Origin of the sequence: Clostridium sp. AF19-22AC (genome assembly GCF_003479085.1) — a bacterium.
In the GTDB taxonomy this organism is placed as follows: domain Bacteria; phylum Bacillota; class Clostridia; order Lachnospirales; family Lachnospiraceae; genus Faecalicatena_A; species Faecalicatena_A orotica.
In genome coordinates, this window is the sequence record NZ_QUGN01000001.1 from 1 (window position 1) to 230,686 (window position 230,686).

203 protein-coding genes, 3 tRNA genes, 1 rRNA gene, 1 pseudogene and 1 CRISPR repeat array (1 of these 209 cut by a window edge) are annotated in these 230,686 nt (G+C 44.6%); of the genes and pseudogenes, 169 read left to right on the top strand and 39 right to left on the bottom strand.

Features of this window, described 5'->3' with window-relative positions; all coding sequences use genetic code 11:
- The 4 genes from DWX43_RS00005 to DWX43_RS00025 all read left to right on the top strand — a co-directional run.
- A 23S ribosomal RNA gene (locus DWX43_RS00005) occupies positions 1-2,611 on the top strand; the annotation flags it as partial.
- A 268-nt stretch (positions 2,612-2,879) separates the two neighbouring features.
- Positions 2,880-4,175, top strand: a complete 1,296-nt coding sequence (locus DWX43_RS00015; RefSeq protein ID WP_118617986.1) for a DUF2812 domain-containing protein — start codon at positions 2,880-2,882, stop codon at positions 4,173-4,175.
- A 32-nt stretch (positions 4,176-4,207) separates the two neighbouring features.
- On the top strand, positions 4,208-4,522 hold the full coding sequence (locus tag DWX43_RS00020; protein ID WP_118617988.1) for a helix-turn-helix transcriptional regulator: 315 nt from the start codon (positions 4,208-4,210) through the stop codon (positions 4,520-4,522).
- Between the two features lie 243 nt (positions 4,523-4,765).
- Positions 4,766-6,892 (top strand): LPXTG cell wall anchor domain-containing protein, encoded by a 2,127-nt coding sequence (locus DWX43_RS00025; RefSeq protein ID WP_118617990.1) that lies wholly within the window; start codon positions 4,766-4,768, stop codon positions 6,890-6,892.
- 140 nt (positions 6,893-7,032) lie between these two features.
- On the opposite strand, the gene DWX43_RS00030 is transcribed toward DWX43_RS00025, so the two are convergent.
- The 3 genes from DWX43_RS00030 to DWX43_RS00040 form a co-directional block, all read right to left on the bottom strand.
- A complete protein-coding gene (locus DWX43_RS00030) occupies positions 7,033-8,349 on the bottom strand; it encodes an MATE family efflux transporter (protein ID WP_118617992.1) in 1,317 nt (438 codons plus the stop codon).
- The gene (locus DWX43_RS00035) at positions 8,336-8,782 is read right to left on the bottom strand and encodes a MarR family winged helix-turn-helix transcriptional regulator (protein ID WP_118617994.1); all 447 of its coding nucleotides are present in this window, start codon (positions 8,780-8,782) and stop codon (positions 8,336-8,338) included. The genes DWX43_RS00030 and DWX43_RS00035 overlap by 14 nt, the downstream gene beginning before the upstream one ends.
- A gap of 111 nt (positions 8,783-8,893) precedes the next feature.
- Entirely contained in the window at positions 8,894-9,706 is an 813-nt protein-coding gene (locus DWX43_RS00040; RefSeq protein WP_118617996.1) for a LytTR family DNA-binding domain-containing protein, read from the bottom strand.
- Positions 9,707-9,969: 263 nt separating this feature from the next.
- Between DWX43_RS00040 and DWX43_RS00045 the strand changes: the two genes are divergently transcribed.
- Positions 9,970-10,851 carry an aldose 1-epimerase family protein gene (locus DWX43_RS00045; protein ID WP_118617998.1) on the top strand — a complete coding sequence of 294 codons (882 nt, stop codon included), beginning with the start codon at positions 9,970-9,972 and terminating at the stop codon, positions 10,849-10,851.
- A gap of 96 nt (positions 10,852-10,947) precedes the next feature.
- Positions 10,948-11,943, top strand: a complete 996-nt coding sequence (locus DWX43_RS00050; RefSeq protein ID WP_118618488.1) for a spore photoproduct lyase family protein — start codon at positions 10,948-10,950, stop codon at positions 11,941-11,943.
- Between the two features lie 16 nt (positions 11,944-11,959).
- On the opposite strand, the gene DWX43_RS00055 is transcribed toward DWX43_RS00050, so the two are convergent.
- On the bottom strand, positions 11,960-12,766 hold the full coding sequence (locus DWX43_RS00055; protein WP_109732914.1) for an AraC family transcriptional regulator: 807 nt from the start codon (positions 12,764-12,766) through the stop codon (positions 11,960-11,962).
- 114 nt (positions 12,767-12,880) lie between these two features.
- Between DWX43_RS00055 and DWX43_RS00060 the strand changes: the two genes are divergently transcribed.
- From DWX43_RS00060 to DWX43_RS00115, 12 genes are all read left to right on the top strand, one after another.
- Positions 12,881-14,896: a beta-galactosidase gene (locus tag DWX43_RS00060; RefSeq protein WP_118618000.1), complete on the top strand. Its 2,016-nt coding sequence runs from the start codon at positions 12,881-12,883 to the stop codon at positions 14,894-14,896.
- A gap of 490 nt (positions 14,897-15,386) precedes the next feature.
- Positions 15,387-16,287: a CRISPR direct-repeat array (repeat unit 18 nt; unit sequence GGGGACGTGGATTGAAAC).
- Positions 16,288-16,518: 231 nt separating this feature from the next.
- Positions 16,519-16,995: a GNAT family N-acetyltransferase gene (locus DWX43_RS00065; RefSeq protein ID WP_118618002.1), complete on the top strand. Its 477-nt coding sequence runs from the start codon at positions 16,519-16,521 to the stop codon at positions 16,993-16,995.
- A gap of 471 nt (positions 16,996-17,466) precedes the next feature.
- Positions 17,467-18,219 (top strand): glutamine amidotransferase, encoded by a 753-nt coding sequence (locus tag DWX43_RS00070; RefSeq protein ID WP_118618004.1) that lies wholly within the window; start codon positions 17,467-17,469, stop codon positions 18,217-18,219.
- A 32-nt stretch (positions 18,220-18,251) separates the two neighbouring features.
- Positions 18,252-18,890 carry a deoxyribose-phosphate aldolase gene (gene deoC, locus DWX43_RS00075; RefSeq protein WP_243099231.1) on the top strand — a complete coding sequence of 213 codons (639 nt, stop codon included), beginning with the start codon at positions 18,252-18,254 and terminating at the stop codon, positions 18,888-18,890.
- Positions 18,891-18,956: 66 nt separating this feature from the next.
- The gene (locus tag DWX43_RS00080; RefSeq protein ID WP_182440577.1) at positions 18,957-19,952 is read left to right on the top strand and encodes a sugar ABC transporter substrate-binding protein; all 996 of its coding nucleotides are present in this window, start codon (positions 18,957-18,959) and stop codon (positions 19,950-19,952) included.
- Between the two features lie 14 nt (positions 19,953-19,966).
- Positions 19,967-21,451: a sugar ABC transporter ATP-binding protein gene (locus tag DWX43_RS00085; protein ID WP_118618010.1), complete on the top strand. Its 1,485-nt coding sequence runs from the start codon at positions 19,967-19,969 to the stop codon at positions 21,449-21,451.
- A gap of 16 nt (positions 21,452-21,467) precedes the next feature.
- A complete protein-coding gene (locus DWX43_RS00090; protein WP_118618012.1) occupies positions 21,468-22,436 on the top strand; it encodes an ABC transporter permease in 969 nt (322 codons plus the stop codon).
- Between the two features lie 19 nt (positions 22,437-22,455).
- On the top strand, positions 22,456-24,819 hold the full coding sequence (locus DWX43_RS00095; RefSeq protein ID WP_118618014.1) for a pyruvate formate lyase family protein: 2,364 nt from the start codon (positions 22,456-22,458) through the stop codon (positions 24,817-24,819).
- Positions 24,816-25,730 (top strand): glycyl-radical enzyme activating protein, encoded by a 915-nt coding sequence (locus DWX43_RS00100; RefSeq protein ID WP_118618016.1) that lies wholly within the window; start codon positions 24,816-24,818, stop codon positions 25,728-25,730. Before DWX43_RS00095 ends, DWX43_RS00100 begins: the two co-directional genes overlap by 4 nt.
- 54 nt (positions 25,731-25,784) lie before the next feature.
- Positions 25,785-26,984, top strand: coding sequence for an ROK family transcriptional regulator (locus DWX43_RS00105; RefSeq protein ID WP_182440578.1), 1,200 nt, complete (start codon positions 25,785-25,787; stop codon positions 26,982-26,984).
- Entirely contained in the window at positions 26,971-27,918 is a 948-nt protein-coding gene (locus DWX43_RS00110; RefSeq protein WP_182440579.1) for an ROK family protein, read from the top strand. Before DWX43_RS00105 ends, DWX43_RS00110 begins: the two co-directional genes overlap by 14 nt.
- Before the next feature lie 117 nt (positions 27,919-28,035).
- Positions 28,036-29,202, top strand: a complete 1,167-nt coding sequence (locus tag DWX43_RS00115; RefSeq protein ID WP_118618022.1) for a cyclopropane-fatty-acyl-phospholipid synthase family protein — start codon at positions 28,036-28,038, stop codon at positions 29,200-29,202.
- Between the two features lie 65 nt (positions 29,203-29,267).
- On the opposite strand, the gene DWX43_RS00120 is transcribed toward DWX43_RS00115, so the two are convergent.
- A complete protein-coding gene (locus DWX43_RS00120) occupies positions 29,268-29,552 on the bottom strand; it encodes a helix-turn-helix transcriptional regulator (protein ID WP_118618024.1) in 285 nt (94 codons plus the stop codon).
- A gap of 235 nt (positions 29,553-29,787) precedes the next feature.
- On the opposite strand from DWX43_RS00120, the gene DWX43_RS00125 reads away from it, so the two are divergent.
- Both DWX43_RS00125 and DWX43_RS00130 read left to right on the top strand, forming a co-directional pair.
- Positions 29,788-30,615, top strand: a complete 828-nt coding sequence (locus DWX43_RS00125; RefSeq protein WP_118618026.1) for an undecaprenyl-diphosphate phosphatase — start codon at positions 29,788-29,790, stop codon at positions 30,613-30,615.
- Positions 30,616-30,635: 20 nt separating this feature from the next.
- A complete protein-coding gene (locus DWX43_RS00130) occupies positions 30,636-31,148 on the top strand; it encodes a DNA topology modulation protein FlaR (RefSeq protein WP_118618028.1) in 513 nt (170 codons plus the stop codon).
- Positions 31,149-31,234: 86 nt separating this feature from the next.
- Here the strand turns inward: DWX43_RS00130 and DWX43_RS00135 are convergent, their stop codons facing one another.
- Positions 31,235-32,533, bottom strand: a complete 1,299-nt coding sequence (locus tag DWX43_RS00135; protein ID WP_279220766.1) for a dicarboxylate/amino acid:cation symporter — start codon at positions 32,531-32,533, stop codon at positions 31,235-31,237.
- Positions 32,534-32,728: 195 nt separating this feature from the next.
- Here DWX43_RS00135 and DWX43_RS00140 point away from each other — a divergent pair, with 195 nt between their 5' ends.
- The 4 genes from DWX43_RS00140 to DWX43_RS00155 all read left to right on the top strand — a co-directional run bounded on the left by DWX43_RS00140 (position 32,729) and on the right by DWX43_RS00155 (position 36,148).
- Positions 32,729-33,973 carry a sensor histidine kinase gene (locus tag DWX43_RS00140; protein WP_182440580.1) on the top strand — a complete coding sequence of 415 codons (1,245 nt, stop codon included), beginning with the start codon at positions 32,729-32,731 and terminating at the stop codon, positions 33,971-33,973.
- 35 nt (positions 33,974-34,008) lie between these two features.
- Entirely contained in the window at positions 34,009-34,875 is an 867-nt protein-coding gene (locus tag DWX43_RS00145) for a DNA-binding domain-containing protein (RefSeq protein ID WP_118618032.1), read from the top strand.
- A 178-nt stretch (positions 34,876-35,053) separates the two neighbouring features.
- Positions 35,054-35,716: a hypothetical protein gene (locus tag DWX43_RS00150; protein ID WP_118618034.1), complete on the top strand. Its 663-nt coding sequence runs from the start codon at positions 35,054-35,056 to the stop codon at positions 35,714-35,716.
- A gap of 69 nt (positions 35,717-35,785) precedes the next feature.
- Positions 35,786-36,148 (top strand): hypothetical protein, encoded by a 363-nt coding sequence (locus DWX43_RS00155; protein WP_118618036.1) that lies wholly within the window; start codon positions 35,786-35,788, stop codon positions 36,146-36,148.
- Positions 36,149-36,338: 190 nt separating this feature from the next.
- Here DWX43_RS00155 and DWX43_RS00160 read toward each other — a convergent pair.
- Positions 36,339-36,409, bottom strand: a tRNA-Trp gene (locus DWX43_RS00160).
- Positions 36,410-36,607: 198 nt separating this feature from the next.
- The gene (locus DWX43_RS00165; RefSeq protein ID WP_118618038.1) at positions 36,608-37,984 is read right to left on the bottom strand and encodes an MATE family efflux transporter; all 1,377 of its coding nucleotides are present in this window, start codon (positions 37,982-37,984) and stop codon (positions 36,608-36,610) included.
- 109 nt (positions 37,985-38,093) lie between these two features.
- On the opposite strand from DWX43_RS00165, the gene DWX43_RS00170 reads away from it, so the two are divergent.
- The gene (locus DWX43_RS00170) at positions 38,094-38,915 is read left to right on the top strand and encodes a MerR family transcriptional regulator (RefSeq protein ID WP_118618040.1); all 822 of its coding nucleotides are present in this window, start codon (positions 38,094-38,096) and stop codon (positions 38,913-38,915) included.
- Between the two features lie 64 nt (positions 38,916-38,979).
- On the opposite strand, the gene DWX43_RS00175 is transcribed toward DWX43_RS00170, so the two are convergent.
- Positions 38,980-39,639: a hypothetical protein gene (locus DWX43_RS00175; RefSeq protein WP_118618042.1), complete on the bottom strand. Its 660-nt coding sequence runs from the start codon at positions 39,637-39,639 to the stop codon at positions 38,980-38,982.
- Positions 39,640-39,998: 359 nt separating this feature from the next.
- On the opposite strand from DWX43_RS00175, the gene DWX43_RS00180 reads away from it, so the two are divergent.
- From DWX43_RS00180 to DWX43_RS00205, 6 genes are all read left to right on the top strand, one after another.
- Entirely contained in the window at positions 39,999-40,685 is a 687-nt protein-coding gene (locus DWX43_RS00180; protein WP_118618044.1) for an N-acetylmannosamine-6-phosphate 2-epimerase, read from the top strand.
- Between the two features lie 128 nt (positions 40,686-40,813).
- Positions 40,814-41,728 (top strand): dihydrodipicolinate synthase family protein, encoded by a 915-nt coding sequence (locus tag DWX43_RS00185; RefSeq protein ID WP_118618046.1) that lies wholly within the window; start codon positions 40,814-40,816, stop codon positions 41,726-41,728.
- A 12-nt stretch (positions 41,729-41,740) separates the two neighbouring features.
- A complete protein-coding gene (locus tag DWX43_RS00190; RefSeq protein WP_118618048.1) occupies positions 41,741-43,246 on the top strand; it encodes a sodium:solute symporter in 1,506 nt (501 codons plus the stop codon).
- 33 nt (positions 43,247-43,279) lie between these two features.
- Positions 43,280-43,732, top strand: a complete 453-nt coding sequence (locus tag DWX43_RS00195; RefSeq protein WP_118618050.1) for a YhcH/YjgK/YiaL family protein — start codon at positions 43,280-43,282, stop codon at positions 43,730-43,732.
- Positions 43,733-43,808: 76 nt separating this feature from the next.
- Positions 43,809-44,747, top strand: coding sequence for an ROK family protein (locus DWX43_RS00200; protein WP_330582206.1), 939 nt, complete (start codon positions 43,809-43,811; stop codon positions 44,745-44,747).
- Positions 44,748-44,810: 63 nt separating this feature from the next.
- Positions 44,811-45,653 carry a MurR/RpiR family transcriptional regulator gene (locus tag DWX43_RS00205; protein WP_118618052.1) on the top strand — a complete coding sequence of 281 codons (843 nt, stop codon included), beginning with the start codon at positions 44,811-44,813 and terminating at the stop codon, positions 45,651-45,653.
- 54 nt (positions 45,654-45,707) lie between these two features.
- Here the strand turns inward: DWX43_RS00205 and tsaA are convergent, their stop codons facing one another.
- Both tsaA and DWX43_RS00215 read right to left on the bottom strand, forming a co-directional pair.
- Positions 45,708-46,397: a tRNA (N6-threonylcarbamoyladenosine(37)-N6)-methyltransferase TrmO gene (tsaA, locus tag DWX43_RS00210; RefSeq protein ID WP_109732935.1), complete on the bottom strand. Its 690-nt coding sequence runs from the start codon at positions 46,395-46,397 to the stop codon at positions 45,708-45,710.
- Positions 46,398-46,422: 25 nt separating this feature from the next.
- Complete coding sequence (locus DWX43_RS00215; protein WP_118618054.1) at positions 46,423-47,367, bottom strand: cation transporter; 945 nt, start codon at positions 47,365-47,367, stop codon at positions 46,423-46,425.
- A gap of 224 nt (positions 47,368-47,591) precedes the next feature.
- On the opposite strand from DWX43_RS00215, the gene DWX43_RS00220 reads away from it, so the two are divergent.
- The 7 genes from DWX43_RS00220 to DWX43_RS00250 all read left to right on the top strand — a co-directional run bounded on the left by DWX43_RS00220 (position 47,592) and on the right by DWX43_RS00250 (position 55,185).
- The gene (locus DWX43_RS00220) at positions 47,592-48,386 is read left to right on the top strand and encodes an SseB family protein (RefSeq protein WP_109732938.1); all 795 of its coding nucleotides are present in this window, start codon (positions 47,592-47,594) and stop codon (positions 48,384-48,386) included.
- 151 nt (positions 48,387-48,537) lie between these two features.
- Entirely contained in the window at positions 48,538-49,203 is a 666-nt protein-coding gene (locus tag DWX43_RS00225; RefSeq protein ID WP_109732939.1) for a response regulator transcription factor, read from the top strand.
- Positions 49,200-50,231 carry an ATP-binding protein gene (locus DWX43_RS00230; RefSeq protein ID WP_118618056.1) on the top strand — a complete coding sequence of 344 codons (1,032 nt, stop codon included), beginning with the start codon at positions 49,200-49,202 and terminating at the stop codon, positions 50,229-50,231. The genes DWX43_RS00225 and DWX43_RS00230 overlap by 4 nt, the downstream gene beginning before the upstream one ends.
- An 81-nt stretch (positions 50,232-50,312) precedes the next feature.
- Positions 50,313-51,080 carry an ABC transporter ATP-binding protein gene (locus tag DWX43_RS00235; protein WP_118618492.1) on the top strand — a complete coding sequence of 256 codons (768 nt, stop codon included), beginning with the start codon at positions 50,313-50,315 and terminating at the stop codon, positions 51,078-51,080.
- Positions 51,070-53,166 carry an ABC transporter permease gene (locus DWX43_RS00240; protein WP_182440581.1) on the top strand — a complete coding sequence of 699 codons (2,097 nt, stop codon included), beginning with the start codon at positions 51,070-51,072 and terminating at the stop codon, positions 53,164-53,166. Before DWX43_RS00235 ends, DWX43_RS00240 begins: the two co-directional genes overlap by 11 nt.
- A 76-nt stretch (positions 53,167-53,242) precedes the next feature.
- Positions 53,243-53,791, top strand: a complete 549-nt coding sequence (locus DWX43_RS00245; protein WP_330582207.1) for a carbonic anhydrase — start codon at positions 53,243-53,245, stop codon at positions 53,789-53,791.
- 35 nt (positions 53,792-53,826) lie between these two features.
- Positions 53,827-55,185: a metallophosphoesterase gene (locus tag DWX43_RS00250; RefSeq protein ID WP_118618060.1), complete on the top strand. Its 1,359-nt coding sequence runs from the start codon at positions 53,827-53,829 to the stop codon at positions 55,183-55,185.
- 45 nt (positions 55,186-55,230) lie between these two features.
- On the opposite strand, the gene DWX43_RS00255 is transcribed toward DWX43_RS00250, so the two are convergent.
- The 3 genes and pseudogenes from DWX43_RS00255 to DWX43_RS00265 all read right to left on the bottom strand — a co-directional run bounded on the left by DWX43_RS00255 (position 55,231) and on the right by DWX43_RS00265 (position 57,594).
- Positions 55,231-55,316, bottom strand: a tRNA-Ser gene (locus DWX43_RS00255).
- Positions 55,317-55,398: 82 nt separating this feature from the next.
- Positions 55,399-56,796: pseudogene (locus DWX43_RS00260) on the bottom strand (MATE family efflux transporter); the annotation flags it as partial.
- Positions 56,797-56,937: 141 nt separating this feature from the next.
- Entirely contained in the window at positions 56,938-57,594 is a 657-nt protein-coding gene (locus DWX43_RS00265) for a DUF305 domain-containing protein (protein WP_118618064.1), read from the bottom strand.
- Between the two features lie 298 nt (positions 57,595-57,892).
- On the opposite strand from DWX43_RS00265, the gene DWX43_RS00270 reads away from it, so the two are divergent.
- The 9 genes from DWX43_RS00270 to DWX43_RS00310 all read left to right on the top strand — a co-directional run bounded on the left by DWX43_RS00270 (position 57,893) and on the right by DWX43_RS00310 (position 69,842).
- Entirely contained in the window at positions 57,893-58,237 is a 345-nt protein-coding gene (locus DWX43_RS00270) for a helix-turn-helix transcriptional regulator (protein WP_118618066.1), read from the top strand.
- Positions 58,234-59,238 carry a hypothetical protein gene (locus tag DWX43_RS00275; protein ID WP_118618068.1) on the top strand — a complete coding sequence of 335 codons (1,005 nt, stop codon included), beginning with the start codon at positions 58,234-58,236 and terminating at the stop codon, positions 59,236-59,238. Before DWX43_RS00270 ends, DWX43_RS00275 begins: the two co-directional genes overlap by 4 nt.
- A gap of 184 nt (positions 59,239-59,422) precedes the next feature.
- A complete protein-coding gene (locus DWX43_RS00280) occupies positions 59,423-62,092 on the top strand; it encodes an alpha-L-rhamnosidase (RefSeq protein WP_118618070.1) in 2,670 nt (889 codons plus the stop codon).
- Positions 62,093-62,197: 105 nt separating this feature from the next.
- A complete protein-coding gene (locus DWX43_RS00285) occupies positions 62,198-63,499 on the top strand; it encodes an ABC transporter substrate-binding protein (RefSeq protein WP_118618072.1) in 1,302 nt (433 codons plus the stop codon).
- Between the two features lie 65 nt (positions 63,500-63,564).
- Positions 63,565-64,422, top strand: coding sequence for a sugar ABC transporter permease (locus tag DWX43_RS00290; protein WP_109732948.1), 858 nt, complete (start codon positions 63,565-63,567; stop codon positions 64,420-64,422).
- 2 nt (positions 64,423-64,424) lie between these two features.
- Positions 64,425-65,255: a carbohydrate ABC transporter permease gene (locus DWX43_RS00295; protein WP_118618074.1), complete on the top strand. Its 831-nt coding sequence runs from the start codon at positions 64,425-64,427 to the stop codon at positions 65,253-65,255.
- Positions 65,256-65,354: 99 nt separating this feature from the next.
- The gene (locus tag DWX43_RS00300; protein WP_118618076.1) at positions 65,355-67,178 is read left to right on the top strand and encodes a histidine kinase; all 1,824 of its coding nucleotides are present in this window, start codon (positions 65,355-65,357) and stop codon (positions 67,176-67,178) included.
- A complete protein-coding gene (locus DWX43_RS00305; RefSeq protein ID WP_182440582.1) occupies positions 67,171-68,670 on the top strand; it encodes a response regulator in 1,500 nt (499 codons plus the stop codon). The genes DWX43_RS00300 and DWX43_RS00305 overlap by 8 nt, the downstream gene beginning before the upstream one ends.
- 53 nt (positions 68,671-68,723) lie before the next feature.
- Positions 68,724-69,842: an ROK family transcriptional regulator gene (locus DWX43_RS00310; protein ID WP_118618496.1), complete on the top strand. Its 1,119-nt coding sequence runs from the start codon at positions 68,724-68,726 to the stop codon at positions 69,840-69,842.
- A gap of 33 nt (positions 69,843-69,875) precedes the next feature.
- Here the strand turns inward: DWX43_RS00310 and DWX43_RS00315 are convergent, their stop codons facing one another.
- Positions 69,876-70,922, bottom strand: a complete 1,047-nt coding sequence (locus DWX43_RS00315) for a Fic family protein (protein ID WP_118618080.1) — start codon at positions 70,920-70,922, stop codon at positions 69,876-69,878.
- A 246-nt stretch (positions 70,923-71,168) separates the two neighbouring features.
- On the opposite strand from DWX43_RS00315, the gene DWX43_RS00320 reads away from it, so the two are divergent.
- The 9 genes from DWX43_RS00320 (at position 71,169) to DWX43_RS00360 (ending at position 83,920) form a co-directional block, all read left to right on the top strand.
- The gene (locus DWX43_RS00320) at positions 71,169-73,889 is read left to right on the top strand and encodes a TetM/TetW/TetO/TetS family tetracycline resistance ribosomal protection protein (protein WP_118618082.1); all 2,721 of its coding nucleotides are present in this window, start codon (positions 71,169-71,171) and stop codon (positions 73,887-73,889) included.
- A 295-nt stretch (positions 73,890-74,184) separates the two neighbouring features.
- Positions 74,185-75,210, top strand: coding sequence for an alcohol dehydrogenase catalytic domain-containing protein (locus tag DWX43_RS00325; RefSeq protein ID WP_118618084.1), 1,026 nt, complete (start codon positions 74,185-74,187; stop codon positions 75,208-75,210).
- Positions 75,211-75,320: 110 nt separating this feature from the next.
- A complete protein-coding gene (locus tag DWX43_RS00330) occupies positions 75,321-76,727 on the top strand; it encodes an MFS transporter (RefSeq protein WP_118618086.1) in 1,407 nt (468 codons plus the stop codon).
- A gap of 269 nt (positions 76,728-76,996) precedes the next feature.
- Complete coding sequence (locus tag DWX43_RS00335; RefSeq protein WP_109732958.1) at positions 76,997-78,178, top strand: hypothetical protein; 1,182 nt, start codon at positions 76,997-76,999, stop codon at positions 78,176-78,178.
- Between the two features lie 42 nt (positions 78,179-78,220).
- Positions 78,221-79,528, top strand: a complete 1,308-nt coding sequence (locus DWX43_RS00340) for an amidohydrolase (protein WP_118618088.1) — start codon at positions 78,221-78,223, stop codon at positions 79,526-79,528.
- A complete protein-coding gene (locus tag DWX43_RS00345; RefSeq protein ID WP_118618090.1) occupies positions 79,491-80,225 on the top strand; it encodes a Crp/Fnr family transcriptional regulator in 735 nt (244 codons plus the stop codon). Before DWX43_RS00340 ends, DWX43_RS00345 begins: the two co-directional genes overlap by 38 nt.
- A gap of 147 nt (positions 80,226-80,372) precedes the next feature.
- A complete protein-coding gene (locus DWX43_RS00350; protein ID WP_118618092.1) occupies positions 80,373-81,176 on the top strand; it encodes an FAD binding domain-containing protein in 804 nt (267 codons plus the stop codon).
- A complete protein-coding gene (locus DWX43_RS00355) occupies positions 81,177-81,641 on the top strand; it encodes a 2Fe-2S iron-sulfur cluster-binding protein (RefSeq protein ID WP_118618094.1) in 465 nt (154 codons plus the stop codon).
- Positions 81,638-83,920: a molybdopterin cofactor-binding domain-containing protein gene (locus tag DWX43_RS00360; RefSeq protein WP_118618096.1), complete on the top strand. Its 2,283-nt coding sequence runs from the start codon at positions 81,638-81,640 to the stop codon at positions 83,918-83,920. Before DWX43_RS00355 ends, DWX43_RS00360 begins: the two co-directional genes overlap by 4 nt.
- A 95-nt stretch (positions 83,921-84,015) precedes the next feature.
- Here the strand turns inward: DWX43_RS00360 and DWX43_RS00365 are convergent, their stop codons facing one another.
- On the bottom strand, positions 84,016-84,504 hold the full coding sequence (locus tag DWX43_RS00365) for a GNAT family N-acetyltransferase (RefSeq protein WP_109732966.1): 489 nt from the start codon (positions 84,502-84,504) through the stop codon (positions 84,016-84,018).
- A 333-nt stretch (positions 84,505-84,837) separates the two neighbouring features.
- On the opposite strand from DWX43_RS00365, the gene DWX43_RS00370 reads away from it, so the two are divergent.
- The 3 genes from DWX43_RS00370 to pflA all read left to right on the top strand — a co-directional run bounded on the left by DWX43_RS00370 (position 84,838) and on the right by pflA (position 89,470).
- The gene (locus tag DWX43_RS00370) at positions 84,838-86,235 is read left to right on the top strand and encodes a L,D-transpeptidase family protein (RefSeq protein ID WP_118618098.1); all 1,398 of its coding nucleotides are present in this window, start codon (positions 84,838-84,840) and stop codon (positions 86,233-86,235) included.
- A 199-nt stretch (positions 86,236-86,434) separates the two neighbouring features.
- Positions 86,435-88,687: a formate C-acetyltransferase gene (gene pflB / locus DWX43_RS00375; RefSeq protein WP_118618100.1), complete on the top strand. Its 2,253-nt coding sequence runs from the start codon at positions 86,435-86,437 to the stop codon at positions 88,685-88,687.
- Positions 88,688-88,723: 36 nt separating this feature from the next.
- Positions 88,724-89,470 carry a pyruvate formate-lyase-activating protein gene (gene pflA, locus DWX43_RS00380; RefSeq protein ID WP_118618102.1) on the top strand — a complete coding sequence of 249 codons (747 nt, stop codon included), beginning with the start codon at positions 88,724-88,726 and terminating at the stop codon, positions 89,468-89,470.
- 95 nt (positions 89,471-89,565) lie between these two features.
- On the opposite strand, the gene DWX43_RS00385 is transcribed toward pflA, so the two are convergent.
- Positions 89,566-90,183, bottom strand: coding sequence for a hypothetical protein (locus DWX43_RS00385; protein ID WP_118618103.1), 618 nt, complete (start codon positions 90,181-90,183; stop codon positions 89,566-89,568).
- A 261-nt stretch (positions 90,184-90,444) separates the two neighbouring features.
- Between DWX43_RS00385 and DWX43_RS00390 the strand changes: the two genes are divergently transcribed.
- From DWX43_RS00390 to DWX43_RS00450, 13 genes are all read left to right on the top strand, one after another.
- Positions 90,445-91,905: an FAD-dependent oxidoreductase gene (locus tag DWX43_RS00390; protein ID WP_118618105.1), complete on the top strand. Its 1,461-nt coding sequence runs from the start codon at positions 90,445-90,447 to the stop codon at positions 91,903-91,905.
- Positions 91,906-92,811 (top strand): tocopherol cyclase family protein, encoded by a 906-nt coding sequence (locus tag DWX43_RS00395; protein WP_118618107.1) that lies wholly within the window; start codon positions 91,906-91,908, stop codon positions 92,809-92,811.
- Between the two features lie 387 nt (positions 92,812-93,198).
- Positions 93,199-93,483, top strand: a complete 285-nt coding sequence (locus tag DWX43_RS00400) for a hypothetical protein (protein WP_118618109.1) — start codon at positions 93,199-93,201, stop codon at positions 93,481-93,483.
- Positions 93,484-93,890: 407 nt separating this feature from the next.
- Positions 93,891-94,562: a response regulator transcription factor gene (locus DWX43_RS00405; RefSeq protein WP_243099223.1), complete on the top strand. Its 672-nt coding sequence runs from the start codon at positions 93,891-93,893 to the stop codon at positions 94,560-94,562.
- Positions 94,559-95,554: a sensor histidine kinase gene (locus DWX43_RS00410; RefSeq protein WP_118618111.1), complete on the top strand. Its 996-nt coding sequence runs from the start codon at positions 94,559-94,561 to the stop codon at positions 95,552-95,554. The genes DWX43_RS00405 and DWX43_RS00410 overlap by 4 nt, the downstream gene beginning before the upstream one ends.
- A 105-nt stretch (positions 95,555-95,659) precedes the next feature.
- Positions 95,660-96,415, top strand: coding sequence for an ABC transporter ATP-binding protein (locus DWX43_RS00415; RefSeq protein WP_109732976.1), 756 nt, complete (start codon positions 95,660-95,662; stop codon positions 96,413-96,415).
- Entirely contained in the window at positions 96,412-98,319 is a 1,908-nt protein-coding gene (locus DWX43_RS00420) for an ABC transporter permease (protein ID WP_118618113.1), read from the top strand. Before DWX43_RS00415 ends, DWX43_RS00420 begins: the two co-directional genes overlap by 4 nt.
- A gap of 285 nt (positions 98,320-98,604) precedes the next feature.
- On the top strand, positions 98,605-99,774 hold the full coding sequence (locus tag DWX43_RS00425; RefSeq protein WP_118618115.1) for an iron-containing alcohol dehydrogenase: 1,170 nt from the start codon (positions 98,605-98,607) through the stop codon (positions 99,772-99,774).
- Between the two features lie 104 nt (positions 99,775-99,878).
- Positions 99,879-100,625, top strand: a complete 747-nt coding sequence (gene larB / locus DWX43_RS00430; RefSeq protein ID WP_118618117.1) for a nickel pincer cofactor biosynthesis protein LarB — start codon at positions 99,879-99,881, stop codon at positions 100,623-100,625.
- On the top strand, positions 100,622-101,944 hold the full coding sequence (gene larC / locus DWX43_RS00435; RefSeq protein WP_118618119.1) for a nickel pincer cofactor biosynthesis protein LarC: 1,323 nt from the start codon (positions 100,622-100,624) through the stop codon (positions 101,942-101,944). The genes larB and larC overlap by 4 nt, the downstream gene beginning before the upstream one ends.
- Positions 101,928-102,761, top strand: coding sequence for an ATP-dependent sacrificial sulfur transferase LarE (larE, locus tag DWX43_RS00440; protein WP_118618121.1), 834 nt, complete (start codon positions 101,928-101,930; stop codon positions 102,759-102,761). The genes larC and larE overlap by 17 nt, the downstream gene beginning before the upstream one ends.
- A complete protein-coding gene (locus DWX43_RS00445; RefSeq protein WP_118618123.1) occupies positions 102,761-103,138 on the top strand; it encodes a MerR family transcriptional regulator in 378 nt (125 codons plus the stop codon). Before larE ends, DWX43_RS00445 begins: the two co-directional genes overlap by 1 nt.
- Positions 103,139-103,201: 63 nt before the next feature.
- On the top strand, positions 103,202-104,479 hold the full coding sequence (locus DWX43_RS00450) for an HD domain-containing phosphohydrolase (protein ID WP_109732983.1): 1,278 nt from the start codon (positions 103,202-103,204) through the stop codon (positions 104,477-104,479).
- A 49-nt stretch (positions 104,480-104,528) separates the two neighbouring features.
- On the opposite strand, the gene DWX43_RS00455 is transcribed toward DWX43_RS00450, so the two are convergent.
- Positions 104,529-105,833: an MATE family efflux transporter gene (locus DWX43_RS00455; protein WP_118618125.1), complete on the bottom strand. Its 1,305-nt coding sequence runs from the start codon at positions 105,831-105,833 to the stop codon at positions 104,529-104,531.
- A 352-nt stretch (positions 105,834-106,185) separates the two neighbouring features.
- Here DWX43_RS00455 and DWX43_RS00460 point away from each other — a divergent pair, with 352 nt between their 5' ends.
- The 10 genes from DWX43_RS00460 (at position 106,186) to DWX43_RS00505 (ending at position 117,262) form a co-directional block, all read left to right on the top strand.
- Positions 106,186-107,367: a DUF4317 domain-containing protein gene (locus DWX43_RS00460; protein ID WP_109732985.1), complete on the top strand. Its 1,182-nt coding sequence runs from the start codon at positions 106,186-106,188 to the stop codon at positions 107,365-107,367.
- A gap of 445 nt (positions 107,368-107,812) precedes the next feature.
- Positions 107,813-108,463, top strand: coding sequence for an ATP-binding cassette domain-containing protein (locus DWX43_RS00465; protein WP_118618498.1), 651 nt, complete (start codon positions 107,813-107,815; stop codon positions 108,461-108,463).
- A 34-nt stretch (positions 108,464-108,497) separates the two neighbouring features.
- Positions 108,498-109,595 carry a hypothetical protein gene (locus DWX43_RS00470; RefSeq protein WP_118618127.1) on the top strand — a complete coding sequence of 366 codons (1,098 nt, stop codon included), beginning with the start codon at positions 108,498-108,500 and terminating at the stop codon, positions 109,593-109,595.
- 218 nt (positions 109,596-109,813) lie between these two features.
- The gene (locus DWX43_RS00475) at positions 109,814-111,022 is read left to right on the top strand and encodes an amidohydrolase family protein (RefSeq protein WP_243099224.1); all 1,209 of its coding nucleotides are present in this window, start codon (positions 109,814-109,816) and stop codon (positions 111,020-111,022) included.
- A 39-nt stretch (positions 111,023-111,061) separates the two neighbouring features.
- Positions 111,062-112,855 (top strand): aminopeptidase P family protein, encoded by a 1,794-nt coding sequence (locus DWX43_RS00480; RefSeq protein WP_109732989.1) that lies wholly within the window; start codon positions 111,062-111,064, stop codon positions 112,853-112,855.
- A gap of 1 nt (position 112,856) precedes the next feature.
- Entirely contained in the window at positions 112,857-114,050 is a 1,194-nt protein-coding gene (locus DWX43_RS00485; protein WP_118618129.1) for an aminotransferase class I/II-fold pyridoxal phosphate-dependent enzyme, read from the top strand.
- 209 nt (positions 114,051-114,259) lie between these two features.
- Positions 114,260-114,880 (top strand): TetR/AcrR family transcriptional regulator, encoded by a 621-nt coding sequence (locus DWX43_RS00490; RefSeq protein ID WP_118618131.1) that lies wholly within the window; start codon positions 114,260-114,262, stop codon positions 114,878-114,880.
- Between the two features lie 68 nt (positions 114,881-114,948).
- Positions 114,949-115,572 carry a TetR/AcrR family transcriptional regulator gene (locus DWX43_RS00495; protein WP_118618133.1) on the top strand — a complete coding sequence of 208 codons (624 nt, stop codon included), beginning with the start codon at positions 114,949-114,951 and terminating at the stop codon, positions 115,570-115,572.
- A complete protein-coding gene (locus tag DWX43_RS00500; protein ID WP_109732992.1) occupies positions 115,569-116,465 on the top strand; it encodes an ABC transporter ATP-binding protein in 897 nt (298 codons plus the stop codon). Before DWX43_RS00495 ends, DWX43_RS00500 begins: the two co-directional genes overlap by 4 nt.
- A complete protein-coding gene (locus tag DWX43_RS00505) occupies positions 116,465-117,262 on the top strand; it encodes an ABC transporter permease subunit (RefSeq protein WP_118618135.1) in 798 nt (265 codons plus the stop codon). Before DWX43_RS00500 ends, DWX43_RS00505 begins: the two co-directional genes overlap by 1 nt.
- A gap of 112 nt (positions 117,263-117,374) precedes the next feature.
- Here DWX43_RS00505 and DWX43_RS00510 read toward each other — a convergent pair whose 3' ends face one another.
- The gene (locus DWX43_RS00510; RefSeq protein ID WP_118618137.1) at positions 117,375-118,313 is read right to left on the bottom strand and encodes a LysR family transcriptional regulator; all 939 of its coding nucleotides are present in this window, start codon (positions 118,311-118,313) and stop codon (positions 117,375-117,377) included.
- Positions 118,314-118,550: 237 nt separating this feature from the next.
- Here DWX43_RS00510 and nhaC point away from each other — a divergent pair, with 237 nt between their 5' ends.
- From nhaC to DWX43_RS00590, 16 genes are all read left to right on the top strand, one after another.
- Entirely contained in the window at positions 118,551-120,008 is a 1,458-nt protein-coding gene (nhaC, locus tag DWX43_RS00515) for a Na+/H+ antiporter NhaC (protein WP_118618139.1), read from the top strand.
- Positions 120,009-120,029: 21 nt separating this feature from the next.
- Complete coding sequence (locus DWX43_RS00520) at positions 120,030-121,043, top strand: asparaginase (RefSeq protein ID WP_182440583.1); 1,014 nt, start codon at positions 120,030-120,032, stop codon at positions 121,041-121,043.
- A 29-nt stretch (positions 121,044-121,072) separates the two neighbouring features.
- Positions 121,073-121,981, top strand: coding sequence for a DMT family transporter (locus DWX43_RS00525; protein WP_118618143.1), 909 nt, complete (start codon positions 121,073-121,075; stop codon positions 121,979-121,981).
- Positions 121,982-122,061: 80 nt separating this feature from the next.
- Positions 122,062-122,895: a tyrosine-type recombinase/integrase gene (locus tag DWX43_RS00530; protein ID WP_118618145.1), complete on the top strand. Its 834-nt coding sequence runs from the start codon at positions 122,062-122,064 to the stop codon at positions 122,893-122,895.
- A gap of 306 nt (positions 122,896-123,201) precedes the next feature.
- Entirely contained in the window at positions 123,202-124,071 is an 870-nt protein-coding gene (locus DWX43_RS00535; RefSeq protein ID WP_118618147.1) for a helicase associated domain-containing protein, read from the top strand.
- Between the two features lie 124 nt (positions 124,072-124,195).
- The gene (locus tag DWX43_RS00540) at positions 124,196-124,858 is read left to right on the top strand and encodes a response regulator transcription factor (protein ID WP_109732996.1); all 663 of its coding nucleotides are present in this window, start codon (positions 124,196-124,198) and stop codon (positions 124,856-124,858) included.
- A gap of 108 nt (positions 124,859-124,966) precedes the next feature.
- Positions 124,967-125,887, top strand: coding sequence for an ABC transporter ATP-binding protein (locus DWX43_RS00545; protein WP_118618502.1), 921 nt, complete (start codon positions 124,967-124,969; stop codon positions 125,885-125,887).
- Positions 125,880-126,686: an ABC transporter permease subunit gene (locus DWX43_RS00550; protein WP_118618149.1), complete on the top strand. Its 807-nt coding sequence runs from the start codon at positions 125,880-125,882 to the stop codon at positions 126,684-126,686. Before DWX43_RS00545 ends, DWX43_RS00550 begins: the two co-directional genes overlap by 8 nt.
- Positions 126,687-126,695: 9 nt before the next feature.
- Positions 126,696-127,592: a HAMP domain-containing sensor histidine kinase gene (locus DWX43_RS00555; RefSeq protein ID WP_118618151.1), complete on the top strand. Its 897-nt coding sequence runs from the start codon at positions 126,696-126,698 to the stop codon at positions 127,590-127,592.
- Between the two features lie 67 nt (positions 127,593-127,659).
- Positions 127,660-128,964 carry a DUF6056 family protein gene (locus tag DWX43_RS00560; protein WP_118618153.1) on the top strand — a complete coding sequence of 435 codons (1,305 nt, stop codon included), beginning with the start codon at positions 127,660-127,662 and terminating at the stop codon, positions 128,962-128,964.
- 83 nt (positions 128,965-129,047) lie between these two features.
- On the top strand, positions 129,048-129,677 hold the full coding sequence (locus DWX43_RS00565; RefSeq protein WP_118618504.1) for a cytidylate kinase-like family protein: 630 nt from the start codon (positions 129,048-129,050) through the stop codon (positions 129,675-129,677).
- A 161-nt stretch (positions 129,678-129,838) separates the two neighbouring features.
- On the top strand, positions 129,839-131,224 hold the full coding sequence (locus tag DWX43_RS00570) for an MATE family efflux transporter (RefSeq protein ID WP_109733000.1): 1,386 nt from the start codon (positions 129,839-129,841) through the stop codon (positions 131,222-131,224).
- A 65-nt stretch (positions 131,225-131,289) separates the two neighbouring features.
- Positions 131,290-132,477 carry an MFS transporter gene (locus DWX43_RS00575; protein ID WP_118618155.1) on the top strand — a complete coding sequence of 396 codons (1,188 nt, stop codon included), beginning with the start codon at positions 131,290-131,292 and terminating at the stop codon, positions 132,475-132,477.
- Between the two features lie 225 nt (positions 132,478-132,702).
- On the top strand, positions 132,703-133,140 hold the full coding sequence (locus DWX43_RS00580; protein WP_118618157.1) for a MarR family transcriptional regulator: 438 nt from the start codon (positions 132,703-132,705) through the stop codon (positions 133,138-133,140).
- Positions 133,141-133,239: 99 nt separating this feature from the next.
- Positions 133,240-135,684 (top strand): ABC transporter ATP-binding protein, encoded by a 2,445-nt coding sequence (locus DWX43_RS00585; RefSeq protein ID WP_109733008.1) that lies wholly within the window; start codon positions 133,240-133,242, stop codon positions 135,682-135,684.
- Positions 135,677-137,524: an ABC transporter ATP-binding protein gene (locus DWX43_RS00590; RefSeq protein ID WP_118618159.1), complete on the top strand. Its 1,848-nt coding sequence runs from the start codon at positions 135,677-135,679 to the stop codon at positions 137,522-137,524. Before DWX43_RS00585 ends, DWX43_RS00590 begins: the two co-directional genes overlap by 8 nt.
- A 98-nt stretch (positions 137,525-137,622) precedes the next feature.
- On the opposite strand, the gene DWX43_RS00595 is transcribed toward DWX43_RS00590, so the two are convergent.
- From DWX43_RS00595 to DWX43_RS00620, 6 genes are read right to left on the bottom strand one after another with little or no spacing between them, the layout of a single operon-like run.
- On the bottom strand, positions 137,623-138,354 hold the full coding sequence (locus tag DWX43_RS00595) for an aspartate/glutamate racemase family protein (protein ID WP_118618161.1): 732 nt from the start codon (positions 138,352-138,354) through the stop codon (positions 137,623-137,625).
- A gap of 24 nt (positions 138,355-138,378) precedes the next feature.
- Positions 138,379-139,176, bottom strand: a complete 798-nt coding sequence (proC, locus tag DWX43_RS00600; protein ID WP_118618163.1) for a pyrroline-5-carboxylate reductase — start codon at positions 139,174-139,176, stop codon at positions 138,379-138,381.
- A gap of 28 nt (positions 139,177-139,204) precedes the next feature.
- Positions 139,205-140,359 carry a hypothetical protein gene (locus tag DWX43_RS00605; RefSeq protein WP_118618165.1) on the bottom strand — a complete coding sequence of 385 codons (1,155 nt, stop codon included), beginning with the start codon at positions 140,357-140,359 and terminating at the stop codon, positions 139,205-139,207.
- Between the two features lie 24 nt (positions 140,360-140,383).
- A complete protein-coding gene (locus DWX43_RS00610) occupies positions 140,384-141,889 on the bottom strand; it encodes an FGGY family carbohydrate kinase (RefSeq protein WP_118618167.1) in 1,506 nt (501 codons plus the stop codon).
- A 23-nt stretch (positions 141,890-141,912) separates the two neighbouring features.
- Positions 141,913-142,731 carry a fructose-bisphosphate aldolase gene (locus DWX43_RS00615; protein ID WP_118618169.1) on the bottom strand — a complete coding sequence of 273 codons (819 nt, stop codon included), beginning with the start codon at positions 142,729-142,731 and terminating at the stop codon, positions 141,913-141,915.
- Between the two features lie 41 nt (positions 142,732-142,772).
- Positions 142,773-143,654 (bottom strand): sugar phosphate isomerase/epimerase, encoded by an 882-nt coding sequence (locus DWX43_RS00620; protein WP_118618171.1) that lies wholly within the window; start codon positions 143,652-143,654, stop codon positions 142,773-142,775.
- Between the two features lie 184 nt (positions 143,655-143,838).
- On the opposite strand from DWX43_RS00620, the gene DWX43_RS00625 reads away from it, so the two are divergent.
- The 9 genes from DWX43_RS00625 to DWX43_RS00660 all read left to right on the top strand — a co-directional run bounded on the left by DWX43_RS00625 (position 143,839) and on the right by DWX43_RS00660 (position 152,620).
- Positions 143,839-144,618, top strand: a complete 780-nt coding sequence (locus tag DWX43_RS00625) for a DeoR/GlpR family DNA-binding transcription regulator (protein ID WP_118618173.1) — start codon at positions 143,839-143,841, stop codon at positions 144,616-144,618.
- A 103-nt stretch (positions 144,619-144,721) separates the two neighbouring features.
- Positions 144,722-145,594 carry a sugar phosphate isomerase/epimerase family protein gene (locus DWX43_RS00630; protein ID WP_118618175.1) on the top strand — a complete coding sequence of 291 codons (873 nt, stop codon included), beginning with the start codon at positions 144,722-144,724 and terminating at the stop codon, positions 145,592-145,594.
- Between the two features lie 206 nt (positions 145,595-145,800).
- Positions 145,801-146,946 carry a GGDEF domain-containing protein gene (locus DWX43_RS00635; RefSeq protein WP_118618177.1) on the top strand — a complete coding sequence of 382 codons (1,146 nt, stop codon included), beginning with the start codon at positions 145,801-145,803 and terminating at the stop codon, positions 146,944-146,946.
- Complete coding sequence (locus tag DWX43_RS26835) at positions 146,918-147,061, top strand: hypothetical protein (RefSeq protein ID WP_182440584.1); 144 nt, start codon at positions 146,918-146,920, stop codon at positions 147,059-147,061. The genes DWX43_RS00635 and DWX43_RS26835 overlap by 29 nt, the downstream gene beginning before the upstream one ends.
- 173 nt (positions 147,062-147,234) lie before the next feature.
- Positions 147,235-147,897 carry a response regulator transcription factor gene (locus tag DWX43_RS00640; RefSeq protein WP_207666079.1) on the top strand — a complete coding sequence of 221 codons (663 nt, stop codon included), beginning with the start codon at positions 147,235-147,237 and terminating at the stop codon, positions 147,895-147,897.
- Positions 147,898-147,900: 3 nt separating this feature from the next.
- Complete coding sequence (locus DWX43_RS00645) at positions 147,901-149,502, top strand: HAMP domain-containing sensor histidine kinase (protein ID WP_118618180.1); 1,602 nt, start codon at positions 147,901-147,903, stop codon at positions 149,500-149,502.
- A gap of 41 nt (positions 149,503-149,543) precedes the next feature.
- A complete protein-coding gene (locus tag DWX43_RS00650; RefSeq protein WP_118618182.1) occupies positions 149,544-150,437 on the top strand; it encodes an ABC transporter ATP-binding protein in 894 nt (297 codons plus the stop codon).
- Entirely contained in the window at positions 150,430-151,212 is a 783-nt protein-coding gene (locus DWX43_RS00655; protein ID WP_118618184.1) for an ABC transporter permease, read from the top strand. Before DWX43_RS00650 ends, DWX43_RS00655 begins: the two co-directional genes overlap by 8 nt.
- 61 nt (positions 151,213-151,273) lie before the next feature.
- On the top strand, positions 151,274-152,620 hold the full coding sequence (locus tag DWX43_RS00660; protein WP_118618506.1) for an amino acid carrier protein: 1,347 nt from the start codon (positions 151,274-151,276) through the stop codon (positions 152,618-152,620).
- Here DWX43_RS00660 and DWX43_RS00665 read toward each other — a convergent pair.
- Entirely contained in the window at positions 152,607-153,656 is a 1,050-nt protein-coding gene (locus DWX43_RS00665; protein ID WP_118618186.1) for an Rpn family recombination-promoting nuclease/putative transposase, read from the bottom strand. The two genes, DWX43_RS00660 and DWX43_RS00665, sit on opposite strands and share 14 nt — an antisense overlap.
- 406 nt (positions 153,657-154,062) lie before the next feature.
- Complete coding sequence (locus DWX43_RS00670; RefSeq protein WP_118618188.1) at positions 154,063-155,007, bottom strand: AraC family transcriptional regulator; 945 nt, start codon at positions 155,005-155,007, stop codon at positions 154,063-154,065.
- Between the two features lie 170 nt (positions 155,008-155,177).
- Between DWX43_RS00670 and moaC the strand changes: the two genes are divergently transcribed.
- The 10 genes from moaC to thiI all read left to right on the top strand — a co-directional run bounded on the left by moaC (position 155,178) and on the right by thiI (position 164,550).
- On the top strand, positions 155,178-155,684 hold the full coding sequence (gene moaC, locus DWX43_RS00675) for a cyclic pyranopterin monophosphate synthase MoaC (RefSeq protein ID WP_118618190.1): 507 nt from the start codon (positions 155,178-155,180) through the stop codon (positions 155,682-155,684).
- Positions 155,644-156,162: a MogA/MoaB family molybdenum cofactor biosynthesis protein gene (locus tag DWX43_RS00680; RefSeq protein ID WP_118618192.1), complete on the top strand. Its 519-nt coding sequence runs from the start codon at positions 155,644-155,646 to the stop codon at positions 156,160-156,162. Before moaC ends, DWX43_RS00680 begins: the two co-directional genes overlap by 41 nt.
- Before the next feature lie 58 nt (positions 156,163-156,220).
- Positions 156,221-157,207, top strand: a complete 987-nt coding sequence (gene moaA, locus DWX43_RS00685; protein ID WP_118618194.1) for a GTP 3',8-cyclase MoaA — start codon at positions 156,221-156,223, stop codon at positions 157,205-157,207.
- 23 nt (positions 157,208-157,230) lie between these two features.
- Complete coding sequence (locus DWX43_RS00690) at positions 157,231-157,662, top strand: MOSC domain-containing protein (RefSeq protein WP_109733020.1); 432 nt, start codon at positions 157,231-157,233, stop codon at positions 157,660-157,662.
- A gap of 242 nt (positions 157,663-157,904) precedes the next feature.
- On the top strand, positions 157,905-158,807 hold the full coding sequence (locus tag DWX43_RS00695; RefSeq protein ID WP_242996210.1) for a DMT family transporter: 903 nt from the start codon (positions 157,905-157,907) through the stop codon (positions 158,805-158,807).
- A 147-nt stretch (positions 158,808-158,954) separates the two neighbouring features.
- Positions 158,955-160,331 (top strand): MATE family efflux transporter, encoded by a 1,377-nt coding sequence (locus DWX43_RS00700; RefSeq protein WP_243099225.1) that lies wholly within the window; start codon positions 158,955-158,957, stop codon positions 160,329-160,331.
- A complete protein-coding gene (gene prmA, locus DWX43_RS00705; RefSeq protein WP_109733021.1) occupies positions 160,331-161,284 on the top strand; it encodes a 50S ribosomal protein L11 methyltransferase in 954 nt (317 codons plus the stop codon). The genes DWX43_RS00700 and prmA overlap by 1 nt, the downstream gene beginning before the upstream one ends.
- Before the next feature lie 14 nt (positions 161,285-161,298).
- Positions 161,299-162,036, top strand: a complete 738-nt coding sequence (locus tag DWX43_RS00710) for a 16S rRNA (uracil(1498)-N(3))-methyltransferase (RefSeq protein ID WP_118618196.1) — start codon at positions 161,299-161,301, stop codon at positions 162,034-162,036.
- Between the two features lie 50 nt (positions 162,037-162,086).
- Positions 162,087-163,244, top strand: coding sequence for a cysteine desulfurase family protein (locus DWX43_RS00715; RefSeq protein ID WP_118618198.1), 1,158 nt, complete (start codon positions 162,087-162,089; stop codon positions 163,242-163,244).
- 121 nt (positions 163,245-163,365) lie between these two features.
- Positions 163,366-164,550 (top strand): tRNA uracil 4-sulfurtransferase ThiI, encoded by a 1,185-nt coding sequence (thiI, locus tag DWX43_RS00720; protein ID WP_118618200.1) that lies wholly within the window; start codon positions 163,366-163,368, stop codon positions 164,548-164,550.
- Between the two features lie 72 nt (positions 164,551-164,622).
- Here the strand turns inward: thiI and DWX43_RS00725 are convergent, their stop codons facing one another.
- Entirely contained in the window at positions 164,623-164,856 is a 234-nt protein-coding gene (locus DWX43_RS00725; protein WP_109733025.1) for an HPr family phosphocarrier protein, read from the bottom strand.
- Between the two features lie 120 nt (positions 164,857-164,976).
- Here DWX43_RS00725 and mtaB point away from each other — a divergent pair, with 120 nt between their 5' ends.
- The 8 genes from mtaB to DWX43_RS00765 all read left to right on the top strand — a co-directional run bounded on the left by mtaB (position 164,977) and on the right by DWX43_RS00765 (position 171,655).
- Positions 164,977-166,299: a tRNA (N(6)-L-threonylcarbamoyladenosine(37)-C(2))-methylthiotransferase MtaB gene (gene mtaB, locus DWX43_RS00730; RefSeq protein WP_118618202.1), complete on the top strand. Its 1,323-nt coding sequence runs from the start codon at positions 164,977-164,979 to the stop codon at positions 166,297-166,299.
- Positions 166,300-166,408: 109 nt separating this feature from the next.
- Entirely contained in the window at positions 166,409-166,672 is a 264-nt protein-coding gene (locus DWX43_RS00735; RefSeq protein WP_109714067.1) for an IreB family regulatory phosphoprotein, read from the top strand.
- Between the two features lie 5 nt (positions 166,673-166,677).
- The gene (ruvX, locus tag DWX43_RS00740; protein WP_109733062.1) at positions 166,678-167,130 is read left to right on the top strand and encodes a Holliday junction resolvase RuvX; all 453 of its coding nucleotides are present in this window, start codon (positions 166,678-166,680) and stop codon (positions 167,128-167,130) included.
- A 53-nt stretch (positions 167,131-167,183) separates the two neighbouring features.
- Complete coding sequence (locus DWX43_RS00745) at positions 167,184-167,444, top strand: DUF1292 domain-containing protein (RefSeq protein WP_109733027.1); 261 nt, start codon at positions 167,184-167,186, stop codon at positions 167,442-167,444.
- Positions 167,445-167,500: 56 nt separating this feature from the next.
- Positions 167,501-167,962, top strand: coding sequence for a Fur family transcriptional regulator (locus DWX43_RS00750; protein ID WP_330405423.1), 462 nt, complete (start codon positions 167,501-167,503; stop codon positions 167,960-167,962).
- A 114-nt stretch (positions 167,963-168,076) separates the two neighbouring features.
- Entirely contained in the window at positions 168,077-169,747 is a 1,671-nt protein-coding gene (locus DWX43_RS00755) for a ribonuclease J (protein WP_109733029.1), read from the top strand.
- 3 nt (positions 169,748-169,750) lie between these two features.
- The gene (locus DWX43_RS00760) at positions 169,751-170,413 is read left to right on the top strand and encodes an O-methyltransferase (RefSeq protein ID WP_109733030.1); all 663 of its coding nucleotides are present in this window, start codon (positions 169,751-169,753) and stop codon (positions 170,411-170,413) included.
- An 18-nt stretch (positions 170,414-170,431) separates the two neighbouring features.
- Positions 170,432-171,655 (top strand): U32 family peptidase, encoded by a 1,224-nt coding sequence (locus tag DWX43_RS00765; protein WP_118618204.1) that lies wholly within the window; start codon positions 170,432-170,434, stop codon positions 171,653-171,655.
- Between the two features lie 95 nt (positions 171,656-171,750).
- On the opposite strand, the gene sigK is transcribed toward DWX43_RS00765, so the two are convergent.
- Together sigK and DWX43_RS00775 are read right to left on the bottom strand one after the other, a co-directional pair.
- Complete coding sequence (sigK, locus tag DWX43_RS00770; RefSeq protein WP_109733032.1) at positions 171,751-172,368, bottom strand: RNA polymerase sporulation sigma factor SigK; 618 nt, start codon at positions 172,366-172,368, stop codon at positions 171,751-171,753.
- Between the two features lie 113 nt (positions 172,369-172,481).
- Complete coding sequence (locus tag DWX43_RS00775) at positions 172,482-172,691, bottom strand: zinc ribbon domain-containing protein (RefSeq protein ID WP_109733033.1); 210 nt, start codon at positions 172,689-172,691, stop codon at positions 172,482-172,484.
- Positions 172,692-172,949: 258 nt separating this feature from the next.
- On the opposite strand from DWX43_RS00775, the gene DWX43_RS00780 reads away from it, so the two are divergent.
- The 8 genes from DWX43_RS00780 (at position 172,950) to guaB (ending at position 182,952) form a co-directional block, all read left to right on the top strand.
- Positions 172,950-174,482: a YifB family Mg chelatase-like AAA ATPase gene (locus tag DWX43_RS00780; RefSeq protein ID WP_118618206.1), complete on the top strand. Its 1,533-nt coding sequence runs from the start codon at positions 172,950-172,952 to the stop codon at positions 174,480-174,482.
- A 4-nt stretch (positions 174,483-174,486) separates the two neighbouring features.
- Positions 174,487-175,569, top strand: coding sequence for a DNA-processing protein DprA (dprA, locus tag DWX43_RS00785; RefSeq protein WP_118618208.1), 1,083 nt, complete (start codon positions 174,487-174,489; stop codon positions 175,567-175,569).
- Positions 175,570-175,623: 54 nt separating this feature from the next.
- Positions 175,624-177,696 carry a type I DNA topoisomerase gene (gene topA, locus DWX43_RS00790; RefSeq protein ID WP_109733063.1) on the top strand — a complete coding sequence of 691 codons (2,073 nt, stop codon included), beginning with the start codon at positions 175,624-175,626 and terminating at the stop codon, positions 177,694-177,696.
- 115 nt (positions 177,697-177,811) lie between these two features.
- On the top strand, positions 177,812-178,591 hold the full coding sequence (gene codY, locus DWX43_RS00795; RefSeq protein ID WP_109733036.1) for a GTP-sensing pleiotropic transcriptional regulator CodY: 780 nt from the start codon (positions 177,812-177,814) through the stop codon (positions 178,589-178,591).
- A 99-nt stretch (positions 178,592-178,690) separates the two neighbouring features.
- Positions 178,691-179,017, top strand: coding sequence for a hypothetical protein (locus tag DWX43_RS00800; protein ID WP_109733037.1), 327 nt, complete (start codon positions 178,691-178,693; stop codon positions 179,015-179,017).
- A 153-nt stretch (positions 179,018-179,170) separates the two neighbouring features.
- Entirely contained in the window at positions 179,171-179,458 is a 288-nt protein-coding gene (locus DWX43_RS00805) for a co-chaperone GroES (protein WP_109733038.1), read from the top strand.
- Positions 179,459-179,568: 110 nt separating this feature from the next.
- Positions 179,569-181,194, top strand: coding sequence for a chaperonin GroEL (gene groL / locus DWX43_RS00810; protein ID WP_109733039.1), 1,626 nt, complete (start codon positions 179,569-179,571; stop codon positions 181,192-181,194).
- 303 nt (positions 181,195-181,497) lie between these two features.
- Positions 181,498-182,952 (top strand): IMP dehydrogenase, encoded by a 1,455-nt coding sequence (guaB, locus tag DWX43_RS00815; protein ID WP_109733040.1) that lies wholly within the window; start codon positions 181,498-181,500, stop codon positions 182,950-182,952.
- 109 nt (positions 182,953-183,061) lie between these two features.
- Here the strand turns inward: guaB and DWX43_RS00820 are convergent, their stop codons facing one another.
- The gene (locus DWX43_RS00820; protein ID WP_118618210.1) at positions 183,062-183,505 is read right to left on the bottom strand and encodes an Lrp/AsnC family transcriptional regulator; all 444 of its coding nucleotides are present in this window, start codon (positions 183,503-183,505) and stop codon (positions 183,062-183,064) included.
- Between the two features lie 137 nt (positions 183,506-183,642).
- On the opposite strand from DWX43_RS00820, the gene speB reads away from it, so the two are divergent.
- The 10 genes from speB to DWX43_RS00870 all read left to right on the top strand — a co-directional run bounded on the left by speB (position 183,643) and on the right by DWX43_RS00870 (position 191,635).
- Complete coding sequence (gene speB / locus DWX43_RS00825; protein ID WP_118618212.1) at positions 183,643-184,581, top strand: agmatinase; 939 nt, start codon at positions 183,643-183,645, stop codon at positions 184,579-184,581.
- Positions 184,582-184,599: 18 nt separating this feature from the next.
- Positions 184,600-186,006: a Na+/H+ antiporter NhaC family protein gene (locus tag DWX43_RS00830; RefSeq protein ID WP_118618214.1), complete on the top strand. Its 1,407-nt coding sequence runs from the start codon at positions 184,600-184,602 to the stop codon at positions 186,004-186,006.
- 124 nt (positions 186,007-186,130) lie between these two features.
- The gene (locus DWX43_RS00835; protein ID WP_118618216.1) at positions 186,131-186,823 is read left to right on the top strand and encodes a peptidoglycan recognition family protein; all 693 of its coding nucleotides are present in this window, start codon (positions 186,131-186,133) and stop codon (positions 186,821-186,823) included.
- A gap of 110 nt (positions 186,824-186,933) precedes the next feature.
- Entirely contained in the window at positions 186,934-187,719 is a 786-nt protein-coding gene (locus DWX43_RS00840) for a shikimate kinase (RefSeq protein ID WP_109733064.1), read from the top strand.
- Positions 187,719-188,231 (top strand): YqeG family HAD IIIA-type phosphatase, encoded by a 513-nt coding sequence (locus DWX43_RS00845; protein WP_109733045.1) that lies wholly within the window; start codon positions 187,719-187,721, stop codon positions 188,229-188,231. The genes DWX43_RS00840 and DWX43_RS00845 overlap by 1 nt, the downstream gene beginning before the upstream one ends.
- Before the next feature lie 92 nt (positions 188,232-188,323).
- A complete protein-coding gene (efp, locus tag DWX43_RS00850) occupies positions 188,324-188,881 on the top strand; it encodes an elongation factor P (protein ID WP_109733046.1) in 558 nt (185 codons plus the stop codon).
- 255 nt (positions 188,882-189,136) lie between these two features.
- Positions 189,137-190,069: a DUF5688 family protein gene (locus DWX43_RS00855; protein WP_118618218.1), complete on the top strand. Its 933-nt coding sequence runs from the start codon at positions 189,137-189,139 to the stop codon at positions 190,067-190,069.
- 344 nt (positions 190,070-190,413) lie between these two features.
- Positions 190,414-190,485 (top strand) — tRNA-Arg (locus DWX43_RS00860).
- 98 nt (positions 190,486-190,583) lie between these two features.
- Entirely contained in the window at positions 190,584-191,312 is a 729-nt protein-coding gene (locus DWX43_RS00865; RefSeq protein ID WP_118618220.1) for an AzlC family ABC transporter permease, read from the top strand.
- Positions 191,303-191,635: an AzlD domain-containing protein gene (locus DWX43_RS00870; protein ID WP_109731411.1), complete on the top strand. Its 333-nt coding sequence runs from the start codon at positions 191,303-191,305 to the stop codon at positions 191,633-191,635. Before DWX43_RS00865 ends, DWX43_RS00870 begins: the two co-directional genes overlap by 10 nt.
- A 71-nt stretch (positions 191,636-191,706) precedes the next feature.
- On the opposite strand, the gene DWX43_RS00875 is transcribed toward DWX43_RS00870, so the two are convergent.
- The 4 genes from DWX43_RS00875 to DWX43_RS00890 all read right to left on the bottom strand — a co-directional run bounded on the left by DWX43_RS00875 (position 191,707) and on the right by DWX43_RS00890 (position 194,644).
- Positions 191,707-192,510 carry a hypothetical protein gene (locus DWX43_RS00875; RefSeq protein ID WP_118618222.1) on the bottom strand — a complete coding sequence of 268 codons (804 nt, stop codon included), beginning with the start codon at positions 192,508-192,510 and terminating at the stop codon, positions 191,707-191,709.
- On the bottom strand, positions 192,504-193,202 hold the full coding sequence (locus DWX43_RS00880; protein WP_118618224.1) for an ABC transporter ATP-binding protein: 699 nt from the start codon (positions 193,200-193,202) through the stop codon (positions 192,504-192,506). Before DWX43_RS00880 ends, DWX43_RS00875 begins: the two co-directional genes overlap by 7 nt.
- Entirely contained in the window at positions 193,203-193,571 is a 369-nt protein-coding gene (locus DWX43_RS00885; RefSeq protein ID WP_109731414.1) for a GntR family transcriptional regulator, read from the bottom strand. It abuts the gene before it with no gap.
- 158 nt (positions 193,572-193,729) lie between these two features.
- A complete protein-coding gene (locus tag DWX43_RS00890) occupies positions 193,730-194,644 on the bottom strand; it encodes a deoxyribonuclease IV (protein WP_109731415.1) in 915 nt (304 codons plus the stop codon).
- A gap of 143 nt (positions 194,645-194,787) precedes the next feature.
- On the opposite strand from DWX43_RS00890, the gene argS reads away from it, so the two are divergent.
- The 12 genes from argS (at position 194,788) to DWX43_RS00940 (ending at position 209,429) form a co-directional block, all read left to right on the top strand.
- Complete coding sequence (gene argS, locus DWX43_RS00895) at positions 194,788-196,554, top strand: arginine--tRNA ligase (protein ID WP_118618510.1); 1,767 nt, start codon at positions 194,788-194,790, stop codon at positions 196,552-196,554.
- A gap of 9 nt (positions 196,555-196,563) precedes the next feature.
- A complete protein-coding gene (locus tag DWX43_RS00900; protein ID WP_118618226.1) occupies positions 196,564-197,733 on the top strand; it encodes an alanine--tRNA ligase-related protein in 1,170 nt (389 codons plus the stop codon).
- Positions 197,730-198,656: a CPBP family intramembrane glutamic endopeptidase gene (locus DWX43_RS00905; protein WP_109731419.1), complete on the top strand. Its 927-nt coding sequence runs from the start codon at positions 197,730-197,732 to the stop codon at positions 198,654-198,656. The genes DWX43_RS00900 and DWX43_RS00905 overlap by 4 nt, the downstream gene beginning before the upstream one ends.
- 890 nt (positions 198,657-199,546) lie before the next feature.
- On the top strand, positions 199,547-199,714 hold the full coding sequence (locus DWX43_RS26840) for a hypothetical protein (RefSeq protein WP_181368681.1): 168 nt from the start codon (positions 199,547-199,549) through the stop codon (positions 199,712-199,714).
- A gap of 18 nt (positions 199,715-199,732) precedes the next feature.
- Positions 199,733-200,788 (top strand): ATPase, T2SS/T4P/T4SS family, encoded by a 1,056-nt coding sequence (locus DWX43_RS00910; protein WP_109731420.1) that lies wholly within the window; start codon positions 199,733-199,735, stop codon positions 200,786-200,788.
- Positions 200,789-200,814: 26 nt separating this feature from the next.
- Positions 200,815-202,317: a hypothetical protein gene (locus tag DWX43_RS00915; RefSeq protein ID WP_118618228.1), complete on the top strand. Its 1,503-nt coding sequence runs from the start codon at positions 200,815-200,817 to the stop codon at positions 202,315-202,317.
- 169 nt (positions 202,318-202,486) lie between these two features.
- Positions 202,487-202,642, top strand: a complete 156-nt coding sequence (locus tag DWX43_RS26845; protein ID WP_181368682.1) for a hypothetical protein — start codon at positions 202,487-202,489, stop codon at positions 202,640-202,642.
- A 31-nt stretch (positions 202,643-202,673) separates the two neighbouring features.
- Positions 202,674-203,147: a hypothetical protein gene (locus tag DWX43_RS00920; RefSeq protein ID WP_118618230.1), complete on the top strand. Its 474-nt coding sequence runs from the start codon at positions 202,674-202,676 to the stop codon at positions 203,145-203,147.
- A gap of 11 nt (positions 203,148-203,158) precedes the next feature.
- Positions 203,159-203,491, top strand: coding sequence for a hypothetical protein (locus tag DWX43_RS00925; protein WP_118618232.1), 333 nt, complete (start codon positions 203,159-203,161; stop codon positions 203,489-203,491).
- 21 nt (positions 203,492-203,512) lie between these two features.
- Positions 203,513-204,190 (top strand): hypothetical protein, encoded by a 678-nt coding sequence (locus DWX43_RS00930; RefSeq protein WP_118618234.1) that lies wholly within the window; start codon positions 203,513-203,515, stop codon positions 204,188-204,190.
- Positions 204,187-208,032 carry a right-handed parallel beta-helix repeat-containing protein gene (locus DWX43_RS00935; RefSeq protein WP_182440586.1) on the top strand — a complete coding sequence of 1,282 codons (3,846 nt, stop codon included), beginning with the start codon at positions 204,187-204,189 and terminating at the stop codon, positions 208,030-208,032. The genes DWX43_RS00930 and DWX43_RS00935 overlap by 4 nt, the downstream gene beginning before the upstream one ends.
- Positions 208,033-208,250: 218 nt before the next feature.
- Complete coding sequence (locus DWX43_RS00940; protein ID WP_242996059.1) at positions 208,251-209,429, top strand: C40 family peptidase; 1,179 nt, start codon at positions 208,251-208,253, stop codon at positions 209,427-209,429.
- Positions 209,430-209,520: 91 nt separating this feature from the next.
- Here DWX43_RS00940 and DWX43_RS00945 read toward each other — a convergent pair whose 3' ends face one another.
- Positions 209,521-209,889, bottom strand: a complete 369-nt coding sequence (locus DWX43_RS00945; protein ID WP_109731426.1) for a VOC family protein — start codon at positions 209,887-209,889, stop codon at positions 209,521-209,523.
- A gap of 287 nt (positions 209,890-210,176) precedes the next feature.
- On the opposite strand from DWX43_RS00945, the gene rpsB reads away from it, so the two are divergent.
- From rpsB to DWX43_RS00965, 3 genes are all read left to right on the top strand, one after another.
- The gene (gene rpsB / locus DWX43_RS00950) at positions 210,177-210,929 is read left to right on the top strand and encodes a 30S ribosomal protein S2 (RefSeq protein ID WP_109731427.1); all 753 of its coding nucleotides are present in this window, start codon (positions 210,177-210,179) and stop codon (positions 210,927-210,929) included.
- Between the two features lie 98 nt (positions 210,930-211,027).
- Positions 211,028-211,948, top strand: coding sequence for a translation elongation factor Ts (tsf, locus tag DWX43_RS00955; RefSeq protein WP_109731428.1), 921 nt, complete (start codon positions 211,028-211,030; stop codon positions 211,946-211,948).
- A 475-nt stretch (positions 211,949-212,423) separates the two neighbouring features.
- Complete coding sequence (locus tag DWX43_RS00965) at positions 212,424-213,086, top strand: hypothetical protein (protein WP_118618238.1); 663 nt, start codon at positions 212,424-212,426, stop codon at positions 213,084-213,086.
- A gap of 92 nt (positions 213,087-213,178) precedes the next feature.
- Here the strand turns inward: DWX43_RS00965 and DWX43_RS00970 are convergent, their stop codons facing one another.
- Positions 213,179-214,777, bottom strand: coding sequence for a response regulator (locus DWX43_RS00970; protein WP_330582211.1), 1,599 nt, complete (start codon positions 214,775-214,777; stop codon positions 213,179-213,181).
- Positions 214,755-216,578: a sensor histidine kinase gene (locus DWX43_RS27240; protein WP_118618242.1), complete on the bottom strand. Its 1,824-nt coding sequence runs from the start codon at positions 216,576-216,578 to the stop codon at positions 214,755-214,757. Before DWX43_RS27240 ends, DWX43_RS00970 begins: the two co-directional genes overlap by 23 nt.
- A gap of 259 nt (positions 216,579-216,837) precedes the next feature.
- On the opposite strand from DWX43_RS27240, the gene DWX43_RS00980 reads away from it, so the two are divergent.
- The 11 genes from DWX43_RS00980 to DWX43_RS01025 all read left to right on the top strand — a co-directional run bounded on the left by DWX43_RS00980 (position 216,838) and on the right by DWX43_RS01025 (position 230,404).
- Positions 216,838-218,250 (top strand): carbohydrate ABC transporter substrate-binding protein, encoded by a 1,413-nt coding sequence (locus DWX43_RS00980; RefSeq protein ID WP_118618244.1) that lies wholly within the window; start codon positions 216,838-216,840, stop codon positions 218,248-218,250.
- Positions 218,251-218,304: 54 nt separating this feature from the next.
- Positions 218,305-219,195, top strand: a complete 891-nt coding sequence (locus tag DWX43_RS00985) for a sugar ABC transporter permease (RefSeq protein ID WP_118618246.1) — start codon at positions 218,305-218,307, stop codon at positions 219,193-219,195.
- A 10-nt stretch (positions 219,196-219,205) separates the two neighbouring features.
- Complete coding sequence (locus DWX43_RS00990; RefSeq protein WP_242996061.1) at positions 219,206-220,039, top strand: carbohydrate ABC transporter permease; 834 nt, start codon at positions 219,206-219,208, stop codon at positions 220,037-220,039.
- Between the two features lie 12 nt (positions 220,040-220,051).
- The gene (locus DWX43_RS00995; RefSeq protein ID WP_118618248.1) at positions 220,052-221,014 is read left to right on the top strand and encodes a glycoside hydrolase family protein; all 963 of its coding nucleotides are present in this window, start codon (positions 220,052-220,054) and stop codon (positions 221,012-221,014) included.
- Positions 221,011-222,459: an arylsulfatase gene (locus tag DWX43_RS01000; protein WP_118618250.1), complete on the top strand. Its 1,449-nt coding sequence runs from the start codon at positions 221,011-221,013 to the stop codon at positions 222,457-222,459. The genes DWX43_RS00995 and DWX43_RS01000 overlap by 4 nt, the downstream gene beginning before the upstream one ends.
- Positions 222,460-222,714: 255 nt before the next feature.
- Positions 222,715-224,295: a DUF5597 domain-containing protein gene (locus tag DWX43_RS01005; RefSeq protein ID WP_243099226.1), complete on the top strand. Its 1,581-nt coding sequence runs from the start codon at positions 222,715-222,717 to the stop codon at positions 224,293-224,295.
- A 42-nt stretch (positions 224,296-224,337) separates the two neighbouring features.
- A complete protein-coding gene (locus DWX43_RS01010; RefSeq protein WP_118618252.1) occupies positions 224,338-226,575 on the top strand; it encodes a glycoside hydrolase family 2 TIM barrel-domain containing protein in 2,238 nt (745 codons plus the stop codon).
- 21 nt (positions 226,576-226,596) lie between these two features.
- Positions 226,597-228,402 (top strand): family 43 glycosylhydrolase, encoded by a 1,806-nt coding sequence (locus tag DWX43_RS01015; RefSeq protein WP_118618254.1) that lies wholly within the window; start codon positions 226,597-226,599, stop codon positions 228,400-228,402.
- A 139-nt stretch (positions 228,403-228,541) separates the two neighbouring features.
- On the top strand, positions 228,542-228,664 hold the full coding sequence (locus DWX43_RS27520; RefSeq protein WP_279220768.1) for a hypothetical protein: 123 nt from the start codon (positions 228,542-228,544) through the stop codon (positions 228,662-228,664).
- A 208-nt stretch (positions 228,665-228,872) separates the two neighbouring features.
- Positions 228,873-230,075: an RtcB family protein gene (locus DWX43_RS01020; protein WP_109731440.1), complete on the top strand. Its 1,203-nt coding sequence runs from the start codon at positions 228,873-228,875 to the stop codon at positions 230,073-230,075.
- Between the two features lie 50 nt (positions 230,076-230,125).
- Positions 230,126-230,404, top strand: coding sequence for a helix-turn-helix transcriptional regulator (locus DWX43_RS01025; RefSeq protein WP_109731441.1), 279 nt, complete (start codon positions 230,126-230,128; stop codon positions 230,402-230,404).
- 85 nt (positions 230,405-230,489) lie between these two features.
- Here the strand turns inward: DWX43_RS01025 and DWX43_RS01030 are convergent, their stop codons facing one another.
- A protein-coding gene (locus tag DWX43_RS01030) for an ATP-binding protein (RefSeq protein ID WP_118618256.1) crosses the window boundary here: on the bottom strand, positions 230,490-230,686 show its final stretch. The gene runs 1,144 nt beyond the window's last position; only the last 197 of its 1,341 coding nucleotides appear in the window; its start codon lies off the right edge, out of view; its stop codon occupies positions 230,490-230,492.

The window sequence follows — 230,686 nt, forward strand, 5'->3', positions numbered from 1 at the left end:
CCCTGGGGTTCGGACCGCACAATTGATTCAGCAAGTTTAGCAGAACGGTTTTGGGAAAGCCGGCCAGAGAGGGTGAAAGCCCCGTAGGCGAAAGACGAGCTGACATGGCGGTATCCAGAGTACCACGAGACACGAGAAACCTTGTGGGAACGTGCGGGGACCACCCCGTAAGGCTAAATACTCCTTAGTGACCGATAGCGCATAGTACTGTGAAGGAAAGGTGAAAAGGACCCCGGGAGGGGAGTGAAAGAGAACCTGAAACCATATGTTTACAAGCTGTGGAAGCGCTTTATATGCGCAACCGCGTACTTTTTGTAGAACGGTCCGGCGAGTTACGCCGGCTGGCAAGGTTAAGCACTGAAGGTGCGGAGCCGAAGGGAAACCAAGTCTGAAGAGGGCGCCAAGTCAGCCGGAGTAGACCCGAAACCGGGTGATCTATCCATGTCCAGGTTGAAGTTGCCGTAAAAGGCAATGGAGGACCGAACCCACATCCGTTGAAAAGGGTGGGGATGAGGTGTGGATAGGGGAGAAATTCCAATCGAACCCGGAGATAGCTGGTTCTCCTCGAAATAGCTTTAGGGCTAGCCTCATATTCAAGTCTTGCGGAGGTAGAGCACTGAATTTCCTAGGGGGCGTCAAAGCTTACCAAAGAATATCAAACTCCGAATGCCGTGTAGATGATGTATGGGAGTCAGACTGTCCGAGATAAGTTGGGCAGTCAAAAGGGAAAGAGCCCAGACCTACAGCTAAGGCCCCAAAATGTGTGTTAAGTGGAAAAGGATGTGGGATTTCGAAGACAACTAGGATGTTGGCTCAGAAGCAGCCATCCATTAAAAGAGTGCGTAATAGCTCACTAGTCGAGAGGTCCTGCGCCGAAAATGTCCGGGGCTGAAACACACTGCCGAAGCTTGGGAATTGATGAATGTCAATTGGTAGAGGAGCATTCTTAACAGCGGCGAAGCTGTACCGTAAGGAGCAGTGGAGCGTTAAGAAGAGAGAATGCCGGAATGAGTAGCGAGAGGAAGGTGGGAATCCTTCCGGCCGAATATCTAAGGTTTCCAGAGTAAAGCTGATCTGCTCTGGGTAAGTCGGGGCCTAAGGCGAGGTCGAAAGACGTAGCCGATGGACAACAGGTTGAAATTCCTGTACTATGATATGACAGAACTGTGGGGACGCAGGGAGAGAGCACATCCCGGGGGTGGAATACCCGGGGCAAGCGGGGTAGGGGTATGCCAGGCAAATCCGGTATGCAACCCGAAGACGTGACGCGGAGCGAACTTATAGTAGCGAAGTGTGTGAGCTGACTGCCAAGAAAAGCCGCTATTGTTCATATCATACCCGTACCGTAAACCGACACAGGTGGATGAGGAGAGAATCCTAAGGCCGACGGGAGAAGCATTGTTAAGGAACTCGGCAAAATGACCCCGTAACTTCGGGAGAAGGGGTGCCCCAGAAATGGGGCCGCAGAGAATTGGCCCAAGCAACTGTTTAGCAAAAACACAGGTCTATGCAAAACCGAAAGGTGAGGTATATGGGCTGACGCCTGCCCGGTGCTGGAAGGTTAAGGGGAGAGGTTAGCGCAAGCGAAGCTTTGAACTTAAGCCCCAGTAAACGGCGGCCGTAACTATAACGGTCCTAAGGTAGCGAAATTCCTTGTCGGGTAAGTTCCGACCCGCACGAAAGGCGTAATGATTTGGGCACTGTCTCAACAATGCACCCGGTGAAATTGAAATACCAGTGAAGATGCTGGTTACCTGCGCCAGGACGGAAAGACCCCATGGAGCTTTACTCCAGCTTGATACTGGGATTCGGTATTGCATGTACAGGATAGGTGGGAGGCTAAGAACTTATGACGCCAGTCGTAAGGGAGCCGCTGTTGGGATACCACCCTTGCAGTACTGGGTTTCTAACCATCGGCCGTGATCCGGCCGGGGGACAATGTCAGGTGGGGAGTTTGACTGGGGCGGTCGCCTCCGAAAGGGTATCGGAGGCGCTCAAAGGTCTTCTCAGAATGGTTGGAAACCATTCGCAGAGTGCAAAGGCATAAGAAGGCTTGACTGCGACACCGACGGGTGGAGCAGGTACGAAAGTAGGACTTAGTGATCCGGTGGTATAAAGTGGGATTGCCATCGCTCAACGGATAAAAGCTACCCTGGGGATAACAGGCTTATCACTCCCAAGAGTTCACATCGACGGAGTGGTTTGGCACCTCGATGTCGGCTCATCGCATCCTGGGGCTGAAGTAGGTCCCAAGGGTTGGGCTGTTCGCCCATTAAAGCGGTACGCGAGCTGGGTTCAGAACGTCGTGAGACAGTTCGGTCCCTATCCGGCGTGGGCGTAGGATATTTGAGAGGAGCTGACCTTAGTACGAGAGGACCGGGTTGGACTGGCCGCTGGTGTATCTGTTGTCCTGCCAAGGGCACAGCAGAGTAGCCAAGCCGGGAAGGGATAAACGCTGAAGGCATCTAAGCGTGAAGCCCCCCTCAAGATGAGATATCCCATAACGTCAAGTTAGTAAGACCCCTTGAAGACGACGAGGTAGATAGGGCAGAGGTGGAAGTGCGGCAACGCATGGAGCTGACTGTTACTAATAGGTCGAGGGCATAACCAAGCAGGGTGATAGGAAATGGATGGAAGATTCTTTGTATGTGGTTTTGAAGGTATATATACAGACGGAATGAGGGAGACGGTACCAATTAGGTATCGTTTTTTTATGCATTTTTTCTCCAAATTGATAAACAATTCTGAAAACGGAGTGCAAAAGGGTCTGACCCCCTTGCACTTTATTGTCAGAATTTTGCAACTTGACATTATCGAGTATCGATATTATAATATAAATAGAAATATCGATACTCGATAATACGGGAGGAGGCGCTCTCATGAGAAATAGGAAAAGGGTTTTAAAGGGGTTTCATTACTGGGAATGTGATTCTTTTGGTGATTATTTGCACAATATGTCTGCGGAAGGATGGCATTTTGTGGAATGGAAGCTGGGATTGATTTTTGAGAGGGGAGAATCGAGGGATTACTATTATGATGTTGAGGCTTTTCCAAAAGGAAGTGAGATGGATACAAGGCCTGAACCGGACACGGAGGAATATGCGGAATATTGTGAAGCAGCAGGATGGAAGTTCATTGACAGCAAGCAGAGGTTTTGTGTGTTTCGGCGGGAACAAGAAGATGCACTGCCAATTGTAACACAAGAGGAACGTCTTCAAAATATAAAGAAAGCCGGATGGAGGAAATGGGTGTCAGATTCCATAGGTATGCTTTTTATCACAATTCTCATTTGGTTAGAGTTTTTAACAATCAATTTTGAAAGATGGATATTTTTTGACCTTATGCTCTTCTTAATACTTGCGGTTACTGTTGGAAGTATAACGAAGATTCTGGAATGTTTTGTCATGATACTGGAAGGACATAAGAAAAAGGCAGAGATTGCAGCAGGCAATATTCCCTATTATGGAGGTAAGTTTCAGGCGGCCGCACGTTTTTTTCGAAATTATATGTGGGTATTTGTAATAACAATTGCTTCTGTGATTGCATGTATTCAAAAATATTATTATTTAGCAGTGATTGTACTTGTGTTTGTTTCGATTATTTTTCTTATCACAGCCGTGATAGCTGTACGAAGGCCTTCCAGGGCTGATAACTGGATATTTCAGATAGGAGGAGCTCTTGGCCTGTTAATGGTGATAGTTCCTGTTATCGTACTTATAGCAATAACAGCAGGCGACCAACAGATAAATAATCTATCGATGCAGGAGATCCCCTTATTACAATCAGATTATAAAGAGACAGCAGGAAAAATTGATTTAACAGATGAGGGACATTTTCAGGGAGTTTTAGGTTCGATGTCCTATTTTCTGGTCCGCTATGACGAGACAACAAATTCCGTAGGGGACAGCAGCGACAGTTTATGGTACTACGTTTATGAGAGCAGCCACTCATGGATTTTGAATAAAATATGGAAACAGCACTTGGAAAAAGCAGATGGAGCGAGGGACTGTACACAGGAGTGGCGGGCAGAAGCTGCTGTATGCAGCGGGAGCCGGGGAACTATCTATACCGTGCTTTATCAGGAAAAGCTCCTGTATTTATATTCAAATGATCCACTTGATGAGGAACAAATCGATATAATCCGTACGAAACTGAAATTAGGAGAGATCATGTAAGTTGTATATAATAAATAGAAGGCAGGTATAATATGGCACGAGAACAATTTCAGACGTTGACAGAGCCGATGTATTATATTTTACTGGCCCTGCTGGAAGAATGCTGCGGCGTTGATATTATGGATAAAGTAGAAAAAATATCAAAAGGACGAGTGAAAGTAGGGCCGGGAACACTTTATGCTATGCTGTCGAAATTTGAGAAGAATAAAATCATAAGACTTACTGAAGAAGAGGGGCGCAGGAAATCGTATATCATAACAGAGCGCGGGATGAAAATGCTTAAGAAGGAATATGACCGCCTTAAGATAATGACCGGAGATGGAAGACGTTTAATGGAAAATATCTAAAAATCATTATTTTTTATACTTTAAATATTAAGAAGATTCTGAAAACGGAGTGCAGAAGGGTCAGACCCCTATGCACTCCATTTTCAGAAATAAATAATAATATCTGTAAATATACAGAAAAAATTAAGAAAAACTTAAACTATACAGCTTTTTTTATTTGTAATCTCTGTTATAATATAATCAAGAAAGAGTCTGTATGGTAATGTTCGTATTCAGATATAATCTCTGAAGGAGGTGAGATTTATGAAACGGAAGTGTAGAAGTGGATTGGCGCTTGCATTGGCTTTTGTTTTGACGGGGGCGGCGTGTATGTTGCCGGTGATTCCGGTTTCTGCAGAGACAGGAGCCGGTGTTGAAAGTAAGGACGTAAAGAAAATAGCTGTGAACGTTCAGACAACTGATAGTATTACATTAAAAGCAGAAGATAATTACGAATATGCCATAGAGACGGAAAAGGATAATGTGAAGACTTGGAAATGGGCGGAGGCCGGGCAGTATGACAGGACGAATAAGACTGTTATATTTAAAGGCCTTCAGGCAGAGACCCAGTATCGGTTTGGCTGCAGACTGGCAGGAAGTACCGAGGCAGTGAACCAGATTACAGTGCAGACATTAAAGAAGGCTGAGAATGTCCAGATACCGGAAAATCAGAATACACCGGCATCGAATGTACCGGACAACAGTCAGGAACAATCTGGAAATACGCAGGATCCTGTTCAGGTACCGGAAGAAAATATACCGAATGTACAAGATCCGATTGGTTCCGCCCAGACGCCGACAGGCGGGGAGAAGATTAAGGAAGAGGATAATAAGAATCAGTCAGACGAAGTTATCAGTCAGACAGATGGTCAGCCGGAAGGTAATGTCCCTGTAAATGATAATAATATGAAGGCACCAGACAAGCTGTCATCAAACCAAACGTTACCGAAACCGTCTGCTCCGGTTGTATCAGAAGTAAAGGATGTAGAAATCACACTGAAGCTGCCGGAAGATGCAGATACAAAGTATAATTATGAGTACAGTATCGATGGTATAAAATTCCAGAAAGATCCGGTATTTAAAGGCTTGACGGAGAATACGGAATATAAGTTTTACCTTCGGATTGCGGCAGGCACCTATGATAATAATGTTTATCCTGCAAGTGAAAACAGTGATCCTACTAACATGAAGACATTGAAGGCTGCACCTGAAAAGCCTCAATATCCGCCGAAATTGGCAGAAAAAACAGATACAGGAATTACCTTGAAGGCAGCGGACGGGGAAAAAGAGCCAGAAACTCTTGAATTTGGAAGGCTGACTTCTGCGACAGATATTGCATGGAATTCAACAGGAGTGTTTGATCAGCTTACACCGGGGACAGAGTATCAGTTTGTTACCAGACGCAAAGTTGATGAAAAGGAACAGATGCAGGGATTATCCAGTGATGTACTTAAGGTTACGACACTTCTAAGTGCGGCAGCGGCTCCGGCAGCTCCGGAATTACAGAAAAGGACAGATACATCCATTACCTTAAAAGCTATTGACCAGCAGCAGTATGCAATGCTGATGGCAGATGGCAGTGCAGTCTGGCAGGACAGTGCAGTGTTTGACGGATTAAAGCCGAATACAGCATATTCGTTTATTACACGGATGAAATATAATCCGGATATGGATATGGAAAGCGCAGCTAGTGCAGCAGCAGCCTTTAAGACGGTTATTCGTTTCGAAGGTGCAAAGATAACCGGTATTACTCCGGGTGGTTCATATGAGGAAGGAACAACACTCACATTTACGGCGGCCGGTGTCGGTATGGAGAATGCATCTCCTCTGGCCGGTGATACGAGATGGGCGCCGAAATCCTGGAGCTGGGATGGAAAATCTTTTAAGAACTGGGACAAGGAACCGTATTCATACACTTATAAGTATACAACACCTGGTAATTACAAGTTAAGAGTTGCTTTCCAGCTTGAAGAGTGGACCACAGGCGGCTGGGTATCTATGGGCGAGACGAATACGATCACTACAGAATTTAAGGTTATTGCAAAAAAGGTGATTTATACAATTACAGCAGAAGCAGGAGCAAATGGTAAGATTGAACCAAAAGGCAGTGTAGACGTGGAAAAAGGAAAAGACTGTGAGTTCAAATTTACTCCGGATAAAGGATACCGCGTGTCAAAGGTTACCGTAGACGGCAAGGCAGTTTCTGTAAGCAATAACCGTTATACGTTCTCAAATGTACAGGGTAATCATAAGATTTATGTAACCTTTGAGAAAGACAACCGTACACCTAAGACCGGTGATACAACACAGGTGGCATTGTTTGGCGGCCTTGTTACGATTTCAGCAGTATTGATCCTCATGCTTGTGTACAGAAAGAGAAAGCACTTATAATAAAGTAAAAATGATAATGGCTAGAAAATGAAATGCGGAAAATAATTCCAGAGTCACAAAGGGCATTATATATGGCTAAAACAATTTGTCATATATGATGCCCTTTTGAGCGGATATCATGCAGGATGTGAATTATTGGTTTAGTCTGCCCTTGCTGTGACATGTTTATATGGTTCAGGCTGCCTGTTGATAATTAGAAGGCTCAGCACCATCGCAAACAGCTGCGAGGCAGGGACGGAGATCCAGGTTCCGGAGATACCTGCCAGTTTGGGAAGAAAAAGCAGCAGTACAAATAGGAAGAATACTTCCCCATATATCAGTATATATGCCCACATATTTTTTCCGGTCGCATAAAAGTAAGCTGTCGTTATCCTTGAAATACTGACAAATAGATATCCGAGGAGAAAGACAGGCAGTATGCGGGCGGCATTTCCGGCAATCGTACCGGAAGCACCGAATAATTCCGCAACACTCCTTCCTGCAAAAAATAAGACAATAAAACTGAATAATGCTGTGAGTAACCCGAAACGATAAGCCATATTCCGGAATTGCTTTGTTTTTTGGACATTACCTTCCCCGTAGGAAAGGCTTAAGAGAGGCTGGCACCCGTCGCTGACTCCCTGTAGCAGTAATAGGACGATACAGGAAATATAGCTGACCGGTGCATAATATGTTACAGCCAGTGTCCCACCGGTTAGTGCGGCACTCTTATTGATCAGAATTAATGTAATATTAGGTGAAAAAGTAAGTCCAAACGGGGAGAGCCCAACCTTAAGTATGTTTTTTACGAATGAAACCTTGTGTCCCTGAAAATGGAACAGAGGGACCTCTTTTTTTATAAACAGGCAGATCAGACATACAAGGAAGGTAACTGCCTGACCGCAGACGGTAGCTGCTGCAGCCCCCGTCATTCCGAGAGGATATTTCCACACAAACAGATAGTCCAAAATGATATTAGTAAAAAAACCTGCAGTCATTGCAAGCATTGCAGCGATGGAACTGCCCATATTCCTTATGAATGGTACAATACCGGTGCCGAGTATCTGGAAAACTGCGCCATAGGTAATATATAGAACATATTCTTCAGCAAGCACCTGAATATCACCCGAAGCGCCGAAAAACTGTAAGATGGCCGGGGCGGCAGGCAGATATATCAGTGTCAGAATTATGGATGACAGGACAAGCATGATCAGTGACATGCCGAAATACTGTCTGCCCCGGGTATGGTCATTAGTTCCGAGGCTTATAGCATATTCAACTGCGCCGCCCATTCCAAGCCCGGTGCCGGCGGCCTGCAAAAAAGCAGTGAGAGGGTAGGCGACATTGATAGCGGCAAGAGCACTGTCCCCCAGTGCGTTTCCAACGAAAAAGCCATCTGCAATTGCGTATACCCCAGAAAGTGCAAATGCAAACATAGACGGAATAACGCAGCGGAAAAATTCTTTACGTAGGTTCATCAGTATCAGCCTCCTTGAATAATTTGTTATAAAGGGCAGTAATTTCTATCAGGGCACGGGATTTTTCCTGGCCGAGTGAGTTCCAGACAGCACACTCATGTGCCTGCAGTTCATTGACTGCAATCTGGACAAATTCATTACCCGCATCTGTCAGGAGGATATCCTTATGGCGGCGGTCCTCTTCAGAAGGCACAAGTGTGACCCAGGAACGTTCCATGAAATGCTTCAGGATGGTATTGACAGTCTGCTTGGGGAGTACCCAATCCCGGCAGATGTCTTTCTGTTTACAGATTCCTTCCGATTCGGAGAGTGAGAGTATGACCAGAAGTTCATAGTAAGACAGGCCATGCCGTTTTGCCCAGTCTTCATACAGGCTTGTCGTTTCACGCCATAGTGTGGTATATAATTTGATTTGTTCTAAAGATGTCTTCATAAGAAGTCCTCCATAAATAATAGTCTGTTTACGGACTAATATTAGCACAGAGATTTACAAGATGTCAATAGAAAAGAAAAATCCGCCGTTTGTAAAAAAATAGAGCCTTGGTCAGGCCCTATTCCGTTCCCCCGTAAGTTGGATTTGTATCTCTACATATCGTTCCTTTCCGATTGGCAGCTGTGTACCATCTGTCAGTGTTGCCTTATACCGCCGTATAGACTGGATATACCTCAGGTTGGCCAGATAACTGCGGTGGATATGCAGAAACTGGGGATGTTCCATATTTTTAAGAGATGTCCGTGCAACAAATGCCCCACTTTCTGTATAAATGGTGCATAATTTATCGTTCGATTTGATATACAAAATTTCTGCAGGGAACAGAAAACGGACATTCCCATCCAGATCCTTTATCCGGATCTTTGTAAGATCACCTTCTGTCAGTTCTTCAATATGCATACGGTCGAAGAACAAAGCCTGCGGTGTATTGGCGTGAGCAGCCTCGAACGCACTGGACAGGAATGTTGCATCAGCTGCGTGGGTGGCATGAGCGTGAATCAGCTTCAGAAAATCCTTGTGCTGGTTCCATACAAAAGTAAAGTGCATTTTCACGGCCAGAAGAGAACTGTCTGGCATTGATGCAGAAGCAGTGAATCTGCCATAAGTGATCCAGATATGGCGTTCATGGATCAGTATGCTGTATTCCTCATGTGAAATTTCAATGGCCGAGAGGGCACATTCTGATTCCACCTGCTTTAAAAATTCCTGGATTCCTTTCGTATACTGTACATTGTAATCCCCGATCCAGACAAAGTCCTCATCTAAAAGGTCGATAAATTCCGGTATCCGGCGGCTTACGAGTGCGTACGACAGTTCACGTGACTTATCGAGTACTTCCTGCTCTGTAAAATGATGATATTTCATAGCGGTTTCCTCCTTTTTGCTTATAATATAGTTTATATTATACAGTATTTTCAGGTAATATGTAAATACATGTCAAAAATTTCAGTTAGTTTATATGGATAAATGTCGGCTTTAAAGAAATATAAAGTGAAATGTTTAAATCCCGTTTAGGCGAAAGAATCAAATTAATTGTTTGCAAACTGTGTGAAGAATGTTAAACTGTTTTTTTTACAAGAGAGGTGCTAATATAACAGTAAATAAAAGTATAAGGAAGGGATCAGATAATGGAATTTATTTTAGAAAATGAAGAGTTAACCGTTAAGATTCAGTCATTGGGTGGAGCGCTTTCGTCTATAAAGACGAAGGATGGACTGGAATACCTGTGGCAGGGGGACAGAAACTATTGGAGTGGGCAGGCGCCTGTCTTATTCCCGATATGTGGGAGTTTAAGGAATGATTCTGCAAGGATAGGTAAGAATCAGATAACAAAGATGCCAAGACATGGGATTGTCAGAAAGAGAGAATTTATCTGTGAGAAGAAGGAAAAAGACAGTGTTTTGTTCAGTATTGAAAGCGATGAAGAGATGCTGCAGCAGTATCCCTATCATTTTAAGCTTGGAATCCGATATACATTGTTGAAAAACAGAGTGATAACAGAATATTGTGTGGAAAATAAAGGGACCGAAGTCATGCCGTTCTTTATCGGCGGACATCCGGGATTTAACTGCCCTCTCTGTCCGGGGGAAAACTATGATGATTACCGTCTTGTTTTTTCAGAGGAGGAGACGTGCAGTGTGCCGTATCCTGTAACGGAGACAGGTCTGATTGATATGGGGCGCAGGGCCGGTTTTCTGAATCACCAGCAGGAACTGCAGTTAAACCATGATCTGTTTTCACGGGATGCAGTGATTCTGGATGAACTGAAGTCCAGAAATGTAAAGCTTTGCTCAAAAAAGCATGAAAAAGGGGTGGAGCTGGCATTTGCTGATTTTCCATATCTCGTATTATGGTCCACGGCAAATAAGGGGCCGTTCGTGGCACTGGAACCCTGGACAGGGCTCTCTACCTGTAGTGATGAAGGTGACGTGTTTGAAGAAAAAAGAAACGTTCAGTTGGTTGAGGCGGGCAAATGTAAGGCGTATAAGTTTGATATCAAAATTTTCTGAAGTCCATCTGTAAATTTCATGGAAAAGGTACATAATAAAGAAAAAAGTGAAGGATGAAAATTACGTTTCCTTCACCGGAAAGGTATGGACCTGAATATGAAGTTTGACGCAGTTTATTTTGAACCCGGCAGTTTAACATATCCTCTGGGGAAACAATTGAAGGAACAATTTGCAGCTCTGCCGTGGATTCCGATAGAGAGCCATAATTCCATAAAAGAAATGCAGGAGAAACCGAATTCTGAGTTTGGGCGTATGAAGCGGAATCTGATTATCGGAACCCGGAAAACGCATAAATATGTGGAGAACCATAAGGTGTCGGATTATCTGGTACCTTATACCTCCTCCGGCTGCACCGCCATGTGCCTGTACTGCTATTTAGTTTGCAATTATAACAAATGTGCGTATCTGCGTCTGTTCGTTAACAGGGAACAGATGATGGACCGCCTGGTCAGGCAGGGGAAAAAGAGTGAAAGAGAACTGACATTTGAAATTGGCAGTAACAGCGACCTTGTTTTGGAAAATACAATTACAGATAACCTGTTGTATACAATACCAAGATTTGCGGAAGAAGGGACCGGGAAGATTACGTTTCCGACAAAATTCCATATGGTAGAGCCGCTGCTTGGCCTTTCACACAGGGGGAAGGTAATCTTCCGCATGAGTGTAAATCCGCAGCCGGTTATCGAACGGATTGAGCTGGGTACTTCGAATCTGAGGCAACGGATAGATGCCGTAAACGAGATGTGTGAGGCAGGCTATCCCTGCGGACTACTGATTGCACCGGTTATATTGATGGATGGCTGGAAGACGATGTATACAGGACTACTTGAAGAACTAAAAAGCGGACTTAGCAGTAAAGTAAAGAAACAAATGTTTCTGGAAATTATTCTGATGACTTACTCATATGTCCACCGTGCCATCAATGGTGATGCATTTCCCGGAGCGGTCGATTTATATGATAAAGAATTGATGACCGGCCGGGGAAGAGGGCGCTATTGTTACAGAAATGAGGCAAGAGAGGAGGCGGAGCTTTTTCTCAGATCTGAAATCAGGCGGATACTGGGGGATGTACAGATCCTTTATATAAGTTAGCTAAGGACATTCTGTATCAGTTCAGTTTCCGGAATCCAAGAGGCGTCATTCCCGCCATTTTCCGGAAGATGGAGATGAAGTGACTCGAATCGGTAAAACCTACATTTTGTGCAATATCCTGAACTTCCATGCGCGGGTTTGTGAGAAGGAGTTCTTTCGCTTTGTTGATCCTGTAAATGGTAAGGTATTCATAAGTAGAACATCCAAGAAATCGTTGGAACAGCCGGGACAGATACTGCGGGGTGACGTAAACCCTGCGGCTGAGCTCCTGCACGGTGAGTTCAGTGGGATAGTTTGTTTCAATATCCTGTATTGCAGGGGCGACATACCTTTGATATAGAGGGTCGTCCATTAAGCTGCGGGTATAGACGCCGTCTGCAAAATACATCAGCAGGCGGTAACAGTCCGATGACAGGGCTATGACATCCAGCGGCGGATTTTCATATTTTTTTACAACATCAGAGATCAGGGCCTCAATCTGTGCGCCCTGTTCTTTTTCTATGAAGATATATTGCCTGTTTCCAAGCAGTCTGGAGATGCTGCTCTCAATTGTACCCGTAAAAGTAGCAAATAAAGTATGCCATTCATTCGTTTCTTTTGCATAGGAATGGCGGATAAAAGGCGCAATTAAGACACCTTCTCCTTCATGAAGAAAAAACTTTTTGCCCTGGATGAAGATTCTCCCGGTGCCTTTTTCGGACTGGAGGTAATGGTAAAGGGGGTATCCTTTTGGACGGGAGGTACTTTCCTGCACCCAGTGGCTGCCTACCGAGTCAAAAGTAAATGGTTCCGTGACCGGGATGTTTCTAAAATAGATTGCCATGATTATCTCCTGTTTCGATATCTTATATTATTTAGCTTAACATATTACACAATACTTTGTCTATCCATAATATAATCGCATTAGATTGATAAGATTTATAAGGAGATGGATGGTATGGAGAACAAGTTTAAAAGAATTTTATATGGCGGGGACTACAATCCGAATCAATGGCCAAAAGATGTTTGGGATGAGGATATGAGGATATTTAAAGATGCACGCATTAACAGTGCAACAATTAATGTATTTTCCTGGGCCAGGATTCAGCCGGCAGAAGAAGTTTATGATTTTCAGGAACTGGATGGAATTGTTGAAATGCTGGGCAGGGAGAACTATGATATTGTGCTTGCGACGTCGACGGCGGCTCTGCCGGCCTGGATGGTAAAGCGGTATCCAGAAGTAGCAAGGACGGACTATGAAGGCCGTCACCATAAGTTTGGCCAGCGGCATAATGCGTGTCCGAATTCACCTGTTTACCAAAAATATGCAAAAGCACTTGCAGCAGAGCTGGCAAAACGGTACGGAAGCAATAAGCATATTGCATGCTGGCATATTAACAATGAGTACGGCGGGGAGTGCTACTGCGAAAAATGCGAAAAAGCGTTCCGTGTCTGGCTGAGGAAAAAGTATCAGACGCTGGAAGCGCTGAATAAAGCGTGGAATCTCGAATTCTGGGGGCATACCATATATGACTGGGATGAAGTTGTACTGCCGAATGCACTGAGTGAAGGTCTGGAGAATGATAAGACAGCATTTGCTGGTATTTCGATTGATTACCGCAGATTCAATTCTGACAGCCTTCTTGGCAATTATGTTATGGAGCGCGATGCAGTCCGTGAGTATGACAAAGAGACACCGATTACGACAAACCTGATGGGAACATTTAAGGGGCTCGATTATTTTAAATGGGCAAAAGAGATGGATATTGTATCCTTGGATAATTATCCGAGTTATGATACACCGTGGAGCCAGACGGCGATGCGCCACGATTTAATGCGTGGATTAAAAGACCAGCCATTTATGCTGATGGAACAGACACCCAGCCAGCAGAACTGGCAGCCGTATAATTCACTGAAAAAACCGGGGCAGATGCGTGCCCAGAGCTATCAGACGATAGCGCATGGTGCCGATACAATTCAATTTTTCCAGCTCCGCCGTAGTGTGGGAGGCTGTGAAAAATTCCACGGTGCAGTGATCGCACATGTAGGAAATGAAGATACAAGGGTATTCCGGGAAGTGAAACAGCTTGGAACGGAACTGGAAAAACTGGCGGACACAACACTTGGAGCGGTCAATGAGGCAGAGGTCGGGATCATTTTTGACTGGGATAATTACTGGGCTCTTGAATATACAAGCGGTCCTACGGTGGATCTTAAGTATGTCGAACAGATTCATCAATATTACAAGTATTTCTATGAACATAATATCGCGGTAAATATGATTCCTTATGACGCAGATTTCAGTAAATACAAAGTAGTGGTGGCGCCTGTACTCTATATGGTGAAAGAGGGGATGCAGGAAGCTCTGGAAGCTTTTGTGGAAAAAGGCGGGATACTTGTTACGACATACATGAGTGGTATTGTGGACCAGTCTGACAATGTTCATCTGGGTGGCTATCCGGGACCTCTGGGCAGGCTGGCAGGCATCTGGGTTGAGGAAATTGACGCCTTGGCGCCGGAGCAGACAAATTCAGTGGTCTTCAATGATGGAGAGGAGGCTGCAGGCAGGCTGGTCTGCGATATCATCCATTTGAGGGGCGCAGAATCTGTCGGAAATTACGGATCTGATTTTTATGCAGGAAGCCCGACTGTTACAAGAAATCAGTATGGAAATGGAATCGTATATTACATAGGAACCAATATGAATGAAGACGGCCTTGGAAAAGTGATGGGGATGGCAGCAGGTGATGCAAAGGTGAAGCCTGCTGTTGAAATCGAAACCGGACTGGAAATCACATGCAGGAAGAAGGATGGACATAAGTATTACTTTGTAATCAACTTCAAAGATGATGAAATAGAAATGCCCGATTGTTTTGCAGGATGCAAAGACATGCTGTCAGGGGAAACAATTCGCGGGGGTGAGATACTTTCCAAATATGATGTGAAAATGATTTGCGTTGAGGAAAGGGTATAAGGAATAACAGAATATATATTTAACAGTCGAGGGGATACAGCTATGGGCTTAGCATAGGGTCGATGCTCCTTGATGAACATGAGCCGCTGGTACATAGTACCCTTGCCACAGGTGGCTTTTAATGAACTGATGCGGTTACTGTCACACCAGAAGGATGTGCACAGTAACCGGGAATACAGGTTTACGAGTGGATATTGTAATTTAAGGTTGTATTGGAGATGGAAAAGGGATAAAATTTAAGGAGAAGGTAGATTTTTCTATAGAGGAATTGTGGATTGTAATTAGGAGAATTGCAGTTGACCAGATACTAATTATGTGGTGCGAACCAGAAGTGAACATAAAAACACTGGGGGATTCGCACCAGAAAAAATGCACAAATTGAGTGTGCCTGTAAATAAAATGAAGAGAAAATGAGCGTAAAGTAGATAAGTTAATCAGATGTTTAGGTGAAAATGACTAAATATTTGGAGAAAAAATTGTCTATTTTGCTGTCGTTCCCCTTGTGGGGACGTGGATTGAAACGTTGAAAAGAATTGTCATGAATGTTTACAGGGAACGTCGTTCCCCTTGTGGGGACGTGGATTGAAACTTCCCACCCAAATAGTGGTATTCCGTCTTTATCCGTCGTTCCCCTTGTGGGGACGTGGATTGAAACCCGCCTATTGTTATTTGGTCCCATCTCCCATATAGGTCGTTCCCCTTGTGGGGACGTGGATTGAAACTGCTCTATCCGGTCAGATACTTCGTTCGCACGATCGTCGTTCCCCTTGTGGGGACGTGGATTGAAACGGCCAGTCCACCATAGTGATCCTGACTGTCTATCTGTCGTTCCCCTTGTGGGGACGTGGATTGAAACACCCAAAAACATCACAATGTCAGAGTAGCGGGTATGTCGTTCCCCTTGTGGGGACGTGGATTGAAACTTCGATAGTCTCATAAGCCGACCAAAACCAGTCATGTCGTTCCCCTTGTGGGGACGTGGATTGAAACAACCGTCAGTCTCATGGGTGTAAAGGTACGAAACGTCGTTCCCCTTGTGGGGACGTGGATTGAAACAGAAAGCCATGAAATATGTAAGAAAAGAATATAGTCGTTCCCCTCGCGGGGACGTGGATTGAAACCTGTATTCAGGCTCCGTTATGTCTTTAGAGCCGTCGGTCGTTCCCCTCGCGGGGACGTGGATTGAAACTTGTTTTTGCCGAACATATACATATATCCAAGAATGTCGTTCCCCTTGTGGGGACATGGATTGAAACATGGTTGGGTCATGTGTTATAGCCATAATCTTTATGTCGTTCCCCTCGCGGGGACGTGGATTGAAACTATAATGTACTTACAGGCGCTGGCACGCCGAGTACGGTCGTTCCCCTCGTGGGGACGTGGATCGAATTTAGATGGAGGTGCCTTATGAACCGTTTATTTTTCAGCTTAACAATAGTTTCACTGTTAGTTTTAATGATTTCTGGTATTGCTTTTTTAATAACGGGGATATATCATCCAATTGCCGGATTGAGTCTGCTTTTGTATATGGTGTCTTTTGCCGCGTATCAAAAGACTAGAAAATAAGCAAGATTCTCCAGTATTGTGGCCTATAGTTAATAACATGAAAATATGGAGGAACAATGAACTATAAGATAAGGAAAATGAGAAAAGATGAGTATCAGTATCTTGATGATTTTCTATACGAAGCAATTTTCCAGAGAGAGGGAGATGATCCGGCTCCCAGAGAAATAATTCTTAATCCAGAACTACAGGTCTATATTAAAGATTTTGGCATGCTGCCGGATGATTACTGCCTGTGTGCTGAAGTTGATAACAGGTTAGTCGGTGCTGTGTGGGTAAGAAACATTGCCGGGTATGGCAGTGTCGATGATGGGACGCCTGAATTTGCCATTTCTCTATATAAAGAATATCGTGGGTATGGTATCGGGAGTGAGTTGATGCGTCAAATGCTGCAACTATTGGGGAGCAAAGGCTATAGAAAAGTTTCTCTTGCGGTGCAGAGGGACAATTATGCTTTGAGTATGTATAAAAAGGCCGGTTTTCAGATCATTGATGAAAATGCGGAGGAATTTATAATGGAATATAATTTCGTATGAGTTAAAGGTGGGACGACTGAATTATATCAGTCGTTTTACTTTATACGGAATAATTAAATCATCGGCTCTATGCTACAAAGATATCAGTGGGGGAAGTAACAAAATGATAATGTGGGTCAGTATCAAGATATGGTACTGATCTATTTTTATGCTTATTATTTTATAGGAGAGCACACCATATGAAATAATAAGCCCTCCGTGTGGAATGCTCCCTTCGGCGTAAGTGGTAGATGTTACGATGCGGCTGATGCAGAAAACTTTCCTGATATGGTTATAAGGTTATTATAAACTATTATATAAAGTGCAAATATAACAAAATTCTAATTATAAAACTGTTATATTTGACGAAAATATGAATTAAGTACAACACTTTTACTTAATTCATTGACAAAACAAAAATGCGAATGTATGATGAGATTAACTCGAAGAAGGCCTTTAAAAAATTTGTGGTGAAAGTGAGATGGTAGAGATTTGAAAGTATTATTAGCAGGAGAAAGTTGGGTAACCAGAGGGGAGAATGCAGTTGGACTGGATGTTATCGGCATGGGCTCTTACACGGAAGCGGCAGGAAGTTTCATGGAGAAGATCAGTGGACACGGGATTGAGTTTACATATATACCAGGGCAGCGTGTTTCAGTAGACTTTCCAATGACAGAGGAAGAGATGAAAGAATATCAGGTTATCATCATCAGTGATATCGGCAGTAATTCCATCCTGCTGCATCCTAAAGTACAGAACAATTGCGAGAGAATTCCAAACAGGTTAAAAGAGTTAGCCAAATATGTGGAACATGGCGGCGGACTGCTTATGTGTGGCGGTTACATGGGTTTTTCCGGATTTATGGGGAAAGCGAGATTTGGAATCACACCGTTGGCCGGGGTACTTCCGGTAACATTATTAAACTATGATGACCGCATCGAAGAACCATCGGGCGTCATTCCCCAGATCCATGTGAAGGATCACCCTATTTTACAAGGCGTTGAAGAAAACTGGCCATATTTCCTTGGATATAACTGTTTGAAAGCCAAAGAAGGGGCAGTGGAGATTGCCAGTGTAAACGAGACGGACGCATTTATTACGGTATGGGATTACGGGAGCGGGCGCTGCGGGGTCTTTGCCAGTGATATAGCACCACACTGGGCGCCGCCGGCATTTTTAGACTGGAAATCTTATGGTTTATTCTTTGCAAACTACTTAAGATGGCTGGGACACGGAGGATTATAAAATTGGGATATGATAAAAGTTATGCAAAATATATGGATCATACAGTATTAAAAGCAGATACAACGAAAGAGACATTAAAGCGGTTCTGCGATGAAGCGAAGGAGTATGGGTTTGCCAGTGTCTGTGTGAATCCTGCAAATGTTCCATTTGTAGCAGAACAACTGAAAGGCAGCAAGGTAGCAGTATGCAGCGTGATCGGTTTTCCTTTGGGGGCGTGTACGACATTTATCAAGGCATTGGAGGCTCTGGAAGCTGTTAAGAACGGAGCAGGGGAAGTGGATATGGTTATTAACATCGGAGCTCTTAAAGATAAGGATTACGATTATGTAAAGAAAGATATCGAGGCGGTCGTAAATGCCGCACATCCTCAGGCGGAGGTAAAGGTTATCATTGAGACATGTTTCCTGACGGATGAAGAGAAGGTAACAGCCTGTAAGCTGGCGAAAGATGCCGGGGCAGATTTTGTGAAGACATCTACCGGGTTTGGAAGTGGTGGTGCAACAGCAGCGGATGTGCGTTTGATGAAAGAAACTGTTGGAGAGATGAAAGTGAAGGCATCCACAGGAATTAATAACCGTAAGGTATGTGATGAAATGCTTGAGGCAGGCGCATGCAGGATGGGGACAAGTAAAGGTATTTTTATTGTTAAGGATGAGGAGCCGGACTTGTAAGCGAAAGCCTCACCCGCTTAGATGAATGAGAAGTTACAATCAGATAATATTATGGAGGATTTAGATATGAGAAAGAAAATAAAGAAGTTAGTAGGAGTTGTACTTGCAGCAGCATTAGTATTGGGAATGACAGGATGCAGCATGGACAGCGGGACTGCGAAGAGTGAAGATAAAAAGACAGAGAGCAAGGGAGAGGAGAAAGCGAAAAAAATCGGATTGTCCCTCTGGGCATATGACAGTCAGTACTGGACAGAAGTAAGAGACGGAGCACAGGAGAAGTGTGATGAACTGGGATACGAACTGGTCATTGCCGATCCGAACAATGTACCTTCCCAACAGGTTTCTGACATTGAGAATTTTATTACGATGGGAGTCGATGCGATCATCGTGGCAGCAATTGATCCACAGTCGGTATCAGGTGTTTTAAAAGAAGCAAGGGAAGCGGGGATTAAAGTAGTTGCACAGTCCATCGAAGTGAATGAGGATGAGTGTGACGTATACTCATCAGCGGACGAATACCAGATGGGTGAGATGACCGGAGAAGGTGCAGGAAAATGGATCGTTGAGAAGTTTGGCGATGACGCGGTTGAATGTGCAGTGCTGAACTATGATTCTAACCCGTCCTGCATCCCGAGAGGAAATGGCATGGAAGAGGGGATTACAAAAGCGGCTCCGAATGCAAAGGTTGTGGCGAGGCAGGATGCCAGCACAATCTCAGACGGGCAGTCTGTGACAGACTCTCTTCTGCAGGCAAATCCGAATCTCAAAGTCATTGTATGCCAGAACGATGCAATTGCGCTGGGGGCATGTTCAGCAGTGCAGGCAGCAGGAAAAGATACGGATGATTTTTATATCGGCGGGATTGACAATACAGACGAGGGCAGACAGGCTATCGCAAAGGGCGGGGCATACCGTGCAACTCTGGATATCATCGCAAGAGAAAACGGATATCAGGATGTGGAAATCTGTGAAAAATTATTAGGCGGAGAAGAAATGGACTGGCGGTATGTGATCGAACCTAAATTAGTTACCTACGATGATGTGAAGGATGAAAGCAAATAGTAAGAGGTGGCAGGATGCAGGATAATTTACTGGTAATGAAAGATATCGTGAAGACTTACAGCGGGACTGTAGCACTGAACCATATGCAGCTTACTGTAAGAAGAGGCACGGTGCACGCTTTACTGGGAGAAAATGGTGCAGGAAAGTCCACTCTGATTAAAACGCTGGCTGGGGCGATACGCCCCGACAGCGGAACGATCGAGTATGAAGGACAGACATATCAGGGATTTGAGCCAAAACAGGCATTGGAATTAGGAATTGGTGTGGTATATCAGGAATTTAATCTGGTGCCGTATCTGACAGTAGCTGATAATATGTTTCTGGGAAATGAGCCTGTAAAAGGTATCCATTTAAACAGAAAGCAATATTACAAAAAAGCACAGGAAATATTCGGGATGCTGGGTGTTGATGTGGATGTAAAAGCCCAGATAAAGAACCTGCCGGTTGCATATCAGCAAATGGCGGAGATTGCAAAGACTGCTTCGAAACAGGTAAAACTGCTGATTTTGGATGAGCCCACTGCTGCACTTTCCGACTCAGAGGTGAATGCATTGTTTCAGCTGATTCGCAGACTGAAGGCACAGGGGGTTTCTATTATTTACATTTCGCATAGGATGGAAGAACTTGATGAGATAGCAGATGACGTGACGATTCTGCGGGATGGAGAGTATGTAGAGACGCTTCCAATCGGTTCCTGCACAAGAGAGCAGCTCATCGCGAAGATGGTTGGAAGAGAACTGGGCAAACAGTTTCCGCCGGGACATTTTGGAACCGATAAAGTGGTATTGAAAGTGGAGAACCTGAGAAATGACTATGTAAAGGATGTCAGTTTTGAACTCCATGAAGGCGAAATTCTGGGATTTGGAGGTCTGGTAGGGGCCGGAAGGACAGAGGTTGCCAGAGCTATTTTCGGAGCGGATTATGCTGCCGGAAAGATTGAAGTTATGGGAAAAGAGGTTATCATTCGAAGTCCGAGGGAAGCAATCCATAATGGAATTGCATTTATAACGGAAAACAGAAAAACAGAAGGACTGATCTTAAAAAGGAGCATCAGGGAAAACATTACGATTAGTTCTCTTGATAAAATGATCCGACACAAACCAACGATTAATAAAAAAGAAGAGAAAAAAATTACACAGCAGTATGCAGACAAGCTGAAAACAAAATGTGCCGGGCTTGAATATCTGGTATCAAGCCTTTCAGGAGGTAATCAGCAGAAAGTAGTACTTGCGAAATGGCTTCTGACGGAATCAAAGATTATTATTTTCGACGAGCCGACCCGGGGGATTGACATCGGGGTAAAGCAGGAAATTTATCAGATTATGAAGGATTTAGCAAAACAGGGAATCAGCATCATCATGATTTCTTCAGAAATGCCGGAGCTGATTGGTGTTTCTGACCGGATTATTATTATGAGGCATGGGAAGATAGCTGGAGAAGTGAACAGTGAAGACTGCACACAGGAACAGATATTAGATATTGCATTACATGAGGATTAAGGCGAAAGGAGCTTTTATGAAAAGGAGAAAAGGCGAGGTGTTCCAGAAATATGGAACTGCTGTAATCTTGGCATTACTATTTGTATTCTTTGCATTAAGAACAGAAACATTTTTATCTGTCAGCAATATATGGAACATGCTTAGACAGACGGCTGTCACAGGAATAATTTCACTGGGGATGACGATGGCTATGCTGACAGGAGGTATCGATTTATCAGTTAGTGCCGTCGTTGCAATATCATCAGTGACATGCAGTATGTGCATGGTAAACATGAAACTGAATATGTGGGTTGCGATTTTGATTGCGCTGCTTGCAGGACTTGCGGCAGGTTTTGTCAACGGGCTGTTCATTACATATATTAAAATCCCGCCGCTGATTGCTACACTTGGCACGCAGACTGCAATCAGGGGACTTGCTTATATTATGACGGGCGGATATACCGTTTATGGTTTCCCAAAAGCTTTTGATTTCATAGGAAAGGGATATATTGCCGGGATTCCGGTACCAGTCATCATACTTGTCATTGTCCTGATTATAGGCTGGTATGTGATCAATAAGACGAAATTTGGCCGCTATCTGTATGCAATAGGCGGAAACAGTGAGGCTTCGAGGCTTTCCGGAATCAATGTGAACCGCCGCCTTGTGATGACATACGCCATCTCAGGAGGTCTGGCGGCCCTTGCAGGAATCATTGAGCTCTCAAGGCTGAGTTCGGGCCAGCCGAATGCGGGTGAGGGTTATGAAATGTCCGCTATTACCGCAGTTGTATTGGGTGGAATCAGTGTATCGGGAGGAGAAGGGAAGTTCAGCGGAGTTGTTTTCGGTATCCTGATTATGGGGATTTTGTCGAGTGGTCTGATTATGATGAACGTTTCCACTTACTATCAGCAGTTGATTAAGGGGCTGGTCTTATTGTTTGCGGTAAGCATCGACCAGATTTTAAAACTGAATCTGCTGTCCAAAAGCAGCCGTGTCCGTTCATAGGCGGAGAAAGGAGTAATATATGTTGTCGGAAAGACTTCAAAAGATAAAAGACAGAGTTTTTGATGTGGAATTCCATGAACCAAATACGTGGTATTTTGCAGATGTGAATATTCTAAATGATGAGAATAAGAATGAACCTTTGGTAGTCAGAAAAGGACTGTCTTCCAAATTTCTCGGGGAATCGCTCCCAGTCGTGATTAAGCCGGACGAACTGATTGTGGGTAATCCAAATATGAACAGTGTCGGATTTGGTTCTGTCGTACCGCAATATGCAACTCCGAAGGAGGAAGCATATGGCGCAAAATATAAACTGAATGAAAAGTCAGTTTGGGGGCATCATCCGCCATATTGGGAAAAAGTCCTGAACATCGGGTTTAAGGGAATCATCGCAGAGATCGGGGATGCCATTGAAAAGCAATATGATACAGGGCATCCTGATATGAAAGCAATTGCTGAATACAGGGCGATGCTCGCGGGGATTGAAGGAGTACTGATTTTTGCCGAAAGACATGCGCAGGAGGCCCTGAAAATGAGTGCGGCGGAAGAAAATGCTGACAGACGCAGGGAACTGTTCCAGATTTATAAAAACTGCAGCAGAGTTCCATACTTTCCGGCGGAGACCCTCTGGGAGGCATTACAGGCTTACTGGTTTACATATTGTCTGGTGAACAGCGGCGGTGAGTTTGTACCTCTCGGACGTGTAGACCAGAATGTATATCCTTTCTACAAAATGGATATAGAATCCGGGAGGATTACAAAAGAAGAAGCGAGAGATTTATTAGGTTCTTTCCTTGCAAAATGTAATGAAAGAGTCTGCACAGATACAAAAAAATGTGAGAATCACTACGATTTTGGCGTGTTTTCACAGGGGGTCCCGCCAAAGTTCGCGAATGATATGGAAGAGACAGGGGGACATGAAAGTGGAAGCTATGACAGCCGGAGCCTGATGTGGAAGGATGAGGATGATCCATACAGTGAGAATAATTTCAACTTTGGGCAGTCAGCCAATGACTGGCTGATGAACATGGTTATCGGGGGTCTGAGGCCGGATGGGGAGGACGGGACAAACGAAGTGTCCTATGAGCTATTGAATCTGCGTTTTGAAATGGATTTTGTCATGCCGACCTTATCTGCAAGAGTATCCCGTAAGACACCGGAAAGTTTTTGGAGGGCATTATCAGAATGTCTGAAACATAGTCAGGGAGAACCGGCTATTTATAACGATGACCTGATTATACCCGGGTTTGTTGAAATTGGTGTTCCTTTGGAAGACGCCAGAAATTACACAAACGATGGGTGCTGGGAATGCCTGATTCCGGGAAAGAGCCATTTCAGTTATGCGCATGTTCAGAATCTTCGCTGTCTGGAGTGGGTGCTGACAAGAGGGAAGACTCTTTTAACAGGGGAACAGGAAGGGATCGATACAGGGGAACTGTCTCAATATGAAGATTTTGAGGACTTTTATCAGGCATATTGTAAACAAGTAAACTCACAGATCGACATGCAGGTGGAAAAGAGACTGGAAAATCTGGGCTTATCCTGTGCAATTGCGCCAGACCCGCTTATGTCATCCATGTTTGAAAATTGTATTGAAAAAGGGCGAGATCTGACAGACAGGGCGATCGTCCCGTACACCTTCCATCTTGTCCTGATTACAGGGCTTTCGGATACGGTAGATTCCCTGACGGCTATTAAAAAACTGGTATTTGAAGACCATGAGGCGACCCTGGAGGATTTCCGGGATGCGGTGATGCATGACTGGGACGGGTACGGAGAACTTCTTCACAAAGTAAGGACCCAGTGCCCGAAATATGGAAATGACGATGACTATGCAGACGAGATTCTGCTGCGGGTTATCCGGGATTTTGAGGACCATGTTTCCGGCTGGAGGGAAAGGCAGGACGAAATCATGGTTCCGTGTGGAATCGGCACATTTGAAAATTATGCGGCCCTTGGCTGGAACTTAAGTGCAAGTCCAGATGGCAGGAAGGCAAGGGAGGCTCTGGCGCCGAACTACGCCCCGACGCCCGGAATGGACATTCAGGGACCTACGGCAGTAATCAAAAGTGCTACCAAACCGGAACTATTGAAATATTACTGTGGCTGTCCGCTGGATATTTCTCTGAATGCCAGTGACTTTATGGGGGACGTGGGCACCATGCGTATGACAGGAATCCTGAAATCGTTCTGTGAGCTGGGCGGCTGTATTGCAACGATTACCACCTGCGATATTGAGGAATTGAAGGATGCAAGGCTCCATCCGGAAAACCACAAAAACCTGATGGTAAGAATGGGCGGGCTGTCTGCATACTTTATAGCGATGTCACCGGCGCAGCAGGAAAATATCATACAGAGATTTTCAAAAGGGGCTTTGATAAAGTGAGTAAGATATGTATATCCAATATTCAAAAATTCTGTGTCTATGACGGACCCGGGATACGGACTGTAGTATTCTTCATGGGGTGCCCCCTGCGGTGCAAATGGTGCCAGAATCCGGAAAATTTTTATCATGATCCGGTCGTTATGTTTGACGAATTAAAGTGTACCGGATGCGGGATCTGTATTGAGCGGTGCAGGAACCATGCAATAAGCAGAGGCACATCAGGTGGTATCCTGCTGGACCGCAGGCTCTGTACATCGTGCGGGGAATGTGTCCTGCATTGCCGGCAGCAGGCGCGGGAAGTGTGTGGTAAAATCATGTCTTTGGAAGAAGTATATGAGGAAGTCATGAAAGATGAAGTGTTTTTTAGAAACACTGGCGGTGGTATTACATTAAGCGGCGGGGAGTGTACCCTGTTTCCGGAGTATGTGTCTGTGCTTCTGAGTAAGGTAAAGATGAGGGGCATTCATACGGCAGTCGAGACATGCGGGTTCTGTGAACTGGAAGCATTGGAGGAGATAGAACCATATGTAGATTTATTTTTATATGATATAAAGCTGATTACACCTGATCTGCATAAGAAGTGGACCGGGCAGGACAATGGTAAAATCAGGGCAAATCTGGAGCATTTGTTAGGGAACGGCCGGGAAATTGTAATAAGGATTCCTCTGGTTGCAGGAGTAAATGACGGAGATGAATTCAGGGAGATTCTGGATTATCTGAAAGGACTCCGGGAGATCAGAAATATTCACATTCTTCCGTTCCACCAGCTTGGATCATCAAAATACAGATTATCCGGGCAGGACTATGAGATGGAAGAATGGGGGGAATGCCCGGTTAAGATTGTTGACCAATGCGCTCTGATGGCTGAGAATGAAGGATTCAAAGTAAATGTGGGAGGCTGGAACTTGTAAATAAATATTTGAAAGTATATAATTGAAATGTGGAATAAATTACCAGGAGCGTATATGATGTTAAAGAATACAAATATAGTAAAGATGGCCAATCAAGCGTTGGTATTGGACTCAATTAAAAAGAATAAGATGATTACAACGGAAGAGATCATCAGCCAGACAAGGCTGAGCCGTACGACAGTGCTGACCATGATGAAAGAACTGGGGCAGCAGAAGCTTATTGAGAAACGCGGCAATGTCAGGCAGTCCGTGGGCCGTCAGCCTATTTTATATTCTTTAAGCAGGGATGTATATTATGCAATTGGGATTGATGTTGACGTTGCACCTATTTATATGGCCATATCCAGACTGGATGGTACGATCGTCTATTCCAGACAGTGGGACGTCTCGGAGAATGCTGACGGCAGGGCGATTAAAGAGTCCATTGCAGAGCATGTGAGCAGGGCGTTTGTAGAGGCACGAATCAGCCGTGATAAGATTATCGGGATGGGAATCGGACTTCCGGGGGTTATGAACCTTCAGGAGAATATAGCTGAGAAGATCAGCCGTATACGGGGATGGGAAAACTTTGATATTGCAAAAGAATTAGGCGATGTTTTTGATTTTCCAATCTACGTTAGGAATGATACCCATCTTCTCGGACACATGGAGATTGAATCAGAGAATGAAAATATGCTTTACATCCTCCATCGTTCCGGTATCGGTATGGCACCGATCATTAATGGGGAGGTGTATGAAGGGACCTTCGGAAATGCCGGATATATCGGGCATACACGGATTGGCGCCCAGGGCAGGAGATGCAACTGCGGGCTGAAAGATTGTCTGGAGGTGTACTGCTCCAAAAGAAGCATTGAGAAATCTTACGAAGAGACCACCGGTATCAGGCTGGGGTACGATGCTCTTATAACGGCAGCCAGGAACGGGGATGAGAATGCATGTGAGATTTTTAAGACGGCAGGCACTTATTTCGGTATAGGAATCACCAATGCGATTAAGACCTATGATATACTCGGTGTCGTGATTGGGGACCTGCGGTGTCAGGAAGACCACATTTTCTTTCAAAGTATACAAGACAGTGTAGCGGAAAATTCCGTTAATTTCAGTGTAAAGCAGCCAACCGTAAGGCTCAGCAGCCATAAGAAAGACGAATATGGCATGGGAGCCTGCCAGTTTGTACTGGAGAAATTCTTTGAACAGCCTAAATTCCATACGAACATAAGTGAAAATGGCGGTGAATGGGTTGAGACAATGTAAATATAATGTAGGAATTGATATAGGAGGAACAAAAGTCAATATCGGGATTTTCCAGAAAACAGGACAACTTGTGGATAAGGTGAAGATTCCATCCCAGCAGGGGGAAGATATTGAAATTTTTGTGGATAGGATAGGATGTGAATTGAAGCGGCTGGCCCAAAAGTGCGGGATCATGATTGAGGAGATCGAATTTATTGGCTTAGGTGTTCCGGGGACCGTTGATATGAGAAGTGGTATCGTAGAATACTGTCCTAATTTATTCTGGGATATGGTCCCTTTAAAGGAGTATTTTCAGACTATTTTCCTGAAACAGGAAATACAGGTCATTCAGGATTCCTGGGCAGGTGCGCTGGCGGAGCATGAGTTTGGTGCAGGGATCGGATATGCAGATATGACCTGCATAACTCTGGGGACGGGAATAGGCGGGGGAATTATCGCAAATAACCGGATTTTTTCAGGAGGAATGCACTGCGCCGGGGAGATCGGACATACGATCATAGAAAAGGACGGGCGCGGCTGTAATTGCGGTAACTGCGGATGTCTGGAAAAGTATGCTTCCGGGAATGGAATATATGAACAGGCGCTGGAATATTTCCCTGAGAAACTGCGGGGAATGAAAGAGGGGGCGGAGTCTGTATTTGAGCTGGCTTATCAGGGCTATGAACCAGCCCTCAGGCTGATAGAGAACAGCGTGCAGATGCTGGCTGTCGGACTGGCGAATCTGGTCGGAATCATCTCGACGGAGGCGATTATTATCAGCGGAGGGCTTTGTGAGCATGAGGAGTTGATATTAAAGCCATTGCAAAAATATATATTAGAATATGGATATCATTCCTGGACCCGCCAGAACAGGCTTGTAGTCAGACAGGCAAAGCTTGGAAGTGATGCACCGATGATCGGGGCGGCTTTCATATATAAAGGACTGGGAATATAAATCATACAAGGCGGCTGGTTTTCATCAGCTGCTTTGTTTATTTCATACAGGGTTTTTCTTTCATGTGCATCATCCTCCCATAAAATGGCAATACTCCTTTTGAAAGGAGGCAGAACAATGCTGGAAGAAAACGTGTTAGTATCATTTTTGAGGAAATTTGACGAGCAGCCGTTTCTCGTGAAAATGAATGGCAAAGAATACTTAATCGGGGAGGGGAAACCCACCTTTACGGTGAAGTTCCATAAGATGATCCCCATCAAAGACTTGGTGACAAGTACGTCCCTCGCATTGGGAGAAGCCTATATGGACGGAAATCTGGAGATTGAGGGAAACCTTTATGAGGCGCTGAATCATTTCTTAGGACAGATGGATAAATTCTCTACGGACCAGAAAGCGCTGAAGAAGCTGATTTTCTCTTCTCCGGCAAAGAAGAATCAGGAGAAGGAAGTGCGCAGCCATTATGATATAGGAAATGATTTTTACAAGTTATGGCTGGACGAAACATTGAGTTATTCCTGCGGATATTTCCGGCGGGAAGATGATACGCTTTATCAGGCTCAGGTCAATAAAGTGGATCATATTCTGGAGAAACTGTATTTAAAGGAAGGAATGAACCTGCTGGATATCGGATGCGGATGGGGATTTCTTCTGATTGAAGCGGCTAAGAAGTATCAGGTGCATGGCACTGGGATCACATTAAGTGAAGAGCAGTACAGAGAATTTAGGCACCGCATTCAGGAGGAAGGACTGGAAGACCTGTTGTCGGTAGAGTTGATGGATTACCGTGATCTGCCGAAGACAGGAAAAAAGTTTGACCGGGTTGTGAGCGTGGGGATGGTAGAACATGTTGGACGTGACAATTACCAGCTGTTTCTGGACTGTGTAAATCAGGTTATGGAACCGGGCGGGCTGTTCCTCCTGCATTTTATCAGTGCGTTAAAAGAACACCCGGGTGACCCTTGGATTAAAAAATATATTTTTCCCGGCGGCATGATACCGAGTCTGCGGGAAATGCTCTCTGATATGGCGGAGGATAATTTTCATACTCTCGATATAGAAAATTTGAGACTTCACTATAATAAGACATTGCTCTGTTGGGAAGAAAATTATAAGAAACATATCCCGGAGGTCCGGAAAATGTTTGATGACAGGTTTGCAAGGATGTGGGATTTATATTTATCTTCATGTGCGGCGACATTCAGAAATGGAGTGATTGACCTGCATCAGATATTGGTGACGAAAGGGATTAATAACCAGCTGCCTGCAGTCAGATGGTATTCATAGGGAAAATATGTGCATCACTAAAGTCGTTACAGTGCATAACCGATAAGGAACGGGCTGTAACGACATTATTTCTTTTTCATAGCTTTTATTAAGTTTCTCAATGCAATGATTTCTTCACTGGACAGTCCGGATAAATCTACTTCCTGTTTGTTATCAACCCCAAGGAGATAATCTGTAGATACCTTAAAAATCTTCGCTATGTGGATTAGGACATCATATGATGGAAAACGAAGTCCGGTCTCATAGGCACTGATGACAGATTTTGTCATTTCCAGTTTTTTTGCCAGCTGTGCCTGTGTCAATTTATCTCGCAATCTTAGATTCCTTAAATTCTCACCAAATTCTACCATAACAACTCTCCTTACACTATTAGTGTACTATATTATGCGTATTTAATTGGTTGATTATAACTTTGACTAGTGGACTAATAGCGATGATATGTACAGAATTAAACTACAAAAAAAGGAACAGCAAAAGAATGCGTTCAGGGTAGTTTTCAGGGCATCCGGACATGAAGGGAACTGCCGGTTGCATTTTTCTGAAAACTAGATTACAATAGACCGATGTGGAAAGGAGAAGTTAAACATGGACTTTATTGAAATTTTAAAGGCCGTCATTCTCGGGATAATCCAGGGGATTACTGAATGGCTTCCGATCAGCAGTACAGGGCATTTGATTCTATTTGACAACATATGGCCCATGACCTCGACACCGGAATTTTTTGAAGTATTTAAAGTGGTTATTCAGTTTGGTTCTATCCTGGCGGTTCTGGTTCTATTTTTTCATAAGCTCAATCCATTTTCAACGCATAAGAGCAGACGTGAAAAGAAAGAAACCTTTGATCTGTGGAAGAAGGTTGCTGTTGGCTGCGTACCGATTATTATCGTCGGACTGCCTTTGGATATGATTCTGGAGGATTATCTGTCCAGTGTCTACGTGATTGCGGCGACCCTGATTATATACGGTATCGCATTTATTGTGATCGAGAATATGAAGAGGCGTCCTTCTATGCGGTCTCTGGGGGAACTGACATTTAAGACGGCCTTTTTTATAGGGTGTTTTCAGGTACTGGCGGCTATTCCCGGGACCTCCCGCAGTGGTGCAACGATACTCGGTGCGGTACTGCTTGGATGTTCACGCTACGTGGCCAGTGAGTTTTCCTTCTTCCTTGCAATACCAGTTATGGCAGGTGCAAGCGGGCTGAAGCTGATCAAATATTTCCTGAAGGTGGGGATGTTCAGTGGGACAGAGTGGGTGCTCTTAATTATAGGCACAGTAGTTTCCTTCGTAGTATCTGTCTTTGCAATCCGAATGCTTCTGAGCTATATCCGCAAGCATGACTTTAAGATATTTGGTGTTTATAGAATATTACTTGGTATCATTATCATCATTTATTTTGGATTTATCGGTTAATACTGACGGAGGAAATCGAAATGAAGACGGCGGTTATAGGATACAGCGGATGTGGAAAGTCCACACTGGCACGATTTCTTGGAGAGAAGCACCACACAGAGGTTCTGCATCTGGACTGCGTACACTGGCTCCCTGAATGGCAGGAGAGAAGGCATGAAGAGGAGGCAAACATTGTCTGCCAATTTATGAACCGGAATAGCTCATGGATTATTGAGGGAAATTATACCGGTCTGTTGTACGACAGAAGACTGGAAGAAGCAGACAGGATTATCATGATGTGTTTTAACCGTTTTGCCTGCCTGTTCCGTGTGATGAAAAGATTATACAGATACCGTGGGAAAACAAGGGAATCTATGACGCCCGGCTGTCCGGAAAAGCTGGATCTGGAGTTTCTGATCTGGATATTATGCAAAGGCCGCGATCAAAGGCAAAGGAACAATTACAGACAAGTCAGGGAGAAGTACAGAGATAAAACGATTGTTATCAGGAATCAGAGACAGCTCACGGCATATATGCGGCGAGAGACAATTTAGAACTAAAAGATACCCGGACAGTAGATTGAAAATTGTCCGGGTATCTTTTTTGTTTCTTTTTTCAAAGGGGTCTGACCCCTTTGGATTTATTCTGCAGGAACTTCGGCGATTGGGACTTCCGGGAATTCCATTCCGTGTACCGTACCGCCGGCAGCGGCCTTGGCGGCTTTCCGTGCTGCTTTGCGGTCTTCTGCCTTTGAGATACAGATGGCACAGTTTGCGTCACCGGTAATGTTGACAACGGTACGTCCCATATCAAGGATACGGTCAATTCCGGCAATCAGTGCGATTCCTTCCAACGGAAGACCGGCACTCTGAAGTACCATAGAGAGCATGATAACTCCGGAGCCGGGAACACCTGCTGTACCTACAGAGGCCAGTGTGGCTGTGAGCACAACCATGATCTGCTGTGTCAGTGTCAGGTGGATGCCGAATACATTTGCGATGAAGATTGCACATACGCCCTGATAGATGGAGGTTCCGTTCATGTTAATCGTAGCGCCTAAAGGAAGTACGAAGCTGGTAATCTCTTTTTTGGCTCCCAGTTTCTGGCTGCATTCGATGTTCAGCGGCAGTGCGCCCACTGAACTGGATGAGGAGAATGCCATAGTCATAGCGGGCAGCATTCCTTTGAAAAATGCCAGTGGTGACATTCTGGCCATTGTCTTTGTTGTGAAAGAGAATACAACAGCCATATGGAAAATATACGCAAGGTAGATAACGATAATTAGTTTTAATAATGGAAGCAGGACGGATGGGCCGTTTTCTGCAACTACAGGAAGCAAAAGGGCAAATACACCAACCGGAGACAGTTTGATGATGATCCCCATAATCTGAAGACAGACATCTGTCATGCTGTCGATCAGCCGTCCCAGAGGTTCTCCTTTTTCCCCGGCGAGAATGATTCCAAATCCGAAGAAGAGCGCCAGTACGATTACTTGAAGCATGGTAGCTGAAACAAGTGGTTCTACTGCGTTTGAGGGGAATATATTGAGCAGGGTATCCATAAAGCTCGGTGTTTCAACGCTCTCAAATGTGAGTGTTTCTGTTGCAAGGTTGAAGCCTGTTCCGACCTTGCTCACATTGGCGAAAACCATACCAAGTGTAACTGCAACTGCCGTGGTCACCAGATAGAAGGATACACTTTTGAGTCCGACAGAACCGACTTTTTTAATATCCTTCATGGAAATAACTCCGCTGATAATGGAACATAATACAACGGGGACAACAATCATTTTAATCAGATTCAGAAACAGTGTACCAAATGGTTTGATATACTCGACTGCGAACTCGGGATTCTTCTGGAATGGGATTCCTCCCAGAATACCGAGTACCATACCCAGCATAATCAGGAATGGCAGTGACACTTTAAATTTCTTTTTCATATTAGAATCTCCTTTCAATTGCAAATCTCTTTTTAATCCGTTCGTCTCTCTACGTTATATATTAGTAATAACCTACAAAAAACTACAAAAATATTTCTGGAAAATATAAAATTGCACAATGCGATAATAATTTAACACTTGCGGCAGCACGGCCACGTCTGTATACTTAAAGGTAGACCAATGGGAGGTGGAGGCATGACTTCAATACCGGGGATTTTAAAAAATAAGCGGATCAGGGCAGTTTGCTATGGAATTCTGCTGGGACTTGTCTGTCAGATTTACATTGCGCCATTTGCCTATTCGAGTTATGTTGTCTCTCTGGGGACGCCGGTTTTAACGGCACTGCTTTTATTTTATCCATCCATTTGCGTGATACCGCTGACATTTTCCATGACAGTGACGGCGTGCCTGCTGCGGGGTGTGATCGGTGCAGCAGCCGGAAAGACTACATTTTCAGATATGTTTATCCCGGCTGTTTTTTATTATGGTGTGTACAGCCTGATCCTGTGTATTTGTGTCAGGCTTTTCAGGGACCGTGGGAAGTCGAAGCTTATGGCAGGAATGATTTTCTGCGATTTTGCCGCGAATGCAGTGCAGCTCGTGCTTATGGGACATGTTGACGGTGCGGCGGTTGTAGATTCTGCGCTTGTAGCAGTGATACGCGGTGTGCTTGTCTGGATGCTGTACTGGATGTATGAATGGGAACACCTGTATCTGAGGAAAAAAGAACATCAGAGCCATTATGCACAGTTGAACCAGATCGTGACAGATATCTATGCAGAATCCTTTTACCTGAGGAAATCGATGGAAGATTTGAATGAACTGACCAGAAAGAGCCACCAGCTTTATGAGAATCTGGAGGCGGAAGGGCAGGATGGACAGCCGGCGCTTGATATTGCAAGAGAGGCGCACGAGATCCGTAAGGATTACCAGAGGATTGTGGAAGGAATCTCATCACTCGTACACGAGCATGAAGAGAAAAGCATGAAGCTTTCTTATATTTTGCGGATAATTGAAGACAATACGAAACGTCAGATAAATGAGCGGGGCAGGATGTTGTCATTTAAGCTGAAGAATCAGTCTGAGATGCAGATACAACATTATTATGATATATTTACGATTTTAAATAATCTGCTTGTAAACAGTATGGATGCCTGCGAAGAGAACGGACATATCAGCCTTACTGTTCAGGAACAGGACCAGATGTTGAAACTGGAGGTCGCAGATGACGGATGCGGGATGGATGAGGATACGAAAGAATATATCTGGGGAGCCGGGTTTTCTACGAAATATGATAAAGAAACAGGGCAGATGTCCACAGGGATCGGATTGTGCCATGTGGCAAATATAATCAGGCATCTGGATGGATCGGTAGAAGTAGAGAGTGCGCCGGGAAAGGGCACAAAATTCACGGTGCTGCTTCCAATTAAGGAATTGTAATGGAAAATATGGGGCATAAGACGGAGGGGTAGAAGATGAAACCTTCTATATTTATAGTAGATGATGACAAAAATATACAGAAAATGCTGGAACTTTTTATCCGCAGGGAGGATCTGGGAAGAATTACCGGGATTCAGGACTCTGGGGAGGATGCGGCGGAAGAAATCCTGTTTGCACAGCCGGACATCGTACTTCTGGACCTGCTTCTCCCGGGAAAGGATGGGATCCACGTTCTGGAGGAAATCATTCAGGGCGGTTTCAAAGGAAAAGTAATCATGATCTCACAGGTTGATGACCCCGTGATGATGGAAAAAGCCTACGAGAGAGGGATTATGTTCTATATTAACAAACCGCTCAATGCCATCGAGGTCATCAGTGTAATCTCGAATGTGGCTAAACTGGTAAACCTCCAGAAATCTATGGATACGATTCAAGGTGCACTTATGGGCATTCAGTCCGCACCGTCGGTTAGTAGAAATGTGCTGAATGAAAGATATCAAAAGATATGCTCTGATATCGGAATCTGGGGGATGAAAGGGATTGATGAACTGAAAAAGATTATTTTCACCATACTGGAATACCAGAAGGTGGAAAAGTCTTACCAGATGAAGGAAATATATGAAAAAGTAGCTGGTGAACTATATGGAACAGACCAGCTTGCTTCCAATAAGAAAGCACTGGAACAGAGAATCAGGAGAATCATGCTGAAGGCTCTGGACAATATTGCACAGATGGGGGCAGAGGACTATTATGACCCTGTGTTTGCAGATTATGCGAACCTGCTGTTTGATTTCGGACAGGTAAGGGCAGAGATGAGGCACTTAAAAGACTCCTCATCAGAGCCGGGGCGGATCAGTTCCAAGAAATTTATCGAAGGCTTTCTTCTCAGAATGACGGCTTAGATGGAAAATGCCGGGCTTCAGCAGCAGAAATAGTTATGTGTTGAAGCATAAATACAAGATATAAAAGAATATGATGACGGCTGACAGACTTTTATCTTTTTCAACAAAGGGATAATGCTATAATCTTCCGGACAAGGACCAGACGGCCCTGACAAGCTTAATTTAGGAGGAAGATTATATGTATAGGAAGAAACGGATCATAGCGGTACTGCTTGCAGCATTTATGCTCGCCCTGTTAGTTGGATGTGTCGGGAAATTCGATGCAGGCGGATACACGAAGTCACTTTTGGATGTTACTTATAAGAACGACACACAGCAGTATATCGAGCTGACAGGCTCCACAAAGGATGCGGCGGACAAGATATTTGAAAAAAATCTGGATGCCACGATGGAGGAATTTGAAAACCTGAATCTGCCGGACGAGCTGGAAAACAAATACCGTCAGCTGTTCGGGGATTTGATCAGAAATGTAAAATATACAGTGAGCGAGGCCAAGGAAGATGACAATGGGAACTTTACAGTCGATGTGTCGATTGAGCCGCTGACTATTTTTGACGATACATATACAGACTTTCAGAATCAGGCAAAGGAATATGCAACTCAGGTCAGCAATGACGTAATGAACGGGGCCACCATGCCTTCTGACGAAGAGATGCAGAATCATATCTACGAGTTATATTATGAAATCCTGAATCAGGATCTGGAGAAAGGGCTCCAGTATGGGGAGACTGAGGTCATAACCGTGCATGTGAACCGGGGGGAAGGGGACATCTATGAGATTCCGCAGGAGGATATGACGGCGCTGGATGAAGCGATGCTGTCACAGACAGTGCTGCAGTAGGGAATAAGTGTTTGAGCCATAAAGCATATCTGTACTGTGAATTGATTTTAAAGAAAGGATTTTACGATTATGATTAAGAAAGTTGCTATTGTACCATTTGTTACAAATGGCAGAAATTCACAGGCAGGGCATGACGGGTATTTAAATTTCTTTAAGAAAAAAAGGAGTGCTGTACTTAAGGAAAATTTGGAGAATGCCCTCTTATCAGAAAAACTCAATGTTGAAGTTATAGTGGATGTGAATCATGGTGATTTACAGGGATTGAAACGCGAGGGTGTTGATTTAATGTTAATTCCAGAAGATATCGTAAGTTATATTGATTATACAAACATTAATAAAAAAGAAGAGTGCTACAAATTAAGCAGCGATGAATATGAAGATGGAGAACCGACTAAAGTAGTAGAATATATTAAGAGGGCAAATGGAAGGTAGACTAAACGCATTTAAATGCGATTTCTGAAAACAAATGTTTAAATAATATATTGCCCCTTTGGATAAAATAATCTAAAAGAAGTTTAGGATCTCGATGATAATAACCTATATTGGATTTGTAATAATCCCACAATCCTGTCCAATCACGCGGAAAATAAAAAATCCTGTAGTTCCACGAACTACAGGAATACAGGGGATGAGAGAATCGAACTCCCACCAAAGGTTTTGGAGACCCCTATCATACCACTTGACCAATCCCCTATTTGTTTGTGACTCAATTACCAGTCACTTGATTATTATACTCATAGGACATATATTTGTCAAGAAAAATTAAAAACTTTTTTAAATTTTTCTCCGGCCTATGTTACTGTTCATACCCTGCGGGCGTGCATAGTAACCAGCCTATATCATCACACTTATGCAGAAGCAGGGTACAGCACGATACCCTGCTTTTATGCACTAAATGTTGTCTCCAGAGAGTCCGGCTGCCGGCTGTTTTTTATGTCCCCCGGCGTAATGGTAAACGCCCTTCTTGCACCAGATGAATCCTGCTGATACAAATACGGTTAAAAATTCCGCGGCCGGAACAGAAAGCCAGACGCCGTTAACACCGATCAGGCGGGGCAGCAGAAGGATACTGACTACAAGGAAACCAAATGTTCTCATAAAAGAGATGGCTGCCGATACCTTCCCGTCTGAGAGTGCAGTGAACATCGCTGATGCGAAGATGTTTATTCCTGCAAACAGATAATTGAAAGAGAACAGGAAGAAGCCTGTGGCAGCGATTTCAAAGGTTCTGCTTGTTCGTGGAGTAAATATTTCGACGATCAGGTCAGAGCCAGCCAGTGCGCAGGCCATGATGACTACGGAGGAGACAGCGATAAACAGCATACATATTTTGAAAATCCTGCGTAGCCTCTTGGTGTTGCCACTGCCGTAATTAAAGCTGATAACCGGCGCCACACCCATTGAGAATCCCATATATAGGGCGTTGAAAAGGAACTGGCCGTATAGCACGATTGTGATAGCAGCGACACCTTCTTCGCCCAGCATCTTCAGCATGATAATATTGAACAGGTATGTCACGATTGCAGTGGAAAGATTGGTAACCATTTCAGAGGAACCGTTCAGGCAGCTGTTTAGAAGTACCTTCATATTGAATATGGGTTTGACGAAATATAAATCATTCCGGGTAATCAAAAAGTAAAGAACTCCGATGACTCCGGGAATCATCTGTCCCATACCGGTTGCAATGGCAGCACCTGCGATCCCCATCTGAAGGGGCCCCATCAATACATAATCCAGAACGGCATTTGCAATGCCGCCTAAGATTGTTATCACAAGCCCGATCTGTGGCTTGCCCGCTGTTACGAAAAAGGTCTGGAACAGCATCTGGAGCATACAGACCGGAGCAAAATAGAGCAGGATACTGAGGTAAGTAACACTGTCGGCCACGATTTTTGGGGTTGCGCCGAGTAATTCCACAAGCGGCGTAATCCAGACATTGCCGAATATCATTACTGCGGCCCCAAAGAGGACGCCTGTTATGACGAGGAGCGTGAAGCTTTGTTTTGCCTCTTTACTTTTACCTTCGCCCATTTTTTTAGCAACAACCGCACTTCCTCCCGTGGCCAGCATAATCCCGACAGCGATCAGTATATTAATGGCAGGATAGACAATATTGGATGCAGACAGCGCGTTGCTTCCAAGCAGCCTTGATATAAATACGCCGTCTATAATAGTATAAAGCGACATAAACACCATCATAATCATGGATGGCAGTGCAAATTTTAATAAAGAAAACAGTTTAAAATCCTGTCCGATTGATTGACTCATAATATCACCTCAAAACTTTGTTTATCAGCTTGTCAAGCTGCGGGTATACATTTCCCAAAGGATATGATAAGGTATAGGGTAGCCCGATAGTCAAGAGGAGATTTGCCATATGAATAATAATATGTACTTTACCACAGGAGAATTTGCAAGAATAACGGGAGTGACCAAACACACACTTTTTCATTATGACGACATCGGCCTGTTTTCGCCGGAGATAAAACAGGATAACGGGTATCGTTACTATTCGGTCGGCCAGCTGGAGGTTTTTGATGTAATCTGGACATTAAAAGAACTCGACATGCCTTTAGCGGCAATAAAAGAGTATCTCGCGGCTAGAAGCCCACAGGCATTTGCAGACCTTCTGGAACACGAAGAAAAAAGTATTGAACAGAAGATCAGACAATTGAAGGAAACAAGGAGATGGCTGCGCACGAAATCCGCACTTACCAGAGAAGCCATACAGAAAGATGTGGATGTAATTGAAAAGGCCGAAGTTCCGGAGCAGTATTATATAGAAGCTTTTTGTGAATTGAATGATGGAAAAGAGTTCGCCGTTCGTATCAGTGAACTTGTGAATTATTGCGATGACCTCGGGATAAAGAGCCCGTACAGTCTGGGCTACATCCAGAAACGTGAAAATATTTCCCAGGGGATTTACAACGATTATCATACATTCTATATGTTGTTTGATACACCGCCTAAAAAAGCGGTATATCAGATCAAACCGGCAGGGACATATCTGTTCGCATATTTCAGGGGGCACTGGGAGGATATCGGTTCAGCTTACGTAAGGCTCATGGACTTCGCAGAGGAGAATAATCTGGAGCTTGATGACTATTATTATGAGGATAACCTCCTGGATGAATTGACTACAGTGGGATGTGACAATTATCTGATGCGTATTGCAGCACGCATTATAAGACAGGCCTGAAGCAAAACAGCCCGGCTGTTCCGCATGAGCGGAAATGCCGGGCTGCTGGTGATTATATGGCAGTCTAAAAGATATCAGCAGCAATTGTCAGTTCATCCAGTGCAGTAAGGTCTGCCTCAGGAATCTCGTAAACATTATTATTTCCTTTGTTAACATGCATAGTTACGGTCTGTGCTTCCCCGTAGTTAATACCTGCATCTATAGAAGCCCTTAAAATATTATAGTAAATCTCAAATACTTTATTTTGCATTTCTTGTTCGGAAGGTGTTTCGCCTCCGTTTATTATATCATTACTAACCTGAGTAGTATATTCTTCCGTTTTTGTCATGAATTCTTCGTAGGTATCCTGCAGATTGGTAATTGGTTCGACAGAAACATCTACTGTAAAGTTGCCCTTTTTATCCGGGACAGCCTCTCCGACAGTATACTTCACATTTTTGGCAAGATCTTCAAAGAATTCTTTGTAACTCGCCTGCAGTTCTTCGGAAAGATTTAACGCTGCAAACTCCTCCATGATTTGCTCCATATTATCTAAGAATACAGCTTCAGCCTCTTCTTTTGATGAATTGGTAAGCTTCATATACTGCTCAGTCTCGCCTTTGTAGCATACATCCAGTACTGCTTTCGTATATCCACTGGCATCAAATTTTCTTGCGCATCCACTCAGCATCATAACTGCCATTGACAAAATTAGAATGGACACAATTCCTCTTTTCTTGTTCATTCAATTTCCCTCCTCATTTCGTATGTCAGGTTTGCCGGATTATAGTGCCGGCAGGAATATAAACCTGTTAATGGTATTATACCATCCCTATGCAGACAAAGATAGTTAATTAATTGACACGGGGAAATTTTTAACGCAGAAGGTTACAACCTCCGCCTAACAGAGGTGTATTGCTTGGACATTAACGAAAGCAGGCACGATTGGTTGTGCAAAATTAACAAAATAGTGAATAGAAAAATGTACTAAATGCCATAGTAAAGAAAAAAGAATGAAAGCACTTTCAGATGAAATCAGGTCTATTGAAATTAAAAACAAGCAGGCCTATACTGGTAACAGATCGAGCAAGGAGGATGAGAAATATGAACGAACGAGTAGAACAGCTGAGAGGAAAATTAATCGTATCCTGTCAGGCACTTCCTCATGAGCCCCTCCACTCTTCCTTTATTATGGGAAGAATGGCACTGGCGGCAAAGGAAGGCGGGGCATCCGGAATCAGGGCGAATACAAAAGAAGACATCGCCGAGATACAGACGCAGGTAGACCTTCCGGTTATCGGAATTGTAAAAAGGGATTACGAAGACTGTAAAGTGTATATTACACCGACAATGAAAGAGATTGATGAGCTCATGGAAGTGAAACCGGAGATCATCGCTATGGATGCGACGATTGATAAACGCCCCGGAGGGGTGAGTCTGGATGAATTTTTTGTACAGGTAAAGGAAAAATATCCGGAACAACTTTTTATGGCGGACTGCTCCACTGTGGAAGAGGCGCTTCACGCGGATGAGCTTGGATTTGATTTTATCGGCACAACGATGGTTGGTTATACGGACCAAAGCAGGGACTATAAGATAGAAAAAAATGATTTCGAAATACTTCGCAAAATCGTAGCCAATGTAAAGCATCCGGTCATTGCGGAAGGCAATATCAATACACCGGAAAAGGCAAAACGGGTGATTGAACTGGGGGCATTTTCCGTGGTAGTAGGTTCAATCATTACCAGACCGCAGCTGATTACGAAGCCATTTGCGGATGCGTTAAAATAACGGACATTTTCACAAGAATGTAAGCAGAAGGATGCATCACACAACGGGACGGTGCAAGGAGACAGGTGCATATAAAAAGGGTAACTATATGGCCGCATATTCTATATAAAAGAAAAGGAGAATTTATCATGAGAAATCTGGACAAGTACAAAGGAGTTATCCCGGCGTTCTACGCATGCTATGACAAAGAGAGGAATATAAGCCCGAATGGAGTACAGGCGCTGACACGCTATTTTATTGACAAAGGGGTAAAAGGCGTGTATGTGAACGGGTCTTCAGGGGAATGTATCTATCAGAGCGTTGAGGATAAAAAGATCGTTCTGGAAAATGTGATGAAAGAGGCAAAAGGGAAATTGACTGTAATCGCACACGTTGCCTGTAATAACACCGCGGACAGCAAAGTGCTGGCGGCTCACGCAGAAAGTCTTGGCGTGGATGCTATCGCGGCAATCCCACCGATCTACTTCCATCTGCCTGAGTATGCGATTGCAGAGTACTGGAACGACATCAGCTCGGCAGCACCGAACACAGACTTTGTGATCTATAACATTCCCCAGCTCGCAGGTGTTGCACTGACTATGAATCTGTTTGCAGAGATGAGAAAGAACCCGAGGGTGATCGGCGTAAAGAACTCTTCCATGCCGGTGCAGGATATCCAGATGTTCAAGGATGCAGGCGGAGAGGATTATGTGATCTTTAACGGACCGGACGAGCAGTTCATGAGTGGACGAGTGATAGGGGCCGAGGGAGCAATTGGTGGAACTTATGGAGCAATGCCGGAATTATTCCTGAAACTGGATGCTTTCGTAAGAGCAGGAAAAATGGAAGAGGCAAGAGAACTACAGTATGCAGTCAATGCGATCATTTATAAAATGTGTTCTGCACACGGCAATATGTACGGTGTAATTAAAGCAATTTTAAAGATCAATGAAGGACTTGAACTGGGCGGAGTGCGCAAGCCACTTCCGGGCCTTACTGAATCAGACATGGCAGTCGTAGAAGAAGCTGCAAAGATGATCACAGATGCAAAAGCAAAATATTAGGAGGAAGAAAATATGCAGGGCTTTACAGTCATTGATCTTGTAATACTGATTGTATATCTGGCAGCAGTATTATTTGCCGGACTTCATTTCGCGAAAAAGGATATGAAGGGAAAAGAATTCTTTAAGGGCGACGGGACGGTGCCGTGGTGGGTCACTTCCGTATCCATATTTGCCACATTATTGAGCCCGATTTCATTTCTGTCACTGGCAGGGAACTCCTATGCTGGGACATGGATTATGTGGTTTGCACAGTTAGGCATGCTTCTTGCTATCCCTCTGACAATTAAGTTTTTCCTTCCGATTTACAGCAAACTGGATATCGACACGGCTTACCATTATCTGGAGCTGCGTTTCGGGAGCAAGGGACTGCGTGTACTTGGTGCGGTGATGTTTATCATCTATCAGGTGGGACGTATGTCAATTATCATGTATCTGCCGTGTATGGTACTTTCAAACCTGATGGGCATTAATGTAAATATCCTGATCATCATCATGGGAATTATTGCAATTATATATTCATATACAGGCGGTTTGAAGTCCGTGCTCTGGACAGACTTCATACAGGGTTCCGTGCTGCTGATCGGTGTATCGTTCGCGCTGATTTTCCTTCTTGCACATATCGATGGCGGGATCGGGGCAATCTTCGGTGCCTTTGCCGCAGACCATAAATTCCTTGCAGCAGACCAGCCGGTATTTGATATCAATATCTTAAAAGACAGCGTATTTATCCTGATTGTGGGCGCCGGATTCAATACAATGGGCTCCTATGTATCAAGCCAGGATATTGTACAGCGTTTTACAACAACAACGGATACAAAGAAACTGAATAAAATGATGCTGACAAACGGAGCATTATCTATTTTTATTGCAACTGTATTCTACCTGATCGGTACCGGACTGTATGTGTTCTACCAGCAGAACGCACTTCCGCCGGCAGCAGCCCAGGACCAGATTTTTGCATCCTACATTGCTTTCGAGCTTCCGGTAGGTGTTACAGGACTTTTGCTGGCAGCCATCTACGCGGCGTCGCAGTCTACACTGTCAACGGGGCTGAATTCGGTAGCATCCAGCTGGACACTGGATATCCAGTCCCGCCTGACCAAAAAGGAACTGAGCTTTGAAAAGCAGACAAAGATAGGGCAGTACGTATCTCTGATTGTAGGTATTTTCGCAATCGTGATCGCAATGGTACTCGCAAACGGTGGAGTAAAATCGGCATATGAGTGGTTCAACGGATTCATGGGTCTCGTACTCGGTATCCTTGTCGGAACATTTATACTCGGTGCATTTACAAAAATTGCAAATACCTTCGGTGCTACGCTGGCATTCATCGCGGCATCTGCTGTTATGATCGGTATTAAGTACTTTGCACCAGCCGGAAGCGTTACTATCTGGTCATACTCACTGATCTCAATTGCAGTATCTCTTGTTGTAGGAATTCCTGCGAGCCTGATCTGGAGGAAAGTAAAGGGTGATACTTCTGTACCGGCTCCAAATACAACTATCTTTAAAAATTAATCTATTGTAAAATAAAAAGAAGGGAGCAGAATTATGATTTTTGGAAACATCCGTAATTTAAGCGAGTACAGCTTTCTGGACAGCCAGATTCAGGAATGCTTTGCCTATGCAAAGGAACATGATCTGATTTCATTTGAAAAAGGATCTCATGAAATAGACGGAGACAGATTGTTTGTAAATATCGTGGAATATACGACAACGACGCCGGAAGATCGTTTCTGGGAGGCACACAGAGAGTATCTGGACATCCATGTCATGCTGGACGGGCCTGAACAGATCGATGTGAACTTCATTGAAAATATGAAGGAAGAAGAGTTCCAGCCAGAAAAGGATTTCCTTCCTCTTCAGGGCGGGGCAAACGGCCATGTTGTGCTGGATGCAGGGGATTTTCTGGTCTGTTATCCACATGACGCACACCGCACGGCTGTGAAGGTGGATGAGCCCAAGTTAATTAAGAAGGCGATCTTTAAAGTAAAGATCCAGTAATTGTAAAATAGTAAAAAAGGTCAGGCACCTGTTCAGCGGGTGTCTGGCCTGTTCAGGTATGAAGGGAGTTTCGGACATGGCATTGCAGAAAGCAGACAAAGAAACTGCGGTGGAGAAATATATAAGCATAGATATCGGCGGCACAGCTATAAAATACGGAATTATAAATGAAAACGGTCGGATATTGGAACGCAGGGAAATGCGGACAGAGGCGGAAAAGGGCGGCCCGGCTATTCTGGAAAAGGCGGTCGGTATCGTAAATGAACTAAAAGGACGTGACGCGCAGGAAGCAGGTGAAATCAGTGGAATCTGTATTTCTACGGCGGGAATGGTTGATACAGAAAAAGGCGAGATCTTCTATGCTGCACCGCTGATCCCTAACTATGCGGGCACAAAGTTTAAGGCAGTGATGGAGAAGAAATTCGGGATTCCGTGTGAAGTGGAAAATGATGTGAACTGTGCAGGACTTGCAGAGAGCATGTCCGGTTCAGCCAGGAACAGCTCAAGCACACTGATGCTGACGATAGGGACTGGGATAGGAGGCTGTATTGTACTGGATAACAAAGTTTTCCACGGTTTTAGCAACAGTGCGTGCGAAGTGGGATATATGCATATGTTTGACAGTGACTTCCAGACTCTCGGGGCGGCCAGCATTTTGTCAAAGAAAGTAGCCGAACGAAAAGGCGAACCACTGCAAAAGTGGAGTGGTTACCATATATTTGAAGAAGCAAAAGCAGGAGATGAGACATGCATTCAGGCGATCGCGGAGATGGTGGACATCCTCGGGAGGGGCATCGCAAATATCTGTTATGTACTGAATCCGCAGACTGTAGTGCTCGGCGGCGGGATCATGGCCCAGGAAGAATATCTGAAAGGAAAGATTCAGGGGGCAGTCGCGGGCTATCTTGTTCCGAGCATAGCACGCTGTACAACGATCACGTTTGCGAAGCATAGAAATGATGCGGGAATGCTTGGGGCATTCTACCATTTTATGGAGAAGCATGGTAAAATGTAAGCTCTCAGGCAATGTATCGAAGAAGCATGGGTAAATACAGGAGAAGATGAGGACCGGTGAGTGATGGAATATTATGTAAAGTCCGTAGTACCGATTATTGAATCAAATTATGATAATTTTACAACTGTAGAAAAAAACATCGCCGATTTTTTCATTCAGAACAGGAAGAAGATGGATTTTTCGGCAAAGGCTATTGCGGAGCAGCTCTTTGTCTCGGAGGCGTCGCTGTCCCGTTTTGCGAAGAAATGTGGTTACAGGGGCTACCGCGAATTTGTTTACCAGTATGAAGAAACTTTTGTTGAGAAACCGGAGTCTATTACCGGGAATACGAGGATGGTGCTCAATGTCTATCAGGAACTTCTGAATAAGACATACAGCCTTGTGGATGAGGGACAGATCGCCAGAATCAGCCGCTATCTGAATCAGGCCGCAAGAGTGTTCGTATGTGGGATGGGCAGTTCCGGTCTGGCGGCAAGGGAAATGAAACTGAGGTTTATGAGGATCGGAGTGGATATTGATTCCATACAGGACAGTGACCTGATGCGTATGCAGGCCGTGTTTCAGAACCAGACATGCCTGGTGTTCGGGATCAGTATCAGCGGTGAGAAGGAGGAAGTGCTTTATCTGCTAAAAGAGGCACATAAGAGAAAGGCACGTACCGTGATGGTGACTGCCAGGAATAAGGAAATGCTGGAAGAGTTCTGTGATGAAGTGCTACTTCTGCCATCGCTTCGTCATCTGAATCACGGGAATGTCATCTCTCCGCAGTTTCCGGTGCTTATTATGCTGGATATTATTTATTCCTACTTTCTGGAACAGAATAAGTATGAGAAGGAAACCCTGCATGATAATACACTGCGGGCGCTGCGGGAGCGGGAAGAAAAAGAACGGTATCTGGGAGAGTGAGGAAAACGCCGTCCGGGTATCTATCTGTCCAGAACGGCGTACTTACCGGTAATACTACAGTTTTTCGATCTTACAGATATGCAGGATATCTCCGTCTACATAGAACCTCACGTTCATGCCGGCGTATTTCATCCCATAGATGCGGTCTGGATCGCTTTGATAGGATGGACGCGGGTCCTGGGCAAGAACTGCCAGCAAGGAGTCGAGGTGCTGCGCGGGAATTTCCTTAAGACAGCGGGGAGGACAGTCCACCTCAAGCCGGTAATCCTTATGCAGACTGCCGAATCCCCCCAGGGCATCCGGGTGGCTGTCAACATAAGGAAGATAAGGCTTGATGTCGTAGATGGGTGTGCCGTCCAGCAGGTCGGCTCCTGTAATATGGAGAATGACGCCCCGGTCACTGGTATGTTCCATTCCGGTGAGGCGGACACAGGAGAGTCCAAGTGGATTGGGACGAAACGGAGAACGGGTCGCGAATACGCCCATGCGCTGGTTGCCGCCCAGTCTGGGAGGGCGCACGGTGGGTGACCAGCCATCACGGACCGATTCTGAAAACCCCCAGATGAGCCATATATGGGAATATTCCTCAAGGCCCCTTAAGGCGTCAGGGGTGCGGTAGTCCGGCTCGAACAGGATGTCGGCTTTTAGCTCTTCTATCAGCCCGCTCTGCCGTGGAATCCCGAATTTTTCAGGAAAGTCACTACGTATATGGGCAATCGTTTTCAGGGTAAAGGGTGATTCCATTTTCTATTACTCACTTTCTGTTTTTTTAGACATCTTCAGACGCGGGAGGCTTCTCATCCTCCAGTGTAAATTCTATATCAGGCAGCAGCTCGAAGTAGAAGTCCGAAAACTTTTTCGCCAGCGCCTGTATGCAGAAATTTTGTACGATCTTGAATCTGCGGATAGAGACTTCATCCCGGTCAAAGGTAATATAGACGCTGATCCACAGTTTGCGTCCGGTACGGACAATATCATAATATAGCTTTTCATAACCGTAGGCTTCCAGAATAGGCTCTACGGTTTCTTTGATTTCATCTACTGTTTCCTCTTCCGGGGGCAGCAGGAATAAGTCTCTCAACCCGGTAATGACCGCTTTGACCGGAGTCGGAATCATGCAGATGGACAGAACTACAGTAATGATCTGGTCGAGATAAGGGATAATGCCTTTTAAAGGTCCGAAGGGAATGACAACCGGAAGAAAGAATGCAACCGCCATGCCGAGGGAGGCCACGCTGTCAAGCTGCCAGCCGTGCATCTCCATCTCGACTAAGTGGGAATTCATGACTTCATTTTTCCTGTGCAGATACACTGATACTGCAACACCTAAGACACAGGCAGCCAGTTCAAACCACGCGATCGTCCCGAAGGAAACAGTCCGCCCGCCGTGCAGCATGATATCAATGTTATTAAAGATCAGTCCGATCGTTACGGCCGCCATAGTCACACCTTTGACAACGACAAACATAGACTCTATCTGCATATAGCCGAAAGGATGCTTTTCATTGGAAGGTTTGTAGAGGAGCGGTATCAGAAAGATGGATGGCAGCAGCATGACGAACTCCACGCCGTCATAGACTGCATCCAGCAGAACCGCCTGGGAACTTGTATAAACTGCCATGATAAGTTCCAGAATAACAAAAAGCATATTGCCATACAGCGAAACAGTCATAGCCGATTTTTCCTTTTTCTGAGCCTTGCTGCCCACGTGCATAAATAAAACCTCCTAATGGGCCGGTGGTTGTCCTGTGGGGAGAGTTCCGGCCTTTTAACCATTATTTTACGACAAAAGCACGTAGTTGACAAGCCGTCTGTATTTTACTGGTATACTTTCGTCCCGGAAGGGATAGAAAGCTAAACTAAGATTCCTGAAAATTATTTGCGTCCATAAGGATACTATAGTATAATTTAAGGAAAATGAATGAATCGAGGTTTATCATGGACAATAATTTTCAAATTCAAGTGAAGAAGCTGCAGAAGCTTGAAACTACATATGTCGCATTCAGCCAGGGGACGAGAATGCCGTTCATTACCTGCGATGAGGAAACTTTTAATGACCAGGTGTGGATTTTTACTACGGAGGATAAGGCAAAAGAGTTTGGCGAGAAACGCAGGGATGAGGAGAAGGACCTGCTGATGATTGTGCGTCTGGAGAATAAGCAGCTGCTAGGTTTTTACAGCGGACTGTATCTGGTTGGGGTTAACGAGATTGTATTTGTGGAAGAGGAGATGACGACGAAGATTCCGCTGGACAAGCTGGTTGTACAGCCTGATTATTCTAAGCTGCCAAAGGAAAAGCAGCCGTTAGTAAACCCGCAGATGCATCTGACAGGCCTGTATTTTATGCAGGAGCTGCTTCGGGCAAAGCCGAACAATGAGAAGCCGAAACTGCCGGAGCTGGAAGAGGAGATGGTCGTGAACCTGATCCGTTCCAGATTCTTTATGGCGATCGAGGTACAGGGGGAAAAGCCGGATAAAGATGGCTCCAACATCAAGCTCCCATGTGTGAAGAATAAGGAAGGAAAGATGTTCCAGCCGATTTTCACAGACTATAATGAATTCCAGAAGTTTAATACAGAAGGAAAGTTTAAGGCTAATATGGTGGACTTTGTAAATATTCAGAAGGTTCTGGGAAATAATGTAGAAGGGATTGTTGTAAATCCGCAGGGGATGAACACTGTGATTGCTAAGAACATCATTCCGAATCTGCTGAACAGGTTCTCAAAAGGTTAGAGCGTGTTTGATAATTCATTTGGGACAATCAGCCGTATACATGATTTATCAAATACGCTCTAGAGTTTCAAGTTAATTTCGTTCATAGGGGAGCTTCACATGCGGTGGTTTCGCAGGTGAAGCTCTTTTTACCAAATGGGGAGGTCTGGTCATGGAACGTATTTATATAGTAGAAGACGAAGCACGCCTCAGGGATGAACTTTGCAGCGTGCTGGAAAAGAATGGGTATGAGTGCATTGCAGCAAAAGAATTTGACCGGGTGGCAGAGGATATTCTGCGGGAGGCGCCGGATCTGGTACTGCTGGATCTGAGCCTTCCGGTTCATGATGGGTTTTATATCTGCAGGCGTATCAGAGAGGCTTCTAATATACCAATTATTGTTGTTACAAGCTCGAACAGCGACATGGATGAACTGATGAGCCTGAACCAGGGGGCAGATGATTTTATCACGAAGCCATATAATATCCATATTCTTCTGGCCCATATATCCGCGGTGCTGCTTCGGACAAATGGACATAAAAACAGCCTTACATTGTCACATCTGGGGCTGACACTGGATATTGGAAAGAGCCGGGCATCCTATAAAGGAAATTATGTGGAGCTTACAAAAAATGAACTGGGGATACTGAAGAATTTGATGGATCATAAAGGGACGATTGTCAGCCGTGATGAATTGATCAGAGAATTGTGGGAGATGGAAGAATTTGTGGAGGAGGGCACATTGAATGTCAACATCAACCGTCTTCGAAAGAAGCTTGCAGACATGGGATTGAATGACTATCTGAAAACAAAACGGGGACAGGGGTATATTATATGAAATTTTCACGCTATTGTCAGGATAAATGGGTACCAATCTTTATATTTGCCGTGATTTTGTTTGCCGGATGGGGGCTGCTTCTGTTGATAGAGACACCCATTGCAGTGACCTGTGTGATAGAGGGATTCTATCTGGCAGGTCTTTTGCTTTTGTTCCTGCATGACTTTTTTTCCAGAAAAGAGTTCTATGATAAGCTTTTAGAATATGCAGAGGATGTGGATGAGATTGCATATCTCTCGGAACTGATAACGGAACCTTCTTTTCAGGAAGGACAAATTTTGTATTATATTTTGCAGAAAGATGAGAAATATATGAATGACAGGGCTGCGAGTCAGGAAGCGGAACTTCAGGAGTATAAGGATTATGTAGAGATGTGGGTGCATGAGATTAAAACCCCCATTGCAGTGTCCAGACTGATCATGGAGAACCACTGGGATGAGGTGACGCGGAGTCTTTCCGGCGAGATGAACCGGATAGAAAAGTTTATTGACCAGATGCTGTATTACAGTAAAAGCAGCAGCCTGCAGGATGACTATATGATACGTGCCGTGTCTCTGAAAGAATTGGTGATGAGCAGTGTGAAGGAACATGCGGCAGATATGATTGCCGAGAAAGTAACGCCAAAATTCGAGGGGCTCGATATCATGGTACTTACGGATTTGAAGTGGATGAGGTTTGTATTGGGACAGATCATTTCCAACGGGGTGAAGTATCATTCCAAGGAGCGGAAACCGCAGCTTGTTTTTTCGGCTGTCAGAGTAGGGCGAAAGGTATGCCTGTCTATTTCGGATAACGGGATCGGAATGCCGCCGGAAGATGTGGAGCGGGTATTCCGCAAAGGTTTCACCGGAAGCAATGGGCGGGAATATACAAAGTCGACCGGTATTGGGCTTTATTTGTGCGATATCTTATGCAGGAAACTTGGGACAAAACTGTCACTTACCTCGGTGAAAGGGGAAGGTACGGTTGTTTCCCTTGAATTCCTGACGGCTGGTGAGGAAGGGATGAAAAATATTACAAAAATGTAATCTTGCTGTTATGTAATGAAGTAGCAGTGCCCTTTTCCCTGTGATAAAATGATCCCATTAAAAAGGAAAAGGAGTATGATTATGAATCCTGTTTTAAAGGTTGAAAACCTGCAGAAATTTTATAAAACAAAAGGTACCGTTACGAAAGCGATTAACCATATCAGCTTTGAAGTAGAACGAGGAGAATATATAGGAATCATGGGGGCATCCGGGAGCGGAAAGACGACACTTTTGAATTGTATTTCCACGATAGACCGTCCGACGGCCGGAAAGATATTGATTAGTGGGCGGGATGTGACCAATCTGAACGAGAATCAACTGGCAAGGTTTAGGAGGGAAGCACTGGGGTTTATATTTCAAAGCTTCAATCTTCTGGACACATTGAGCGGTAGAGATAACATTGCTCTGGCACTGGCAATCAACGGGGTGAAACCTTCCAAGATCCCCCAAATAGTCGGGCAGGCAGCATCCGATTTAGATGTAGAGTCTATTCTCGATAAATACCCATATGAGATGTCCGGGGGACAGCAGCAGCGTATTGCCTGTGCCCGGGCGATTGTGACGAATCCAGCCCTGGTCCTTGCGGATGAACCGACAGGGGCGCTGGATTCTAAATCAGCGGGCATGCTGCTGGAAAGTCTTAGAATCATGAATGAGGATAAGAGGGCGACGATACTGATGGTCACTCATGACGCATTTACTGCAAGCCATTGTAAGCGTATTCTGTTCATAAAGGACGGAAGAATCTTCAATGAACTGGTCAGGGGCATGAAGAGCCGGAAAGAATTTTTTGATGAAATCATGCAGGTCGTTTCTTTTCTGGGAGGTGAGAAGAGCCATGCCCTTTAAGAAAATAAAAAGCAGGTCCACATCAGGGCTTTTCGATGAACTTGCCAGAAAGAATGTAAGGAAAAGTGCGAAAGATTATTTTATCTATTTTTTTACTCTGGCTCTTTCTGTATGCTTATTTTATAGCTTTAACTCCATAAGTACCCAGTTCACTTCATTGGGAATCGAGGATAAGCTGAATTATCTTGCTTTTTCGTCCGGCATGCTGAACGGATTTTCTGTGATTGTCTGCATTATCATGGGCGCGCTGGTCGTATATGCAAACCGCTTTCTGCTGAAGCGGAGAAAAAAGGAAATGGGAATCTATGCGACGCTTGGAATGGAGCGTAAGGAACTGAACGGAATTCTTATGAGAGAAACGCTGCGTATAGGCGCATTTTCACTGGTCGCAGGTCTGGTCATGGGAATCTTTGCGGCACAGATATTGTCTTTGCTGACTGCAAAGCTGGCAGGGATCAGCCTGGAGTCCTATCGTTTTATGGTTTCTTTTAAATCAATAGGGCTGAGCGTGCTGTTTTTCGGAATTTTATTTATTTTCGTACACTTTTTTAATACAAAAGAATTAAAGAAAATGAGCCTTTTGGATATGCTGTATTCAGACCGGAAGAATGAAACTGTGGCAGCGGCAGGCATAGGTGCAGGATGGCTGTTTGCAGTGCTGTCAATCGCCTTAACCGCAGGTGGATATTATATACTCATCACTGTGGCCAAGGAGGATATTGCAAGGGCTCTGGGGCAGGGCGTGGTACTGCTCATGCTGGGGACATTGTTTTTTATCAAGTCTGTCCTTAGAATTTCGACCAGACTGGAAAAGATGAACAAACGATATTACTTTAAGAACCTGAACCTATTCACGACAAGCCAGTTCTCCTCCAGGCTGAAGTCAGAAAGTACTTCAATTGCAATGACCTCTGTTCTGTTGTTCTTATCGTTATCTTTAATCATTCTGGGGCCTGGAATGGGGAAATACGTGACGAATGGGATTGAGTATTCGACACCGTATGATGCTTCCATTTATTATTCATCGGTGGAAGGTAAAGATGTAGAGGATCCGATGGAGTTGTTGAAGTCAGCAGGATTTGACCTGCAGAAGTATTCCAATTCTTACGAGGCGTTCTGGACTTACACGGCATCTTCCCTTACCTCGGATTTCCTTTCGGGAGAGAAGGCGGAATACGAGAAAAGCGAAACGAATCATAAGGTAGAAATAAGTCATGAGGCTGGCGGATTCGAAGGGTATGACGAAGCAGAGTATGCAGCATATGAGCAGCAGATGTCCCTGCTTACGATTCTGGGGCTGGAGGACTATAATCGAATCTTAGCCTCCCAGAATCAAGAACCGGTACAACTGAAAGAAGGGGAGTATGCAGTGTCATATGCATTCCCTGTGATGGAAAAGAAGCTGGAAGAGTTCCAGAGGAATCCGAAAACACTGACCATAGGTGATACATCCTTATCTCTGGCACCAAAGGGGATTTACCGTGCCGGTTGGAAGAATCAGAATATATTATCTGAGAATGGAACAATCATTGTGCCGCAGAGTAAGGTTCAGGAATTGACACGGGACATGTGGTTCGTAGATCTTAACTATCTGAGTCAGGATGAATCATTTGGCGATAAGGTTTACGATGGCTGGTTCAATGCAGACGTGACAGGTTTCCAATTGTGGACGAGGCAGGAAACAATGGTTTCTCTCACAGCGGATAATCTATTGACCACATATCTGGGGCTGTATCTGGGTATGACATTCCTGATTACAGCCGGTGCGGTTCTGGCGATCCAGCAGATGGCCCATTCAGCAGATAATATAAAACGCTATAACCTACTGAAGAAGCTGGGGGCATCAAAGAGGAATATGAAACAGACAGTGACAAAACAGCTAAGGGTTTACTTCGGCATGCCTCTGCTGCTGGCGGTCATTCATACAAGCGTTATTGTAGGTGTCGTATTTAGCGAGTTTGAAGGCTTTGATGCCAAATCGAAGCTGACGATTATCGGTGCCGGGGGTTTGATTGTTTTTGGCGTATATATTGTATATTATATTACGACATATCTGGGAAGTAAGAGAATCCTGCAGTTGAAATAAAGAGTCTTCAAAAATCTTCTGCCCTTGATTTATAGAGGTTCAAGAGTTATCATGAGAAGAAAGGCAGGGGCAGAAAATGAATATTATAGAAGAAATTCTGGATTATAATAAGAACTTTGTAGAAGAAAAGAAGTATGAGGCTTACAAAACAACTAAATACCCGGATAAGAAGCTTGCGATTCTGACGTGTATGGACACGAGACTGATTGAGCTTCTTCCGGCGGCTCTCGGGATCAGGAACGGGGATGCCAAGATCATTAAGAATGCAGGAGGGGTTATCAGTCATCCATATGGCAGTGTGGTCAGGAGCCTTCTGGTTGCAATACTGGAGCTGGGTGTGGATACGGTGATGGTAATTGCACATACAGACTGTGGTGTGCAGCAGATGGACAGCGGCCGCATGCTGGCGGAACTAAAGGTACGGGGCGTTTCGGAGGAGACGTTGGAGGGGCTGCACCGTGACGGGGTGGACTATAGCAGCTGGCTGCGTGGTTTTTCTAGCCCGGAAGAGTCTGTCCGGGAGTCGGTTGCCTGCTTGAAAGAGCATCCGTTGATACCGAAGGATGTTGTGATATGTGGTTTTGTGATGGATTCGGTGACAGGAGAGCTGGCAGAAGTAAGATAGTGAAATTAAGTCAATATGTATTATGAGGTTATCTCATGCATAAAATGTACAGTATAAAATTGACTGGTACGGCAGATTCCAGCAAGACAAAGGACAGTGAGGCAATTATGAATAAGAATTCTATCAAGTCTGACCGGGCCCAAATAGCTGCAATTATCGGGGGGATTCTCCTGCTTTTTGCAGCTTTTTTTATCGCTTTTTCTGTGCAGGACCAAAAGCAGGGAGAAAATAGGGAAGGCCTGATACAAGAGACAGCACGGCTTGATACTTCCGGGCTGATTTTGGAGGTAGGTGAGGATGAGAGGAGTGTACGGGTAAACTGGTATTCGAATGAAAAGTCTGATTTTGAACTTCAGTATGGGATTCCGTCCGGGGATGGAGAACCTGACAACTATGTGTCCGTACCGCTTAGCAGACGAAAAGGCGGTGTCGGGGGCGCCTTCTGCTATACAGCCGGTATGACGGCACTTGAGGCGGACAGCAGGTATGTATACCGGATTCTGGAAACTGGCAGTGGGAAAATGTCCCGGGATTATATTTACCGGACTGTACAAGTAGAAGAGATGTTCACCTTTTTGTTCGCGGGCGATCCGCAGATCGGGGCGGAGGGAACGGAGGAAGACAGTAAAAAATGGGATGAAACTTTAAAGAAGAGTGTGTCCCTTGTGCCGGAGGCTTCTTTTATTATTACGGCAGGCGATCAGACAGACAGCTCTGACAAGAAGAAAGCAAATAAGCAGTATCTTGGATTTCGGAGTCCTGATGTGTTAAAGGAGCTTCCGGCAGCAGTCAACCGGGGGAACCATGAGGCGGGGAATGACCTGTATGAAAAACAGTTCCAGAGGGAAGGGCAGCAGGGGATGGAATATAGCTTCCTATATAAAAATGTGTTGTTTATCGCACTGGATTCGATGTCCACGGAACCCGTACAACAGATAGAGTTTTTTAGAAACACGGTGGAAACATATCCAGCGGACTGGATTGTGGTGACGATGCATTATTCCCTCTTCAGTGCAGGCTCTCATGCATATGATCATGACATTATCCGGCAGAGGGAGTATTTTGCACCTGTTTTTTCGGAGTGCAATGTGGACCTTGTGCTGGCAGGGCATGACCACAGCTATACGAGGACTTATTATATGAACGGATTGAATTCAACGGGAAAGGATGGTGGGAAGAAGGAAAGAGGAGAAGTCCTTTATCTGACTGGCGGTTCATCCACAGGAAACAAATTCTATAAGAAGACGAAAAAAGAAGTCGGGTATGATGCATTTTTTCTGGAAGATAAGATTCCAGTGGTTACGTCTGTGAATGTGAACGGAAAGACGATGACAATACGGACTTTTGATATGGATAGTAACGAGGAAATAGATTTCTGCGAAATAAGGAAATGAAAAATGACTGTTTACATGAACGTCTGTGAACAGTCATTATAAAAACGCAGCAGGAGGGATTTGAACCCCCGGAGCGTTGCCGCTCTTCTGCTTTCGAGGCAGATGCCATCAGCCAACTCGACCACTGCTGCATATGGGGCACAGTTATATAACTGTGCCTCAAATATTGTAACAAATTTCGGCAGGAAACTCCAGTATTTTTTCAAAAAAGTTTTATCTTATTATCTTCTGTCTCATGCCCTGTTTTTTCTGGAAATAGGGGTACCCCCATTTGAAAAACCAGAAGCAGAAGATGATCTGTATAACGGTGGAGCAGGGCGTTGCGAGGGCTATGTGGAACAGCGAAGCATCTGCGGCCCTGCTCATAAGATAGGATACCGGTATCCGGACACCGAAAGCGCCAATGAGGCCCTGTATCATAACGAAGGTTGTGCAGCCGCATCCGTTAAAATATCCGATGAAGCAGAATAAAAAGGACACGAGCAGTGTATCAATGGCATAACCTTTCAGATACTCGGCGGAGGCAAGGATGACGGCACTGTCTTTCGCGAAGACTCTGGAGAGGAGATCGCCGTGGAAGAATGCGAAATAGCTCATGATAATGCCAAAGCTAAAGGAAGTAAGCATTCCGTAATACAAGCCTTTTATTGCCCGTTTCGGCTGTCCGGCGCCTATGTTCTGTGCGACATAAGCGGACATGGACTGCGTGTAGGCAGAGGGCACAAGCATGATAAAACCACACAGCTTTTCTGCAACGCCTACCCCGGCAGACGCGATCACACCAAGCTGGTTGACGATAGCTGTAATAGCCAGAAATGAGATGCTGACAAGCAGGTCCTGCAAAGCACAGGGGGCGCCCATTTTTACGATCCGCAGGATGATTTTCCTGTCAAACTGAATCTGTTTTCTGGAAAACGGAAAAGCCAGTCCGCGTTTTTTGATAATGATAAGTGATAAAACAACGCTGATGGCCTGTGAGAAAACAGTTGCCAGAGCTGCCCCGGAAGCCCCCAGCCTGAATGCCGCGACAAACAAAAGGTCGAGAAGAATGTTCGCTGCACAGGCAATCATGACAGCGATCAGGGGCGTTCGCGCATCGCCCATTCCCCGGAAGATACTCCCCAGGGTATTATAGGCGGCGATGAACAGGATTCCGGCGGAACAGATCATGACATATTGTACCGTATATTCAAAAGCTTCCGGAGGTGCGTGGAGGAGTCTGACGAATACAGGGGTCATGAACATCATGACAGCGGTCAGTGTCAGGCTGAGTGCAGCAAACAAGCAGATTCCGGCGCCTACGGTATTGCCGATCTCATGTTCCCTGCGCTGCCCGAACTGCTGGCCTATGATGATGGTCACGCCCATAGCCAGTCCTGTGATGATGACGGTCAGTGAATAGAGCACCTGGCTTCCTGTAGCTACGGCAGAAACGGACGCAGGCGATGCAAACTGCCCGACAACGAGTAGGTCAACCGCCCCATAAAGTGTCTGCAGGATCAGGGCAGCCATGATGGGCAGGGTAAAGCGCATCAGCGGTCCCAGTATTTTCCCTTGTGTTAAGTCAGTATTTTTCTTCATAGTGTAAAAGTCCCCCATAAAAATGATAAAATAAAAAAGGACAAGAAAGCAGGCGTTTCAGCCTGCCATCTTATCCGGCAAATCACTTCTTAGTGAGTATCCGCCCTCCGATGAGCAAGTATATTTTATCGGGGAGTGAAGAAAATGTCAACCTATTTTGGGGAGAACTTATTAAGATCTTTTCAAAATGGCCTGCATCTGGCCAATCTCTGCATTCTGTGATTCGATGATATTTTGTGCGAGCGCTGCTGCCTGCTCTTCATCTGTGTTTCCTAAGATGGCCCGGGCCATGTCCACTGCCATCTGGTGGTGCATGATCATCCCTTGTGCGAAGGCATCATCTACGTTTTTAGGGGACTTGTGGGAGGCGTGGTCCATATGGTGTGCGGAAAGCATTTTTTCATAGGCATTCAAATATGTCTGCTCCTGCCCGGCGTTCTGGGTGCCCTGTTTTTTTATATCGTCGATCATTGTCTGCATCTGTTGGATTTCCTGCTTCTGGACCTGTATGATACTTTCGGCCAGCTGGCGCAGTTCATCATCGGAACCGCCGTATTTCAGATAGCTTTCTGACATGGAGACGGCTGCCTGATGATGGGGGATCATTCCAGTCAGGAAGTCCAGGGCGGCGTTACCGGCCGGGGCAATATTTTCCATATCCTGCATCATTTGATTCATGAGTTCATTTTCATCATTTATATAGCTGCTGAGATTTTTCTGGTCGGAAGAGCCGGCATCGGTATTTCTTCCGAAGAGGGCCCAGAAAATCAGTACGATTAGGACGGCTGCGGCTATTCCGCCTGTCCAGTAAATTGTTTTTTTGTTCATGATGACCTCCATATGAGATAGGGTGATTATATATTACAGTCTGTATATTCCGGTGCAGACTGTTAGTACTTAGAATGCCGCATTCGCCGGGGTTTATACGGATTGATCTTGAAAGAAGCTGGGATATATACCTCGGCTCGCAGCAGGTATGTTTCTCACGCGGATATCACGCACTCATTACCACAAAACTTATGCAAAGTTATATTAGGAAAATAAAAGTATTGTTAAAATTAATATAATATATTATTGACAATAGTGTGTGACACACAGTATAATAAAAACACAAGGAGGCGGTGCTATGGGAGAAGAAAAAGATCTGATGGGGAACCTGGTCTCTGAACTTAGGAGGGGAACCTTGATTTTAAGTGTACTGAGCCAGTTAGGGGAAGCAAAGTACGGATATGCACTCGTACAAAGTCTGGAGCTGAAAGGTGTGGAGATAGACCCCAATACTCTCTATCCGCTGCTGCGGAGACTTGAGAAGCAGGGACTGTTAAGCAGCCAGTGGGATGTAGGAGAGGCGAAGCCAAGGAAGTATTACAGAAGGACACTTCTGGGAGATGACATTTTCAGAGAACTGAAGGAACAGTGGGAGAGATTATCGGCTAATATGGAGCAGATTTTGCGGGAGGAATCGATATGACAGACAGAGAGCGGGAGTTGGTTAACCGGTATATATATGAAGTGACGAAACGTGTTCCGAAGGCACAGCGGGAAGAGATCGAGCTGGAGCTTAAGGAACTTATAGATGATATGCTGGAAGGGCTGACGCTGGAACAAATATTTGCAAAGCTGGGGGATCCGGCCGTGTTTGCAAAGAAGTACAGGGAAGATAAGAACTATATGATCAGTCCGGAGTACTATGACAATTATATGTGGGTGATGAAGATTGTACTTATATGTACGGCCGGGGGACTTTTTATATCTGTAGTTGTGAAGTGCATCATTGACTATAGTAGTATTTTTTATATCATCGTCCGCTTCTTAAATGACATCATCATAGCAGGGCTGACAGTATTCGGGGCAGTGACACTGATTTTTACATTTATGGAGCGGCAGAAGGTCAGGATCGACCTGAAGAAGGAGAAGGCATGGACACCGGATATGCTGAACCCCATACCGGACAAAAAAGCAAGGATCAGCCGGGGAGACTGTATCGCATCCATCGTATTCCTGATCCTGTTCAGCTGTCTGCTCATTTTTGCACCACAGCTGTTCGGTGCATACTCGGTGAAAGGGGATAAAGTGGTGAATGTTCCGCTGCTTAATCTGGCGAAGTGGGATATCATCCTGCCGGTGTTCCTGTTTAGTATGCTGGTTAGTTTTGTGGATGAGATCATAAAGCTTGTGACGGGATGTTACTGCAGGCTTGTAATGCTGAGCAGTATTATAACAAACGCAGTGGGACTTATTTTATCCGTGATTGTGCTGAAAGTGCTTCCGTTTTGGAATACTGATTTTGTCCGGGAAGTAGCACAGTTTGATAATGATTTTAAGTTGAAAGTATTCTGGCAGAAGAAGATGGTATTGGGATGGGACGGTCAGACGCTTTCCAATGTTATTCTGGCAATTATTGTATTTGCGTGTGTAATTGAAGTTGCAACAACAGTATATAAAACAATGCGGTATGGCCGCGATATGTGACAGTATATGGCTAAATAGACAGAATAGCCTGCCAATGAAGTTCAAAAGGGTCAGACCCCTCTGCAGAGGGGTCTGACCCTTTTGAACTTTTTGGATTCTCCATGCATGTTGACTAGATACTCTATCCTATTTTCAGATAAATTATGTTAACTTTATCTTATCAAGTATGTAGGAGGAACGAGTGATGTTAGGTTTATCCAGAATTCTAATTAATTATCAGGAGAATCCTGTCGGGATTGAAAAAATTGAACAGGTTGGCTGGGTGATTGTGTCGGATCAGAAACATGTGATACAGAAGAATTATGAACTGCAGATCAGCAGGGACGAGGAGTTTGGAGAGCTGGTTTATGACAGTGGTGTATCAGAGAGCGGGGAATCGGCCCATGTTGTAATCGACAATGAATCTCTGAAACTCCAGTCATCCACGAAGTATTTCATCAGGGTAAGGATCTCTGCAAAAGATGGGGGGCCAAGTGAATGGAAGACAGGCTTCTTTGTGACAGCGCTGCTGTCTGAGGAAGATTGGAAGGCGGAGTTTATTACGATTGAGACAGAGGCGGATAAGGATGACAGCAGAGGGTCTTATGTGAGGAACGAGATTGTAATCGGAAAAAAGGTAAAGGCTGCATACGCGCATGTGACCGCACTTGGCCTGTACCAATTGTATATCAATGGGAAAAAGGTCGGTGATGATGAGTTTACACCCGGATGGACTTCTTATAATAAGCACTTGCTTTATCAGACCTATGACGTCACGGATTATCTGTATGGTGAAACAGGGGAAGAGGGCAGTGTAAATGCAGTAGCGGGCCATATCGGGGCCGGCTGGTATAAAGGTACGGTTGGATTCGTGCGCATGCGGAATCATTATGGGACAAGAGCGGCCTTTGCCTGCCAGATTGCAGTGGAGTATGTGGACGGGTCACGGGAAACATTTTTGACGGATACATCCTGGAAGGGAATATACAGCCCGGTGCTGTTTTCAGAAATATATGACGGAGAGATTTATGATGCGCGCAGAGAGATTCCCGGCTGGAATGAGGCGGGGCTGAATACGGAAAACTGGGCGGACGTGGCGGCAGTACCTTTCCGGGCTGATGTGCTGTCAGCGCAGAGCGGCTGTAAGGTGAAACAGATTACAGAGGTTCCGGCGAAAAGAATCTTTCAGACGCCGCAGGGGGACACGGTCATTGATTTTGGACAGAATATGACGGGCTGGATCGAGTTTAAGGTCAAGGGCAGATCAGGCGACAGGGTAGAACTGAACTGCTTTGAAGTGCTGGATGCAGAAGGGAATGTTTATCTTGATAATCTGCGTTCGGCGAAGGAAACGATTATCTATACATGTAAAGGCAGCGAAGAAGTAACATTCCACCCTCACTTCTCATTTCAGGGATTTCAGTTTGCGAAAGTTTCTGCATATCCGGGAGAGTTGAAAGAGGAGAATTTTACAGCGTATGCACTGCATTCGGACATGGCTGTTACGGGAGAGTTTGAGTGTTCTAATCCGGATATCAATCAGCTGCAGCACAATATTATATGGGGGATGAAAGGCAATTTCCTCGATGTGCCGACCGACTGCCCGCAGAGGGATGAACGTCTGGGCTGGACGGGGGACGCACAGATTTTCTGCCGTACGGCTACATTTTTAAAGGATACCTATACCTTTTACAGCAAATGGCTCCGGGATGTGGAGGCAGACCAGACAGATGAGGGCGGGGTGCCCCATGTCGTACCGGATATTCTGATCGGGAAGTCTTCTGCCGACCGGCTGATGAAGGACGGGGACCATTCTGCGGCGGCGTGGGCCGATGTGGCGATTATTATGCCCTGGACACTTTATCTGACTTACGGGGACACAACCGTTATCGAAAGGCAGTATGACAGTATGAAAGCATGGATCGGATTCATGCAGGAACATTCCGTAGGAAACATCTGGAATTATAAGCTTCAGTTTGGCGACTGGGTGGCTCTGGATGCCGAAGAGGGCAGTTACTTCGGCGCAACGCCGAATGACCTGACCTGTACCGCATATTATGCGTATTCCACAAGGCTGTTTGTGAAAATGGCCGAGATCATCAGACGCACGGAGGATGCAGAAGAATACAGGAAGCTGTACAATGAGATTGTGGATACCTATCAGAAGACATTCTTTGATGAGACGGGACACATGAATGTGCAGACACAGACCGCACAGATCGTTTCTCTGTACTTTGACCTTGTGCCGGAGGCGTTCAGACAGAATGTGGTGGATGATCTGTTAATGCTTCTGGATAAAGAAAACGGACATCTGGTGACGGGATTCGTCGGCACTCCTTATTTCTGCCATGCACTCAGCCAGAACGGGCATACAAAAGAGGCTTACGAACTGCTTCTGAAAGATGATTTCCCGTCATGGCTGTATCAGGTCAGAATGGGTGCGACGACAATCTGGGAGCACTGGGACGGCATGAAGCCGGACGGGACGATGTGGAGTCCGGATATGAATTCCTTCAACCACTATGCTTACGGGGCCATCGGCGAGTGGCTGTACCGGGCGGCGGCAGGAATTGAATGCGACGAGAAGCATCCGGGCTACAAGCACAGCATCATTGCCCCTCATCCGGGAGGCGGGCTGGATTACGTGAAAGCTTCCTATGAAAGTGTATATGGAAAAATCGTATCTGACTGGAATGTGGATGGAAATAGGGTGACACTCCACGTAGAAGTTCCATGTAATACAACCGCATCGATCTGCCCTTACAATGCGACAGAGATACTGGACTCATGCGGGCTGGCTTTTGAGGAAACAAGAGAGGGATACCAGGCAGAGGCAGGTTCCGGAATCTACGAGATTACCTATCTTATGGAATAAAAACATTTGACTGGATTTTCAATATCGGTTTGTAAGATTATCCATGTTAAGCGAAAAAGAATCATGTTAACATAAATTTATCAAAAGCAAGGAGGAAATTAAGAAATGAAAAAGAAAATAGCTGCAGTGCTTTTATGTGCCACCATGATCGCGGGGATGGCGGCAGGATGCGGATCTTCTGACAAAGGATCAGGCACATCATCAGGCGGAAAGGATATGACAGAACTGACACTTTTGATCGACACGGATGTTACCACGGCAGGATTTGAAGCAGTTGCGAAAAAGGCAGAAGAGAAGCTCGGGATTAAGGTGAATATTGAAACAAGGCCGGGCGGGGCAGACGGAGACAACATTGTGAAGACAAGACTTGCATCGGGCGACATGGCAGACCTTTGCCTTTACAACTCAGGGGCCCTGCTAAACGCATTGAATCCGGCGGAATACTTTATCGATATCTCCGGGGAAGATTTTGTATCAAGGATCGATGACAACTACAAATCAGCAGTTTCCGTCGGGGATAAGGTATTCGGTGTCCCATACCAGTCCGCACAGGCGGAAGGAATCGTTTACAGCAAACCGATGTATGAGAAATACAATCTGGAAATCCCGAAGACATGGGACGAGTTCCTTGCTAACTGTGATGTGTTAAAGGAAAACGGCGAGACAGCCATCTTAGGTACATATGCAGATTCATGGACTGCACAGGTTCCATTCTTAGGAGACGCCTACAATCTGGAACAGAGTGATCCGGAGTTCGCAGAAAAATTTGATGCGGGAGAGGCAAAATGGGCGACTACACCTGCAGCCTTAAGAAGTTTTGAAAAACTGGCCGATACAACAGAATACTATAACAGCGACTACCTTGCAACGACATATGACGACGGCTGCGATATCATGGCTAATGGCGAAGCCGGCCACTGGTTTATCTTATCCCAGGCATTATCCAATATTTATGAGCTGTATCAGGATCAGGTTAATGACCTTGGCGTATTTGCAGTACCGGGAGACAGTGCAGAAGATAACGGAATCACACTCTGGTACCCGGCAGCTCTTTACGGCAACAAGAACAGCGACAAGACAGATGCGATCCTGAAATTCATGGAATTCTATATTTCAGATGAGGCACTTGATGCATACTCAGAAGCAGTTCTTCCGGACGGCCCATACTGTGTAAAAGATTACGAGATGCCAGATAACGCGTACGACCCGGTAGCAAACGATATTCAGGCATACTTTGAATCTGGAAAAAATGCACCGGCGCTGGAATACATCAGCCAGGTAAAAGGTGCTGACTGTCCGGCAATCTGTCAGGAGCTTGGCTCAGGGCAGACAACAGCAAAAGAAGCGGCTGAAAAATACGACAAAGACTGTGCAAAACAGGCAACGCAGCTTGGATTAGACTGGTAAAAATTTAACAAGCAGGCTCAAAGGGGTCAGACCCCTTTGAACCTTTCGAAAATTGGAGGGTGGAAATGGACAAGAAAAAAATATATTCGAATTGGTTTATCGTACCGGCGATGGTGATTTTCACAGTATTCTTCCTCCTGCCGATGGTCATATCATTTTTCTTCAGTATGACGGTATGGGATTTCAACAGTTTTACGTTTTGCGGATTTGATAATTTTAAGACATTCTTCTCAGATTCGTCTTTGTACAGCTCTGTTATCAACACTCTGATTTATGCAATACTCACATGCGGGCTGAAACTTATCATTGCATTTTTCCTGGCGGTATTTCTGACAAGTAAGATTAAAACGAAAAATTTCTTGAGATCTGTAGTATTCTTTCCAAACCTGATCAGTACCATTGCAGTAGGTATTACATTCTGCGCTTTAATGCATCCGTCCAAGGGTCTGATCAATCAGGTGATTACTATGCTCGGTGGGACAGGGATGGACTGGCTCGGCAATACAAAGACAGCTTTATATGCAGTCATTCTTACGGATGTCTGGAAGGGCGTCGGGGTTGCAACCGTTATTTTCATTGCCGGCATGCAGTCGATTGACAAGACTTATTATGAGGCTGCTTCGATTGACGGCGCCACGGCATGGGAACAGCTGAAGGCAATCACGGTGCCGCTCAGCCGGCCGGCCATGAATTCCGTTATCATACTGGCATTCATCGGCGGCATGCGGACATTTGACCTGATCTGGGCGATGACAGGCGGCGGCCCGGGATATGCGACAGAGGTCATGGCATCCACCGTTTATAAGCAGTATGCAGCAGGATTCTACGGATTGTCCACGGCAGGAAATGTAATTATGTTTGCTGTCATAGCACTTCTGGCATTCCCGCTTCAGAAATTCCTGCTCAGCAAGGAGGCAGAATAACCATGAAAAAGAAAAAAAGATTATATCTTCTGGGTGATGTATTAGGAGTTGCGGCTGCATTTATCATATTTATCGTACCATTCGCTTTTATGCTGGTAAATGCACTCAAAGAACGCAGGGAAGCCAATCTCCTGAGTATCGTACTGCCGACAGAATTCCACTGGGAAAACTTTGCCGAGGTGTTTAAGGCGAATAATTACCAGATACTTACTGCTTTTAAAAACAGCGGACTGATCGTGGTCGGTTCTGTCCTGATCCTCATTATCGTCGGTTCTATGGGAGGCTATGTTCTCCAGAGAAGAAAAGACCGTGTGATGGGTATCATGAATTCACTGATCATGGCAGGGCTGATGGTTCCGGCCGCAATACTGCCTACGATCTGGGTATTGCAGAGAATTCACCTTTATAAAACAATATGGGGAATGATCCTGATAGAAGTGGCCCTTCAGATTCCGTTTACGATCATGCTTTTCAGAGGATTTATGAGTTCCATCCCGATAGAACTGGAAGAGGCAGGGTATATGGACGGATGTTCAAAATGGAAGATCTTTTCCGCTATTATTTTTCCCTTGCTCAAGCCGGTTACATCCACTGTGATTATCCTGAATGCAGTTACTATCTTTAACGACTTTACCAATCCTCTGTACTTCCTTCCGGGGGCAGAGAACGCAACCGTACAGCTTACACTTTATAACTTTATGGGGCAGTACTCCAGTTCTTACAATATGCTTTTTGCCGATGTAATACTGATAACAATTCCGATGCTCATACTTTTCATATTCTTCAACAAGAGGATTGTAGAAGGAATGGTTGCAGGAGCAGTCAAAGGATAAATAAGAAAACTATAAGACCGGATGCAGAACCGTGACAGATACGGTTCTGCTGCCAGTCTTTTTGTGATATAATGCATTTACTTGGAGAGGGGGGACGGCATGAAGTTCCAGAAGAAGATCATTCTTGTCTATACAATTTTTTCTGTCCTGATCACAGGAATCTTCGGGGCGGCATACTATACTTTGAATGTCAGGCAGTACAAGGAACGGGAATACGGGAATATCCGGACTGTCTCGAATGTGAAGCTCCAACAGATGGAGGATACGCTTGAGAGCATGGAATCTGCCATTACATATGTCCTGTCGGATATCGAGGTGCTGGATGCCCTGAAAAAGCTTGCCACACTGAAAACAGACTCCTATGCGGACATGTATTTCAGCGACTCCACTGCCACTGTCCGTGCAAAAATTAACTCCTACTATTTAATGGAAGAATTTTACCGCATGGTCTTTTTCAATAAGAACGGGAGGACCATTGCAAATAATAACTATACAAACACCGCTCTGAATACAGATGCCTCCTATCAGACCTACCCGTGGGTGGAAAGGGTGAGCGGGAAGGGCGGCAGGAATGTGCTCATAGGACTCCATGAGGATGACTGGGGCAGCCGTTCCAAACCGCAGGTGATCTCTGTCGTGAAAGAGATACAAGGGATGGAGATGGGATATCTTGAGGTGCAGAAGGACAAGGCTTCACTGGATAAAATGATCGCGAATACAGATGAAAACATAACCTATATTTTCATGACGAAAGAAGGGGAATTCCTGTATTCGGATGCACGTCAGGTCAAGGCAGAGTATTACTGGAACCTGATGCAGGGCCGTGATAAGGATATCGAGGAGATTGAGACCGCGGATGGTGAGAAGGCATTGTGCCTGATGCAGGAGTCGGATACAGATGATATTGTCCTTATGACAGTCGCACGCATGGACATCAGCCAAAGCGCAGCTATGGAGGTGCTCCCGGTATCTTTGCTTCTGTTGTTCGTGGCTCTTGCCCTCTCACTTGGGTATATTTACCTGACTTCACGGCAGCTGACCCGGCCGATCCAACAGCTGCAGCATTTTATGGAGACGACCCGGCTGGATAATATGGAGGCTGAGATTCCGGAAAAGATTTCAAATGATGAGATTGAATCCCTGTATGTCTCCTACAAAGACGTGCTGAACCGCCTGAACACATCTATGCTAAAAGAAAAGCGTATGTCACTGCTTTCGCTCCAGGCACAGTTCGACCTCCTTCAGGCACAGGTGAACCCGCATTTTATCTATAATGTACTGAACGTAATTTCCAACCGGGGCATGGTGTCGGATGATGAGGTGATCTGTGATATATGCAGTGAACTGGCGGGGATGCTGCGCTACTCGACAAACACGAAGGATAAGTACGCATCGGTGAAACAAGAGATCGAATATCTGGAACTCTATCTCGGCCTGCTGAAACACCGTTATGACTATAAACTCTCCTATGAGATCCGGATAGATGAGGCACTTTATAACAAGCCGCTCCCGAAAATTGTCCTTCAGCAGATCGTGGAAAATGCGGTTAATCACGGGTACGGGTCAAGTTCTGATATCATCAGGGTGGAGGTTGCCGGGGCACTGACAGAGGATGGCTGGTTCTTGAAGGTGCATGATGATGGAAATGGAATAACGAAAGAGAAACTGGACGAAATAAATAATAATATTTCTTCCATAAGGAATAAACTGACAAATGACCGCAGCGGTGTAGAACTTGAAATAGGTGGAATGGGACTGGTTAATACTTATGCACGCCTGTATCTTTTGTACAACGATGATCTCATATTTGAGATCCGCCCGGGAAAAGAAAAGGGGACGGATGTAATCATCAGATGCAGGGAAAAAAGAAGGCAAAGTGCAGAAGATCTGAGTATAGAACAGAGGAATGATAAAAATGTATAAAATTATGGTAGTAGAAGATGAGCCTACGGCGCTGAACCATGTATGCATGATTCTGGAAAAGAAATGTCCACAGTATGAGATTATGGGGACGGCGGAAAACGGCGGTGAAGCACTCAGATTGATCCGGGAAGAACAGCCGGACATCCTGATCTCTGATGTAAAAATGCCCGTGATGGACGGAATACAGCTTGTTGCAAAGGTGAAGGAAGAGTTCCCGGAGGTGCTTTCAGTAATCGTCAGCGGCTATTCTGAATTTGAATATGCCAAGGGTGCCCTCCAGTCAGGGGTATGTGATTATCTCTTAAAACCGCTGGCTCCATCGGATATGAAGAAGCTGATGGACCGGCTGGAGCCGAAGCTGAATACGTTATATTATGAAAAACGAAACAGGCTGTTAAGATCACTCTGCAATGGGAAACAGGCGGAGGATGCAGACCGGCTTTACCGCTATTTCCCGGCAGGAAATTACTATGCGGCCATATACCGGAAAAACGGCCTTCCCAAAAGATTTTCCAGAAGAACAGGCGTCGAAATATTTTCTATGGAAGAGGAAAAAGTGTATATCTATGGGCGTGACGAAATGGAGGCACTGTATCTTTTCCCCGAGGAACTACTGTTTTCAGGAGACTTCAAGGGAATGGCGGAGCGCATTTTTGAGAGGGAAAAAAGTGGTTATACATATCAGACGGCAGTTGTGTACAACGAATCATTCCCTTTGGAGGCACTTCCCGAAATCGTGAAAAAGCTGTACAGGAGGCTGGATGAATCGGTGGTAATCGGAGAAAACCAGGTGTTGTACCTGAACGGCGACAGCCAGGAATGCCGGAATCCGGGGGAGGAGGAGACGGCCAAAAAGCAGCTTGAACAGGTAGAATACTGCATCCGATATAAAGAGGATAAGAAGTTTCCAACAGAATTGAAGAAATTATTTGATATATTTAGGAAACAGAAAAGTAGTCAGATTTATGTGGAATCTGCAGTGAAATATATTTTTCAGCTGGTACGCAACCTTTATCCAATAGAGAGGGAATTTGTCGATCTGGAGTTTATGATAGACGATGCCTTTTACTATGCGTCCGATATGGATGAACTGAAGGAGAATATACTGACGGTCATCAGACAGTGCATCCCGGATATGGGGAAGGAAAAGATTGATAATAAAGAACAGCTTTTCCATTCTATCTGTTCTTACATGAAGGGACATATGGATGAGGCAATGACGCTGGGCAGTATCTGCAGGCAGTTTGGTGTATCCCAGACATCCTTAAGCAGGATGTTCCGTACATATGAGGAGACTTCTTTCAGCAATTACCTGACCAGTATCCGGATGAAAAAAGCAATGCAGATGATGGAGCAGGACCCGGAGGCCTATATCAAGGACATTGCCGAGCGGGTGGGATATACAGATCAGTTTTACTTCAGCCGCATCTTCCGGTCAGTGACGGGGGTCTGCCCTAAGGAATATATGGAAAAAGCAATGTTGCAAATTTAGTTCAGAAGGGGTAAAATTCTTTTATAAAACGATTTATGGAAGGAACAGGGGATATGCATAAGGACAGCGGCACGGATAAGAAGAAAGCAAATTTAATCAGGGTAGCCAGGTTCATCCTGCACAGGCGTGTGACCTCTAAACCCGAGATCGCGGCAACATTAGGTTTAAGCATGCCAACCGTCCTGCAGAATGTAAAAGAGCTTATCCAGCGTGGGATTATCATTGAGAGCGGGGAATATGAGTCTACAGGCGGCAGGAAGGCAAAGGCACTTTCTGTCAATGCAGGCTTAAAGTATGCCGCCGGCATCGATATTACAAGCAACCATATCAGCTATGTCATGATCGACCTGACAGGGGAACTTGCGGCGAAGGTAAGGGTCCGTGAGAAATTTGAAAATTCACTGGAATATAATGAAACCGTATACCGCCATTTCAGAGAATTTGTAAGCCAGTCCGGGATTGCGGATGATAAGCTTCTGGGGGTTGGGATCTCATTTCCGGGAATCATAGATAAGCAGTATGAGACACTGCTTATTTCCCACATTCTGCGGGTTCAGAATTTAAGCCTGAGAAACTTAAGCCAGCTCTTTGAATATGACGTGCGGTATGAAAATGATGCAAACAGTGCCGCGATGGCAGAGATGTACAGACTGGAAAAAAATGCAGTGTACCTGTCCCTGAGCAATTCTGTAGGCGGATCATTCTATGTCCACAACGGGATATATGAAGGCGACGACTACAGAAGTTCCGAGTTCGGCCATATGGTCATCGTTCCGGGCGGCCGCACCTGCTACTGTGGAAAACAAGGGTGTGTCGATGCCTATTGTTCTGCGCAGGTACTGGCCGGGCACACAAACGGAAATCTCGAACAGTTTTTTGAAAGGCTGGATAAGGGCGATACAGATTTTCAAAAGATCTGGGATGAGTATCTTGAGTATCTCGCAATTACTGTGACCAATCTCCGCATGGCTTACGACTGTGACATCATCCTGGGAGGATATGTGGGCGGATATATAGGTAAATATATGGCGGAACTGAGTAAAAAGGTTGTAAAATATAATGGTTTTGAAAATGATACCACTTATCTGAAGACATGCAGCTTCAAAAAAGAAGTTTCGGCCGTGGGGATTGCCATGAGTTTTGTGGAGCAGTATTTTGAATCGCTGGAATAAAATACTGATAAAAAAATCGTTTGACAGCCCCTTTTATTTTAAACGGACATAGCAGGTGGATTTTCCTGAACCTTCCCGCTTTAATTCACCAGAAGATATGAGCTTTCTAAGTGAACCTTCAATGGAACTGATACTCAGGGAAGGACAGAGATCATGGATGTCCTGTTTTGTAAATCGTCCGATTTTATTTTGTGTGGCAATACGCACCATATCTATAGCGGGCAGTTTTTTTTCCACAATAGAATATCTATCATCAAAATCCTTGTATGCTGCAAGTATAGTTCCAAGGATGTATTTGACAAATGGAACAGCGTCCTCAGTACCTTCATGCCATCCATGCTGTACCTGATTAAGTGTATTATAATACAGGTCCTTGTTTTTGGCGATCTTTGTTTCTAGAGAAATGTATTTACCTACATAGAAACCATTTCGATAAAGCAGCAGCGTAGTCAGCAGCCGGCTCATGCGCCCATTTCCATCATTGAAAGGGTGGATGCAGAGAAAATCATGGATAAAAATAGGAATTACAATGAGCGGTTCCACTTCAAAATTTCCAATGACACGATTATATTCTTCACAGATTCTATCTAATGCTTCTGGTGTTTCAAATGGTGCAAGTGGAGTAAAAAGAATCTCAGTATGGCCATCCGGATAGGTGGCACTAATATAATTCTGATTATTTTTTGTATGGCCGGCCATTGGATTGTTCATGTGGCTGTACATGATTTTATGAAGCTGGAGAATGTAGTTCTGAGTAACCGGTATAGTGTCAAAATTTTCATGGATAATGCTGAGTACATCTCGATATCCTGCGATTTCCTGTTCATCTCTATTCCTGGGAGTAGTTTTTTCTTCGACAAGCTGCTTAATGCGGGTACTTGTTGTGACAATACCTTCAATTGCATTAGATGCTTCAGTACTTTGGATTTTTGCTATCTCAACCAACTTTTCAAGTTCGTCGGGCCTCTGCTTTAGGTACATCTCTTGTTTGCCAGTTTCCTTATAGATAGCTGCTATCAGACCAAGGATTTCGGAATCCCACTTTTGGTCCTTGATTTGTGAATAGTTAAATGTCCTCATTCCCTTAATCCCCTTTCTTTCCCTTAGAACATAGCATGAATTAAGGGAAAAGTCAATGAAAAAGGGAACTTAACCCTTATAATAGGACAATAATTAAGGGAAAATCTTTGATTTCTGTAGCGATTATATAAAGAATCCTGTATAATCAGGGGAGAGAACAAAAGATAATTCAAAGGTGCTGGTTGCCCGGATGTTCATTTTGTTCGATTAGGTCATTTCAAAACTGAAGCAGGAAGGGATATTTTCATGGAAAACACATCCGAAAAAAGGAAAAATGGACAAATAAAGATACAAAAGAAGCATATCTGTTTAGGGATTCTGGCACATGTCGATGCAGGAAAAACAACTTTGTCGGAGAGTATGCTGTATACAGGAGGCAGTATCAGAAAGCTTGGGAGGGTGGACCATCAGGATGCCTTTCTGGATACGTATGAACTTGAGCGTGAAAGGGGGATTACGATTTTCTCGAAACAGGCTGTTATCTCGTGGAAGGATCTGGATATTACATTGCTGGATACTCCGGGACACGTAGACTTTTCGGCGGAGATGGAACGTACGCTGCAGGTTCTGGATTATGCAATTCTTGTGATCAGCGGTGCAGACGGCGTGCAGGGACATACCATGACACTCTGGCGTTTATTGAAGCAATACCGGATTCCTGTTTTTCTCTTTATTAATAAGATGGATCAGGAAGGGACAGATCGTGAGTCAATATTAAAAGAATTAAAGGAACGTTTAAGTGATGGATGCGTTGATTTTACGTCGCTGGATGATCTGGGATCGGCAGATGATGCGTGGCTTGAAAATCTGGCTGTCTGTGACGAGGACATGCTGGAGGAATATCTGGAGACAGGGGGCGCAGCTCCATCCACTGTTATCAGGGCAGTGGCCGGCAGAAAAGTATTTCCCTGTTATTTTGGTTCTGCGCTTCGTCTGGAAGGGGTGGAAGGGCTTATGGAAGGGCTGCGCAGATTTACGGTCTGCGCGGATTACCCGGAGGAATTCGGGGCAAAAGTGTATAAGATAGCCAGAGATGAGCAGGGCAGCAGGCTGACATATTTAAAAGTGACGGGCGGTGTTCTCCGGGTGAAGGACGTGCTTCCGGGAATGGAAGAAAAAGTGAACCAGATCCGTATTTACTCCGGGGCAAAATACGAGGCAGTACAGGAAGTAGCCGCCGGAGGGGTCTGTGCAGTGACAGGATTGGGAACAACTTACCCGGGGCAGGGGATTGGAGCGGAACGGGCAACGGATATGTTTGTTCTGGAGCCCGTCCTGACGTACCAGATCCAGCTTCCTCAGGGGTGCGACGTACACAACATGTTAAAGAACTTAAGACAGCTTGAGGAAGAGGAACCACAGCTCCATATTGTATGGGAAGAACAGCTGGGGGAGATTCATGCTCAACTGATGGGTGAGGTTCAGATTGAGATACTGAAAAGCATCATCAGAGAGCGGTTCGGTGTGGATGTTGAATTCGGGACGGGGAATATTGTTTACAAGGAAACGATAGAGTTTCCTGTTGAAGGAGTCGGACACTTTGAGCCGCTGCGCCATTATGCGGAGGTGCATCTGCTGCTGGAGCCGGGAGAGCGTGGGACAGGACTGCAGTTTGCGGCGGACTGCAGTGAAGATATTCTGGACAGGAATTGGCAGAGACTGATCCTGACGCATTTGGAGGAAAAGGAACATAAGGGGGTACTGACCGGTGCCCCTGTTACAGATATGAAGATCACCCTGATTACCGGAAGGGCACATTTGAAGCATACAGAGGGAGGAGATTTCCGGCAGGCGACTTACCGGGCGGTCCGTCAGGGACTGAAGAAGGCGAAAAGCATCCTTTTGGAACCCTGGTATGAGTTCCGGCTGGAAGTACCTCAGTCATGTATCGGGCGTGCGATGGCGGATATCCAGAGGATGCAGGGACGGTTTGAACATCCCGGGACGGAGGGGGAACTGTCCATATTAACGGGAACGGCCCCGGTATCCGAGATGCGTGGATACCAGACAGAGCTTTTGTCCTATACAGGCGGACAGGGACGGATGTTCTGCAGCCTGAAGGGATATGAAGCATGTCATAATGCAGATGAGGTGATCGAGGCGGCCGCATATGATTCAGAATCTGATCCTGATAACCCGACGGGATCTGTTTTTTGTGCGCATGGGGCAGGTTTTATTGTCAAGTGGGATCAGGTAGAGGAATATATGCATGTTGAAAGCGGCTGGAAATCAGACACAGAAGTAAATGATTCGGTCAACGTATCAAGAGAAAACAGGTCTGTATCAAGGATTGAACTGACACAGGAAGAACTGGATGCAATCTACAGAAAGACACCGGACCCGGTGAGAAAAAAATGGAACACGTCTCCGGTTACGATCCGGGCAAAGGAAAAAGGTGCCCCGGACCCAAAATGGGAAGAACGTCAGAATGAGAAACAGAGACAGGAAGAATATCTTCTTGTGGATGGCTATAATATTATCTTTGCGTGGGATGAACTGAAGGAACTGGCAGAGGTCAATATCGAGGGTGCCAGGGACAAGTTAATGGATATTTTATGTAATTATCAGGGGTATAAGAAATGTACACTGATTCTTGTCTTTGATGCCTATAAAGTAGAGGGCAATCCCGGTGAAGTAATAAAGTATCATAATATCTATGTCGTCTACACAAAAGAAGCGGAGACCGCGGACCAGTATATCGAGAAGACAGTACGGAAAATGGGGCGGAAATATGCGGTTACGGTAGCAACGTCGGATGCACTGGAACAGGTGATTATCTTGGGACAGGGGGCACAGAGGCTCTCTGCGGCAGGACTGAAGGAAGAAGTGGAACTGATGCTTCAGGAGATACGGCAGGAATTTTTAGGCAGGGGGCCAGAGGAGAGAAACTATCTTTTTGACTATTTGAGCAAAGAGCTATCGGATGAGATGGAGGCGGTCCGTCTTGGGGAGAGGACAAAAGAATAAAGCGATAAGCATAGAGATATGTATAAACAGGATTTTTGATGACAGGAACTGTTATTAAGAGTCCTGTTTTTTGTTTCACAGAAAATATGTTCTATGAAATAAAAGGCCCTTCCTGTGAACCGGATTTAGGTAAAAATACATAAATATGATTCGGAGTTTTTGTGGATTTAGCTGAAATGAAAAAACTTTCGTAATATTTATTGACTTTTTTTAAATCTGGAACAATAATGTAATTACTTTAATAAAACATTTAATAAAAGATAATATCTAACAAAATTTAAAGGAGGAAACAATTATGCTGCAGCAAGTCATGACAGAACCGAAAGTAATCACATTCAGGGAGGTGCCGGCACCAGAGCCAGAGCAGGGGGAGATTTTGGTTAAAGTAATGAACATTGGAATCTGCGGTTCAGACATCCACGTTTATCACGGACAGCACCCATTTACATCCTATCCGGTTACTCAGGGACATGAGGTATCCGCAGAAATCGTAAAGCTGGGGGAAGGCGTAGAAGGCTTTCATGAAGGCGAAAAGGTTACAATCCAGCCACAGGTGGTCTGCGGGAAATGTTATCCGTGCCGGCATGGAAAGTATAACCTTTGCGAAGAACTGAAGGTCATGGGATTCCAGACGACAGGAGTGGCCTCGGAGTATTTTGCAGTAGATGCGGCAAAGGTGACGCCTCTTCCAGAAGAAATGAGTTATGAAGAGGGCGCGATGATCGAACCGCTGGCGGTTGCCGTCCATGCAGTAAGACAGGCTGGGGATGTGAAAGGAATGAAGATCGCCGTTCTCGGAGCCGGCCCTATCGGGAATCTGGTGGCACAGACGGCACTTGGCATGGGTGCAGAGTCCGTCCTGATCACAGACATCAGTGACCTTCGTCTGGAAAAAGCACGTGAGTGTGGAATAGAACATACAGCCAATACACGAAATGAAGATTTCGGTGATGCCATGCTCAGAGTATTCGGACCGGACAAGGCAGACGTCATTTATGACTGTGCCGGAAACAATGTGACAATGGGGCAGGCAATCCAATATGCAAGGAAAGGCAGCACGATCATCCTGGTAGCCGTCTTTGCCGGAAAGGCAGAGATTGACCTGGCAGTACTGAATGACCACGAGCTGGACCTGAACACAACCATGATGTACAGAAACGAAGATTACATAGATGCGATCCGTTTAGTAAACGAGAGTAAAGTCCATCTGCGTCCACTGATCTCAAAGACATTCTCATTCAGAGATTATGACAAGGCTTACCAGTATATAGACGAAAACAGGGAGACAACCATGAAAGTAATCATAAACGTACAGGAGTAGTCATAAAACCGCAAAGGGGTCAGACCCCTCTGCAAAAGGGTCTGACCCCTTTGTGGTTTATGATTATTTATGACTGTAAACGGGGGATTTTATGAAAAGGAGATTTATGAATGAGTAGTAGAGCATTGCGTGCAGAGATACCTGTGAATGTGAAGAAGAGGACAGATACCAATGTCAGGATTCCGCTTATTAGTAAGGTTGCATACGGCATGGGGGATGTTGGATGTAATTTTAGCTGGATGTTTGTAGGAAACTTTCTGATGATATTCTATACGGATGTATTTGGAATCAGTATGAGTGCAGTGGCAGGATTAATGCTGTTTTCCCGTTTCTGGGATGCAGTCAATGATCCTGTGATCGGGAGCCTGACGGATAAGACGAAGTCGAGATGGGGACGGTACAGGCCCTGGCTGCTGATTGCAGCACCTATTACGGCAATCGTTCTGATGCTGACCTTCTGGGCGCACCCGGACTGGTCGAATACTTCCAAGATCGTATATATGGCCGTAACATACTGCATCCTTGTGCTGGGGTATACCTGTGTCAATATTCCATATGGTACCTTGTGTGGTGCCATGACCCAGAATATTGAGGAGCGGGCGCAGATCAATACATTCCGGTCCGTAGCGGCTATGATTGCGATTGGTATTATTAATATTATTACAGTTCCTCTGATCTCGAAACTGGGGGCAGGAAATGATAAAAGAGGATATCTGCTGATTGCAGTTATATATGGATGTATCTTCGCAGCATGTCACATTTTCTGTTTTTCCAAGACGAAAGAGGTTGTGACAATTCCTGAAAAACAGAAGGTTTCTATTAAAGAACAGTTAAAGGCAGTATCCGTAAACAAACCGTATATACTTGCTTTGGCAGGACAGCTGCTCTTTGGTTTTACCTTATACGGCAGAAATGCCGATGCACTTTATTACTTTACATATGTGGAAGGGAATAAAGCCTTCTTTACAACCTACTCCATGTGTATTATCATTCCCTCTATCATAGGCGCCGCATGTTTTCCGCTGCTTTTTAAGTGGACAAATAATAAGGGGCGTGCTGCATCCATTTTTGCATTCCTGACAGGGATCAGTATGTTAAGCCTGTACCTGTTCAGCGTTCGTACATCCCCAATACTTTTTTATTGGATATCAGGACTGACACAGTTCTTCTTTTCTGGATTTAATACTGCGATCTATGCGATTATTCCGGACTGTGTGGAATACGGGGAATGGAAAACAGGCCTGCGCAACGATGGGTTCCAGTATGCATTTGTATCCCTTGGCAATAAGATCGGTATGGCTCTTGGAACTTCCCTGCTGGCCCTGGTCCTTGGAGCAGCAGGCTATGTGGCGAACCAGCAGCAGAATGAAACGGTGATTGCTGTTATGAAGCACTCCTTTACGACGATCCCCGGAGTATTCTGGGTGGTGACGGGGATTGTTCTGTTCTTCTACAGGCTGAATAAGAAACGGTATAATGAGATTGTCGGGGAAATAAAGATCCGGAAAGAGCAGTAAAATTAGAAAAAATATGAAATATAATGACAGGTGAAAAGACTGTAATATATCTGTAAAATAGTATATATTACAGTCTTTTTGGTGTAAAAACATAATTTATAAAATAATTGCATTTATGACTCACGTGATACAGAAAAATCACTTGCATTCTTATATAATGAAATTACAAAAGGAAGAGAACGAAAGTGAAGAAGTAAAAGTAAAATTACGTAACTGTTCATGGCTCTGAACAGTTACAAAATTACAAAGAACATGAGGAGGTAAGAAATATGTTATGGTCGTTTGAATTTAATTTGATGCTTTTCTGTGTGATCGTATTGATAGCCGAGGTGATTTCAAAGAAAACTTCTGCAAGAATTCCATCTGTGTTTCTGGTGGGTGCCATCTTTATGGTTTTATTTGTCGGAAAGATTATCCCTTCCGATTTTATAGACAGCTCCTATATGGAACTGGTCGGAAGAATAACGCTGACTATGTTGATTATCAATATGGGGACAACCTTTGACATTATGCAGATTAAAAAAGAGTGGAAGACTGTTTTAGTCTGTCTGGCGGTATCACTCAGTCTGATTCTCATTGTAGGATTTGCATTACGCCCGATCATCGGAAGAGAGCTGGCGATTATGTCACCGGGACCAATCGCAGGCGGAGGTGCGGCAGCGGCAATGGTAGCGGCAGCAATTGGAGGGATCAAACCACAGCTGGCCTCCTATCCCTGGCTGATCTTTATGCTTCAGGGACTGATTGGCTTTCCGCTGTGCGGCTGGGCTATGCGTAAGGAACTCCAGCATAAAAAGATGCTTATAGATAAGAATGGTTATGTCAAAAGTACTGTACAGCAGACACAGGAGAACCATAAGAAAAAACTTTGCGACAAAGTTCCCCAGTCCTATAAATCCACGGCGTACTACTGGTCCACATTATTGATATTTGCTGTATTGAATATTGCGGTCAACAAGGCATTTCTGGGGCAGTTTAAAATCAACACGAATGTGACGGCAATTATTTTGGGTATCGTACTCAGTCATTTCGGTATCCTTGAAAAAGACCCTCTCAGCAAATCTAATTCAATGGGGATGCTGTTTCTCGGGCTGATTGCCAGTATGGCAAATAGTTTTGCTATGGTTGGGGCACCGGAACTTCTGGCGATGATCAAGCCTCTGGTTATTGTTTTTGCAGTGTCTACACTGGTTATGTTTATCATCGGGATCATTGGATCAAAGATATTTAAAATGTCTAAATATAGAGGGATTGCAATTGCACTGAACTGTTATGTAGGGTTCCCTTACAACTTCATGCTCTGCAGGGAGGCAGTCACGTCTATGACAGATGATAAGGAGCAGCAGAAACTGCTTGAGGATGACCTGATGCCGACGATGATTGTTGCATCACTGATCTCAGTTACACTGGTGTCCGTAATCGTTGCCGGACTGATGCTTAGTTTCTTATAATCCTGTAAATAAAAATGGCGAAATTGATTGGAGGATGGTACAATGGGATTAAAACAGGAAGACGAGTATCCGGTGTTTCCGGCCACAGAGGTAAGGCCAGCGCATTCTAAGATTCTCAATGCAGTGATATCGGACGGAAACTGGTATCGGAAACAAGCTGAGTATGTGTTTACATATGTCAGGGAACTCAGGCGTTATTTCCATAATAACCCTGAACAGGTAATGGAAGAACGGGGAACATCAGAAAAGATCTGTGAGGAACTGGAAAAACTTCAGATTCCATACACGATCATACCGTCATATGGAGTTGTCGGTATCATAGAGGGGGAAATGCCGGGCAGGACGGCTGCGCTTCGGGCCGATATGGATGCCCTGCCGATCCAGGAGCTCGGGAATCCGCCCTATAAATCAAAAAATGACGGCTGTATGCATGCCTGTGGTCATGATGCCCATATGGCAATGCTTCTGGGGGCGGCAAAGATTCTGGCCGGGCACAGGGAAAAACTATGTGGAAATGTAAAACTGATTTTCCAGCAGGCAGAAGAAATAGGCGCAGGTGCACTGATAATGCTAAGGGCGGGGGTACTTGATGACTGTAGTGCGATCTTTGGACTTCACCAGTCAGCAGAATATCCAACAGGAAGTTTTTTTATGGATGAGAAAGATTTTACCGCGGCAAATGTAATCTTTAAAGTCAAGGTGAGCGGGGGCGGCGGGCACGGCTCACAGCCGCAGTTGTCCGTAGATCCTGTGGTAGCGGCTTCCGCTATGATCCAGTCGCTCCAGACACTGGTAAGCCGTGAGACTGACCCGGAGGAGATGGCGGTTGTAACAGTCGGTTATATCAACAGTTCCACAAGCAGGTGCAATATTATTACAGAAGAAGTAGAATTCGGGGGAACTATCCGCTACAGGAAAACAGAGCTGTGCGAGGTATTTGAACACTCATTTTACAGAGTCCTTAGAAACATAGGAGCAGCCTACCGTGTGGAGGTCGGGATCGAATATCATAATGTCTGCGTACCTGTTTATAATGATCCGGTGCTGGCAGATTTTACACGGCAGGTATTAGAATCGCTGGCCGGAAAAGAACAGGTAAGTGACCGAATGAAGACTGCGGCTGCAGAGGATTTTGCATTTTATCAGCAGCAGCTTCCCGGTATGTATTTTTTCATGGGTTCAGGGGATGCAGAACATACGAAACCTCTCCATAACCCATACTATGATATAAATGAGGATGCGCTGATCGAGGGGACTGCAGCCTACAGCAAGCTGGCAGCGGATTATCTGCTGAGTACAAAGGAGCAGGATTATGAGCCGGAAGGAAAAAGATTCGTGGGAAAAAGTTGACTTAAAGGAAAAACAGATAACCGGATGTCTGAAGGAGGCCTCAATTTTTAGAGACGTACCTGAAAAACAACTGGCGGAACTGGCCGGGGCCTGCTTCAGTTTTTTTATCAAGAGTGGCGGGTATATCTACAGGCGTGACAGGGATGTGCCGTATATGGTAATCATTTATTCCGGCTGTGCACTGGTTTACATCGGATTTGAAGGGACAGAAGAGATGCTGGTTAAGATCAGGCGCAGAGGAGATTACATCGGTGAGATGGGGGTTCTTGGAAATCAGCCGCAGCCCTGCAATGTTATTGCACAGGAGGACACCATAGCCGTACTGATTCCGAAACTGGCGTTTTGCGAATTTTTGAAGAAAAACCATAATGTGGTCTCTGCCCTGTTTCAGGATTTAATAGGACGGATCAACCAGTCGAGCAGGAAACTGATCAATACGATTTACATGGAGGCGGACGGAAAACTGGCCTATTCGATTGCCAGGCTGATGGTTAGTGCCAAAAAGTGTGAAGAAGGTATGTATATCACAGTCAGCCAGAAGAATCTGGCAATGGCCTCGGGCTTGTCGAGACAGTCTGTTGCGCGTGTACTGACACAATGGAAACAGGAGAACTGGATCATGACGCGGCGGAACAAGATTATTATATTGAATCAGGATGCAATCCTAAATACAATCGTTCTCAATGAAATGAAATAAAAGAGGGGGAAGCCCGGAGCTGACAGAAGAACTCCGGCTTCCCTATTTCTGTTATTCCAGTCATTATTTATTGAATTCCCCCGCATTTTAGTATATGATATTTTAGTATGGGAATGTCATGATTGTACGAAAGAAAGGAGAGCTATTTTGCTTACGATTAACAATTATGTGAAAGCGAAATCCCTGGAGGAGGCCTATGAGCTGAATCAGGCAAGGAACGCCCGTGTGATGGGCGGTATGATGTGGATGCGGCTGGGGAACGCGAAAGTACAGACGATTATAGATTTGTCGGATCTGGGGCTGGACCAGATCGAGGAGAACGACCATGTTTTCAAGATCGGCGCGATGTGCACACTCAGACAGCTGGAGCAGCACGAGGGGCTGAGGGAGATGTACGGGGACGCTATCGCAAAGGCACTGCATCATATCGTAGGGGTCCAGTTCAGAAACCAGGCGACTGTAGGGGGGAGCATCTACGGACGGTTCGGATTTTCCGATGTACTGACATGTCTGCTGGCTCTTGATACATTTGTAGAATTATATAACGGCGGAACAATCCGCCTGTCTGAATTTGTGAACCACAAGAGTGATAAAGATATTTTAGTTTCTATTATTATCAGAAAAAGTAACCGGAAGCTTCGTTACGATTCCATCCGACAGACGAAGACAGACTTCCCGGTTCTGGCGTGTGCGGTTGTAACCGGGCCGGTACATGGGAAAGAAACATGGTATTTTTCAGTGGGGGCACGTCCGATGAAGGCGGCTGTTCTGGAAAAGGAGTGGGAGATCCCGAAGGATATTTCTGACGAGCAGCTGGAAATTTATGCAAAAGAGGCGGCATCACAGTTTACCTATGGTACGAATATGAGAGGCAGCGCGAAGTACCGCCAGCATCTGGCGGAAGTACTGATCCTGCGTTCCATGCGTTCTATTTTAGCGGAGGGCAGATAGATGGAAGTGAAGTTTATATTAAATGGAAAACAGACGGCAGCAGAAGTCGGTGCGGATACGATACTTCTGGATGTTCTGCGCTCTCTGGGCTGCCACAGTGTAAAATGCGGGTGTGAGACGACCAACTGCGGGCTTTGCACAGTCTGGATTGACGGCAGATCACGCCTGTCATGTTCGGTTCTGGCAGCGGCTATGGAAGGGCATGAGATTACAACGCTGGAAGGGGTAAAGGAAGACGCAGAGGAATTTGGCCGTTTTCTGGCAAATGAAGGAGCAGAACAGTGTGGATTCTGTTCTCCCGGATTCATCATGAATGTTCTGGCGATGGTTAAGGAACTCCACAATCCGGATATAGAAGAGATCAAGGAATACTTATCAGGAAACCTGTGCAGATGTACCGGCTATATGGGACAGCTGCGTGCAATCCAGAAGTATTTACAGAGCAAAGAGGAGGTGTGTTCATGAGAATCGTGAATCAGCCGGTTCCGAAAGTAGATGCGAAGGCGCTTGTAACGGGACAGGGAGTATATACAGATGATTTAGCGCCGTCCGACTGCCTGATCGTAAAGGTATTAAGGAGTCCTCATGCACATGCCCTGATCAAAGATATTAACTTGACAAGGGCTCTGGCAGTACCGGGGATTGAATGTATCCTGACCTATGAAGACTGCCCGGATAAACGATTTACAATGGCAGGACAGAGCTATCCGGAGCCGAGCCCTTATGACAGGCTGATTCTGGACCAGCGTGTCCGCTTCGTGGGAGATGCAGTGGCAGTGATTGCCGGGAACAGCAAAGAGGCTGTGAATAAGGCTATGAAGCTGATCAAGGTGAAGTATGAGGTTTTGGAACCTCTCCTTGACTTTCGAAAGGCAAAGGACAACCCGGTTCTTGTGCATCCCGAAGACAACTGGCAGAGCCTCTGTCCGGTGGGGGCAGATAATAAAAGAAATCTCTGTGCACATGAGGAAAACTCGGCAGGCGATATCGATTCGGTTCTGGACTCATGCGAATATGTTGTGGACAGGGTTTACCATACAAAGGCAAACCAGCAGGCCATGATGGAAACGTTCCGTACATACACATATCTGGATGCATATGGCAGGCTGAATATTGTTTCTTCCACACAGGTACCGTTCCATGTCCGCCGGATTCTTGCTAATGCACTGGATATCCCGAAGTCAAGGGTCCGCGTAATCAAGCCAAGGATAGGCGGTGGCTTCGGGGCAAAACAGACCGTGGTTACGGAGGTTTATCCGGCACTGGTAACCTGGAAGACGGGAAAACCTGCAAAGATCATTTACACGAGAGAAGAATCGTTTATTGCCTCCTCCCCGAGACATGAGATGGAAGTCCATGTACGTGTGGGGGCAGATAAGGACGGCATCATCAAGGGAATCGACGTATATACGCTGTCCAATACCGGTGCATTTGGTGAGCACGGCCCGACGACGGTCGGCCTTTCAGGACATAAATCGATCCCACTGTATGGAAAGGCGGAAGCATTCCGTTTTGTTTACGATGTTGTTTACACAAATGTCATGTCTGCCGGCGCGTACAGAGGATATGGTGCGACGCAGGGGATCTTTGCAGTCGAATCCGCGGTTAATGAACTTGCGGGTAAGATGGGGATGGACCCGGTCGTACTCCGGGAGAAAAATATTGTCAGAGAAGGTCAGGTTATGCCCGCATATTACGGGGAAACGGCAAACAGCTGTGCACTGGACCGCTGCTTACAGCGGGCGAAGGAAATGATAGACTGGGACAGCAAATATCCGTGCCGGGACATGGGAAACGATAAGGTCAGAAGTGTAGGTGTGGCAATGGCAATGCAGGGGTCCGGAATTTCCGCACTGGATACTGCATCTGTCGGGATCAAGGTAAATGACGATGGTTTCTACAGCCTGATGATCGGTGCGACAGACATGGGTACGGGCTGTGATACCATACTGGCACAGATGGCTGCAGAGTGTCTGGACTGTGAGATGGAAGACATCATCGTGCATGGGGTCGATACGGATTCGTCACCTTATGACTGCGGGTCCTATGCCTCCAGCACCACTTATGTTACAGGTATGGCGGTCGTCAGAACATGTGAAGCGTTAAGAGAGAAGATTTGTGCAAAGGGTGCAGAGTACCTGAACTGTCCTGTCGGGGATATCGAATTTGACGGGAATCAGGTCGTGAATTTAAAAACAAGTGAGAGCATCTCAAGGGCAGAGATCGGAAATCGTGTCATGTGCAGCAACGAAGATGCATTGTATGCGAGTGAGGCCTTCAGTTCCCCAATTTCACCGCCGCCTTTTATGGTCGGTATGGCCGAGGTGGAGATTGACAAGGCGACAGGACAGCTTGAACTTATAGATTATGTGGCAGTCGTGGACTGTGGTACCGTGGTCAACCCGAATCTTGCGAGGGTACAGACAGAGGGCGGTATCGCGCAGGGAATTGGCATGGCGTTATATGAGGATGTTGTATACAGCGACAAAGGGAAAAATTACAGCAATTCCTTCATGCAGTATAAGATTCCAAGCCGTCTGGACGTGGGAGAGATCCGTGTTGAATTTGAAAGCAGTTATGAGCCGACCGGGCCGTTCGGGGCGAAATCAATCGGCGAGATCGTCATCAACACCCCGCCTCCCGCAATTGCAAACGCCGTCCAGAATGCGACAGGCGTCATGATCCGGGAATTACCAGTCACATCCGAAAAAATCTATTGGGGGATGCGTGGGCAGAACCTGTAAATGAAATTAAAGTTAGTATGAAAAAAAGGACGACTCTGAAATTTAACAGAGTTGTCCTTTTATCGTAAAAAAGTAATCAGGATTCCAATACAGCCTTATCCAATCTTTTTCTGATAGGCAAGCCGTTCAGTCCCGTCCTCGGAATAAATAATTCCACAGTATGTAAATCCGTTTTTGTCCAGCATGTGCTGCATTACCATGTTATCTCTGTGCGTATCGATCTTCAGGTTCCCGCATTGTTTAAGTGCCCAGTTCAGACAGAACGTGGCGGCACCCCTGACTGTACCGTTCGAGGTGATCCTGTGGACGACACCGTAGGGACTGTCATCCAGCCATTGTCCTTCATAAATTTTGGCATAAGTGTCATCTTTTCCCAGTTTATAGTAGAAGGTGGCAACAACTTTCCCCTGTTCTTCACATACATAACTATTGCCTTCCTCAATATCTCTGGCGAGCAGAGGCTTCGGCGGATAGGAATTGCCCCATTGTGAGGGATTTCCGTGACTCGTCATGAAAGAACGTGCGCCTTCATACATTTTCATAAGAATATCAAGGTCTGCCAGCTGCGATTTTCTAATTTCCATAATAAAAATTAACCTCTCGTAATAATACTGACATGCAATCAGAACCTGTCCAGCATCTTCTGGCATGTAATATTATTGTAAAACGGATTCAAAAATTAAGCAATTAGAAAAAATACTGAAATATGCAACCTTTTGCCTTGAAAATCCGTCTATTTAATGTAAAGATAGTAGTATACCCGAAGGGCATACCGTAACACATGCCCTTCGGGCGGATCTGCAGCGCAGACTGCAGAATAAGGTTCACCCTAAAGGGCATACCGTAACTCATGCCCTGCGGGCGGGTCTGCAGCGCAGGCTGCAGAATAAGGTATACACATGAGGAGGGCACAGCAGATGGGCAGCAGAAAAAAATTATTACTTGTATTGGGAATTTTGGCAGCGGTTATTGTTTGTATTTATTTAGGTTTTTCTTTCTATTTCATGAGTCATTTCTATTCCGGCACTCATATCAATGGGGCCGATTTTTCCATGAAAACCGCAGAAGATGCGGATAAATACCTGCAAAAACAGATAGCAGGCTATACACTTACCATCATCCCGAAGGAGGGGGAGAAGGAAGAAGTGGCCGGTGCAGACATTTCGATGAAATATGTTAAGAATAAAAAATTAAAACAGGCATTAGAGGAACAGAATGCATTTCTGTGGCCATCCATGTTTTTCGGGGACAGCAGTATCAAGGCTGACTTGGGCTTTACCCTTGATGAGAAGAAGCTGGAAGAAAAGATTGAGGGGCTTAGCTGCTGGCAGAATGAAGGAAAGACTGATCCCCAGAGCGCGAAACCGGAATTCAACGGGGAGAAGTTTGTAGTAAAAGAAGAAGTACTCGGTACAAAGGTGGATCAGGAAAAGATGAAAAAAGCAATCACGGATGCGGTATTTGGCCTGTACGAAGAAATCAGTCTGGAAAAAGAAGACTGCTACCAGAAGCCAAAATATACTTCTGATTCAAAAGAAGTGGCAGCGGCCTGCGACACTCTCAACCAGTACTGTAAGGCAAGCATCACTTACGACATGGCGCCGGCAAAAGAAGTCGTGGACGGCAAGCTGATTGCCCAATGGCTGACATGGGATGACAATATGAATGTTACCTTCCATGAAGACAAGGTGGGCGAGTATATGAATAATTTTGCCGCAAAGTATGAAACGCTGTATGCTTCCAGACCCTTGACAACACCTTGGGGAAAAGCGACGGAAGTCAGTGGAGGGACCTATGGCTGGGCGATTGACGAAGCTTCGGAGACACAGGCATTGCTTGCAAGTATCAAGGCCGGTGAAACGGTAACAAAGGAACCTGTCTATGAGCAGAGGGCGGCAACCCACGAGGCGCAGGACTGGGGAAAAACGTTTATCGAGGTGGATCTGAGCGCGCAGTACATGTGGTATATCGTGGATGGAAATGTGGCATTTGAGAGTGCGGTCGTGACAGGTAAACCGTATGATCATTCTACGCCGTCGGGAGTGTATGACATTTTATTGATGTCTTTGAATACGACACTGGTAGGAAATATTGTGCCCGAAACCGGGGAACCGGAATACCGCACGCCTGTGGATTACTGGATGCAGGTGACATGGGGCGGTGTTGGTTTCCATGATGCGACATGGCAGCCGGCATTCGGCGGTGACCTGTACTGGAGCATCGGATCGCATGGGTGCATCAATATGCCCCTGGATGCGGCGGGGACATTATACAGCATGATATCCACCGGGACCCCGGTCGTCATGCACTATTAGGATTGGTACATTTACATCTTCTACGGTCACTGAAAGTAGTGGGTGAGAACAGGATTTGACACTAGATATTGTATAAAATTGCGTACAATGCATCAAATGATAACGATTATCACTTAAACTCTTGTCTTTTATTTAACGTGATGTTATACTAGGCGAGGAAAAAAGATAAACCTTATTTATTAAAGGAGGATTTTCGAATATGACACATTTTGAGCAGTGGGACGGATTTCAGGGGAGACTCTGGAAAGACGACATTAATGTACGCGATTTTATCCAGCACAACTACACACCTTATGACGGGGACGAAAGTTTCCTAGCAGGACCTACAGAGGCAACGAATAAACTCTGGGGAAAACTTCAGGAATTACAGAAGGAAGAACGTGCAAAAGGCGGCGTTCTGGATATGGAGACAGAGGTTGTTTCAGGGCTGACAGCTTATGGGCCGGGATATATTGATGAAGAGATGAAGGATCTGGAAACAGTTGTGGGACTCCAGACAGACAAGCCTCTTAAGAGAGCTTTTATGCCGTACGGCGGTATTAATATGGCAGAGAAGGCCTGCACCACATACGGATACCAGCCGAGTGAAAAGCTGCATGAGATTTTCACAAAATACCACAAGACACACAATCAGGGGGTATTCGATATTTATACACCGGAAATGAAGAGAGCACGTCATAATAAGATCATTACAGGGCTTCCGGACACTTACGGAAGAGGACGTATTGTCGGTGATTACCGCCGTGTGGCTCTTTATGGAATCGACCTTCTGCTTGAGAAGAAGATGGACGATTTCAATGAGACAGAGAGACATGGTATGAAGGGGACGGACTTCCGTCTCAGGGAAGAGGTTGCCGATCAGTTAAAGGCCCTGAAAGAGATGAAAGACATGGCGGCTGTTTACGGATACGATATTTCAAAGCCGGCCAAAGATGCAAGAGAAGCAGTTCAGTGGCTGTATTTTGGATATCTTGCAGCGATAAAGACACAGAACGGGGCTGCAATGAGCGTCGGAAGAATCTCAACATTCCTGGATGTCTACATCCAGAGAGATATGAAGAAGGGAATCCTGACAGAAGAAGAGGCACAGGAACTGATCGACCATATGGTTATGAAGTTCAGAATGGTGAAGTTCGCCAGAATTCCTTCTTATAATGAACTGTTTTCCGGGGACCCGGTATGGGCTACGCTGGAAGTGGCAGGTCTCGGGCAGGACGGACGCTCTATGGTTACAAAGAACGACTACCGCTTCCTGCACACACTGGAAAACATGGGACCGTCACCGGAGCCAAACCTGACAGTACTGTATTCTTCACGCCTGCCAGAGGCATTTAAGAAATATTCTGCACACATTTCTATTACGACAAGTTCCATCCAGTATGAGAACGATGATGTGATGCGCCCAGTATGGGGAGATGATTACTCTATCTGCTGCTGCGTATCCGCAACACAGACAGGCAAGGAAATCCAGTTCTTCGGGGCACGTGCAAACCTTGCAAAATGCCTGCTGTACGCAATCAACGGCGGCGTGGACGTGAAGACAAGAGAGCAGGTAGCGCCTGCATACAAACCAGTGACCTCAGAGTATCTGGATTACGATGAGGTCATGGATAAATATGACAAGATGATGGACTGGCTGTCCAAGCTGTATGTCGATACACTGAATATGATCCACTACATGCATGATAAATACTACTATGAAGCGGCAGAGATGGCATTGATCGACACAGACGTAAGACGTACATTTGCAACAGGTATCGCTGGATTTTCACATGTGGTTGACTCTTTAAGCGCGATCAAATATGCCAAGGTGAAAGTAATCCGCGATGAGACCGGAATGGCTGTAGACTACGAGACAGAGGGAGACTTCCCGAGATACGGAAATGATGATGACCGGGCAGACGACATCGCGATCTGGCTTCTAAAGACATTCATGGGTAAATTGAAAAAATGCCACACCTACAGAAATTCAGAGCCGACCACATCAATCCTTACCATTACATCAAACGTCGTATATGGCAAGGCAACAGGATCTCTTCCGGATGGAAGAAAAGCAGGAGAGCCGCTGGCACCGGGAGCCAACCCGTCCTATGGTGCAGAGCAGAACGGTCTGCTTGCATCCCTGAATTCAGTTGCAAAGCTTCCATATGAAGAGGCGCTGGACGGTATTTCCAATACACAGACGATCAATCCGGGAGCACTCGGACACGATGACCAGGAGAGAATCGACAATCTGACACACGTGCTGGACGGATATTTCGAGCAGGGTGCACACCATCTGAACGTAAATGTCTTTGGAAAAGAAAAGCTGATCGACGCAATGGAGCATCCGGAGAAGGAAGAATATGCAAACTTCACCATCCGTGTATCCGGATATGCAGTGAAGTTTATCGACCTGACACGTGAGCAGCAGATGGATGTAATCTCCAGAACATGCCACGCAGAGATGTAGTTTTATAAGTACTAATATTTAGTCAGAGGTGAAAAAATGACAGAGCAGACAGAGAAAAAAGGGTATATTCATTCCCTTGAAAGTTTTGGCTCTGTAGATGGACCGGGTGTCCGGTATGTGATCTTTATGAGCGGGTGCGCAATGCGCTGCCAGTTCTGCCACAATCCGGACACGTGGAATATGCAGGCAGGTACGCCGTACACGGCGGACGAACTGCTGAAGCAGGCAAAGAAATACCGCTCTTACTGGGGAAGTAAGGGCGGTATTACAGTAAGCGGGGGAGAACCCCTCCTCCAGATTGAATTCCTGACAGAACTATTCCGGAAGGCAAAGGAAGAAGGAATTCACACGACACTGGACACAAGCGGCAATCCATTTACAAGAGAAGAACCATTTTTCAGCAAAATGCAGGAACTGATGAAATATACAGACCTGATTATGCTGGATATCAAGCATATCGATGAAGAACAGCACCAGATTCTGACCGGATGTACCAACCGGAATATACTGGATCTGGCGGAATATCTATCAGAGACTAAAAAACCGGTCTGGATCAGACACGTCCTTGTACCCGGAAGAAGCGATCAGGACGAATATCTGGAAAGGCTGGATACATTTGTCCAGACACTGGGAAACGTGGAAAAGGTAGAAGTACTGCCTTATCACACACTGGGCACCTTCAAGTGGAAAGAACTTGGACTTTCATATCCACTGGAAGGAGTAGAACCGCCTTCAAAAGAGCGGATCGAGAATGCAGAAAGAATACTGCATGTATCTTCATAGGGGTCAGACCCTTTTGCGATCCGTATTCAGAATATTCTGGATATAGATGTAAAAACAGGCGGACTTTCGCTGCCTGTCGAGAAATTGTTTCTTAATCATGAACAAAAATTTGAATAATTTGTCTGTACCAGATGTCCACCCTCGCAGTCATAAATATATTTGATCTGTGCCCGGGTTAATTTCTGGGCAGAGGTGAGGATATTTCTGTCTGAAGAAGCAGTCCTGTCAGTGTTGGAAAACAGCACGGCATGGCTGCTTTTTTGGACTAGCAGACTCTGTCTGTGTTCTTTTGCAGCTAAATGCCGGGTGTCATTTCCAAATATGAGAAAATGCTGCCCGATGCTGTATATGTCATCCGTAAAATGTGTGCGGCACAAGATACTGTCCTTCAGTTCCGCCTGACAGTATCCGTTTAGTTTCTTATTAATATCCAGAACATATTTTTCTGAGGGGACCCGGGGGAGATAAAAGTCTGCACAGGGGCAGGCTGCAAGAAAATATTGAAGCTCTCTGGACACGTCTGTACAGCCTGCAGAGAGAATGATTGTGTCAACATTTTTAAGATGTGGCCTGATAAATTGAATGTTGCTGCGCAAGGCATCTGCATTGGAAGAGATAAAAAGCAGCTTTCTTTTGCAGGTGTCTATATACCATGTTGGGTTGTCAGGTAAGTGGCCTGATGACAGTGATCCGGTAAATGTTGAAATCTTCATATTCAAATCCTCTCAGAATGTGGACCTGTGTTTGGCAGGTACTGCTGTTGACTGACTGCATAGAAAACGAATGTACGAAAAAAACAATAAATCTACCCTAATAATTTAGCACATTAATACAATAAAGACAATGGTATTGTGAAAAAAATTACAATTTTATCCAGAAAATAAAAAAACGTTCAGGAACATGTTTTGTAAGTCTGGGAACTGCCATGTATATAATTTCCAGTCCGGTCAATCCTATTGATGAGGTGAACGTAAATGGTGAAAAAATCAATATGGAGTATATCGGCATCTGCCGGAAAAAGAGATCCGTTGTCGGGAAATATCAGTACAGATACTGTCATCATTGGAGGCGGAATGGCGGGAGTCCTGACGGCTCATTTTCTGGAGCAGGCGGGTGTGGAATGTGTGATACTGGAAGAGAACAGAATCGGCAGCGGGCAGACGAAAAATACGACCGCAAAAGTAACTGCACAGCACGGTCTGATCTATGACCGGCTGCTCCAGAGCGTGGGGAAGGAGAAAGCCGGGCAGTATGCAGCCGCAAATCAGGAGGCAATACACCGGTATCGGATTCTTGTAGAGAAGTACCAGATGGACTGTCAGTGGGAGGACTGCCCGGCTTATCTGTATACTTCTGTCGATTCAAAAAGGCTGCGACAGGAATATGAGGCGGCAAAAAGACTCGGGATTCCGGGGGAACTGACGGAAAAGACCGAGCTTCCGTTTCCGGTAAAACTAGCCCTGAAATTCGAAAATCAGGGAAGATTCCACCCATTGAAATTCTTGTACAGCATTGCGGGGGATCTGAAGATCTATGAAAATACAAAAGTAAAGCATGTGGAGGGACACACTGTAACGTCGGATCTGGGGCAGGTAACAGCTAAGAACATCGTGTTTGCATGTCACTATCCATTTCAGAATGTTCCGGGATATTACTTTATGAGGATGCATCAGGAGAGAAGTTATGTTGTTTCCGTAAAACAGGCATGCAGTCTTAACGGTATGTATTATGGAATCGATGAAGATGCATTGTCATTCAGAAGCGCGGGCGAAGAAATCTTGATCGGCGGGGGCGGACACCGTACAGGAAAGAAGACGGCGGGAAACTCTTATGACTATCTGGCGCATATGGCGGAAAAATACTGGCCCGGATGTAAAGAAACTGCCAGATGGTCGGCACAGGACTGTATGACTTTAGACAACATTCCCTATATCGGGCTATTCAGCCGCTCCTGTCCGGACTGGTATGTAGCCACTGGTTTTGGAAAATGGGGTATGACAAGCTCTATGGTATCTGCAATGATACTGACAGACCTGATTCTGAAAAGAGAGTGCCCTTATGCGGATGTATTTTCCCCCCAGAGGTATAACATTCAGGCATCGGCAGCAAATTTTATCAAAGACAGCGGGCACGCGGCAGCCGGACTTCTGAAACGCGCAGCGGGCATACCGAAAGAAAAACTGGAGGAAATACGGCCTGGCGAGGGTGCCGTGATAGAACATGACGGCCAGAAATACGGGGTATATAAATCCGAAACAGGAAAAAAGTATGCGGTATCTGTCAAATGTCCCCACCTTGGCTGCCAGCTGGAATGGAATGCACAGGAAAAAAGCTGGGACTGCCCATGCCACGGTTCACGGTTTGACTATCAGGGGAGAAAGCTTGATGAGCCCGCGCAGGAAGATACCGAATGTTATATATGGGAGGAGGACTAGATGAAAGAACAATACTTTCACGGGATCGGCAGGCGCTATCCCTATTTTGAAGGCTGGTATTTAAAACATCAGAACATGGGGAAGACGATTGCATTTATTCCAGCACTGCACGCAGATAAAAAAGGAGGCTGGTCAGCCTCCATACAGGTCGTGCTGGATGACGGTGCATGGTACTTCACTTACCCGGTTGAAAGCTGCAGGATCAGCAGAAAAAAGTTTTGTGTAAAAATAGGAGAAAATGTATTTTCGGAAAAGGGAATCCGGATTAAAATACACGATTCCCGGGTTTCGGTTGAAGGGCAGATTATGTATTCGAAATTCAGGAAGATCAAGGGCGACATTATGGGATTTTTTCGATGGATTCCCTGTCTGCAGTGCCATCACGGCGTGATCAGTATGGCCCATGACCTGACCGGGAGCCTGAAGATTAATGGCGAGCGGGTCGTGTTTACAGGAGGGCGCGGATACATTGAGACGGACTGGGGATCTTCCTTCCCAAAGACATATCTCTGGACACAGTGCGGATTTGGAATGCAGGAAAAAAACAGTATCATGGTTTCCGTGGCAGATGTCCCAGTGTTCGGAGTCAGCCTTTTGGGCTGTATCTGCGCGATTCATTACAAGGGACGGGAGTACAGGCTAGGAACCTACTATGGTGCACGTGCGACGGATTACGGACCCGACACTGTCACACTCACACAGGGGAAGATGAAAGTGAGAATCACAAAACTAAGCGAACATGCACTGGGACTTCATGCACCGCAGATGGGGAATATGAAGAGGATGATAAAAGAAAGTCCTGCCTGCCTTGTGCGCTACCAGTTCTGGAGGGGGAAGAAACTGGTCTTTGATGTTACGTCGGACCGGGCGTCGTTTGAGTCGGAAACAGAGGAAGTAATGGACTAGAATAAGTTTAGAGCGTGTCAATGAATCATTGTACACGCTCTATTCCGGTCGATGTCCAAAGTATTGTGGAAAGTATTTTGTGAAAATTCCAATATTGCTTTAACTGATATATTATGGTAGAATAGCACCACATCAAAAATCAAGACAGATTCATTTCGAATATTATAACTGTCTTTTCAACAGCCATATGCTGTTTGTATCTGAATTCAGGCATTTTCAGCCAGATTACAGTTTGATGAACAAAAAGAGGATTTTTATTAGGGAGCAGAACCCGGTCAATGACAATTTTCGTTAATTGTGCTAAAATAAAAAAAGAAACGGAAATATCTGATGAGGCTCAATAATCTTCCCGAATAAAAATGAATTAACACAAAAGGGAAGGAGAAGGTGAGTGAAAGATTTGCAGAGGCATATAATTACGAACAATTTCCGAACACATCCATAAGAAAAGCACAACTCAAAAAAAGCAGGGAAGGGGTGGAGATGATGTGTGATATAGTAGAAGAATATGCAAAAGAATATGCAGAAAAACAGAGTCGGATTGCGGTCAGACAGGCAGAAGAAAAATTGGCTAAAAAGCTTTTGGAAGAAGGCATGTCGGTCGAAAAAATTGTATCCATGATGGAAATGCTTTCAGAGGAGGATGTGAAGAAAATTAGCGGTAACATGTAAAAGTGCCTTGTTTTATACATTGCAATAGAAGTAGAAGCGAATGCCGGTGATTATTTCACCGGTATTTTTGTGTACATTGCCGTTGAGGATGGATGGGACCAAATTGTACTGTGCTCGTGATTTCTTTTATTACAGTTTTGCAAGGTATCTTTTTTTCCGTAATTCATGTGGTATACTATTTACACTTAGCGAGGTTTTATCGAGCTTAGTGAAAATGCATACCTGAATACTTGGTGAGGTGCTTTCGAATCTAGTGTTCATGGTATACTATTTACACTTAGAAAGGTCTTGCCGGGCTTAGTGTAAAGGTATACCTGAACACTTGGTGGGGGAATTTGGGGCGTGTTTGAGGATTCATTGTACAAGAACTTCAAAGAGCCTTAGAGTGTATTTGAGTTTAGGGAGAGATGATGATGAAGATTCTGATTGTAGAAGATGATATGACGCTGGCCAATGAGCTGGCTCTGCTGTGCAGGCGGTGGGGATTTGAGGCCGTCTGCGCCAAAGGGTTTCGGGAAATTACGCAGGAATATATTCAGTGCCAGCCGGATTTTATACTGATGGATATTAATCTGCCATATTATGACGGGTTTTACTGGTGTGAGCAGATCCGTAAGATTTCTAATGTGCCCGTGCTGTTTTTATCCAGCCGGGACCAGAATGCGGATAAGGTGATGGCAATGGCGTCCGGCGGGGATGATTATGTGGAAAAACCATTTGACCCTGAACTGCTTCTGTTGAAGATCCGGGCAATGCTGCGCAGGGCTTACGAGTATACGGCCAATGACAGGGACTATTTAAATGACAGCATGTATTATGAGAACGGTATGTTTTTCTGTGACGGAAAATCGGTGGAACTGACCAGATCCGAGAGTAAGATTATGTCCACCCTGCTGTCGAAACGGGGGAGCATCGTCAGCAGGGAGAAACTGATGCAGCAGCTTTGGAACACGGATGAATTTGTCACGGACGCATCGCTTACGGTGCTGGTTTCCCGGTTACGCACGAAACTGAATGAGATTACCGGAGGACAGGATGTGGTCGTTACGAAAAAGGGAATGGGGTATTATATCGAATGAAAAATTATTTCCGCGAACGGGAAAAACAGATTTTGACAGGTGTACTGATCCTCGGTTTTATTAATCTGTATTTTTTAGTCCTCTGTGCAAGCAGACTTTATGTTCAGGATCTGTTCTATCTCGATGCAGTTCTTATTGCGGCTGCCGCAGCGGCAGTTTGTCTGGATTACAGAAGGTGGAAAAAGATTCCGCACATTTTCAGGGACGATATCAGGCGGCACAGGAGTGAGCTTGAGCGGCTCCTGGGAAAACAAATGACAGATCTGCTTTTTACGATGGAAGGTGACCACGAGGAAGAAATCCGCTCCCTCCGTGAAGATATGGATATGCTGACGGACTATATAACAAAATGGACGCATGAGGTCAAACTTCCGCTGTCAGCCCTTGGACTGATGAATGAGAGGAATCAGGACCGGGAGCTGAATACGGAGATGCAGGACTGCATTGAAAGAATCCAGCAGCTTTTAAATATAATGATGATGAGCAATAAGCTCAAAAACATGGAAAATGACGTCAAGTTCGAGCGTGTTTCTCTGGATGAGTGTGTGAGCGAAGCACTACGGAACCAGTCCTATTTCCTGATTCAGAATCATTTTCAGATCGGGAAGAACTGCGGGGATACTGCAGTGTATACAGACAGGAGGTGGCTTGTCTATATCCTGGACCAGCTGGTCGGGAATGCTGTGAAATACAGGCAGGAGGCACCGGAACTTCATTTCAGTGCAATGCGGGAGTCGGCAGACGGTGTGGTGCTGAATGTCCGGGACAATGGAATCGGGATTAAAAACGGAGAGATTCCTTACATTTTTGAGCGTGGGTATATCGGGAGCAATCTGCGTGCAGGAGATTATCGCTCTACCGGAATGGGGCTCTATTTTGTGCGGGAAACGGCAGGACATCTGGGCATTCAGATAAAGGTATACTCAGAACATGGAGCGGGAACAACATTTGAACTGCATTTTCAAAATAACGATTCGTATCTTATTTTGTAAGGAACCTTGCAGAACTGTTAGAAAAGGGGAGGCACTGTTATACGGATGAAAGGATTTAAGGCCGCCTTTTTGTTACACTTTTAGTAAACAAAGGAGGCTATAGAAATGAAAAAGATAGTTGAAATCAGAAATCTTGTGAAAAGTTTTGGGAAAAAAGAATATGAGACACGTGTTCTCAAGGGGATTAATCTGGATATCCAAGAGGGGGATTTTATCGCCATCATGGGGCCCAGCGGGGCAGGAAAGTCTACTTTGCTGAATATGCTCTCAACGTTGGATAAACCAACCAGAGGGCAGATTTTTCTGGACGGCGAGGATGTGACAAAGGCTGACAACAAGCGTCTGTCAGTTATCCGCAGGGATAAGATCGGGTTCATCTTTCAGGAGTATAATCTGCTGGACAATATGAGCCTTGAGGATAATATTGCACTGCCGCTCTCTTTAAATGGCGTGAAGAGTAAAGAAGTCCGAGAACGTGTGAAGAACATGGCGAAGCTTTTTGGGCTGGAGGAACACCTTGCAAAGCATCCGTACCAGCTTTCCGGAGGCCAGAAGCAGAGAGGGGCCAGTGCAAGGGCGCTCATTACGGAACCTGAGATTATATTTGCAGATGAGCCGACCGGGGCGCTGGATTCAAAGTCCAGCAGGGATCTGCTGATGAGCTTAAAGGCTGCAAATGATTCCGGGAGGGCAACAATCCTGATGGTGACCCATGATGCATATACGGCAAGCTATGCAAAACAGGTCTATATGCTTGCTGACGGGCAGATACAGTGCAGGGTTTATAATAAAGGCAGCCGGAAAGAGTTTTACGAGGAGATTCTGGACCTGCTTGCTTCAATGGGAGGTGACAGGGAATGAGTCTGATACAGCTGGCATTTTCTAATTTCAAGAGAAGCTTACGAGAATATGCGGCGCTGATCATATCGCTGTCATTCTCTATTTTTATCTTTTTTAACTTTCAGAATATTGTGTACTCGGATTCGATGGATGTCCTGAACAGTATGAAGAAAGAGTATATTGATGTGGTCGTAAATGCGGCCTCTGTAGTATTTGGTGTATTTCTGTTTTTCTTCATCTGGTATGCGACAAATGTATTTTTGAAACAGAGGAAAAAAGAAATCGGAATCTATACGTTTATGGGGCTGGATAATATAAGGATTGGAAAGATGTATGCGCTGGAGGCATTTTTTATCGGTTTGTTCTCGCTGGTTATCGGCCTGGCCACGGGGGCGGGATTTTCGAAGCTGTTTCAAATGCTGCTGTTGAAACTTTCTGAGATCAGTGTGGATATCCGTTTTTCTTTTACTTTAAAACCAGTTCTGGTCACTGCAGCTGTATTTTTTATCATATATGGGCTCATGATTCTGAAAGGCTATGTTTCGATTACAAGGAGCAGTGTACTGAGTATGCTTTCCGGAGCAAAACAGGAGGAAATGAAACCGGAAAAAACATGGTTAACTCTCATAAAGGTAATCACAGGCATCCTAATACTGGCGTCAGGCTATATATGTGCAGTAAGGACTGGGGAAATAGATACTCTGACATACGCTTTTGCAGCTGTCGTGCTGGTGATTGCCGGAACATACCTTCTGTTTGGCGGGGCAATCCCGTTCTTTATCAGAAAACTGACCGGAAGGAAGGATTTTTTATATCAGAAACAAAGAACGCTGTGGATCAATAATCTGTCCTATAGAATCCAGCGGAATTACCGCACTTACGCTATGGTGACGATTCTGATGATCTGTTCAGTTTCTGTACTTGGTACGTCCATTGCTATGAAGCAGCGCTATGATAAAATGACGCATTTCAGAGATACGTTTACGATTCAGGTAGTCGCACAGGAAGAAATGGATAAAGATGAAATAGAAAAAGGGATTGAACAGGAAAACAAGGTGGAATACAGCGCCGAAGTATCTTACCTGATGCTGGATCCAAGTTATTTCCATACAGAGTATACAAACTCTAATTATGGGATTATCCCATATTCGCAGGTCAAAAATGCAGCCGGGCAGGCACATCTTAAGTTCGGGTATTCCGAATTAAAGCAGGATGAAGTGATTGAACTGTCGCATGTTATATTAATGAGTTTTGTAGGGTATAACGGTCCGGGGGAGGTTCAGATCGGGGATGATAAGTTCCGTATTCTGGCGGAAGACGATACCCCGTATCTCGGGGAAATGCAGGGGGCGATGAGCATTTATGTGGTGAATGACGAGGTTTATAAAAAGCTGGAACCATTGGGAATTGTAGCCCATATGTATAATTATAAGCTTGAAGACCCTGCAAATCTGGATGCATCCAGACCTTACCTAAAGTCACTCGCAGAACAGGGGGAGGACGGTCTTTGGAATGTTGGTGTAAATTTTAACAGTCCGGAAGGGAAGGACGAAGCATGGATCCGTGTCATGTATTCCCTGTGCGTCTTTATGTTCGTGACACTGATCCTCGCGGGCGGCAGTATTATCTTTATTAAACTGAACAATGATGCCTGTGAGGACAGAGAGCGCTACGGTGTGCTTATGAAACTGGGAATCGACAGGGAAACATTAGGAAAATCTATCAGGCAGGAAATCCGTTTTACTTATTACTGCCCGTTCCTGTTGATGACGGTAACCTCATGGTTTGCCATAAAGGCACTGGGAAACGTCATGAAGGAAGATTTGTTCAAAGTAAATATCTACAGTGCAGTTTCTATACTGGCGGTATTTACGGGGATTTATCTGGTTTCGGTGAGGGTGTTCAGAAGAAAGGTGTTGGATTAAGTTAAAGGTGTTATATGCTCTAAGTGACTTCTTAATCATGGTCTTTTCATGGTTAGTGAAGCACTTAGGGCATATTTTATTTTTATCAGGGATTGAAAAGAATCATGTGCAGCATTACAGATTCGTTTCCGATATTTTTATACGGATGAATAGTAACGGCTTCAATATAGAAAAAAGTCTTGACTTGGAGTTAACTTCAAGGCGTATGCTACTATCAGGCAGAAATGCCGGAACAAGGTTAACTTAGATTTTATACGATTGTATAAAAAGAAGGAGGCATTTTTTATGAACAGTTTTGTATATGATATCCCTGTAAAGGTATATTTTGGCGAGAACCAGCTTGGAAATCTCGGGGCGGAGTTAAAGAAATTCGGAAACAGGGTACTGCTTACTTACGGCGGGGGCTCTATCAAAAAATCAGGCCTGTATGACAGTGTTACTGATGAAATCAGAAAGGCAGGACTCGAATTGTTTGAACTGTCAGGGATTGAGCCAAATCCGCGTATCGATTCTGTGCGAAAAGGGGCTCAGATTTGTAAGGATGAGAAGATCGATGTTCTTTTGGCTGTCGGTGGAGGATCTACGATTGATGCGACTAAGTATATGGCAGCAGGAGCCTGCGTGGACCATGATCCGTGGGAGTTTTTCAGTAAGTGGGCACCGATAGAAAAAGCACTTCCCATTGTTACCGTACTGACGCTCTCTGCGACGGGGTCTGAGATGGACCCGGGCGGAGTGATCAGTAATCCTGAGACAAAAGATAAGATCGGAAGGCTGGCACCGCAGCTCCTTCCAAAGGTTTCTTTCCTTGACCCGACACTGACGTATTCTGTCAGTGAGTACCAGACGGCATGCGGGGCAGCCGATATGATGTCACATATTATGGAAGTTTATTTTAACATGGAGCAGGATTTATATATGCTTGATTGTTTTATGGAAGGTTTGATGAAGACAATCATAAAGTTTGCGCCTGCAGCCATGAAGGAGCCAGATAATTATGAGGCACGCGCCAATTTGATGTGGGCATCGAGCTGGGCAATCAATGGATTTGTGAATGGAGGAAAGCAGCAGGAATGGAGCTGCCATCCGATGGAGCATGAGGTTTCGGCAATCTATGACATCACACATGGTCTGGGCCTGGCAATTCTGACACCGAGATGGATGGAATACTGTCTGGATGAGACAACTGCTTCTAAATACTATCAATTTGGGGTAAATGTATTTGGGATTGATGCTTCCCTTCCTGAAATGGAGGCCGCTAAGAAGAGTATTGAGATGCTGAAGGAATTTTTATATGGTACACTGGGACTGAAAAGCAGCTTTGAAGAAGTAGGGATTGATGACAGTAATTTTGAAATCATGGCAAAAAAGGCATGTATGGGAGAGACACTGGAGGGATTCAAGCCTCTTAAGCAAAAGGATATTGAAGAAATATTTAAGATGTGTCTGAAATAGAACCGACTCTGTTTATCAACTAAAAAAATGCAGTATGCTGCGTGACAACGGAGTGAAGAACAGATATAATAAGAAGATGACCACGAAGAATGAGGTGACAATAGATGGAAACACATGAGGTGCTGGAAAAAGTCAGAAAAGGCGAGATGTCCGTTGAGGAAGCGGAACAGTATTTCCGGAGGGAGCCTTTTGAGGAGATGGGGTATGCAAAGCTAGATACCCATAGAAAGTTAAGGTCCGGTTTTCCGGAGGTGGTCTTTTGCAGCGGGAAGACTGATGAGCATTTACTTCATATTTATAAAAAGCTGTATGAGGAGGAAGGCGAGGTATTCGGGACAAGGGCATCAAAAGAACAGTATGATTTCCTGAAGAAGGAACTGCCGGAGGCAGAATACGACCCTCTTTCCAAAATACTTAAGATCGAAAAGAAAGAAAAAGAGCATATCGGGAAAATTGCTGTCTGCACGGCAGGGACAGCGGATATTCCGGTTGCGGAGGAAGCGGCACAGACGGCAGAATATTTTGGGAGCTATGTGGAGCGGATATATGATGTTGGTGTCAGCGGCATACATCGCCTGATGTCCCGTCTGGATGTTATCCAGAGCGCCAACTGTGTAGTTGCGGCGGCAGGTATGGAGGGGGCTCTGGCCAGTGTGCTTGGGGGGCTTGTAGATAAGCCTGTCATTGCGGTGCCCACATCAGTCGGTTATGGAGCCAATTTCCACGGCCTTTCAGCACTGCTTACGATGATTAATTCCTGTGCCAACGGGATCGCGGTAGTTAATATTGACAATGGCTACGGGGCAGGGTATATTGCGACACAGATTAACAGACTGGGGGAGAGACAATGAGCAGAACATTATACATGGAGTGCGGCTCGGGAATCAGCGGAGACATGGTAGTCGCGGCACTTCTTGACCTTGGGGCGGATGAGAAGATTTTACGGGACACACTGGACAGCCTGCATGTTTCCGGCCACCGGATCGAGATCAGCAGGGTCTCAAAAAACGGATTGGATGCCTGTGATTTTCACGTGATTCTAGATGAGGAGCATGAAAATCATGACCACGACATGGCGTATCTTCACGGACACGGGGACGGCATACATGAGCCGGTGCACGGTCATAATCATAGCCATGAACACACTCATGGACATGACAATGAGCATAACCACGGGGAAACAGCAGCTCACAGCCATACTCACGAACACCGGAATTTGGCGGATATTCTTTCTATTATAAAGGATTCGGCCATGACAGAGGCTGCAAAGAAGTGTGCGGTACATATTTTTGAAATTCTGGCACAGGCGGAAGCAAAAGCACATGGTGTGCCTGTGGAAGAAGTACATTTCCATGAGGTGGGGGCTGTTGACTCTATCATCGATATTGCGGCGGCAGCAGTCTGTCTGGATAATCTGGGAATCGAAGAGGTGATTATCCCCGTTTTGAATGAGGGGTCAGGATATATCCGATGCCAGCACGGGATGATTCCTGTCCCGGTACCCGCGGTGTCTGCCATAGTACAGGCATACGCCCTGACACTTCATATGACGGGGATAGAGGGAGAACTTGTAACACCGACTGGGGCTGCCATTGCAGCAGCGGTCCGGACATCGGAAAAGCTGCCGGATAAGTTTACCATTCAAAGAACCGGGACCGGAGCCGGAAAGAGAAGCTATGAAAGGCCAAGCCTGCTCCGTGCGATGCTGATTGAATCCAGAGAGATTGAAGAAGATTGTATTTATAAACTGGAAACGAATATTGATGACTGTACAGGCGAGGCCCTCGGTTATGTGATGCAAAGACTGCTTGAAGCCGGTGCGAGGGATGTCCATTATATGCCCGTCTTTATGAAGAAAAACCGTCCCGCATATCAGCTGAATGTTATCTGCAGTGAAAAAGATGTTGAAAAGATGGAAGAAATCATTTTCATGGAGACTACAACGATCGGTATACGCAGACAGAAGATGGAGCGGAGTGTTTTAAAGAGAGAAACTAAGGAAATTGAGACTTCTCTTGGAAAAGCTGTCATAAAGATATGCGGACTTCCATCAGGAACACGCATTTATCCGGAATATGAGAGTGTAGCGCAGTTAAGCAGAAAAACAGGGCTGTCCTGGCAGGAAGTATATGAATTAGTTGGGAGGGAAGCCCATGACAGAGTACAGTAAGAAGCGAAAGGCCTTCCTGAATGCCATGGGGGAATATACGAAACACGATGTTGCAGTGGCATTTTCAGGAGGGGCAGACAGCAGCCTGATTCTGAAAGCTGCCTGTGAGGAGGCAGAAGCATATGGAAGCAGGGTATATGCAGTTACGATGCAGACCGAACTTCATACGATGGAGGATTTAAAAACGGCTGAAAAAGTAGCGGAGGAAACGGGGGCGTATCATATCGTTCTCCGTATAAATGAACTGGAGGAAGTGGGAATTGAGATGAATCCGGTTAACCGCTGTTATCTCTGTAAAAGACTTTTGTTTTCCAGACTGCGTGAGAGGGTTTGCCAGCTTGGAATCGACATAATTTTGGAGGGGACCAATGCAGATGATTTGAAGGCGTACCGCCCGGGAATCAAGGCAGTTGAGGAACTGGGGATCGTAAGCCCCCTTAAGGATGCGGGATTTACGAAACAGGAAGTACGGCAGATGGCAGCTGAATATGGAATTTCAGTGGCGGAACGCCCGGCGGCCCCGTGTATGGCAACCAGATTCCCATACGGGACAAGGCTGACAAATGAGAAGATGTCGGCGGCAGCTGCGGGGGAAGCATACATTAAGACGCTTGGCTTTTATAATGTGAGGCTGCGGGTCCAGGATGAACTCGTACGCATAGAAGTTGACCGGGACCGGCTGGAGCAGGTGCTGAAATATAAAAAAGAAATCACAGACTACTTAAAGAGGCTGGGATACAGATATGTGACGCTTGATCTGGAGGGATTCAGGTCAGGCAGCATGGATCTGGAACTCGGAGGAAAAGGGGGCATTTGATGACGATAACAGAAGTTAGTAAAAAGTATGATATCACCGCCGATACACTCCGCTATTATGAAAGAATAGGCCTGATCCCGCCGGTTCCCAGAACAAAAGGGGGCGTGAGGAATTACGATGAAGATTCCTGCCGCTGGATCGAAATGATGAAATGCCTGCGTAAAGCGGGTGTACAGATTGAGGCACTGATCGAATATGTGGCATTATATAAGCAGGGTGATTCTACGCTTGATGCAAGAAAAGCAATTCTGGTTGAACAGCGCAGCCAGCTTGTGGACAGGATGGAAGATATGAGGGCATCTCTGGAGAGACTCAATGATAAGATTGAAAGATATGAAAATGGACTTATGAAAACTGAAAAATTGCTTAATAAATAAAATGATATGAATTTCTGCGCGCTAGAGCTGAAAGGCAGTAGGACTCGCAGTGGAGGAAAAGAGATGATAACAGGTTCCATAATTAAAAGTGAGGATATTATCGGGGTAATTCAGCGAACCCTGAATGAGGTCGATACCCGGCTTGTAGAGCATGGTGTGCGGGTGGCATATCTGGTATCTGGAATGTTGAAAGTGGATGGCGGATTTACGGATAAAGAGATGCAGGATATCTGCATCCTTTCTGTACTGCATGATATAGGGGCCTACAAGACGGAAGAGATAGACCGTCTGGTGCAGTTCGAAACGGGAGACGTATGGGAGCACTCCATATATGGTTATCTGTTCCTGCGTTATCTTTCTCCACTGGATGAATGGGCCGAGGCGGTCCTGTACCACCATGTGCCCTATGAAAGAATTCCCCATACAAGGCAGGAAATAAAGAAGGTAGCGCAGATGATAAGCCTAGCCGACCGGATGGAGATTTTCAGCAGAAATGCCAGGCAGGAAGGAACAAACGCCAAGATGTGGGAGGCAGCAGTAGAATATCTGGACAAGAGGCGTCCGGGCCAGTTTTCGGATGAAGTTACAGCGTCTTTTTTACAGGCTCAGAATGAATTTTCCATTTATGACAAGTTAAAAGAGGAGAGTATTGATTTCTATGAGGTTTACCCGGGTGTGACTCTAACTGAGGACGAATGTATGAAGTATCTCAGGATGATGACATATGCTATAGATTTCCGCAGTCAGCATACAGTAACGCATACAATTACGACAACCAGCATCAGCAGCAGCTGTGCCCGCTATATGGGGATTTCAGCGGATCGGATCGAACGGATAAGGTATGGGGCGATGCTGCACGACCTCGGTAAAATCGGAATCCCGGTGGAGATACTGGAATATCCGGGAAAGCTTAGTGCACAGGCGATGAATATCATGAGGACACACGTGGACATCACAGAGCGGATACTGAATAAAGCAGCGGCGGAAGATGTCACGAGGATCGCCCTGAGACACCATGAGAAAATTGACGGGAGCGGTTATCCCCGCGGGCTTACGGGGGAGGATATGACTCTGGACGAGGAGATCGTGGCGGTTTCAGATATTGTCAGTGCGCTGATAGGAACGCGGAGTTACAAATCTGCTTTTTCCAAGGACCGTACATTGTCTATTATTCAGGAGATGTCTGATGAAGGAAAGTTAAATCCCGAAGTTGTCGGTACGATGAAGAAAAATTTCAATGCGATCATAGACGAAGTGGCAGAAAACTGTGCAACCGCACTTCAGAATTATTATGGGATCCAGTCGGAATACCGTAGACTGCTGGTCAAATATCTTTCTTAAAAGTAAAGAAGTCTAAAGCAGCCGGGGCATTTGTGCTCCGGCTGTTGTTTTATCTTGAACGGCAAAGCAGGAACAAAACTACCATAGTTACCAATGCTTCAGCGGCAGGCACTGTCAGCCAGATTCCGGTGAGCCCGAAGAGGGCTGACAGGATAAAAGCAAGTGGAATAACCAGTAAAAATCCCCTTAGGCATGAAATAAGGAATGCATTTCCAGGCCTGTCGATGGAACTGAAATAGGCGGCAGTAATGATATTAATTCCGATGAACAGGAAGGCCGTAAAGTAAATATGCATTCCCTGCACTGCAATTGCATGGAGAGCCGCATCCTTATCTTTATTAAAAAGCTCCACGATTGGATCGGAAAAGAAAAACATGCATCCATAAGAAAACAGCGCAAACAGACCAGATGTAACCAGGGCATAGCGAAGCACCTTTTTGATATTTCCATGTTCCTTTTTCCCGAAGCAGCTGCTTAAGACCGGCTGGATGCCCTGTGAGATACCGGTGAAAATAGAAATCAGTACAAGTGCGATATTCGCGAGAATGCCATACGCGGCAACGCCCAGATTACCGCTGTCTTTCAGGATCAGCATATTGAAAATGATCATAACTACCCCGGAGGAAACCTCTACAATCAGAGAGGAAACTCCGAGAGAACAAATATCCCTGATACTTTTGAAATGTATCCCGGTACGGCAGAAAGAAAAGTTGTTTTCTTTCCTGATAAAATGCCGCGAAAGGACAAGCATACTGATAACAGGGGCGATTCCAGTTGCCAGGGCGGCACCTGCCATTCCCAGCTGAAGCGGAAATATGAGAATGTAATCCAGCACAATATTGGCAAAGCTTCCAAGCAGCATGGCTGTCATAGAGAGCTGCGGCCTGCCGTCGTTGCGGACAAAAGCAATTAGCAGATTATTCATCATGAACATCGGTGCGAATAAGAGCAGGATGCGCAGATAAACACCGGTCAGTGAAAGGATCGTGGAATCAGCGCCCAAAAGGCCGGCCAGCTGATAGGGCAGAAACAGGCCGATCAGAAAAAAAACTGCTGCAAGACAAAGCATAAAACAAAAAGCCTGGGTAAAGATGGTCTTCCTTACAGTTTTATCGCCTCTTCCTCCGGCGATGGAGTAACGGGTTGCGCCGCCGATCCCGATCATCAGCCCCAGTCCATTCACAAAGCTGTAGGCCGGGATTGCAAGGTTGAGCGCGGTCAGCCCGTTGGCTCCGACGCCTCTTGCAATAAAAAAGGTATCCGCCAGAATATAGCAGGAAAGGCCGACCATTCCCAGGATATTTGCGGAGACGTATTTGATAAAGGTTCGTAAAATAGAGTTCGTCTGGTTCATTTTATTATTCTCCTGTTTTCATATGATATGGATTCTTCCGGACAAAATAAAAGCATTCGTTCCCCCATACCTTCTAAGGCCTGCCGGTATGGGGTACGAATGCTTTTAGTTTCCCTACCCGGCGGCAGGGACAAGCATCTTTCATCGGAGGGAAAATACTTTTCGCTTCCGAATGCATTTCAATGTTGTATTTGTGAAATTTATACTATCATAGATTAAATAAGAAATCAATGCTTTTCTGAAATCGGTTTTCGGTGTAAAATAGCATTACGCTGTTGTTCACAGGCAGCCCTGTAAACAGTAAAGCAGGTTTTGTGCAGATATTAAGTCATAGAAGAAAGAGGGAAGATAAATGAATAAGAAAGAAGTACTGGAGATAAGAAAACAATTTACACCAGCCAACTGTGCCATCACCCGCATCTGTGGATGCTATGTAGACCATGAAAAGAATAAGAAAATGGAATCGAGAGATGCATTCCTTTCCCTTCCGGAAGAAGAGGCATTTAAGTACTTTGATATTTTTAAAAAGACAATGTCAGGCACAATGGGGCGCAATATGCTGAACATGGAGTTCCCGCTGGACGCGGAGATGCCGGGCGGAACACAGGAATTCCTAATGAAGCTTCGGAACAGTAAGCTGGAAGACGATATGCTTCTGGAAGAATTTTATGATAAAGTAATCGAAAGCTACATATATGAAGAAAACTATTATATCGTCCTTATACATGCAATGTACGATATCCCCGGTAAATCCTCGGATAATATCGAGATGTTCGATGCGTCTGATAATGTATATGAGTACCTGCTCTGCAGTATCTGCCCGGTCAGCCTTTCCAAGCCGGGGCTCTGCTACAATGCGGAGGATAATAGGATACAGGACAGAATTCGTGACTGGATCGTAGATGTGCCGGATAAAGGATTTTTGTTTCCTGCATTTACAGACCGTAATATGGATATCCACGGTGTTTTATACTATACGAAAAAGTCTGAGGATCTGCAGGAAGAATTTATCGACCATGTGTTAGGTGCCAAGATGCCGATGTCCGCAGATACACAGAAAGAGACATTCCAGATGCTGATCGAGGATACACTTGGAGAGGATGGGGATTACGAGACTGTCCGTAATATCCATGAGACCCTGAACGAACTGATCGAGGAGCATAAGGAAGAGCCCGAGCCGCTTGCTCTTGACAAGACGGATGTTAAAAAAATCTTTGAAAAGAGCGGTGTACCGAATGAGAAGATGGAAACGTTTGAAGAGAATTTTGAGGAGACAGCAGGAGAAAAGGCTTCCCTTCTGGCAGCCAATATCGCGGAGACACGTAAGTTCAATATCGAGACGCCGGACGTTGTGATCAAGGTAAATCCGGAGCGCATGGACCTCGTAGAGACGAGGATTATTGACGGAAGGCAGTGCCTTGTGATTGCGGTGGACGACCATATTGAGGTGAACGGGGTCAATGTCCGCACCGTGAAAGCTCCGGGGAGTATTACTGTTGCCGGGAATGAGGAAACTGAAGATATAGAGCAGTAAAATAAGTGAAAGTGGCTGCGGTTAATCCCCTGGGGTCACTACCCAATAAAATTATGAATGAAAATTTAGCGTTGCTAGAAAATAAAATTTAGCAGTTATGAGCCGTAGACGGGCCTGGGACAACTCCCTGCCCGTCTTTTTTGAATTCATAAATATTTAGTAAACTTTATTTACAGGTCCATTACATTTCTTTTCCGACAGACTTAGTGATGCTTGAAAGTATTCAGAATTATTAATTGGGGGACAGGAATGATACTGTTAAGGGATATTTAATTGTATTGGGTATCACCAATGACATGGGTTAGTATCGGCTGTTTAACTCCTGTTTTGGATTCGGATTATCCGTCGGTGTTTTATGCGGCGGGAATGTTTATGCTTATGCTGACAGTAATCTTAATAATACTTAATAAACATACCGCACGAATGGAGATTAAGGGTGATTATCATGGCTGATGTTAGAGTTAAAGTGAAAAACCTGAGTAAGAACTTTGATAATAATGTAGTGTTAGACCGTGTTTCTATGGAGTTGGAAAAGGGAAAGATATATGGACTTATTGGCAGAAACGGATCGGGGAAAACTGTTTTAATGAAATGTATTTGTGGATTCCTATTGCCATCATCAGGAGAAATACTAATAGATGGTCAAAAAATGTCAGAGAATGCTCATCTACTTAATGATTTCGGTATAATTATAGAAGCACCGGGGTTTTTGCCTAATTATTCCGCTGTTAAAAACTTGCAATTGTTATCCTCAATCAGGGGAAGATGTGACCTTAATCATATCATAGACTGTATAAAATTAGTTGGACTTGATCCTTCATCCAGAAAAAAAGTTTCGAAATACTCAATGGGCATGAAACAGCGTCTTGGAATTGCGCAGGCGATAATGGAATATTCTAATATTTTAATATTAGATGAACCAATGAATGGATTAGATAATCAAGGCGTGGATGACATGAGAAAATTATTTATGAAACTGCGTGAAGAAGGGAATTTAATATTGTTAGCGTCTCACAATAGAGAGGATATAGAATCACTATGTGATGAGGTATTCGAGATGAATGCTGGAAGATTGATTAAAAAAATGAGGACATGAAGACTAAAGGAAACTCTTCAGGGGGAGGATTATAATGGTGGAAAAATATTTAAAGGTTATTTTTGTAATCCTTATTATGATGATTTTTACAGTAAATTGTACAAAGAAAGAAGAAATGCAAAAAAATTCAGAAGAGTTTGACATTCAAGTTGATGAAAAGATTAATGAGAATTTAAAGGTTAAAATTAGTAAAGCGTTTTCAGAAAAGGAAGTGAAAAATCAGGCAGTACTATCAGTTGAGCCTTATCCATTAACTGAGAAATGGGCACAGGGATTGGCAGATAAATATTTTCATATAGACGGCAGCGTTAAACTGAATAGAAATAAAGAATATGAGGAAAGTTTTGGAGATTTATGTTTTGATATATCAGGAGATGAATATTATTTTTTAGCGAAATTAGATTCTATTACTTTCTATACAGATAAAAACTTTGATAATGAAGCCCGGGTCTATTTTGAAGATGCTTTTGGTCTGTACCCTTACTTTAAAGCGGATGCTGCCAAGTATTATGACCAGAGTGACTTGACGAAAATGAGTTATCAGGAAGCTAAGGAACTTTGTATGAGTGTTTTATCTGATTCCGGTTTTACATATTTTGAGCCGGGAATAGAAGGTTTTACAATTACGTCTGAGGCTATGAGGAAGTACAGAGAAGCGAATCCCGACATATTTAATGCAGAGTTGGATAAAACAGGAGACTGGCTTAAGTCAGATGGTTTCTATGTGTTTTGTTTTCCCACAGAAGTAAATGGAGACAAAATTCGTGGGAACAGTATTTTTGTGGATTATGCGCAGTTTCTAGTATGTGACAACAAGATTATCTCAGCCTTCATACCTTCAAAATTAAAAGTTAAGGAACAAGAAAAAAAGCAAATTAAGGATCCCCAGTATGTACTTGATAATATTATAACAATGTATGAAAATATCATATTGACCCAGAAAGTAGAAATTTATGACTTGAATATGATATATGCATGCACTAAAATGAATTCTACACAAGGAGAAGGCATCAGGTCGTGGGAATATATTTGTGCACTTATATGGGAGTTTAGTGTAAGGTTTACAGATGAAACAGGAGTTATGGAAGGGAATGTTTTATATAATGCTGTAACGGGAGAGCGGATATATTAGTATTGAAAACAATTTTTGGTGAATAATAGTAAAAAATGCACGATTAGTTAAATGTTAGTTGTGAAAAAAGTATAGACTAAGACCCTAACTATGATTGAAATCTTATATAAAATGTGGTATTGTTAAAATATGGACAATGAGAGGCAAAAATGTATGAGGATATAGCCTTGTGGCATGGGGAATGTCAAAAAGCAGTGTTGTCCGGGAAAGGAAGGTATATGGGTATGATTTATTGTGGTAAGCATTTACTAACAGGAGACGGCAAGACACATCTGACAGACGCAGCGGTGGTTGTAAATGAAGCAGGTAAGATTCAGGACGTAGGGACAAAAGCAGATATGGTACAGAAATATCCTGATGAAGAAGTGAAAGATTACGGTGATGTGACACTTCTGCCGGGACTGTGCGATATGCATGTTCATTTTGGCTATTACTACAGCCAGCCGGATCAGTATAACTATGACGATTACATGATCGCTTATTATGCACAGGAGCAGGCAAGGACCGCATTAAGCCTTGGCATCACGACTGTGCGTGACCTTTCTTCACCTCACAATTTGTGCAAGCAGCTCAGACTGGCAGGGGAAAAGGGATACTGCAGGGTCCCAAGGATTATCCACTCAGATGCAGGTATGTGCATGACAGGCGGACACGGACATGATGACGGGATCGAGGAAGTAGACGGAGAATGGGAAATCCGCAAAGAGATCAGAAAGCAGATCCGTGACGGCGCTGACTGGGTAAAGATCCTGACAAGCAACCGTACAAGTATTCCGGAATTTACACAGGCTGAACTGGATGCGGCAGTGGATGAATCACACCGTGTAGGCAAAAAGTGCGCAGTACATGCTGGACTCCAGCCGGCACTGCAGATGTCAATCGATGCCGGGTTCGATACGATAGAGCATGGAACCTTCCTTACATACGATCAGGTAAAACAGATGGCTGCAAACGGACAGGCATGGGTACCGACGATGACAGCCTATACCGTACTTTATGAGTTCTGCAAAGAAAAAATTGAGGCAGGATTTGACTCAGGCGACAGAATCGCTGCAAAAGCAATTAAAGATATGGCATTCTTTGAACCGGCTTACAATGCATATAAAGATAACTTCAAAAAATTCTATGACACTGGCGTTACGGTTTGTACGGGAAGTGATATGGTACTTTATGAGGCTCCTCCGCTCCCGATTAATCGTGAACTGGAACTGATGGTAGAATACGGAATTACACCGATCCAGGCAATCGAGACTGCAACTTCCAACCCGGCAAAAGTACTGGATCTGGAGGATGTTATGGGACAGCTGAAACCGGGCCTTGAGGCGGACATGATTGTTGTAAAGGGAAATGTTGCTGAGGACATCAAAGCTGTGAATAATCTTGTAGATGTATACATGAGCGGGGAACTGGTATACGAAAGTAAATAAGGTTCATTTGATTCTGGTAAAGAAAGAGAGGACTTAATCATGAATGTAACAGAACGTGTAGCTGCACTTAGAAAAGTAATGGCGGAAAAAGGGATCGATGCTTACATGGTTCCATCTGCTGATTTTCATCAGAGTGAATATGTTGGGGAATATTTTAAGGCAAGAAGATACATATCCGGATTTACAGGTTCCGCAGGAACTGTAGTCATAACACAGGACGACGGCGGACTGTGGACAGACGGAAGATATTTTATTCAGGCGGAGACACAGTTAAAGGGAAGCCCAATCCGTTTGTTTAAAATAAATGAACCAGGATATCCTACCGTAGAGGAATATCTTGCGGATGTTGTTCCGGAAGGCGGTACAGTCGGATTTGACGGACGTGTCATCCCGGTTGTGGAAGGAAAAGCTCTTGAGGAAGCGTTTGCAAAGAAGAATATTAAGATGCATGACGGCGAAGACCTGATTGATTTAATCTGGGAAGACCGCCCGGCCATGTCTGAGGAGAAAGCATTCCTTCTTGATGTGAAATATGCAGGAGAGTCTTTTGAATCCAAACTGGAAAGAATCCGCAAAACAATGCGTGAAAATGGCGCAAATGTCCATGTAATCGCTACTTTGGATGAAGTGGCATGGCTGTTTAACATCCGTGGGAATGATGTTGTATACACTCCGGTTATTCTTGGATATGCAGCTGTTACACTAGATAAAGTATACTTGTTTATGGATGAAAGAAAACTCAATGATGAGATCAAAGAGTCCTTTGGAAAAGTAACAGTAGAGATCCGCCCGTATAATGATGTCTATGATTATGTGAAGAATCTGTCTCCGGAGGAAATCGTAATGATCGATCCGGAAAGGATGAACTACAAGCTTTATAAGAGCATACCGGCAGAGGTGTCAAAGGTTGAAGCAGAGAATCCGGCAGTTCTGATGAAGGGCATGAAGAATGAAGTAGAGATTGCCAATACAAGAAATGCTTATATCAAAGACGGTATCGCCTGCACGAAGTTCATGTACTGGCTGAAAACGAACATCGGCAAGATGAAGATCACTGAGATCAGCGCGGCCGACGAGCTGGAGCGGTTAAGAAGAGAGCAGGAAGGCTTTATTGACTTAAGCTTCGAAACGATTGCCGGATACAAGGAACATGCAGCTATGATGCACTATGCGGCTACACCTGAGACGGAATATGAACTGAAACCGGAGGGCATGCTTCTGGTAGATTCAGGCGGACACTATTATGAAGGAACAACAGATATTACGAGAACCTATGTTTTAGGAGAACTCAGCGACGAATTAAAGACACATTATACAACAGTTTTACGTTCCATGATCGATTTGTCTCTGGCAAAATTCCTTTACGGATGCCGCGGATACAATCTGGACATTCTGGCAAGACAGCCTGTATGGGATCTGGGCCTTGATTTTAAATGCGGAACAGGACATGGCGTAGGCTATATATTAAGCGTTCATGAAGGACCTACCGGATTCCGCTGGTATATCGTGCCTGAGAAGCATGAGACCCACCCGTTTGAAGAAGGAATGATTATCACGAATGAGCCGGGAATCTATATCGAAGGTTCCCACGGTATCAGAACGGAAAACCAGCTGATCGTAAAGAAAGCAGAGAAAAATGAAAATGGACAGTTCATGGAATTCGAAAATATTACGATGTCACCGATTGATCTGGATGGAATTAATCCGGAACTTCTGACAAAACGTGAGAGAGATTATCTGAATGCTTATCACAAACAGGTTTACGATGTGATCGGACCGCACCTGACAGAAGAAGAACGTGACTGGCTGAAAGAGTATACAAGGGAAGTTTAATATGAAGTATGATTTTACAACAATTATGGACAGGGCAGGTCATGACGCCATCGCAGTGGATGATATTCCGATTCCGGGTGCGAGGGTAAAGGATGGTTTCTCGAGACTCCCAATGTGGGTTGCAGACATGAATTTCCCAACGCTGCCATCCATTCTGGATGCAATGGAGGAGAGACTTAAGCACCATCATTTCGGCTATTTCAATTTATCGGATGCTTATTTTAATGGGATTATGAACTGGCATAAAGAGAGATTCGGCGTGACAGGCATGACCCGGGAAGATATCGGCTATGAAAACGGTGTACTGGGCTGTGTATCAGCCTCGATTCAGGCATTTACAGCGCCGGGGGATGCAGTACTTTTGCATTCCCCCACCTACATCGGTTTCACGAAAACGATTGAAAATATCGGGAGAAATATTATACTGAGTGACCTGAAGCTGGATGAAAACAATGTCTGGCGGATGGACTATGAAGACATGGAGAAAAAGCTCAAGGAAAACAAGGTCCACTGTGCTGTGTTCTGTTCCCCGCATAATCCTACAGGAAGAGTCTGGGAGCGGGAGGAACTTGAGCGGGCAATGGAACTGTATCAGAAATATGACTGTGTTGTCATTTCTGATGAAATATGGGCGGACCTGACACTCCCCGGACATACGCATATCCCGCTGCAGACAATTTCCGAGGATGCAAAGAACCGGACAATCAGTGTTTATGCCCCGTCAAAGACCTTTAATCTGGCAGGCCTGATCGGTTCCTACCATGTCATATACAATTCTTACCTGAGAGACCGCATCGGAAAGGTTTCCGCGGCCTCACATTACAATTCCTGCAACGTGCTGTCCATGCATGCCCTGACAGGGGCATACAGCCGGGAAGGAATGGAATGGGTGGATGAACTGCGGCAGGTGCTTGCAGACAATGTTGAGTATGCTTATGGGTTCATCAACAGCCATTTCAAAGGCGTCAAACTGGCAAAACCACAGGGCACTTACATGTTGTTTCTGGATTGTGAAGAATGGCTGAAGGAACATCAGAAGTCTCTGGATGAACTACTGAGGGCGGGCGTTGAAGTCGGCGTAATCTGGCAGGACGGCAGAGCGTTCCACGGAAAATACAGTATACGGGTGAATCTGGCCCTGCCACATGCATTGGTGGAGGAGGCCTTCGACCGGCTTGACAAGTATGTATTCTAATATTTAATATCGGTATTTATAATTTGAGAGGAGGGGAGTTCCCTTCTCTCTTTTTTGTCTATATAAGGAATTTTATTCTTTTTGTATTTTTATATAGCAGGGGGTTGCAAAAAATAGTCAATGGTTTATTCTGAGTATAAGGATTGACTAATAAAGTCAGTCTGAAGGACAGCCGCTTTAAGCATGGCTGACAGGCAGGGAGGGGCCACATGAACGACAAATTTTATTTGCTTGAGGAAGAAAAACAGCTGAAGATTATAAATGCAGCTATGGAAGTATTCGGAAAAAATGAATACAAGAAAGCTTCCACCGATTTGATTGCGGCAAAGGCTGGAATTTCAAAAGGGTTATTATTTTATTATTTTCATAATAAGAAAGAATTATATATGTTTATTTATAATTACCTGATTGAAATTATGAAGGAACAGGTTGCAGATAAGAAGTTTCTGGAGTTAACTGATTTTTTTGAGCTTTTAGAATATGCTGCGACAGGTAAGGTATGGATTCTCGACAAGAATCCATACATCATGGACTTTACAATGAGGGCGTTCTATTCTGAAAAAGAATGTGTTTCGGATGACTTAAAATCTGTAAATACGAAGCAGGAAGAGATCATGTACCAGACATACTTTGGACATATAGAAACTTATAAGTTTAAAGATGGGATCGATCCATTTAAGGTGTTTAAGATGCTCCGCTGGATGGGAGACGGCTATATCCACGATATACAGATGTCAGGGAGGGGATTTAATATCAATGAGCTGCTGAAAGAATTCAATGAGTGGATGGACATGATGAAAAGGCTTGTGTATAAGGAGGAATATCAATAAATTTATAGAGGGGGGTTGTAAAAAATAGTCAATCCTGTATTCTTGAAAGTACTGGAAAGGAGAGCATGATGAATGAAAAGTTTTATGCACTTCCAGAGGAACGGCAGCAGGGTATTCTGAATGCCGGTATGGAGGTGTTTTCAAAAAATGCATATAAAAATGCATCCACTGATCTGATTGCAGCAAAAGCAGGAATATCAAAGGGACTCCTGTTTTATTATTTCCACAACAAGAAGGAATTGTATATGTACATATATGATTACCTGGCCGAAGTGATGAAAGCCCAGATTATAGATACCGGATTCCGGAAGCTGACAGACTTTTTTGAGATACTCAAGTACTCGGCAGACAAAAAGGTAGCCATGCTGCGGAAGAATCCATACATCATGGATTTCGCCATGAGGGCCTTCTATTCTGATAAGGAGGCTGTGTCGGAAGAAGTAAAAAGGATGAATGATCGTCTGGAAGATTCTTTATACCACATATACTTTGGGAATATTGATCTGTTTAAGTTCAAAGAAGGAGCAGAACCATACCGGATTTATAAGATGGTACGGTGGATGGCAGATGGTTACGCACATGATGTGCGGATATCCGGCAGGTCATTTGAGCTGGATGAGATGGAAGCGGAATTTAATGATTGGATAGACATGATGAGAAGGCTTGTGTATAAGGAGGAATATCAGATATGAGTGTAATTGAGATCAGCCATATTACGAAAGACTATGGGAAAGGCCGGGGCGTTTTTGATGTGAGCTTTTCAGTGAATCAGGGAGAAGTGCTGGGGTTTCTGGGGCCCAACGGTGCGGGGAAGACAACAACCATCCGCCAGTTGATGGGATTTATGAAACCGGACAGCGGAAAGCTGTCCATTATGGGGATGGACTGCTTCAAAAATACAGAGAAAATACAGAAATCTGTTGGGTATCTGCCGGGCGAAATTGCCTTTATAGATTCTATGAATGGAATGGAGTTTATACGTTTTGTGGCTAAGATGAAGAAGATGAAAGGGCTGGGGCGGGCTGAAGAACTCATGGAGATGTTCGAACTCAATGCGTCCGGGAGACTCAAAAAAATGTCAAAGGGAATGAAACAGAAGATAGGAATTGTCTGTGCATTTATGGACCCAGAGGCTGATATTATGATTCTGGACGAGCCAACATCTGGTTTGGATCCTCTCATGCAGAACCGTTTCGTAGAGCTGATCCTTTCAGAAAAGAAACAGGGGAAAACGATATTGATGTCTTCACACATGTTTGAGGAGATTGAACGCACATGTGACCGCGCTGCGATTATCAGGAGCGGACGGCTGGCTGCTGTGGAAGAGATTGAGAAGCTGAAAGAAGGCCGTCAGAAGGTGATTGAAGTTACGTTTAAGGAATCCCCGATGGCGGAAGAATTCGCCGCGGCCTTCCCGAGAGCTGTTTATCAGCCGGGGGGCAAAATTGTGACAGTCAAGGTTGGAAAGAATCTGGATGCATTTATCAAAAAGGCCGGAGAATATACGGTGACGGACTTTAATGTGCGGACCCAGAGCCTGGAAGAGTTCTTTATGCATTTTTACGGAGAGGGGGCAGACAAGTAATGAATACAACACTGTTTAAAAAAGAAATCAAATCGAACTGGCTGCTGCTTGTTATTTTTCTGGCGGTGCTTAGTGTGTACGGGAGCATGATTACAATTATGTTTGACCCGAAAATGGGGGACAGCTTAAAGCTGATGGCAGAAAGTATGCCGCAGATGTTCGCGGCCTTTGGCATGAATAATCCCGGAACAACATTGCTGCAGTTTGTTTCAAGTTATTTGTACGGCTGGCTTTTTATTGGCTTCCCCGGGGTGTTTATCATCATTCTGACAAACAGGCTGGCATCAAAATATGTGGACAATGGATCAATGGCATATCTGCTGGCCGCACCGGTAAAGCGCTGGAAGATTATGCTGACACAGGCAGTTTTCATGTTATTATGCCTTGTGATTATGGTTGGATTTGTGACAGCACTGATACTTGCGTTTAGTGAAGGTATGTTTCCGGGGGAAATGGAAGTCAAGGCTTTTCTGCGGGTGAATATCGGTCTGTTGGGGCTGTTGGTATTTTTAGGCGGCATAGGGTTCTGTGCATCCTGTTTTTGCAACGAAACGAAATACTCATCGGCAGTCAGCACGACAGTTTTAGTGTATTCCCTTCTGGCACAGATGATTTCGAGAGTTGGGGATAAATTTGAAAATCTGAAGTATGCCACTCCTCTGACTTTGTTTGATGTTGATGGACTGGGGGCAGGAGACAGTCAGGCGTGGGCGGTATGCTGCATATTGTATGCGGCCGGGATCACTCTCATTGGAATTGGGATCGTGCGGTTTAGTAAGAGGGACCTGCCGCTTTGATCCGGGGGGACAGGAAATAAGGACACAGTAAAAGAATACAGAAAGTATGAAGAAAGGCATGACCGGGAGCACTTCGGTCGTGCCTTTTCAGATTAAAAAATACGCCTTCGTCTTATTTTGCGGTATCTCCTGCCTGTTCCGAGACCATTGCTTCCAGATATTTCAAAAAATGTGCAACAATCGGCGCCGGCCGGTATCCTTTCCTGCATATATAATAATACTCCCAGTCAACATTGATATCCGGAAGCGGCAATGCAGTCAGAAACGGATGCAGTTCCTCCACATGAAGCTGCGTGGTTCCGATAAAAATACCATCTGAATTGCCGATAAAATTATACATAAAGCGCATACTGTCGGTGAAGATGGTCTGCTCGAACTGATCATAAAATGGGAAACCGGCAACCAGATTATAGTCATCAAGTAAATTATCATCGTAATCCGTGCGGAAAACCGGATACTTGTAAAAGTCTTTGAGATGGAGTTCTGATTTTTCCAACAGGGGATGGCCTTTGCGCAATATTGCATAAGATCTGGTCCGGAACAGAAAGTGATGTACGATATCTCTTTTCTTTAAATCTTTGATCCATTCCATATTCTCTGAGGCCAGTACGGCTATGATTCCAACATCCACTTTTCTTGTAACCACATCGATAATGACCTGAGCGCTGTCTTTTTCATATAGATGGAGTGCATACTTCTTATCTTTCAGATAATCCTGACTAAATTCTACTAGCGCCTTTGCCACAAATGCAGCCCGGTCACTGGAGAATTTCAAAATCTGCGTCTGTGGCTGCTGCTGGGGAATATGAAGCTGCTGGATATTCTCCAGTTCCTGAATAATCGTTTGGGCCGATACAAGGAACTGCCTTCCCTCGTCTGTAGGCCTGACCCCTTTCCTGTCACGGATAAAAATGCTGTAGCCAAGCTCTGTTTCCAGATCTTTGATTGCATTGCTGAGCGCTGGCTGTGAAATAAATAGTGCCTGCGATGTTTTATTAAAGGATCCTTGTCTTGAAATTTCTATGACATATCGTAACTGTTGTATATTCAAACTCTCATCTCCCGTGATTCCTGTAAAGGAATGTGAATTGTATACATCATATCATAAAAAAATCAAAAGTAAAAGTAGAAGAGTATGAATGATTTTGAAAAATAGATTCATTTTTCTGATAACAGGTATAAGAAATAGAAATTGGTAAGAAAAATATCTTCTGTAGTATGATTAAACACAAGAGATGCAGTGAAGAAACAGGCAACATGAAAGAGAAAAGAAAGCAGGAGGGAATTTATGGAAAACAAAACAAAAACACAAAAGGAAAAGCGGCTGCCCCTGTTCTGGGAAGCGCTCATACCAATCGCTGCCCTGATTGTCTTACTGGTTTATGGAAAAGGAATTAAGAACTATTCTGTAGAGGCACTTCTCATAATTGCAGCAGCGATTGCCGCTATTATCGGGAAACGGACCGGACACACATGGGAGGATATGGAACAGGAGGTTGGCAACAAGATTAAATCAGCCTTTGGGGCAATTATGATTTTATTATCTGTCGGCCTGATTATCGGCAGCTGGATTCTGTCCGGCAGTATTCCGATGATGATCTATTATGGTGTGAAGATTATTAACCCACATATGCTTCTAACTACGGCGTTTGTCGTATGCGCTGTAATTTCGGTGGTTACAGGAACTTCGTGGGGGTCCGTCGGGACAATGGGCGTGGCGATCATGGGAATTGCCGGCGCACTTGGTGTGTCACTGCCTGTGGCGGCAGGTGCTGTGATCTCAGGAGCATACTTCGGGGATAAGATATCACCGCTGTCCGATACAACCAATCTGGCTCCTATGGTATCAGGCTGCTCTTTATACGACCATATTAAACATCAACTGTGGACGATAGTGCCTCCTACCATTATCTGCCTGATCGTTTATACTGTTCTGGGACTCAGCGGAAGTGTTACCGGTTCAGTTAATGCAGAAAATGTGGAACTTATGCTCGGACAGCTGGATCAATTATTTAATTTTAATATTTTCCTTCTTTTGCCGGCAGTCATTGTGCTGGGAGGTTCTCTGCTGCGTCTGCCAACTACTCCGATCATGGTCATCTCGGTAGGCGTTGCCAGTGTGGAAAGCATGATCTTCCAGCATGCGTCACTGGGTGATGTGTTATCCGCGATGATCAATGGATTTAATCTGGACTTACTTCATGTTCCGGGTTTCGATATGGTGGGCGTCGTACCTGAAATTAATACCCTGCTTGTGCGGGGAGGGCTGTCCAGTATGATGAGTACCATTCAGCTGCTTCTGGTAGCCCTGACATTTGCAGGGATTCTAGTTGCATCGGGCAGTACAGAGGTCCTGCTTGGAAAACTGCTCCAGTGTGTTAAGAGTACAGGCGGCCTGATTGCGTCAACTCTGTTTGCTACAGCCGGACTGGCGTTTACGGTTGGTTCAACCTATCTTACGATCATCCTTCCGGGTGAATTATTCCGGGATGTATATAAAAAAAGAGGGCTGGCGGCTGAAAACCTTTCACGGTCTTTGGAGGATGCCGGCACAGTGATTATGCCACTGGTTCCCTGGTCGACAAGCGGAGTCTTTATGGCATCTACATTAGGAGTTTCGGTAATATCTTATCTGCCGTGGTCATTTTTATGCTATTTGTGCATCATATTTGCACTTATTTATGGATTCACCGGTATCGGTATTAAAAAGATACCGGAAGGAGAAAAGACTGCTGGGCAAAGTTAGTTTATGCAAAGGAGAATGATTATGAATGCAGGAGAAGTATTAGCCATCGGATGGCGGGGCAGCTATGAGGATCTTTGTTTTACCGGACACATTCTGGTAGTAGATTCTAATGGAAAAATCGTATACAGTGCAGGAGATCCGGAAAAGATTGTGTTTGCCCGGTCCTCTGCCAAACTTTTTCAGGCAATGGTTGTTCTGGAAAGTGGCGCTTCCGATTATTATGGCATTACAAATAAGGAGTTATCTTTAATCTGTTCGTCGCACAGCGGTGAAGATTATCATGTGGAGGCAGTACGGGAGATCTTAAAAAAAGCGGGACTGGACGAAAGCTATCTGCAGTGCGGCACGCACTACCCTATGTATCAGCCGCTTGCGGATAAGATGCACCGTGAAGGGACCGAGCCTATTCCGGCACAGGAAATGTGCTCTGGTAAACACGCAGGCATGCTGGTCACTTCGAAATATCTGGGAGATAGCCTGGATGATTATTATCTGCCATCTCATCCCCACCAGCAGAGGATTCTAAAAACGATCAGCGAGATGTGCGATTATCCCGTAGAAAAGATCGGGCTTGGTATTGATGGCTGCGGGGTTCCGGTCCATGCTATGCCAATGTACCATTTTGCACTTGGATTTGCACGAATGAGCCGTCCGGAAGTTCTACAGGAAAAACGCAGGAAAGCGTCCGAAAGAATTGTGGAGGCGATTCAGGAGTACCCCCTTTATATCTCTGGCACAGGACGTCCCGATGCAAGGATTAACGCCCTGTCCCGCAAAAATGTGTTCAGCAAGTCTGGTGCAGATGGATACTATGGGCTTGGTATCAAAGATAAGGGGCTTGGTATCGCAATTAAGCTGGACTGCGGTATCGGTCCGGTCAGGGACTCGGTTGTCGTGGAGACACTGCGCCAGCTGGGGGAAATACAGGATAATGAACTGGAGAATTTCATTCCCGAGACGGAGATGAATGTCTATAATTTCAAGAAAGAAATCGTGGGACAGACACACTGCTGTTTTAAGCTTAAGAGGGTATAACTGTCTGATGGGGGGAGATATGAGTGGCTATGAATGACAGAGATAAAGGAAAAGTGAAGAAGAGCGGAGGGAGTATTCTTGTTATCATGGCCGGAATCTTGTGGGCGACAATGGGGATTTTTGTCCGGCAGCTTACCGGATATGGCCTTACGGCCATCCAGATATCCACCCTCAGGCTGACAGTGGCGGCGATGGGATATATAGTGATTATGCTGATAAAGTATCCTGTAGAATTTCGGATTTCCTGGAAAGATATCCCCCTGTTTATAAGTTTGGGAGTGTGCGGACTCGCAATTGTTACATGTACCAATTTTACTGCCATCCAGATGATGTCGATGTCGACGGCATCCATTCTGATGTACACTTCCCCTATATGGGTGATGCTGATGTCGATCGTGTTTTTTCATGAAAAGGTGACTAAAAGAAAGCTGGCAGCCCTGAGCATGGCATTTCTCGGATGTATACTGGTATCGGGCAGCGGAGGAGGCCTTGTGACACCGTCCGGCATCCTGCTTGGAATCATATCTGGCATTTCTTATGGTTCCTACAGTATTATAGGGACAATCGCCCTGCGGAAATATCCTCCGCTTGTGGTAACTACCTATAGTTTTCTATTTGCGGCAATTGCTATGTGCATTATCTCCAGACCCTCGGAGTTTGTAGTCATTTTTACTACATCTCCGGGACGTCCGGGCCTGCTGGCTTGGTCTGTGGCACTGGGGGTTGTTACAGCTCTTGTCCCACATTTGATATATACGATAGGACTAAAGACGACGCCTGCAAGTAAAGCTGCAATCCTCGCAACGATTGAACCGATGATGACCACACTTTTTGGCGCGGTTCTCTACAGCGAACCACTGACGATGGGGGCTGCACTTGGGATTCTCTGTATTCTGGGAGCCGTTATGATTCTTAATTTAAGCGTATCAGAAAAATAAAATAATGCCTCGGAAACAGTCGTTTACGATTCCGTATAATGGGAATGATATGAACAAATATAATTCTCAGGAGGAAAAGTATGTACAGATTGAGTCCGGAAGATCTTCTTTCATTTGAAAAACATTTGACTGAAGAAGAAAAAAGTAAGGCAACCACTGAAAAATATTTGAGGGATATCCGTTGCTTTAGACGTTTTCTACAGGATGGGGACATCAGCAAAGAGCAGACGATTGCATATAAAAAGTACCTGTTAGAAAGATATGCTCCCTCTAGTGTGAATTCCATGCTGGTATCACTTAATTGTTTTCTGCGTTATGCCGGTAAACAGGAATTCTGTGTGAAATTATTGAAGGTCCAGAGGCAGATCTTTGCCACGGAAGATAAAGAACTGACCAGGCAGGAGTACCAGCGCCTTGTAAAAGCGGCCGGGGATACACGGATGTCATATATTATCAGGACTATCTGCGGTACGGGAATCAGGGTAAGTGAACTGGAATATATCACGGCAGAGGCTGTCAGGGCCGGTAAGGCCACTGTCCGGTGTAAAAGCAAAACAAGGGTCATCTTCATACCGGCAATGGTACAAAAAATATTATTTAAGTTCATAAAAAAAACCGGTCACAAAACCGGCCCTGTATTTGTGAGTAGAAGTGGGAAACCTCTCAGCCGGAAAAATATCTGGAGGGATATGAAAGCATTGTGTTTAAAAGCGAAAGTGGCTGAGAATAAGGTTTTTCCACATAATCTCCGCCATTTATTTGCGAGAACATTTTACTCTGTTGAGAAAGATATCGTGAGGCTGGCTGATCTGCTGGGACACAGCAGCATTAACACGACCCGGGTGTATACGATAGAAACAGGTGAACAGCATATGGATTGTTTGGATCGTGTACAAATGTGTCTGATGACATAATGTCAATTATGTCATCCAGTATGTCATTTATATAGTAAATATCTTTGATTATTATAGCATTGACGGACTGTCAGCTCAACTTTGGACAGAGAAAATGAAAGAAAATAATAAGATTTACATATGTGTAATATTTCGTTTCACTGAAATGGGCACAAAAATGAAGCCATCAAGCGGACCTTGAAAAGCGGTGGCTTCATTTTTGCGCCTCTTTTTGCAATTTTATTGGCGGCATTCAATCTTTAGTAATCTGACCATACTGATATGAAGACATAATTGACATTATGTCTTCCGGTGCGGGAGGATAAAATGGAGTCGAGAATATACAGGAAACAAACCTGGGATGAATGGTATCTGTGTGCGAAAGATTATTTTGAAGAACATGGGGATCTGCTTGTGCCCTCCAATTATATAACAGCGGACGGCTATCGTCTGGGACGTTGGATTGAGCGGCAGCGGGCGCGGTTTAATGGGCTTCTTGCCAGCCCAATCTATCATGATGAACAAATTGCCCTGGAAAGTATCGGGATGGTCTGGAAGCTGGAGGACAGACTTGAATGGGACAAATGGATTTCTCTGGCAGAAGGGTATTATCGGCAATATGGAAATCTGGAAGTTAATACCGAATATGTAGCAGATGGGTACCGGCTCGGGTATTGGCTTAGGGAACAGAGGAAAAAGCGGAAATCCGGGAAATTGACGGAAAAGCAGATTAGAGATTTGGACCGGTACAAAATGATCTGGAGCTGCTATGAAAGAAGGAGCTGGAATAACTGGTATTCTATGGCAGAAGAATATTTTCTGGAAAACGGGAATCTGCTGATTCCGCTGAGTTATAGGACTAAGGGAGGGGAACGGCTGGGAATATGGATTTTTGTCCAGCGGGAAAGGTACAGCCAGAAAGGAGGGCGCAAGCCTCTTAACAAGGAACAGATTCAGGCACTAGAGAGGATTTTGATGGTCTGGGAACTTGATAATGTGCGGGAGGAAAAGTGGACGGCCATGTATCAGTGGGTAAGTGAATATAAAAGAGAATATGGCCGTCTGCCTCTGGGAAGAGAATTGAAGGCTCCGGACGGGCGAAGTATGGGAAACTGGATATCTGTGCAAAGAAAGGCTCTGAAGCAGGGGAAGATGTCTGTGGCTAAAGCAAAGCAGCTGGAGACTCTGGAAATCTGAGCAATCAGCGTCCTGATGAAAGCGTATCCGGTGATTTATAAGTTGTATCCCGGAGCCTGTTTGTGGTATCATACCCATAATGACGATTTGATTATTAGGTTAGAATTATAAAGAGGAAAAGGCTATGCAGTCAATATTAATTATAGAAGATGATCCCAATATCAATAACATGGTTGCTGAATATCTACAGGAGAACAATTACACGTGTACCCAGGCGTTTTCAGGCAGTGAAGGTGCACTGCGTTTTTCGATGGAGACTTATGACCTGATTCTGCTGGACCTGATGCTCCCAGGGCAGACGGGGGAAGAGTTGATTCATACATTTGCAGGTAAAGTTCCGGTCATTGTGCTCTCTGCAAAAAATGAGCTGGACAGTAAAGTAGAGCTGCTCTCGTCGGGAGCTAATGACTATATCTGTAAACCCTTTGATCTTCGTGAACTTCTTGTGCGCATTCAGGTACAGCTTCGCAGTTCGCAGTCATTTGATTCAGGGAGTATCCTTCATTATAAGGAATGGACGCTCAGCCCGGATACTCAGGAGATGACCGTTGCAGGAAAGAATATAGATTTTACAAAACATGAATTTAAAATACTGGAATTATTATGCAAGCATCCGAAAAAGGTATTTACCAAACAGGTGATCTATGAATATGCATGGGGTGACGAGTATTTTATAGAAGATAAGACGATCAATGTACACATCAGTAATATCCGTTCAAAACTGAAACCAACTGGGACGGAAACTTATATCCAGACTGTATGGGGGATGGGCTTTAAACTTTCTTAAACTTTTCTTTGCGCTTTTTGAATTTTGTGGGGCTACACTATAATTACATCAAAGGATGAGAGTGTGTTTCGAGAAGGAATGCGCTCTGAAGCAAAGAAAGGAGCTGCCATGAATACAGAATATGCAGTCAGAACGAAAAATTTAAGTAAGATATACGGCGCGAAAGCAGCCGTGAGCCATCTCAATATGGAAGTAAGAGCGGGTGATATCTACGGCTTTATCGGCCGCAATGGTTCCGGCAAGTCTACCACACTGAAAATGTGCTGCGGGCTCGTCCATCCCACGGAGGGGGAAATCTCTCTTTATGGTTTGCCTGTAAAGAACCAGACAGCACGGCGCAGAGTCGGAATGCTTATAGAGGATGCGGGCCTGTATCCCCATATGACGGCCAGAGATAACATGATCCTGAAGGCAAAGTGCCTGGGGCTCACGGATGAAAAGAGTGTAGATAAGATTCTGGAGCTTATGAATCTGTCTCATACAGGAAAAAAGAAGATCCGGCAGTTTTCAATGGGAATGAAACAGAGGCTGGGAATCGCGATGGCCCTTCTCGGTAATCCAGACCTTCTGATTCTTGATGAGCCGATCAATGGTCTGGACCCGGAGGGGATCAGGGAAGTCAGGGAAAGTCTCATCAGGCTGAATGAAGAAGCGGGGAAGACGATCCTGATTAGTTCGCATATCCTGGGGGAACTCAGTAAACTTGCAACCTGTTACGGGATTATCAAGGAGGGGGAGCTGATCCAGCAGATTTCCAGAGAAAAATTAGAAGAGAAGTGTAAAGATTATCTGGAGCTTCAAGTGGACAATGCGGATAGAACCGCGGCGCTTTTGTCAGAACATTATCCCAAGATTCATTATGAAGTATCTGGCAGAAACCAGCTTCAGGTTTTTGATTTCACGGAATCGGGCCTGCTTACGGCAATGCTTGTACAGAACGGGATTCTTGTTCATTCGTGCAGCCTGCACAGGATGGATTTGGAACAGTATTTTCTGGAACTGATGGAAGGGGGTGCGCAGTATGCTTAATCTTCTTCGCACGGACCTATACCGTGTCTTCCGCAGCAAAAGTTTTTATATATGTTTTGGGATACTCGTATTTATCAATATCGTGACCTTTGGCATCCTGTTTATCATCACAAATCCATCGACCAGAGACCTGATCCTCCAGTTCGGGGCAGAGCTTTCAGCAGATGCCTCCGACATTGAGTCATCTCTGGCAAATACAACGATTCTGGAGATATTCCGGCAGGGAACAGTGAGCGGCGGCTTTCTTTCCGTTACGACAGGGGTTTTTGGTGCACTCTTTATATGCATGGATTTCGAGAGTGGGTTTATTAAGAACATTATGGCTGCCCATGAGAATAAGTGGGATTATGTTCTGGGTAAAGCAGGTACTTTCTTCATTGTTAATTTCCTGTACCTTACAGGTACTTTTCTGGTTACGCTGCTGTTAAATATTATCAGCGGAGGCTTTTTTGAATATTCAGGGTTAGAAGACATTCTGTATTATCTGTTCTCAGCCTGGGTTATCGTAAATGCTTTCTCAGCACTCATAATGCTAATCTGCATGATTACCCGCAGTAAGGCGGCGGGGGTAGCCGGGGCCATCTGTTTAAACAGCGGACTCGTCGTTATGATACTCAGCAGTGTGTTCGGACTGTTTGGACTAGGGTGGATTTTTGACTACAGTTTATATTTGACTCTTGCTTCTCTGCCAAGTGCGTTTCAGGGAGAATATGGTTTGAGGCCATTTATTACCGGAGCTGCTTTTTTTGTACTGTATACTGTTATCAGCGAGATTGTGCTGTCAAGAAAAGATATTTAAGGAGGTTAGATGCGGATGAAATTTCTGATTGCAGTACTGCTTATTGTGACTGCAGTACTGTCTGCCCTGATTATCCTCTATATCAGGGAGGTTAAGCATCTGTATAAGCAGCTTGACCAGCTGGAAGCGGGCAGCCATATAGAGCTGACCTCGAACACAAGGAACCGGGCATTTTTGCGGCTTTATACGAAACTGAACCATATCTTTGTGGATGTCAGCGGCGAAAAACAGAAATATCTGCGGTCCCAGACAGAACTGAAACAGTCTATATCCAATATTGCGCATGATATCCGAACCCCGCTTACCAGTGCGTCGGGTTACCTGCAGATGCTGCAGGACTGTACGGAATCTGAGAAGCAGCTTCGCTATGAGCGGATTATTGAAAGACGGATTGCGGAACTAAAGGATATGCTGGAGGAATTGTTTTTATATACGAAGCTTACCAGCGGTGAGTTTTCACCCGACTGCCGCAGGACTGCGGTGTTCCCGATTCTGAGTGACTGTATGATTGGCCTGTTTCATGTGTTCGAGGAGAAACAAATAGAACCGGATATCCGGTTTGAGAATGAAGAAATCTGTGTCTTCGCAGCAGAGGAAATTCTTGGCCGCATCTTCCGTAATCTGATCAATAACGCATTGATACATGGTTTGGGCGGACTGAGTATTGTCCAGAAGGGGACGGCGTTTACGTTTTCGAACCCGGTGCAGAATGCTTCTGTAATTGACCCTGACAGAATCTTCGACCGATTCTATAAAGCTGACCCGGCCCGGCAGAAACATTCTTCCGGGCTGGGCCTTGCGATTGTAAAGGAACTGTGTGGGAAGATAGGTGGAACAGCAGAAGCGGCCATTGTGGACGGGCAGTTTCTGGCGATCACCGTCCGTTTTCAGCCGGCAGATGAATAAGCTGCCGGCTATCGGTATGTATATTGGTTTTAGGCGAGTCTGGCATAAAGTATGAGGAGAGATAAGTATGAATGTAATAAGAAAGACAGGGAGAAGAGTCCGGAGGTTCGGAATACGTAATTCGGTCTATATTGAGAGAACCGTTCTGGTATTATTATGTTTAGGGCTGTGTCTATTTCATTATAATGTCAGGGAGTATAGAGCGGATACGGTCGTATTTAAGAGCTATCTGGAACAATATGGATTTCTGGATTTCCTTATCTGGCGTTCACAGACATGGTCAGGCAGGCTGATTCTGGAGGGGGCGCTTTATATTATACTGAAACAGCCCTATGTGGTGTTTGCTGTTTTGGACGGTCTGATTATTCTGGGAACGGTATATGCACTGCGGTCGCTGCTTGCGTGGAAACGGTTTGAAACAACTGTATTTATGGCACTGTTGTTTATATTTCCGGCAGATGGCCTTGTCGAAGTCGGGATCCAGCCCGGTGCGATTAACTATATCTGGGCGCTGGCTGCTGCAATTGCTGCCCTAATTCCAATTAGAATGCTGTTTCAGGACCAGAAAGTCAAATGGTATCACTATGCAGGATATGGCGCCGCGGCACTATTTGGCTGTAATATGGAGCAGACAGCTGCAATTGTTTTTTGTTTCTATTTTTTGGCTGCTGTATATTTCTTTCAGCTTAGGAAGGTTAAGCCAATCCTGTTTTCTCAAATGGCAGTCAGCCTTTTATCTTTAGTTTTTCTAATGACCTGCAAGGGGAATGCGGCGAGGCTTGAGCAGGAGATTTCTTCTTACTGGCACGGGTTTGGGGAACTATCCGTAATTGATAAGCTCTGGAACGGCTGGATTACTACAGTCAATTACTTTTATGCCGCGAGGGATATTCCATTTATTTTATTTATAGTGGTTCTATGTGTGTGGCTTTGGATGAAATATCGAAGAGTGAACATATTTACTGTGTGCGGAACTATACCATTTTTGTACCGGGCCGGCATCTGGGCAGGGAAAATTCCAGATGCTCTGTTTGGCACGCAAATTCGGAAATGGACTGCCAGTGTATATTATGAAAATGGCGATCTGGAGGCACCGCCCCTGCCGGTCTATCCACAGATTATATTGTATACGATACTTACACTGATGATTCTGGTGGCTGTCTGTGGAAGCTTTATGTCTGCAAGAAAGACTCTGTTATTGGTTCTCATCTTATCGGCCGGACTTGCCACACGCCTGCTCATGGGATTTTCACCGACTCTGCTTGCATCAGGGACCAGAACATTCTTCTTTATGGATACAGCGCTGTGTATCGGAATTGTCTGGTATATCAGAGAAATATGGGATTTATTAATATCAGTTAATTTCAATTAAAAGCTTGTTATAATCTGACAAAATAAGTATAATAGTAGTAAGAACTGATGGACGTAAATCATGCAGGAAGGAGCTGAATGAATATGTCAAAGAATGTAATCATCACAATCGGGCGGCAGTTTGGAAGCGGCGGACGTGAAATCGGGTCGATGCTTGCGGAAAGATTGAATCTCCCGCTGTATGACAAAAATCTGGTGGAACTGGCGGCGGAGAAACTGGACATCAGCGAGGATACAGCAGATTCCGTAGATGAAACGGCTTTAAGCGGGTTTTTATCTACATATGCCTATGCACCCGGAACGATTATGCCGTATGTAGGGAGAGTGGATTATCTCGAGCCGATCAATGATAAGATGTTCTATGCACAGGCAGGGATTATACGTGAACTGGCGAAAAAGGGACCTGCAATCTTTATCGGAAGATGTGCCGACTATGTACTGGATGGAAAGGCGGAATGCCTTAATGTTTTTATCTGTGCAGACAAGACAGACAGGATTAAAAGGACAATGGAACTTTTTGACCTGACAGAGAAGAAGGCCGCTGACAAGGTAAAAAAGATGGACAGAGAACGACGCTATTACTATGAGACATATACCGGAAAGGACTGGGGATCTGTCGGCTCCCACGATCTGGTCCTGAATGTAAGCAGAATGGGAATGGAACGGGCAGCAAAGGATCTGGAGCTGATATATAAAGGGATGATTGAGGATTAAGTGCAGTATATTTCCTGACATAGATGCCGTGCACAGGGGTGCACGGCATTTGCATGTGTAATAGTGGAAAGTTCTCTTAATAAGGTAGACATTATGAAAAGGATACGTTAAAATAATCACAGTATGTACAGTAAGATAAGGAAAAAGGGAGAGATTTTTCTATGTTAACAGGTATGAAGAAGCTATTCGCCCCGGTAGATATGACTGAAGGGAATCCGGGTAAGAAGATTGTGGCATTCACAATCCCGATGCTGATCGGCAATATTGCCCAGCAGCTATATAATACAGCAGACAGCATCATTGTAGGCAGGTTCGTAGGGGACAATGCACTGGCAGCAGTTGGAAGTGCAGGACCTATACTGAACCTGCTGCTTGTGTTGTTCGTTGGGATTTCTGTCGGGGTCGGAATCATGGTGTCGCAGTATTTTGGCGCGAAGCAGAGAGAAGCGCTGTCAAAAACAATCGGATGCTGTATTACGCTGACGGTTATTACAACGGTTCTTGTCATGGCGGTTACCCCGTTTGTTACAATGCCGCTTCTAAGACTTTTGCGTACGCCGGACAGTATCATCGGGTGGTGCAATAATTATCTGATGATCTTGTTCATGGGAATTGTAGGGTGTGCCTTTTATAACATCCTGGGTGGTATTTTAAGAGGTCTGGGAGATTCCGTTTCCGCCCTGGTGTATCTCCTCGTTGCGACAGTTATCAACATTGTTTTAGACTACATATTTGTGGCGAAGTTCGGACTTGGGGTGGCCGGAGTTGCACTGGCTACAGTAATTGCCCAGATGATCTCTGCGGTTTTATCATTTATGAAATTATGCCGGATGAAAGAGGTTTTTGATATGAAAAAAGAATATCTGATTCCGGAGAAGAAGTATTCCTGGGACCTGGTCCGTCTGGGACTGCCATCCGGTGTGACTCAGGCAATCTTTTCTTTGTCCATGATTGTTGTGCAGTCACTGACTAACAGTTTTGGGGAATTGTTTATAGCGGCCAATGTCATTGTCATGCGTGTGGATGGATTCGCGATGATGCCGGCATTCTCGTTTGGGACTGCGATGACGACATATTCCGGACAAAATGTAGGCGCCAGAAAGATGGACAGAGTGGTCAAAGGAGCAAGGCAGGGAACCGGGATAGCGGTGATGACATCGGCCGTGATTACGCTCCTGATTCTATTATTCGGACGATACCTGATGGCGATCTTTACAGAGACGCCGGAACTCGTGGAATTAAGCTTTTCTATGATGAAGATACTGGCAGCCGGTTATATAGCGATGGAAGTGACGCAGTGCCTGTCCGGTGTTATGAGAGGTGCCGGAGATACGGTTACTCCAATGTGGATTTCAATGGTGACGACGGTTGTCATCCGCGTGCCTCTTGCCTACGGTCTGGCATATTTTACAAGATCAGCTGCACATCCAAATGGAGACAGTGCGTGTATCTTTATCTCTCTCCTGATATCATGGGTACTCGGGGCATGTATTACATTTATTTGTTACCGCGCGGGACGATGGAAGAAAAAAGTGATTGCGGATTAAAAGGAAAACATAGAGAAAGGGCGGCGGTCAGGGAAAAAATCAATTTCTGACCGTCAAGATACTACATGACGAAATCATACAAATATACTATTTATTCCTGCTATGTAGGATATATTACTCAGGCAATAGTTAACAATTTAGGACCGCTTCTGTTCCTTACTTTTCAGCAGCAGTTTTCGATTTCTGTTGAGAGGATTGGATTCCTTATCACAATGAATTTCGGAATCCAGTTGATCGTAGATCTGCTTGCCGCAAAATATGTGGACAGGATTGGCTACCGTGTCTGCATGGTATTTGCGCACTTTATGGCAGCAGCAGGACTGATCGGGATGGGGATCTTCCCATTTTTGTTTCCCACCCCTTATGCGGGATTAATGGCGGCGATTACCCTAAACGGAATTGGCGGTGGGCTGCTGGAGGTACTGGTAAGCCCGATTGTTGAGGCTGCGCCGACGGGGGCAAAAGAGAAGGCAATGAGCCTTCTGCATTCCTTTTACTGCTTCGGGCATGTGGGAGTCGTAATTCTGTCTACATTGGGATTCAAGCTCATAGGAATGGAAAACTGGAGATATCTCCCGATGATCTGGGCGGTTCTGCCATTTTTGAATGCATTTGTTTTTATGAGGGTTCCGATCCGCGTACTGGTCGAGGAAGAGAACCGTATTCCAATTAAAAAGCTTTTGTCCATGCGGATATTCTGGCTGTTCTTTGTTCTGATGCTGTGTGCCGGGGCTTCCGAGCAGGCAATGTCCCAGTGGGCATCCTATTTTGCCGAGAGCAGCCTGCATGTTTCTAAAACAGTGGGAGACCTGCTCGGGCCCTGTTCCTTTGCGCTTCTGATGGGAGTGTCCCGTGTCTTTTACGGGAAATGCGGAGAACGGATTAAACTGGAGAAGTTTATATTTATGAGCAGTGTGCTCTGCGTCGCAAGCTATCTGCTGGCGGTTTTTGCACCGATACCGATTGTCAGTCTTCTTGGCTGTGCCCTCTGCGGGCTCTCTGTCGGGATCATGTGGCCCGGTACTTTCAGTATAGCTGCCAGAGAATGCGCACAGGGTGGAACCGCCATGTTTGCTTTTCTTGCCCTTGCAGGGGATGCCGGCTGCATGTCCGGCCCGGGGCTTGTTGGTGTGGTAGCTGACCATACCTCGAAATGGGGACTGAAGGGTGGCTTATTTGCAGCAATTATCTTCCCGGTGTGCATCGCGGCAATATTTTTGATAAGAAAAGAAAAAAAGAATGCTCCTGCTTAGGAGAATTAAAAAATCCCCGGTGATTCATTTGCCGGGGATTTCTTTTTATAATGAATATAATATGTTAACTGTCTAATTATTTTTTGGAAGAAATTATTAAAAAACTGTGAAATCTATCACTTTATATTGACTTTTTTATATAATACTACTAATATAACCGTTAGACGTCTAACTAATTTACGGTTAGCGGTGTTTTGAAAATGCTTAAAGAAAGGAGCGCTGAGGATGAATTGTGACATGGAGCATATGCCTACTGTGGGAATTATGGGCCAGATTATGCATTTGAGTATGAAGAAAGCGACCCAGTTATTCGATAAGTTTGATTTAAAGCCGGGTCAGGCGGGGATACTTTTTATGCTGAATAAGTCGGGCGGCCTTTCACAGCGGGAGATGGCGAAGTTTATGAATGTGACACCACCGTCGATTACGAATACAATCCAGAAGATGGAAAAGATGGACTATATCAGGCGGAGCCCGGATGAAAAGGATCAAAGGATTATGCGGCTTAGTCTGACTGAAAAAGGGGAAGCCTGTCTTAAGAATATTAAAACCGTGGCGGCAGAGATGGATGAACAGATATTCAACGGGCTGAGTCAGGAAGAAAAGCTGCTGATGAGAAGACTCTTACTGCAGATGAGAGATAACCTCATGGAAATATCTTGAAAATAACGGGGTATGCATAGAACAGGGCTTAGAATAATGAAGCACCCTACAGGCACTATCACGATGACATAAGACAAGAATGAAGAAAGGATAGGGATTATGAAGAAATTATTCAAGTATATGGGAATGTACTGGAAAGCAATGATTGCGATTCTGGCAGTTCTCGTTGTGCAGGCATATTGTGATCTTTCGCTACCTGCATATACATCCGATATAGTAAATGTCGGAATCCAGCAGGGCGGTATTGACGAATCAATACCGGACGCGATTGCACAGAAGGATATGGATAAGCTGTTGCTGTTTGTAAGCAGTGATGATGCAGAGACGGTAAAGGATGCCTATGAACTGAAAGATAAGGATACAGGATATGATTACGACGGAGCTGTTTATGTACTGAAAGACAAGACAGCAGAAGACGAGAAGCTGATGGAAAAGCTGTCAGATATTCTCGGAAAGCCGATGCTTTTTGTGTCCGGGATAGATTCAGGCAGTGATACCACGAAGAAGATGGAAAATTCCATGAAGGAGAATATGAAATCTGCCATTCAGGAACAGGCTGACCAGAAGATGGAAGAGGCAAAGCAGCAGATGGCGGATGCCCAGAACCAGATGACGGATGAGCAGAAGGCTGCACTCGCTGCAAACCCTGAGTTAGCTGACCAGATGATGGAACAGCAGCAACAGGCGGCAGAACAGATGCAGAAGGAAGCGCAGGAAAAGATTGACGAGCAGTTGAAAAAGATAGACAAAGCGGATATTTTTGAACTGTTTGAGCTCGTTCCGGATGAGCAGCGTGCCCAGATCGTTGACAAGATGAGTGAGCAGATGGACGACATGCCCGAAACAATGGTAGAACAGGCTGCTACGCTTTATATAAAGGAAGTATATGGGAACCTGAATATTGATACGGCCCATCTCCAGTCCTCCTATATATTGGGGACCGGTGGTAAGATGCTGGCACTGGCGCTGCTGGGGATGATAGCGAGTGTGCTTGTAGGATTTATGGCTTCCCGCGTCGGCGCGACAGCAGGGCGTGACTTGAGAGGCAGGGTATTCAGAAAAGTGGTAGGATTCTCCAATAATGAGTTTGACCATTTTTCAACAGCGTCTCTGATCACAAGAAGTACCAATGACATCCAGCAGATTCAGATGCTTGTTGTCATGCTGCTTCGAATGGTCTTGTATGCACCGATTATGGCAGTCGGAGGTATCTACAAGGTATTCCAGACGAATGTATCTATGTCATGGATTATCGGTCTGGCAGTCCTCCTGATTGGTCTGGTTATACTCGTACTCTTTACAGTTGCTATGCCGAAATTCAAGATATTACAGAAGCTGGTTGATAAACTGAATCTCGTAACAAGAGAAATCCTGACCGGTCTGTCTGTTATCCGTGCTTTCAGTACGGAGAAGCATGAAGAAGAACGGTTTGATAAAGCAAATATTGACCTGACAAAGACGAACCTGTTTGTTAACCGTGCCATGACATTCATGATGCCTGTTATGATGGTGATTATGAATGGAATCTCCGTGTTGATCGTCTGGACAGGTGCACATGGAATCAGTGACGGGCAGATGCAGGTAGGAGATATGATGGCATTTATCCAGTATACAATGCAGATCATCTTTAGTTTCCTGATGCTGTGCATGATTTCGATTATGCTCCCGAGGGCAGCCGTATCAGCAGAGCGTGTGGATGAAGTTCTGACAAGTAAGACAATGATCCATGATCCGAAGGAACCTGAAAAACTTCCGGATGACCTTGATGGAGTCCTGAAATTTGATCATGTATCCTTCCGCTATCCGGGAGCAAGCGAGGATGTACTTCGTAATATTACATTCGAGGCTCGTCCGGGTGAGACGACAGCCATAATAGGAAGTACCGGCAGCGGTAAGTCCACACTGGTCAATTTGATCCCGAGATTCTATGATGTAACGGAAGGTGAGATTACGCTTGACGGCATAGATATCCGCAATATTTCACAGCACGAACTGCGTGAGAAACTGGGGTATGTTCCTCAAAAGGGAGTTCTTTTCTCGGGAGATATCGCATCGAATATCATGTTTGGCAATCCGGATGGTTCAGACGCGGAGATGGAAGAGGCGGCAGAAATCGCCCAGGCAACAGAGTTTATCGACGCAAAACCGAAGAAGTATAACAGCACGATTGCCCAGGGCGGTTCCAACGTATCTGGCGGACAGAAGCAGAGACTTTCTATAGCAAGAGCAATTGCAAAGCATCCGAATCTCTTCATCTTTGATGACAGTTTTTCGGCTCTGGATTACAAGACAGATGTTTCTCTCAGAAGGGCATTGAAGGAAAAGACAGCAAACAGTACCGTGCTCATTGTCGCACAGCGTATCAGTACGATCTTACATGCGGAACAGATTATCGTTCTGGATGACGGAGAAGTTGCCGGTATCGGTACCCACAGAGAACTACTCAAGAAATGTGAGGTTTATCAGCAGATCGCGGCATCTCAGCTGTCAGAGGCAGAATTAAAAGAAGGTCTGGAAGGAAAGGAGGAGAGCAGCCATGAGTAAAAACACGAGAAGAGGCATGGGCGGACATGGTCCCGGCAGGGGAATGGTACCGGGAGAAAAGCCGAAGGATCTGAAAGGCACGATGAAAAAGTTACTCGGATACATGAAGGTTTATAAGTTCCAGCTGTTTTTCGTCCTTATATTTGCAGTCGGAGGTACAATTTTTAATATTGTAGGGCCGAAGATTTTAGGAAAAGCAACAACAGAAATATTCAACGGACTCGTTAGCAAGGTTTCCGGCGAAGGCGGGATGGATTTCGAAAAGATCGGAAGAATCCTTTTATTCACGCTGAGTCTTTATGTAATAAGTGCATTATTCTCATTTGTACAGGGCTACATTATGACAGGCATATCTCAGAAGATGACTTACCGCCTGAGAAGAGAAATCTCATTGAAGATCAACCGTATGCCGATGAATTACTTTGATACAAAGACACACGGGGAAGTCCTTTCACGTGTGACAAATGATATCGATACGCTGGGGCAGAGCCTGAACCAGAGTGCTACACAGATGATCACATCTGTTACAACAATCATAGGGGTCTTCATCATGATGCTGTCCATCAGCCCGCTGATGACAGTTGTGGCCCTGCTGATCCTGCCGATATCCATAGGACTGATATCCATCATTATGAAACGTTCGCAGAAATATTTCCGCGGACAGCAGGAATATCTGGGAAATGTAAACGGACAGGTGGAAGAGGTTTACGGCGGACATAACATTATCAAAGCATTTAATAAGGAAGAAGATGTTATAACCGAATTTGATGAGACGAATAATAAGCTGTACGATTCCGCATGGAAATCCCAGTTTATATCTGGTATGATGATGCCGATCATGCAGTTTGTCGGAAATCTGGGGTATGTCGTAGTTGCAATCCTGGGCGGATACCTCGTAATCAAGGATGCGATCGAAGTCGGTGATATCCAGTCCTTTATCCAGTATGTGCGTAACTTTACACAGCCGATCCAGCAGGTTGCACAGGTGGCAAATATGCTTCAGTCAACCGCAGCGGCTTCCGAGCGTGTATTTGAGTTCCTTGATGAAGACGAAGAGGACCAGACTGTTGAGAATGCAGTATCTGTTGAAGGACTGAAAGGAAATGTGGAATTTGACCACGTACACTTCGGATATAACCCGGAGAAGATCATAATCAATGATTTCTCTGCAAAAGTAAAAGAGGGGCAGAAGATTGCAATTGTCGGGCCGACAGGAGCCGGAAAGACAACAATGATCAAGCTGCTTATGCGGTTCTATGACGTGAATTCCGGTGCAATCCTGATAGATGGTCATGATGTCAAGGATTTCAACAGAAGCGAGCTGAGGCAGATGTTTGGTATGGTGCTTCAGGACACATGGCTGTTCCACGGAAGCATTAAAGATAATATCCGCTACGGAAAACTGGATGCGACAGATGAAGAAGTCATAGAGGCAGCGAAAGCGGCACGTGTCCATCGTTTTGTCCAGACACTGCCGGGCGGTTATGATATGGAACTGAATGAAGAGGCGAGCAATGTATCTCAGGGACAGAAGCAGCTGCTTACAATCGCGAGGGCGATTCTGGCTGATCCAAAGATCCTGATCCTTGACGAGGCCACCAGTTCTGTTGATACGAGGACAGAGATCCAGATCCAGAAAGCAATGGATACCCTCATGAGAGGCAGAACAAGTTTTGTTATCGCACACAGACTTTCTACAATCAGGGATGCAGATATGATCCTTGTTATGAAAGACGGAGATATCGTAGAAATGGGTAACCATGACGAACTGATTGCGAAGAACGGGTTCTATGCGGACCTTTATAACTCGCAATTTGAGAAAACAACAAGTATTGCTTAAGTAAAGATGCACCCAGAGGGGGATGAAACATAATTCTAAAGAATATGTTTCATCCCCCTCTGAATGTCTTTTTTTAATAAAACTGCATATTGTCAGCATTATGAAAAAGCTGGATAATCTTTGTGTATGAATGCATCGTGTACCATATTAATTAGATGGATTAAGTCGAATACAGGGACTTTTGCGGTTTCCTGAATAACCTTTGCGTAAGCGGGGATGTTGGTACACTCAATTAGAATTGCACCGATATCAGGATGTTCATTCATTAGTTTCTCAGTGATCTTTATATGTTCTTCCCGGCAGACATCGATATCCATTGAAGGCTGGTTCTGCATGATTGCTGTAAAGAATTCTCTTTCTCCTTCCAGTCCGATTACGGCAGTTGGTATATTCTGCGCACCGCTTGATTGAAAGTGAACTGGTTTCAAGCCGCTTCCATCTGCGGTTATTATTCCTACTATTTTTCCCGGCGGCAGCATGTGGTAAATAAGCGGCAGAAGTGCAAGGGCAGAGGGGATAACAGGTATGCTGACAGCAGATTTCAGGCGTTCGTGGAAAATAGAAAGATAGCCGCACCCAAGAGCGATTGCTGATACACCTGCACTTTCAAGCTCCCTTGCAGCATCGGTAAATGGCTCTAAGTCTTCATCTGTAATATCCTCGGCAATCTTATCAGGGAGAGCACCGTGTACAACCCGGTATAATACCGGGAAATCAAAAGTAGCTGCATTTCCGATGTCACCCGGTATTCGCGGAAACTGCATATCCAGCATGATGATACCGATTGAAAAACCATATATATTTTTTTTACCTGTTACGATAGTACCCATGTTAGTCCTCCTTTATGAGCATATTTAAAGGTTACCTGATTTTTCTGCGCAGGCGAGCATTGCTTGAAACATAGCACTTCGGAAGCCCTTTTCTTCTAACACCCTTACTGCTTCAATTGTAGAACCGCCAGGAGTGCATACCATATCTTTTAAATCAGCTGGGTGTTTGTTGGTTTCAAGTACCATTCTGGCACTTCCGACCAGAGTTTGTGCGGCCATATCGTATGCTTCCTGTCTGGGAATGCCACTATAGACTGCGGCATCGGCCATTGCCTCTATTAACATAAAGATACATGCCGGAGAACAGCCAGACAGCGCTGAAGCTGCATCAAATAGATTTTCAGGAATCACTTTTGCAAGACCAAAACTTTCTAATATGGTAAGTATTTTCGTAAAATCATTTCTTGTAACAAGATCATTCGCACATACAGATGTTACACCTGCACCGATTAATGCAGGTGTATTCGGCATACACCGTATTATTTTAACTGGCCGGTCAAAGGCATGCTCCAGCCGCTTGATCGTCCACCCGGCGGCTATTGTTATAATCATCTGGTCCTCCGTCACGGTTTCGCGGATCTGTTCAATTACTGTCTGATAAATTTGTGGTTTGACTGCGAGTAAGATAATCTCTGCCTGTGCTGCCAGTGTTTGGTTATCGGGTGCTTCTGTAACTTTAAAACACTGTTTTAAAGACTGGACTGCTTCTTTTGCGGAATCTGATACTATGATTTCGTCCGGTTCAAAGACACCACCCTGGATGATTCCTCTGATGATAGCTCTTCCCATATTTCCGCATCCAATAAAGCCTATTTTTTTCATCTATTGGTCCTCCATATCTCTATTTAGATTATTTTTCATGTGCAGCATTCTCTTTCTTTTTCCTCATGAGTTCATAATAGGGCAGTTCGGGTACATGCTCTGGAACTGCTGGTTTGCGGATGAATCTGGTGTAGAGAAATGGAAATGCATATAGAATTGCCACCCATCCGCATACAGTAAACACGACATTTAAAATCTGGTCGAAAGCACCTACCTGGCTGATTACAAATCCTACAATTACTACGATTACAATGGCATATTTATAATTTTTCGAACCTTCTTTTGCAAATGTGTTAGTCAGTGCAAAAACTTCCGGCAAAGTTGTTGTGTAAATCGCAAACATAAGAATCAGACCGAATACACCTGCAATCGCCATTCCCATATTTTGTGCCAAAGCCAGATTAGGAACCTGGACACCGTCAAGTATAGAAGCATTCGAGATCATAGAAAGTGTGCTAATTGTCTGGACGGATATGAAAAAAATAGCACCTATAATACAGGACCCAACGGTGTCTTCTGTTGTTTCACCGTCATTTGCTGCACATGCATGCCAATACGGCATCTGGAAAAAAATACACATGGTTGTATACAGGAAACAGCTCCATGCAAAGTTACTGCTTATGGAGAGGTGAGTAGACTCCTGAAGAAATTTTGCACCGGCAGCGATACCGTCTGTGGGGTTTACAAGAGCTAAAACTGCAATAAGGATTACAAATACCATAATAATAGGTCCCAGTATGCCGTTTATATTCAACAGTCTCTTGAACCCGAACAGACATGTGATTAAAACAGCAATTGCCAGAACAACGCGCCCGATCTGGTCGCTTACACCAAAATATTGAGCTACATTTGCACCTGCTCCGGCGATCATAGTGGCACACATGGCAAGCAGATAAGCAATGTTAAATATCCAGAGAATTTTACCTATTACTTTGCCACAGTAATGGGTATAGACATCATCCAGTGTTTTTAGGCCGTATTTTCTGGTGTCTATGATTACCATACATCCAAATATGAACGTGATGACTTGGGTAACCCAAAGGCCAACCAGACTGCCGGGACCGTGAACTACGAAATATTGAGTCAGTTCCTGCCCTGTGCCAAATCCTGAACCGGCAGAAAGCGCACAGTATGCTCCTCCCAGAAATAAAATTTTACCAATATGGATATTTTTTTTATTCATAAAAGTATCTCCCTTCTCTTCTCATTAAATGTTCTGAAGCTGACTATAAGTTCCTTTCAGCGTATTATAGGTGTTTACATACACCTGATATACATGATTATATTTTTCTACATGTTCAGGGATCGGATCTGTTTTAATAGCATCGCTGAGCCAAGTATCATAGAATGCGGATACATCTGTAAAGATTTCTGCGCCCATAGCAGCAATATAGGCTCCGGCAAATGTCTCATCGGCTCCGGGAACATAAGTCTGGGATACGTTCAGACAATCACTGGTAATCTGACGCCACAGTGAACTTTTGGCTCCTCCGCCTCCTACGGCCAGTCTTTTGACAGGGATTTTTTGGCCCCTTGTATCCAGAATCTCTAATGCATGGCGTACGGAAAGACAGAAAGACTCCATGATAGCCCGGTATAAATGAGGAACTTTGTGGTGCAGTCCCAGTCCGTAGAACACTCCCCTTGCAAGGGGATCGTCCGTGATTGTACGTTCTCCGGTCACGTGTGGGAGAAAAAGAAGCCGTTCGGAGCCAATGGGAATGTCCTCTGCCAGTCGGTCAAGATATTGCAGGGGCTTCATCCCCTTGCTTTCTGCCTGTTCACATTCTTTCCCAGCAAAGTTTTCGCAGAACCACTCGAGCAGGACGCCACTGACGGGAAAAAGCGGACCGAGAAGAACAGGATCACCCGGCAGTCCAACCAGAGCAGGGGCATATAAAAAGCAATCTGCCGGTTTAGTGCATGCAAGCATGGTTCCTACAGTTCCAAAATATAGAACTGCATCTCCTTCGCTGCGCAGACCGGAGGCCATCTGAGACAGATAAAAATCACCGGTGCCGACAAGTACTTTTGTGTGTGGAAGCAGTCCGGTTGTCTCTGCAGCTTCTTGTGTAAGGGTGCCGGCGATTTCCAATGGGGAATATACATCCGGCAATTCACACTGTGTCAAGCCTAATTTATCAAAATTTTCCCGGACATAACATCTGCTTTCCTGATCAAACAAAGGGGTCATCCAACAGGAAGTATTAAAATCAATACAGTAATGGCCGGTTAGCCGATAACACAAGTAACTGTGCGCGAAGAATACTTTTTTAATCCGGCTGAATATTTCAGGCTCATTTTCGCGGACCCAGATCAGATGAGGCAGCAGATAGGTATTAACACCAACGTGGTTCCACGGTATGAGGCCGAAATCTTCCAATTTTCCTTCTGGTATCCGGCCGTCAGACTGCGTGATGCCCATGCGGAGCGGTGTTCCGTTTTCATCTGTGATACCCAGGGAAGGAGACATACCGCTGAGCATCACCGACTGAACAGATGCCGGATCAACACCGGACTTTTCGAGGACAGCGCGTATACAATTCACTCCGTCTCCCCACCAGTTATCTTCCATATCATGTTCTGACCATCCAATAACGGTTGATTTCATTAGGTGCATGATAGAATGCTGTGCAAGCAGTTTTCCTTCTTCGGTTACAAGAGATGCTTTACAGTTTGTAGTTCCGACATCACAGCTGATAAATGTACGCATTTTTATACCTCCTTTAAAATTTCTTATTTATTTTCTTCATATATCCTCATTGCTTCCTCTACGGAGGCATCTGAATGTACGATAGCCACAACTGCGCGTGTCATTGCGGTGATATTCTTATCTTCCCAAATCTGTCGTCCGAAACATGTTCCGGCAGCCCCGGCATCCATTGCGTCTCGCAGAAGCTGTAACGTGTCCTCTGGAGTCTTGCATTTACTCCCACCTGCAAGAATAACCGGGACTGGGCAGCAGGATGTTACTAGTTTAAAACTTTCTTTGTCACCGGTATAATCGGTTTTGATCATATCCGCACCGAACTCAGCAGCAATCCGGCATTCCGATGCAACTACATCGGGATCATAAGAGCTTGGGACCTTGTCTCCGGGGACAGCATGCATTTCTGCTATTGTCGGCATAGAATACTTATCTCCCTCGGCAGCAATTTTTCCAATATTTGCCAAGGTTGGACCGTCTATCGGAAGTCCCGGGAAGGAATAAGATATAACTCCATCAGCCCCTGCACGCAGTGCATCTTCCACGGTAAATACCTGATACCAGCTGGTGTATTCTTCCCAGTCTTCATAAAAGCGTGTTGATCCGGTATCAAGCCTCATGATTTTTCGTATTCTTCCGTCTAATAAATCTCGGTAATGCTTGATGACACCATAGGAAGTCATAACTGCATCTGCCCCGCCTTCAATAATGGCTTCTATGACCGGGGCGGGATTTCTTAAAGCAGCATAGGAAATACCGTTCATACGGGCATGGTCCATGGCTACCATTACAACTTTTCCGTCTGGTTTTAAAATGTGGTTCATCGTTGATTTTACTGGCATATTCATAAGTCGTATTTCTCCATTCAAATATTAGTATTGTGGTCCTGCTATATAATTTTAAATTCTTTTTTCAGGAAGATCAGGGATTCTTTCAAATCTTTGTCCATAGTTTTTTCTTCCTCACCATAAGAAAGGTCTCTCCAGACTTTAATATCATCTCCAACCTGGCAATTGTGGAGTACAAATGGTTCCAATACGATATCGTCCTGATAATTAATGTCATGAAGGGCACTGCCAATTTCTTTCCACGGGATGTGTCCTTTTCCGGGAACCCTTCTGTTGGCTTCTCCGATATGCATATGTCCTAAATGCCGGCCTGCCAGTCGGATTGCCTCCCCTATATTATCTTCTTCAATATTCATGTGGAAAGAATCCAGCATAACATATACATTATCTTTGCCTACATCTTTCACATATGATACCGCTTCTTCAGAAGTGTTCAGGAGATAACATTCATAGCGGTTTGCTACTTCCAACATAAGTTTAATATTATGGGAAGCCGCTGCATCGGCAATTTTACGCAGACTTACAATGCTTCGTTCTCTTGTCCCCTCTTTGTCAATACCTTCTGAAAAGTCTACCGGCCAGTATCCATACATCATACCTGCTAACTTATGTATGTTTGCCCTGTCCAGACATTCAAAGGTGCGCTTAAGGTAATCAATTCCTGCTTCTCTGACATTCGGATCTTTTGATGCAGTATCATATTTTTTAGTCAGCCCACTCCCGGCGGTCAGCCGGATTCCTTCTTCTTCAGCCGTGGATTTCAGATATTCCAGTTTTTCCGGTTCTAATGCGGCAAGATCAATTGCATTTAATTCCAGAACATCAAACCCTAATTCTTTACTTTTCTTGCATTTTCTGCACATTTCTTCGAATGTGTCGTTCCAATTTTTGGTCCAGTAGTTGGCATATATGCCAAATTTCATAAAAATCCCTCCTTTTACTTTCGGATTTTGTTTGATTTGCTTACATGATACTCCAACAATTTGGTAATGTCAATAAAAACAAAATAAAAAACAAAAATAACAAAAAATAACCAAATATCATCTTGACATAAACGAAGCAGTGCATTATTCTTAGATTAAGGACTGAAGGGAGAATGAAGATAAGATGATAGCAGCCGAAAGAAGACAATATATTATTGACGCATTGCATAGAGAAAATGTCGTTACCGTGTCACAACTGAGTAATGAATTGAGTGTTACAAGTGAAACTATTCGCCATGATCTGGAAAAATTAGCTGATGAAAATGTTTTATGGCGTGTACATGGAGGGGCTTACCTGCGTACAGAGACAAATGACAGGGAAGTTCCTGTGGATACCAGACAGTTGATGTCTGTGGAAGAAAAGAAATTAGTTTCAAAAGCGTGTATGGAATATATACAGGATGGCGATGTTCTGATGCTCGATAACAGTACGACGGTGTTTTACCTTGTTCAGGAGCTGCGGCGTTCTTCACTTCAGCTGACCGTAATTACAAATTCTCTGAATATTATAAAAGAGCTGTCGCAGTCTCCGGATCAATTTCATATTATTGTAATAGGCGGGGACTATTGTCCTCAATATAATGCTTTCGAAGTTTCTAGCCCTGATAAAGAATTATCTAGATATCATGCTAAAAAGGCGATTATAAGTTGTTCGGGAATCAGTTCTACGTGCGGGCTGACCGATTACAATGCATCAAATGCCGCGTATACAAGGGCGGTTTTGATGAATTCTGATCTTCGTATATTTGTATCAGATCACACTAAGGTTGAAAAGAATATGCTTCATGTAATTGGCGGACTTGAACTCTTGGATTATGTAGTAATAGATAAGGCGGTAGATAAAGTATTCTTAGGTGCCTTGAAAGAAAATAATATTCATTTTGTAAATGCAAAGAAACAATAGCTTCCTTGTAGCGACAGTATATTGGTTAAATTAGGCAAAGTATATTTGATATTTATAGTAGCTGCTAAAAATATAAAATTTTAAACGAGAGGAGAACAGTTCTATGAAATTTGGAATATGTTATTCATATTTCCAGCATAATTGGGATGGCGATTTTGATGTATATTGTAAAGCGATCCCTATGATAGCAGAATTGGGATTTGAGGTTTTGGAAGTGGGAACAACAGACCTGACTGCTATGACGGACATGCAGCTGCAAAAACTGCAAAGCTTAAGTGAAGAATATAAAGTTGCGCTGGTTGCGGGAGGCGGAATGGGTAAGCCGCATAATGTTGCATCTTCAGATGAGTCTGTCCGGGAAAATGGAGTAAGAAGGCTGAAAAGTTTTCTTCCTGTAATGCAAAAAGCAGGAGTTAGGAAACTGGCGGGGATTTACTATGGATACTGGATGTACGATTATTCAGAACCGGTTGATAAAAAATCTGCATGGGCACAAAGTGTAAAAAGTATGCGCGAGATGGCTGATGCAGCGGCAGATTATAATGTGTCCCTTAATCTTGAGGTGGTAACAAGATACGAACATTTTCTACTGAATACTGCTGAAGAAGCGGTGAGGTACGTGAAAGAGGTTGACAGGCCGAATGTAAAAATATTACTTGATACTTTTCACATGAATATTGAGGAGGATAGTCTGGACGGAGCAATTAGAACTGCCGGTTGTTATCTGGGGCACATGCATATAGGAGAGGCTAATCGCAGGCTGCCGGGAAAAGGACGACTGCCCTGGAGAGAAATTGCTCAGGCATTAAAGGATATTCATTATGAAGGGGATGTCAACATGGAGCCTTTTGTTTTAAATAACTGCCCTGTAGGTGATACGCTATATTTGTATCATGATTTGTCAGAAGGTGCAGATGACAGAAAACTGGCACAGGATGCGTCGGAATCATTAAAGTTTGTACGGTCTCTATTTTAATGTTTCTAATATTTGCGAAGTTGTTTTATTATGAATAGGTTCATATGATAGTTATGAATTGAAAAAATGATTATAAAAAATGGTACTGGAGCGTTAGTTCTGGCACCATTTTTTGATTCTCAAACAAAGCAAAAAAGAAGTATATGCGAATGTCGATTTTTATTGTATAATGTTTTTATTACTGAAGTTTAAAGGAGCCTGTGTAAATGTTTGATTTACTTGTAGTTATGAACGATATGATTGTGATCGTTTGTGACCTTCTTCTCTATACAATTATGTGTCCGTCAAGGGAGAACACCCGTGTGCCGGTGATGTTTAAATATATAGGCTGTGTACTGATTGTGGCGGCATATTACGGGGCTGTATATATCCTGAGATTACCGGCGGCGGTTTCGTCAACGGTCTGCATGACAGTGCCCAGTTTCCTATTGTTTTTGTATTATGCAAAATACAGGGACAGCCGGTTTGTGCTGACATTTTGTTTCATAGATACGATCTCCCTAATTGTTGCATTTATTGGCAGGCTGTTCGGCATTACTCTGAAGTATGGTGAAGTTTATGCGGTTATCATCATGCCGGTATTATTTGCAGTCATCCTCCGGTTTGCATTTAAATATGCGGATAAGTATAAAAAGCTTCTGGCGGAGGCTGATGCGGGGTGGGGGCTGATGGCATGCTCCACGGCGTTGATCTATTTTGCCATGATTTTCTTTGCCGGGTATCCAAAACCGATGGTTGAGAGGGTCGAGTATTTCCCGGTGTGGTTAGTTTTTGCAGTTGTTGTTATATCCTGCTATGTTGTTTTTATCCATTCTATATTTAAGACTCAGAAAATCAGTGATCAGAAAAAGCGGCTCGAGCGTGAGAAGGAAGTATATCAGCTGGCGTACAATGACGGGCTTACCGGGCTGCATAACAGGGCCTCATATATGGAAAAGGTTAACGAACTGGAACGGAACCGAAGTCAGTTCCGCCAGATCGGGTTTGTCGTGGTTGATATTAATTGTTTTAAACAGGTGAATGACACAATGGGACACCACATGGGAGATCAGATTCTTATTTTTGTGGCGGACGCGTTAAGGGTGGCATTTAAGGGATATGAAAAATATATATTCAGAATGGGCGGCGATGAATTTTTTATTATTCTTCCAAATGAAGAGGAAGAGGAGCTCAAGAACCGCATATCCGGATTCCGCCGGTATCTGGAAGAAGAAAAGAATGCGGCTGGTTTAAAAATAACGGCAGCGGTCGGTTATGAGATTATTTTGACAGAGGAGAAGGAATCGCTGGAACATGCCTTTGTTCTGGCTGACAGGAAGATGTATGAAGATAAAAGAAGCTTTCGTTTCTAAGCAGCATGAGGAAGAAAGAGAAGGTTATAAACAAGAGGAATCTCCGGATGTACAGTCAGTAATGGCTGTGACCGGGGATTTTTTTTATTTCATAGAAAGTACTCCTATGAAATAAAAAGCCCTCCCGGCGGGATGCGCACTGCGGCATACGATGTAGTTGTCGCGATGCGACCGCCGCAGGCGCGAGTTTCGCAAGCGAAACTCCATTTTGAAGGCAGTACCGTTAAAAATTCATTTGAAATTCATATGGTTCTGTTATAATAAATGAAACAACAGGAGGAGTACCATATGGGAAAGAGGATTTTATTTTTAGAGGATGAGCCGGTCATTCAGGATGTTCTGGCTGAATATATGAAGATGCAGGGATATGATGTGTATTCAGCGGCAGACGGGGAGGAAGCAGTGAAGGCTCTTACGGAAGATATATTTGATATGGCAGTTCTGGATATTATGGTTCCGAAAATCAGCGGTCTGGAAGTTCTGGATTTCATAAGGGACAAATATCCTGATATGGCTGTGATTATGCTGACAGCTCTCGGGGATGAACAGACACAGGTACGGGCGTTCAATGCGTATGCGGATGACTATGTGATCAAGCCGGTATCGCCGATTATCCTGTTGAAGCGCATGGAAACAATTTTCAGACGGGTGAAGCCTTCTGCCCGGACGGTGCGGGAGGGGTTATTCATCGATAAAGGTGCATATCAGGCCTGTTACAATGGGGAACCATTGGAATTGACGCTGAGTGAGTTTCTTTTGCTGGAGACCCTATATGATGAGCCGCGCAGAGTTTTTACAAGGGAGCAGCTGATCCTGCATATTTTTAATGAAGATTACATCGGGAACGACAGGATTATCGATGCACATGTGAAGAACCTGAGGAAAAAACTGCCCCAGAACTTTATCAAGACCGTAATTGGGGTCGGGTACCAATTTAAACAGGAGGTGTAGCATATGAAGCTGTCAAAAAAGACATTTCTATACAGCATTGGGATTTCGGCGCTTCTTGTCAGCCTGATTGTCATTTATTTCGTAACGATGCTGCCGTCCCTGTATGTGGATTATATGAAGAAGCAGAACCTGAAGTCTGTGGTAGAAGTCGAGAAGGGATACATGAAGAATCACAGCTATAAGGGGCTTAAGGTTCAAAACCCGACGGGGGCGGCTACGCTGGAGATCCCACTTGAGGGGGACGAAATATACTTGGCCGGAAAGGCCTTTAAATTTACGGTGACTGTGCAGGACGAGCAGCTCAAAAAACTTCTGGGGCAGGTCCGTAACTGTTTCGGGAATATGAAAGATGTAGAAAAAGAGGACTTCGAGGCGATCGACTGGGAACTTTTGAAAAAAGGGTTCCAGAAGAGTGCCTTGCTGAATGAAACTGCACCGGTTGATGTGGAAGTACAGATTGATAAGGACACAGAAGTGTTCAAAGCGGACGACTCTGTTAAAATGCATATTATGGATAAAGATATTGTTGTTTTTGAAGGGGGAGCTTCGGATGAAGATAATCAGTATACGACTTATATTGCAATAGGCAGGAGCGGAAGTTCGCTCATTTTTTCCTTTCTGCCGGTGATGACTCCGCAGATGAAAGAAATTAAGCCGATTGTTATGGGGAGTATTCCGATGATAGCAGCGGTTTTGTTTTTGATTGTCATGCTTTGTTCCCAGTTCTTTTCCAGAAAGATTGTTAATCCGGTGGTCAGCCTTGCCCATTATGCAGAAGAAGTTAAGAACGCCGGGAGTCTGGAGGTGGAACCGTTCAAAATTACGGCGCGTGATGAGATTGGGGAGCTTGGCCGGACCCTGAACGAGCTATATGCAAAACTGAAAGAGAATTACGATGAGCTGGAAGAAAAGAATGAACGGCTGAAAAAAGAAAATAAGCGTCAGGAAGTCTTTTTAAGGGCATCTTCGCACCAGCTAAAAACACCGGTCACTGCGGCACTCCTGCTTGTGGACGGTATGATACAGGAGGTGGGTAAATATAAAGATACGAAGACTTATCTCCCTCAGGTGAAGGAACAACTGCAGTCGATGAGGAAAATCGTGGAGGATATTTTATATCTGAACCATTGTACGGAAAACCTTCATATAGAATCCGTGGATGTAGATGTTCTTCTAATGGAAGTGATGGGGGCTTACCGTATTCAGGCAGAGATGAAGAAGCTTCGTTTTGAGAAGGGTGGGACAACCCGGACTGTGCCAAGCGACAGGGAGCTTCTAAAGAAAATACTGGATAATCTGTTTTCCAATGCAGTAGCAAATACACCGGAAAATGGGCAGATACTTGTGGAGTCAGAGGCAGGTTCGGTGAGTATTGTGAATCAGGGGGCACACATAGATGAGACCCTGTTGCCGCACCTTTATGAACCTTTTGTGAGCGGCAGCGGGAAAGAACGGGGAAAGGGGCTTGGACTGTATGTCAGTGCATATTACAGTGAAGTACTCGGCTGTAAACTGACCGTGGAAAATGTATCCGGCGGGGTAAGGGCAAAATTGAATTTCACATTCAAAGAAGACGCACAGTATCTTCATACAGACTTCATATGAAAGCGGTAAACTAAAGTTATCAAAAGGAGAGGAGAAAAGAAATGCTGGTGACAATTAAAAACCTGCAGGTATATTATGGCAGACAGCTGGCCCTTGAAATTGACCGTCCGCTTGAGATTAACAAAGGTGAGCGAATAGGCATCATCGGTTCCAATGGGGCGGGGAAATCTACATTTGTAAAGACCATGCTTGGCCTGACATCTTACAAAGGGAGGATTCAGACGGAGCTGAAGCCGGAACAGATGGCAGCCCATTTGCAGTTTAACGATTATGTATCCACCATGTCTGTGCGGCATGTTCTGGAAACACTGCTTGATACAAGTATCAGTAAAAACAGCCGTCTTCAGGAACTGATCACATATTTTGAATTTGAAGAGTGTCTAAAGAAACATTATAAATCCCTATCCGGAGGACAGAAGCAGCGGCTTACGATTATTATGGTCATGATGCAGGATGCACCGCTTACTTTTTATGATGAGGTGACTTCGGGTCTGGATTTCGAAACGAGACAGCGGCTGATGGAAAGGCTGCTGAAGTGGTATGAGGGAAAGAGTAATACACTCTGTATCGTATCTCATTATTATGAGGAACTGGAGCTTCTGGCAAATAAGCTGCTGATTCTGGATCAGGGGAAAGTGATTGATTATGGGGAAAAAGAAACTCTGTTCCGTAAATACTGTGGTAATTCCATCATCACTCTGGATGCAGGGGAAGAGCATGGGCGCCTGACAGAACCATACAGGAAATTGGAAGCACCTTCCCATCTGATTGCACTTGCATGCAGGGGAAAGACAGAGGAGGAAGATATTGCAAAACTGCTTATACGGAATAATGTTAACTTCAAACGAAGCAGCAGTGATATTGAGATTATGTCAATCAATGCGAAGAAAGCGTATTATCAGGGGTGCGGAAACGGAGGGGTGGACCATGACTAAAAAAAGATGCGGCAGAAGGCTGATTATGTATGAGATACGGAATGTGCTGGGGAATCCTTTTGTATATATGTTCGGAATCTTTTTCCCCATTCTGATGCTTTTTATTATCACAAAAGCGGTACAGGCAGATGTCCCGGAGAGTATGATCCCACAGGCGAATACGGCAGTGTTTATCACTATGAGCCTGATCATTCCGATGGCAGTCGTATTGCTTGGATATTCCTCGAATTATTCGCAGGAACTGGAGAAGGAGATACCGCTGCGGATGCAGTTGTTTGGATTTTCACCGAATACGACGCTCCTGGCAAAGATTATCGCACAGTTTGCAGTGATGAGCATCGGACTTGTGCTGTATACGATTGTAGCTTACAGTACCCTTGAAATGGAGATACCAAGGCCGGGCGCAGCTCTGTGCCTGATCATCAGCCTGCTGCTGTTAAGTGGGATCTTTTTTGCGCTGGCCCACGGAGTTGCCACGATCCTGAAGAAGTTCGGCCCCACGTATGCGATTATGATGGCGGTTTACTTTGGGGTGATGGTACTGTGCGGGATGATGGGGGTTCAGGTAGAGGACCTGCCTGAGGCAGCACAAAAGGTGGCAGCGCTTTTCCCGATGAGCTATATCACCAGCGACTTCGCGGGCTTCTGGACAGAGGGGAGCTACAACTTTACACCTCTGATACAGTCATTTCTGTTCTTTGGGGCTGTGTCCGGGATCATACTTCTGATAGCACTGCGCAGGGAACGAAGAGAAGTCACTGAAAAAAGGATGTAAAATTCTAAAGTGGAATAGGATGTCATATATATAGAATGATATGGAACAAACGGAGCATGGCATGGAAACTATTTCGCAGATTATGAAATCAATTTATGAGTACCTCTGGGGGATGCCGATGCTGGTTGTCCTGTTGGGTACTCATTTATATTTTACATTCCGCCTTGGGTTTATCCAGAGGAAGATACCGACGGGAATCCGTTTGAGTTTTTCCAAAAGTGAAGAAAGCAATGAGGGGATTTCTCCGTTTTCCGCACTGGCTACAGCACTGGCGGCAACCATCGGGACGGGAAATATTATCGGAATCTCTGCGGCAATCGCGATAGGCGGGCCGGGGGCCGTGTTCTGGTGCTGGGTGACCGGCGTGTTCGGGATTGCAACCTGTTACGCGGAATGTTTTTTGTCGGTGAAATACCGGGTACAGAAACCAGATGGTTCATACAGCGGGGGACCGATGTACGTTATGGAACATGTTCTGCACCAGAAAAGTGCGGCAGTCATATTTGCAGTGAGTACAATACTGGCATCTCTGGGGATGGGAAGCAGCGTCCAGTCACATTCTATTTGTGCGGCAGTCACATCAAACTACGAGGTTTCCCCTCGCATCGTGGGGATCATTGCAGCCTTGCTGGCAGGAATAGTCATACTGGGAGGGGCGAAGCAGGTCTCAAAGGTGTGTACATATCTGGTGCCTTTTATGAGCATTTTTTATCTGGGGGGATGTTTGCTGCTTTTATGGATAAACCGTGCGTATCTTGGTGAAACACTGGCGGTGATTATTGGATCAGCTTTTTCATCAAGATCTGTTGCCGGCGGGATTACAGGAACCGCCGTAATGATCGGTATGCGAACTGGGATTTCAAAGGGATTATTTACAAACGAGGCAGGACTGGGCTCGATTCCGATGGCTGCGGCTGCATCCAGAACAAGTTCGCCTGTAAAACAGGGGATTATCTCTATGACAGGGCCTTTCTGGGATACAGTTGTCATGTGTGCGATCACGGGAATTGCAATTGTCAGCAGCATGATAAAAGCTCCGGCAGTCTATGCAGGAGCGGGTGATGATGAACTGTGTTTTCTTGCTTTCGCGGGACTGCCCGCAGACGGCAGCATGATGCTGTCCGTCTCCCTTGTACTGTTTGCATTTGCAACGATCATTGGGTGGAGCTATTACGGGGAATGTGCGGTCCGCTATCTATGGGGAAGCAGAAGGCTTTTTACCTACAGGGTCGTCTACATAGCAGCCGTGTATTTCGGCGCCGTGATGTCGCTGGATCTGGTCTGGACTGTCTCGGACCTGTTCAATTCCTTTATGGCAATACCGAATATACTGTGTATCTGGATGCTCAGAAAAGTAGTAATTCATGAGACACGTGCCGGGGCTAAAAAGTCATTCATGAAAACCTAGAAAAATATTCTTCCGCCTTTTCCCTTGTAAGGGAAAAGCGGTTTTGCAGCTTCATAAGAATCTTTTCTTTGTCATAGCCTTCCTCGCGGTAATCAAGGATAAATGCTTTAATGCCTTGCTCAATGCCTTGTTCGATACCCTGCTCGACACCCCGTTCGACACCCTGCGCAATCCCCTGCTTGATGCCCTGTTCGATTCCTTTTTCAATACCGGTTTTAATCCCCTCTTTAACACCATCCTGATATAAATCGTCTAATGCTTTACACATATCAATCCCTCCTGATTTTTGCTTAGCTTCGGGTAATTGCTGCCCTGATCCGAGCAGTACCCGTATTGCGTTATATGAATCTTCATCGATACTGCCGAAGTATTTCTTGTTAGTCTGCATATATTCCTGCAGCCCTTCTTTACTTTTTCTATATTCTAACATGCCGAATACCAGCTGTAAATCCGTCTGAAAACATAAATCATGATTCAACCGCCTTGGATCAATCAAATTTATCCGGTAGTTGGGAATATATTTTTTCAATAGTTCATATTCCTTTGCGTTAAGACCTAACAGTCCATGCAGGTCCTGTGTTCCATCCCATTCTTTTTCGCCATAGTAAAAGACAACAGTGATAACGGGGGTGAGCTGGTCACTTTTCTTGAGGCCGGACAAAAATTCAGAGGAATTTTCCAATTCCTTGTTTTCTCTCCTGATTTTTCTAATCTGGCTGAGTTGTTCAGTATAGTTCAATGCATCATACAGCATTCCCCGGACAGGAATGGCATAGTGGATTTCATCCTGGTTTTCACATGCAAGTACCACGATCCTTGTTCCGTCTTCTGCCATCATCATGATGTCACGGTATCTTTGAATACTGATATCTTCGCCGTTCGGTTTCCGTAAGATAAGGGTTTGTTCCGGGCTGCTTTCCTTTAAATGATTCGGCAGGAATACCTGTTTTCCCTGAAACAGGGAGCCATTGATTAAATCTGCAAACCGGTGCTTATCGGAGAGCCAGCGTTTCATATAAATATCATTTTTTCCCATATGTAATTTTCTCCTTGTCTACTGTTTATGTATATTTCAAAATGAAGTGATTGCTCCGAAGACAAGTTTATACTTTCAATAGACATCACCAGCCTTTATTGTTTGAATTTTTAAATGATTGTTGTTTGTCCGATGTTGAAACATGGATTGTTGGAATGATTCTTTCTTTAAGAAGGAAACCTTTGAAAATGGGGAATTCCCCTTTGATTAGATTCTAAGAATGTATGAAATACACCAGATCTTTTCAAGTACATATACTCTATCATAGATTACTGCTTGAAGCCATAAAATTTGTATGAATTTTGTGCCAAAATTTTGTGAAGTGCTGAGCCATATGATGCTGGGGGCAAAAACTGATTTGCCCCCAAAAAAGTTTCCGGCTCAATGCCGGCTTGATCCTGTAAAATTATCTTGATTTTACGGCTGGGACAGCGAGTCTGGCACCTGTGGCAGCCTCGGCTCCGAGATTGAAACTCGGGGCAATGTCATAGGCGAACCGATAGCCGTAGACCTCGGGTTTGTATTTTTCTACCGCAGCATAGGTACTTTCGATTGCGGCGCAGAAATCGTTCTCATCTTCATAGGGCTCGCTCTGGAAATAGAGCATGGTACATTCCTGTAATTCTACGGTCAGATACCCTTCAGGCAGCGGCTTGTCGAATGTGAGTGGGACTTCTATCCCTGCGGCAGTCTTTGAGCAGCCTTCGGGGACTGCAAAATCTGGCAGTTCGACCAGTGCAGCAGGTTCGAATCTTTCCGGGATGCTGTTCAGCAGGCCCTCCCATTCACAGCCCATTTCTTCACAGTAGGAAAAATAATCTTCCGCCTTTACAGAGGGGAGGTAGATGAGCTTTCTTTTTGGCCTTTCTTTGGCTGTTACCATACATAAACTGATTTCCTGATTCATTTTTATTTCCTCCTTGCGTTTTTCATAGTCCAGCAGGGCATAGTAATGTTCAACCGGGTACTGTGTAAACAGAGGGACAGGGATCTGGGTACGCCTGTACTTCGAAGGGGTTACGTGGAACTTCTTATGAAAAGAACGGGTGAATCCTTCGTGTGTCTGAAAGTGGCTGTTGAGCGCAATCTCAAGGATACTGGTATCACTTTCTGATAGTTCTTTTACACTTTGTGTCAGACAAACAGAGTGAATATAATCTTTCAGCGACATATCCAGATGATATCTGAAGAGTCTGTCCGCATGGCGCCGGGAGTAACCGGAGGCCTCACATACCTTTTCGAGACTGAAATCTTCATCCCCAAAGTGGGTGGCGATATACTCCTGCATCGTCTGGACTGCTTTCAGGGATGTGTTTTTTGTATACTGATTCTCTGCTTTATCTCTGTTCATTTACTGCACCTGCTTTGCTGTTTAGTATAGGGGAGGACGAAATGTATTTCTTGACATTTCTGGACAAGTGTAGAGGTAACGTTATGTCTATTATACATGTTTTTGATTCAGATTTACACTGGAAATTGTGTGTGTTAATATAGATAATAAGGACAGGGAGGAAGATAACAATGGGTTTGACACATTTTGATGAAAATGGAAAAGCGTTCATGGTCGATGTAACGGAAAAGCATGAGACGGTCCGCGAGGCAGTGGCGACAGGGAAGATTATTGTGAACAGAGAGGTTTATGAAGCAATCTGTGCCGGCACAGTCGGAAAGGGAGATGTTCTATCCGTGGCCACGACGGCGGGAATCATGGGTGTGAAGAGGACTTCGGACTTGATCCCGATGTGCCATATCCTGCCGATCACAAACTGTAAGGTGACTTTTGAGATGCTGCCGGAGGAATATGCGGTACAGTGTTACTGCACGGTGAAGGTAACAGGAAAGACCGGGGTGGAGATGGAAGCACTTACGGGTGTCAGTACTGCGCTGCTGACTATTTATGATATGTGTAAGGCACTGGACAAGTCTATGGAGATTCAGGAAATTTATTTGTGCCGGAAGACTGGCGGAAAGAGTGGTGAATATTATCATGAAAAGAAAGTGGAAGACAGCAGTCATAACGCTGAGTGATAAAGGATATGCAGGCGAGCGGGAGGACAAAAGTGGTCCGCTGATCCGGGAGATGATAGAGCATGAAGGGTATGAAACAGCTGAGATGCTCCTCCTTCCGGACGACCAGAAAATGTTGGAAGAAAAACTGATTGAACTATGTGATGAAAAGAAGATGGATCTGATCCTGACAACAGGCGGGACAGGGTTTTCCCCCAGAGACTGCACGCCAGAGGCTACACTTGCGGTGGCGTCGAAGAATGCACCGGGGATTGCGGAGGCGATGCGCTATGCCTCCCTTCAGATTACACCAAGAGCGATGCTGAGCCGGGGGGCATCCGTGATCCGGGGAGAGACTTTGATTGTAAACCTTCCCGGGAGTCCAAAGGCTGTAAAGGAAAATCTGGAATGTATCCTTTCATCCCTGCCCCACGGGTTAGAAATCATGAAGGGTATGACAGGAGAGTGCGGAAGCAAAGTGAAGAACCCCGGATTGTAAAGTCCGTGGAAATCGAGTATAATAGGGACAGGGTGATTTTACGGCAGAAGGAGATGTGATGTTAGACCAGTATGGAAGAAAAATAGAATATCTGCGCATTTCCGTGACGGACAGGTGTAACCTGCGCTGCGTTTACTGCATGCCAGAGGAAGGTGTCGAACAGGTGAGTCACAGCGAGATTCTTTCGTTCGATGAAATGACACGTATCTGCCGGATTTGTGCAAAACTCGGCATTACAAGGGTCAAGCTGACAGGCGGTGAACCTCTTGTGAGGAAGGGGCTTGGCAGCCTTCTGCGTTCTATAAGGGAAATAGAAGGCATAGAACAGGTAACGCTGACCACAAATGGTGTGCTGCTTGCAGAGCAGATAGAAGAGCTTGCAGCCGCGGGACTGGATGCGGTGAATGTCAGTCTGGATACGCTGGATCGCGCACAGTATATGAAACTCACACGCAGAGATGAGCTGGAGGCGGCGCTGAGAGGTCTGGAAGCAGCACTTCAGTATCCGGATATCCGGGTCAAGGTGAATTGTGTTGCACTGCACGGAGAGAACGAGTCGCAGTGGGTGCCCCTTGCCAATATGGCAAAAGAAAGACCGATCGATGTACGTTTTATCGAGATGATGCCGATCGGACTGGGGAAAGAGTATCCATTCAGCAGTCAGGAGCTAGTATATGAAGCGTTAAAGGCGGCTTTCGGCGAAGCACAGTTTTTAACGGGTAATTTTGGGAATGGACCTGCCATTTATGCAAGGTTTCCCGGGTTTACCGGGAAGACTGGATTTATTAGTGCAGTTTCCCACAAGTTCTGCGAAAGCTGCAACAGAGTCCGGCTGACAGCAGAAGGATTTTTAAAGCCATGCCTTCAATATTCCACAGGAGTAGATCTAAGGGCGATGCTTAGAAATGAGGCCGGGGAGAAGGAACTGGAAGAGATGATACAAAAAGTCATATTTGAAAAGCCGCGCAGCCATCAGTTTCAAATGGAGGGCAGCTCGAAACAGGAAGATCTGGAGCAGAAACAGATGTCCAGTATTGGCGGCTGAAGCGGACAAAAGGGAGGATATGAATGGGAAAGGTGATGGCAGTCTGCACAAGCCCTGCAAAGGGAACGCAGAAAACAAATGTGGGTGAAGCACTTTTTATAGAAGATTTTGGTCTGGAAGGGGACGCCCACGCAGGTAAATGGCACAGGCAGGTCAGCCTGCTGTCGCATGATAAGATAGAAGAGTTCCGAAAGAGGGGCGCAGAGGTGGCGGATGGTGCTTTTGGGGAAAATCTGGTCGTGGAAGGGTTTGATTTCAGAAATCTGCCCGTGGGCACCAGGTTTCGCTGCAATGATGTGATTCTGGAGATGACACAGATTGGAAAGGAATGCCACCACGGCTGTGAGATTTTTCAGAAAATGGGAGAATGTATTATGCCCAGAGAGGGTGTGTTTGCTAAAGTAATAAAGGGAGGGCGGATCCGCACGGGAGATGTTATGGAAATTATGAAATAGCAGGAGAATCACAGCTGATAAGGAGATTCGCAGTGCAATAAGGGTACGTTTACAATGCCCTCATTGCACTGCGATTTCTTCTGTCAATTGATGCTTATACGCATTTCTTTGAAAACTAAAATAAAACAGAAGAAACTAAAATATTTTATATTGTAATAAATAATTTCTTGCGATAAGCGAATAGGAAAAATAAGAGGGGGCAAGGCAGTGTGTACCTCTTGGAAAATATGGGGATTTTTAGGATGACACAAGATAGGAAATTAAGGATGAAGGGCTGCCTGTATGCATTTCTTGCAGGTGTACTGTGGGGAGTAACAAGTCCGGCGGCACAGTTTCTGTTCGAGAAGAAAGGAATTGTATCGGAATGGCTGGTGCCGTACCGGCTTATATCGGCAGGAATCCTGCTGCTAATTTACGCTAAAATAAAGAAACAGGATATTGTCAGTGTGTGGAAGGATAAAAATGACGGGATCAGGCTGGTCCTGTTTGGAATACTTGGGATGATGGGAATGCAGTTTACCTTTTTCTCGGCAGTACAGGAAATGAATGCAGGAACGGCAACCATTTTCCAGTATCTGAACCCGGCTATTCTGATCTTGTTTTTTGCAGTCGTACATAAAATTATGCCGAGCGTAAAGGAGATGCTGGCTGTCTGTGCAGCGGTTGCAGGCATCGCGGTGGTTGCTACCCACGGTGATTTTTCTACGTTGACGATTTCTGGAAAGGGTCTGTTTCTGGGAATGCTTGTAGCTGTCACAACCTGTTTTTACGGTGTCCTGCCAGCGCCTCTCCTGAAGCGCTATTCTGCGGAAACGGTCAGCGCATGGGGGATGATATGCGGCGGAACCCTGCTTATGGCAGTAGTGAGGCCGTGGCGGATACCGGCAGTGATTGACTGGCAGGTTATAGCGGCATTTCTGATGATAATTACAGTGGGAACAATCCTTCCTTTCTGTTTTTACCTGTCCTCGGTGAAATATACTGGTTCTGTGTATGCCGGCCTCTTTTCGAGTGTAGAGCCTGTTGCAGCTACTGTGGTTGCGGCTGCGGCTCTTGGGACAACGTTTATGAAAATGGACCTTCTCGGGTTTGCACTGGTACTTTCCACTTTATTTATACTGGCAATCCCGGAGAAAGTGCGGTAAAATCATAGGAAAGCGGTGCTGTATCAATTCCGGTGCTTAATGCATGGGAGTGAAAAAAATCTTGCATGTAATATAGAAAAGAGATATAGTTTACGTTGGATTGCTTAAAAGCGGTTACAGGTTTTATTTACTTTAAGGAGCATGAAGATGGAAAATACAGCAAAGAAAAAGTCGTTGATGAAAGATATGACGCAGGGGAGTCCTATGAAACTGATTCTGGAATTTACCCTGCCTATGATATTTGGATTTTTGTTTCAGCAGTTTTATAACATGGCAGATACCATGATTGTAGGAAGATTTCTGGGAGTACATGCGCTGGCATCGGTCGGTGCAACAGGGTCTGTCAATTTTTGCGTGATCGGGTTTTGCATGGGAGTGTGTAATGGCTTTGCGATTCCCGTTGCACAGAAATTCGGGGCAAAGGATGAAAAGAGGCTGCGCGCCTTTGTCGGGAACAGCGCATTGCTTGCGGCTATATTTGCACTGGTTATGACGGTGCTGACAGTTATTTTGTGCCGCCCCATACTTGAATTCATGAATACCCCATCCGACATTGTTGACGGGGCATACAATTATATTGTAGTAATATTTGCAGGGATCCCGGCTACCTTCCTATATAATCTGCTGGCGGGATATATCCGTTCACTCGGCGATGCCAGGACACCGGTCGTGTTCCTGACGATTTCTTCTCTGTTAAACATTCTGCTGGATATCCTGCTGATTGTTGTTTTTAAGATGGGGGTTGCCGGTGCGGCATGGGCGACTGTAATATCACAGGCAGTATCCGGCGTTTTATGCCTTTTTTATGTGATTAAACACTTTCCGATACTTCGTCTTAAGAAAGAGGATATAAGGCTCAGGAAACAGTACGTAGTGCCATTATGCAAGATTGGGATTCCTATGGGATTGCAGTTCTCCATTACTGCCATCGGAAGTGTCATCCTGCAGATCGCGGTCAATTCACTTGGCTCTATGGCTGTGGCGGCTGTAACCGCGGGGTCTAAGATACAGATGCTGCTGGCGTGCCCATTTGATGCGATGGGATCTACGATGGCAACCTATGGCGGCCAGAACGTAGGTGCAAAGAAGCTGGACAGAATCGGCAGGGGACTGAAAAGCTGTGTAATTATCGGTGCTGTTTATTCAGCTGTTGCTTTAGGGATTACCCTGTTGTGGGGAAAAAATATAGCATCTTTGTTTATCAGCGGAAGTGAAACAGAACTTCTGGAACAGGTTAATCTGTACCTGATCGGTTCTGTCGCGTTTTACATCCTGCTGGCATTGGTGAATATCGTACGTCTTCTGATTCAGGGGATGGGATACAGCGGCTTTGCAATCCTCGCGGGAGTATGTGAGATGGCGGCAAGGTCATTTGTCGGCTTTGTCCTCGTTCCTGCATTCGGATATAAAGCGGTCTGCCTTGGAAACGGACTGGCATGGATTGCCGCGGATTTGTTTCTGATACCGGCATATTTTCATGTGATAAAGAAATTGAAAAAAATATTTCAGGAGGATAAAAAATAATGAGATGGAATAAATTCAGATTAAAGACAACAACAGAGGCGGAAGACATTGTCAGCAGTATGCTGATGGACCTGGGGATCGAAGGCGTGGAGATTGAGGATAAAATACCTCTGACAGCGGCAGACAAGGAGCAGATGTTCGTAGACATCCTGCCGGTAACGGAGATGGATGACGGTGTGGCTTATTTAAGCTTCTATCTGGATGAAGGGGAAGAGACAGAAGAAATCCTGAAGAATGTCAGGGCGGAGCTGAAAGACATGGCCTCCTATGTAAATGTGGGGGAATGTACGATTGAAGAGTCCCAGACAGAAGATCTGGACTGGGTAAACAACTGGAAACAGTTTTTCCACCAGTTTTATGTGGATGATATCCTGATTATCCCGTCATGGGAAGATGTAAAACCGGAAGATGAGGACAAGATGGTCGTTCATATTGACCCGGGAACTGCATTTGGAACCGGAATGCATGAAACGACGCAGCTCTGTATCCGCCAGCTCAAGAAGTATGTGACGGACGGGGCAAGGATTCTGGATGTCGGATGTGGGAGTGGAATATTAGGGATGCTGGCGCTGAAATTTGGTGCCGCTTATGCTGTCGGAACAGACCTTGACCCATGTGCAATCGAGGCAACCCATGAGAACATGGAAGTGAACGGTATCCGTCCTGACCAGTATGAAGTCATGATCGGCAATATTATAGACGACAAAGAGGTACAGGATAAAGTCGGTTACGGGAAATACGACATCGTTGCCGCAAACATTCTTGCAGATGTACTGACAGTTCTGACGCCTGTCATTGTGAACCAGATGAAAAAGGGCGGTATCTACATTACTAGCGGAATCATTGACGATAAAGAAGAGACCGTAGTGGAAGCTGTCAAAAAGGCTGGCCTGGAAGTTCTGGAAGTCACATACCAGGGCGAATGGGTATCTGTGACAGCGCGTAAGAATTAGAGGGGGCTTTCGATATGCATCATTTTTTTACAGAACCATCCCAGATCAGGGATCCGCATATCTTTATCACCGGACCGGATGTGAACCATATGAAAAATGTTCTTCGGATTATGCCCGGAGAAAGGGTAGGAATCAGTGACGGACAGGGGACTGACTATATCTGTGAGGTAGACAGGCTGGAAGAAACGGAAGTGGTTCTGAACATCCTTTCTTCCGAAAAGAGCTATTCGGAGCTTGCATCCAGAATCTATCTGTTTCAGGGGCTCCCGAAGGGGGATAAGATGGAACTGATCATCCAGAAAGCAGTCGAACTCGGAGTCTTCGAGATCGTACCGGTAGCGACACGGCGTGCGGTGGTTAAGCTGGACGAAAAGAAGGCAAAGAAAAAGACGGAACGCTGGAACGCGATTGCACTCGGTGCAGCGAAACAGTCGGGACGCAGCCTGATTCCTGAGGTGAAGCCGGTCATGCGTTTTGCAGAGGCACTGGAATATGCAAAAGAACTGGATGTGCTCCTGATCCCTTATGAGATGGCGGAGGGGATGGAAAAAACGAAAGAGATTATCTCCGCAGTCAGACAGGGGCAGAGCGTCGGCGTTTTCATTGGGCCGGAGGGCGGCTTTGATGAGGAAGAAGTCGAAAAGGCAGCGGCAGAAGGTGCACAGCCTGTCACACTGGGCAGGCGCATCCTGCGGACGGAGACGGCCGGACTGACAGTACTTTCAATACTAATGTATCATTTAGAACAATGACGGTTCCAGACGCATAATGTATTAATAAGAAATAGTAAAGGAAGAATATCATGGAAGTTTATTTGGATAATTCAGCAACGACCAGGTGTTACCCGGAAGTTGGGGATTTGGTTTATAAAGTGATGTGTCAGGACTACGGCAATCCGTCCTCCATGCACAGAAAAGGCGTGGATGCGGAGCACTATGTCAAGGAATCGAAAGACAGACTGGCAAAAATACTGAAGGTAAACCAGAAGGAGATTTTTTTCACTTCAGGCGGGACGGAAAGTGATAATCTTGCCCTGATCGGAAGTGCGAGGGCGAATAAAAGAGCGGGAAACCATCTGATCACGTCATCGATTGAACATCCGGCCATCCTGAATACAATGAGATATCTGGAGGAGGAAGAGGGATTTACGGTCACTTATCTTCCGGTAGATGCAAACGGAAGGGTGAAGTTAGAGGCGCTGAAAGAAGCGCTTTGCCCGGAAACAATCCTTGTCTCCATCATGTATGTAAATAATGAGATGGGCGCTGTACAGCCGATCGATGAAGCGGTGCAGATCGTCAAGAAATACAATCCATCCATACTGTTCCATTCAGATGCGGTTCAGGGCTTCGGAAAATACCATATTTATCCGAAACGTCAGGGTATCGATATGCTGACGGCCAGCGGGCATAAGATTCACGGCCCGAAGGGAATCGGTTTTATTTATATCAATGAAAAAGTAAAGATAAAACCCATTGTGTTCGGCGGGGAACAGCAGAAGAATATCCGTTCCGGCACGGAAAACGTTCCGGGAATCGCGGGACTGGGGCTTGCGTCCAAGATGATTTATCAGGATCTGGATATGAAGGTGGCTCTGATGCGTGAATTAAAGTCGTATTTTTTAGAGGGGCTTGGCCGGATTGAAGACTCTACCGTGCACGGACTGACAGATGATAGCAGCGCGCCACATATTATCAGCGTGGGAATCGCGGGAATCCGCAGTGAGGTACTTCTCCATGCACTGGAGGATAAAGGGATTTATGTATCTTCCGGGTCGGCATGCTCCTCCAACCATCCGGCGGTCAGCGGTGTCCTGAAAGGAATCGGGGCGCCGAAACAATTTCTGGATGCGACGGTAAGATTCAGTATGTCAGAGTTTACCACGAAGGAAGAAATTGACTATACGCTTGATACGTTATATAATTGTGTTCCAATGCTAAGAAAATATACGAGACGTTAACAAGTAACCGGTACACCGTACGGCAGGTGGATGCACATTAGCAATTTTACTGTTTTACGGTGTACCGGCCATATGAAGTAGTCCCGGGCAGGACCGGGACATGCAGACAAAGGAGAGGAATATGAGATTTCATTCATTTTTGATTAAGTACGGGGAAATCGGTATCAAGGGAAAGAACAGGTACCTGTTTGAAGATGCACTTGTCCGCCAGATCCGTTTCGCGCTGAAAGGCGTGGACGGTGACTTCCATGTGCACAAAGCACAGGGCCGGGTATATGTGGACTGTGAGGGAGACTACGATTACGAGGAAACCGTAGAAGGATTGAAGAGAGTTTTCGGTATCGTGGGGATCTGCCCGGTTGTCCGTGTAGAGGACCGCGGATTTGAGCAGTTGTCTCAGGACGTCCTTGATTATATGAAAGAGATGTACCCGGAAGGGAACCAGACGTTTAAGGTTGAGGCAAGAAGGAGCAGGAAGCAGTATCCGAAGACCTCTATGGAGATCAACTGTGATCTGGGAGGTGTGATTCTGGATGCATTTCCAGAGATGAAGGTGGACGTGCACAATCCTGAGATCCGGCTGAATGTGGAAGTCAGGGAAGAGATTTACTTATATTCAGAGATTATACCGGGACCAGGGGGAATGCCGGTAGGTACGAATGGGAATGCCATGCTGCTTTTGTCAGGAGGGATCGACAGTCCTGTTGCCGGTTATATGATTTCAAAGCGCGGGGTAGGCCTTCAGGCGACATACTTCCATGCACCGCCGTACACAAGTGAGCGTGCAAAGGAAAAAGTCTTGGATCTGGCGAAGCTGGTATCCAGATATGCGGGGCCAATCCAGCTCCATGTTGTGAACTTTACCGATATCCAGCTTTATATATATGAAAAATGCCCGCATGAAGAACTGACAATCATCATGCGCCGCTACATGATGAAGATCGCCGAGCATTTTGCTAAGGAAAACGGATGTCTCGGCCTGATTACGGGAGAAAGTATCGGACAGGTTGCCAGCCAGACCATGCAGAGCCTTGCGGCTACAAATGCAGTATGTACACTGCCTGTGTACAGGCCGCTGATTGGGTTTGACAAAAGGGAGATCGTGGAAATCGCGGAGAAGATAGATACATTTGAGACATCAATCCAGCCGTTTGAAGACTGCTGTACCATTTTCGTTGCAAAGCATCCGGTGACAAAACCGAATCTGGAGAGGATTGAGAAGTCAGAGAGAAATCTGGAAGAGAAGATTGATGAATTGATGAAGACGGCAATAGAGACAACAGAGGTTATTACAGTTAAGCCTTAAGATAAAGGACAAATGAAAAAGGGCTGCCTCCTTTGAGACAGCTCTTTCTAGCTTTTTCTTGTAAATGTATTACTATTTGATAATGTATGGATCCAGGGCGCTCAGAATATCATCTGCATTTCCCTCGGCATGGATGTTCAGCTCGATTGGCTTAGATAAGTCCAGGCTGAAAATTCCCATGATTGATTTGGCATCTATTACATATCTTCCGGATACTAAATCAAAGTCGTTATCAAATTTTGTAATTTCATTTACAAATGATTTTACTTTGTCGATTGAGTTTAAAGAAATCTGTACTGTTTTCATCGGTAATCCCTCCTTCAATATACATGTGTCAGGCTTTTCGCCTCATGTATATTCTACGAGATGCGCGTTTAAAAGTCAAGAAACAAAGAGGAAAAACAAGGAAATAGGAGAATAAATTTTATGAAAAAAGCCGCACTGCACAATTTAGGGTGCAAAGTTAACGCTTATGAGACAGAAGCGATGCAGGAAATGCTGGAAAAAGCGGGGTATGAGATCGTGCCGTTTAAGGAAGGGGCGGATATTTATATCATCAATACCTGTACGGTAACGAATATCGCCGACCGTAAATCAAGGCAGATGCTGCACCGGGCAAGAAAATTGAATCCCGATGCCGTTGTAGTTGCAGCCGGATGCTATGTACAGGCGCAGGAGGAAAAACAGGAGACCGATCCGTGTATTGATATTGTTATAGGCAACAATAAGAAGCAGGATCTGATTGCGATTCTTGAGGAACACTGGAAGAAGCAAAATGAATCTAAAATAGCTGAGTCAAAGCCAGGGGAAACGAAGGAAGTCATTGATATTAACCATACAAAGGAATATGAAGCACTTAAGGTATCCCGGACAGGGGAGCATACGAGGGCCTATATCAAGGTGCAGGACGGGTGCAACCAGTTCTGTTCTTACTGCATCATCCCCTATGCAAGGGGGCGCGTCAGAAGCCGCAGGAAGGAAGATGTGGTCGGTGAAGTGAGGCGTCTGGCGGATCATGGCTGTCTGGAAGTCGTACTAACGGGTATTCATCTGAGCTCCTATGGGGTTGATTTCGAAGAAAAAGAAGACCTGCTGTCCCTGATTCAGGCTGTCCATGAGGTGGAAGGAATCAAAAGAATCCGCCTTGGTTCTCTGGAACCGAGGATTATTACAGAGGAATTCGCACAGTCAATCGCCTCTCTGGAGAAAATGTGCCCACATTTCCACCTTTCCCTGCAGAGCGGATGTGACCAGACACTGAAGCGGATGAACCGCCGGTATACGAGTGCTGAATATTATGAAAAATGCATGCTTCTGCGGAAGTATTTCGGGCAGCCTGCGCTGACGACAGATGTGATCGTTGGTTTTCCGGGAGAGACAGAGGAAGAATTCGGGGAATCAAAAGCTTTTGTAGAAAAAGTAGGTTTTTACGAGACACATATTTTCAAATATTCGAAACGCCACGGGACAAAGGCCGCCGTCATGGAGAATCAGGTTCCGGAACAGGTTAAGGCCGTTAGGAGTGATATCCTGCTGAAACTGAATGAGGAAAACAGACGCAGATTTGAAGAAAGCTTCCTTGGCAGGGAAGTCGAGGTGCTCGTTGAGGAAGAAGCAGAGGTAAACGGGAAAAAAGTGCAGGTAGGTCATACAAAAGAGTATATGAAAATTGCACTAGACAGGAATGAAAATCTTCAGAATTGTATCGTAAAAGTTGAAATTGAAAATGATTTACAAATTATTCATTGAATTTTGACAATGTTTATATTAGAATTGTAAGTAGGGTATCTGGCATGATCGTCAGATTTACGATACTAATAACACAAAATAGTGAAAAACACAAAATGGAGGAAAAGAAATGAGCGATTTAAGCAACACTCAATTCTTTCAGGTAGAGCCGGGTCCGCAGATTTCTGCAAAAGATATTCTGGAGATCGTATTCAAGGCACTGAAAGAAAAGGGATATAATCCGGTGAACCAGATCGTCGGTTATATCATGTCAGGAGATCCGACCTATATCACAAGCTACAATGGAGCAAGAAGCCTTGTGATGAAGGTAGAAAGAGATGAATTGGTAGAAGAATTGTTAAAAGCGTATATCAAACACAATTCATGGGAATAATGAATATGCGGATTATGGGGCTTGACTATGGGACAAAGACTGTCGGGGTTGCAATCAGCGATGCACTCGGACTTACGGCCCAGGGGATTGAAACAATTCAAAGAAAAGAGGAAAACAAGTTAAGACGTACTCTGGCACGTATTGAGGAGCTGGTTTCCGAATACGAGGTCGGGAAGATCGTGCTTGGTTTTCCGAAACATATGAATAACGACATAGGGGAACGTGCGGAGAAATCTTTAGAGTTCAGGGATATGCTTGTGCGGCGGACAGGGCTCGAAGTCATTATGTGGGACGAGAGGCTGACAACCGTGGAGGCGGAGCGGACTTTAATTGAAAGTAATGTAAGGCGGGAGAACCGGAAGAAGTATATCGACAAGATTGCTGCAGTATTTATTCTGCAGGGATACCTTGACTCTGTCTATATAAAAAGAGAGAGTGACGCGCGGCAGGACGATTGATAAAAAGGGTTTGTCATGAAACGTTTAGGCTGCAGAAATAAGGGGATATTTGTATGGAAAAGATTAAATTTACCTTTGAAGATACGAGTGAAACAGTAGATTTTTTTGTGCTGGAACAGACAAAGATTAACGGAGCCGTATACATACTTGTTACAGACTCCGAAGAAGACGACGCGGAATGCCTGATTTTGAAGGACACGAGCTCTCAGGAAGATACAGAGAGCGTATACGAAGTCGTGGAGGACGACACAGAGCTTCTGGCAGTATCCAAGGTTTTCGAAGAACTGCTGGAGGACGTTGACATTGAAATGTAAAGTCTAAAAGACATTTACAATAGATTTACTTACTGCAAGTGAAGTGGAGTATGACGATGAAAGAGGAAAAAGTGCAGGAACTGCTCAAAGTTAAGTTAAGAGAAAAAGGTCTAAAAGTAACGCAGCAGAGACTGCTCGTTTTGCAGGCGCTGGCAGCGAACAGCGGCAGCCATATGGCGGCCGAGGACATTTACGAGCTGATCAGGGAAGACTATCCGGATATCGGACTTGCCACCGTCTATCGTACTTTGCAGCTGCTTCTTGAAATGCAGTTGGTGGACCGTATTAATCTGGATGATGGATGCGTAAGGTATGAGATCGGACATTTATTTGAAGGTGATACAAAACATAACCATCATCATTTAATATGCAGGACATGTGGAAAGGTGCTGCCTTTTGAAGATGACCTTCTGGAAGAACTGGAACGTCACATTGAAGAGGACACCGGGTTCCATGTACTGGACCATGAACTGAAATTTTACGGACAATGTAAAGAATGCCTCAGTAAGAGCAAATAATCCGTTTATGAAGTCATTACATAATTAAGAAAAGTGCAATGAATGCAGGCGGAGGTATGCTGTTTTTTTCATGCGCGGAAGTAGGTACATAAAACACATGGAGGTGTAAAATTTTTGAAAAAAGAGAATAATGGAAAGCTTCGGATCATCCCACTGGGAGGTCTGGAACAAATTGGAATGAACATTACTGCCTTTGAATTTGAGGACAGTATTATTGTGGTAGACTGTGGACTGGCATTCCCGGCTGATGATATGCTGGGAATTGACCTTGTAATCCCGGATGTCACATATCTGAAGGATAATATCGATAAAGTAAAAGGATTTGTCATTACCCACGGTCATGAGGACCATATTGGGGCCCTGCCGTATGTATTGAAGGAAATCAACCTTCCAATTTATACGACTAAGCTGACAATGGGAATTATTGAAAACAAGCTGAAAGAGCATAATCTTCTGCGGGGGACGAAGCGTAAAGTCGTTCGCCACGGACAGTCTATCAACCTTGGCAAATTCAGGATTGAATTTATCAAGACAAACCACAGTATTCAGGATGCATCTGCCCTGGCGATTTATTCACCGGCAGGAATTGTAGTGCATACAGGGGACTTTAAAGTAGATTACACTCCGGTATTTGGGGATTCCATTGATCTCCAGCGTTTTGCAGAGATCGGGAAAAAAGGCGTTCTGGCTCTGATGTCAGACAGTACGAACGCGGAGAGAAAGGGATTTACCCAGTCTGAAAAGACGGTAGGGATTACTTTCGACCACATTTTCGCGGAACACCAGAATACCCGTATTATAATTGCAACGTTCGCGTCCAATGTGGACCGCGTGCAGCAGGTGATTAACTCTGCCTACAAATACGGCCGTAAGGTTGTCGTAGAAGGACGGAGCATGGTAAATATCATCTCTACGGCATCGGAGTTAGGATATTTGAATGTGCCGGAGAACACACTGATTGAGATCGACCAGATGCGGAATTACCCGCCGGAGAAGATGGTACTGATTACAACAGGAAGCCAGGGTGAGTCTATGGCGGCACTCTCCAGAATGGCGGCTGACGTGCACCGCAAGGTTACAATCCAGCCGAACGATACAATTATATTTAGTTCGAACCCGATCCCGGGAAATGAAAAGTCAGTTTCCAAGGTTATTAATGAGCTTTCAGCCAAGGGTGCTAATGTGATCTTCCAGGATGCCCATGTATCAGGACATGCCTGCCAGGAAGAACTGAAACTGATTTATTCCCTCGTAAGACCGAAGTATGCGATCCCGGTCCACGGCGAATACAGACACTTAAAGGCAAATGCGGCAATTGCAGCCTCACTTGGAATTGAGAAAGACAATATCTTCATCATTCAGTCAGGAGATGTTCTGGAATTAAGTGAACAGGAAGCAAAAGTAGTAGATAAGGTCCATACAGGGGCAATTCTTGTTGACGGGCTCGGAGTCGGTGATGTTGGCAATATCGTCCTGAGGGACAGACAGCATCTGGCTGAGGACGGTATTCTAATCGTTGTCCTGACACTGGAAAAGGGGACGAACCGCCTGCTTGCAGGACCGGACATCGTATCCCGCGGTTTCGTCTATGTGCGTGAGTCAGAAGGGCTGATGGAAGAAGCCCGCCAGGTAGTGTCAGACGGACTGGACCGCTGCCTGCAGAATAAGCATGCAGACTGGAATAAGATCAAGCTTGTCATCCGCGATACAATGAACGACTATATCTGGAAGAAGACTAAGAGAAGACCGATGATTATTCCGATTATCATGGATGTGGATGTGTAAGATATGATAGTAGATGAACGTATGATTACATTCATCAATTCTTTAGAGACAGAGAATAGTGAAATATTGGAAGCGATAGAAAGGGAAGCGTTGGATTCGTACGTACCAATCATACGAAAAGAAATGCAAAGCTTTCTAAAGGTGCTTTTAACTATACAAAAACCTATGAGCATACTCGAAGTGGGGACTGCCGTAGGTTTCTCTGCGTTATTGATGAGCGAAAATGCCCCAGACGGGTGTGAGATAACCACGATAGAAAACTATGAAAAAAGGATCCCCATTGCCCGGGAGAATTTCAGACGCGCGGGCAGGGAATCACAGATCACGCTGATAGAAGGCGATGCATTTGAGGTGATGAAGGACTTAGCCGGATGCTATGACTTTATTTTTATGGATGCCGCGAAGGGACAGTACATTCATTATCTCCCTGAGGTGATGAGGCTTCTGAAGGAAGGGGGCACACTTGTGTCTGACAATGTACTTCAGGACGGTGACATCATCGAGTCACGCTTTGCCGTGGAGAGAAGGAACCGGACGATCCACAGCCGGATGCGGGAGTATCTCTATGAACTGAAGCATCATGAAATGCTTGTAACATCAATCCTGCCTTTGGGTGACGGAGTGGCTGTCAGTGTGAAGAAGCAGAGCATAAAAGATGCGAAATAAGGAAAAAGGGGAAAGAAGATGGCTAGACATCCTGAGTTATTAATCCCGGCAAGCAGCCTGGAGGTATTAAAAACAGCAGTGATATTCGGTGCCGACGCGGTTTATATTGGCGGAGAGGCATTCGGGCTTCGTGCCAAGGCAAAGAATTTTTCGATGGAAGATATGAAAGAGGGGATTGCATTTGCCCACGAACATGATGTGAAGGTCTATGTAACAGCCAATATACTGGCCCATAACGATGATCTCGAAGGCGTGCGTGAATATTTTGAAGAACTAAAGGAGATCAAACCGGATGCTTTGATCATAGCCGATCCCGGAGTATTTGATATCGCTAAAGAAGTATGTCCGGAGATTGAACGGCATATCAGCACACAGGCGAATAATACCAATTACGGGACATACAATTTCTGGTACAGACAGGGAGCCAGCCGTGTTGTTACGGCGAGGGAGCTTTCGATGGACGAAATCAGGGAAATCCGCGCCCATATTCCGGATGAACTGGAAATCGAGACATTTGTACACGGCGCGATGTGTATCTCCTATTCCGGAAGATGCCTGCTGAGCAATTACTTTACAGGAAGGGATGCGAACCACGGGGCCTGCACCCACCCATGCCGCTGGAAATATTCCGTGGTAGAGGAGACGAGGCCGGGAGAATACATGCCTGTCTACGAAAACGAGAGGGGAACCTATATCTTCAACTCGAAAGACCTGTGCATGATCGAGCATATTCCGGATCTGCTGGAATCCGGTATTGACAGCCTGAAGATAGAAGGCCGTATGAAAACCGCGCTATATGTGGCAACAGTTGCGAGGACCTACCGGAAAGCAATAGACGACTACCAGAAGGACCCCGCATTATACGAGAAAAACTTGCCCTGGTATCTGGAGCAGATATCAAACTGTACCTACCGCCAGTTTACGACAGGCTTTTTCTACGGGAAACCCGATGAAACGACCCAGATCTACGACAGTAATACCTATGTAAAGGAATACACGTATCTGGGAATCATCAATGAAGAAAAAGAAGGTCTTTACCAGATCGAGCAGAGAAATAAATTTTCTGTAGGCGAAACAATAGAAATCATGAAGCCGGACGGTGAAAATACAGAGACAAAAGTCCTGAAAATAGTAACAGAGGAGGGCGAAGAACAAGAAAGCGCCCCACATCCGAAACAGGTATTATATATAGGCCTGGACAAGAAAGCCGAAAAATACGATATCCTGAGAAGACAGGAGTAATATAAGCAGTACAGCTGAAAAAGCAAGGAAAACAGAGGGACATACCTCAATTTTCCTTGCTTTTTCAGTTACGCCTTCTTAAGCGCCTAACCCAGTCAGAAAAATTCCCGCAGCTTCTCCACTGCGCTTTTTTCAATCCGAGACACATACGAGCGAGAGATTCCAAGCTGTCTGGCAATCTCCCGCTGCGTATATTCTTCCCCGTTATAGAGTCCATATCTCATTTTCAGAACGAGCCGTTCACGGTTAGAGAGCTCATTCTCTACCTTTTCATATAGCTTCTGTATATTTTCCTTCAGGTGAATTTTCTCAGGTACATCTGCATCTTCTGTCTCAATGATATCATACAGCTTGATCTCATTGCCTTCCCGGTCAGTACCGATCGGCTCATACAGTGAAATCTCCTTGCTCGTTTTCTTTTTGGCTCGCAGGTACATGAGGATTTCGTTTTCGACACATTTCGATGCATAGGCAGCCAGACGGTTACCCTTGTCGGGATTGAATGTTACAACCGCTTTAATCAAACCGATTGTTCCGATGGATATCAGATCTTCGGGGTCTTCATCCAAATATTGATATTTTTTGATGACATGTGCAACGAGCCGCAGATTTCGTTCGATTAAGACATGTTTTGCCTGAAGGTCACCCTCTGTATATTTTTGCATGTAATATTTTTCTTCCGAAGGAGTGAGGGGATTTGGAAAGGATTTCAAGAACAGCACCTCTAAGCACATTTGATATAGTCTATGTGCGAAGTGCTGAAATTGTGCTTTTCCACCACAAATAAGGACAGGTGGGGGCTCTTTTTGTAAGGTTTAAGGGCCTGTTATCCCATGAGGAAGTCCAGAACGTCCCATCCGTCGGAGTTCTGACGTTTGTATAATTCTGTATATCCGCAGCGTGTACAGGAAATTGTCAGAAACTTCTTGTTTTGTACATCGAAGACTTTGGCAAAGTTCCCGCCGGTTGCCTGAAACTGATCGCTTTCATAGTGGTTATTGCCGCATTTGGGGCATACATACTGCTGTTTCTCCATAGTGAAACCTCCTTGAATTTTCTATATTACCAGTATACTATATCCGATGGAAGAAGAGGAGACAGATAAGAAAGTTTATGCTTTTTTTAGGAATCATGGGAAAATTTAACAAATATAAAATTGACAGTTTTACAATGGCGGGATATGATAATCCTACAGTTCCGGAAATTTCTTTTTCCGGTACAGCTGATCAATCATCAGGCCGGTTCGGCCGTGTTTCATGGAATGATTTATAGAAAAGAAGAGAGGAGTGTGCGGATGAGTTTCAGCACGGTTTTGTCGGCTTCTATTCAGGGGCTGAAAGTAGAGTTTGTACATGTGGAGGCGGATGTCAGCAATGGACTTCCGGCGTTTCATATGGTTGGTTATCTGTCATCAGAGGTGAAGGAGGCGGCTGAGCGGGTGCGTACGGCAATCCGGAATTCCGGGTTGGACTATCCGGCCAGAAAGACAGTGGTTAATCTGTCTCCCGCGACGATGCGAAAAAGAGGGGCAGCGTTTGACCTGCCGATAGCGGTTTCCATCCTGATTTCGTTGGGAGAGCTCCCGCAGGAAAGCACAGAGGGAATGCTTCTGATAGGGGAATTGGGGCTTGATGGCTCTGTACAGAAAGTACCGGGAATCCTGCCCATTGTACTTGAAGCGCGCAGTGCCGGAATCCGCTCGTGTATTGTGCCAAAAGACAATGCGGCGGAAGGTGCGCTTGCGGAGGGAATGTCGGTAGTCGGGGTAAAGAATCTGGAGGAAGTCTTCTGTTATCTGGCCGGGCAGCTTCATCTGGAAGCACAGCCATACCCTGAAAGAGGTGGAGGAAGTAAGAAAGAAGAACTGCTTGATTACAGCGATATCCAGGGACAGGAGTCGGTGAAAAGAGCTGTCGAGGTTGCGGTTGCGGGCGGACACAACCTGCTCCTCGTAGGGCCGCCCGGGAGCGGGAAATCAATGACTGCGAAGCGTATACCGGGCATCCTGCCTCCACTTACAATGGAAGAGAGCATGGAGATCACGAAAATATACAGCATCATGGGTCTGGTAGAAAATGAAGCACCCCTGATCAGACAGCGCCCCTTCCGCAGTGTACACCACACGGCTACAAGGGCGGCCTTAATCGGGGGAGGGCTGATGCCCGTCCCGGGGGAGATCAGTCTGGCCCACGGCGGGGTTCTGTTTTTGGATGAACTGCCGGAATTTCAAAAATCGGTGCTGGAGGTTTTAAGACAGCCTCTGGAAGAACACCGGATCCGGATATCGAGGTCACACGGCAGCTATATTTTCCCGGCTAATTTTATGCTTGTCTCCGCCATGAATCCCTGTCCGTGCGGGTGTTATCCTGATATCGAGAGGTGTACCTGCACCCCGGGGCAGATCCAGCACTATCTGGGGAAGATCAGCCAGCCGTTTCTGGACCGGATTGATATATGTGCAGAGGCCCCGAAGGTGAAGTATGAGTCTCTGAAGAACCGGAAGAAACAGGAGAGTTCTGCCGAAATCAGAGAGAGGGTATGCCGGGCTAGGGAGATTCAAAACAGACGTTATGTGGGAACAACGATTACTTCCAATGCGCTGCTTGAGGTAAAGGAACTGGACACATACTGCAGGCTGGGCAGGCAGGAAAGTAAACTGATGGAACAGGCATATTCTGCACTCAGGCTGACGGCAAGGACTTATCATAAGATTTTGAAGGTTTCACGGACAATTGCCGATCTGGAAGGCTCTGAAAAAATAGAGGAAAAGCACATAAAAGAAGCCATTGGCTACCGGACGATGGATAAAAAGTACTGGGGGAGGTGATTCTATGATGTACGAGTACTGGCTGGCAGCAATCCCTAAATTGTCTGATAAGAAAAAGATGCTGCTGAGAAAAAAGATTGGTACGGGGAAGGATATATTTTATATAGAAGAAACAAAATTAATGACGCATGAGTTCTTAAACAGGGATGATGTCAATACAATTATGCAGGCACAGAAATCGCGGAATCTTGAGGAAGATTTTCAGGAGCTGAGGCGAAAAAATATACGGTTTCTGCCTCATTTCTCGGAAGAATTTCCCAAAAAGCTTCTGGAAATCCCTTCTCCGCCTTATGCCCTTTATGTGAAGGGAAACCTGCCTCCAGAGGACCGAAAAGCTATTGCCATCGTGGGAGCCAGAAAGTGCACTCCATATGGGGAAAAGTATGCTTTAGAATACGGAGAAAAACTGGCACAGTGCGGGATAAGCGTAATCAGCGGACTTGCAAGGGGAATTGACGGCATCGGACAGAGAGGCGCTCTGATGGGGAAGGGAAAGACCTTTTCCGTGCTCGGCTGCGGCGTGGATATTTGTTACCCAAAAGAAAACAGGGGCCTGTATGCTGATATTCTGGAACAGGGAGGCGGCGTTCTGTCAGAATTTTTACCCGGGACACCGCCCGTACCCCAGAACTTTCCCAGACGCAACCGTATCATCAGCGGATTATCAGATGTTGTGCTTGTGATGGAGGCGAGAGAGAAGAGCGGGTCCCTGATTACGGCGGATATGGCACTGGAGCAGGGGAAAGACATTTATGCCCTTCCAGGACCGGTTAACAGCAGTCTGAGCCAGGGGTGCAACCAGCTCATCAGGCAGGGCGCGGGCATTTTGATTACACCGGAAATACTGCTCGAGGAGCTTGGAATATGCGGGTTTCCGGATACGGTAAAAATAGACAAAAATAAAAAAGTGCTTGAAACTACGGAAAATATGGTGTATAGTCGACTTGATTTGTATCCCAGAAATGTAAGTTCGCTGATTGAGGAAACTGCACTTAGTGCAAATGAGGTGGTAGAGGTGCTTGTTTCACTGGAGCTTAAGGGATATGTCAGAGAAGTATCTAAGAATTATTACATTAAATTGAAATAATAAATGTGTCCGGGTCTATACAAAAAACCGGGACAGGTGGAGGAAAGAATTTTTATGGCACATTATCTGGTTATTGTGGAGTCACCCGCAAAAGTGAAGACAATTAAGAAATTTCTGGGAAGCAGCTATTCAGTTGCGGCGTCGAACGGTCATGTCAGGGATCTGCCGAAGAGCCAGCTGGGAATTGATGTGGAGCACGACTATGATCCGAAGTACATCACAATTCGGGGAAAGGGAGACATCCTTGCAAACCTGCGCAAAGAGGCGAAAAAGGCCGACAAAGTTTATCTTGCGACTGACCCTGACCGTGAGGGGGAGGCAATATCCTGGCATCTGGCAACAGCACTGAAGCTGGATGACAAGAAAATGCGCCGTATCACGTTCAATGAGATTACGAAGAATGCGGTAAAAGCATCTTTAAAGTCACCGAGAGACATAGACATGAATCTGGTGGATGCACAGCAGGCACGCCGTATTCTGGACAGAATGGTGGGATACCGGATCAGTCCGGTCCTGTGGGCGAAGGTGAAGAGGGGACTGAGCGCGGGACGTGTGCAGTCTGTGGCGCTGCGCCTGATCGCGGACAGAGAATCTGAGATAGATGCATTTATCCCGCAGGAGTACTGGTCTCTGGATGCGATTCTGAAAGTAAAAGGTGAGAAGCGGCCATTGACGGCAAAGTTCTATGGCACGGAAAAGCAGAAGATCACAATCAGTTCCAAGGCGGAATTGGACCAGATCGTGGAAGCGATTGAGAATGAAGAATATAAAGTGACAGATGTGAAGAAAGGGGAACGAATCCGTAAAGCCCCGCTTCCGTTTACGACGAGTACACTTCAGCAGGAAGCTGCGAAAGTGTTGAACTTTGGTACACAGAAAACGATGCGTATCGCACAGCAGCTGTACGAAGGAATCGACATCAAAGGAAATGGCACGGTCGGCGTGATCACATATCTTCGTACAGACTCTACAAGAATTTCAGAAGAAGCGGACGCAAATGCAAGGCAGTATATTGAAGAAATATACGGAAAAGAGTATGTGGCAGCTTCCACAGCCGCAAAAAAGACGGAGAAGAAGATTCAGGATGCCCATGAAGCTATCCGTCCGACCGATATCAGCAGGACACCGGCATCATTAAAAGAATCTCTTTCCAGAGACCAGTTCCGCCTCTACCAGCTGATCTGGAAACGGTTTGCGGCCAGCAGGATGAAACCGGCAAAATATGAGACAATTTCTGTTAAAATCGGGGCTGGTGATTACCGTTTTACAGTGTCAACCTCCAAGGTTGTATTTGACGGATTCCGCAGTGTTTACACCGAGGCGGATGAAGAAAAGGAAGAAAGCAATGTTCTGGTTAACGGCCTGAGCATGGAGACAGAGCTGAAAAAAGACAGCTTTGATACAAAGCAGCATTTTACACAGCCGCCGGCGCATTTTACGGAGGCAACGCTTGTAAAGACACTGGAAGAACTGGGGATTGGACGTCCAAGTACTTACGCGCCTACAATTTCAACCATTCTCGGGCGCCGCTATGTGACAAAAGAAGCTAAGAATTTATATATTACGGAAATCGGTGAAGTCGTAAACAACATTATGAAACAGTCTTTCCCGAGCATCGTGGATGAAAACTTTACGGCTAACATGGAAGGCCTGCTAGATATGGTGGAAGAGGGAAAGGTGGCCTGGAAGGAAGTTATCCGGAATTTCTATCCCGATTTGGACGAAGCCGTGAAGATCGCAGAGAAAGAGCTGGAGAGCGTTAAGATAGAGGACGAAGTGACCGACGTAATCTGTGAAGACTGTGGACGCAACATGGTCATTAAATATGGCCCCCACGGGAAGTTCCTTGCCTGCCCTGGATTCCCGGACTGCAGGAATACGAAGCCGTATCTTGAGAAGATTGGCGTTTTGTGCCCGCTCTGCGGAAAAGATGTAGTAATCCGCAAGACGAAAAAGGGAAGAAAGTATTATGGCTGTGAAAACAACCCGGAATGTGAATTCATGTCCTGGCAGAAACCATCGAAAGAGAAGTGTCCGGAATGTGGAAACTATATGGTTGAAAAGGGGAATAAGCTAGTTTGTGCGGATGAAAAATGCGGTTATGTCCGAAATTTGAAAAAGAATTAGAATTATAGAAAAGAATTAGATAAATTACGTTGATAATTCGAAAGTTGTATGATAACATATCTATATCGAGGAAATTGGGAAGATTTGTATATACAATTAGAATTGGAGGAAATTTATGAGCGTACAGTTATTGGATAAAACGAGAAAGATTAATAAGTTACTGCATAACAATAATTCCAGTAAGGTGGTTTTCAATGATATATGTGCCGTCCTTACGGAGATTTTGAATTCCAATGTGCTTGTAGTAAGTAAGAAAGGAAAGATCCTGGGGGTCAGTAAGTGTTTAGAAGTAGACGGGATCAAAGAACTGATTACGGAGTCTGTGGGATCCCATATTGATGAAATGCTGAATGAACGGCTTTTAAACATCCTGTCCACGAAAGAGAATGTGAATCTGGAGACACTGGGATTTTCGGCAGACAGCGTTAAAGGTTACCAGGCAATTATTACACCGATCGACATTGCAGGTGAGAGACTAGGGACCCTGTTTATTTATAAGCAGAACTCTGTCTATGAAATTGACGATATTATCCTGAGTGAGTATGGAACAGCAGTGGTGGGACTTGAGATGCTCCGCTCTGTGAATGAAGAGAGCGCGGAAGAGACAAGAAAAGAGCATATTGTACAGTCTGCAATAAGCACACTCTCATTCTCCGAACTTGAAGCAATTATTCATATTTTTGAAGAATTAGATGGAACAGAAGGAATTCTTGTTGCCAGTAAGATCGCAGACCGTGTGGGAATCACAAGGTCCGTGATTGTAAATGCACTTCGCAAATTTGAAAGTGCAGGAGTCATTGAGTCACGTTCTTCCGGGATGAAGGGAACCTATATCAAGGTGCTCAATGATTATGTTTTTACAGAATTGGAAAAGATTAAAAAAGAACGTTTATAAAAGTTTATTCTTATCAGTGGATGGGATAATCGAAAGGGTATCAGGCAGCTGATGCCCTTTCTGTTTCCAGATTAATAAAAGAACAGGAGGCATAATATAATGTATGAAGGAAACCCGGTAGATTTGCAGATGGAGAGTGTGATTTCAGCAGACGGTATTTTTGATGATACATCACATCATTGTCAGGTTTTTAAGTATGATTTGGAGGAAGACTACATATACTTGCTGCTGAAGGAAGACCAGCTGACAGCTATTTCACTGGATGCCAAGTATCAGTGTTACATTTCCACAAAGAAAGAACTGCTTTACTGTACGGGAGTCGTAAAAGAGCGCTATCAATGCGAGCACGGTGATATGATCGTGTTTAAGATTAAAAATGGATTCTACAATGTATCCGGTGTGAAACGCCCTGTAAAAAGAAAGTAAAACTGGTAACATAAGATTTTTATGTTTATAAACTAAATATAAAAAATTAGAAACTCTGTTGACAAAATGGAAACAGAGTGCTATTTTATATTCATGAGGTTAGCACTCAAAAGAAATGAGTGCTAATAAAACGAAAAACAAGGAGGAATTACTATGAAATTAGTACCATTGGGTGACAAGATTGTATTAAAACAGGTAGAAGCAGAAGAGACAACAAAATCAGGTATCGTCCTGCCGGGCCAGGCTAAAGAAAAGCCACAGGAGGCAGAAGTTATCGCAGTGGGTCCTGGTGGAAATATAGATGGAAAAGAAGTGACGATGCAGGTTAAGGTTGGGGATAAAGTAATCTATTCCAAATATGCAGGAACAGATGTAGAACTCGACAAAGAGGAATATATCATTGTTAAGCAGAGCGATATCCTTGCAATCGTAGAAGCATAGAATATCCCGGGCCGCTTTAGCGGCGGTATACGAACCGGAAGCGGACAGAGAATAACCAGAAAAGAAGATTTCAGTAAAAGAATAGAAGAAAAGAAAGAGGAGTGACAGACATGGCAAAGGAAATTAAATACGGATCAGAAGCCAGAGCAGCATTGGAAAGAGGCGTTAACCAGCTGGCTGATACAGTAAGAGTAACATTAGGACCAAAAGGAAGAAACGTCGTACTTGACAAATCATTCGGAGCACCGCTTATCACAAATGACGGTGTAACAATTGCGAAAGAGATCGAACTGGAAGACGGATTTGAAAATATGGGGGCACAGCTGATTAAAGAAGTAGCTTCCAAAACAAATGATGTAGCAGGTGACGGAACAACAACAGCTACAGTACTTGCACAGGCTATGGTTCATGAAGGAATGAAGAATCTTGAAGCAGGCGCTAACCCGATCGTTCTTCGTAAAGGTATGAAGAAAGCAACAGATGTTGCAGTTGAAGCAATCGCAAAGATGAGCAGCAAAGTGAAAGATAAAGAGCAGATCGCAAGAGTTGCAGCCGTATCTTCAGGGGATGATTCCGTAGGCCAGATGGTAGCCGATGCTATGGATAAGGTTTCTAATGATGGAGTTATCACAATCGAAGAATCCAAGACAATGCTGACAGAGCTTGATCTTGTAGAAGGTATGCAGTTCGACCGTGGATATATTTCCGCATATATGGCTACAGACATGGAGAAGATGGAAGCTAATCTGGAAGATCCATATATTCTGATCACAGACAAGAAGATTTCTAACATTCAGGATATCCTGCCTCTGTTAGAGCAGATCGTCCAGTCAGGAGCAAGACTTCTGATTATCGCTGAAGATATCGAAGGAGAGGCCCTGACGACTCTGATCGTGAACAAACTGCGCGGAACATTCAATGTAGTAGCTGTAAAAGCACCTGGATATGGTGACAGAAGAAAAGAAATGCTGCAGGATATCGCAATCCTGACAGGCGGACAGGTGATTTCCGATGAACTTGGAATGGACCTGAAAGAAGCTACAATGGATCAGCTTGGACGTGCAAAATCTGTTAAGGTTCAGAAGGAAAACACAGTTATCGTTGATGGCTGCGGAGATAAGAAAGCAATTGAAGACAGAGTTGCACAGATCAAAAAAGGTATTGAAGAGACAACATCTGATTTCGATAAAGAGAAATTACAGGAAAGACTTGCCAAACTTGCTGGCGGTGTAGCAGTTATCCGTGTAGGAGCTGCAACTGAGACAGAGATGAAAGAAGCGAAGCTTCGTATGGAAGATGCCCTGAACGCTACAAGAGCAGCTGTAGAAGAAGGAATCATTGCAGGAGGCGGATCCGCATATATCCACGCAGCAAAAGAGGTTGCAGCCCTTGCTGAGACACTTGACGGGGATGAGAAGACAGGTGCCAAGGTAGTTCTGAAAGCTCTGGAATCACCACTGTACCACATTGCAACAAATGCAGGTCTGGAAGGCGCTGTCATCATCAACAAAGTAAAAGAATCAGAGTGTGGAATTGGATTCGATGCTTACAAAGAAGAATATGTTGATATGGTAAAAGAAGGAATTCTGGACCCGGCTAAGGTAACAAGAAGTGCATTACAGAACGCAACAAGCGTAGCTTCTACCTTACTGACAACAGAATCTGTAGTTTCTACTATTAAAGAAGATACACCGGCAATGCCAGCAGGCGGTGCAGGTGGAATGGGAATGATGTAATAAGCCCTTCAATCAGACAGGGGCCGGCATATGAAACAACCCGCAGGACTTGTGGTCCGGCGGGTTGTTTGTTATACTGGTTTTTGGATATACTCATTTTTTATAACTGTATGCGATTTATAAGCAGAGGTTTATAATAGGAGTTAAAATAAATCAAGATTAATTTTACTCTTATGAGAAGGAATGCCTTGACAACTCGGCTTTATTTTTGTACTATATCAGTTAAAATATCGTAACAATTCAGAATTATGAATAGTTACCTATACGTTAATACTATTAGAGGAAAATGGAGGATGTTAAATCATGGGTAAAATTATTGGAGAGGGTATTACTTTTGATGATGTACTTTTAGTACCTGCATATTCAGAGGTGATTCCAAACCAGGTGGATTTGTCTACAAATCTTACGAAGAAAATACGGCTGAATATCCCGATGATGAGTGCGGGCATGGATACAGTTACGGAGCACCGTATGGCTATCGCTATGGCTCGTCAGGGCGGGATCGGTATTATTCATAAAAACATGTCTATTGAGGAGCAGGCAGAAGAAGTTGATAAGGTAAAGAGATCTGAAAACGGGGTCATTACGGATCCTTTTTATCTGTCACCGGAGCATACTCTTGAGGATGCGAATGATCTTATGGCTAAGTTCAGGATATCCGGGGTACCGATCACAGAGGGAAAGAAACTGGTCGGGATCATTACAAACCGTGATTTAAAATTCGAAGAAGATTTTTCTAAAAAGATTAAAGAGTCAATGACTTCCGAAGGTCTGATTACTGCAAGGGAAGGAATCACACTGGAGGAGGCTAAGAAGATTCTTGCAAAGGCAAGGAAAGAAAAACTTCCTATAGTAGATGCAGAAGGAAACTTGAAGGGTCTGATCACCATTAAGGATATCGAAAAGCAGATCAAATACCCGTTATCAGCGAAGGACGAACAGGGCCGCCTGCTCTGTGGAGCCGCAATCGGAATTACAGCAAACTGCCTGGAGAGGGTCGAGGCACTTGTACGCGCGAAAGTGGATGTTGTCGTTATGGATTCTGCACACGGACATTCTGCAAATGTTCTGCGCACCGTACGCATGGTAAAAGAAAAATATCCAGACCTTCAGGTGATTGCAGGAAATGTGGCTACAGGTGCGGCAGCAAAGGCTCTGATTGAGGCTGGTGTAGATGCTGTTAAGGTAGGAATAGGACCAGGTTCCATCTGTACAACACGTGTCGTAGCAGGAATTGGTGTGCCGCAGGTTACAGCGGTTATGAACTGCTATGAGGCCGCGAAAGAATATGGTATCCCGGTTATAGCAGATGGCGGTATCAAATATTCAGGGGATATGACAAAGGCAATCGCAGCCGGTGCAAATGTATGTATGATGGGAAGTATCTTTGCGGGATGCGACGAGAGCCCGGGAACATTCGAATTATTCCAGGGAAGGAAATATAAAGTATACCGCGGCATGGGTTCCATCTCTGCAATGGAGAACGGAAGCAAAGACAGATACTTCCAGGCTGATGCGAAGAAGCTTGTTCCGGAGGGTGTGGAAGGACGTGTTGCTTACAAGGGAACAGTAGAAGACACTGTGTTCCAGCTGATGGGCGGACTTCGTTCCGGCATGGGATACTGTGGAACAGCTACCATCGAAGATTTGAAGGAGAATGGTCAGTTCGTTAAGATTTCCGCTGCTTCACTGAAGGAAAGCCATCCGCATGATATTCATATCACAAAGGAAGCACCAAACTACAGCGTGGATGAATAAGAGAGCTGTCAGTAAGACTGAATAATTAATAATAACTCAATATTAAATAAAAAGTGAGGAAAAGGAAGACGCTTAAATCCAGTCTTGTTTCCTCACTTTTTCTGTTTGTCTAACTGTTTTCATCGATATCAATTGGTTTGTTGGCGAATAAGGTTGATAATATGATAGATGTACTTGTGGTTCCATATCTTTTCAACTGGTCAATCAGGTGTTCTAATTCGGAAGATTCGTGAAGTGCTGCCAACAGCATTGCATTATGTATACCGACTACTCTGTGATGCTCCAGAATCTGCGGGCAGGAACTGCAGAAACTGCTGAATGCTGCATATTTCATGGGTATAACATCTACGGCAATAAAGACGGTCAGGCTTTTGGAGAGCTTGGCAGGGTTTATACGGGCGTGGTACCCCTGAATGACACCTGATTCTTCCAGACGGCGTATACGCTCTGTGACTGAGGGGGCGGACAGGTTTACCTGCTGGCTAATTTGCTTGATCGAGGTTCGGGCATTTTGCTGTAAAATCTTCAAAATTTTGTAATCTGTTTTGTCCATCTTTATCTCCTTTTTAAATAAGGTTTTTAATTATGTATTCTTTCTTTTTTTATGTTTTGGATTATGTTTACCTTTTTTTAATTATATACCAAAAATAATTAGAATTGTATACTGAATATAAAAAAGGAGGATACGAAATGAAAAAATTAAATCAACCTATCACTGGAATCTGTTCATTTGCAAAGTACCCTATTTGCACAGACATGGAGGAACTGGATGCGGACATCGCAGTGCTTGGTGTTCCCTATGACCTTGGGGTTGGATTTTTATCCGGGGCCCGTCTCGGACCCAGACGAATCAGGGAGGTATCTACACATTATGCGCGCGGTGATGCAGGGTTTTATGATCCTGAAACACAGGAACAGCTATTGGCGGCACCGATCAGGGTGGTTGACTGCGGTGATGCAGATGTGCTGCATGGGGATATCGAATATTCTTTTAAAAGTATTGAAGAATCTGTGAGAAAAATATTGGAAAAAGGTGCGGTTCCGGCAATCATGGGAGGGGACCATTCCATTACAATTCCTGTGGGGCGTGCGCTGTCGTGCCTTGGCAGTGAAATCTGTATCGTGCATATTGATGCACATTTAGACTGGACTGACCATGTGGGTCCGCAATATTATGGAAATGGAAGCCCTATGAGAAGACTTTCGGAGATGGATCATATTGGCCCGATGATACAGATCGGGATGAGAGGACTTGGGTCAAGTAAGCGGGCAGATTTTGAAGATGCGGAAAAATATGGAAGTATTGTGGTTCCGGCAAAAGAAGTACACAGAACAAGGATGCAGGAAGTGCTGAAAAAAGTACCGAAGGCAGAGAAATATTTTATTTCTCTGGACATTGACGGTTATGACATTTCAATTGCTCCGGGGGTCGGATCACCGTCACCGGGCGGCTTATATTATGATGAAGTAGCAGAATTGCTGGCAGGAGTCTGCAGCATGGGGGAAATTGTCGGATTTGATCTGGTAGAGGTTGCACCGCAGTATGACCCTGCCGGAGTGACTCCCCGTGTTGCCGCAATGACAATGCTGAATCTTATGGGGCAGATTATGAAGCATAAAAAATCCTGATAAAGATAGGGGGGAGAAATGATGAAACGTTTTTTTGCTCGGGCAACAAAGAAACATACAGAGGTAAATCCTTTCTTTGCACTACTTGTTATCCTGGTGATTGCAACTATTTTTTCCAACATTATTCCAAGCGGAATGTATGAAAGGCTTTCCGTAGACGGAAGGATGGTAGTCGACCCGGATAGCTTCCAATATGTAGATAAACACTATGTAGGTATTTCAGATTTTTTCTTATCTTTTTACCAAGGCTTTAACAATGCAGCCAGTTTAATGGCGATGCTGTTTTTTGCAGGAGGGGCCTTTGGTGTTGTAAAGCGTATCGGCCTGCTTGAAACTGCGATAAAAGCACTCGCGCATAAGCTCAAGCATACGAGTTTTTATGTCATTGCATTTATTCTTATGCTTGCAATCGGGACACAGGTGGCATTTACAAGTATGTGGGAACTTAGCGTAGTGATTATTCCCATGATCGTCCCCCTTGTACTTGCACTCGGATATGATGTGGTAGTCGGGGCTGGGATTGTCATGCTTGCCGCATGCGCCGGTTTCGGGGCGGCGATGACAAATCCGCTGTTTACTGCTATCGCACATAAACTGGCGGAGCTCCCGATTTATTCGGCACTTGGATACCGGGCTGTCTGTTTCGGGGTGATATTGTTTATCTGTTATCTTTATCTGATGCGGTATGCAAAAAAGATTAAGAAGGACCCGTCTAAAAGCCTGATGAATGGAATGAATACAAAATACACAGCGATTAAAGAGGAAGCAGTGACCTTTACCCCTGCATTAATCCGTGCCGGAATTGCATTTTTAGCAGTTTTTGCGTTTTTGCTTTTCGGTACAGTCAGGATGGGTTTTGATTTTCCGCAGATGGCAGCATGCTTTGTGGCAATGACATTTGCAACAGGGCTTGCATACGGGAGTGGGCTTAATGAGATATGTGACATGATGGGCGAGGGCATGAAAGATTTGTTTTATGCTGCTATGGTTATGTTGTTTGCACGCGCTATCCTGTATATTCTGGAGGAGGCGATGGTGGTGGATACGATTATCGCCTTTCTGGCAAGGCTTGTTGTTGGGAAATCTTCCCTGATTACTGCGAACCTGATGCTTGTTATGCAGACAATCATTAACTTTTTAATACCGTCGGGCAGCGGGCAGGCAGCAATTACGATCCCGATTATTGTTCCATTGGCGGATATGGGAAATGTTACACGCCAGGTGGCTTGTCTGGCAAGCCAGTTTGGAGACGGGTTCTCTAACTTTTTGTACCCCACGAACGGTTCCCTGATAGCAATCCTGATGGTTGCCGGGATACCTTATAAAAAATGGCTCCGCTTCTTTGGTCCGTTGTTTCTCATAATCATGGCGGTATGTATGGTATTCATCAGCATAGGGGTAGGGATCAAACTAGGCCCATTCTGACCGGTATGAAGAGGCATGCAGATATAGCGGCGAAGAAAAATTAATAAAATAATCATGAATTATTCAATTTTATATTCTGTTTCTGTGCTAAAATAGTCGTAGATCATGTGGTGAGGGTATACTAATGAGGAAGAAACGAAGGCGCAGATATAGATTTTCAATAAAGAATTTAAATTTGGATAAGAAGACATTGTGTATTTATGGCGGAATTATATTTCTGGTGATTTTAACGATCGTGCTGGGGATTTACTCGTGTACAGCAGGAAGCAGGAACCGGGAGAATACAGGTGTTAAGGTGGATGCGTCCCAGGCGGATATCGATGTCCAGCTTCTGGATGTCAATGAATACTCCAGACCCGGGATTGAGTCGGACCCAATCAAGGGAATTGTCATCCACTATACGGCGAATCCGGGAAGCACGGCACAGAATAACAGGGATTACTTTGAAGGGCTCAAGGACAGCCATGAGACGTCTGTGAGCAGCCACTTTGTGGTAGGGATAGACGGAGAGATTATACAGTGTGTTCCTACATGGGAACTCGCCTATGCCTCGAACAGCAGGAACCACGATACGGTTTCCATTGAATGCTGCCATCCGGATGAGAGCGGAAAGTTTACAGACGAGACTTATAAGTCTCTGGTACAGTTAACAGCGTGGCTTTGTGACAAGTTCGGCCTGACCGAGGACGATGTGATACGACATTATGACGTGACGGGAAAGATATGTCCGAAATATTTTGTAGAGGACGAGAAGGCCTGGGAGCTATTTAAAGGAGACGTGAGAGCGGCTCAGGAACGAAGCAAAGCTGGTAAATAAGGAAAAGGTATTTCTGAACGGGAATACCTTTTTTTCTTGCTAACCCCTGGGAAAATTGCTATAATATGGTGTATTAGTTTTGAAAAGAAATAAAAGGTGGACGGTGGAAGATGAATGATTTAGAAATGTACCGTGAGCAGCTTGCATTATGCGATGATAAAATTATTGACGCCCTGGTGGAACGTAATGCGATAGTTGAGAAGATCATGGCATATAAGGAAGAGTATGGCATGCCGATCCTGCAGCCGGCTCAGGAAGATAAGCAGGAGAGAAGGCTTCAGGAAAAGCTGGAGGGAAACAAGTATCAGGAAGAGATTCATGATGTATTTCGCAGAATTGTCAGGAATAGTAAGAGAATACAGGCAAGAAAGCTCTTTTCTTATAATATTGTCCTTATCGGTTTTATGGGTGCGGGCAAATCAACGGTATCGGATTACTTAAGCACCATGTTTGCAATGAAGATTGTGGAGATGGACCAGGTGATTTCAGAGCGGGAAGAGATGAGTATTCCGGATATTTTTGCTACATATGGAGAAGAATATTTCAGAGATCTGGAAACAAAGCTGCTTGTGGAGATGCAGTCAAAGAAGAACACGATCATTTCATGTGGAGGCGGTGCGGCTTTGCGTGAGGAGAATGTTGCGGAGATGAAGAAGAACGGCAGGGTCGTACTTCTGACGGCAAGCCCGCAGACCGTATATGAGCGTGTTAAGGACAGTGAGGAGAGGCCGATTCTCAATGGCAATAATAATGTGGAATATATAGCGGAGCTGATGGAAAAGCGCCGTGAAAAATATGAGGCGGCTGCGGATATTGTTATTCAGACGGATAATAAGACTGTGCTGCAGGTGTGTGAGGAACTGATTTCTAAATTAATGGAGATGGATGCAGAGTAATGTTTGATAAATTTTTCCCTGATGACTATAAGATGTCTACATACGTCATCCCTTTTGAAAAATTATATGAGGAAGGTATGAGAGGCGTTATATTTGATATTGATAATACCCTTGTACCGCATGGCGCGCCTGCGGATGAACGTGCAAAGAAATTATTTGCGCGCCTGAAGGATATCGGTTTTTCATCCTGCCTGATATCCAACAATCAGGAGGCACGTGTGAAGATGTTCAATGAAGAGATTCAGACGAACTATATTTATAATGCGCACAAGCCTTCCACGAAGAATTACAAAAAAGCAATGGAAATCATGGGGACAGATTGTTCGAATACGATTTTCGTAGGGGACCAGCTTTTTACGGATGTATGGGGTGCGAAAAGAACCGGGATCAGGAATATCCTAGTGAAGCCGATCCATCCGAAAGAAGAGATCCAGATCGTTTTAAAGCGTTATTTAGAGCGGATTGTGCTGCATTTTTATAAAAAGAAGCAAAAGAAGACAGCATCTAAGTAAAAAAAGGTTGAAAAATATAGGAAACTATTATAAAATTATAAACAGTGTAAATTAGGTAAGTGCATGAATTGCGCAATTGAAGGAGGATTACAATGATTTCAGCAGGAGATTTTAAGAATGGTTTAACAGTTGAAATTGACGGAAATATTTACCAGATTTTAGAGTTCCAGCATGTAAAACCAGGTAAAGGTGCAGCTTTTGTCAGAACAAAAATGAAAAATATAATCAACGGGGGTGCTGTAGAAAGAACATTCAGACCTCAGGAGAAGTTTGAACAGGCACGTATCGAGAGAAAGGACATGCAGTACCTTTATCAGGACGGAGATTTATATAACTTCATGGATGTGGAGACATATGACCAGATCGCACTGAATACAGAAGTAGTTGGAGATGCTCTGAAGTTTGTAAAAGAGAACGAAGTAGTTAAGATCTGTTCCCATAACGGTAATGTATTTTCCGTAGAGCCGCCTCTGTTCGTAGAGCTTGCTATTACAGAGACAGAGCCTGGATTCAAGGGTGATACAGCTCAGGGAGCTACAAAGCCGGCTACAGTTGAGACCGGGGCAGTCGTTTATGTTCCGCTGTTCGTAGAGCAGGGAGACGTACTGAAGATCGATACAAGAACAGGGGAGTACCTGTCACGTGTATAAGAGCATGGAATGAAAGAATAGGCCTGCATGGATAGAGTTTGTATCCATGCAGGTCTTTATTAGTTTCATGGGAAAGTACGCCCCATGAAACTGGTTACATAATGCAACAAATCTTGGCAGAAAAAAGGATTGTGTTTTCGGCGGGAATCGGATATAATCTATTTACATAATTTGTTTCAGATCCATTTATCAAGGCACGGGTCGTGCCGTTTTCACAACTTTTATGATGAGCGTATAATATTAGAGAGGAGATATATGGGATATCAGGAATTTTTATACGCTGTTGAAAAAGAATTGAATAAAAGATTAAAGGAGGGGGTAAAGGCAAGTGTTTATACTGCTGTTAAGAATAACGGCAAAGAGAAAAAAGGAGTTATGATTGAACGGACAGGGAGTAATACAGCCCCTACAATTTATCTCGAAGGCTTTTTTGTCAGGTTTCAAAGAGGGGAATCTATGGAAAAACTGATCGGGGAGATCATGGCATTCTATGAATCAGTGGGGGAAGAGCAAATCTGGGATCCTGCGCAGTTTGAGGAATACTCAGAAATCAGGAACAAGATCGTGTTCAAGCTTGTCCATAAGATGAAAAATAAAGCCCTTCTTAAGAAGGTGCCGTATGTCGACGTGCTGGACCTGGCGATTGTCTTTTATGTTCTTTTAGACCTGGATAAAAAGGGGACAGCCTCTATTCAAATAAGTAATGACCATCTGGAGAAATGGGGGATTTCGAGAGATGAGCTTTTCACTGAGGCAGTCAAAAATGTAAAGACAGTACTTCCCGCGGAATTTTTTACAATGCAGCATGCAATCGCGGAAATGCTGGAGGTCACCGAGGACCGCGAGGCGGAGAATCTTCTTCGGGAATCCCGGAAAAATAAAAAAGATGTTATGTATGTACTTACAAACTCTGCAAGAAATTATGGCGCGGCATGTATGATATATCCACATGTGCTCGAAATGATCGGCGATATGCTGAAAGAGGATTACTATATCCTTCCGAGCAGCGTCCACGAGGTCATTATTGTCCCTGAGTCCAGAGGACTGGACCCGGATGAGATGGACGAGATGGTGAACGAAATCAATGAGACACAGGTAGAGCCGGAGGAGGTATTAAGCAGCCATGCTTACTTCTACCAGCGCAAGGGACGCCGGCTGATGATGCGGCCAAAAGGCGGCATGGAATAGGTGTATAACTTTACACTTTTGCAGGCTGCAGGCGGATAACTGTATAAACCGGAGTTGGTGCAGACTTACTAGAATTTCGTTACTGTTCACACCCTACGGGCGTGCACAGTAACGGCATCTGCCCATTAAAAGTCGCCTGCGGCGAGGGGCAGATGCCCCGAAACCATCACTTTATCGGCCCCGATGCCGTGCAGCTAGGTGCACGGCACGGTGTGAACAGTAACAGAATTTCCACCAACTCTGGTTTTTTGTTTCTTTAGTCTTTACTTTTTGGAAAATTTGTGCTAGGATTATAAGGCGTTCTGTTGAGGATGATTTAAGACTGGCAGGACATATCCGATTATGCGTCTGTAGCTCAGTGGATAGAGCAATGCCCTCCGGAGGCATGTGCGGCGGTTCGACTCCGCCCAGACGTGTATTTTTTATGCTCTGAAACTTATCAGGGGGCGGGATGACTTTTGCCCCAACATTATAAGGATACAAATGTTAATATATACAAGAAGGAATGAGTGAGATGTCAGGTTATAAGAAAGCGTTTAAAAAGGCATTCCCTTATACGATTCCGGTGCTGACGGGATATTTATTTATCGGGATTGCTTTTGGGGTCATGTATGCGGAAAAAGGATATTCAGCCTGGTGGGCCGTACTAATGAGCCTGCTGGTGTATGCCGGGTCAGGGCAGTATCTGGCGGTTAACTTTTTTGTCCCCGGAATTTCCTTCATACAGGTGATTTTTATGACGCTGATGGTTAATATACGCCATATCTTTTATGGATTGTCGCTGCTGGAACGGTTCCACAGAATGGGTGCGAAACGCTGGTACATGATTTTCGGTCTGACGGATGAGACATACTCGCTTTTATGTACAACGAAGGTGCCCGAGGATGTGGAGGAGGACAAGTTCCTGCTCGCAATCTCACTTCTGGATCAGAGTTACTGGGTCATTGGCTCTGCAATAGGGGGGATCCTGAAGAGTGTCCTGCCGTTCAATGCAGAAGGGATTGAATTCGCGATGACAGCTTTGTTTGTTGTAATATTTGTGGAACAGTGGATGGAGGCAAGGAACCGGATTCCGGCAGTGATCGGGGTGATCAGTGCCCTGCTGTGCCTGCAGGTATTCGGAAGCGCAAGCTTTGTCTTCCCGACCATGATATTGAGTATCCTTGTGCTGTTTGTTATGAAGAAGCGGCTGGACAGGGATACGGATCACGGAAATGAAGGGGAGGTGGAGGCATGCCGGTAAATGCAGTGACTTCTCTACTGATCATACTTGCAGTGGCGGCAACGACGTTTGCCACAAGGGCTGTTCCGTTTCTTGTTTTCCCGAAAGGGAAAGAGATACCAAAGGTTGTTGAGTACCTGGGAAAGGTCCTGACACCTGCTGTGATAGGTATGCTGGTCATATACTGCCTGAAAGACACGCAGATTATGGCAGCTCCTCATGGATTACCAGAACTGATTGCCGTATTGGCTGTCGTGGTTCTCCATGTATGGAAAAGGAATAACCTTTTAAGCATTGGGGCGGGAACTGTTTTGTATATGGTTCTTGTCCAAATAGTGTTTTAAAGAGATATTGGAATAAGGAAGAGCCTGCAGATGGGGTTTGATTTGACTCAAATCCACCTGCAGGCTCTTTTTTAACTGAGATTTAGTTTTTTGTTCATAATATACTGGACACCGAAATAGGCTGCTATCATAATGATGGCTGACATGACTCCTCCCAGTCTGAAAGAAGTTATCATATAATGTGTGGCTGGCATTCCACGGCTGGCAAGATATGCTGTCGTGCCGGGCCCTATATTAAATGCAAACATCAGTGAAAATGAGAGGACCTGTATTATGGCTGACAGTATAAAATAAGTGACAATCGCACATAAGATGCGGTGGCCCGGGAACAACTGCCCGATTGCCACACAGAGGTAAAGCATGACAATGCTGCCAAGGGTGCCAAACAGGGAATAAATCAGCAGGCTGATACCAAACTGTGTGATCGGCATTCCAAGAGACTTCGTAACATCCGCGGCCACCTGTGCATATGCCTCCGTCACATTGTCGCCGCTTACCAGTATCAGTAAGGATGCGGCCGAGATCAGGACACTTGAAAATTCCCATATGATTCCGGATATAATCTTTGCCCACAACTGCTGTGTTGCCGTTGCCGGAAGGGTCCATGTCAGATATCCTTCATCTGTATACAGGTTTTTATAAAAACGGGCAACTAACAGAATGTTAATGCCAAATCCAACACCGGTGAACAAGAGGAGGAACAGGGAGAAAAATAAAATCAGCGGAGAAAGGTAAGCTTCTGCTTTTAAATTAAAGTCCAGCCGATTCATGAAAAGAATGCGTCCGAGTATGCAGGCAGTCACCAATATGGCATGCAGTACAATGAAAATGCGTATTCCGTATTTCAGATCATATTTCACTAATTTCCCTAACATTTGAATACCTCCCTGAATAAAGCATCTACAGATTTGCCCCATTTGCTGCGGATCTCGTCAACCGTTGCATTCAGGGTAAGCTGTCCGTTCTGAAGGAAGATTACCCTGTCCAGCACGTTTTCAATATCAGTAATGAGATGTGTAGATAACAGGATTGTTGCATTCTCATTGTAATTCGTCAGAATCGTGTGCAGGATATAATCCCTGGCCGCCGGGTCGACACCCCCGATCGGCTCGTCCAGTATGTAGAGTTCTGCATCCCGGCTCATGACAAGGACAAGCTGGACCTTTTCCTTTGTTCCTTTTGAAAGTGTCCTCAGGCGGGCATGGATGTCAATTTCCAGATCTTTCAGCATGGCATTTGCACGTTCGATGCTGAAATTGTCATAGAAGTCTACAAAATAGGATAAGATTTCGTCTACCCGCATGTGATCATTTAAATATCCACGTTCAGGCAGATAGGATACCAGTTTTTTTGTTTCGACCCCGGGAGCCAGACTGTTAATCATGACACGGCCGTCAGTGGGAATAAGAAGTCCGTTAATCAGCTTGATCAGCGTTGTCTTGCCGCTGCCGTTCGGGCCGAGCAGGCCTACGATCTGGCCTCTTTCCAGAGTCAGGTCCAGATTGGAAAGGGCATAGAAGTTGTTATATTTTTTAGTTAATCCCTGACATTCCAGAAGTGGTTTCATTTACTTATCCTCCTTTAATGCTTTCTGAATCAATTCTAAAGTCTCCCCGGATTCAAATCCAAGCAGTTCCATTTTCTCAAGAAACTGGTGGATGTGCTCCGATGCCAGTTCAAGCTTCATATTCTTCAGCATCTTCTTGTCCTCAGTGATAAACCGGCCGCTGGTCCGCTGTGAATATACCAGTCCGCTTCTCTCCAGCTCGGAGAGCGCTTTCTGCATGGTATTCGGGTTCACGGCGGCATCCAGTGCCAGATCACGTACGGAGGGAAGCTTGTCTCCCGGCTTGTATGTGCCGGCAATGATGTCCTGCTGGATCCGTTCCATGAGCTGCAGGTAGATGGGACGGTCATTATCTAAATCCCACGGCATCTAAGTCACCTCTTTTTCTATAATGTACAACAAAAATAAACGATACCTCATCATATCTTTTTTGCGGGGAGATATCGCACACCGTTGCTGCTTATAAATCTACGACTGTACTAACTATATAATACAATCATACAATGAGGCTGTGCAGATGTCAAGTCTCAGTCAGCAGACTTTTCATGATCTGCGATAATCTTGTTTAATAAGTCCGGATCAAATACACCTTTTCGCAGCATTTCGATCTCATACTTATAAGGGGCATAAGACTTCTTCTCCTTTGTCGGGGACGGAATATAGGGTGTTTCCAGAATCTTGGGCACGTTTTCAAAGTCTTTATGGTGTACAATGGTGTTGATTGCATCAAAGCCGATTTCGCCGAAACCAATGTTTGCATGACGGTCTTTCGCGGCCCCGGGAACATTTTTACTGTCATTAATATGAAAAACTGCGATCTGGTCCTTACCGATGATCTGGTCGAATTCCTGAACGACGTCATCGAAATGGTGGACGATGTCATACCCGCTGTCACTTGTGTGGCAGGTATCAAAACATACCCGGAGTTTTTCGTTATATGTGACCCCGTCGTAGATGCGTGCCAGTTCTTCAAATGAGCGCCCAACCTCGGAACCCTTTCCGGCCATTGTCTCAAGCGCGATGAAACAGTCCGTATCCTTCGTCAGGACTTCATTCAGTCCTTTGATGATCTGTGCAGTGCCGGTATCTGTTCCCTCACCGACGTGTGCGCCGGGGTGGAGGATCAGGATGTGGCTTCTGCAGGCAACGGTACGTTTAATCTCTTTATCGAGAAATTCAACGGCGAGCTCAAAAGTCTCGGGCTTTACGGCATTGCCGAGATTGATGATGTATGGGGCATGGACGATAATTTCATCGATGCCATGTTCACCCATATATTCCCATGCCGGACCGATATTCAATTCACTGATATCCTTACGGCGCGTATTCTGGGGCGCCCCTGTATAAAACATAAATGTATCTGCTCCATAAGAAACAGCTTCTTTCGCGGAACCGAGCAGCATTTCTTTACCGCTCATCCCTACATGTGATCCTATTTTCATTATTGTTACCATCCTTCTTAAAATATGCTTAAACTCCGGGCCCGAAAACACGGGCAATCTTCTATGATTAATACTTGTACTTCCTGATTATACATGATAAAATATCCGAATGGAAGAAAAATAGAACGGAGCGTGAAATAAAAGTGAATACATTACTGGAACTTATTACCATAGAAATGAAAAAAGCCTTTCAGGAAGCCGGATATGATGAGGCTTTTGCGAAGGTGACGTTATCCAACAGACCGGATTTGTGTGAATATCAGTGTAATGGTGCAATGGCAGCTGCAAAGACTTATAAAAAGGCGCCGATCATGATTGCGAATGATGTGGTGGCCGGGTTGAAGGACTGTGCCTGTTTTGAAATGGCAGAGGCTGTCAATCCCGGATTTATCAATCTGAAGGCAGATCCTTCTTTTGTGGCGCAGTATCTGAACGCGATGGCGTCGGACTCTGACTTAGGTGTGGAGAAGGAAAAGAATCCAAAGACAATCATGGTTGATTACGGCGGGCCGAATGTGGCCAAACCCCTGCATGTCGGGCATCTCCGTTCAGCAATTATCGGAGAGAGCGTGAAGCGTATTGCCAGATTTAAAGGGAACGAAGTAATCGGAGATATCCATCTGGGCGACTGGGGATACCAGATGGGGTTAATTATTACAGAACTGAGAAAAAGAAAACCGGAGCTTCCTTACTTTGATGAGTCCTTTGAGGGTGAATATCCAGAGGAAGCGCCGTTTACGATCGGCGAACTGGAAGAGATATATCCGACGGCCAGTGCATATGCAAAGGAACATGATGATTACAGGGATGAAGCACTTAAGGCAACGTTCCTGCTCCAGAACGGGCACGCAGGATACCGTGCGATCTGGAATCATATCATGAATGTTTCGGTGACTGACCTGAAGAAGAATTATAAGAATCTGAATGTTGACTTCGACCTCTGGAAAGGCGAGGCGGATGCACAGAAGTATATCCCTGATATGGTGGAAAGACTGAAAAGTGAAGGGTATGCCCACTATGATGACGGTGCACTTGTGGTAGATGTACAGGAAGAAGATGATAAGAAGGAAGTTCCGCCGTGTATGATCTTAAAGTCTGACGGGGCCGCGCTGTATGATACAACGGACCTTGCAACACTGGTAGAGAGAGAAAAGCTGTACCGTCCGGACGAAGTGATCTATATTGTGGACAAGCGTCAGGAACTTCATTTTGTACAGGTTTTCCGCTGTGCAAAGAAGACGGGTATTGTGCGTGAGGAGACGGCACTTAAGTTCCTCGGCTTCGGTACGATGAACGGGAAAGACGGCAAGCCTTTCAAGACGAGGGAAGGCGGTGTGATGCGTCTGGAGAACCTGATCCGGGAAATCGATGATGAGATGTACAAGAAGATCATGGACAACCGGACTGTCACAGAGGAAGAAGCAAGGAACACGGCCAAGATCGTGGGACTGGCAGCCATCAAGTATGGTGACTTGTCCAACCAGGCAGCGAAAGATTATGTGTTTGATGTAGACCGTTTTACATCTTTCGAAGGAAATACAGGGCCTTATATTTTATACACGATCGTGCGTATCAAGTCTATTTTAAATAAATACCGGGAGAACGGCGGAGAGCTTACACAGCTTTCTGTTAAAAATGCGTCCAGTGACTGTGAAAAGGCACTTATGCTGGAGGCCGCAAAGTTCAACGATGTGATAGAGGCAGTATACGAAGAGACGGCACCTCACAGGCTCTGCGCATACATTTATGATCTGGCCAATGCATTTAATAAGTTTTACCATGAAACAAAGATTCTGACAGAGGAGAACGAGGAACGGAAAGCAGGATATATTGCACTCCTGAAACTTGTAAAAGAAATTCTGGAAACATGTATCGGCCTGCTCGGATTTGAGGCACCGGAAAGGATGTAGAGAAAGATTATGACAGAAAAGTTATTTTATCAGGACAGTCATATGACGGAGTTTACGGCCCGGGTCTTAAAGTGTCAGCCGAAAGGGGAAGAGTATGAGGTGGTCCTTGACAGGACTGCCTTTTTTCCCGAGGGCGGCGGGCAGTATGCGGATACGGGCACACTTTCAGGGGTCAGGGTCAGGGATGTCCATGAAAGGGACGGTATCCTTTATCACCTGACAGAAGCGCCTGTTGAGGAGAACACGGATGTAACAGGAGTAATTGACTGGGATATGCGTTTCATGAAAATGCAGCAGCATACTGGCGAGCATATAGTTTCGGGACTTGTCCATGAAAGATTTGGATATAATAATGTGGGATTCCATCTGGGCAGTGAGGACTGTACGATGGACTTTAACGGAGATATTACAAAAGAAGAACTCCGGGAAATCGAGTGGGCAGCCAATGAAGCGGCAGTGAAAAATCTGGATGTCCTCGTCAGCTATCCTTCAAAAGAAGAACTGAAAGATCTGGAATACCGCAGTAAGATCGAGATAGAGGGACAGGTCAGGATTGTAACGATTCCGGGATATGATGTGTGTGCATGCTGTGCGCCGCATGTGAAGAGGACCGGGGAGATCGGTGTCATTAAGCTGACAAATGTGCAGCGCTATAAAGGCGGCGTCAGGGTGACTATGCTCTGCGGATTCCGCGCCCTTCTGGATTACCGGCAGAAGGAGGAGCAGGTGAGAAGTATTTCTGCCAGTCTGAGCGCGAAGGAGAATCAGGTGGCGCAGGCTGTGGAACACATGAAAGAGGAGAACGGCCGGATGAAGCAGAAGCTTTCGGACAGCCAGAAGCAGCTGCTTATGTACAGGGCAAAGGAAATCCCAAAGGATGAAGCATTTGTATGCTTTTTCGAACAGGGCCTTGAGGGTGAAGGGCCGAGAATCCTTATGAACCTGGTTCTGGCCGAAGGAAAAGAAGGCTGTGCTGTTTTTGTGGAAACAGGGGATGAGGAGTACCGTTATGTGATTGGCAGCAGGAATCTGGATGTCCGCCCGCTGGCAAAAGGCCTGAATGAGGCATTCTCAGGACGGGGCGGCGGAAAGCCGGAGATGGTGCAGGGGTCCTTAAAAGGGAAAGAAAGCGATGTGAGGGTGTGGATACAGAAGAAAGTGAGGGAAACAGACGAATGAATAAGAATCCGGGGGCAAAGCAGTTTTGGAGACTGACCGGCCCCATTCTTTTGTATTGGCTGATTGAATTTGCAGGAAGGATCATCGCAGAGCTTTTCGTGATGGCCCCGCATTTTGGTGAGATCATGAGAAATACGCTGGCAGCAGGCGCATCCACGCAGGATGAGTTTATGGAGCTGACCATGCAAAGTACCGAAAAGTTAATGGAGATTGTCGTAAGATATCAGGTTGAGATCCTGGCATTCGGGGCTCTGTGTACGATACCGCTGACATGGTTTTTGTTCCATGCGGACCGGAAAATGGAGCGCACACTTCAGATCCCGTTAAATAAAAAAGCCGGTATCTTAAAATATGCAGAGATCATCGGGATAGGCGTTGCAGTGTGTATCGGTCTGAACTGCTTAAGCTTCATGACCAATCTGGCGTTTTTCAGTACCGAGTATCAGAAAACGTCGGAGACTTTTTACTCGGCAGGTATTCCGGTCCAGATTATCTGTTTGGGAATTATCATGCCGATAGCAGAAGAGATGATGTTCCGCGGTGTGCTTTATAAGCGGTACAGGGAACAGGGCGGATTTTTGAAAGCCGCATTGTATTCGACACTCTTATTCAGTATTATACACGGGAATATAGTACAGTTTTTATATACTTTTGCACTGGGGATGCTGCTCTGCTATGTATACGAGAAATTTGGGTCCTTCAAGGCCCCTGTTGTTCTGCATATCTTAGTGAATATGGTCTCTCTGGTTCTGACGAATACAGGGGTGTTTACCTGGCTTACAGGCAGGGCCATGAGGATGGGAATCACAACAGTAGTCTGTGCATTTGTAGGTTCGGTGATGTTTGTATTGATTCAGCGCATCGATGAAAAGCCGGATGTGGCAGTGCCTAAGCAGGAGCCGGATGTTACGAATATGTTTTAGGGTATGTTTTGAGGCAGACACAGGACTTTTTACGAAGTCCTGTGTCTGTTTTTACAATCAGATTTTCCGGTCAAAGGGTTTGCAAAAAGTGCAGAAAAATTTGCTTGACTTTTGAAGGATCTGGGAGTAATCTATTAACACAGACAGAACAAAAGTCTGTATCAAGGATTTATCTTTTATTTCTTTTGGGATCTTGGAATCTTTAATTTTCCATGTTTAGTATTTTAATATTACAGTGTTTTTGGGCTTTTTAATAAGATTTGCATAGCATGCTAGTGAATAAAAGGCGGGTTATACGGCTATTCAGATATATTATGAGATATAAAGAATATGACCAGTGCAGTGAAAAGCAGTCAGAGAAAATATTTTATAGCATAAAATTTATATAAGTTTTTGTACTTGACATACTATACAATATATGATATTATACGATACATAAAATAAATCTAAAGTTCTTAAATTACTATTTTCAAAACAGTGTATTGATTGTCACTGTTTCGGCTTTGAGAGTTTCTCTCATATTTTACATTTTGTTTTAATTGATATCGTTTGTTTTCTTATATCTGTAAAGATATATCATTCGGTAATAATTCTTTTCGGATCGTCTCCGGAGATACTCGTACTTTATTTGGTAAGAAGCATTGGTTAAGCCCGTAAGTAAAGGGAAAACGATGCTTTGGCAGGCATATGTGCCGATGCATTTTTAGCAGACGGCGTTTTTTCTCTATACCTGCAGATAGATATTTTGGAAAGGCGGTGGTGCGTATTGATCTGTTAAAGTTTGTCCGTTCACAGGACCTGTAATTGAAAAATGTAAAGGTGAGTTTATAAACAGACAGCGAAGCGGATTTGGAATATCCGGTTCGGTTAAATGAACAGGAGGAATGTATATGAAAACATTTATGGAAGAATATGGAGTTATTGTAGTAGCGGCAATCGTAATTATGATTATTGTAGTGGCAGCAACACCGCTTGGCAACAGCATTAAGGCGGGCATTATTGAGGCAGTGGGGAAATTGACAACGGCACTCGGCACAACAGCATCCGTTGTCGGATGATAGACGGGGGAGCGCTGGATGAGGGTTTCAAAGGAAGCATGGAATTTAAAGGATGAGAGCTTCGGACCGCTTCTTGAATATGTGCGGGACGAAGAGATTACGGATATTAACTATAATGGGAAGGATGTATGGGTAGAGCATTTAAAACACGGTATTTATAAAGTGCCCGTGCATCTGACAGAAGAATTCGTCAGCCAGCTCAGCATCCGGGTTTCCAATGTAGTGAGTGAGCAGATAAACAAGTTTAACAATGTGCTGGAGGCGGAGACCGATATCTTACGGATATCCATTATACATCCAAGTGCCACCAATACAGGGTATGCGGTATCGATCCGCAAGACACCGGCGGTCATGCGGCTGACAAAAGAGAAGATGCTGAGGGAACAGTACTGTTCCGCAGAGGTTCTGGCGTTTCTAGTCCTTTGCATGAAGGCCAGAATGAATATGGTTTTCTGCGGCCGCCCGGGTGCGGGAAAGACGGAACTGCTGAAGTTCCTGACACAGTATATACCGAAAGAAGAAAAGGTGATGACCATCGAGGATAACCTGGAGATACACTACCGGGAGATCAATCCCGGGGCAAATTGTGTAGAATTAAAGGTTGACAGTGAGCTGTTCCCCTATACAAAGGCAATCAAGACGGCTTTGAGGCAGAACCCGCAGTGGGTTCTGCTCTCAGAGGCAAGGTCGGCTGAGGTGAAGTACCTGTTGGAATGTTTCTCTACGGGACTCCACGGGCTGACCACACTGCACACAGATGATACGAGAAAGATACCGGACAGGATCCAGAATATGATGCAGGACAGTTATGCCGCATCCAGACTTGAGAATGATATTTACAGCTTTTTAAACGTCGGGATTCTGCTCAGAAAGAAGGTGACTGAAAATAAGGAAGTGGTAAGATACATTGATCAGATATGCCTGTTCGACCGCGTGGGAGAAGAAAATATTGCGCAGCTGATTGTGGAAGGCGGCAGGTTTGTTTCGAAAGAAATACCGGTTAATCTTAGAAAAAAGTTCAGGCTGGAGAATATAAATGACCCATTTGAACAAAAAAATGTCCGGAGTACATAAGAAAGAATCTGTTGGAGGCAGAGAGAATGAAAAAGAGTAGAAAAAAAGGGCGTGTTAAGTACTGGAATCCCGGATATGCAAGACAGGAGGTGCACCGGTTAGGATACCGTTTTTCTGTACGGAAGTATGCAGAGTATCTTCTGGGGCTTTTCGGATGTATTGCTGCATTTACCTGGATCTTCAGACTTAAGGTGCCGTGTGTACTGATCATCAGCGCCGCCTCAGTCTGCTTTATCCCCGGGATTTTTATTATGACATACCGGAATGCCTATGAGCAGAAGCGGTTTGAAGACGTTACAGCTTACATGGAGCAGATCCTGTATTCCTTTAAGCGGCGGGCTAAGATCCTGACTTCACTGGAGGATACACTTGCATTGTTCCAGAAAGGAGAAAGCAGGCTGTATGATGCCATATCTGACGCGATACGTTATATCCAGAACGCAGATGCGAAAGAGAATCTTTACCGGGAAGCTTTTTCATTTATAGAGAAGGAATATGGATGTTCAAGGCTTTATAAAATCCATGACTTCCTGATCAATGCAGAAGAAGTGGGAGGTGACTTCGATGCTTCGGCCGATATTCTCCTGAATGACAGGAAGCTGTGGATTGACCGGGTATACGAACTGCAGCGGGAAAAGAAGAGTGTTAAAGTAAAGATCACAATCGGGATCGGGCTGTCTTTTTTCATATGCGGTATGACTGTCTTCATGCTTCCGAAGGAGTTTGCGGTTACAGATCAGGTTATTTCACAGGCAGTGACTACACTGACAATACTTCTGAACATGCTGATCTGGTATATTGCCCAGAGGAAATTGTCAAAGAGCCTTATTCTGGGTGAGGAAGGCATGGAATATGAAGAAGTGAAAAGACAGTACGATTATGTGATGCACAGAAATCTGGTCAGGGAAAGACAAAAAGGATATTTCCAGGCGGGACTGGTCCTGCCGTTCATCGTGTACCTGGGGCTGAAGGGAAAGATGCTGCCGGCCGGGCTTCTGACAGGTTTTGCGGTTCTCATAGCGACACAGCCGGGGCGAAGGTACAGGGTGTCTCTGAAACATGTGACAAGGGCAGTGGAAAAAGCATTTCCTGAGTGGCTGATGAGCATGTCTCTCCAGCTCCAGACGGACAATGTACATGTCTCACTGGCGAAATCCATCGCAAATGCCCCGGAACTTCTTAAGGAGGAATTAGGGACACTGCTCCAGAAGATTGAGAGGGAGCCGGATTCGGTACAGCCTTATCTGGGCTTTATGAAACCGGTCAGCCTTCCTGATATTACATCTGCAATGAAGGTTCTATACTCAATGGCGGAATTTGGCGCCGCAGATATCAGCAGGCAGATCGCCCCGCTGGTAGAGCGCAATGCGGCCATGACGGACAAGGCGGAAAGAATCAGGGCCGAGGATGAGATCGCAGGCATCAGTTTTTTAATTCTGCTCCCGATGATCACGGGAGTGGTAAAAATGCTGGCCGATCTGGCACTTGTCGTAGTTTATATTTTGTCCGCAGTGAATAGTGTGGCATGAAAGGAGGACATATGAAAGAGTTTCTGGAGGAATACGGGGGCATTATTGCAGTTTCGCTCATAGGGTATGCAGTTATGTCAGGCCTGTGGGAGATATTAAGGATGCTTTGTGAAACAAGTATATAGAAGGCAGAAAAACTGTTTTATGATATGTGATGGGAGTTTAAGATATGAAAGAGTTTATAGAAGAATATGGCGGGATTATGATGGCATGCTTTATGGGGCTTTTGTTTCTAGGGGTGATGTCCGGCCTGCTGGACCCGGACGGGGGCTTAAGCCGCCTTGCAGTCATCTTTGCAGAAGGGATCGGGACCCTGTGCAGCTGAGAAGTGCCGGGATGAAAGGGAGGTGCATAACTTGAAGGTGGTGATTGGTGAATATGGAAAAGTGATCATTCTCGCGCTGGTTTTATCGGGGATGGTGCTGTTTTTATTCGGGAAAGGAGAAGACGGATTCCTTGGAATGCTCGCAAGCACAGGCCCTGCAGAGACGATAGGGAACAAAGATGCCTTTGCAGCTGCAAACGCGATCGCCTCAAGAGCACTCCCGGAATTGTCCGTCAGAGTGAAGAAGCTGAGAAGGGGAACGGAGTATAACCTGCTTGACCGTGACTTGTTTGAGATCACGGCCAAAAATGAAGACGGGGAAAATGTGGAACTTTCTATCGTGAGAATCATTGCACCCGGAGAGCAGGATATTACGGCAGTGACGGAGCCGGAGCATTTTACACCCGGACTACAGGGCGAATACAGAATGACATACAGGGCATCAGAAATCTACCTCGGCAGTGAGAAGGCAAAGGAAAAAGAATACCGCTTTATTGCAGACTGAAAGGAGAGAAGATGAAAGGTGCGGTTGAAACGATGATCGGAATGATCATGATTGCTTTTATGGCAGTACTCAGCACAGCGTATATCACGGCATCTTTAAATACGCAGAGGGCACAGAATTATCACTCAGCTGTGATCGCGGAAGTGGAGGCTGGTGATTTTTCGGAAATTGTGATACGCGGCTGTAAGGAAAAAGCAGAAGAAAACGGTTATGCGGGTCTGGCGGTCGAACCGCTTGTGACTGCCGGCGGCGGGAAATATGCGAAAGTAACGCTTACATATGATTATACCATTCCTATGCTGGATTTATTTTTAAAACATGAGATAGTAGGCTATGCCAGATAATAACAGGGAGGAATCAGATTTATGAAGAATGCCGTCATAGGCTTTTTCTTGGTAATCATCCTGATATTTTCAGGAGTTGCCATTCAAACGGCAGAAGACAGGACAACACGGAAAAATGAACTTGACAACAGTCTGGGAGCGGCGATGGAGCAGTCGATGAAGATTCTGACAGTCAATCCGGTGTACCATATTGAAAAAGAGGACGGAAGCGATGAACTGGCAGCAGATTTCATTCAGGGCTTTCTGCTGAAAACAACAAGCAACTCAGACTATACAATAGAAATTCTGGATATTGATGTGGAAAAGGGACTTCTGGATGTCCGGGCAGAGGAAACCTACAAGCAGGTGATAGGACATGGAAAGATATCCTGCCGGAAGACCGTAATTCTGGAAGACCTTGTGGAAAAGGAAGATATCTTTTACCATGTGTCATTTCAGGCAGGATACGCGGAGCATAAAGGTGAAGAAGAGAAGGACTATGTGCTTAAGCAGATCAGTATCCACAGTGGTGACAATCTGACGGCGGAAGCCCTTCCCAACATTAACATGGATAAGGAGGGCCGGAGATTTCGCGGGTGGCGGATAGTGAAACCTGAGGACCATACAGGGATATTGTATAACAGGGAAAACATCAGTGACATATGTGTCACGGAAGAAATCGTACTGCAGGCTGTTTACCAGACGGAGGAAGTGATATGAATAAAAGGGTGAAAGTAATCATTATGTTAATTATTGTGCTCCTGATCTCTGGTCTCTGCTTTCCGATAATCAGTGAGGCACAGATGACTCCTGCAGAAGATATTTTTCAGGATCCGGATTATGATTATCATGAGGCCGTGTATCAGCTATTCAGGGAAGAGGATGTTGTTTCTATATTAGCCAATGCAGATACCGGTAAAAGGGATACCTTTATGGAGAGGCTCTCAGAAGATGAACTGTACGGGCTGATGCTGCTATACAGGTATGCGCTGGTGTCGGCAACAGTTCAGGATTGTATACAGGCTGAAGGCGGGAACTCTGCAAAGGATGAGGACAGCATAAAAGAAAAGATTGAGAAAGAATTGGAATTTTACGGGGAGCTGATCAACAGGCTGGATGAAACTGCAAAACATCCGGATGCTGATATGGAAGAATGTGTGGAAAATGACCAGATTAAGTCCGGTGCGGATAATCAGAATGATGCAGGGACAGAAGCAGGGACTGAAAGCAGCCCCGCGGAGGAGTATGAAACCAATGCAGGTCCTGAAGCAGAAAGCGTGGACGTACAAAAATCCCGGGAACAATCAGCATTTGCCATATTTCGGGAAACTGTAATGGCGAATGACAGTGACATCGAAGCATATGGAGGAGAAATTAATGATTTTGAAGGCTATGCGGCATACCTAAAAACAAAGACTGACTGTAACATTACTGAGCTGATCCGGCTGCTTGAATGTATGGAAGAGAGGGAAGAGGACAGCACCGGGCAGACTGAAGCGGAAGTGAAAGTTCTTTTGTACAGCATGTACGCAGAGGCGCGGAAACCAGATGAGAAAGAGGAATCAAAAGAGCAGGATAAAACACCGTTTATGAGAGCTGCACCATCGGGTATAATGGGGGCGGTACGGGCAGGAAGTCCTGCTAATGCAGTTGCCAGAATAGGGAGTACTTATTATACAACATTCAACAGTGCATTTAATGCCCTTCCGAATGGAGGAACTCTTTATGTCCTGCGTAATTGTGAGGCCACGCATATTGTGACAACCAAGTCATTTTCCATATATCCTGAGGGGCAGAATGTGAAGGTGACTTTCAATGAATCAAAACTGGAACCTGCTGGGATTATCTGTACTCCTCAGGGAACAGGGAACCCTACGTGGACAATTAGCGGGAAAGACGGGTACACGATCACGTTTGACGCGAACAAAATGGGGAGTTCGGGCGTTCTCAGCAGCCATAATGCAGTTATTTACCTAAAGAGCGGTGCCAGACTCACAAATTCGCGGGGAAATGGAGTATGGAATGAATTAGGCACGACAAATGTTTACGATGGCGCATGGATTTATAATAATGGTTCACACGGTATAGCTACACTCGGTACGGTCAATATCTATGGTGGGAAAATATACGGCAACAAGTATGACGGGATGCGTTCCCAGAAAGCAATCAACGTATACGGCGGCGAAATCTATAATAATCAGGAATGTGGAGTGCATGTCGGTGAAGGCAGCTGTACATTCACCATGACCGGGGGTGCAATTCATGATAACATAACCGGTGTCGGAAATATAAACGGCCAGGGTACTATCAAGATCAGCGGAGGTGAAATCTATCATAATAAGAAAGATGGTATCAATACGCTGGGACGGCAGATGACAATTACAGGAACTGTACGTATCCATAACAATGCAGAAAGCGGCGTAGTCATAGGCGGCGGCACAGCATCAGTCACGGGTGGGAGTATCTTTGAGAATCCTGCTTCCGGCATTATAAACAGAAGCACTTTAAACATCAGCGGGGGTGAAGTTTATTCCAATACGGCACAGAACGGGGCCGGAATTCAGAACTACGGCACCCTGAACATGTCAGGAGGCAGTGTGACCGGAAACCGTGCAGCAGGTGCAGGAGGCGGAATCTGCCTTCAGGCAGGAAGTACATTGCAGCTCAGTGGCGGAACGATTCGTGGCAATACAGCCGGCAGTGGGAAAGGAGTCTATCACAATGGCGCAGCTATGAAAATGAGTGGTAATGGCGCTGTGGATACAGGGAACGATGTTTACCTGTGTGCAGGAAAGTACATATCTGTTACAGGGAGGCTGGGCGGACAGCACGCGGCAGTACTGACACCTGCTGATTACAGGAACGGCCGAAAGGCCGCGGAATATGCTTGCGACAATAAAAAAGGCAGTACTTGTTTCAGGCAGTTTAGTTTATCACCTAACGGCAGTTACTGCCTGCGCCCCGGAGACTATCAGGACTCCCGGTCCGGTGCATCTGACGGAGATATTGTATTGAGTACAAGATACCGGGCTCGTTATCAGAAGAATATTGATGCGGACATTAAGGATATGCCGGGAGAGACAGATAAGTACTGGTATGAAACCGGATCTCTTTCTTCTCTGACTCCATCCTCGGATCTGGTCAAATTCAGAGGCTGGTCGGAAAACAGCAGTGCTGACACGGCACAATACCAGCCCGGGGCTGAACTCAATTCTACCGTGAATAAAGACATTACCTTATATGCGGTCTGGAAAACGAAAATTAAGATAAATTATGCCAGTAATAAAAACGTGCAGGGGCAAGTAAAGCCAGATTATGTGACATGGAAGGACTGCACAGCGGGCCGCGGGTACACTGTCCGGAAGAATGCGGAATTTACGAAATATGAGAGAGAACAGTCCTCCTTTGCAGGGTGGGATATTACATCGGATGCACCGGCAAAAACAGTGCGTTTTCCTGAGAGACAGACATCTATCCTTTCATATGAAGATCTGCTGAGACTAGCAGCGGAGCAACAGGGCAGCAATTATTCGAATGAAGAATTCCTTCAGGAGATCACCCTCTATGCAGTGTGGGATGAAGCACCTGTCATTTCGGCGGACGGTGTGACAGAGTTTTACGAAGGGACAGAAGTTACAAAAAAGATGCTTCTGGAAAATATGAAGGCTGCTGACCGGGAAGACGGCGATATCTCCGAAAGTATCAGGATCCTCCAGATAAAATATGCAGACGGCAAATTATCCGGCGGGGAAAAACAAAAAGGGCAGACAGACACGTGGGAGACGGACATGCCCGATGATTACACGCTGGATACATGGTTTATGCAGATGGACCCCGGGGATTCACCGGCAGTCCATGAAATTAAATATGCTGTCACAGACAGTTTCGGGAATGAAACAAAATATGAATGGACTGTAAAGGTAAAATATAATGAATTCCCTGAAATTGAAACAGAAGACTGGTATTTTACTCTGGAAGAGGCAAAAGCTGGTGCGATAACGGAGGAAACTCTTCTGAGGGATGCTATTTTCGCTGGAAGGGTAAAGGCGAAAGATAAAGAAGATGATGAACTGTATCCCGGAAAAATTCAGGAAAACTTACAGCTCTTGGATTTTCATGCGGAAGATTTTGTAACATTTGAAGAATCAGGATATGTGGTGGTCACCTACTGTGTAAAAGACAGCATGGGGCCCGGTGGTGAAGGGAAAGAAACCTTCCGCCAGTGTACGGTACATATTTTAAAAGACGGGGAAGTGGTAAAGCCGGAACCAGTAAAATATGTAAGGTTTATCAATCAGGAATATTACGAAAAAAACCTGGATTCAGGAAATGATAAAAATGGCGGTCTGGCCGCTGATTCCAAGTGGTACAAGGACCCTGTGTACAAAGAAAAAATAACCGGTACATGGGAGTGTAAAAACGGAACTGGAGAAATCTGGGAATTTAACAAAAATGATGTCAGAGAGGTGAAAAATTATGTGAAAAAGCACGGAATTGGAAATAGCAGGGAAGAAAAAGCTCTGAAACAGTTTGTTAACAGTTTCGGGTATGTCAGAAAGTAATATTAAAGTCTAAAATATTACGCAAATGTTAAAAAGATATTGCATTTTTTTCACTTATCCTTTATAATTCATTTTGTATGAACATAAGATGAAAATTACATAACCCCAAATTATGTTATTTTTCAATAAATCCTGTTGAAAAATGCTGAAGAATATTGTATAGTAAGGACATATATGTGGGGACATAGATAATAAATAAGTTAAGGATGGGTGAATTTATGAAATTAAAAAAAGTACTTAATATGTTAGTGGCAACAGCAATGACATGTTCTATGGTAGCTGTGCCTGTATTTGCTGCGCCAAATACATCAAGTCTGGAATCAAAGAAGAGTGCTGTACAGAGTGAAGTAAACAGCCTGCAGTCACAGTTGTCAGAACTGATGTCCAAGATGACAGATCTGCAGAATCAGTTGATTACAAAAGGTGAAGAGATCACCAAGGCTGAGAAGCAGTTGAAAGAAGCGGAAGAAAAAGAAGCACAGCAGTATGAAGACATGAAGCTTCGTATTAAATATATGTATGAAGAGGGTGACGGCACAGCCGTAGAGAGAATCTTAAGCTCAGGCAGTATCGCAGAGATGCTTAACCAGGCTGAATATACCCAGAAAGTACATAGTTATGACAGACAGATGTTGGACGAGTATGTTGAGACGGTCAATGAAGTAAAGGACTTAAAGAACACACTTGAAGAAGACATGAACAAGCTTGAGGACATGCAGACAGAATATGAAGCCCAGCAGACTGAATTAAGTACTACAATTGAGAATAAGAGTGCCGAGGTTGCCAATCTGGATGCACAGATTCAGGAAGCAGCAAGAAAAGCAGCAGAGGAGCAGGCTGCAAGAGAGAAAGCTGCTCAGGAAGCTGCGGCAAAGAATAATTCCAATAATAACAATAGCAACAATAATAGTAATAACGCGAACACTAACAATAACGGCAATGAGTCAGCTGTTGATAATAACAACACCGGAGGCGGAGAAAGCAATGGTGGAGGTACTTCTAATCAGACACCAGAGGCTCCAAGTACCCCGGAAAACTCAGGCGGTGGTTCAGGCAGTGCGGGTAATACAAGTGCTGCACAGACAATTGTAAATGCAGCATGGTCACAGATCGGAGTTCCTTATGTATGGGGCGGAACAACACCATATGTCGGACTTGACTGTTCAGGACTTACACAGTGGTGCCATGCACAGGCTGGAATCTCTATTGGACGTGTGGACTCTGCACAGCTGGCAGGTGGAATGCCGGTAAGCGATCCGCAGCCGGGAGATATCGCATGGACACCCGGACATGTGGCGATTTACATAGGCGGCGGCCAGATGATTGAAGCACAGCAGCCGGGAACAACAATTTGTGTCAGCTCAGTACGTGCTTCAGCATATGTAAGATACTGGTAAGAATAAAGCAATAAAAAGAATCCCAGACAATGTGGGATTCTTTTTTTACCGCTTTTTTATTGACAAAAGATAGAGATTCTGGCATATGGCATTATTTTTCAGGAACAATCTCCAGCCAGTATCCATCGGGATCTTCAATGAAGTAGATTCCCATTTCAGGATTTTCAAAACAGACACAGCCCATCTCTTTATGTTTCTTTAAAGCTGCGTCGAAGTCAGTTACACGGAATGCCAGATGAATCTCGTTGTCACCAAGTTCATACGGGCGGTCCATATCGCGAAGCCATGTCAGCTCCAAAAGATGCGGTGTCGTGCCGTCTCCAAGGTATACAAGGGTGAAACTGCCGTCATCGGCTTCTTTCGTGCTTGAAACTTCCAGACCAAGAGCTTCTTTGTAGAAGTTTAATGACTTTTCCAGGTCGTACACATTTAAATTGTTGTGAGCAAATGTAAATTTCATATCTTACCTCCATAAGGTGTATTATTATTGAGCTGCAGTATATGTAATATGCCCCGGAAACAGTATGCCCGGACATATTTCACATCTTTAGCATAACACAGACAATATACTACAGAAAAGCCTTGCATTCCAGTATTTTCTATGATATACTACAACCGTTGCAAAAAAACACGTATGCGGATATCTTTGACGGTGCCTAAGCCTGTTTCAGCGTGCTGATTAAACAGTCCGGTCTCAAAGAAGAGTAAAAGCATACGGAAGTTAAAAACCAAACGGAGGAAAGAAACATGAGCGTTATTTCAATGAAACAACTTTTAGAAGCAGGTGTTCATTTTGGACATCAGACAAGAAGATGGAACCCTAAGATGGCTCCTTACATCTACACAGAGAGAAATGGTATCTACATCATCGACTTACAGAAGTCTGTAGGAATGGTTGACGATGCATATCAGGCAGTTGCAGATATCGCTGCAAACGGTGGAACAATCCTGTTTGTAGGAACAAAGAAACAGGCACAGGATGCAATTAAGGCAGAAGCAGAACGCTGCGGTATGTTCTATGTTAATGAAAGATGGCTCGGCGGTATGCTGACTAACTTCAAGACAATCCAGAGCAGAGTACAGCGTTTAAAAGATATTGAAAGAATGTCCGAAGACGGAACATTCGACGTACTTCCTAAAAAAGAAGTAATCGAACTGAAAAAAGAATGGGCTAAGTTAGAGAAGAACCTTGGCGGAATCAAAGAAATGAAGAGAGTTCCAGATGCAATCTTCATCGTTGATCCTAAGAAAGAAAGAATCTGTGTCCAGGAAGCTCATACACTGGGAATCCCGCTGATCGGAATCTGTGATACAAACTGTGATCCGGAAGAACTGGATTACGTAATCCCGGGTAACGATGACGCTATCAGAGCTGTTAAATTAATCGTTTCCAAAATGGCTGATGCAGTAATTGAGGCTAATCAGGGAGCAGCAGGCGAAGAATATTATGAAGAAGCTGCAGATGAAGCAGTAGCTGAAGAGACTGTAGAAGCAGAGTAATTACGGACTTAAGATGCTTCAGCCTGTGGATACAGGTTGAAGCATTTTTGTAATAAGGGATTAGAAATATCAAAATAATCATAATGGAGGAATGAATCATGGCAATTACAGCAGGAATGGTAAAAGAATTAAGAGAAATGACAGGCGCAGGAATGATGGACTGCAAGAAGGCTCTGACAGAGACTAACGGAGACATGGATGCAGCAATCGAATTCCTGAGAAAGAACGGACAGGCTAAAGCTGAGAAGAAAGCAGGAAGAATTGCAGCGGAAGGTATCGTTAAGACAGTCGTTAAAGATGATAAAGTGGCAGCAATCGTAGAAGTAAATTCAGAGACAGACTTCGTTGCAAAGAACGCAGATTTCCAGAGCTTCGTAGAAGCAGTGGTAAATCAGGCAGCAGACTCAGATGCAGCAGATATGGATGCATTTATGGCTGAAGCATGGGCAGAGGACACATCTAAGACTGTAAAAGATGCATTGGTAGAAAAAGTTGCAGTTATCGGTGAAAACTTAAACATCAGAAGATTTGAAAAAGTTGTAACAGACGGATGTGTGGTTTCTTACATTCACGGCGGTGGACGCATTGGTGTCCTTGTTGAAGCAGAAACTGATGTAGTAAACGACGAAATCAGAACATGCTTAAAGAACGTAGCAATGCAGGTTGCAGCTATGTATCCGAAGTATGTATCCCGTGCAGAAGTATCTCAGGAATACATGGATCACGAAAAAGAGATTCTGTTAGCTCAGGCTAAGAAAGAGAATCCGGAGAAGCCGGAAAACATCATCGAGAAGATGATCATCGGACGTCTGAACAAAGAACTGAAAGAAGTTTGTCTGTTAGACCAGGCATATGTACAGGACAGCGACCTGACAGTTGCTAAGTATGTAGAGAAAGTAGCAAAAGAGAACAACGCTAACGTAACTGTTAAGAAGTTTGTTCGTTTCGAGACAGGAGAAGGTCTTGAGAAAAAACAGGAGGACTTTGCTGCTGAAGTGGCTGCCCAGATGGGTAACTAATTTTAGCCAACCCCTTAATGAGAAAATTGCCTTTTGTTTAAAGACAGAAAAGGAAGTTGTGAATATGAGGGCATATTGCGAAAGCAGTATGCCCTTGATTTTAAAAATATAGTAGATTCTTTAAAGCGTATCAAAAAAATGGCGTAGGTAATGGAAACATTTATCTGCGTTATTTTTTTACAAGTGATGAAATATAACAAAATGTGGCTTACTTAGACATGATATTCGGAGTGATTATGAAACTTCAAATGAGATTGTTAAAATTCTAAAGTTGATAATCGAACCCACATATATGCTTTTTCACTGTGATAAAATTGCTACAAAGGCGATATCATCAGCGATAGAACGTATTTCAGCATTGAAAAGTTTTGTTTTAATACTTTCAAAAAAGAAACTAATAGGGCATGATGGAACAGAGTATGATTCATATTTCATATTAGAGCAATAAATTGTTATTTGTATGGAGGTGTTTAACATGAATTTGTTTAAGACATTGAGGAATGAATTGAGTTATAAAGATGATTTACAGCTTGATGGTGCTTTTGCAGTAGCGCATGTGAATTATGATAAATCACCGATATTTAATAATATTGATAGTAGGAATCTGGCAAAGAATTCAAGAAGAAAAAGTATATCATCTAAGGAGAAAATAGAAGATGTTGTTGACTGTATAGAGTCTTTTGATGGAACAGAAAAGGATTTCAAAAAGGATGATAGAATATCATTATGGAAAAATTATTGGATGGAATATATAAATGTATTTGATAAACTTGTAGATTTATTACCAAATTCAGTAGCTACAATTTATGTTGGGAGACAGGCAATAGAAATTGGCTTTAAATATTTACTACTAAAAAAAACTGGGAAAATAAATATAACACACGATTTAGGGGAGTTATCTGCTTTACTCTTCATAGAATATGATATTAATGAAAGTTACATGGATTGGGTGGATGTGTTTTGTGAAAAGTTTTGCAAGTATATTGAGGGTGGAAATGTTGAGTATTTTAGATATCCGGAATATAAAAAAAATACATATTTTGCAGGTAATCGCTTAGACATAGAATGGTTATCTTATAATTTTGCTTTGATTATATTGAAGTTAGTTCATTTTGCTGATTTAGACATTCAAGTTTAGCATAACATAAAAACAGCCCTATTCTCATTTTTTTGAAAAATAGGGCTAGATGGGTTATATTTACTTAGATAAAGTTGTATTAACCCTAAAATTTAACCTTTGGTGAATTTGTTAAAATCGGGAACAGTTTTAAGTCCATCATTTGTTTTGGATTTTTTTAACTCTTTATACTGAGATGGTGTCATTCCATAAATCTTCTTGAAAAGCCGGTTAAAGTAAAACTGATCGTTAATGCCTACGGCTTCTGCTATCTCCCAAAGCATAAGATTGTTTTCTGAAATAAGGGCAGCGGCTTTCTCCATACGCAGTGAGTGAATATACTGTACAATGCTAGTACCTGTGTCGTCTTTAAAGATTTTACATAGATAGTTTTCACTGATTCCGATGGAAGCAGAAAGCTCAGTTAATGTAATCTTTTCATGATAGTGATTTTGGATATAGCAGATACATTCGACTACTTCTTTTTTATAAAAGCGAGTGTCATTTCTGATAAAGCTGTGTATTTGGGTAAAAAATTCATATAAAACAAGACTTAATTCGGTTAAATCAGTACAAGTTTCGATAGAAGTCTGGAGTTCGGTTAAATTTATATAGCTTGAAGCAGAAAGCGTAAGCTCCATATAACTGCACATTCTGTATATATAGCTTTTTAATATCTCAGGATGTATTCTTTCGGTTTTGCATTTTTCCATGAATAAATCAAAATCCTTGATGGAGTCTGCATGCTCACTCTTTGAGAGGGACGTCAGCAGTTCAGAGGCAAAGGAACGGTAATCCATAAAGTTAAAAAAGTGTTGCAGAGAAAGTTCTTCTATGTATACAGGCGAGAAATTGTCATAAAAACAAGAGAGGGATGCTTCAGCGCATTTGAAACCAATATCCTTAAGCTTTTCAAGAGGCATGGCAGTTCTTGTCACAATAATGTAGAGGGAAAGTGATAAAAATTGTGAGAAACAGCTATATATATGCTGACCTAGTTCCCAGACGGTAAGTTCTGTTTCCGCGGCTGCCTTCTCAGGGTATAGGATAATGAGGCTATTGATATTCATTTGTATAAAACTGTCAGAAGGCAGATAATTGAAATTTTCCAAAAGAAGGTTCTTAATAATTGAAGGTGACAGAAGTTCTCCTCTCTTGTTTGTGAATTTTTTTTGGAAGGGCTGTGTAATATAGCAAATATAATAGGCGGAGTTCTCCTGAATTTGGTAGTTCCTCAGCTTTTCATAAGTGAAATCTGTGTCCGTAAAATAGGTTTTCAAAAGAAGCTCGTTAAATGAGGGGTCATAAACGGAGCTTTCTCTTGTGTTTTGTATGGGAGATAATAAGTCAGCGCAATTTTTTAGCTGTTCTAACAGATCATCTTTATTCAAACTGATTTTTAACATATAGTCTACGGCACCTGATTTCAATGCCTGCCGAACATATTCATAATCTCCATAGTTGCTCAGTACGAGAATTTTACCCGGATAGCTTTGGCTTTTTAACGCTTTTATTAACTCCAGACCATCCATAACCGGCATTTTTAAATCTGTAATGATGATGTCCGGCTGAAATTTATTGACGAGGGAAAGGGCCTCCTTTCCGTCAGACGCAGAGGCACAGATGGAGAAACCAAATTCTTCCCAGTTTAGGAGCGTTTTCAATGCTATCTTAACCATTGGTTCATCATCAACTATTAGTATCTGATACATAACTACCTCCAATATTTTTAAGTGTTTGTGGCTGGGTGGCAGGCAAAGTAATCGTACAGCAGGTTCCTGCCCCGGGTTTGCTTTTGATTTGAAAGTTCCCTTGTGCTTTATAAATTCTGGATATTCTTTCTTGCACATTTTGAATCCCTATTGAAATCCGCTGGCCTTTCTTATCCTCGCGAGGGCGGTCAGAATCAAAGCCTTTTCCGTTATCAGAAACGGTGATGAGCATATAGCCATTACTGCAAAAGGCAGATACAGTAATTAAAATCATTTTTCCGTTATTATAAGTGCCATGATAGATTGAATTTTCTACTAAAGGCTGAAGGATAAAACGTGGAATCCTGAAATCATCGAGTTCAGGGGGAAGTTCATATAGCACTTCAAACTTATTTAGGTACCGGACTTTCTGGATTTGGATATAATAGTTTAGTATGCGTATTTCTTCTGACAAGCATACAAATTCTTCATTGTTAATTAAAGAACTCTTTAGGATTTCGGATAAGGAAGTTATCATTTCTTCTAAAACAGGTACTTGATTGAGTTCGGCTATCCACTTCAAGGTACTGAGTGTATTAAATAAAAAATGAGGGTTAATCTGATATTGCAGCATCTGAATTTCTAAGACTCTTTTCCGCTCTTCGTCTTTTTTAATTAAGGACAGCAGCTGCTGGTTTTTATCTAACATCTGATTGATGTTTATGGATAGAAAGGCCAGTTCATCGTCTGCATCAATCTCAATGCGCGAGGAAAAGTTTTCTGTACGGATATCTTTACATACATCTACTGCATTGTGTATGGGGCGCATTATAGTATGGTATAAAAGTGTACTTAGCAATATACAGATACCCAAAATCAATAAAATAAACAGGACAACGGTAGGAATAATTTTATATGCTTCTTCCCGGATATAGGAAAAGGGGATAGAAGAGATGATATAGGAATTAAGTGTCTTGTTTTTGGTATAGACCACGAGATAAGAGGCATCTTTGTTCTGATAAGTAAAAAAATTATCACGTATATCAGAGGGGTTATGGGTTAAGATTTCATCCAAAATTTCATTGTTATAATAAGGCTCGTTTCTTTTAATGGCCTCATGATTCGAGGTCAGGACAGTACCGTCTGTGTTTAATATAACAAGAGTAGAATCATTGCCTAAATCTGCAGCGGACAGGATGTCATTTGTAAAAATCTGTTCGCTGATAAATAGTAAAGTATATCCAAGCGGTGTGTTCATGTTTTGCGTACTATTAATTCTATGCCCCAGAATGATAATGTTCTGCCCCATAAATGTGTTGACATAGGACCAGCTGGCATCTGGTTTTTGCTGGTCAGTTTTATCCATAATATCCTGATAGGCAGAGAAGGAGATATCATCGTATCCCATGTCATAAATAAAAGTATTGTGATTATCCAATATTTTGATGGTTTTCATAAAGGGAGGGTATACAATTGTATCACTGATAAGACTGTTCATATGGCGGCTGATAATCTCCTGTTTTTTTTCGGACAGAACAGTATCGTTAGAAAGAAAGTCCTGTATCGTTGGATCAATACTCAGTTTTCCACCTAAATATTGATAATCTTCCAAGGTAGCATCAATAGTCTTACTGATTTGCAGCAGGGCTGTGAGGTTAGCCTGTCCCAATTTATCTGTTACGGCATCAGAATAGGCTGAGTAAAAATAGAGCGATATGATTAAAAGCGGTAATATGCTGATCAGAAAAAAGCTTCCGATTAAACGTGTGCTAATGTTCAAACGGCGAGTATACTTTATTATAAGAGAAATAAATTTTGTCATAATGATATCACCCTAACATTTTGTATTAGGTATCTGTTATATGTCCGGAGCAGATACGTTATGAAATAATGTGGTTTCATAAAATATTATACATGATTCATAAAAAAAAGGTAGAGACAAACTTAAGATTAGATATGAAGATTGTCCATAAAAAGTTAAGAAAAAGAAGAATGTACAAAAAAGAGTGAAAATCCTTCATGTAAACCGAAAGTGAAAAATGATAAATTAAATTTATAAAATAAGTAGAGGAGAGATACCTATGAGAAAGAAGATTTCAATTATTTTGGCGGCTGCATTATGTATTACCAGTTTAGCAGGATGTGGTAATGGAAAAGAGGAGAAAACAGCAGATTCGGATACGAAGCAAGTAAAGACAGAAGCTGGTACGGAGGAGGACAGTGTTTCAGGAGAGCTTAATATCGCTGTCTTTCAAGGCGGAATGGGGGATGCCTATTGGAACGAGATTGTGAAAATGTTTGAAGCAAAGTACCCTGAGGTTAAGGTAAACATGAATATTAATCCTAAAATTGGGGAAATCATTAAACCTCAGATTGTAGCAGGAAACGTACCGGACTTTATTTCTTTGAATATGGGTGAAGCAAGCGGTGTTATGGATTCACTTGTCAAAGAGAAGGCATTGCTGGACTTGACAGATATTTTTGAGGAAACGCTGGAGGGTGATACACAGCCGCTGAAAGACCGCTTTTTGGATGGAATTATAGGCAGCAAAGCGACATCCCCCTATGATGACGGGAAAATTTATCTTGCGCCTTTTGACAGTGGTGCAATGGGATTAGTCTATAACAAAGCACTGTTTGAAGAGAAGGGATGGGAGCTGCCGGAGACTTGGGAGCAGTTTATGGCATTGGGCGAGACGGCCCAAAATGATACTTATATGGTGGGCGACAAGGAAGTTACAGGCAGGGCATTACTTGCTTATCCGGGAATCCATCCGCAGTATATGAGAAACATTCTTTTCCCGGCAGTTGCACAAAACGGCGGCAGTGAGGCTGTCAATGCATTTTCTAATTATGAGGAGGGTTATGCGGATAATGCAAAGACAATTGAATATCTACAGGTGATTCCTGAACTTGTTGAAAAGGGATATCTGTTGGAAGGTACTGTGGCATTAAATCACACACAATCTCAGACAGAAATGATGTTAGGAAAAGCTCTTTTCATTCCGTCTGGTGCATGGATGGTGAATGAAATGAAAGATGCCCCGCGTGAAGAAGGATTTGAATTTGGAATGATTGCAATGCCTTCTATGAAAGAAGGGGACAGCAAATATATTGCTTCAAGCTGTGAGCAGTTCTCCATTCCGGCAAAAGCAAAGAACCCAGAAGCTGCAAAGGCTTTTCTGCGATTTTTATATACAGATGATTCTGTAAAAGCATTGGCCGAGCATGCAAGTGCATTATATGCATTGAAGGACGCGAAAGAAATCTGCAAAGATATCTTAGATGATGAGGTCTATAATATGTATGAGGCATATGAGGATGCGGAAGCAGTGCTTGTTTATACAGCACCATTGCCACAGGGATGTAATGTGGATGTGAATCAGGAATTGTATCACAAATGCTTTACAAAAGTTATAGATGGCAGTATGACGGTTGAAGAATGGATGCAGAGTATTGAAAAGGCATTTGCAGAAATCAGAAGCTTAAAATAGGGGAGTAAGAAGAGGCCGTTTGTACGGCCTCTTTTAAGAAGGAAGGAGCAGTGTATGAACAAAAAAAGAATGAAAACTAAAATACCGGTATTTTTTATTGCGTTCAGTGTTATACCCCCTGTTGCACTGATGGTCTTATTTATGATTATGCCAACAATTGAGGCATTCAGACTGTCATTTACAAATTCCACGGGTATGGGAGGTTCTTATGATTTTATAGGCCTGAAGAATTATATATATATGTTTCAAGACTCTTTATTTATACTATCTCTAAAAAACACTATAAAGCTCATGGCGGTTATACCATTAATTACGGTCATTTTAGCGCTTATTTTTGCTTTTGTACTAACACAGACAAAGTTGAAGGAGAGGGGCATTTACCGGGTAATTTATTTTATGCCGAGTATCATTTCCTTAACGGTTATTGGTATTATTTTTTCTTTTATTTTTAACCCGACAATGGGATCTCTCAACAATATGCTTACAAAAGTTGGCTTAGGTCAACTAGCTTTAGCATGGCTGGGCGATTCAAGGACTGCACTGTGGTGTATTGGGGTAACGTTAGTATGGCAGTCAACAGGATACTATATGGTAATGCATATTGCTGCTATAGACGGGATATCGCCAGACATAATGGAAGCAGCAACGATTGACGGAGCAGGCCAATTTCAGAAATTAGTTAAGATTATACTGCCTCTCCTAAAAAATATTATTGGGATTACTTATGTATTATCTTTATCAGGGACACTGGCACTTAGCTTTATTCTCTCAAAGGTAATGACAGCGGGCGGACCATCCGGGTCGTCAACGGTATTGCTCCAATACATGTATCAGCAGGCATTCACAAATTCTAATTTTGGCTATGCTATGGCAATTGCAATATTTACGCTGATTATTTCAATTAGTCTTTCGGTGATTTCCAGAGGACTGACAAACAGAGAATAGGAGAGTAGTTATGATGAAATGCGTAGTAAAGAAATGGATCAGCAGAGTTTGCCTTATATTTTTCGCTTTCTTATTTTTATACCCGATGATGTGGAATCTGTGGTCTTCGTTTAAAAGTAATACAGAATTTCTGACGGCCCCTTTTGATTTCCCGAAAGGGATTGAAATAGATAATTATGTCAGAGCATTTACAAAGGCCAATATGGGAGCTTATTTTTTGAATTCATTGTATGTGGTAATTGCAGCAACTGCTTTGACATTACTGTTTGTGATACCGATTTCCTATGTTCTGGCAAGGTATAAGTTCAAAGGCTCCAAAATAATACTGAACTTTTTTATGTGCTGCATTTTTATACAGGCCACCTATATTATGGTGCCACTGTTTTTACAATTAAATACGATGAACTTATTGGATAATCTGACTGCTATGAGTCTGGTTTATGCCGTTTTTCGTTTCCCGTTTTCTATTTTTCTTTTGGTCGGATTTATGAAGGGGATACCGATTGCTTATGAGGAGGCGGCGCAAATAGACGGATGCAGCAGAATCAGAATTTTAATCAGTATTATTATACCTATGGCAAAACCGGGGATTGTTACCGTGGGAATGCTTTCAGCAATGGCGTATTGGAATGAATATCCTTTGGCACTTGTCCTTATTCAGTCCGAAGAGAAGAAAACGCTTCCGGTTGGACTGGCAAATCTGTATGAAGTACAACAATATGCAACAGATTGGAGTGCCTTATTTGCGGCGTTGATTATTGTATTGGTACCAACTATTCTAATCTATCTTCTTGGACAGAAGCAGCTTATCGGAGGCGTTGGAATGGGCGGTATTAAAGAGTAGGGAGGGGACAGAATGAATGTATATGAAAGACTTGCACCGGCACGAAGGGAGTGTTTACTTAGGAAAGAAGGCTGGTATATATGGGGTGCTTCTGTATGCAGATATCAGGATAAATATTATATCTTTGCTTCCGGTTGGGAAAAACAGTATAAATTTCAGGGGTGGGTAAAGCACTCAACTATTTTTAAAGGCGTTTCAGACAGACCGGAGGGGCCGTTTAAGATTTTGGGCGAGATGGAGGAATTGAAACAGCAGGAGTGGTCATCGGAGGTTTTACATAATCCTACGGTATGCAAGGTGGGAGATACATATTATTTGTTTTATGTAGGGACAAGATATCATGTGGATGGTCGGACTTGTGTATTGCCGGATGACTATGAAGTTTACCGTTATAATCAGAGGATCGGGGTTGCTGTTTCCGAAAACCCAATAGAAGGTTTTCGGCCTGTTAAAGAAAATCCAATCTTAGACATCAGTGAAAGCGGATGGGACAGTACCTATGTGACGAACCCTTCCGTTTGGGCAGAGGATGGAAAAATCTACATGGTCTATAAGGCATTGATACAAGACCGGCTTCCAGACATTGTGATGAAGCTGGGACTCGCAGAGGGGGAGAAGGTAGCTGGACCCTACCGGAGGATATTGGACCATCCCTTGCTGCAGTATAATATTGAAGATCCCTTTATTTGGAAAGAAGAAGGGTACTATCACCTGCTTGCAAAAGACATGACTGGTGAACTGGCAGGAAAGCCAGACGAAGCTGTGGTGTTAGAGTCTTCTGATATGAAGAAATTTGCCTGGCGAGAGAAAAGAGCGGCTTACTCAACTGAAATTGAATGGGAGGATGGGGTGGAGTATTATCAAAATGTGGAACGCCCGCAAATTTATTTTGAAGAAGGGAAACCAGTGTGTCTTTACAATGCGGTAAGAACGAAGGATGATGGCAGTTTTAACGTAGCGAGGAGATTTCGATGAACAGACCAAATATTATCTTGATAATGACTGACCAGATGCGGGGAGACTGTATGTCTGTGGCAGGGCATAAAGATGTTAAAACCCCTAATTTAGATACTCTTGCATTAAAAGGAATTCGATATCCGAATGCTTATTCAGCGTGTCCTTCCTGTGTTCCGGCACGTGCGGCAATGTTTACGGGAATGAAGCAGGAACATCATGGACGTGTAGGGTACGAGGATCGGATTACATGGGACTATCCTCATACACTGGCAGGAGAATTGGCGAAAAACGGATATTATACACAGGCAGTCGGAAAGATGCATGTACATCCCCAAAGGAATTATATGGGATTTCACAATGTAATACTGCATGACGGTAATTTGACTGCCAATAGAGCGATGAGCCTTTCATTTTATGAACATCAGGAAAATTGTGATGATTATTTTTATGACTTGAAAAAGAAAAAAGGTATATCAGCAGATTTGTATGATGTAGGAATAGACAGCAATTCCTGGGTGGCCAGACCGTGGATGTATGAAGAGAATCTGCATCCAACGAATTGGGTGACAGAACAGGCAATTGATTTTCTGAGGAGAAAAGACCCGAATCGGCCTTTCTTCCTATATTTGTCATATGTACGTCCCCATCCTCCATTTGATGCACCGCCATGTTTTTGGGATATGTATGAGAATATGGAATTGAAGTCCCCTGTAGTTGGGGACTGGGCAGATGAAGAGAATTTGAAAGAAAAGGGGCTTATCTTAGATTCTGATACGGGTCCTGTGGATAAAGAGATGGTAAAAAGAGCGCAGCAGGGATATTATGCATGCATTTCACATGTGGATAATCAAATCGGCCGGTTTATGCTGGCATTAGACCGATATGGGATTTCTGAAAATACTGTGATACTTTTCACATCGGACCATGGAGAGCTTCTTGGTGATCATTATACATTCCGCAAGGTGCGCCCTTATCAGGGAAGTGTTAACATTCCGTTATTCATCAGTCTGCCGGATAAGAATACATGGGGGAGCGTATCAGATGATCTGGCAGAACTTCAGGATATTCTGCCGACTATTGTGAAATTGGCAGGGGGAGATATTCCGAAATTGGCAGATGGAGAAGATCTGCTGGATATTAGCCGTGGAAAAAGAAAATACATTCATGGAGAACATAGCGGATTTGGGGGTGAATATGAGATAGGAAATCAGTATATTGTAACAAAAAAGGATAAATATATCTGGTTTATGGAAAGTGGGAGAGAACAATATTTTAATTTGGAAGAAGACAGGTTTGAAGTTCATGATGGGATTCAGGAACCTGAATATCAGGAACGAATCTCTGAGCTTAGGAAAATTTTGATTCAGGAGCTGCAAAACAGAGAGGAAGGATATGTGAAAGGGGATCGCCTTATTGCAGGAAGAAAACAGCAGAATCTACTACTGTATAATGAAAAATCTTAGAAATACCGACAATAAAATTCAGGCACCGCTGAAAATCGTTTAAAATCACGTATTTAAAAATGTTCATCATTTTTTGAACATTTTTCCTAAATTCCGCACTATGTAAAAAAAAAATCTCGTTTATAATAATTATAGTTACTGTTAAATAATCCGGCACATTATAGAATCTCCCCTTGAAAGGTTAATTCTATGATGTACCGGTTTGTTTTCACACATATTTACAGCAGTAGCAGAAGATTGAATGGAGGTTTCAAGATGTCTAAAATGCAATCAATTATTCAGGTTAATTCAGAGCCTTTTATCATGCTGGCAGGAGAGGTTCACAATTCGAATTCGTCATCAGTGGAGGTGATGGAGCCCATCTGGCAGAAAGCGGAAAACTTAGGAATGAATACGCTGCTTTTGCCTGTGACGTGGGAAATGCTGGAGCCCGCAGAAGGGGAATTTGACTTCACGCTTGTAGATGGTTTAATCCGGCAGGCCAGAGGATATGGGATGCATATTTGTTTCTTGTGGTTTGGTGCATGGAAAAATGCACAGTGCTATTATGCACCAGAATGGGTGAAAAGTAATCCGCAGCGTTTCTGGCGTGCTGAGGTACAAAAAGGAAAGAAAAAAACCAACCTTGCAAATTTCTATGGCATGCCCTATACAACGCTGTCCAGTCATTGTGAAGCAACCGTAGAAGCGGACAGCAGGGCGTTTGCCATGCTGATGCGGCATATCCGGGAAGTAGATGAGAAAGAGCATACAGTCATCATGATGCAGGTGGAAAATGAATCAGGACTGCAGGGGGCAGCAAGGGAGCATTCTGATTATGCAGAAGAATTTTTCCAAAAAGAGGTTTCATCTGAATTTGCAGAGTATATGAGACAAAACGTTGCTGAAATGAATCCTGAGGTCAGAGCTGCAGTTGAGGCCGGAAAAGAAGCCGGGTCGTGGGAAGATGTGTTTGGACTGGCAGCGGAAGAGATATTTCAGGCATATTCGGTGGCAAAATATATAGACCGTGTTGCAGCGGCGGGAAAGCAGGAGTACAATCTGCCGATGATGGTGAATGCGTGGCTCGATAAAGGGCAGGAGGCAGGCATGTATCCAAGCGGCGGACCGGTAGCGAAGATGATGGAAGTGTGGAAATACTGCGCCCCTCATATTGATGTATTCGCTCCGGACATTTATGTACAGAACTTTTGTGAAGTTTGTGATGAGTATACAAAACTTGGAAATCCCCTTATTATCCCGGAAACAGCAGTCCATGGCCATGCCGGCCCCCGCCTTGTTTATGTGATTGGCCATTATCATGCAGCCGGGTTTGCACCATTTGGGTTTGAGGATTTGGGCCAGACACTTACGGCAGCAGACAGCTATCTTTTTGGTGTGGATACTTCTGACCCTCTGCTAAGCACGCCTCAGAACGAGGAAGAATATGCCTGGTACAACAGGACACTGCATTCGATGATGCCGGTGCTTGTATCTCGTTATGGCACAGAAAACCTGCAGGCAGTAATCAGTGAACGCCCGGAACAGGACATGATGATGTTTGGACAGTATGGATTTAAGATTATGATGGATTCCCCTCTGTGCACGAGAAAAGACGGCGTATGTCTTGCGGTGAAAGTGGATGAGGATGAATTCTATCTTATTGCAAATGGGTGTATGGTAGCTCCTTTTTCTGCAAATCCAAAGAAACCCCATCTTGATATACTGGCATTGGAAGAAGGGGAGATCAGGGAAGGCAGATGGCATATGAGACGCAGGCTTAATGGTGATGAAGTGGCGGCAATGCGGTATAACAGCCCGACACTATTGAGGATAAAACTGTTTACATATGAATAGAATCATGCAGAATTTATGACAGATAAAGGAGATAAAAAAAGAATGAGAAAGATTATTGAACTGAAAGAAGCATGGAACTTTGTGAAAACAGCCGGAACACCGGAAGAAGCCGTAAATGCACAGGGAATGGAAGTGACCCTCCCGCATACATGGAACGCTGTGGACGGGCAGGACGGCGGTAATGATTATTACAGAGGGACCTGCTGGTACACAAGGAAAATTGAGAAACCTGTGTTGGAAGAAAACGATCATGTGTACCTTGAATTCCTTGGCGCCGCAATGACTGCCGATGTGTTCTGGAACGGTGAGAAATTAGCGCATCATGAAGGCGGATATTCTACATTCCGTGTAGACGTCACCGGACATTTACAGGAAGTAAATGACCTGGCAGTTGCGTTGGATAATGATGATAATGATCATGTATATCCGCAGAAAGCAGATTTTACATTTTATGGTGGGCTTTACCGAATGGTGAATCTGATTGTGGTTCCGAAGGCACACTTTGATCTGGACTATGCAGGCGGGAATGGAATCGCGGTTACTCCGGAAGTACATTGCGATGAGAACAGGGTACCGACCGGAAAAGCGACTGTCACAGTTGAAGCATGGGTAAAAGGAAGCGACGGCCCGGTTGCCATTACGATTACCGGGGAGGATTCCCGGCAGCAGACTGCAGAAGTGATTGATGGGAAGGCAACGGCAGTGTTTACATTGGAGAATGTCCATCTATGGGATGGTGTAAAGGATCCGTATTTATACACTGCAAAGGCAGAACTGGAAAGCGGAGATGCCGTGGAGACACGGTTTGGGTGCAGAAGCTTTTATGCGGACCCGCAAAAGGGATTTGTGCTTAATGGAAAGGTATATCCGCTCCGCGGTGTGAGCCGTCATCAGGACCGGGCAGGTGCCGGAAATGCACTGACTCTGGACATGCATAGGAAGGATATGGAAATAATCAAAGAAATTGGGGCGAATACCCTGCGCCTTGCGCATTATCAGCATGCACAGGAATTCTATGACCTCTGTGATGAATACGGGATGGTCGTATGGGCTGAGATTCCCTTTATCACACTTTTCTTAAAGAACGGGCGGGGGAATACCTTAAGCCAGATGAGGGAACTGGTGGTTCAGAATTACAATCATCCATCCATTGTATGCTGGGGACTTTCGAATGAGATTACGGCGGCGAGTCCGGTGAATGAGACGCTGCTTGAGAACCACAGGGCCCTGAATGATCTGTGCCACGAATTAGACAAGACACGTTTTACCACGATGGCCAACGTATTCATGCAGGAAACGGACAGTCCGCTTCTTGAGATTCCGGATGTGAACAGCTATAATCTTTATTTTGGCTGGTATCTGGGTGAATTGGAGCAGAACGATGAATTTTTCGATGAATATCATAAGAAGTATCCGGACCGCTGTATTGGATTTTCGGAATATGGTGCTGATGCGAACCCACAGTATCACAGTACTGCACCAACTCATGGCGATTATTCTGAGACATATCAGACAATTTACCATGAACACATTCTGAAGATGATTGAAGAACGGCCATATCTCTGGGCGACCCATGTGTGGAATATGTTTGATTTTGCGGCAGACGGACGGGATGAAGGCGGCAAACATGGCGTGAACCAGAAAGGTCTTGTGACGATGGACCGAAAACTGAAAAAGGATGCTTTTTATCTGTACAAGGCTTACTGGAATAAAGAGGATGCTTTCGTCCATATCTGCGGACGCCGCTATATAGACCGGACGGAAGAAAATACAGAGGTAAAAGTATATTCCAATCAGGACGAGGTCTCTCTGTATGTGGACGGTAAACTGTCTGATACTAAGAAGGGCAGCCGGATCTTCTGTTTCACAGTTCCGATCTCTGCGGATCATGAGATTACAGCAAAATCAGGAAACTGTTCGGATACCATTCACATCCGTAAAGCAGAGCAGGCTAATCCGGATTATGTGATGGGGGAGATAAAAGATGTAATCAATTGGTTTGATGATGAGGAATACAAACCAGATTTCTATTCCATCAAGGATACTATGGCAGAATTACAGGCAAGTCCAAAAGCCGGGGTGATTTTAGGTCAGCTGATGCAGCAGGGCGCCGGTGCAAGAGGAGATGTGGCAGAGAGTGTAAAGGATAACCCAAATCTGGTCCGCATGATGGGCAGAATGACTCTGGAGAGTATGCTGGGACACATGAAAGACAGCATAACAGAAGAGCAGGTAAAAGGACTGAACCGTATGCTCCAGCAGATTAAAAGGGGAGAATAAAATTAGAAAGGAAGCTTCAATATGAATTATTATTGCAATCCCATTAATATGAATTACCGTTACCAGTTTAATGATGACCCGCGCAGAGAAGGGATACAGGTCGCAAGGGAGGCTGCGGATCCCTCTATGATATGCTTTCAGGGCAGTTATTATATCTTTGCATCCATGCAGTTAAGCGTGTGGGTATCCAAGGACCTTGTCCACTGGGAGAGCCACAGGCTGCCGGAAGAACTGCCTTTGTATGATTATGCGCCGGATGCCAGGGTAGTGGGGGAGTATGTATATTTTTGTGCTTCCAGACGTGGAGAAGTGTGTGATTATTACCGGACAAAGGATATACTAAAGGGGCCTTATGAAAAAATAGAGGGCACATTTGATTTCTGGGACCCAAACCTGTTTTGTGACGATGACGGGAGACTATATTTTTACTGGGGCTGTTCCAATGTAACGCCTCTGTGGGGTGTGGAACTGGATCCGGTTACCATGCATCCGCTTGGCGAACGGAAGACATTAATTACCGGAGATGCATGGAGCAAAGGGTATGAGCGCGCAGGGGAAAACCACAGTAAGCCGCCGAAAAGTGACGAAGAGACAGAGGCTGCTTTTCAGCAGTTCTTAAAAGCACAGGGGACCTCGGCAGCCGACACCCCTGATGAATATATACCTTTAATCAAAGGGATGCTCAGTGATAAGCCGTATATTGAAGGGGCATGGATGGACAAGTATCAGGGAAAATATTACCTGCAGTATGCATGTCCGGGAACCCAGTACAATATTTATGCGGATGGGGTGTATGTGGGTAACAGTCCGCTGGGACCATTTGAACTGGCGGAAAATAATCCATACTCTTATAAACCGGGCGGATTCATCAGAGGGGCCGGACATGGATCAACAATGAAGGATATACAGGGGAACCTGTGGCATGCTTCTACCATGCAGATTAGCATCAACCACGATTTTGAACGTCGTGTCGGACTCTGGAGGGCCGGGTTTGACGAAGACGGGGAACTTTTCTGCAACCAGCGTTATGGAGACTGGCCGGCAGCGGTGGGAGAAAGGAAGGCAGACCCGTGGGAGGAACCGAAGTGGTATTTGCTGAGTTATAAGAAAAAGGCAGAGGCATCCTCATATGAAGAAGGCAGGGAACCCATGTATGCTGCGGATGAAAACGTACAGACATGGTGGCGCGCTGAAACAGCGGATCCCGGGGAGTGGCTGCAGCTAGACTTAGGAGAGGAATACGATGTTCATGCGGTTCAGATTAATTTTGCAGATGACAAAATTGATATAGCGGTACCGGGAAAAATCCGGGGGACAACGCAGGCGCGCTATATTGATGAAGCCGATTATGTTACCCGCTGGAAATTGGAAGGGTCACTGGATGGAGAAACATATTTTGTTGTTGAAGATAAGTCCCAGGCCGGGACAGACCTGCCACATGACCTGGTTATCAGAGAAGACGGAATTTGTGTACGTTTCCTGAGACTTACAATATATGAAATTCCCTATGCACAAAAACCCTGCATTTCAGGTCTGCGTGTCTTTGGAACAGGAAATGGGGAGAAGCCGGCTGTACCGGAATTTCTGGCTGAGCGGATCAGTGATATGGATATGAAGGTGGCGATACAGGGTGAAAACGCGGTTGGCTATAATATTCTCTGGGGAAGCAGCCCGGAAAAACTTTATCATAGCTTTATGGTTTTTGGTACAGAACAAATTGTGGGTGCACTGGTAGCGGGTAGAGAGTACTATGTCCGTGTAGACGCATTTAATGAAAATGGGATTACTGAAGGGAAAGCAGTACGATTAAGGGGCGGTAAAAAATGAAGTGACTTTTGTGAAAACCTTAATTCAAATAGGAGATAAAATTTATACTAACAGTATAATGACAAATCGGTTTTCATGTGTTATATTGATGTAGAACAAGGAAAAGCGGGCAAGGATAGTCCGGAGAAAGGAAGCAAATATGATGACAGCAATGATAAATGTAAATCTGTTTAATAGTGAACGCTGCTATGGTCTTGATAAAGAACATAGTTTCCTTTTTGTGTGTTCCGATAAGTTAAGCAGATTGAAGCGTCAGGGCTGAAATCAGGTGTAATAGATATGTTTATTGACCGCTTATCTTATGGATAGGCGGTTTTTTAATTTCATAGGAAAGTACGTCCTATGAAATTAAAAGCCCTCCGGGGGATGCGCACTGCGGCGTATAAGGTAGATGTCGCGATGCGACCGCCGCAGGCGCGAGTTTCGCAAGCGAAACTCTATTTTATGTAGAGAAGGAGGAGAGCGCAGCGATGTTAGAGATAAAAGGTGCAAAGACAACTGCTGTTTGTTACGCAAATATTATTGAGGAAGAAGCAATCGAACAGATCCGCAGAATGTGTGATCAGGATTTTACGGAAGGCTGCCGTGTCAGGATTATGCCGGATGTCCATGCAGGAAAAGGCTGTACGATTGGAACGACTATGACTGTAAATGGGAAAGCAGTGCCCAATGTTGTAGGTGTAGATATTGGATGTGGAATGTATACGGTGAATCTTGGAAAACAGGAGATCAATCTGGGAAAATTTGATGAAGCATGTCATTTTATTCCATCTGGGAAAAATGCCTGGGAAGGAAGGCAGGAGAGGTTTGATTTGACGGAACTTCGATGTTACCGTTCTTTACAAAAAACAAAATGGATCGGGAGAAGCCTTGGGACTTTAGGAGGCGGGAACCACTTTATTGAGATTGACCGGGCAGCAGATGGGACGAATTATCTTGTGATCCATACAGGAAGCCGGAACCTTGGGAAACAAGTGGCTGAGATTTATCAGCAGCTTGCCATCGAATTACATCAGGGGAAAGAGGAATATTTTAAAAAGAAAGATGCGCTGATTGCAGAATACAAAGCAGCAGGGCGAAGAAAAGAAATCCAGCAGGCATTGAAAGAGCTCCATTGGAAGAATAAACCATTGTTTATTCCGGAAGACCTCTGCTATGTGTATGGAAGTTACTTAGAGGATTATCTGCATGATGTAGATATTTGCCAGAAATTTGCCCTCAGAAATAGAGAATTATTGTCAGAGATATTACTTGATCGATGCGGATTGGAAGGAAAAGACGTATTCCATACGATTCATAACTATATTGATGTGGATGAAATGATTTTGCGAAAAGGAGCAATCGCGGCACATAAAGGGGAAAAGGTGCTAATTCCGATTAATATGCGGGATGGAAGTATTCTGGCAGCAGGAAAGGGAAATCCGGAATGGAACTTTTCGGCTCCTCATGGTGCAGGGCGTCTGATGTCCAGAACAAAGGCAAAAGCAACACTGAGTCTGGAAGCATATAAAGATGCTATGATAGGAATTTATACGACTTCCGTCAATGAAGCAACATTAGATGAGGCTCCATTTGCGTATAAGTCTTTAGAAGACATTATTGATGTGATTCGGGATTCTGTAGATATTATTGATATTATGAAACCAATTTATAATTTTAAGGCGTCAGACTGATTTTTTTCTGTGTCAGTCTGACGACCGGCACAGAAAGGAGAGAAGAGGCCATGTCAGGTTTTCCAATGATTGATATGGTGAGGACAGGGGAGAATATTTTAAAATTGAGACAGCAGAAAAAGCTGTCAGTAAAGGAGCTACAGCTTATTTTCGGTTTTGAGACACCACAGGCAATTTATAAGTGGCAGCATGGAACTGCATTGCCTACGGTGGATAATCTGGTGATTTTATCGATTATTTTTGAGGTGAAAATGGAGGATATTCTTGTTTTGTCTGAGAAAAAAGAGATGAAAATGTGTGAGAGATATCTGAGGTATGTTTTCTCCTAAATAAAAGAGGGAGAGACTCGAAGGTTCTCCCCCTGGGTACAGGCTTCGCAAGTTTTCGTAAAACGATTACTTAATGAATTTATTATCAATTGTATCTCTGTTGTAACGCCAGCCCAATTAACCGGTCTGCCTGACCTACCATAAACAGAGGAATGTTCAGCATATCACCATCCAGTTTCAGGTTATCCAGAGAGAACCGGACACGGAGCTTTACTTGATCCGGGAACAGTTCCTTGAACTTCTTAAGACTTTTGCTAGTGATATTGGTTTCGGATTTGACCT

What these genes read in the sequence shown, in the direction of transcription:
- DWX43_RS00015 (WP_118617986.1), top strand. Translation starts at nt 2,880, where the DNA reads ATGAGAAATAGGAAAAGGGTTTTAAAGGGGTTTCATTACTGGGAATGT.
- DWX43_RS00020 (WP_118617988.1), top strand. Translation starts at nt 4,208, where the DNA reads ATGGCACGAGAACAATTTCAGACGTTGACAGAGCCGATGTATTATATT.
- DWX43_RS00025 (WP_118617990.1), top strand. Translation starts at nt 4,766, where the DNA reads ATGAAACGGAAGTGTAGAAGTGGATTGGCGCTTGCATTGGCTTTTGTT.
- DWX43_RS00030 (WP_118617992.1), bottom strand. Translation starts at nt 8,349, where the DNA reads ATGAACCTACGTAAAGAATTTTTCCGCTGCGTTATTCCGTCTATGTTT.
- DWX43_RS00035 (WP_118617994.1), bottom strand. Translation starts at nt 8,782, where the DNA reads ATGAAGACATCTTTAGAACAAATCAAATTATATACCACACTATGGCGT.
- DWX43_RS00040 (WP_118617996.1), bottom strand. Translation starts at nt 9,706, where the DNA reads ATGAAATATCATCATTTTACAGAGCAGGAAGTACTCGATAAGTCACGT.
- DWX43_RS00045 (WP_118617998.1), top strand. Translation starts at nt 9,970, where the DNA reads ATGGAATTTATTTTAGAAAATGAAGAGTTAACCGTTAAGATTCAGTCA.
- DWX43_RS00050 (WP_118618488.1), top strand. Translation starts at nt 10,948, where the DNA reads ATGAAGTTTGACGCAGTTTATTTTGAACCCGGCAGTTTAACATATCCT.
- DWX43_RS00055 (WP_109732914.1), bottom strand. Translation starts at nt 12,766, where the DNA reads ATGGCAATCTATTTTAGAAACATCCCGGTCACGGAACCATTTACTTTT.
- DWX43_RS00060 (WP_118618000.1), top strand. Translation starts at nt 12,881, where the DNA reads ATGGAGAACAAGTTTAAAAGAATTTTATATGGCGGGGACTACAATCCG.
- DWX43_RS00065 (WP_118618002.1), top strand. Translation starts at nt 16,519, where the DNA reads ATGAACTATAAGATAAGGAAAATGAGAAAAGATGAGTATCAGTATCTT.
- deoC (WP_243099231.1), top strand. Translation starts at nt 18,252, where the DNA reads ATGGATCATACAGTATTAAAAGCAGATACAACGAAAGAGACATTAAAG.
- DWX43_RS00080 (WP_182440577.1), top strand. Translation starts at nt 18,957, where the DNA reads ATGAGAAAGAAAATAAAGAAGTTAGTAGGAGTTGTACTTGCAGCAGCA.
- DWX43_RS00085 (WP_118618010.1), top strand. Translation starts at nt 19,967, where the DNA reads ATGCAGGATAATTTACTGGTAATGAAAGATATCGTGAAGACTTACAGC.
- DWX43_RS00090 (WP_118618012.1), top strand. Translation starts at nt 21,468, where the DNA reads ATGAAAAGGAGAAAAGGCGAGGTGTTCCAGAAATATGGAACTGCTGTA.
- DWX43_RS00095 (WP_118618014.1), top strand. Translation starts at nt 22,456, where the DNA reads ATGTTGTCGGAAAGACTTCAAAAGATAAAAGACAGAGTTTTTGATGTG.
- DWX43_RS00105 (WP_182440578.1), top strand. Translation starts at nt 25,785, where the DNA reads ATGATGTTAAAGAATACAAATATAGTAAAGATGGCCAATCAAGCGTTG.
- DWX43_RS00115 (WP_118618022.1), top strand. Translation starts at nt 28,036, where the DNA reads ATGCTGGAAGAAAACGTGTTAGTATCATTTTTGAGGAAATTTGACGAG.
- DWX43_RS00120 (WP_118618024.1), bottom strand. Translation starts at nt 29,552, where the DNA reads ATGGTAGAATTTGGTGAGAATTTAAGGAATCTAAGATTGCGAGATAAA.
- DWX43_RS00125 (WP_118618026.1), top strand. Translation starts at nt 29,788, where the DNA reads ATGGACTTTATTGAAATTTTAAAGGCCGTCATTCTCGGGATAATCCAG.
- DWX43_RS00130 (WP_118618028.1), top strand. Translation starts at nt 30,636, where the DNA reads ATGAAGACGGCGGTTATAGGATACAGCGGATGTGGAAAGTCCACACTG.
- DWX43_RS00135 (WP_279220766.1), bottom strand. Translation starts at nt 32,533, where the DNA reads ATGAAAAAGAAATTTAAAGTGTCACTGCCATTCCTGATTATGCTGGGT.
- DWX43_RS00140 (WP_182440580.1), top strand. Translation starts at nt 32,729, where the DNA reads ATGACTTCAATACCGGGGATTTTAAAAAATAAGCGGATCAGGGCAGTT.
- DWX43_RS00145 (WP_118618032.1), top strand. Translation starts at nt 34,009, where the DNA reads ATGAAACCTTCTATATTTATAGTAGATGATGACAAAAATATACAGAAA.
- DWX43_RS00150 (WP_118618034.1), top strand. Translation starts at nt 35,054, where the DNA reads ATGTATAGGAAGAAACGGATCATAGCGGTACTGCTTGCAGCATTTATG.
- DWX43_RS00155 (WP_118618036.1), top strand. Translation starts at nt 35,786, where the DNA reads ATGATTAAGAAAGTTGCTATTGTACCATTTGTTACAAATGGCAGAAAT.
- DWX43_RS00165 (WP_118618038.1), bottom strand. Translation starts at nt 37,984, where the DNA reads ATGAGTCAATCAATCGGACAGGATTTTAAACTGTTTTCTTTATTAAAA.
- DWX43_RS00170 (WP_118618040.1), top strand. Translation starts at nt 38,094, where the DNA reads ATGAATAATAATATGTACTTTACCACAGGAGAATTTGCAAGAATAACG.
- DWX43_RS00175 (WP_118618042.1), bottom strand. Translation starts at nt 39,639, where the DNA reads ATGAACAAGAAAAGAGGAATTGTGTCCATTCTAATTTTGTCAATGGCA.
- DWX43_RS00180 (WP_118618044.1), top strand. Translation starts at nt 39,999, where the DNA reads ATGAACGAACGAGTAGAACAGCTGAGAGGAAAATTAATCGTATCCTGT.
- DWX43_RS00185 (WP_118618046.1), top strand. Translation starts at nt 40,814, where the DNA reads ATGAGAAATCTGGACAAGTACAAAGGAGTTATCCCGGCGTTCTACGCA.
- DWX43_RS00190 (WP_118618048.1), top strand. Translation starts at nt 41,741, where the DNA reads ATGCAGGGCTTTACAGTCATTGATCTTGTAATACTGATTGTATATCTG.
- DWX43_RS00195 (WP_118618050.1), top strand. Translation starts at nt 43,280, where the DNA reads ATGATTTTTGGAAACATCCGTAATTTAAGCGAGTACAGCTTTCTGGAC.
- DWX43_RS00200 (WP_330582206.1), top strand. Translation starts at nt 43,809, where the DNA reads ATGGCATTGCAGAAAGCAGACAAAGAAACTGCGGTGGAGAAATATATA.
- DWX43_RS00205 (WP_118618052.1), top strand. Translation starts at nt 44,811, where the DNA reads ATGGAATATTATGTAAAGTCCGTAGTACCGATTATTGAATCAAATTAT.
- tsaA (WP_109732935.1), bottom strand. Translation starts at nt 46,397, where the DNA reads ATGGAATCACCCTTTACCCTGAAAACGATTGCCCATATACGTAGTGAC.
- DWX43_RS00215 (WP_118618054.1), bottom strand. Translation starts at nt 47,367, where the DNA reads ATGCACGTGGGCAGCAAGGCTCAGAAAAAGGAAAAATCGGCTATGACT.
- DWX43_RS00220 (WP_109732938.1), top strand. Translation starts at nt 47,592, where the DNA reads ATGGACAATAATTTTCAAATTCAAGTGAAGAAGCTGCAGAAGCTTGAA.
- DWX43_RS00225 (WP_109732939.1), top strand. Translation starts at nt 48,538, where the DNA reads ATGGAACGTATTTATATAGTAGAAGACGAAGCACGCCTCAGGGATGAA.
- DWX43_RS00230 (WP_118618056.1), top strand. Translation starts at nt 49,200, where the DNA reads ATGAAATTTTCACGCTATTGTCAGGATAAATGGGTACCAATCTTTATA.
- DWX43_RS00235 (WP_118618492.1), top strand. Translation starts at nt 50,313, where the DNA reads ATGAATCCTGTTTTAAAGGTTGAAAACCTGCAGAAATTTTATAAAACA.
- DWX43_RS00240 (WP_182440581.1), top strand. Translation starts at nt 51,070, where the DNA reads ATGCCCTTTAAGAAAATAAAAAGCAGGTCCACATCAGGGCTTTTCGAT.
- DWX43_RS00245 (WP_330582207.1), top strand. Translation starts at nt 53,243, where the DNA reads ATGAATATTATAGAAGAAATTCTGGATTATAATAAGAACTTTGTAGAA.
- DWX43_RS00250 (WP_118618060.1), top strand. Translation starts at nt 53,827, where the DNA reads ATGCATAAAATGTACAGTATAAAATTGACTGGTACGGCAGATTCCAGC.
- DWX43_RS00265 (WP_118618064.1), bottom strand. Translation starts at nt 57,594, where the DNA reads ATGAACAAAAAAACAATTTACTGGACAGGCGGAATAGCCGCAGCCGTC.
- DWX43_RS00270 (WP_118618066.1), top strand. Translation starts at nt 57,893, where the DNA reads ATGGGAGAAGAAAAAGATCTGATGGGGAACCTGGTCTCTGAACTTAGG.
- DWX43_RS00275 (WP_118618068.1), top strand. Translation starts at nt 58,234, where the DNA reads ATGACAGACAGAGAGCGGGAGTTGGTTAACCGGTATATATATGAAGTG.
- DWX43_RS00280 (WP_118618070.1), top strand. Translation starts at nt 59,423, where the DNA reads ATGTTAGGTTTATCCAGAATTCTAATTAATTATCAGGAGAATCCTGTC.
- DWX43_RS00285 (WP_118618072.1), top strand. Translation starts at nt 62,198, where the DNA reads ATGAAAAAGAAAATAGCTGCAGTGCTTTTATGTGCCACCATGATCGCG.
- DWX43_RS00290 (WP_109732948.1), top strand. Translation starts at nt 63,565, where the DNA reads ATGGACAAGAAAAAAATATATTCGAATTGGTTTATCGTACCGGCGATG.
- DWX43_RS00295 (WP_118618074.1), top strand. Translation starts at nt 64,425, where the DNA reads ATGAAAAAGAAAAAAAGATTATATCTTCTGGGTGATGTATTAGGAGTT.
- DWX43_RS00300 (WP_118618076.1), top strand. Translation starts at nt 65,355, where the DNA reads ATGAAGTTCCAGAAGAAGATCATTCTTGTCTATACAATTTTTTCTGTC.
- DWX43_RS00305 (WP_182440582.1), top strand. Translation starts at nt 67,171, where the DNA reads ATGTATAAAATTATGGTAGTAGAAGATGAGCCTACGGCGCTGAACCAT.
- DWX43_RS00310 (WP_118618496.1), top strand. Translation starts at nt 68,724, where the DNA reads ATGCATAAGGACAGCGGCACGGATAAGAAGAAAGCAAATTTAATCAGG.
- DWX43_RS00315 (WP_118618080.1), bottom strand. Translation starts at nt 70,922, where the DNA reads ATGAGGACATTTAACTATTCACAAATCAAGGACCAAAAGTGGGATTCC.
- DWX43_RS00320 (WP_118618082.1), top strand. Translation starts at nt 71,169, where the DNA reads ATGGAAAACACATCCGAAAAAAGGAAAAATGGACAAATAAAGATACAA.
- DWX43_RS00325 (WP_118618084.1), top strand. Translation starts at nt 74,185, where the DNA reads ATGCTGCAGCAAGTCATGACAGAACCGAAAGTAATCACATTCAGGGAG.
- DWX43_RS00330 (WP_118618086.1), top strand. Translation starts at nt 75,321, where the DNA reads ATGAGTAGTAGAGCATTGCGTGCAGAGATACCTGTGAATGTGAAGAAG.
- DWX43_RS00335 (WP_109732958.1), top strand. Translation starts at nt 76,997, where the DNA reads ATGTTATGGTCGTTTGAATTTAATTTGATGCTTTTCTGTGTGATCGTA.
- DWX43_RS00340 (WP_118618088.1), top strand. Translation starts at nt 78,221, where the DNA reads ATGGGATTAAAACAGGAAGACGAGTATCCGGTGTTTCCGGCCACAGAG.
- DWX43_RS00345 (WP_118618090.1), top strand. Translation starts at nt 79,491, where the DNA reads ATGAGCCGGAAGGAAAAAGATTCGTGGGAAAAAGTTGACTTAAAGGAA.
- DWX43_RS00355 (WP_118618094.1), top strand. Translation starts at nt 81,177, where the DNA reads ATGGAAGTGAAGTTTATATTAAATGGAAAACAGACGGCAGCAGAAGTC.
- DWX43_RS00360 (WP_118618096.1), top strand. Translation starts at nt 81,638, where the DNA reads ATGAGAATCGTGAATCAGCCGGTTCCGAAAGTAGATGCGAAGGCGCTT.
- DWX43_RS00365 (WP_109732966.1), bottom strand. Translation starts at nt 84,504, where the DNA reads ATGGAAATTAGAAAATCGCAGCTGGCAGACCTTGATATTCTTATGAAA.
- DWX43_RS00370 (WP_118618098.1), top strand. Translation starts at nt 84,838, where the DNA reads ATGGGCAGCAGAAAAAAATTATTACTTGTATTGGGAATTTTGGCAGCG.
- pflB (WP_118618100.1), top strand. Translation starts at nt 86,435, where the DNA reads ATGACACATTTTGAGCAGTGGGACGGATTTCAGGGGAGACTCTGGAAA.
- pflA (WP_118618102.1), top strand. Translation starts at nt 88,724, where the DNA reads ATGACAGAGCAGACAGAGAAAAAAGGGTATATTCATTCCCTTGAAAGT.
- DWX43_RS00385 (WP_118618103.1), bottom strand. Translation starts at nt 90,183, where the DNA reads ATGAAGATTTCAACATTTACCGGATCACTGTCATCAGGCCACTTACCT.
- DWX43_RS00390 (WP_118618105.1), top strand. Translation starts at nt 90,445, where the DNA reads ATGGTGAAAAAATCAATATGGAGTATATCGGCATCTGCCGGAAAAAGA.
- DWX43_RS00395 (WP_118618107.1), top strand. Translation starts at nt 91,906, where the DNA reads ATGAAAGAACAATACTTTCACGGGATCGGCAGGCGCTATCCCTATTTT.
- DWX43_RS00405 (WP_243099223.1), top strand. Translation starts at nt 93,891, where the DNA reads ATGATGATGAAGATTCTGATTGTAGAAGATGATATGACGCTGGCCAAT.
- DWX43_RS00410 (WP_118618111.1), top strand. Translation starts at nt 94,559, where the DNA reads ATGAAAAATTATTTCCGCGAACGGGAAAAACAGATTTTGACAGGTGTA.
- DWX43_RS00415 (WP_109732976.1), top strand. Translation starts at nt 95,660, where the DNA reads ATGAAAAAGATAGTTGAAATCAGAAATCTTGTGAAAAGTTTTGGGAAA.
- DWX43_RS00420 (WP_118618113.1), top strand. Translation starts at nt 96,412, where the DNA reads ATGAGTCTGATACAGCTGGCATTTTCTAATTTCAAGAGAAGCTTACGA.
- DWX43_RS00425 (WP_118618115.1), top strand. Translation starts at nt 98,605, where the DNA reads ATGAACAGTTTTGTATATGATATCCCTGTAAAGGTATATTTTGGCGAG.
- larB (WP_118618117.1), top strand. Translation starts at nt 99,879, where the DNA reads ATGGAAACACATGAGGTGCTGGAAAAAGTCAGAAAAGGCGAGATGTCC.
- larC (WP_118618119.1), top strand. Translation starts at nt 100,622, where the DNA reads ATGAGCAGAACATTATACATGGAGTGCGGCTCGGGAATCAGCGGAGAC.
- larE (WP_118618121.1), top strand. Translation starts at nt 101,928, where the DNA reads ATGACAGAGTACAGTAAGAAGCGAAAGGCCTTCCTGAATGCCATGGGG.
- DWX43_RS00445 (WP_118618123.1), top strand. Translation starts at nt 102,761, where the DNA reads ATGACGATAACAGAAGTTAGTAAAAAGTATGATATCACCGCCGATACA.
- DWX43_RS00450 (WP_109732983.1), top strand. Translation starts at nt 103,202, where the DNA reads ATGATAACAGGTTCCATAATTAAAAGTGAGGATATTATCGGGGTAATT.
- DWX43_RS00455 (WP_118618125.1), bottom strand. Translation starts at nt 105,833, where the DNA reads ATGAACCAGACGAACTCTATTTTACGAACCTTTATCAAATACGTCTCC.
- DWX43_RS00460 (WP_109732985.1), top strand. Translation starts at nt 106,186, where the DNA reads ATGAATAAGAAAGAAGTACTGGAGATAAGAAAACAATTTACACCAGCC.
- DWX43_RS00465 (WP_118618498.1), top strand. Translation starts at nt 107,813, where the DNA reads ATGGCTGATGTTAGAGTTAAAGTGAAAAACCTGAGTAAGAACTTTGAT.
- DWX43_RS00470 (WP_118618127.1), top strand. Translation starts at nt 108,498, where the DNA reads ATGGTGGAAAAATATTTAAAGGTTATTTTTGTAATCCTTATTATGATG.
- DWX43_RS00475 (WP_243099224.1), top strand. Translation starts at nt 109,814, where the DNA reads ATGGGTATGATTTATTGTGGTAAGCATTTACTAACAGGAGACGGCAAG.
- DWX43_RS00480 (WP_109732989.1), top strand. Translation starts at nt 111,062, where the DNA reads ATGAATGTAACAGAACGTGTAGCTGCACTTAGAAAAGTAATGGCGGAA.
- DWX43_RS00485 (WP_118618129.1), top strand. Translation starts at nt 112,857, where the DNA reads ATGAAGTATGATTTTACAACAATTATGGACAGGGCAGGTCATGACGCC.
- DWX43_RS00490 (WP_118618131.1), top strand. Translation starts at nt 114,260, where the DNA reads ATGAACGACAAATTTTATTTGCTTGAGGAAGAAAAACAGCTGAAGATT.
- DWX43_RS00495 (WP_118618133.1), top strand. Translation starts at nt 114,949, where the DNA reads ATGAATGAAAAGTTTTATGCACTTCCAGAGGAACGGCAGCAGGGTATT.
- DWX43_RS00500 (WP_109732992.1), top strand. Translation starts at nt 115,569, where the DNA reads ATGAGTGTAATTGAGATCAGCCATATTACGAAAGACTATGGGAAAGGC.
- DWX43_RS00505 (WP_118618135.1), top strand. Translation starts at nt 116,465, where the DNA reads ATGAATACAACACTGTTTAAAAAAGAAATCAAATCGAACTGGCTGCTG.
- nhaC (WP_118618139.1), top strand. Translation starts at nt 118,551, where the DNA reads ATGGAAAACAAAACAAAAACACAAAAGGAAAAGCGGCTGCCCCTGTTC.
- DWX43_RS00520 (WP_182440583.1), top strand. Translation starts at nt 120,030, where the DNA reads ATGAATGCAGGAGAAGTATTAGCCATCGGATGGCGGGGCAGCTATGAG.
- DWX43_RS00525 (WP_118618143.1), top strand. Translation starts at nt 121,073, where the DNA reads ATGAATGACAGAGATAAAGGAAAAGTGAAGAAGAGCGGAGGGAGTATT.
- DWX43_RS00530 (WP_118618145.1), top strand. Translation starts at nt 122,062, where the DNA reads ATGTACAGATTGAGTCCGGAAGATCTTCTTTCATTTGAAAAACATTTG.
- DWX43_RS00535 (WP_118618147.1), top strand. Translation starts at nt 123,202, where the DNA reads ATGGAGTCGAGAATATACAGGAAACAAACCTGGGATGAATGGTATCTG.
- DWX43_RS00540 (WP_109732996.1), top strand. Translation starts at nt 124,196, where the DNA reads ATGCAGTCAATATTAATTATAGAAGATGATCCCAATATCAATAACATG.
- DWX43_RS00545 (WP_118618502.1), top strand. Translation starts at nt 124,967, where the DNA reads ATGAATACAGAATATGCAGTCAGAACGAAAAATTTAAGTAAGATATAC.
- DWX43_RS00550 (WP_118618149.1), top strand. Translation starts at nt 125,880, where the DNA reads ATGCTTAATCTTCTTCGCACGGACCTATACCGTGTCTTCCGCAGCAAA.
- DWX43_RS00555 (WP_118618151.1), top strand. Translation starts at nt 126,696, where the DNA reads ATGCGGATGAAATTTCTGATTGCAGTACTGCTTATTGTGACTGCAGTA.
- DWX43_RS00560 (WP_118618153.1), top strand. Translation starts at nt 127,660, where the DNA reads ATGAATGTAATAAGAAAGACAGGGAGAAGAGTCCGGAGGTTCGGAATA.
- DWX43_RS00565 (WP_118618504.1), top strand. Translation starts at nt 129,048, where the DNA reads ATGTCAAAGAATGTAATCATCACAATCGGGCGGCAGTTTGGAAGCGGC.
- DWX43_RS00570 (WP_109733000.1), top strand. Translation starts at nt 129,839, where the DNA reads ATGTTAACAGGTATGAAGAAGCTATTCGCCCCGGTAGATATGACTGAA.
- DWX43_RS00575 (WP_118618155.1), top strand. Translation starts at nt 131,290, where the DNA reads ATGACGAAATCATACAAATATACTATTTATTCCTGCTATGTAGGATAT.
- DWX43_RS00580 (WP_118618157.1), top strand. Translation starts at nt 132,703, where the DNA reads ATGAATTGTGACATGGAGCATATGCCTACTGTGGGAATTATGGGCCAG.
- DWX43_RS00585 (WP_109733008.1), top strand. Translation starts at nt 133,240, where the DNA reads ATGAAGAAATTATTCAAGTATATGGGAATGTACTGGAAAGCAATGATT.
- DWX43_RS00590 (WP_118618159.1), top strand. Translation starts at nt 135,677, where the DNA reads ATGAGTAAAAACACGAGAAGAGGCATGGGCGGACATGGTCCCGGCAGG.
- DWX43_RS00595 (WP_118618161.1), bottom strand. Translation starts at nt 138,354, where the DNA reads ATGGGTACTATCGTAACAGGTAAAAAAAATATATATGGTTTTTCAATC.
- proC (WP_118618163.1), bottom strand. Translation starts at nt 139,176, where the DNA reads ATGAAAAAAATAGGCTTTATTGGATGCGGAAATATGGGAAGAGCTATC.
- DWX43_RS00605 (WP_118618165.1), bottom strand. Translation starts at nt 140,359, where the DNA reads ATGAATAAAAAAAATATCCATATTGGTAAAATTTTATTTCTGGGAGGA.
- DWX43_RS00610 (WP_118618167.1), bottom strand. Translation starts at nt 141,889, where the DNA reads ATGCGTACATTTATCAGCTGTGATGTCGGAACTACAAACTGTAAAGCA.
- DWX43_RS00615 (WP_118618169.1), bottom strand. Translation starts at nt 142,731, where the DNA reads ATGAATATGCCAGTAAAATCAACGATGAACCACATTTTAAAACCAGAC.
- DWX43_RS00620 (WP_118618171.1), bottom strand. Translation starts at nt 143,654, where the DNA reads ATGAAATTTGGCATATATGCCAACTACTGGACCAAAAATTGGAACGAC.
- DWX43_RS00625 (WP_118618173.1), top strand. Translation starts at nt 143,839, where the DNA reads ATGATAGCAGCCGAAAGAAGACAATATATTATTGACGCATTGCATAGA.
- DWX43_RS00630 (WP_118618175.1), top strand. Translation starts at nt 144,722, where the DNA reads ATGAAATTTGGAATATGTTATTCATATTTCCAGCATAATTGGGATGGC.
- DWX43_RS00635 (WP_118618177.1), top strand. Translation starts at nt 145,801, where the DNA reads ATGTTTGATTTACTTGTAGTTATGAACGATATGATTGTGATCGTTTGT.
- DWX43_RS26835 (WP_182440584.1), top strand. Translation starts at nt 146,918, where the DNA reads ATGAAGATAAAAGAAGCTTTCGTTTCTAAGCAGCATGAGGAAGAAAGA.
- DWX43_RS00640 (WP_207666079.1), top strand. Translation starts at nt 147,235, where the DNA reads ATGGGAAAGAGGATTTTATTTTTAGAGGATGAGCCGGTCATTCAGGAT.
- DWX43_RS00645 (WP_118618180.1), top strand. Translation starts at nt 147,901, where the DNA reads ATGAAGCTGTCAAAAAAGACATTTCTATACAGCATTGGGATTTCGGCG.
- DWX43_RS00650 (WP_118618182.1), top strand. Translation starts at nt 149,544, where the DNA reads ATGCTGGTGACAATTAAAAACCTGCAGGTATATTATGGCAGACAGCTG.
- DWX43_RS00655 (WP_118618184.1), top strand. Translation starts at nt 150,430, where the DNA reads ATGACTAAAAAAAGATGCGGCAGAAGGCTGATTATGTATGAGATACGG.
- DWX43_RS00660 (WP_118618506.1), top strand. Translation starts at nt 151,274, where the DNA reads ATGGAAACTATTTCGCAGATTATGAAATCAATTTATGAGTACCTCTGG.
- DWX43_RS00665 (WP_118618186.1), bottom strand. Translation starts at nt 153,656, where the DNA reads ATGGGAAAAAATGATATTTATATGAAACGCTGGCTCTCCGATAAGCAC.
- DWX43_RS00670 (WP_118618188.1), bottom strand. Translation starts at nt 155,007, where the DNA reads ATGAACAGAGATAAAGCAGAGAATCAGTATACAAAAAACACATCCCTG.
- moaC (WP_118618190.1), top strand. Translation starts at nt 155,178, where the DNA reads ATGGGTTTGACACATTTTGATGAAAATGGAAAAGCGTTCATGGTCGAT.
- DWX43_RS00680 (WP_118618192.1), top strand. Translation starts at nt 155,644, where the DNA reads ATGAAAAGAAAGTGGAAGACAGCAGTCATAACGCTGAGTGATAAAGGA.
- moaA (WP_118618194.1), top strand. Translation starts at nt 156,221, where the DNA reads ATGTTAGACCAGTATGGAAGAAAAATAGAATATCTGCGCATTTCCGTG.
- DWX43_RS00690 (WP_109733020.1), top strand. Translation starts at nt 157,231, where the DNA reads ATGGGAAAGGTGATGGCAGTCTGCACAAGCCCTGCAAAGGGAACGCAG.
- DWX43_RS00695 (WP_242996210.1), top strand. Translation starts at nt 157,905, where the DNA reads ATGACACAAGATAGGAAATTAAGGATGAAGGGCTGCCTGTATGCATTT.
- DWX43_RS00700 (WP_243099225.1), top strand. Translation starts at nt 158,955, where the DNA reads ATGGAAAATACAGCAAAGAAAAAGTCGTTGATGAAAGATATGACGCAG.
- prmA (WP_109733021.1), top strand. Translation starts at nt 160,331, where the DNA reads ATGAGATGGAATAAATTCAGATTAAAGACAACAACAGAGGCGGAAGAC.
- DWX43_RS00710 (WP_118618196.1), top strand. Translation starts at nt 161,299, where the DNA reads ATGCATCATTTTTTTACAGAACCATCCCAGATCAGGGATCCGCATATC.
- DWX43_RS00715 (WP_118618198.1), top strand. Translation starts at nt 162,087, where the DNA reads ATGGAAGTTTATTTGGATAATTCAGCAACGACCAGGTGTTACCCGGAA.
- thiI (WP_118618200.1), top strand. Translation starts at nt 163,366, where the DNA reads ATGAGATTTCATTCATTTTTGATTAAGTACGGGGAAATCGGTATCAAG.
- DWX43_RS00725 (WP_109733025.1), bottom strand. Translation starts at nt 164,856, where the DNA reads ATGAAAACAGTACAGATTTCTTTAAACTCAATCGACAAAGTAAAATCA.
- mtaB (WP_118618202.1), top strand. Translation starts at nt 164,977, where the DNA reads ATGAAAAAAGCCGCACTGCACAATTTAGGGTGCAAAGTTAACGCTTAT.
- DWX43_RS00735 (WP_109714067.1), top strand. Translation starts at nt 166,409, where the DNA reads ATGAGCGATTTAAGCAACACTCAATTCTTTCAGGTAGAGCCGGGTCCG.
- ruvX (WP_109733062.1), top strand. Translation starts at nt 166,678, where the DNA reads ATGCGGATTATGGGGCTTGACTATGGGACAAAGACTGTCGGGGTTGCA.
- DWX43_RS00745 (WP_109733027.1), top strand. Translation starts at nt 167,184, where the DNA reads ATGGAAAAGATTAAATTTACCTTTGAAGATACGAGTGAAACAGTAGAT.
- DWX43_RS00750 (WP_330405423.1), top strand. Translation starts at nt 167,501, where the DNA reads ATGAAAGAGGAAAAAGTGCAGGAACTGCTCAAAGTTAAGTTAAGAGAA.
- DWX43_RS00760 (WP_109733030.1), top strand. Translation starts at nt 169,751, where the DNA reads ATGATAGTAGATGAACGTATGATTACATTCATCAATTCTTTAGAGACA.
- DWX43_RS00765 (WP_118618204.1), top strand. Translation starts at nt 170,432, where the DNA reads ATGGCTAGACATCCTGAGTTATTAATCCCGGCAAGCAGCCTGGAGGTA.
- DWX43_RS00775 (WP_109733033.1), bottom strand. Translation starts at nt 172,691, where the DNA reads ATGGAGAAACAGCAGTATGTATGCCCCAAATGCGGCAATAACCACTAT.
- DWX43_RS00780 (WP_118618206.1), top strand. Translation starts at nt 172,950, where the DNA reads ATGAGTTTCAGCACGGTTTTGTCGGCTTCTATTCAGGGGCTGAAAGTA.
- dprA (WP_118618208.1), top strand. Translation starts at nt 174,487, where the DNA reads ATGATGTACGAGTACTGGCTGGCAGCAATCCCTAAATTGTCTGATAAG.
- topA (WP_109733063.1), top strand. Translation starts at nt 175,624, where the DNA reads ATGGCACATTATCTGGTTATTGTGGAGTCACCCGCAAAAGTGAAGACA.
- codY (WP_109733036.1), top strand. Translation starts at nt 177,812, where the DNA reads ATGAGCGTACAGTTATTGGATAAAACGAGAAAGATTAATAAGTTACTG.
- DWX43_RS00800 (WP_109733037.1), top strand. Translation starts at nt 178,691, where the DNA reads ATGTATGAAGGAAACCCGGTAGATTTGCAGATGGAGAGTGTGATTTCA.
- DWX43_RS00805 (WP_109733038.1), top strand. Translation starts at nt 179,171, where the DNA reads ATGAAATTAGTACCATTGGGTGACAAGATTGTATTAAAACAGGTAGAA.
- groL (WP_109733039.1), top strand. Translation starts at nt 179,569, where the DNA reads ATGGCAAAGGAAATTAAATACGGATCAGAAGCCAGAGCAGCATTGGAA.
- guaB (WP_109733040.1), top strand. Translation starts at nt 181,498, where the DNA reads ATGGGTAAAATTATTGGAGAGGGTATTACTTTTGATGATGTACTTTTA.
- DWX43_RS00820 (WP_118618210.1), bottom strand. Translation starts at nt 183,505, where the DNA reads ATGGACAAAACAGATTACAAAATTTTGAAGATTTTACAGCAAAATGCC.
- speB (WP_118618212.1), top strand. Translation starts at nt 183,643, where the DNA reads ATGAAAAAATTAAATCAACCTATCACTGGAATCTGTTCATTTGCAAAG.
- DWX43_RS00830 (WP_118618214.1), top strand. Translation starts at nt 184,600, where the DNA reads ATGATGAAACGTTTTTTTGCTCGGGCAACAAAGAAACATACAGAGGTA.
- DWX43_RS00835 (WP_118618216.1), top strand. Translation starts at nt 186,131, where the DNA reads ATGAGGAAGAAACGAAGGCGCAGATATAGATTTTCAATAAAGAATTTA.
- DWX43_RS00840 (WP_109733064.1), top strand. Translation starts at nt 186,934, where the DNA reads ATGAATGATTTAGAAATGTACCGTGAGCAGCTTGCATTATGCGATGAT.
- DWX43_RS00845 (WP_109733045.1), top strand. Translation starts at nt 187,719, where the DNA reads ATGTTTGATAAATTTTTCCCTGATGACTATAAGATGTCTACATACGTC.
- efp (WP_109733046.1), top strand. Translation starts at nt 188,324, where the DNA reads ATGATTTCAGCAGGAGATTTTAAGAATGGTTTAACAGTTGAAATTGAC.
- DWX43_RS00855 (WP_118618218.1), top strand. Translation starts at nt 189,137, where the DNA reads ATGGGATATCAGGAATTTTTATACGCTGTTGAAAAAGAATTGAATAAA.
- DWX43_RS00865 (WP_118618220.1), top strand. Translation starts at nt 190,584, where the DNA reads ATGTCAGGTTATAAGAAAGCGTTTAAAAAGGCATTCCCTTATACGATT.
- DWX43_RS00870 (WP_109731411.1), top strand. Translation starts at nt 191,303, where the DNA reads ATGCCGGTAAATGCAGTGACTTCTCTACTGATCATACTTGCAGTGGCG.
- DWX43_RS00875 (WP_118618222.1), bottom strand. Translation starts at nt 192,510, where the DNA reads ATGTTAGGGAAATTAGTGAAATATGATCTGAAATACGGAATACGCATT.
- DWX43_RS00880 (WP_118618224.1), bottom strand. Translation starts at nt 193,202, where the DNA reads ATGAAACCACTTCTGGAATGTCAGGGATTAACTAAAAAATATAACAAC.
- DWX43_RS00885 (WP_109731414.1), bottom strand. Translation starts at nt 193,571, where the DNA reads ATGCCGTGGGATTTAGATAATGACCGTCCCATCTACCTGCAGCTCATG.
- DWX43_RS00890 (WP_109731415.1), bottom strand. Translation starts at nt 194,644, where the DNA reads ATGAAAATAGGATCACATGTAGGGATGAGCGGTAAAGAAATGCTGCTC.
- DWX43_RS00900 (WP_118618226.1), top strand. Translation starts at nt 196,564, where the DNA reads ATGACAGAAAAGTTATTTTATCAGGACAGTCATATGACGGAGTTTACG.
- DWX43_RS00905 (WP_109731419.1), top strand. Translation starts at nt 197,730, where the DNA reads ATGAATAAGAATCCGGGGGCAAAGCAGTTTTGGAGACTGACCGGCCCC.
- DWX43_RS26840 (WP_181368681.1), top strand. Translation starts at nt 199,547, where the DNA reads ATGAAAACATTTATGGAAGAATATGGAGTTATTGTAGTAGCGGCAATC.
- DWX43_RS00910 (WP_109731420.1), top strand. Translation starts at nt 199,733, where the DNA reads ATGAGGGTTTCAAAGGAAGCATGGAATTTAAAGGATGAGAGCTTCGGA.
- DWX43_RS00915 (WP_118618228.1), top strand. Translation starts at nt 200,815, where the DNA reads ATGAAAAAGAGTAGAAAAAAAGGGCGTGTTAAGTACTGGAATCCCGGA.
- DWX43_RS26845 (WP_181368682.1), top strand. Translation starts at nt 202,487, where the DNA reads ATGAAAGAGTTTATAGAAGAATATGGCGGGATTATGATGGCATGCTTT.
- DWX43_RS00925 (WP_118618232.1), top strand. Translation starts at nt 203,159, where the DNA reads ATGAAAGGTGCGGTTGAAACGATGATCGGAATGATCATGATTGCTTTT.
- DWX43_RS00930 (WP_118618234.1), top strand. Translation starts at nt 203,513, where the DNA reads ATGAAGAATGCCGTCATAGGCTTTTTCTTGGTAATCATCCTGATATTT.
- DWX43_RS00935 (WP_182440586.1), top strand. Translation starts at nt 204,187, where the DNA reads ATGAATAAAAGGGTGAAAGTAATCATTATGTTAATTATTGTGCTCCTG.
- DWX43_RS00940 (WP_242996059.1), top strand. Translation starts at nt 208,251, where the DNA reads ATGAAATTAAAAAAAGTACTTAATATGTTAGTGGCAACAGCAATGACA.
- DWX43_RS00945 (WP_109731426.1), bottom strand. Translation starts at nt 209,889, where the DNA reads ATGAAATTTACATTTGCTCACAACAATTTAAATGTGTACGACCTGGAA.
- rpsB (WP_109731427.1), top strand. Translation starts at nt 210,177, where the DNA reads ATGAGCGTTATTTCAATGAAACAACTTTTAGAAGCAGGTGTTCATTTT.
- tsf (WP_109731428.1), top strand. Translation starts at nt 211,028, where the DNA reads ATGGCAATTACAGCAGGAATGGTAAAAGAATTAAGAGAAATGACAGGC.
- DWX43_RS00965 (WP_118618238.1), top strand. Translation starts at nt 212,424, where the DNA reads ATGAATTTGTTTAAGACATTGAGGAATGAATTGAGTTATAAAGATGAT.
- DWX43_RS00970 (WP_330582211.1), bottom strand. Translation starts at nt 214,777, where the DNA reads ATGTATCAGATACTAATAGTTGATGATGAACCAATGGTTAAGATAGCA.
- DWX43_RS27240 (WP_118618242.1), bottom strand. Translation starts at nt 216,578, where the DNA reads ATGACAAAATTTATTTCTCTTATAATAAAGTATACTCGCCGTTTGAAC.
- DWX43_RS00980 (WP_118618244.1), top strand. Translation starts at nt 216,838, where the DNA reads ATGAGAAAGAAGATTTCAATTATTTTGGCGGCTGCATTATGTATTACC.
- DWX43_RS00985 (WP_118618246.1), top strand. Translation starts at nt 218,305, where the DNA reads ATGAACAAAAAAAGAATGAAAACTAAAATACCGGTATTTTTTATTGCG.
- DWX43_RS00990 (WP_242996061.1), top strand. Translation starts at nt 219,206, where the DNA reads ATGATGAAATGCGTAGTAAAGAAATGGATCAGCAGAGTTTGCCTTATA.
- DWX43_RS00995 (WP_118618248.1), top strand. Translation starts at nt 220,052, where the DNA reads ATGAATGTATATGAAAGACTTGCACCGGCACGAAGGGAGTGTTTACTT.
- DWX43_RS01000 (WP_118618250.1), top strand. Translation starts at nt 221,011, where the DNA reads ATGAACAGACCAAATATTATCTTGATAATGACTGACCAGATGCGGGGA.
- DWX43_RS01005 (WP_243099226.1), top strand. Translation starts at nt 222,715, where the DNA reads ATGTCTAAAATGCAATCAATTATTCAGGTTAATTCAGAGCCTTTTATC.
- DWX43_RS01010 (WP_118618252.1), top strand. Translation starts at nt 224,338, where the DNA reads ATGAGAAAGATTATTGAACTGAAAGAAGCATGGAACTTTGTGAAAACA.
- DWX43_RS01015 (WP_118618254.1), top strand. Translation starts at nt 226,597, where the DNA reads ATGAATTATTATTGCAATCCCATTAATATGAATTACCGTTACCAGTTT.
- DWX43_RS27520 (WP_279220768.1), top strand. Translation starts at nt 228,542, where the DNA reads ATGATGACAGCAATGATAAATGTAAATCTGTTTAATAGTGAACGCTGC.
- DWX43_RS01020 (WP_109731440.1), top strand. Translation starts at nt 228,873, where the DNA reads ATGTTAGAGATAAAAGGTGCAAAGACAACTGCTGTTTGTTACGCAAAT.
- DWX43_RS01025 (WP_109731441.1), top strand. Translation starts at nt 230,126, where the DNA reads ATGTCAGGTTTTCCAATGATTGATATGGTGAGGACAGGGGAGAATATT.